Origin of the sequence: Flagellimonas algarum, assembly GCF_040513375.1 — a bacterium.
In the GTDB taxonomy this organism is placed as follows: domain Bacteria; phylum Bacteroidota; class Bacteroidia; order Flavobacteriales; family Flavobacteriaceae; genus Flagellimonas_B; species Flagellimonas_B algarum.
In genome coordinates, this window is record NZ_JBEVTG010000001.1 from 1324681 (window position 1) to 1555366 (window position 230686).

At 47.5% G+C, this 230686-nt stretch carries 208 protein-coding genes, 2 tRNA genes and 2 pseudogenes (2 of these 212 running past the window's edge); 92 read left to right on the forward strand and 120 right to left on the reverse strand.

Annotated elements, in window-relative coordinates:
• From ABV409_RS06090 to ABV409_RS06110, 5 genes are all read right to left on the reverse strand, one after another.
• On the reverse strand, nt 1–1909 hold the 5' portion of the coding sequence (locus ABV409_RS06090) for a VCBS repeat-containing protein (protein WP_353876657.1). The gene continues 1328 nt to the left of window position 1, outside the view; only the first 1909 of its 3237 coding nucleotides appear in the window; it begins with the start codon at nt 1907–1909; its stop codon lies off the left edge, out of view.
• Nucleotides 1902–5243, reverse strand: coding sequence for a VCBS repeat-containing protein (locus tag ABV409_RS06095; protein WP_353876658.1), 3342 nt, complete (start codon nt 5241–5243; stop codon nt 1902–1904). The genes ABV409_RS06090 and ABV409_RS06095 overlap by 8 nt, the downstream gene beginning before the upstream one ends.
• Entirely contained in the window at nt 5240–8524 is a 3285-nt protein-coding gene (locus tag ABV409_RS06100; RefSeq protein WP_353876659.1) for a VCBS repeat-containing protein, read from the reverse strand. The genes ABV409_RS06095 and ABV409_RS06100 overlap by 4 nt, the downstream gene beginning before the upstream one ends.
• Nucleotides 8525–8717: 193 nt before the next feature.
• The gene (locus ABV409_RS06105; protein ID WP_353876660.1) at nt 8718–10280 is read right to left on the reverse strand and encodes a RagB/SusD family nutrient uptake outer membrane protein; all 1563 of its coding nucleotides are present in this window, start codon (nt 10278–10280) and stop codon (nt 8718–8720) included.
• An 18-nt stretch (nt 10281–10298) separates the two neighbouring features.
• Nucleotides 10299–13391, reverse strand: coding sequence for a SusC/RagA family TonB-linked outer membrane protein (locus ABV409_RS06110; protein ID WP_353876661.1), 3093 nt, complete (start codon nt 13389–13391; stop codon nt 10299–10301).
• 359 nt (nt 13392–13750) lie between these two features.
• Between ABV409_RS06110 and ABV409_RS06115 the strand changes: the two genes are divergently transcribed.
• The 3 genes from ABV409_RS06115 (at nt 13751) to ABV409_RS06125 (ending at nt 19057) form a co-directional block, all read left to right on the forward strand.
• Entirely contained in the window at nt 13751–14773 is a 1023-nt protein-coding gene (locus ABV409_RS06115) for a LacI family DNA-binding transcriptional regulator (RefSeq protein WP_353876662.1), read from the forward strand.
• 65 nt (nt 14774–14838) lie between these two features.
• Nucleotides 14839–17142, forward strand: coding sequence for a glycoside hydrolase family 65 protein (locus ABV409_RS06120; protein ID WP_353876663.1), 2304 nt, complete (start codon nt 14839–14841; stop codon nt 17140–17142).
• A 22-nt stretch (nt 17143–17164) separates the two neighbouring features.
• Nucleotides 17165–19057 (forward strand): alpha-amylase family glycosyl hydrolase, encoded by a 1893-nt coding sequence (locus ABV409_RS06125; RefSeq protein WP_425589993.1) that lies wholly within the window; start codon nt 17165–17167, stop codon nt 19055–19057.
• Nucleotides 19058–19115: 58 nt separating this feature from the next.
• Here the strand turns inward: ABV409_RS06125 and ABV409_RS06130 are convergent, their stop codons facing one another.
• Nucleotides 19116–19535: a hypothetical protein gene (locus tag ABV409_RS06130; RefSeq protein ID WP_353876665.1), complete on the reverse strand. Its 420-nt coding sequence runs from the start codon at nt 19533–19535 to the stop codon at nt 19116–19118.
• Nucleotides 19536–19778: 243 nt separating this feature from the next.
• Between ABV409_RS06130 and ABV409_RS06135 the strand changes: the two genes are divergently transcribed.
• Nucleotides 19779–20474 (forward strand): glycerophosphodiester phosphodiesterase, encoded by a 696-nt coding sequence (locus tag ABV409_RS06135; protein WP_353876666.1) that lies wholly within the window; start codon nt 19779–19781, stop codon nt 20472–20474.
• Complete coding sequence (locus tag ABV409_RS06140) at nt 20474–21742, forward strand: BaiN/RdsA family NAD(P)/FAD-dependent oxidoreductase (RefSeq protein ID WP_353876667.1); 1269 nt, start codon at nt 20474–20476, stop codon at nt 21740–21742. The genes ABV409_RS06135 and ABV409_RS06140 overlap by 1 nt, the downstream gene beginning before the upstream one ends.
• A gap of 1 nt (nt 21743) precedes the next feature.
• On the opposite strand, the gene ABV409_RS06145 is transcribed toward ABV409_RS06140, so the two are convergent.
• The gene (locus ABV409_RS06145) at nt 21744–22472 is read right to left on the reverse strand and encodes an MIP/aquaporin family protein (protein ID WP_353876668.1); all 729 of its coding nucleotides are present in this window, start codon (nt 22470–22472) and stop codon (nt 21744–21746) included.
• A gap of 18 nt (nt 22473–22490) precedes the next feature.
• A complete protein-coding gene (gene glpK, locus ABV409_RS06150; RefSeq protein ID WP_353876669.1) occupies nt 22491–23987 on the reverse strand; it encodes a glycerol kinase GlpK in 1497 nt (498 codons plus the stop codon).
• Nucleotides 23988–24064: 77 nt separating this feature from the next.
• On the opposite strand from glpK, the gene ABV409_RS06155 reads away from it, so the two are divergent.
• Entirely contained in the window at nt 24065–24604 is a 540-nt protein-coding gene (locus ABV409_RS06155; protein WP_353876670.1) for a DUF1697 domain-containing protein, read from the forward strand.
• Nucleotides 24605–24606: 2 nt separating this feature from the next.
• Here the strand turns inward: ABV409_RS06155 and ABV409_RS06160 are convergent, their stop codons facing one another.
• Entirely contained in the window at nt 24607–25080 is a 474-nt protein-coding gene (locus ABV409_RS06160) for a TspO/MBR family protein (RefSeq protein ID WP_353876671.1), read from the reverse strand.
• 88 nt (nt 25081–25168) lie between these two features.
• Between ABV409_RS06160 and ABV409_RS06165 the strand changes: the two genes are divergently transcribed.
• From ABV409_RS06165 to ABV409_RS06180, 4 genes are all read left to right on the forward strand, one after another.
• The gene (locus ABV409_RS06165; RefSeq protein WP_353876672.1) at nt 25169–26251 is read left to right on the forward strand and encodes a diphosphomevalonate decarboxylase; all 1083 of its coding nucleotides are present in this window, start codon (nt 25169–25171) and stop codon (nt 26249–26251) included.
• 125 nt (nt 26252–26376) lie between these two features.
• Complete coding sequence (locus ABV409_RS06170; protein WP_353876892.1) at nt 26377–27309, forward strand: mevalonate kinase family protein; 933 nt, start codon at nt 26377–26379, stop codon at nt 27307–27309.
• 10 nt (nt 27310–27319) lie between these two features.
• On the forward strand, nt 27320–28225 hold the full coding sequence (locus tag ABV409_RS06175) for a geranylgeranylglycerol-phosphate geranylgeranyltransferase (RefSeq protein ID WP_353876674.1): 906 nt from the start codon (nt 27320–27322) through the stop codon (nt 28223–28225).
• Entirely contained in the window at nt 28222–29175 is a 954-nt protein-coding gene (locus ABV409_RS06180; protein ID WP_353876675.1) for a carbon-nitrogen hydrolase family protein, read from the forward strand. The genes ABV409_RS06175 and ABV409_RS06180 overlap by 4 nt, the downstream gene beginning before the upstream one ends.
• Nucleotides 29176–29178: 3 nt before the next feature.
• Here the strand turns inward: ABV409_RS06180 and ABV409_RS06185 are convergent, their stop codons facing one another.
• A complete protein-coding gene (locus ABV409_RS06185; protein WP_353876676.1) occupies nt 29179–31983 on the reverse strand; it encodes an alpha/beta hydrolase family protein in 2805 nt (934 codons plus the stop codon).
• Nucleotides 31984–32105: 122 nt separating this feature from the next.
• Here ABV409_RS06185 and ABV409_RS06190 point away from each other — a divergent pair, with 122 nt between their 5' ends.
• Nucleotides 32106–32966, forward strand: coding sequence for a pseudouridine synthase (locus tag ABV409_RS06190; protein ID WP_353876677.1), 861 nt, complete (start codon nt 32106–32108; stop codon nt 32964–32966).
• 2 nt (nt 32967–32968) lie between these two features.
• Here ABV409_RS06190 and ABV409_RS06195 read toward each other — a convergent pair whose 3' ends face one another.
• From ABV409_RS06195 to ABV409_RS06320, 26 genes are all read right to left on the reverse strand, one after another.
• Nucleotides 32969–33409 carry a cupin domain-containing protein gene (locus ABV409_RS06195; RefSeq protein WP_353876678.1) on the reverse strand — a complete coding sequence of 147 codons (441 nt, stop codon included), beginning with the start codon at nt 33407–33409 and terminating at the stop codon, nt 32969–32971.
• Nucleotides 33410–33419: 10 nt separating this feature from the next.
• Nucleotides 33420–33950, reverse strand: coding sequence for a nuclear transport factor 2 family protein (locus ABV409_RS06200; protein ID WP_353876679.1), 531 nt, complete (start codon nt 33948–33950; stop codon nt 33420–33422).
• 118 nt (nt 33951–34068) lie between these two features.
• Nucleotides 34069–34947 (reverse strand): helix-turn-helix domain-containing protein, encoded by an 879-nt coding sequence (locus tag ABV409_RS06205; RefSeq protein WP_353876680.1) that lies wholly within the window; start codon nt 34945–34947, stop codon nt 34069–34071.
• Nucleotides 34948–35031: 84 nt separating this feature from the next.
• The gene (locus tag ABV409_RS06210) at nt 35032–36870 is read right to left on the reverse strand and encodes a Xaa-Pro dipeptidyl-peptidase (RefSeq protein ID WP_425589994.1); all 1839 of its coding nucleotides are present in this window, start codon (nt 36868–36870) and stop codon (nt 35032–35034) included.
• Nucleotides 36871–36906: 36 nt separating this feature from the next.
• Nucleotides 36907–37791: a hypothetical protein gene (locus tag ABV409_RS06215; RefSeq protein ID WP_353876681.1), complete on the reverse strand. Its 885-nt coding sequence runs from the start codon at nt 37789–37791 to the stop codon at nt 36907–36909.
• 26 nt (nt 37792–37817) lie between these two features.
• Nucleotides 37818–38732, reverse strand: coding sequence for a helix-turn-helix domain-containing protein (locus ABV409_RS06220; protein ID WP_353876682.1), 915 nt, complete (start codon nt 38730–38732; stop codon nt 37818–37820).
• A gap of 57 nt (nt 38733–38789) precedes the next feature.
• Complete coding sequence (locus tag ABV409_RS06225; RefSeq protein WP_353876683.1) at nt 38790–39569, reverse strand: SDR family NAD(P)-dependent oxidoreductase; 780 nt, start codon at nt 39567–39569, stop codon at nt 38790–38792.
• 104 nt (nt 39570–39673) lie between these two features.
• Complete coding sequence (locus tag ABV409_RS06230) at nt 39674–40069, reverse strand: VOC family protein (protein WP_353876684.1); 396 nt, start codon at nt 40067–40069, stop codon at nt 39674–39676.
• A gap of 33 nt (nt 40070–40102) precedes the next feature.
• On the reverse strand, nt 40103–40504 hold the full coding sequence (locus ABV409_RS06235; protein WP_353876685.1) for a helix-turn-helix domain-containing protein: 402 nt from the start codon (nt 40502–40504) through the stop codon (nt 40103–40105).
• A 77-nt stretch (nt 40505–40581) separates the two neighbouring features.
• On the reverse strand, nt 40582–41163 hold the full coding sequence (locus ABV409_RS06240; RefSeq protein ID WP_353876686.1) for a pyridoxine/pyridoxamine 5'-phosphate oxidase: 582 nt from the start codon (nt 41161–41163) through the stop codon (nt 40582–40584).
• 9 nt (nt 41164–41172) lie between these two features.
• On the reverse strand, nt 41173–42453 hold the full coding sequence (gene argH / locus ABV409_RS06245; RefSeq protein ID WP_353876687.1) for an argininosuccinate lyase: 1281 nt from the start codon (nt 42451–42453) through the stop codon (nt 41173–41175).
• A gap of 25 nt (nt 42454–42478) precedes the next feature.
• A complete protein-coding gene (locus ABV409_RS06250) occupies nt 42479–43135 on the reverse strand; it encodes an NAD(P)-dependent oxidoreductase (RefSeq protein ID WP_353876688.1) in 657 nt (218 codons plus the stop codon).
• A 68-nt stretch (nt 43136–43203) separates the two neighbouring features.
• Nucleotides 43204–44277 carry a M20 family metallo-hydrolase gene (locus ABV409_RS06255; RefSeq protein ID WP_353876689.1) on the reverse strand — a complete coding sequence of 358 codons (1074 nt, stop codon included), beginning with the start codon at nt 44275–44277 and terminating at the stop codon, nt 43204–43206.
• Complete coding sequence (gene argB / locus ABV409_RS06260; protein WP_353876690.1) at nt 44274–45053, reverse strand: acetylglutamate kinase; 780 nt, start codon at nt 45051–45053, stop codon at nt 44274–44276. Before argB ends, ABV409_RS06255 begins: the two co-directional genes overlap by 4 nt.
• 4 nt (nt 45054–45057) lie before the next feature.
• The gene (locus ABV409_RS06265; RefSeq protein WP_353876691.1) at nt 45058–45993 is read right to left on the reverse strand and encodes a Rossmann-fold NAD(P)-binding domain-containing protein; all 936 of its coding nucleotides are present in this window, start codon (nt 45991–45993) and stop codon (nt 45058–45060) included.
• Nucleotides 45990–47117, reverse strand: a complete 1128-nt coding sequence (locus tag ABV409_RS06270; RefSeq protein WP_353876692.1) for an aspartate aminotransferase family protein — start codon at nt 47115–47117, stop codon at nt 45990–45992. Before ABV409_RS06270 ends, ABV409_RS06265 begins: the two co-directional genes overlap by 4 nt.
• A complete protein-coding gene (gene proC / locus ABV409_RS06275; RefSeq protein WP_353876693.1) occupies nt 47117–47914 on the reverse strand; it encodes a pyrroline-5-carboxylate reductase in 798 nt (265 codons plus the stop codon). The genes ABV409_RS06270 and proC overlap by 1 nt, the downstream gene beginning before the upstream one ends.
• Nucleotides 47915–47924: 10 nt before the next feature.
• The gene (argC, locus tag ABV409_RS06280) at nt 47925–48899 is read right to left on the reverse strand and encodes an N-acetyl-gamma-glutamyl-phosphate reductase (protein WP_353876694.1); all 975 of its coding nucleotides are present in this window, start codon (nt 48897–48899) and stop codon (nt 47925–47927) included.
• Nucleotides 48892–50082 carry an argininosuccinate synthase gene (locus ABV409_RS06285; protein ID WP_353876695.1) on the reverse strand — a complete coding sequence of 397 codons (1191 nt, stop codon included), beginning with the start codon at nt 50080–50082 and terminating at the stop codon, nt 48892–48894. Before ABV409_RS06285 ends, argC begins: the two co-directional genes overlap by 8 nt.
• Entirely contained in the window at nt 50057–50689 is a 633-nt protein-coding gene (locus ABV409_RS06290; protein ID WP_353876696.1) for a GNAT family N-acetyltransferase, read from the reverse strand. Before ABV409_RS06290 ends, ABV409_RS06285 begins: the two co-directional genes overlap by 26 nt.
• Before the next feature lie 213 nt (nt 50690–50902).
• The gene (gene mptB / locus ABV409_RS06295) at nt 50903–52255 is read right to left on the reverse strand and encodes a polyprenol phosphomannose-dependent alpha 1,6 mannosyltransferase MptB (protein WP_353876697.1); all 1353 of its coding nucleotides are present in this window, start codon (nt 52253–52255) and stop codon (nt 50903–50905) included.
• A gap of 6 nt (nt 52256–52261) precedes the next feature.
• Nucleotides 52262–53746: a cellulose synthase family protein gene (locus tag ABV409_RS06300; protein ID WP_353876698.1), complete on the reverse strand. Its 1485-nt coding sequence runs from the start codon at nt 53744–53746 to the stop codon at nt 52262–52264.
• Nucleotides 53747–53752: 6 nt separating this feature from the next.
• Complete coding sequence (locus ABV409_RS06305) at nt 53753–54445, reverse strand: glycosyltransferase family 2 protein (protein WP_353876699.1); 693 nt, start codon at nt 54443–54445, stop codon at nt 53753–53755.
• Nucleotides 54445–54909, reverse strand: a complete 465-nt coding sequence (locus ABV409_RS06310) for a toxin-antitoxin system YwqK family antitoxin (protein WP_353876700.1) — start codon at nt 54907–54909, stop codon at nt 54445–54447. Before ABV409_RS06310 ends, ABV409_RS06305 begins: the two co-directional genes overlap by 1 nt.
• A gap of 12 nt (nt 54910–54921) precedes the next feature.
• Nucleotides 54922–56526 carry a 4Fe-4S binding protein gene (locus ABV409_RS06315; protein ID WP_353876701.1) on the reverse strand — a complete coding sequence of 535 codons (1605 nt, stop codon included), beginning with the start codon at nt 56524–56526 and terminating at the stop codon, nt 54922–54924.
• A complete protein-coding gene (locus ABV409_RS06320; protein WP_353876702.1) occupies nt 56523–57875 on the reverse strand; it encodes an NAD(P)/FAD-dependent oxidoreductase in 1353 nt (450 codons plus the stop codon). Before ABV409_RS06320 ends, ABV409_RS06315 begins: the two co-directional genes overlap by 4 nt.
• A gap of 236 nt (nt 57876–58111) precedes the next feature.
• On the opposite strand from ABV409_RS06320, the gene ABV409_RS06325 reads away from it, so the two are divergent.
• From ABV409_RS06325 to ABV409_RS06345, 5 genes are all read left to right on the forward strand, one after another.
• Entirely contained in the window at nt 58112–58834 is a 723-nt protein-coding gene (locus ABV409_RS06325; RefSeq protein ID WP_353876703.1) for a DUF547 domain-containing protein, read from the forward strand.
• Nucleotides 58835–58857: 23 nt separating this feature from the next.
• Nucleotides 58858–59745 carry a hypothetical protein gene (locus ABV409_RS06330; RefSeq protein WP_353876704.1) on the forward strand — a complete coding sequence of 296 codons (888 nt, stop codon included), beginning with the start codon at nt 58858–58860 and terminating at the stop codon, nt 59743–59745.
• Nucleotides 59746–59787: 42 nt separating this feature from the next.
• Nucleotides 59788–60801, forward strand: coding sequence for a glycoside hydrolase family 113 (locus ABV409_RS06335; protein ID WP_353876705.1), 1014 nt, complete (start codon nt 59788–59790; stop codon nt 60799–60801).
• Nucleotides 60802–60810: 9 nt separating this feature from the next.
• Complete coding sequence (locus tag ABV409_RS06340) at nt 60811–62076, forward strand: POTRA domain-containing protein (RefSeq protein WP_353876706.1); 1266 nt, start codon at nt 60811–60813, stop codon at nt 62074–62076.
• A 112-nt stretch (nt 62077–62188) separates the two neighbouring features.
• Nucleotides 62189–63082 (forward strand): hypothetical protein, encoded by an 894-nt coding sequence (locus ABV409_RS06345; RefSeq protein WP_353876707.1) that lies wholly within the window; start codon nt 62189–62191, stop codon nt 63080–63082.
• Nucleotides 63083–63157: 75 nt separating this feature from the next.
• On the opposite strand, the gene ABV409_RS06350 is transcribed toward ABV409_RS06345, so the two are convergent.
• From ABV409_RS06350 to ABV409_RS06370, 5 genes are read right to left on the reverse strand one after another with little or no spacing between them, the layout of a single operon-like run.
• The gene (locus tag ABV409_RS06350) at nt 63158–63844 is read right to left on the reverse strand and encodes a TIGR04283 family arsenosugar biosynthesis glycosyltransferase (protein WP_353876708.1); all 687 of its coding nucleotides are present in this window, start codon (nt 63842–63844) and stop codon (nt 63158–63160) included.
• Between the two features lie 60 nt (nt 63845–63904).
• On the reverse strand, nt 63905–64870 hold the full coding sequence (gene arsM, locus ABV409_RS06355) for an arsenosugar biosynthesis arsenite methyltransferase ArsM (RefSeq protein WP_353876709.1): 966 nt from the start codon (nt 64868–64870) through the stop codon (nt 63905–63907).
• Nucleotides 64867–65682, reverse strand: coding sequence for a purine-nucleoside phosphorylase (locus tag ABV409_RS06360; protein ID WP_353876710.1), 816 nt, complete (start codon nt 65680–65682; stop codon nt 64867–64869). The genes arsM and ABV409_RS06360 overlap by 4 nt, the downstream gene beginning before the upstream one ends.
• Nucleotides 65679–66278: a TIGR04282 family arsenosugar biosynthesis glycosyltransferase gene (locus ABV409_RS06365; RefSeq protein ID WP_353876711.1), complete on the reverse strand. Its 600-nt coding sequence runs from the start codon at nt 66276–66278 to the stop codon at nt 65679–65681. The genes ABV409_RS06360 and ABV409_RS06365 overlap by 4 nt, the downstream gene beginning before the upstream one ends.
• Nucleotides 66279–66294: 16 nt before the next feature.
• Nucleotides 66295–66846: a rhodanese-like domain-containing protein gene (locus tag ABV409_RS06370; RefSeq protein WP_353876712.1), complete on the reverse strand. Its 552-nt coding sequence runs from the start codon at nt 66844–66846 to the stop codon at nt 66295–66297.
• 45 nt (nt 66847–66891) lie between these two features.
• Here ABV409_RS06370 and ABV409_RS06375 point away from each other — a divergent pair, with 45 nt between their 5' ends.
• From ABV409_RS06375 to ABV409_RS06395, 5 genes are all read left to right on the forward strand, one after another.
• Nucleotides 66892–68439: a glycoside hydrolase family 32 protein gene (locus tag ABV409_RS06375; RefSeq protein ID WP_353876713.1), complete on the forward strand. Its 1548-nt coding sequence runs from the start codon at nt 66892–66894 to the stop codon at nt 68437–68439.
• Between the two features lie 346 nt (nt 68440–68785).
• Nucleotides 68786–69778, forward strand: a complete 993-nt coding sequence (gene gap / locus ABV409_RS06380; protein WP_353876714.1) for a type I glyceraldehyde-3-phosphate dehydrogenase — start codon at nt 68786–68788, stop codon at nt 69776–69778.
• A 138-nt stretch (nt 69779–69916) separates the two neighbouring features.
• The gene (locus tag ABV409_RS06385) at nt 69917–70318 is read left to right on the forward strand and encodes a MarR family winged helix-turn-helix transcriptional regulator (RefSeq protein WP_353876715.1); all 402 of its coding nucleotides are present in this window, start codon (nt 69917–69919) and stop codon (nt 70316–70318) included.
• Nucleotides 70319–70377: 59 nt separating this feature from the next.
• Complete coding sequence (locus ABV409_RS06390) at nt 70378–71274, forward strand: alpha/beta fold hydrolase (protein WP_353876716.1); 897 nt, start codon at nt 70378–70380, stop codon at nt 71272–71274.
• Nucleotides 71275–71341: 67 nt separating this feature from the next.
• Complete coding sequence (locus ABV409_RS06395) at nt 71342–71815, forward strand: hypothetical protein (protein ID WP_353876717.1); 474 nt, start codon at nt 71342–71344, stop codon at nt 71813–71815.
• 61 nt (nt 71816–71876) lie between these two features.
• Here the strand turns inward: ABV409_RS06395 and ABV409_RS06400 are convergent.
• Nucleotides 71877–71949: transfer RNA gene (locus ABV409_RS06400), tRNA-Phe, on the reverse strand.
• 107 nt (nt 71950–72056) lie between these two features.
• On the opposite strand from ABV409_RS06400, the gene ABV409_RS06405 reads away from it, so the two are divergent.
• The 7 genes from ABV409_RS06405 (at nt 72057) to ABV409_RS06435 (ending at nt 79865) form a co-directional block, all read left to right on the forward strand.
• Nucleotides 72057–72785, forward strand: a complete 729-nt coding sequence (locus tag ABV409_RS06405) for a type III pantothenate kinase (protein ID WP_353876718.1) — start codon at nt 72057–72059, stop codon at nt 72783–72785.
• Nucleotides 72786–74063: a BamG family beta-barrel-assembly machinery protein gene (bamG, locus tag ABV409_RS06410; protein ID WP_353876719.1), complete on the forward strand. Its 1278-nt coding sequence runs from the start codon at nt 72786–72788 to the stop codon at nt 74061–74063.
• Nucleotides 74064–74165: 102 nt separating this feature from the next.
• On the forward strand, nt 74166–75539 hold the full coding sequence (locus tag ABV409_RS06415; RefSeq protein WP_353876720.1) for a tetratricopeptide repeat protein: 1374 nt from the start codon (nt 74166–74168) through the stop codon (nt 75537–75539).
• Nucleotides 75540–75584: 45 nt separating this feature from the next.
• Nucleotides 75585–76139 (forward strand): LPS export ABC transporter periplasmic protein LptC, encoded by a 555-nt coding sequence (gene lptC / locus ABV409_RS06420; protein ID WP_353876721.1) that lies wholly within the window; start codon nt 75585–75587, stop codon nt 76137–76139.
• A gap of 7 nt (nt 76140–76146) precedes the next feature.
• A complete protein-coding gene (locus ABV409_RS06425) occupies nt 76147–76353 on the forward strand; it encodes a hypothetical protein (protein WP_353876722.1) in 207 nt (68 codons plus the stop codon).
• On the forward strand, nt 76354–77643 hold the full coding sequence (locus ABV409_RS06430; protein WP_353876723.1) for a hemolysin family protein: 1290 nt from the start codon (nt 76354–76356) through the stop codon (nt 77641–77643).
• Nucleotides 77644–77750: 107 nt separating this feature from the next.
• Nucleotides 77751–79865 carry a peptidylprolyl isomerase gene (locus tag ABV409_RS06435; RefSeq protein WP_353876724.1) on the forward strand — a complete coding sequence of 705 codons (2115 nt, stop codon included), beginning with the start codon at nt 77751–77753 and terminating at the stop codon, nt 79863–79865.
• Here the strand turns inward: ABV409_RS06435 and ABV409_RS06440 are convergent.
• Together ABV409_RS06440 and ABV409_RS06445 are read right to left on the reverse strand one after the other, a co-directional pair.
• A complete protein-coding gene (locus ABV409_RS06440; RefSeq protein WP_353876725.1) occupies nt 79862–80773 on the reverse strand; it encodes a GYDIA family GHMP kinase in 912 nt (303 codons plus the stop codon). The genes ABV409_RS06435 and ABV409_RS06440 overlap by 4 nt on opposite strands.
• Nucleotides 80774–82090, reverse strand: coding sequence for a hydroxymethylglutaryl-CoA reductase, degradative (locus ABV409_RS06445; RefSeq protein ID WP_353876726.1), 1317 nt, complete (start codon nt 82088–82090; stop codon nt 80774–80776).
• 134 nt (nt 82091–82224) lie between these two features.
• Here ABV409_RS06445 and ABV409_RS06450 point away from each other — a divergent pair, with 134 nt between their 5' ends.
• Together ABV409_RS06450 and ABV409_RS06455 are read left to right on the forward strand one after the other, a co-directional pair.
• Nucleotides 82225–84384 (forward strand): S9 family peptidase, encoded by a 2160-nt coding sequence (locus ABV409_RS06450; protein WP_353876727.1) that lies wholly within the window; start codon nt 82225–82227, stop codon nt 84382–84384.
• A gap of 15 nt (nt 84385–84399) precedes the next feature.
• Nucleotides 84400–85932 carry a peptide MFS transporter gene (locus tag ABV409_RS06455; protein ID WP_353876728.1) on the forward strand — a complete coding sequence of 511 codons (1533 nt, stop codon included), beginning with the start codon at nt 84400–84402 and terminating at the stop codon, nt 85930–85932.
• A gap of 9 nt (nt 85933–85941) precedes the next feature.
• Here ABV409_RS06455 and ABV409_RS06460 read toward each other — a convergent pair whose 3' ends face one another.
• Genes ABV409_RS06460 through surE form a run of 5 tightly spaced genes read right to left on the reverse strand, consistent with a single transcriptional unit; the run spans nt 85942 to nt 90709 of the window.
• Nucleotides 85942–87957: a ComEC/Rec2 family competence protein gene (locus ABV409_RS06460; RefSeq protein ID WP_353876729.1), complete on the reverse strand. Its 2016-nt coding sequence runs from the start codon at nt 87955–87957 to the stop codon at nt 85942–85944.
• Between the two features lies 1 nt (nt 87958).
• Nucleotides 87959–88513, reverse strand: coding sequence for a C40 family peptidase (locus tag ABV409_RS06465; protein ID WP_353876730.1), 555 nt, complete (start codon nt 88511–88513; stop codon nt 87959–87961).
• Nucleotides 88514–88540: 27 nt separating this feature from the next.
• On the reverse strand, nt 88541–89650 hold the full coding sequence (gene lpxB / locus ABV409_RS06470) for a lipid-A-disaccharide synthase (RefSeq protein WP_353876731.1): 1110 nt from the start codon (nt 89648–89650) through the stop codon (nt 88541–88543).
• Nucleotides 89650–89937 (reverse strand): hypothetical protein, encoded by a 288-nt coding sequence (locus tag ABV409_RS06475; RefSeq protein ID WP_353876732.1) that lies wholly within the window; start codon nt 89935–89937, stop codon nt 89650–89652. The genes lpxB and ABV409_RS06475 overlap by 1 nt, the downstream gene beginning before the upstream one ends.
• The gene (gene surE, locus ABV409_RS06480; RefSeq protein WP_353876733.1) at nt 89930–90709 is read right to left on the reverse strand and encodes a 5'/3'-nucleotidase SurE; all 780 of its coding nucleotides are present in this window, start codon (nt 90707–90709) and stop codon (nt 89930–89932) included. Before surE ends, ABV409_RS06475 begins: the two co-directional genes overlap by 8 nt.
• Before the next feature lie 191 nt (nt 90710–90900).
• Here surE and ABV409_RS06485 point away from each other — a divergent pair, with 191 nt between their 5' ends.
• Together ABV409_RS06485 and ABV409_RS06490 are read left to right on the forward strand one after the other, a co-directional pair.
• Entirely contained in the window at nt 90901–93087 is a 2187-nt protein-coding gene (locus ABV409_RS06485) for a carboxy terminal-processing peptidase (protein ID WP_353876734.1), read from the forward strand.
• 85 nt (nt 93088–93172) lie between these two features.
• Nucleotides 93173–93973 carry a DNA/RNA non-specific endonuclease gene (locus tag ABV409_RS06490; RefSeq protein WP_353876735.1) on the forward strand — a complete coding sequence of 267 codons (801 nt, stop codon included), beginning with the start codon at nt 93173–93175 and terminating at the stop codon, nt 93971–93973.
• Here ABV409_RS06490 and rodA read toward each other — a convergent pair whose 3' ends face one another.
• Both rodA and ABV409_RS06500 read right to left on the reverse strand, forming a co-directional pair.
• A complete protein-coding gene (gene rodA / locus ABV409_RS06495; protein ID WP_353876736.1) occupies nt 93974–95257 on the reverse strand; it encodes a rod shape-determining protein RodA in 1284 nt (427 codons plus the stop codon). It abuts the gene before it with no gap.
• On the reverse strand, nt 95247–97115 hold the full coding sequence (locus tag ABV409_RS06500; RefSeq protein WP_353876737.1) for a peptidoglycan D,D-transpeptidase FtsI family protein: 1869 nt from the start codon (nt 97113–97115) through the stop codon (nt 95247–95249). Before ABV409_RS06500 ends, rodA begins: the two co-directional genes overlap by 11 nt.
• Here ABV409_RS06500 and ABV409_RS16715 point away from each other — a divergent pair.
• Nucleotides 97084–97233 (forward strand): annotated as a pseudogene (locus ABV409_RS16715) (hypothetical protein); the annotation flags it as partial. The gene ABV409_RS06500 and the pseudogene ABV409_RS16715 overlap by 32 nt on opposite strands.
• Here the strand turns inward: ABV409_RS16715 and mreD are convergent.
• The 6 genes and pseudogenes from mreD to ABV409_RS06530 all read right to left on the reverse strand — a co-directional run.
• Nucleotides 97191–97646: pseudogene (mreD, locus tag ABV409_RS06505) on the reverse strand (rod shape-determining protein MreD); the annotation flags it as partial. The pseudogenes ABV409_RS16715 and mreD sit on opposite strands and share 43 nt — an antisense overlap.
• Nucleotides 97636–98454, reverse strand: a complete 819-nt coding sequence (gene mreC, locus ABV409_RS06510) for a rod shape-determining protein MreC (RefSeq protein ID WP_353876739.1) — start codon at nt 98452–98454, stop codon at nt 97636–97638. The gene mreC and the pseudogene mreD, both read right to left, overlap by 11 nt.
• Before the next feature lie 56 nt (nt 98455–98510).
• The gene (locus tag ABV409_RS06515) at nt 98511–99539 is read right to left on the reverse strand and encodes a rod shape-determining protein (RefSeq protein ID WP_353876740.1); all 1029 of its coding nucleotides are present in this window, start codon (nt 99537–99539) and stop codon (nt 98511–98513) included.
• Nucleotides 99540–99594: 55 nt separating this feature from the next.
• Nucleotides 99595–101127 (reverse strand): bifunctional phosphoribosylaminoimidazolecarboxamide formyltransferase/IMP cyclohydrolase, encoded by a 1533-nt coding sequence (gene purH / locus ABV409_RS06520; protein WP_353876741.1) that lies wholly within the window; start codon nt 101125–101127, stop codon nt 99595–99597.
• 88 nt (nt 101128–101215) lie between these two features.
• On the reverse strand, nt 101216–101668 hold the full coding sequence (locus ABV409_RS06525; RefSeq protein ID WP_353876742.1) for a GAF domain-containing protein: 453 nt from the start codon (nt 101666–101668) through the stop codon (nt 101216–101218).
• A gap of 61 nt (nt 101669–101729) precedes the next feature.
• Nucleotides 101730–104054, reverse strand: coding sequence for a hypothetical protein (locus ABV409_RS06530; RefSeq protein WP_353876743.1), 2325 nt, complete (start codon nt 104052–104054; stop codon nt 101730–101732).
• Between the two features lie 122 nt (nt 104055–104176).
• Between ABV409_RS06530 and ABV409_RS06535 the strand changes: the two genes are divergently transcribed.
• The 4 genes from ABV409_RS06535 (at nt 104177) to ABV409_RS06550 (ending at nt 107993) form a co-directional block, all read left to right on the forward strand.
• Nucleotides 104177–104587 carry an HYC_CC_PP family protein gene (locus ABV409_RS06535; protein ID WP_353876744.1) on the forward strand — a complete coding sequence of 137 codons (411 nt, stop codon included), beginning with the start codon at nt 104177–104179 and terminating at the stop codon, nt 104585–104587.
• 69 nt (nt 104588–104656) lie between these two features.
• Nucleotides 104657–106900: a TonB-dependent receptor gene (locus ABV409_RS06540; protein WP_353876745.1), complete on the forward strand. Its 2244-nt coding sequence runs from the start codon at nt 104657–104659 to the stop codon at nt 106898–106900.
• A gap of 16 nt (nt 106901–106916) precedes the next feature.
• Nucleotides 106917–107276 (forward strand): heavy-metal-associated domain-containing protein, encoded by a 360-nt coding sequence (locus tag ABV409_RS06545; RefSeq protein WP_353876746.1) that lies wholly within the window; start codon nt 106917–106919, stop codon nt 107274–107276.
• On the forward strand, nt 107277–107993 hold the full coding sequence (locus ABV409_RS06550) for a heavy-metal-associated domain-containing protein (protein ID WP_353876747.1): 717 nt from the start codon (nt 107277–107279) through the stop codon (nt 107991–107993).
• A gap of 75 nt (nt 107994–108068) precedes the next feature.
• On the opposite strand, the gene groL is transcribed toward ABV409_RS06550, so the two are convergent.
• The 7 genes from groL to miaB all read right to left on the reverse strand — a co-directional run bounded on the left by groL (nt 108069) and on the right by miaB (nt 114735).
• A complete protein-coding gene (groL, locus tag ABV409_RS06555; protein ID WP_353876748.1) occupies nt 108069–109700 on the reverse strand; it encodes a chaperonin GroEL in 1632 nt (543 codons plus the stop codon).
• Between the two features lie 83 nt (nt 109701–109783).
• Complete coding sequence (locus ABV409_RS06560; RefSeq protein WP_353876749.1) at nt 109784–110062, reverse strand: co-chaperone GroES; 279 nt, start codon at nt 110060–110062, stop codon at nt 109784–109786.
• A 147-nt stretch (nt 110063–110209) separates the two neighbouring features.
• Entirely contained in the window at nt 110210–110578 is a 369-nt protein-coding gene (gene secG / locus ABV409_RS06565; protein ID WP_353876750.1) for a preprotein translocase subunit SecG, read from the reverse strand.
• A 4-nt stretch (nt 110579–110582) separates the two neighbouring features.
• Nucleotides 110583–111485: a DUF8458 domain-containing protein gene (locus ABV409_RS06570; RefSeq protein ID WP_353876751.1), complete on the reverse strand. Its 903-nt coding sequence runs from the start codon at nt 111483–111485 to the stop codon at nt 110583–110585.
• On the reverse strand, nt 111485–112003 hold the full coding sequence (locus ABV409_RS06575) for an LptE family protein (protein WP_425589996.1): 519 nt from the start codon (nt 112001–112003) through the stop codon (nt 111485–111487). Before ABV409_RS06575 ends, ABV409_RS06570 begins: the two co-directional genes overlap by 1 nt.
• 12 nt (nt 112004–112015) lie before the next feature.
• The gene (locus ABV409_RS06580; RefSeq protein ID WP_353876753.1) at nt 112016–113284 is read right to left on the reverse strand and encodes a sigma-54 interaction domain-containing protein; all 1269 of its coding nucleotides are present in this window, start codon (nt 113282–113284) and stop codon (nt 112016–112018) included.
• An 11-nt stretch (nt 113285–113295) separates the two neighbouring features.
• Complete coding sequence (gene miaB, locus ABV409_RS06585) at nt 113296–114735, reverse strand: tRNA (N6-isopentenyl adenosine(37)-C2)-methylthiotransferase MiaB (RefSeq protein ID WP_353876754.1); 1440 nt, start codon at nt 114733–114735, stop codon at nt 113296–113298.
• A gap of 160 nt (nt 114736–114895) precedes the next feature.
• Here miaB and ABV409_RS06590 point away from each other — a divergent pair, with 160 nt between their 5' ends.
• The 9 genes from ABV409_RS06590 (at nt 114896) to ABV409_RS06630 (ending at nt 126266) form a co-directional block, all read left to right on the forward strand.
• Nucleotides 114896–116134, forward strand: coding sequence for an LVIVD repeat-containing protein (locus tag ABV409_RS06590; protein ID WP_353876755.1), 1239 nt, complete (start codon nt 114896–114898; stop codon nt 116132–116134).
• Nucleotide 116135: 1 nt separating this feature from the next.
• Nucleotides 116136–116501 (forward strand): hypothetical protein, encoded by a 366-nt coding sequence (locus tag ABV409_RS06595; RefSeq protein WP_353876756.1) that lies wholly within the window; start codon nt 116136–116138, stop codon nt 116499–116501.
• 142 nt (nt 116502–116643) lie between these two features.
• Complete coding sequence (gene topA / locus ABV409_RS06600) at nt 116644–119139, forward strand: type I DNA topoisomerase (RefSeq protein ID WP_353876757.1); 2496 nt, start codon at nt 116644–116646, stop codon at nt 119137–119139.
• 4 nt (nt 119140–119143) lie between these two features.
• Complete coding sequence (locus ABV409_RS06605; RefSeq protein ID WP_353876758.1) at nt 119144–120301, forward strand: formimidoylglutamase; 1158 nt, start codon at nt 119144–119146, stop codon at nt 120299–120301.
• Between the two features lie 123 nt (nt 120302–120424).
• A complete protein-coding gene (gene porK / locus ABV409_RS06610) occupies nt 120425–121807 on the forward strand; it encodes a T9SS ring complex lipoprotein PorK/GldK (RefSeq protein ID WP_353876759.1) in 1383 nt (460 codons plus the stop codon).
• 75 nt (nt 121808–121882) lie between these two features.
• Nucleotides 121883–122533, forward strand: a complete 651-nt coding sequence (gene porL / locus ABV409_RS06615) for a type IX secretion system motor protein PorL/GldL (protein ID WP_353876760.1) — start codon at nt 121883–121885, stop codon at nt 122531–122533.
• Between the two features lie 66 nt (nt 122534–122599).
• On the forward strand, nt 122600–124165 hold the full coding sequence (gene porM / locus ABV409_RS06620; protein WP_353876761.1) for a type IX secretion system motor protein PorM/GldM: 1566 nt from the start codon (nt 122600–122602) through the stop codon (nt 124163–124165).
• A 22-nt stretch (nt 124166–124187) separates the two neighbouring features.
• Nucleotides 124188–125090, forward strand: coding sequence for a type IX secretion system ring subunit PorN/GldN (gene porN / locus ABV409_RS06625; RefSeq protein ID WP_353876762.1), 903 nt, complete (start codon nt 124188–124190; stop codon nt 125088–125090).
• A 108-nt stretch (nt 125091–125198) separates the two neighbouring features.
• Complete coding sequence (locus tag ABV409_RS06630; protein WP_353876763.1) at nt 125199–126266, forward strand: NAD(P)/FAD-dependent oxidoreductase; 1068 nt, start codon at nt 125199–125201, stop codon at nt 126264–126266.
• Here the strand turns inward: ABV409_RS06630 and ABV409_RS06635 are convergent.
• On the reverse strand, nt 126242–126634 hold the full coding sequence (locus tag ABV409_RS06635) for a DUF983 domain-containing protein (RefSeq protein WP_353876764.1): 393 nt from the start codon (nt 126632–126634) through the stop codon (nt 126242–126244). The two genes, ABV409_RS06630 and ABV409_RS06635, sit on opposite strands and share 25 nt — an antisense overlap.
• A gap of 64 nt (nt 126635–126698) precedes the next feature.
• Here ABV409_RS06635 and ABV409_RS06640 point away from each other — a divergent pair, with 64 nt between their 5' ends.
• From ABV409_RS06640 to ABV409_RS06680, 9 genes are all read left to right on the forward strand, one after another.
• Nucleotides 126699–128609: an ABC-F family ATP-binding cassette domain-containing protein gene (locus ABV409_RS06640; RefSeq protein WP_353876765.1), complete on the forward strand. Its 1911-nt coding sequence runs from the start codon at nt 126699–126701 to the stop codon at nt 128607–128609.
• A 140-nt stretch (nt 128610–128749) separates the two neighbouring features.
• Nucleotides 128750–129634, forward strand: a complete 885-nt coding sequence (locus tag ABV409_RS06645; protein ID WP_353876766.1) for a leucine-rich repeat domain-containing protein — start codon at nt 128750–128752, stop codon at nt 129632–129634.
• Nucleotides 129635–129789: 155 nt separating this feature from the next.
• The gene (locus ABV409_RS06650) at nt 129790–130926 is read left to right on the forward strand and encodes an efflux RND transporter periplasmic adaptor subunit (RefSeq protein WP_353876767.1); all 1137 of its coding nucleotides are present in this window, start codon (nt 129790–129792) and stop codon (nt 130924–130926) included.
• Complete coding sequence (locus ABV409_RS06655; protein ID WP_353876768.1) at nt 130923–134213, forward strand: efflux RND transporter permease subunit; 3291 nt, start codon at nt 130923–130925, stop codon at nt 134211–134213. The genes ABV409_RS06650 and ABV409_RS06655 overlap by 4 nt, the downstream gene beginning before the upstream one ends.
• Nucleotide 134214: 1 nt before the next feature.
• A complete protein-coding gene (locus tag ABV409_RS06660; protein ID WP_353876769.1) occupies nt 134215–135528 on the forward strand; it encodes a TolC family protein in 1314 nt (437 codons plus the stop codon).
• Nucleotide 135529: 1 nt separating this feature from the next.
• Nucleotides 135530–135712: a CPXCG motif-containing cysteine-rich protein gene (locus tag ABV409_RS06665; RefSeq protein ID WP_353876770.1), complete on the forward strand. Its 183-nt coding sequence runs from the start codon at nt 135530–135532 to the stop codon at nt 135710–135712.
• 59 nt (nt 135713–135771) lie between these two features.
• Nucleotides 135772–136641, forward strand: coding sequence for a helix-turn-helix domain-containing protein (locus ABV409_RS06670; protein ID WP_353876771.1), 870 nt, complete (start codon nt 135772–135774; stop codon nt 136639–136641).
• 79 nt (nt 136642–136720) lie between these two features.
• Nucleotides 136721–137476 (forward strand): SDR family NAD(P)-dependent oxidoreductase, encoded by a 756-nt coding sequence (locus tag ABV409_RS06675; protein WP_353876772.1) that lies wholly within the window; start codon nt 136721–136723, stop codon nt 137474–137476.
• Between the two features lie 160 nt (nt 137477–137636).
• A complete protein-coding gene (locus ABV409_RS06680) occupies nt 137637–138737 on the forward strand; it encodes an endonuclease/exonuclease/phosphatase family protein (protein ID WP_353876773.1) in 1101 nt (366 codons plus the stop codon).
• Between the two features lie 21 nt (nt 138738–138758).
• Here the strand turns inward: ABV409_RS06680 and ABV409_RS06685 are convergent, their stop codons facing one another.
• The 8 genes from ABV409_RS06685 to ABV409_RS06720 form a co-directional block, all read right to left on the reverse strand.
• Nucleotides 138759–138902, reverse strand: coding sequence for a hypothetical protein (locus ABV409_RS06685; protein ID WP_353876774.1), 144 nt, complete (start codon nt 138900–138902; stop codon nt 138759–138761).
• A 36-nt stretch (nt 138903–138938) separates the two neighbouring features.
• The gene (locus tag ABV409_RS06690; RefSeq protein ID WP_353876775.1) at nt 138939–139520 is read right to left on the reverse strand and encodes a class I SAM-dependent methyltransferase; all 582 of its coding nucleotides are present in this window, start codon (nt 139518–139520) and stop codon (nt 138939–138941) included.
• Between the two features lie 102 nt (nt 139521–139622).
• A complete protein-coding gene (locus ABV409_RS06695; RefSeq protein WP_353876776.1) occupies nt 139623–139982 on the reverse strand; it encodes a hypothetical protein in 360 nt (119 codons plus the stop codon).
• Between the two features lie 142 nt (nt 139983–140124).
• A complete protein-coding gene (locus ABV409_RS06700; RefSeq protein WP_353876777.1) occupies nt 140125–141024 on the reverse strand; it encodes a DUF4249 family protein in 900 nt (299 codons plus the stop codon).
• Between the two features lie 5 nt (nt 141025–141029).
• Nucleotides 141030–143483, reverse strand: coding sequence for a TonB-dependent receptor (locus ABV409_RS06705; protein ID WP_353876778.1), 2454 nt, complete (start codon nt 143481–143483; stop codon nt 141030–141032).
• A 135-nt stretch (nt 143484–143618) separates the two neighbouring features.
• Nucleotides 143619–144116 (reverse strand): hypothetical protein, encoded by a 498-nt coding sequence (locus ABV409_RS06710; protein ID WP_353876779.1) that lies wholly within the window; start codon nt 144114–144116, stop codon nt 143619–143621.
• Between the two features lie 55 nt (nt 144117–144171).
• Nucleotides 144172–144639, reverse strand: coding sequence for a nuclear transport factor 2-like protein (locus ABV409_RS06715; RefSeq protein ID WP_353876780.1), 468 nt, complete (start codon nt 144637–144639; stop codon nt 144172–144174).
• Nucleotides 144640–144848: 209 nt separating this feature from the next.
• The gene (locus ABV409_RS06720) at nt 144849–146102 is read right to left on the reverse strand and encodes a hypothetical protein (protein WP_353876781.1); all 1254 of its coding nucleotides are present in this window, start codon (nt 146100–146102) and stop codon (nt 144849–144851) included.
• A gap of 120 nt (nt 146103–146222) precedes the next feature.
• Between ABV409_RS06720 and ABV409_RS06725 the strand changes: the two genes are divergently transcribed.
• The 9 genes from ABV409_RS06725 (at nt 146223) to ABV409_RS06765 (ending at nt 153803) form a co-directional block, all read left to right on the forward strand.
• The gene (locus ABV409_RS06725; RefSeq protein ID WP_353876782.1) at nt 146223–147590 is read left to right on the forward strand and encodes a hypothetical protein; all 1368 of its coding nucleotides are present in this window, start codon (nt 146223–146225) and stop codon (nt 147588–147590) included.
• Between the two features lie 641 nt (nt 147591–148231).
• The gene (locus tag ABV409_RS06730) at nt 148232–149182 is read left to right on the forward strand and encodes a bifunctional helix-turn-helix transcriptional regulator/GNAT family N-acetyltransferase (protein WP_353876783.1); all 951 of its coding nucleotides are present in this window, start codon (nt 148232–148234) and stop codon (nt 149180–149182) included.
• Nucleotides 149183–149445: 263 nt separating this feature from the next.
• Nucleotides 149446–150015 (forward strand): Crp/Fnr family transcriptional regulator, encoded by a 570-nt coding sequence (locus ABV409_RS06735; RefSeq protein ID WP_353876784.1) that lies wholly within the window; start codon nt 149446–149448, stop codon nt 150013–150015.
• Nucleotides 150016–150088: 73 nt separating this feature from the next.
• Nucleotides 150089–150436 (forward strand): YciI family protein, encoded by a 348-nt coding sequence (locus tag ABV409_RS06740; RefSeq protein WP_353876785.1) that lies wholly within the window; start codon nt 150089–150091, stop codon nt 150434–150436.
• Between the two features lie 4 nt (nt 150437–150440).
• Nucleotides 150441–150857: a hypothetical protein gene (locus tag ABV409_RS06745; RefSeq protein ID WP_353876786.1), complete on the forward strand. Its 417-nt coding sequence runs from the start codon at nt 150441–150443 to the stop codon at nt 150855–150857.
• 111 nt (nt 150858–150968) lie between these two features.
• Nucleotides 150969–151574, forward strand: a complete 606-nt coding sequence (locus ABV409_RS06750) for a Crp/Fnr family transcriptional regulator (RefSeq protein ID WP_353876787.1) — start codon at nt 150969–150971, stop codon at nt 151572–151574.
• A 68-nt stretch (nt 151575–151642) separates the two neighbouring features.
• On the forward strand, nt 151643–152407 hold the full coding sequence (locus ABV409_RS06755) for a hypothetical protein (RefSeq protein ID WP_353876788.1): 765 nt from the start codon (nt 151643–151645) through the stop codon (nt 152405–152407).
• 12 nt (nt 152408–152419) lie between these two features.
• Nucleotides 152420–153007 carry an SRPBCC domain-containing protein gene (locus tag ABV409_RS06760; protein WP_353876789.1) on the forward strand — a complete coding sequence of 196 codons (588 nt, stop codon included), beginning with the start codon at nt 152420–152422 and terminating at the stop codon, nt 153005–153007.
• The gene (locus tag ABV409_RS06765) at nt 152991–153803 is read left to right on the forward strand and encodes an SDR family NAD(P)-dependent oxidoreductase (protein ID WP_353876790.1); all 813 of its coding nucleotides are present in this window, start codon (nt 152991–152993) and stop codon (nt 153801–153803) included. Before ABV409_RS06760 ends, ABV409_RS06765 begins: the two co-directional genes overlap by 17 nt.
• 648 nt (nt 153804–154451) lie before the next feature.
• Here ABV409_RS06765 and ABV409_RS06770 read toward each other — a convergent pair.
• Nucleotides 154452–154524: transfer RNA gene (locus tag ABV409_RS06770), tRNA-Met, on the reverse strand.
• Between the two features lie 164 nt (nt 154525–154688).
• On the opposite strand from ABV409_RS06770, the gene ABV409_RS06775 reads away from it, so the two are divergent.
• The 3 genes from ABV409_RS06775 (at nt 154689) to der (ending at nt 158322) form a co-directional block, all read left to right on the forward strand.
• On the forward strand, nt 154689–156071 hold the full coding sequence (locus ABV409_RS06775; protein WP_353876791.1) for an alanine/glycine:cation symporter family protein: 1383 nt from the start codon (nt 154689–154691) through the stop codon (nt 156069–156071).
• On the forward strand, nt 156058–156942 hold the full coding sequence (gene era / locus ABV409_RS06780) for a GTPase Era (protein ID WP_353876792.1): 885 nt from the start codon (nt 156058–156060) through the stop codon (nt 156940–156942). Before ABV409_RS06775 ends, era begins: the two co-directional genes overlap by 14 nt.
• Nucleotides 156943–157020: 78 nt before the next feature.
• Entirely contained in the window at nt 157021–158322 is a 1302-nt protein-coding gene (der, locus tag ABV409_RS06785; RefSeq protein WP_353876793.1) for a ribosome biogenesis GTPase Der, read from the forward strand.
• 7 nt (nt 158323–158329) lie between these two features.
• Here der and ABV409_RS06790 read toward each other — a convergent pair whose 3' ends face one another.
• The 3 genes from ABV409_RS06790 to ABV409_RS06800 form a co-directional block, all read right to left on the reverse strand.
• A complete protein-coding gene (locus tag ABV409_RS06790) occupies nt 158330–158785 on the reverse strand; it encodes a hypothetical protein (protein WP_353876794.1) in 456 nt (151 codons plus the stop codon).
• Nucleotides 158786–158881: 96 nt separating this feature from the next.
• Entirely contained in the window at nt 158882–159211 is a 330-nt protein-coding gene (locus ABV409_RS06795; protein WP_353876795.1) for a MerR family transcriptional regulator, read from the reverse strand.
• Nucleotides 159211–160188, reverse strand: a complete 978-nt coding sequence (locus ABV409_RS06800) for a M23 family metallopeptidase (protein ID WP_353876796.1) — start codon at nt 160186–160188, stop codon at nt 159211–159213. Before ABV409_RS06800 ends, ABV409_RS06795 begins: the two co-directional genes overlap by 1 nt.
• Nucleotides 160189–160292: 104 nt before the next feature.
• On the opposite strand from ABV409_RS06800, the gene alaS reads away from it, so the two are divergent.
• The 3 genes from alaS to ABV409_RS06815 are packed head-to-tail and all read left to right on the forward strand — an operon-like array spanning nt 160293 to nt 165254.
• Nucleotides 160293–162908 carry an alanine--tRNA ligase gene (gene alaS, locus ABV409_RS06805; RefSeq protein WP_353876797.1) on the forward strand — a complete coding sequence of 872 codons (2616 nt, stop codon included), beginning with the start codon at nt 160293–160295 and terminating at the stop codon, nt 162906–162908.
• Between the two features lies 1 nt (nt 162909).
• On the forward strand, nt 162910–163524 hold the full coding sequence (locus ABV409_RS06810) for a DUF4230 domain-containing protein (protein WP_353876798.1): 615 nt from the start codon (nt 162910–162912) through the stop codon (nt 163522–163524).
• A 53-nt stretch (nt 163525–163577) separates the two neighbouring features.
• Nucleotides 163578–165254 (forward strand): hypothetical protein, encoded by a 1677-nt coding sequence (locus ABV409_RS06815; RefSeq protein ID WP_353876799.1) that lies wholly within the window; start codon nt 163578–163580, stop codon nt 165252–165254.
• Here the strand turns inward: ABV409_RS06815 and ABV409_RS06820 are convergent.
• Together ABV409_RS06820 and ABV409_RS06825 are read right to left on the reverse strand one after the other, a co-directional pair.
• Complete coding sequence (locus tag ABV409_RS06820) at nt 165244–167007, reverse strand: aromatic amino acid hydroxylase (RefSeq protein ID WP_353876894.1); 1764 nt, start codon at nt 167005–167007, stop codon at nt 165244–165246. The genes ABV409_RS06815 and ABV409_RS06820 overlap by 11 nt on opposite strands.
• 5 nt (nt 167008–167012) lie before the next feature.
• Nucleotides 167013–167480, reverse strand: a complete 468-nt coding sequence (locus ABV409_RS06825; protein WP_353876800.1) for a DUF3291 domain-containing protein — start codon at nt 167478–167480, stop codon at nt 167013–167015.
• 133 nt (nt 167481–167613) lie between these two features.
• On the opposite strand from ABV409_RS06825, the gene ABV409_RS06830 reads away from it, so the two are divergent.
• Complete coding sequence (locus ABV409_RS06830; RefSeq protein WP_353876801.1) at nt 167614–168081, forward strand: Lrp/AsnC family transcriptional regulator; 468 nt, start codon at nt 167614–167616, stop codon at nt 168079–168081.
• Between the two features lie 117 nt (nt 168082–168198).
• Here the strand turns inward: ABV409_RS06830 and ABV409_RS06835 are convergent, their stop codons facing one another.
• The gene (locus ABV409_RS06835) at nt 168199–168780 is read right to left on the reverse strand and encodes a DUF4136 domain-containing protein (RefSeq protein ID WP_353876802.1); all 582 of its coding nucleotides are present in this window, start codon (nt 168778–168780) and stop codon (nt 168199–168201) included.
• Nucleotides 168781–168851: 71 nt separating this feature from the next.
• Nucleotides 168852–169019 carry a C1orf53 family protein gene (locus ABV409_RS06840; RefSeq protein WP_353876803.1) on the reverse strand — a complete coding sequence of 56 codons (168 nt, stop codon included), beginning with the start codon at nt 169017–169019 and terminating at the stop codon, nt 168852–168854.
• A 169-nt stretch (nt 169020–169188) separates the two neighbouring features.
• Here ABV409_RS06840 and ABV409_RS06845 point away from each other — a divergent pair, with 169 nt between their 5' ends.
• The 4 genes from ABV409_RS06845 to hemL are packed head-to-tail and all read left to right on the forward strand — an operon-like array spanning nt 169189 to nt 172563.
• The gene (locus ABV409_RS06845) at nt 169189–169521 is read left to right on the forward strand and encodes a hypothetical protein (RefSeq protein ID WP_353876804.1); all 333 of its coding nucleotides are present in this window, start codon (nt 169189–169191) and stop codon (nt 169519–169521) included.
• Complete coding sequence (locus tag ABV409_RS06850) at nt 169521–170429, forward strand: 1-aminocyclopropane-1-carboxylate deaminase/D-cysteine desulfhydrase (RefSeq protein ID WP_353876805.1); 909 nt, start codon at nt 169521–169523, stop codon at nt 170427–170429. Before ABV409_RS06845 ends, ABV409_RS06850 begins: the two co-directional genes overlap by 1 nt.
• Nucleotides 170426–171283: a glucosaminidase domain-containing protein gene (locus tag ABV409_RS06855; RefSeq protein WP_353876806.1), complete on the forward strand. Its 858-nt coding sequence runs from the start codon at nt 170426–170428 to the stop codon at nt 171281–171283. The genes ABV409_RS06850 and ABV409_RS06855 overlap by 4 nt, the downstream gene beginning before the upstream one ends.
• Before the next feature lie 2 nt (nt 171284–171285).
• Entirely contained in the window at nt 171286–172563 is a 1278-nt protein-coding gene (gene hemL, locus ABV409_RS06860; RefSeq protein ID WP_353876807.1) for a glutamate-1-semialdehyde 2,1-aminomutase, read from the forward strand.
• Nucleotides 172564–172582: 19 nt separating this feature from the next.
• Here hemL and ABV409_RS06865 read toward each other — a convergent pair whose 3' ends face one another.
• The 7 genes from ABV409_RS06865 to ABV409_RS06895 form a co-directional block, all read right to left on the reverse strand.
• Nucleotides 172583–172987: an RDD family protein gene (locus ABV409_RS06865; RefSeq protein ID WP_353876808.1), complete on the reverse strand. Its 405-nt coding sequence runs from the start codon at nt 172985–172987 to the stop codon at nt 172583–172585.
• Nucleotides 172984–173793, reverse strand: coding sequence for a hypothetical protein (locus ABV409_RS06870; protein ID WP_353876809.1), 810 nt, complete (start codon nt 173791–173793; stop codon nt 172984–172986). Before ABV409_RS06870 ends, ABV409_RS06865 begins: the two co-directional genes overlap by 4 nt.
• Nucleotides 173794–173832: 39 nt before the next feature.
• Nucleotides 173833–175131, reverse strand: coding sequence for a serine hydrolase domain-containing protein (locus ABV409_RS06875; protein WP_353876810.1), 1299 nt, complete (start codon nt 175129–175131; stop codon nt 173833–173835).
• A gap of 92 nt (nt 175132–175223) precedes the next feature.
• Nucleotides 175224–175967, reverse strand: coding sequence for a GDSL-type esterase/lipase family protein (locus tag ABV409_RS06880; RefSeq protein WP_353876811.1), 744 nt, complete (start codon nt 175965–175967; stop codon nt 175224–175226).
• A gap of 47 nt (nt 175968–176014) precedes the next feature.
• Nucleotides 176015–178654 (reverse strand): TonB-dependent receptor, encoded by a 2640-nt coding sequence (locus ABV409_RS06885; protein WP_353876812.1) that lies wholly within the window; start codon nt 178652–178654, stop codon nt 176015–176017.
• A complete protein-coding gene (locus tag ABV409_RS06890; RefSeq protein ID WP_353876813.1) occupies nt 178644–179555 on the reverse strand; it encodes a FecR family protein in 912 nt (303 codons plus the stop codon). Before ABV409_RS06890 ends, ABV409_RS06885 begins: the two co-directional genes overlap by 11 nt.
• A gap of 60 nt (nt 179556–179615) precedes the next feature.
• Nucleotides 179616–180128 (reverse strand): RNA polymerase sigma factor, encoded by a 513-nt coding sequence (locus ABV409_RS06895; RefSeq protein ID WP_353876814.1) that lies wholly within the window; start codon nt 180126–180128, stop codon nt 179616–179618.
• Between the two features lie 78 nt (nt 180129–180206).
• On the opposite strand from ABV409_RS06895, the gene ABV409_RS06900 reads away from it, so the two are divergent.
• Genes ABV409_RS06900 through ABV409_RS06910 form a run of 3 tightly spaced genes read left to right on the forward strand, consistent with a single transcriptional unit; the run spans nt 180207 to nt 183785 of the window.
• Nucleotides 180207–181784: a 7TM domain-containing protein gene (locus ABV409_RS06900; RefSeq protein ID WP_353876815.1), complete on the forward strand. Its 1578-nt coding sequence runs from the start codon at nt 180207–180209 to the stop codon at nt 181782–181784.
• 2 nt (nt 181785–181786) lie between these two features.
• Nucleotides 181787–182650, forward strand: coding sequence for a sugar-transfer associated ATP-grasp domain-containing protein (locus tag ABV409_RS06905; protein ID WP_353876816.1), 864 nt, complete (start codon nt 181787–181789; stop codon nt 182648–182650).
• 19 nt (nt 182651–182669) lie between these two features.
• A complete protein-coding gene (locus tag ABV409_RS06910) occupies nt 182670–183785 on the forward strand; it encodes a hypothetical protein (RefSeq protein ID WP_353876817.1) in 1116 nt (371 codons plus the stop codon).
• A gap of 7 nt (nt 183786–183792) precedes the next feature.
• Here ABV409_RS06910 and ABV409_RS06915 read toward each other — a convergent pair whose 3' ends face one another.
• Together ABV409_RS06915 and ABV409_RS06920 are read right to left on the reverse strand one after the other, a co-directional pair.
• Entirely contained in the window at nt 183793–184248 is a 456-nt protein-coding gene (locus tag ABV409_RS06915; RefSeq protein ID WP_353876818.1) for a hypothetical protein, read from the reverse strand.
• A gap of 70 nt (nt 184249–184318) precedes the next feature.
• Nucleotides 184319–184789: a Crp/Fnr family transcriptional regulator gene (locus ABV409_RS06920; protein ID WP_353876819.1), complete on the reverse strand. Its 471-nt coding sequence runs from the start codon at nt 184787–184789 to the stop codon at nt 184319–184321.
• Between the two features lie 131 nt (nt 184790–184920).
• Between ABV409_RS06920 and ABV409_RS06925 the strand changes: the two genes are divergently transcribed.
• Nucleotides 184921–185748: a GLPGLI family protein gene (locus ABV409_RS06925; RefSeq protein ID WP_353876820.1), complete on the forward strand. Its 828-nt coding sequence runs from the start codon at nt 184921–184923 to the stop codon at nt 185746–185748.
• 39 nt (nt 185749–185787) lie between these two features.
• Nucleotides 185788–188502, forward strand: coding sequence for a carboxypeptidase regulatory-like domain-containing protein (locus ABV409_RS06930; protein WP_353876821.1), 2715 nt, complete (start codon nt 185788–185790; stop codon nt 188500–188502).
• 7 nt (nt 188503–188509) lie between these two features.
• Here ABV409_RS06930 and ABV409_RS06935 read toward each other — a convergent pair whose 3' ends face one another.
• Together ABV409_RS06935 and ABV409_RS06940 are read right to left on the reverse strand one after the other, a co-directional pair.
• The gene (locus ABV409_RS06935; protein WP_353876822.1) at nt 188510–189796 is read right to left on the reverse strand and encodes an alpha/beta fold hydrolase; all 1287 of its coding nucleotides are present in this window, start codon (nt 189794–189796) and stop codon (nt 188510–188512) included.
• Between the two features lie 44 nt (nt 189797–189840).
• Nucleotides 189841–190551, reverse strand: coding sequence for an NUDIX hydrolase (locus ABV409_RS06940; protein ID WP_353876823.1), 711 nt, complete (start codon nt 190549–190551; stop codon nt 189841–189843).
• Between the two features lie 89 nt (nt 190552–190640).
• Here ABV409_RS06940 and ABV409_RS06945 point away from each other — a divergent pair, with 89 nt between their 5' ends.
• The gene (locus ABV409_RS06945; RefSeq protein WP_353876824.1) at nt 190641–193064 is read left to right on the forward strand and encodes a glycoside hydrolase family 3 C-terminal domain-containing protein; all 2424 of its coding nucleotides are present in this window, start codon (nt 190641–190643) and stop codon (nt 193062–193064) included.
• A gap of 49 nt (nt 193065–193113) precedes the next feature.
• Here ABV409_RS06945 and ABV409_RS06950 read toward each other — a convergent pair whose 3' ends face one another.
• Genes ABV409_RS06950 through ABV409_RS06960 form a run of 3 tightly spaced genes read right to left on the reverse strand, consistent with a single transcriptional unit; the run spans nt 193114 to nt 195169 of the window.
• A complete protein-coding gene (locus ABV409_RS06950; RefSeq protein ID WP_353876825.1) occupies nt 193114–194037 on the reverse strand; it encodes an LLM class oxidoreductase in 924 nt (307 codons plus the stop codon).
• Between the two features lies 1 nt (nt 194038).
• Nucleotides 194039–194860, reverse strand: a complete 822-nt coding sequence (locus ABV409_RS06955) for an SDR family NAD(P)-dependent oxidoreductase (RefSeq protein WP_353876826.1) — start codon at nt 194858–194860, stop codon at nt 194039–194041.
• 9 nt (nt 194861–194869) lie between these two features.
• On the reverse strand, nt 194870–195169 hold the full coding sequence (locus ABV409_RS06960) for a DUF1330 domain-containing protein (RefSeq protein ID WP_353876827.1): 300 nt from the start codon (nt 195167–195169) through the stop codon (nt 194870–194872).
• Between the two features lie 105 nt (nt 195170–195274).
• Here ABV409_RS06960 and ABV409_RS06965 point away from each other — a divergent pair, with 105 nt between their 5' ends.
• Entirely contained in the window at nt 195275–195610 is a 336-nt protein-coding gene (locus tag ABV409_RS06965; RefSeq protein ID WP_353876828.1) for a winged helix-turn-helix transcriptional regulator, read from the forward strand.
• A 7-nt stretch (nt 195611–195617) separates the two neighbouring features.
• Here the strand turns inward: ABV409_RS06965 and ABV409_RS06970 are convergent, their stop codons facing one another.
• Genes ABV409_RS06970 through ABV409_RS06985 form a run of 4 tightly spaced genes read right to left on the reverse strand, consistent with a single transcriptional unit; the run spans nt 195618 to nt 199517 of the window.
• The gene (locus ABV409_RS06970; RefSeq protein WP_353876829.1) at nt 195618–196361 is read right to left on the reverse strand and encodes a matrixin family metalloprotease; all 744 of its coding nucleotides are present in this window, start codon (nt 196359–196361) and stop codon (nt 195618–195620) included.
• Nucleotides 196362–196397: 36 nt separating this feature from the next.
• Nucleotides 196398–197390, reverse strand: a complete 993-nt coding sequence (locus ABV409_RS06975) for a VOC family protein (RefSeq protein ID WP_353876830.1) — start codon at nt 197388–197390, stop codon at nt 196398–196400.
• A gap of 48 nt (nt 197391–197438) precedes the next feature.
• Nucleotides 197439–198773 carry a vanadium-dependent haloperoxidase gene (locus ABV409_RS06980; protein WP_353876831.1) on the reverse strand — a complete coding sequence of 445 codons (1335 nt, stop codon included), beginning with the start codon at nt 198771–198773 and terminating at the stop codon, nt 197439–197441.
• Between the two features lie 12 nt (nt 198774–198785).
• Nucleotides 198786–199517, reverse strand: coding sequence for a hypothetical protein (locus ABV409_RS06985; protein ID WP_353876832.1), 732 nt, complete (start codon nt 199515–199517; stop codon nt 198786–198788).
• 173 nt (nt 199518–199690) lie between these two features.
• Between ABV409_RS06985 and ABV409_RS06990 the strand changes: the two genes are divergently transcribed.
• The 4 genes from ABV409_RS06990 (at nt 199691) to ABV409_RS07005 (ending at nt 202441) form a co-directional block, all read left to right on the forward strand.
• Entirely contained in the window at nt 199691–200548 is an 858-nt protein-coding gene (locus tag ABV409_RS06990) for a helix-turn-helix domain-containing protein (RefSeq protein ID WP_353876833.1), read from the forward strand.
• Nucleotides 200549–200669: 121 nt separating this feature from the next.
• Nucleotides 200670–201080 carry a DUF5367 family protein gene (locus ABV409_RS06995; RefSeq protein WP_353876834.1) on the forward strand — a complete coding sequence of 137 codons (411 nt, stop codon included), beginning with the start codon at nt 200670–200672 and terminating at the stop codon, nt 201078–201080.
• 6 nt (nt 201081–201086) lie between these two features.
• Nucleotides 201087–201578 (forward strand): anthrone oxygenase family protein, encoded by a 492-nt coding sequence (locus ABV409_RS07000; RefSeq protein WP_353876835.1) that lies wholly within the window; start codon nt 201087–201089, stop codon nt 201576–201578.
• 26 nt (nt 201579–201604) lie between these two features.
• Complete coding sequence (locus ABV409_RS07005; RefSeq protein WP_353876836.1) at nt 201605–202441, forward strand: Rossmann-fold NAD(P)-binding domain-containing protein; 837 nt, start codon at nt 201605–201607, stop codon at nt 202439–202441.
• 83 nt (nt 202442–202524) lie between these two features.
• Here the strand turns inward: ABV409_RS07005 and solA are convergent, their stop codons facing one another.
• From solA to ABV409_RS07070, 13 genes are all read right to left on the reverse strand, one after another.
• Entirely contained in the window at nt 202525–203688 is a 1164-nt protein-coding gene (gene solA / locus ABV409_RS07010) for an N-methyl-L-tryptophan oxidase (RefSeq protein WP_353876837.1), read from the reverse strand.
• A 324-nt stretch (nt 203689–204012) separates the two neighbouring features.
• Nucleotides 204013–204786, reverse strand: coding sequence for a methyltransferase family protein (locus ABV409_RS07015; RefSeq protein WP_353876838.1), 774 nt, complete (start codon nt 204784–204786; stop codon nt 204013–204015).
• 169 nt (nt 204787–204955) lie between these two features.
• On the reverse strand, nt 204956–206719 hold the full coding sequence (locus ABV409_RS07020) for a tetratricopeptide repeat protein (protein WP_353876839.1): 1764 nt from the start codon (nt 206717–206719) through the stop codon (nt 204956–204958).
• A 107-nt stretch (nt 206720–206826) separates the two neighbouring features.
• On the reverse strand, nt 206827–207744 hold the full coding sequence (locus ABV409_RS07025; protein ID WP_353876840.1) for an NAD(P)-dependent alcohol dehydrogenase: 918 nt from the start codon (nt 207742–207744) through the stop codon (nt 206827–206829).
• Nucleotides 207745–207781: 37 nt separating this feature from the next.
• Nucleotides 207782–208825 (reverse strand): alpha/beta hydrolase family protein, encoded by a 1044-nt coding sequence (locus ABV409_RS07030; protein WP_353876841.1) that lies wholly within the window; start codon nt 208823–208825, stop codon nt 207782–207784.
• A gap of 136 nt (nt 208826–208961) precedes the next feature.
• Nucleotides 208962–209348: a hypothetical protein gene (locus tag ABV409_RS07035; RefSeq protein WP_353876842.1), complete on the reverse strand. Its 387-nt coding sequence runs from the start codon at nt 209346–209348 to the stop codon at nt 208962–208964.
• 138 nt (nt 209349–209486) lie between these two features.
• Entirely contained in the window at nt 209487–210278 is a 792-nt protein-coding gene (locus ABV409_RS07040) for an SH3 domain-containing protein (protein WP_353876843.1), read from the reverse strand.
• Nucleotides 210279–210460: 182 nt separating this feature from the next.
• Nucleotides 210461–211555 carry an MFS transporter gene (locus ABV409_RS07045; RefSeq protein WP_353876895.1) on the reverse strand — a complete coding sequence of 365 codons (1095 nt, stop codon included), beginning with the start codon at nt 211553–211555 and terminating at the stop codon, nt 210461–210463.
• A gap of 88 nt (nt 211556–211643) precedes the next feature.
• Nucleotides 211644–212669: a bestrophin family protein gene (locus ABV409_RS07050; protein ID WP_353876844.1), complete on the reverse strand. Its 1026-nt coding sequence runs from the start codon at nt 212667–212669 to the stop codon at nt 211644–211646.
• A gap of 10 nt (nt 212670–212679) precedes the next feature.
• Complete coding sequence (locus ABV409_RS07055; protein WP_353876845.1) at nt 212680–213108, reverse strand: VOC family protein; 429 nt, start codon at nt 213106–213108, stop codon at nt 212680–212682.
• A gap of 117 nt (nt 213109–213225) precedes the next feature.
• Nucleotides 213226–213654 carry a DUF4890 domain-containing protein gene (locus ABV409_RS07060; protein ID WP_353876846.1) on the reverse strand — a complete coding sequence of 143 codons (429 nt, stop codon included), beginning with the start codon at nt 213652–213654 and terminating at the stop codon, nt 213226–213228.
• Nucleotides 213655–213752: 98 nt separating this feature from the next.
• Entirely contained in the window at nt 213753–213941 is a 189-nt protein-coding gene (locus ABV409_RS07065; protein WP_353876847.1) for a hypothetical protein, read from the reverse strand.
• A gap of 157 nt (nt 213942–214098) precedes the next feature.
• Nucleotides 214099–216597 carry a zinc-dependent metalloprotease gene (locus ABV409_RS07070; protein ID WP_353876848.1) on the reverse strand — a complete coding sequence of 833 codons (2499 nt, stop codon included), beginning with the start codon at nt 216595–216597 and terminating at the stop codon, nt 214099–214101.
• 267 nt (nt 216598–216864) lie between these two features.
• Between ABV409_RS07070 and ABV409_RS07075 the strand changes: the two genes are divergently transcribed.
• The 3 genes from ABV409_RS07075 to ABV409_RS07085 all read left to right on the forward strand — a co-directional run bounded on the left by ABV409_RS07075 (nt 216865) and on the right by ABV409_RS07085 (nt 219180).
• Nucleotides 216865–217605, forward strand: coding sequence for a hypothetical protein (locus ABV409_RS07075; RefSeq protein ID WP_353876849.1), 741 nt, complete (start codon nt 216865–216867; stop codon nt 217603–217605).
• Nucleotides 217606–217942: 337 nt separating this feature from the next.
• Nucleotides 217943–218239 carry a hypothetical protein gene (locus ABV409_RS07080; RefSeq protein WP_353876850.1) on the forward strand — a complete coding sequence of 99 codons (297 nt, stop codon included), beginning with the start codon at nt 217943–217945 and terminating at the stop codon, nt 218237–218239.
• A gap of 203 nt (nt 218240–218442) precedes the next feature.
• A complete protein-coding gene (locus ABV409_RS07085) occupies nt 218443–219180 on the forward strand; it encodes a leucine-rich repeat domain-containing protein (RefSeq protein ID WP_353876851.1) in 738 nt (245 codons plus the stop codon).
• Nucleotides 219181–219231: 51 nt separating this feature from the next.
• Here the strand turns inward: ABV409_RS07085 and ABV409_RS07090 are convergent, their stop codons facing one another.
• The 4 genes from ABV409_RS07090 to ABV409_RS07105 form a co-directional block, all read right to left on the reverse strand.
• On the reverse strand, nt 219232–220662 hold the full coding sequence (locus ABV409_RS07090) for an SLC13 family permease (RefSeq protein WP_353876852.1): 1431 nt from the start codon (nt 220660–220662) through the stop codon (nt 219232–219234).
• A gap of 45 nt (nt 220663–220707) precedes the next feature.
• Nucleotides 220708–222399, reverse strand: a complete 1692-nt coding sequence (lysS, locus tag ABV409_RS07095) for a lysine--tRNA ligase (protein ID WP_353876853.1) — start codon at nt 222397–222399, stop codon at nt 220708–220710.
• Nucleotides 222400–222457: 58 nt separating this feature from the next.
• Nucleotides 222458–223000, reverse strand: coding sequence for a thioredoxin family protein (locus tag ABV409_RS07100; RefSeq protein WP_353876854.1), 543 nt, complete (start codon nt 222998–223000; stop codon nt 222458–222460).
• An 88-nt stretch (nt 223001–223088) separates the two neighbouring features.
• Nucleotides 223089–224135, reverse strand: coding sequence for a response regulator transcription factor (locus tag ABV409_RS07105; protein ID WP_353876855.1), 1047 nt, complete (start codon nt 224133–224135; stop codon nt 223089–223091).
• A gap of 81 nt (nt 224136–224216) precedes the next feature.
• On the opposite strand from ABV409_RS07105, the gene ABV409_RS07110 reads away from it, so the two are divergent.
• Genes ABV409_RS07110 through lipB form a run of 3 tightly spaced genes read left to right on the forward strand, consistent with a single transcriptional unit; the run spans nt 224217 to nt 225856 of the window.
• Entirely contained in the window at nt 224217–224372 is a 156-nt protein-coding gene (locus ABV409_RS07110) for a YqaE/Pmp3 family membrane protein (protein WP_353876856.1), read from the forward strand.
• Between the two features lie 6 nt (nt 224373–224378).
• On the forward strand, nt 224379–225122 hold the full coding sequence (locus ABV409_RS07115) for a hypothetical protein (RefSeq protein WP_353876857.1): 744 nt from the start codon (nt 224379–224381) through the stop codon (nt 225120–225122).
• A 23-nt stretch (nt 225123–225145) separates the two neighbouring features.
• Complete coding sequence (gene lipB / locus ABV409_RS07120; protein WP_353876858.1) at nt 225146–225856, forward strand: lipoyl(octanoyl) transferase LipB; 711 nt, start codon at nt 225146–225148, stop codon at nt 225854–225856.
• A gap of 7 nt (nt 225857–225863) precedes the next feature.
• Here lipB and ABV409_RS07125 read toward each other — a convergent pair whose 3' ends face one another.
• From ABV409_RS07125 to rnhB, 4 genes are all read right to left on the reverse strand, one after another.
• On the reverse strand, nt 225864–226556 hold the full coding sequence (locus ABV409_RS07125; protein ID WP_353876859.1) for a TapB family protein: 693 nt from the start codon (nt 226554–226556) through the stop codon (nt 225864–225866).
• Between the two features lie 9 nt (nt 226557–226565).
• A complete protein-coding gene (locus tag ABV409_RS07130; protein WP_353876860.1) occupies nt 226566–227894 on the reverse strand; it encodes an OmpA family protein in 1329 nt (442 codons plus the stop codon).
• A 122-nt stretch (nt 227895–228016) separates the two neighbouring features.
• A complete protein-coding gene (locus tag ABV409_RS07135) occupies nt 228017–230470 on the reverse strand; it encodes a ribonuclease HII (protein WP_353876861.1) in 2454 nt (817 codons plus the stop codon).
• A gap of 32 nt (nt 230471–230502) precedes the next feature.
• Nucleotides 230503–230686, reverse strand: the 3' portion of a protein-coding gene (rnhB, locus tag ABV409_RS07140; RefSeq protein WP_353876862.1) for a ribonuclease HII. 419 nt of this gene lie beyond the right edge of the window; 184 of the gene's 603 nt are visible here — the last part of the coding sequence; the start codon falls outside the window, past its right edge; it ends in the stop codon at nt 230503–230505.

Consider the following 230686-nt stretch of genomic DNA (forward strand, 5'->3'; position numbering starts at 1 on the left):
CCCTATCGGATACTTGATACGGAATCAGCTTTTCGCGATTGAAGTGTGAATAGTTGTCTTCTTCATGTCGAAAATCAATACCCAAGTCGTTTTGCACCAGTTCGAACATGGGCGATTTCGGATTTGTTTTGGCCTCAAGCGGCGCACTACCTTGTGGATCAAGGGTCAGGGTCTGGTTCGTTTCAAGCTCTCGAAGGACTTTGAAGGTATTGTCGGGCCAAATGATCTTGAGGGAGTCGATTTGATCGGTGCGACCGAACCCAAAATGGACCATGGGTTCGGAAGTAGCTTGAAAACCGCGACTTGGAAACAACTCCTTGAACTGTACCCCATCGTCAGTGTAAGCGAAAACCTTGGTGCCGATCCCGAAAGTGTTCGGCGCCTTATAGTTGAACCGTAGCTTTAAGTAATTGGCCTTTTCATTGGTTTTGTTGACGTAAAGGGTCGGTGTCCGATTCAAATTGTTCGCAATCAAATCGATATCGCCGTCGCCATCAAGGTCACCCATGGCCGTAGCCCCCGATAGTAAGGTGTCTTTTTTGATCCAGGCATCGCTCATATCGCTGAAGGCGAATCCTTTTTCACCCTTGAATACATAGTTGTGTACATTACCCGTGGGCATTAGTTCAAGGGCTTGTTGGTCGACCAACTTCGTATTGCTGATTTTATTCTTGATTTGCTCGCTCGAGACGAATTTGATGAAATCGAGGTCGTTGGGGCGTTTCGGAATGCCATTGGAAACAAAAAGGTCTTGTTGGCCATCTTGATCATAATCGGCGAAAAGGGCACTCCAGCTCCAGTCCGTCGCGGCTACCCCGCTCATGAGCGCCGTTTCCATAAACCGACCATCCGGTTGGTTGACGAACAACATGTTTCGGGTGAATTGATAATGGTATCCGTAGCGCTCGATACGCAGTTTTTGGGTTTGGATATTGTCATCACCTTCTGATGATTTTAATGCGATTTCCGATTCGGGCAGCATGTCCAACGAAATAAGATCGGGCAAACCATCATTGTTGATGTCGGCTACGTCGTTACCCATTGAAAACCGACTGGTATGGCCAAAATGGTCGCGAAGGCTCTCGGTAAACGTGCCATCGCCATTGTTGACATAGAAATAATCGTCTTCATGGAAATCATTGCCAACGTAGATGTCGGGATCGCCATCTTGATCGAAATCCGATATGGCGAGCCCAAGGCCATAGCTGTTAATGCCACCGAAAATTCCGGCCGCCTCACTGACGTCGACGAATTTACCGTTGTCGTTGCGAAGTAATTTATCCCCGGTTTCATAATTCCGGTCCAATCTGAGGTCGGCATGGCCAAAAGAGTTCTGGGTATGTACGGCGTGGTTCAATAGGTACATATCGAGATCCCCGTCGAGGTCATAGTCGAAGAAAGCGGCATTCGAACTGTACGAATCGAAGTCCAACCCATACGTAGCGGCACTCTCGGCAAAGGTGCCGTCACCGTTGTTGATATACAATTCATTGAAACCGTTGAAGCCATTGATACCCACAACGGCACAGACATAGATATCGAGCCATCCATCACCATTGACGTCGGCCATGGTGCTACCGGTATTCCAACTGGCATTGCCGGCCACTCCCGCCGAATCCGTTATATCCTCAAATTGCAACCCGCCTTTATTGAGATAGAGTTTGTTCTTGACTTGATTGCCGGAGAGGAAGACATCAGGGAGGCCATCATTATTGATATCCCCCAGGGCGACGCCCCCACCATTATAAAAATATAAATAGTCCAAGATGTTCAAGTCATCGGATTCGGTTAGGTCGTTCGAAAACGCGATTCCGGTTTCATCGGATTCCGGGGTACTGAACAACGCTCCTTCCTTTTTGCAATTCAAAAAAAGGATGCCAAGGGCCAGAATGAGGGTGGATCTATTCATTGAAACTGTATACGCGTGGGGTCTTATCGTTTATGGCCGCGATAAGGAACTGGCGTCCTGATCGATCTTTGAAGGTTTTGAGGTATTTTACTTCTTCTTTGATGGCAAAGCCACTTTTGTCATATTCCTGCCAGGTGAAACCCATCTTACCATCCCCTAGCAACACATTTCCGAAACTTGCATCCAGTCTGGAGAATTGCGGTTTGAATTCAAAATTGTTTCCTGCCAAGATGAGATCCAGGTTTCCATCCCCATTCAAATCCTTGCAACTTACATCGCACACACAAGAAAACTGAACCCGTGGGGGTAAGGGTTTAATACTGAAATGACCTCCTCCGTTGTTCATGGCGATGACCGATTTCGAAGTGATGGCCGTTTTGACTATGGAGTTCTCCAATACGTTCTTAGGGAATAGTTCGTCTATGGTACGTGAGGCATAATCGGAAGCCTTGAGGTTTTCCTTTTTCAACGAAACCAGTTGATTGGTGACTTCTTTTTTCTGGTGGATCGGATAGTCCTTGCCTTGATCGGAAATGGTCACGATCTGTTCGATGGTACCGTTGTTATCGAAGTCATTGATCCAAATTTTCATGATCTGATCGTCCGTAGGGCGGTAATGTAGGTTTTCCCCTTGATTCCCTAAGATCAAGTCCATATCACCGTCATTGTCCAAATCGGCCGTTTCGACGGTATTCCACCATCCGGTAAGGCTATCGAGCGATGAAGGGATCTTCGCCAATCTTCGACCGGTGTTCTTGTAAATTTTCGGGCTGTCCCATTCGGAGGTGACCAAAAGGTCTTCTTTATTGTCCCCATCGATATCGACCCATGTCGAACCGGTCACCATGCCGGCATTTTTCAAATCGTAGGCCAATCGTTCGGTAGCATCGACGAATTCGCCATTGCCTTTATTTTCCAAAAAGAGATGGTCTGGCGAAACACCATAGACCCCAACGACACTTCGTGAGCCGATGAACACGTCGATATCCCCGTCTTTATCGAAATCGGATGGTGAGATCGTGGCGATGTTTTTAAAAGTGGCCGGCAATTTGGTCGTTGCTTTCGAAAAGTTGCCCTTGCCATCGTTCAGATACAAGCGCGGAACATACGCTTTTTGTTTGTTGACGTTATTACCCCCTGAACCGACCATAAGGTCTTGATCACCATCGCCGTCAGCATCGAAAAAAGCTGCTGAAACGTCTTCAAAAGGGGCGTCGTCTTCAAAAACCTGTGAAGGTTTCGGCCGCAGTTTTCCATTGCCGGAATGTTTATAGACCATGGCCGACTGGTTATGGGCGCCACCAAGGAACACATCTTCATGCCCGTCGCCATCGACATCGGCAATGGCCAGGGCAGGGCCTTCTTGTGACAATTTTTTGTAGATAAGGCCCTCGTAGTCGAAATCATTGTAGTTGTCTTCTTGATGGGCGTATAGGTTCGGGGTGGTAAGTTCACTAAGATAAGTCTCGCTTACTTCCGTATCCGTTATCACATAGGTTTCGCTGGCCAGAGCTTGATCAACGGTCAACACTTGGTTTGCCTGTACATCAACCAATTTTTGCGTCTTGTCATTTGGCCAAACCACACGGATGGAGTCCAACTTGGTGCTCGCACCCAGACCGAGGGTCATCGTATAATCAATGGAAGATTGGAACCCCCTGGAGGGAACCAATTCTTGGTGTACGATATTGCCATTGAAGTAAAACGTAGCCGAAGCGCCAATGGCAAAGCGGTTTTGGCCCTCACCGGTGAATTTCAACTGCAAGTAGTTGTGGTCGCTCTGTGATTCGGTATTGTTTCGATACAAAAAGGTCTCGGTGTTCACATTGTTGATCACCAGGTCGAGGTCACCATCGTTGTCGAGATCACCATATGCCGCCCCATTCGACCGAGTGGGTAAATCAAAGCCCCATGCTTCGTTCGCTTTGTCAAAAGTAATGTCACCGTTATTCTTGTATGCGTAGTTGGGTTGGGGTTTGATCGGCATTTTGGCAATGATGGAATCAATGGATTCCTTGCGCCCGGTCAGTGCCATTTTTTGAATGATTTCATTGGCGAAGAAGTCGACGAAATCGAGATCGGTCAGGTCGTGATTGATTCCATTGGTGACGAAAATATCTTTAAGTCCATCATTGTCCATATCGAAAATGAGCCCGGCCCAACTCCAATCGGTAGCGTCGATGCCACTGTAATAGGCCACTTCGGAAAAGGTGCCGTTGCCGTTGTTCAGTTGCAAGGTATTTTGGATGTACTGCTGATAAAAGTCCTTACTTCGTTTGAGTTCAAAAACATTGTACCCTTCGAACTCCATGACCGATTTCACGCGCTGTTCCGGTTCTGGGAGCATATCGGTGATGAAGATGTCATTGTTTCCGTCGTTGTTGATATCGGCAATGTCAATACCCATGGCCGAAAGGCTAAGGTGCGAGGTGTAGTCTTTGATCTCTTCGGTAAACGTACCGTCTTTCTGATTGATATAGAGATAATCACGCTCGTAGAAATCATTGGAAACATAGATATCAGGATATTGGTCTTTATTGATGTCAGTGACCAATACGCCAAGGCCGAACCCTATGAGACTGCCATAAATACCCGCTTCTTCGCTAACATCGGTAAAAGTGCCATTGTCGTTACGCAATAACATGTCACCCACTCCTTTGAAGATATCCGGAACACCTTCCCAATCTTGGGCACGGACCTCCCGTTGTTCGGCATAGCCCAGGCTACTCACCGGAATATTGCTATTGTTCAGGATATAGGCGTCGAGGTCACCGTCTTTGTCATAATCAAAGAACGAAGCGTGGGTTGAAAACCCGGTCTTGGCCAAATTGAATTCGTGCGCCCTTTCGGTAAAGGTGAGGTCGCCGTTATTGATGTAGAGATCGTTATCGTGGTTATTGCCTTCCAAATTACCGGCGTTACTCACATAGATATCCAAAAGGCCATCTGCGTTGATATCGGCCATGGTCACTCCGGTCGACCAAGGTTTGTTGCCTTCGATACCGGCACTTTTCGAGATGTCTTCGAATTGAAGGTTGCCCTTGTTCAAATACAGCTTGTTCGGCTGCATGTTACCGGTAAGGTAGATGTCAGGCAGTCCGTCATTGTTAATATCCCCAATAGCTACACCACCGCCGTTATAAAAATTACGGTATTTGAAAATGTTGAAGTTCTTTTGGTTTTCAACGGCATTGACGAAGTCGATGCCCGATTCTTCGGGAGATAATAAGGTGAACAAGGTATCTTCTTGCTCTTGCCCATCGGTTTCTTCGTTGTCGGCACAGGCACTGAATACGAGTAGTGCCCCTATCAATATGTTGTGATATACCCTCATTGTTTTGGGATTGGATTTGCTAGAATAATCGGTGTTTCATTGTTTCGCGCAACTAGGAAATGATCGGCACCGTCGATTTTGATTTTCTCAATATCGCGAACCGCTCCGGAAACCAAAGGTCCATAGTTTTCGGCCCAAACCATATTGCCTTTGCCATCGTTCAATAGCACAATACCGTGCAAGGCGTCTAATCTACCTAGTTGTGTACTTATTTCATAGTCATTCCCCATAATTAACAAATCATTGTATCCGTCCTTATCAAAATCATGGGGCACCACTGCCCTAACGGAAGATGATTGACATATTTTGGGTAACGGGACGGCCGTAAACGTACCATCGCCATTATTTACAAAATGACTGCTGTTCAATTGGTATACCATTTTCCTATCGGCGCTTTTGAGGTCTTCAGGGTCGAATAGTTGGGCGAGACCTGCCTTTGAAAAGGAGGCATAGGAAAGGAATTTTTTGTTTAGGTACGGCATTTGCTTACTGAGCTCGTCTTTTGATGCGAAAGAGGTCTCTTCACCTTGGTAAAAATAGGTGACCAAGGGCTCTATGGAACCGTTGTTGTCAAAATCGTTCCTGTAGAGTGTTATGGGCTCGTTTTCAGAGGCGGTAAATTTGGTGTTCAAACCCCAATTGCCGACTACGAAGTCCAAGTCGCCATCCCCATCGAAATCATCAGCGCGAACGCAGTTCCACCATCCGTTGCTTTTTTCCAACCCGTTAGCGGTTTGCAATTCAAAGCTTTGCCCATTATAGAGGAATATCGAAATGGGCATCCAGTGCCCCACAACGATCAGATCGTCGAATCCGTTTCCGTCCAAATCCACGGAAATAACATCTTTGACATTGCCAAAATATTCGAATTCCGGGGCGATACTATGCGTGGTATCAATGAACGAACCCGAACCATTATTCTCAAAAACGTACTGCCTGGCACTAACCCCGAACTCACGGGGTACGGCGTCAGCCGTCATAATAAGATCTTGATCACCATCTTGGTCAAAATCCAAAGCAAGAACCTTAGAGGCATTAAGGGCAACACCTTCGAATTGTAAGGAGTCGCGTTCAAGTCGGCCTCCATCGTTGATATAAAGCCTAGGTTTGAGGGCCTTTCCCTTTTTAAACTCATTACCGCCGCTGGTGACCAAAAGATCGAGGTCCTCATCATTGTCAGCATCGAAAAATGTATGCCCGGTATCCTCATTGATGGCATCCCGATTGAAGAGTTCTTCTTGGACGCTTTTGAAGGTGCCGTCTGGCTGTTGCACAAAAAGGCCGGAAGCTTGGGTTTTAGCCCCTCCGATAAAGAAATCATCAAGACCATCTTGATTGATATCGGCTACTGAAATATTGGGCCCTTCATTGGAATAGGCAAAGGGGACCAAGGGTTCTCTATCGAAATCCAACGAACTCGCGTCGCGATGCGTAAAGGAGCATAGGCTATCATTTGGCACCTCTGCTACCATTCGCCCTTGAAAAGGGGTGGCCATGGCATCGTTTTTCGTTAATTCGAGCACTTGGTCGATTTTAGGATCCTTGATGCTTTGCCTGTGGCCATTCGGCCAAATAATCGCGAGTGAATCGATACCTTTATCCCCAATTCCGAAATGGACTTCGTCGGATACGGCCGAAAGGTAGCCCGTGGTATGCGATACTTGTTCGAAAAGGACCTCATCACCTGCATACGCATAAATCTTGGTGCCCAAAGTAATGGGGTTGTCAGTAGAGCCCACTAAACGAAGCTTAAGGTAGTGTCCTCCGGTCGTGTTGTTTTGTAATACGGTCGCCTCCTGATCTACGTTGTTAACGACCAAATCGAGGTCACCGTCATTATCGAGGTCGACATACACACAGCCATTGCTAAAACTTGGGTGCTTCCCGATCCATGGGGCAGTCATATCGGCAAACGTCAAATCGCCATTGTTTTTGAAGATGTAGTTGGTCGTTTTCTTTTGCGGGAGTTCTTCGATCAGGGGCATGTCTTCGGTAGACATTCCTGCATCAATACGTTGCTGGATGTTATCATTGGCGATAAAATTGACAAAATCCATATCGTTGGTGGCGCCCTTGATCCCATTGCTGATAAAAAGGTCTTTGTATCCGTCGTTATCAAAATCGGCGCTCAAAACCCCCCATGACCATTCGGTTGCTGAAATACCCGATAAATTCGCAACTTCGGCGAACGTGTTACCGCCCAAATTTAGGTGCAGGGTGTTTTGCATGAATTGCGGGGCATAGCCGTTCTTGAGATAGTTTTGATAAATCGGATAAGCGAATTCAACACCGGAAGTTTTGAAAGAGGCCAGCTCTTCAGGAAGCATGTCGAGCGAGACCATGTCGAGTGCGCCGTCGTTGTTGATATCGGCCATGTCATTGCCCATGGAATAGTGGGTGGTATGCCCTAGACTTTCCGGCCGTGTCGATACGATATCAATGAAGGTGCCATCTTGCTGGTTGACATAGAGGTAGTCATTTTCAAAAAAATCGTTGCCAACGTATAGGTCGGGGTAACCATCGTTATTGACATCCCCAACGGATACACCAAGACCATAACCGATTTTTCCTTGAAAAATCCCAGCTTTTTCGCTGATATCGACATATTGGCCGTTTTGGTTTTCAAAGAGGACATCACCTGAAAGGGGATCGTATCTTTTTCGTTTGGCTCCTTTCCCATAATTGCTGTTGGGATGAACCGAATGGTTCAAAAGGAACATGTCAAGGTCGCCGTCCAAATCGTAGTCAAAGAAGGCCGCTTGCGTACTTAATCCTGAAAAATCAAGTCCGTAGTCGGCGGCTACCTCCTTAAATTGTGGTATGCCCTGGTCGTTCGGTCCTTGGTTCAAGTAAAGCAGGTTTTTGCCCTGCAACGAACGATATCCGGATGCTTTGCAGACGTAGAGGTCTTTCCATCCATCCCCGTTGATATCCACATGGGTGACGCCGGTGGTCCATCCTGAAGCGTTTGAAATGCCTGCGGCGTCGCTTATGTTCTCGAAACGGAACCCTCCTTTGTTGATGTATAGTGCATCGGCTACCTGGTTGCCGGTAAAATAGAGATCGGTCAAACCGTCATTGTTGAAATCCGCTGCTGCTACTCCCGCACCGTTGTAATAATAGAGGTAATTCAGAATATTGAGTTCTGGCGAATCGGTGAGTTGATTGGTGAAGGTAATGCCTGAATGTCCAGACGAAACTTCGGTAAAAAGCGTCGGCTCTTTTTTACATGATATCCCTAGAAGAAAGACAGAAAACAAAACCCCAAAAAACCTTTTCATATGTCTCCTAAAACAAGAGCGGCAAGATAATTAAACTTAATAGAACAATAAAGATACCTTATGGTAAAATTGGCGTTTACTAGATGGTAGTAACGAAAATTCGTTGCGTTGAAAAACAGCATATTGCCGACTTGATAAAAATAAAAAACCCGCTCAATGAGCGGGCTTTTTTTATGTGTAGTTGCTTTCTGGATTAGTAACCAGGATTCTGTACCAAGTTAGGGTTTGAAAGCAATGCATTCGTTGGAATAGGGAACAAGTTTTTAGTCTCGTCACCAACTGAAGCTGGATCTTTGAACTCCCAATCCCTTGTGAATTGTCCAAAACGAATCATATCGGTTCTACGAACCTGTTCTTTGTACAACTCACGTCCTCTTTCGGCAAGGATGTCAGCTTCCGTAACGCTTCCTAGTGGCGTAGCACCTCGGATAACACGAAGTTCGTTTACCATAGCAGTTGCATCCATACCACTTCTCATCATGGCCTCGGCCTTCATCAAGTGGGCATCGGCATAACGCAAGATGATTTCGTGAGCAGTAAACGATCCGTTTACTGGGTGGTACTTGATCGTACGGATACCCGTTCTTTCATTGTTACCAACCAAGCCTGGGAATTCACGAGTGAAAACCAATGGGTTTCCAGGACGATCGTTCAAAGCAGCACCGGTAGCGCTGTACTGTTGTCCAACCAAGAAACCGTAACCGATACCTAGGGTACCATCGATGTTTCCATCGGCTGGGTTAGGAACGAAACCTCTTCTTTCTTCCTGACCTGAGCCAGCACGGTTTGAGTTAGGATCTCCTTCGAACAAATCGTAGAATTCAGAAAGGGTTGAGAACCCATTCCATCCACCACCTCCGTTATCAGGAGCAACAATGTTATAGTGCATACCATTCCAGATACGGTTTCCAACTCCAGTTGGTAACCACCAGATGGTTTCAGAATCGGCGTCTTGTGTAAAGATATCGAAGAAACCAGACTGAAGGGCATACCCGTCAGCAGCAATAGCATCGACCAAGGAAATGACCTCAGCCATATCACCAGAATCTGCAGTACCTGATCCGTTGTAGATGTGGGCGTTCAACAATACACGGGCTTTAAGGTGACGTGCAGCAGCTTTACTAGCCCTGTTCTGGTTGTCAACATCGCCAGAGGCAACGGTTGGCAAACCAGCAATAGCAACATCCAAATCAGCCAATACATCGGCCAAAGCTTCAGAACGTGTGCGGATTACCGGGTCGATTTCAGGACCTTCGTCCGGAGCACGGAAAGGAACCTGACCGTACATGTCCATGATGATCCAAGTAGCCCAAGCCCTTAGGAAGCTTGCATCGGCTACTTCAGCAGCGGAAGCGTTACTTCTTGGGTCAATAATCTCAGAGGCCAAGAAAATCGATTGGTTCCAGTTGTTCCAAACATTCAGAACGTATTGGTGTGAAGGTGACCATGTATGGCTATGGAGTGTTCTCCAAATTCCGTTATCACCCCAGTCGGTACCCCTTGTAGGAACTAGAAGTTCATCAGAGGCAACTTCCTGAAGTGCATGGAAGTTCGCTTGATCACCTAATCTTTCGAATCCTCGATAGACATTCGTGATAGAAGCGGTAACATCTTCAACCCCATTGAAAATACCACCTGAAGCGGTATCCTCATCGATAATGGAATCGGATTCCTCAATTTCCAAATCGGTACATGAGATTGCAAAGCCCGCACATACAGCGGAGAGCAACATTAATTTGAATTGATTTCTTTTCATTTTATACAATTTTTTTAATTAGAAAGTGGCGTTTAAACCAAAGGTAACCGTTGTAGGTCTTGGGAAAGCCGTGTAATCGATACCAGCAGTCGGTAGACCATTCAACAGGTCAAAACCACTAGGTTGTACACTAACTTCAGGATCAAGACCACTGTAGTCGGTAATCAAGAACAAGTTCTGTCCCGTCAAGGATAACCTCAAGCTCTTGAACCAACCTTCTCCATCTAGAGGCACATTGTATCCAATGGTTGCGTTTTGTAGACGAATAAAATCACCGTCTTCCAAAAATCTTGTAGAAACCTCAGCGGCGGCATTACCTGCCTCACCACTTGTCAACACATCAGGAGTCACATTTCGACCGTTGGCAATGGAACCTGCGGTAAAGAATGCATTACGAGTGTTGTTGTACACAGAGAACCCGAATTGACCGGCCAAATAAGCCGAGAAGTCCCAGTTCTTGTATGAAACGTTGGTTGAGAAACCAGCGTTCACATCAGGAAGGGCATCTTCGCCGACGAATTGCTGAACGTCACCAATCGGTTGGCCGTTGGCATCGAATCCTTGGAAATCCCTAAGGAAATAAGAGAATAGTGGTTGGTCACCTGCCAAGATCTGGGCGAAGGCCAAAGAAAGCCCCTGACCTCGAATCGTACCGGCTGGAATCTGCCCACCGAAATCCTCAAGGATGTTGTCATTGTATGCGATGTTGAAAGACGCGCTCCAGTTCAAGTCTTCTGATTGCACTAAATCATAGGCCAAGGCGAATTCAATACCTTGGTTGACCACCGTTGCATCCAAATTCTCGAAGAAGAAGGGCTGAGGTGATGGCTGTGCAGCCGGAATACTCAATAGAAGGTCGGAAGTTTCTTTACGATAGACATCAATGGAACCTGACAACCTATCGTTGTTGAATCCGAAATCGATACCTACACCATAAGAAAGGGTTTCCTCCCATTTCAACTCATTGTTCACAAAAGAAACCACCTGTGTTCCTGGGGCGTTGACCGTACCATCATTTCCGATACCGGCACCGCCGAAACGCTCACGACGTACGAAGTTACCGAAACCTAGACCTTCTTGGTTACCAGTGATACCACCACCAACTCTAAGTTTCAAGGTTGAGATCGCATCGCCGATGAAATCCTCTTCCCCGATTTGCCATGCGAAGGCACCTGAAGGGAAGTAACCGTATTGGTTGTCTGGACCGAAACGGGAAGAACCATCCGCCCTGATCGTACCTGTAAACAAGTACTTTCCGGCAATGCTATAGTTCACACGTCCGAAGAACGATTGCAGCTCATCAGTGAAGTCAAACGTATCGGTAAAGATCGCACGAACATCGATGATAGAGGGTGCGATATTGTCAGTAGTGGCCTCAGGGAACAAACGGTTTACAAATACTTGCGAATTGTTGGTTCCAAGACCGTATTGTTGGTAACTTCCATCGATAGTTGCCTCAATGGTGTTGGCCGATCTCTCAAGGTCATCACCCATTTGGGTCAAATTGTTGGTGCTGAAACCCCAACCTTGAACGTTACGTCCGTCCCTTGAGAAATCTTGGAAAGAGTAACCGACCAAAACATCCAAAGAAGAATTTTCAAATTCCTTGTTGTAGTTCAGGGTGGCTTCCAATAGACGGTTTTCTACATTGATGTCGTTTACTGCACCACGACCGTTACCGGCAGTACCGTTTGAGAAACCGATGACGTCCCTGTTGATAGCAGACTTACGGGTTGATTCGGAAACGTCATAACCAAGGGTTACCTTACCTTTTAATTCAGGAGTAATCGCGTATTCCGCAGAGAAGTTTCCTAAGAATCTATTAGTAAAGGCAGTACTTTGTGTCGATTCCAAAAGGTTAGCTGGGTTCAAAAGTCCTCCAGTATCAAAACCTGAGCTATTTGGCCAAGTCGGATTAGCTGAATAGGCAGCACCCAACAAATCCCCTTGGAATCCGGCACTACCACTCAAGGGAGCTGATTCATCATTAACGCGTGAAACGGTTCCTTGCAAGCTCAAGGTCAATTTGTCATCCAAAAAGCGATGTGACCAGTTGGCGCGCCCCGTAATTCTTTCCAAAGAAGAGTTTTCGATAACACCGAATTGCTTTCCGTAACCGAAGGTAGCCCTAATGTTGCCTTTTCCATAATTCTTAGACCATGACAAGTTTTGGTTTTGTGAGGCTACCGTACGGGTAACGACATCTTGCCAGTTGGTGTTGAATCCAGCATCACGCTCTGCTACATTACCGCCAAATTGGTCGATAGCGGAAAGGTACTCTTGTCTATCCAACAAGTCGTAGCTGTTTCCAGGAGTTGATATACTCAAGGAAGACGAGAATTCGAAGACCCCTGAAGAACCAGCTTTACCACTTTTAGTAGTAATGATCACAACACCATTCGCACCCCTTGAACCATAGATAGCTGTTGCAGAGGCATCTTTCAAGACACTGATGCTTTCGATATCAGCTGGGTTCAAGAAATTCAATGGGTTTCTGGATGCGGCAGATCCAAGACCTAGGTTCTGACCGTTTGCCGAGGTATCGTCTCCTGCCAATGGCACCCCATCGACAACGAACAACGGGTTGTTGTTCGAACGGACGGAGTTCGTACCCCTAATCCTCAATTCGATACCTGCACCTGGTTCACCACTGGTCTGTGTAATCTGTACACCCGCGGTCTTACCTTGGATCAACTGCTCGGGTGAGGCAATGACACCACCGTTGAAATCCTCCGAGGTAACCGCAGCAACGGCACCTGTAGCATCTTTAACGGTTGTCGTACCATAACCGATGATTACCACCTCATCAAGCGCTTGGGCATCTTCTTGCAAGACGACATTGACGGTTGATTGCCCTGTGTAGGCAACCTCTTGAGTCGCAAACCCAATGTAGCTGAATACCAAAACGGAGCCATCGGTAACGTTGTTCAAGGTGTAGTTACCGTCGAAATCCGTCTGGGTACCATTGGTGGTACCCTTGACAAGAACACTAGCTCCTGGCAAAGGGCCTGTGGCATCAGAAACCGTACCTGATACCGTCTGGGCTTGAACCGTATTGAAACATACAAATGCCCCAAGAAGCAACAAGCCTTTAAGTAGCGTAATCTTCATAGATAATTAATTTTAAGTTTAGTTAATTTAAATTCAAGCGTTAAACATATGTAAAAAATGTGTTAAATGCCCGATAGCACTGGCCTTCAAAACCACGAAAACGGTTTCGTGTTAATAACTTTGAATTTATGCGGCTAACGTAATTCAACACATCTCAAATTATACATTTCGCAAAGAAATGCAGCGAAATATATGAAATTTAACAAAATCGGGACAAATTTACCCTTTTTTATTTTGATGGGATTTTAGCATAAAATTCACGATCCATAGCCCGCAAACTGTTAAAAAAAGGTGCCGTATTTTCGCATTTGACATTATTGGTTACCTTCATTCAATTATCGACTTGACGACCACAGACCATGCTTAGGCAAAAGATCACTCTAAAACACATTGCGAAAGAACTTGAAGTTTCCATTTCAACCGTATCCAAAGCCCTCAAGAACAGTGAGGAAATAAGCCGTGATACCAAGGAAAAAATCCAGGCTTTCGCAAAGCTATACAACTACAAGCCGAACAACATCGCGATCAGTTTGAAGAACAAGCGTACGAAGAACATCGGGGTCATCATCCCGAACATTGTGCATCATTTCTTCACCACGGTGGTGCGAGGTATCGAGAAATTGGCGAATTCCAAGGGCTATAATGTGATCGTTTGCCTCTCCGATGAGTCATTCGATAAAGAGGTCATCAATATGGAGATGCTCGCCAATGGCAGTATCGATGGGTTTATCATGTCGTTATCGTCAGGCACCCAAGAACAAAACGATTACAACCACCTTAAGGAAGTGACCGAGCAGGGTATTCCCCTTGTTTTGTTCGATAGGGTGACCAGTGAGATATCGTGTGACAAAGTGGTCATCGATGATTTACTAGGGGCCTTTTTGGCTACCAAAAAATTGATTGATGGCGGTCGAAAGAAAATCGCACTGATCACTACCAAAGACTACCTCAGTGTAAGCAAGTCGCGAACCGATGGCTATTGTAAGGCTTTGATGGAAAATGGCATGGAAGTGAAGGAAGACTTGATCTTGAAAATGGATTCCATGGATGTGGATGAATCGATCATCCAGGGGTTTTTGGAAAAGGCCCGCCCCGATGCCGTACTCTCGGTCAATGAGATTTTCGCGATTTGTGCTATGCGCGTTGCGACCGAAAGAGGGTTGAAGATTCCGGATGATGTCTCTTTTATAGGATTCACCGATGGCCTTCTCTCGAAATATGCCATCCCTAGTTTGACGGCCATTGCCCAGCATGGTGAGAAGATGGGTCAAATCGCCGCCGAAATGTTGATTGACAAAGTCGAAAACGAAGATGACGACCCGAGTTTCGTCACAAAAATTTTAGAGCCTACTTTGATTGAACGGGACTCTACATTTAATTAAGTTTGTGTAGTACGGAACGTACGACCAACGAAAGCAACTTTCTTATAACCTACAACCGAATTTCAATGAACCAGGATTATATCAAACCAAACGAATGGTCGATCATCGAAGAAGGATTCGATGCCGAACTTGTAAAATCTTCAGAAAGCCTTTTCAGTATCGGAAACGGTGCCATGGGGCAACGTGCGAATTTTGAAGAGGATTATACAGGCGAAACCTTTCAAGGCAGTTATATCGCAGGGGTGTATTACCCGGATAAGACCAGGGTAGGATGGTGGAAGAACGGATATCCTGAATATTTCGCCAAAGTATTGAACGCACCGAACTGGATCGGGATCTCGATTTCGGTCGGTGGCAAAACCTTGGATTTGAACCAATGCGAGTCCGTGACCGGTTTCAGAAGGGAACTCAATATGAAAGAAGGTTGGTATGCCCGGAGTTTCGAGGCGCAACTTCAAAATGGCTGCAAAGTAAAAGTGGAGGTGTTGCGCTTTCTTAGCTTGGATTTCGACGAGGTGGGTGCTATTGAATATAAACTTCAACTGCTCGAAGGGGATGCCGAGGTGCGCATGATGCCCTATTTGGATAGTGGCATCACCAATGAAGACAGCAATTGGGACGATAAATTCTGGAATACCACCGGGGTCAGTATGGCGGGTAACCGGGCCTTTATCGAGGCCCACACCATGAAAACGAATTTCGCGACCTGTACCTTTATGGACGCCCAGGCATTCCATGGCAGTGATGCGATCGCCAAGGCCGAAGAATCATCGACCGAAACCAAGGTTTCTTTTACGTTTGGCCAGCAACTCCAAGCCGGTGAAACGATGACCTTGTACAAATATGCGGGGTATACCGTTTCTAGAAACCACGCCCCGGATACTTTGGTCAAGGCCGCGAATCAAGCCCTTGATAACGCCATCGGATTGGGCTTCGAGGCCTTACTCGATAGACAGCGTAATTCGTGGGCCGCGATTTGGAACATGAGTGATATCACCATTTCGGGGGATGTAAAGGCACAGCAGGGGATCCGATTCAATATTTTTCAGTTGAACCAAACCTATTTGGGAAAAGACTCCAGACTCAATATCGGTCCTAAAGGCTTTACCGGGGAAAAATATGGAGGGAGCACCTACTGGGATACCGAGGCCTACTGCTTGCCGTTCTACATGACGACCAAAAACCAAACGGTAGCCAGGAACTTGTTGAAATACCGTTATGACCATCTTGAGAAAGCGATCGAGAATGCAAAGAAACTTGGGTTTTCAAATGGTGCGGCTTTGTACCCCATGGTGACCATGAACGGCGAGGAATGCCACAACGAATGGGAAATCACATTTGAGGAAATCCACCGGAATAGCGCCATTGCCTTCGCCATTTTCAATTATTATCGATTTACAGGCGATTACACCTACATTCCTGAAATGGGTTTGGAAGTTTTGATCGGAATAGCGCGTTTCTGGCATCAACGGGCGAACTATTCGACCAAAAAGAAAAAGTATGTGATCTTAGGGGTTACCGGTCCGAATGAATACGAAAACAATGTGAACAACAACTGGTATACGAATTATTCGGCCAAGTGGTGTATCACCTATGCCCTCGAGCAGCTACAAAAAGTTAAGGACGGTTACCCAGACGATTATCAGCGCATCATCGGCATAACGAAGTTGACCGAAGCCGAAACCGAGCAATGGGCCGAGGTAGCCGAAAACATGTTTTTCCCATATTCCAAAAAATTGGGGCTCTATCTGCAGCAAGATGGCTTCTTGGACAAAGACCTGGTCAAGGTCGCCAATCTGAACAAATCGGAACGGCCATTGAACCAGAAGTGGAGTTGGGACCGCATCTTGCGATCACCGTACATCAAACAGGCCGATGTGCTGCAATGTTTTTATTTCTTCGAAGATCATTTTTCGACGGAAGAATTGGAGCGGCACTTCGATTTTTATGAACCCTTTACCGTGCACGAATCATCGCTTTCGCCCTGTGTGCATAGCATCCAGGCCGCAAAATTAGGGAGGATGGACCAAGCGTACACGTTTTACCTTCGTACCTCGAGGCTTGATTTGGACGACTACAACAAGGAGGTCGAAGAAGGCTTGCACATCACTTCAATGGCCGGCACATGGATGAGTATCGTGGAAGGATTCGGTGGAATGCGGGTAATCGAAGACAAACTTTCATTTAATCCGCAGATACCACAACAATGGAAGGCGTACAGTTTCAAGGTCAATTTCCGTGATCGCATCATCAAAATCAATATCGATGCCAAGGGGTCGAGTTATGAATTGATGGGCAAAGAGGAAATGTCGATACGGGTGAACGGTAAAAAAGTGGTCTTGCGACCGAATGAAACCATCTCCGCCTGATCGAAACGATTACTGAAACACTATGGTAGGTCGATTTGAAATACGGGCATGTGCAGCGATAGCGGTGTTGCTTTCGTTGACTTCTTGTACGGACAAAAAAGAATCTTCCACCAAAACCACGGTTGAAACTATGCAACGAATGGAAAAAAAGGCAGTGGTATACCAGGTATTTACCCGATTGTTCGGCAATACCAATACCACCAATAAGCCTTGGGGTACCCTAGAGGAGAATGGAGTAGGTAAGTTTGCCGATTTTGATGACACGGCATTGGAAGAGATCAAGAAGCTTGGGGTAACCCATATCTGGTATACCGGGGTGCCGCATCATGCGGTAATCAATGATTATACCGCCTATGGCATTTCAAATGACGATCCCGATGTGGTGAAAGGAAGGGCCGGATCACCCTATGCCGTTAAAGACTATTACAATGTCAATCCGGATTTGGCAGTGGATCCCGCGAAGCGATTGGAGGAATTCGAAGCCTTGATCGCCAGAACCCATAGCATCGGGCTGAAGGTGATCATCGATATCGTGCCGAACCATGTCGCCAGGAATTATGAGGGGATAACCAACCCGGAAGGGGTTTCCGATTTTGGATCAGGGGATGATATCGGTTTGGAGTACCATAAGGACAACAACTTCTACTACGTTCCCGATACCCCTTTTGAATTGCCCGATTGGCAAGAGGGGTACCGGCCCCTTGGAGGTGGTGAAAACACCTTGGCGGATGGCAAGTTCGTCGAAGTTCCCGCCAAATGGACGGGCAACGGGTCACGTTTGGCAAAACCCAACTTCAACGATTGGTATGAGACCGTTAAGGTGAATTATGGAGTCAGGCCCGATGGGACGATCGATTTCGATAGCCTTCCCGATAGCTATGCCGAAAAAGGCCCCAAGGCCCATTCGGAATTTTGGGAAAATAAGACGTTGCCCGATTCTTGGATCAAATTTCGCGATATCGCCTTGTATTGGTTGGATAAGGGTGTGGACGGATTTCGATTCGATATGGCCGAAATGGTCCCAGTGGAATTTTGGAGTTTTCTGAACTCGTCCATCAAAATGAAGAATCCGGATGCCTTCCTATTGGCCGAGGTCTACAATCCCGCATTGTATCGTGATTACATCCACAAGGGCAAGATGGATTACCTCTACGATAAAGTCGAGCTTTACGATAGCTTAAAACATATTATGAAAGGATACGGGTGGACCGACCACATCCACACTGTGCAATCGGGGATGCAAGACATCGAACACCATATGCTGCACTTTCTGGAGAACCACGACGAGCAACGTATCGCGAGTCCTGATTTTGCAGGTCAAGCTGAGATCGGCAAACCGGCAATGGTCGTTTCCGCAACGATCAGTACATCGCCTACGATGATTTATTTCGGCCAGGAAGTCGGTGAAGATGGTTCTGAGCACGCCGGATTCGGAAGTCCGACACGAACATCGATATTCGATTATATCGGAGTACCCGCGCATCAACGTTGGATGAACGACAAAAAATTCGATGGTGGCCAGTTGACTTCAGAAGAACGTGAGTTGCGTGATTTTTACCAAAGATTACTGAATTTCACCATCAACAGTAGTGCCCTGATGGGGCCTTACCAAGAAATCCACTACAACAACAAGGAACATACCCAAGGATATGACCATAGGGTATTCGCCTTTGTACGATGGTCGGAGGAAGAGCGCCTGATCATCGTTTCGAATTTCGATTCGGAGCGTTCGTATTCCCTTGATTTGAAGTTGCCCGAAACTGTGGTGTCGGCATGGAAGCTTCAGTCAGGGGCACATGATTTGACCGAAGCACTTTATGGTAAGGCCGTTCCTGATTTGCAGGTCAAGAACGGGGTAGGTAGGATCAACATTTCGTTAGCGCCCTTAGAATCGATGATCCTTTCTTTACAATAAAAGAAAAACGGACCGAAACCCAGGTTCCGATCCGCCTTCCGTCAAGTTGGTCAGCTAGTTAGCTTTTCGGGCTGGTCGCTTTGTACATCATCGCAATGACGACCCCTGCAACCGCATAGTAGACAATCTCAAGAACCGCATCGATCAAGTATCCGTTCAAGGCCATTAAGTTAGCCGTGGCGTATTGGATCATCCAAATCCCCAATCCTACGAAAACCCCGAACCATAGTCCGAATTCAGCCCCTTCTTTGGCACTGTGGTGCCCTCGACTCCATTTGCTGTACAGGGTGCACATGGCAAAGGCCTGAAATAGGTTTCCGATGATAATGAACATAAAATCAGGTGGATCCTTCATGACGTCCGAAATGACGTATCCTTCGAAGAGATCCGCTGTCGCTACCCCCCAAATGAGGTATCCCAAGAGGAACATGACCACGGTGGTCACGAGGGTAGCCAAAAGATTTTGTTTTGAAAACATACGATTTAGTTTTGTTGGTTAAAAAATCTTGACAATATAGTAAAAAAATTGCCATATCATTAAAATATAGCATCTTATATTGAAGATATGATAATTCAGGATTCAAAAAAAGGCGTAGCTAATGTGTGCCTTCCATGGCGGATATTCAGCAGCAAGTTGTATTTTTAAGCCATGGAGCACTACATAAAGAACATGAAGGTTTTTGTGGCATTATTCGCACTTTTAACCAGCACAGCCTGCACTATGGATCAAGAAACCACATTGGTCATCGGTCATCGTGGCGCGATGGGATATGAAACGGAAAACACCTTGGCCTCCATTCAAAAAGCGATGGATCTCGGGGTAGATATGATCGAGATCGATGTCTTCAAAATAAAGAGCGGGGAAATCGTCGTTTTCCATGATGAGACCCTTGAACGTCTTTCCAATGCAGGAGGTCCTATTGAAGATTATTATATCACCGATTTAAAACAGGTGGTGTTGAACGGCAATCACCAGATACCGATGCTTCAAGAGGTCTTGCGATTGATCGACAACAAGGTGGCCTTGAATATCGAGCTCAAAGGGGCCGAAACAGCAGATCGGGTCAATTTCATTATGGATTATTACATCAAACAACGGGGGTGGTCGGCGTCCAATTTCGTGATATCCAGTTTCAATTGGGACGAATTGCGACGTATCCGCGAGTTGAATAAAGAAGTAGCCATTGCCGTATTGACCGAAGAGGACCCCTTAGAGGCCATTCCGGTAGCTGAAGAGTTGGGCGCGGTTGCAATCAACCCATATTTTAAAAGCCTTACCGAAACCAATATCAAAGCGATCCATAAGGCGGGATTCAAAATCTACACCTATACCGTTAACGAGCCTGAAGATTTACAGAAAATGCTCGACTTCGGGGTCGATGGTATTTTTACCAATTATCCAGATCGAATCCAATAATGTTCGATGTCATCATCATCGGTGGTGGCGCGGCGGGATACTACACCGCCATTCAGATCGGGCTACGTAGGCCAAACTTGAAGGTTGCGATTTTCGAAAGGGGAAAAAGTGTGCTTTCAAAAGTCAAGGTTTCAGGCGGAGGCCGCTGTAACGTCACACACGCCGCTTTTGACCCCAAAGAGCTCACAACCCATTATCCGCGTGGTGAAAAGGAACTTTTGGGCCCTTTCCACAGCCATGCACCTGGCGATGTTATGGAATTCTTCAACGAACGGGGTGTGGCCTTGAAGGTAGAATCCGACGGGCGTATTTTTCCGGTAAGCGATAGCTCGCAAACGATCATCGATTGTTTTCAATCAGAGGTAGAACGCCTTGGCGTCACCGTCCTTAAAAACAATCCGGTCAAGGCTTTAGAGCCTGTCGAAGGCGGGCATTGGAAAGTCACAACGAAAAACAAGCACTATGTTGGCAAACGCGTGGTGGTCGCCACCGGAAGCAACCCGAAAGTTTGGCAAATGCTTGGTCGATTGGGCCACCAAATCGTGGATCCGGTTCCTTCATTGTTCACTTTCAATATCGATGACCCCAGGATCAAAGGATTACAAGGGCTGAGCACCGAGGCCTCGGTAGCTGTACTACCCAAAAAGCACTACGACTCGAAAATCGTCATCCAATTGAAGAGCGCCGTGAGAAATGATCCGGTTTTAGAAGCCGATGGCCCCTTGCTGATTACCCATTGGGGGTTGAGTGGCCCTGCGATTCTTAAATTATCCGCATGGGGAGCCCGCTTACTTCATGAGTATCGCTATCATTTTAAGATCAAGGTGAACTGGATACCCGAATACACAACGGGATCCGTCGAAGGATTCTTGATGGAAGTAAAACAAATGGATGCCAAACGAACTGTGGTGAAGACAAAGTTATTCGATCTTCCCAGCAGGCTATGGATCGCTTTGGTCAAGGCGGCCGACATTCCTAAGGATATGAAGTGGGCCGATATTCCGAAACCCATGCTTCAAGCATTGGCAGTACAATTGACACAGTGTGTTTTTAAAGTTACCGGCAAAAGCACCTTTAAAGAGGAGTTCGTAACGGCAGGCGGTGTCGACTTAAAAGAAGTGAATTTCAAGACCTTCGAAAGCAAACTACTGTCCGACCTTTATTTGGCCGGGGAAGTGCTTAATATCGATGCCATTACAGGAGGCTTCAATTTCCAAAACGCTTGGACCGGGGCCTATCTCATTGCCCAGGCTATCGCCGAAAAATAGCTTAGAGCAACGTGTTCGCCAATAAGGCGGCAACAAGTCCCCCCGCTATCGGGGCGAGTACCGGAATCCATGCGTACCCCCAGTCATTCGAGGCTTTTTGTTTGATGGGAACTAGGGCATGGATCAAACGCGGTCCGAGATCCCTTGCCGGGTTTATGGCGTAGCCCGTGGTGCCGCCCAAGCATAGCCCGATGACCCACACCAAAAGGGCAACCGGTAAGGCACCCAATGAACCCAAACCGATGATCGTGTTGCTTTCATTCAAGGTAGCATCGGTAAAAAAGAGAATGGTAAAAACCAAAACAAAAGTACCGACCATTTCTGAGAGGAAGTTCAAGGGGGTATGCTTTATGGCAGGGGCGGTACAAAATACCCCTCGTTTGGTCGGCCCATCTTCGGTGGCATCGAAATGCTTTTTGTTCAAGAGCCACACCAAAAACGCCCCCAACATCGCACCCAGCATTTGACCTCCCAGGTATTGCGGTATATCATAAATCGAAAATTCACCGGCCATGGCCAACGCTAGGGTAACTGCCGGATTGATATGCGCCCCACTATACGGTCCTGCGACAACGACCCCTACGTAAACCGCCAAGGCCCATCCGGTGGTAATCACCACCCAACCCGAACCGGACCCATAGGTTTTGTTCAGTGAAACATTGGCGTTGACCCCACACCCTAAGAGTATGAGTAAAAAGGTGCCGATCAGTTCTGCTATAAATGGTGTCATGGTTGGTCTTGAAAAGGTTTAGTCGTTTTTGCTCCAATATTCCAAAGCGTTGATGGCCCGATACCAGCCTTTGATGGCCGTTTCGATCGATCCACGCTCTTGGGTGGGTTTGAATTGGACATCCGATTTCCAAATGTCCTGTATTTCTTCTTGGCTCTCCCAGAATCCGACCGCCAAACCTGCAAGATAAGCGGCTCCCATCACCGTGGTTTCCACGATTTCAGGTCGGATCGCGACCGTATCCAACACATCGGCCTGGAATTGCATCAGCATATCGTTCACCGTTGCACCACCATCGACACGGAGTTCTTTGATCGAAATCCCTGAATCAGCTTCCATGGCCTTTAGGATATCCATGGTCTGAAAAGCGATGGATTCCAAGGCCGCCCTGGCGACATGGGCATCGGTACTGCCCCGGGTAAGCCCGAAAAGGGTGCCCTGCGCATGTTGGTTCCAATGGGGTGCCCCCAACCCGGCAAAGGCAGGAACGAAATAGACCCCTTCTGAACTATTGACAGATCCCGCTAAGGTTTCGACCTCTGAGGAGGTTTTGATGATCTTTAAACTGTCGCGAAGCCATTGTACCACGGCTCCAGCGATAAAGATGCTCCCCTCAAGGGCGTAGGTGGTCTTTCCATTGATCTTCCAAGCGACGGTGGTCAATAAATTGTTTTTGGAAACGATCGGTTTCTCCCCGATATTCATCAACATGAAGCAACCCGTACCGTAGGTATTTTTGACCATGCCTTGATTGGTGCACATCTGTCCGAACAAGGCGGCCTGTTGATCACCGGCTATACCGGCAATCGGGATTTTCGATGCGAAGAAATTCGGGCTGGTGTGCCCATAGACCTCACTTGATTGACGCACCTCGGGCAACATGCTTTTTGGTATGGTGAACAAATCGAGCAGTTCGTCATCCCACTGCATGGTATTGATGTTGAAGATCAACGAACGGCATGCATTGGTGACGTCGGTGATATGCAGTTCCCCTTCGGTCATCTTCCAAATCAACCAAGAATCGATCGTTCCCCAAGCCAATTCGCCATTTTCAGCGCGTTCGCGCATTCCTTCCACATTATCAAGGATCCATTTTACTTTGGTGGCCGAAAAATAGGCGTCGATCACCAATCCGGTTTTTTCCCGGATCAAATCGGCCTTGCCGGCCGCTTTGAGTTCATCACAAAAAGTCGCAGTGCGTTTATCTTGCCAAACGATGGCATGGTAGACCGGCTCTCCGGTTTTTCGATCCCAAACCACGGCCGTCTCCCTTTGGTTGGTGATTCCGATAGCGGCGATCTGCTCGCCCTTGATCCCAGCCTTGGTCACCGCTTCAGCCGCCATACCCGCCTGGGTCGACCATATTTCGGTAGCATCATGCTCTACCCAACCTGGCTGGGGAAAAATTTGGGTGAATTCTTTTTGGGCCACTGAAACGATCGTGCCCGCTTTGTCGAATACAACTGCCCTCGAACTCGTAGTGCCCTGATCTAAGGCAAGAATGTACTTTGTCATTGCATGGATTTTGGAAATGGAATTTACTAAAATAATTTGTGTAGCTTGGCTAAAGTAACCGAATAAAGACTTAAAATTTGGAGACCTATATCGCCTTTCTCCGAGGAATCAATGTTGGGGGTCAGAAGAAGATTAAAATGGCCGAGTTGAAAGCCTGCCTCGAAGGAGGTGTCATTGAAGAGTTGCAAACCTATATCCAGAGCGGCAACTTGGTATTCAAAAGCGGATTGGCCGACAGTGCTTTGTTAGCCAACGAAATCAAGGATAAGATCGTGGATCGTTATGGGTTTGAGGTGCCTGTATTGGTCATGACCTTAGGCCTTTTACAGGCGATCCATTCGAACAACCCCTATTCAGGTACAGCGGATGGGCGCCAGCTCTATTTCGTCTTATTGGCTGAAGCTGGGGCACCCGATCGGGTCAAGGCCTTTGAACAAATGCATTTCGAACACGAGGAATTCGAAGTGACCGACCACTGTGTGTATTTGAACTGCCTTGCCGGCTATGGCAAAGCCAAACTGAGCAATAACCTTGTCGAGCGAAAACTGGGAGTGGCCGCAACGGCAAGAAACTTGAAGACCATTGAAAAAATGATCGCCTTGGCCGCTGACCCATGAATTCAATTCAATTGCCAGATCTTAAAGTTGAGCAAGGTTGCGAAGCCGACCCAAAGTAGATAGGGCACCATCAATATGGCGGCGGTCTTGCTTACCACTCGAAACCATCGAATGGTCAGTACGATCAGTACCAACAACACTACGATTACGAACAGCGCGGCCAAAGGATTCTTGAATCCGAAGAAAACGATACTCCATAAGGCATTCAATAATAGCTGAAAGCCGAAATGGTACAAGGCGGTCTTAACCCAAATATGGTAAAATCCCTTGCCCCAAACAACTCCCGCGGCGATACCCATCAGCACATACAACACCGTCCAAACAGGTGCGAACAGCCAATTGGGCGGATTGAAACTGGGTTTGTTGAGGGTCAAGTACCAGTCGTTGACCGAACTTTGGGTAGCAAAGCTCGACAAAAAACCGATGAGCAAACAAACGGCAACGGTGATGAAGATTTTAAGGACTTTGCGGTTCATGGTGGTACAATTCCTACTAAAATAACAATTTATTTGAACCATGGGTTTTAGTACCCAACATCCAGTATCTTTGATCAAAATTCGTTTGATGACCGAAAAGGATTTTGTTCCTAAGCAATTGGATACGCTCCCCGAATCGGGAAGTATCGGTTGGAAAGCCCCTAGTAATATCGCTTTGGTCAAGTATTGGGGGAAGAAGGCCGGTCAGATTCCGGCCAACCCTTCCATCAGTTTTAGCCTTGACGCCTGTGCGACCCGAACGACCATGCAATTCGAGCGTCTATCGGAACCGGCAGCTGAGGTCGATTTTGATTTCCGTTTTGAAGGCCGGTCCAAACCCGCATTCAAACCAAAGATCCAGACGTTCTTCGAAAGAATTCTTCCGTTTGCCCCTTTCCTTAAAGGGTATCGGTTCGTTATCGATAGCAGCAATTCGTTTCCCCATAGCAGTGGTATCGCTTCTTCGGCCAGTGGTATGGCTGCATTGGCGCTATGCATATTGGAAATCGAAAGACTTGCTAACACCTCGCTTTCAGAGGATTATCTGTTGAAAAAAGCTTCTTTTTTGGCCCGATTGGGGTCAGGAAGTGCTTGCCGAAGTATTGAGGGTGGACTTGTACAATGGGGGGCGCATCAAGAAATCGAAGCCAGTTCCGACTTGTACGGGATTCACTATCCTTACGAAATCCATAAAAGTTTTGAGCGTTATCACGATACGATATTATTGATCCACAAAGGGCAGAAGACGGTCAGCAGCTCGGTGGGTCATGGTTTGATGAACGGGCATCCTTTTGCAGCGCGAAGGTTTGACCAAGCCCATGAAAACCTCGTGCGTTTAAGGGGAATCCTTAAAAACGGGGCCCTTGATGAATTTATTGAAGTGGTTGAAAGCGAGGCGCTTACCCTGCATGCCATGATGATGACCGGAAGTCCTTATTTTATGCTGATGCTGCCGAACACCCTTGAGGTCATCCATAAAATTTGGGATTTCAGGAAAGCCACAGGCGTTCCGATTTGCTTCACCTTGGATGCCGGGGCCAACGTGCACCTGCTCTATCCTGAATCAGTTAAGGAAAAAGCCATTCAATTTATTCAGGATGAATTGGTTGCATACTGCGAAAACGGACATTATATTTGCGACAGGGTTGGAACAGGGGCTTCCAAACTGTAATATTTGTATAATTATTCTTACAAATTTACGTTGCTGTAGGGAGGTGATTCACAAAGAACTCCCAATAATTTGATAGCCTGCCCCAGTTTGTTTACATTTATTGAAATATGGTTGAACAAAATAACATAAAAGGCCCACTTTTTTATTCAAAAATCCTTCTTTTCGGAGAATATGGGATCATCAAGGATTCGAAGGGACTTTCCATTCCATATAACTTCTTCAAAGGGGCGTTGAAAACCACCGACACTTTGGAGGGCACTGCAAAAGCCTCGAATGAAGGATTGAATGCCTTTGCCGATTATTTGGCCACCGTACAGCAGGAAGGCGTCGCCAGTTTTGACTTGGAAGCCCTCCGCGACGATATTGCCAATGGCATGTATTTCGATAGTTCGATACCCCAAGGCTATGGAATCGGAAGTAGTGGGGCCTTGGTAGCCGCCATATACGATAAGTATGCCCATGAAAAGATTACCGTTCTCGAAAACCTGACCCGCGATAAATTGCTGACCTTAAAAACGGTTTTCGGTAAAATGGAGTCGTTTTTCCATGGCAAATCCTCAGGCCTAGATCCCTTGAACAGTTATTTGAGTCTGCCGATTTTGATCAATTCAAAAGATAATATCGAATCGACCAGCCTTCCTTCGCAGAATAAAGAAGGTAAGGGTGCGGTGTTCTTGTTGGATAGCGGCATGACCGGCGAAACTGCGCCTATGGTACAATTGTTCATGGAGAAGATGAAGCATGAAGGGTTTCGTAAGGTCATCAAAGAAAAGTTCATCAAACATACCGATGCCTGCGTCGATCACTTTTTGAATGGTGATATCAAATCGTTGTTCGGTCACGTCAAACAACTTTCGCATGTGGTCTTAGATCATTTCAAACCGATGATTCCATCCCAGTTCCACCAACTCTGGCAGAAAGGGATCGAAACCAACGATTACTATTTAAAACTTTGTGGTTCTGGCGGTGGTGGCTATATCTTAGGCTTTACCGAAGATATCGACCGTGCCCAGAAAGCCTTGGATGGCCACAAGCTTGAAGTGGTCTACAACTTCTAGCAGTCCTCGCATGTTCAGCCGAAAGAATAAACTCTTGCTTTTCAAGCTCTTGAGTCTATTCTCTGTGGTGAGGGGATACAACATCCTGATGATCATCCTCGCCCAATATCTGGCTTCCATTTACATTCTCGCACCCGATTGGCCCCTTCGAAAAGTGGTTTTGGACGGGAACCTTTTTCTAATTGTCATTGCCTCGGCCATGGTCATCGCAGCAGGGTATATCATCAACAATTTCTATGATGCGGAAAAGGACTTGATCAATAAACCTACCAAAAGCATGTTAGACCGATTGGTGAGTCAACAGTTTAAGTTGACGACCTATTTCGTTTTGAATTTTTTGGCGGTTTTCGCGGCGAGTTACATTTCGTTTCGGGCGGTGTTTTTCTTTTCAGCCTATATTTTCGGTATTTGGATCTATTCGCATCGGTTGAAGCGATTACCGGGAATCGGGAATTTGATCTCTGCCACCTTGGCAATCGCCCCGTTTTTCGTGGTTTTCGTTTACTACGGAAATTTCGAGACCGTCATTTTCGTTCATGCGCTATACCTGTTTTTATTGATCTTGTCACGAGAGATCATCAAGGATATGGAAAGTATGGCCGGCGATATCGCTCAGGGATATGGTACCCTGCCGATCATGCTGGGGGCACGAATGGCCAAATCATTGGTCGCCCTATTGATCGCCCTAACCTTGGTGCCGACCTATCTTTTGATCTATGTCTTTGATGTGGGGTATATGACCTTCTACTTCATCGCCTCGGGGATCTTGTTGATCGTGTTCTTGGTGTTGCTCTATCGTTCGGGTGCCAAAATGCATTATGTAGGCCTGCACAACATCTTAAAGTTCATCATTATCGCAGGTGTTTTCAGTATCTTGTTGATCGACTTGGATGTTGTTTTAAATCGAATTCTATGACAGAAGCAAGGCTGAAAGTGGCCATGGCACAAATCGCCCCGGTTTGGTTGGACAAGGATGCCACTATTAAAAAAATCGAATCGAATATCAATGCTGCGGCCGTCGAAAAAGCCGAGCTCATCGTTTTCGGTGAAGCACTTTTGCCTGGCTACCCGTTTTGGCTGGCCTATACCGATGGAGCTGCGTGGAATTTGGAGGTCAACAAAGAGTTACATGCGCATTACATACGCAACGCGATAGCGATTGAAGCCGGTGATTTGGATTCGATCTGTGCCTTGGCAGCAGCGCACCAAATGGCCATTTACCTAGGTATTATGGAGAAGCCTGTGGATCGAGGAGGGCATAGCCTGTACGCTTCCCTAGTGTACATCGATCCAGAAGGAAAGATACGCTCGGTGCATCGCAAACTGCAACCCACCTATGATGAGCGGTTGACCTGGGCGCCCGGCGACGGCCATGGGCTGCGGGTGCATCCTTTGAAGCGCTTTACCGTGGGGGGGTTGAATTGTTGGGAGAATTGGATGCCTTTACCACGTGCCGCCTTATATGGTCAAGGGGAGAACTTGCATATCGCGGTCTGGCCCGGCAACTTGAACAATACCAAAGACATAACCCGGTTTATCGCCAGGGAAAGCCGCAGTTTCGTGATATCGGTCTCATCAATGATGGGCCATGGCGATTTTCCTGAACATACGCCCCATTTGAATAAGATCCTAGACAAGGCCCCCAAAGTTTTGGCCAACGGGGGTTCTTGTATCGCAGGCCCTGATGGGGAGTGGATCGTGGAACCCGTGGTGGGTAAAGAAGGCCTCATCTTTCAAGAATTGGACTTTAACCGCGTGCTCGAAGAACGACAAAATTTTGATCCCGTGGGCCACTATTCAAGACCGGACGTAACCAAATTGACGGTTAACCGCGAACGGCAATCGACACTATCCTTAGAAGGATAAGGTTCATTCGTCAAGTAATTCATACCCTTTCAAAATGCCTTTTTCGATAGGGGGCAAGCCGCGATCCATCCATGAGGGTTTGCCCGCACCTTTTAGATAATGGTCGAAATATTGGGCCATACGGATACTGAAGTCCTTTCGATTTTGCAATTTCAGCGGCCAATGGGGTTCCCCATTGTAGTTCAAAAACCATGAGGGTTTCCCCAAACGTCTCAGACTTACGAAAAATTCAATGCCCTGATACCAAGGCACATGGCCGTCGGCGTCATTGTGCATGATCAATAACGGGGTATTGATCTTGTCGATATTGAAAATCGGTGAATTCTCGATATAGCGTTGAGGATATTCCCAAGGCGTGCCACCAATGCGACTTTGGGTATGTTCGTATTGGAATTGTCGACTCAACCCGGTCCACCAACGGATTCCACCGTAGGCGCTGATCATATTCGGTACGGGGGCTCCTGATTCCGCCGCTTTGAAAATATCGGTTCGGGTGACCAAATAGGCGATCTGGTAGCCTCCCCAGCTGTGGCCTTGAACCCCGATACGTTCGCGGTCGATATAGCCCTTTTCCAAGAGGGAAGTGATTCCTGGAATCACACAATTGTAGGCACTTTCACCGGGGTAGCCGATGCGGTAGTGCACATCGGGATTGAAGATGACATACCCTTTGCTGGCATACAGGCTGTAATTGATCGTCGATCGTTCGGCCCTTGGATGTCGGTGTCGGTGGACGCCATCGGAACTCTTTTCATAAAAGTTGACCAAAAGCGGGTATTTTTTATTTGGATCAAAATCCTGCGGTTTGACCAACATCCCTTGCAACTTTTTACCATCCAATGAAATCCAATCCACCAATTCCATGGTTCCCCAATTGTATTCCTCTTGTTGTGGATTGGCATCACTTACTTGGATCGGACGTTTGAAATCCAATGTACTCAGGTAAAGGTCAGGAAAGGTTTCGAAGGACTGTTTGGTAAACATGACGCGATCGGCGAGCTTGGCTTTGATCGGCCTTGAAAATCGATATGGAGCCGTCACCAATGTGGTCATCTTTCCATTGGAAGCATTTAGGGCTACATAACCCCCGTTCTTGGTGGTTTCGTTGAAACTGCTTAGCAACACAGGTTGTTCCAAATCAATGGCCTTTTCCTCAGGATCGAGATCCAGATACCGATACACGGTTTTTGAAGGACGGCCATTGGTCAGCCGTTCTTTTTGTCCGGTTTCGGGCTGTATTTTCCAGATGTCGTAGCGATCATAGATCAAGAGGTGCCCATCTTCCTTGGTCCACCCGGCCACACCATAGGGGTAGGGATAGTTCGGATAGTCGTTTTCCTCGCTATATCCGACGATTCCCTTGCTCAAAGCGTGGTAATCGCCAGAGCGCATGCCGTAGGTAAACCAGGTGCTATCGATGCGGCTATAGCCAAAGGCATAGCGCCCCTTTGGGCTCAATTGCATGCGGGGAGCTTTTTTGAATTCATGCAGGCTTGCCCCTGTTTTTACATCAATGACTTGGTAGTCATAATACCTTCGTGCGGTCCATTGGCTCGAGAGGGCATAGGGCATTCCGTTGCGGATCAGGGCAAGTTCGGCATCCCCTTTATCCCCTAAGTCGGTTTCGTAATAATCGGCATTGGCCAAGGGAACGATCTTTTGTTCCGAAAGGTCATAGACCGAAGTGTAGGCCCGTATCGAGTCGTTTTTCAACTGCAGTTCCTGCACGGTATAGAGACGGGGTTCATCATAGGTCCATACTTCCACATTGACGATTTCATCATCCAACAAAGCGGTATCTTTCTCGATTGGGGGTGTGGCCAGACCGAAGTATAACTTCGATTCATCTTCAGAAAAATGAACGGTTCCGTTTTTTGAGACCACGTACCCCTTTGGTGCGCTCGGGTTGTCAAGCAGCTTGGTTGTGGAACCCTCCTCTTGCCATAGGTGCAATTCGTAGGGTCGTAGCTGTACTTTGGTGGTGTCGCTATCACTGATGAAGCCGAGTTTGGTTCCAGTAGCGCTGAATTTCAATTGATGGTATTTGGTCTTACGACCGCTGTGTACGGTGGTGGTCGCTCCGGTTTCCATATTCCTGACCTTGACTTCGGTTAGACTATCGAGTACCGTGCCAGTGGTGATATAGGCAAGCCATTTTCCTTTTTTAGCAAAGGTGAAATCGGTAACGAAAGGTATGGTGTCTTCATTTTGGGTCTCCAAGTCATGCAGTACAAGGTGGTAGCCGGTCTTTTTGCCCACTTTTTTAGCCTTCTTTTTCTTTTTGGCCGATTCTTCTTTGGCAACCGAGTCTTGTGCTTTCCCGTTTTCTTTCGCTTTCGCTTTCTTCTTGATTTCTTCCAATTGATAGGCCAAGTAGCCCGACCATTCCTCGGGGAGTCTATAGGATTTGATGTTCCCGATTTTCGTCAATGAGCCATCCTTTAAGTTCAGGATACCAAGCGAATCCTTAGGAAGGTCTTTCTTCTTCACCTTTCTCCTTTTCATGGCATCAACGCTGTCTTTCCAGGCCTTGATGGTGAAAATGGCATAATTCGAATCGTAGCTAAACTGTCCTTTTTGACCTCTGGGATAGCGGAGAATGACGTTCGCTTTGGTATCAAGTACGCTTAAGCTGTGGTCTTTTTCGCCCTGTTCAAGGCTGTAAAGCACATAGGAGCCGTTTGGTGATACCGCTTCACCTTCAATGGTGCGCCAACGGTCGTAATCGCTGTGGTCAAGTACCTTTTTTTGGGCCAATGACAAAAAGGGAATGCAGACAAAGATCAGGAAGAGTTGTCGGGTTTTCATTTCAAGTGGATTAGTCCCCATAAATATAGCGCATTCAAGGAAGTTTACCCCAGTCAATAGCGTCTGAAATGGTGGTGTCCGTTCCGTTGGGTTTATGTACATTTGCGCAAAATTTATGACTGATGGCGAAATCAGACAATGGCCGCAAACCTTCGAACCGACGCGGCGGAAACTTCAAGAAGGGTAATCAACAAAAAGGAAGCTTTGCCGAACGCGCTCGTGAACAGCTGCGTGCCAAGAAAAGCGGCGGCTCGAAACCCAAAAAAGATCCAGACCTGATCCGTTTGAACAAGTATATCGCCAATGCGGGTATTTGTTCACGACGTGAGGCGGACACCTATATTGCCGCAGGCAACGTTAGCGTGAACGGTGAGGTGATCACGGAGATGGGCTTTAAGGTCAAAAGAGACGATGATGTCCGTTTCGATGGGCGTCGGTTGAACCCGGAGAAAAAAGAATATGTGTTGTTGAACAAGCCGAAGAACTTCATCACGACCACAAATGATGAAAAAGGCCGACGCACTGTGATGGAGCTTATCTCAAGCGCATCCAATAACCGCCTGTATCCTGTGGGCCGTTTGGATCGTGCAACCACCGGACTCTTGCTTTTTACCAACGACGGGGATTTGGCCAAACGCCTGACGCATCCAAAACACGGGGTACGTAAAATGTACCATGTGCAGTTGGACAAAAACCTCAAATCATCGGATTTGCAGAAAATCGGGGAGGGCATTACCCTTGACGACGGCGAGGTTCAAGTCGATGAGATCAGTTATGTTCAAGGCGCCCCGAAGAAGGAAATCGGGGTCGTGATCCATTCAGGACGTAATCGGATCGTAAGACGCATCTTCGAGCATCTGGGTTATGATGTGGTCAAATTGGACCGTGTGGTCTTTGCCGGTCTTACCAAAAAAGACCTACCCCGCGGTCACTGGCGTTTTCTCACCGAGCAGGAGGTCATCAATTTAGGGATGATCCGCTAGGGTCAGGATTCACTTTCATAGATATCGAACTCCGCTGAAATCGCCTTCATCAATTGGGCGTCCTCGAAATCTTGATCGGTAAGGGTCGATAACTTTTTCAAATAGCGGTCAAACTGCCCTTTATGGAAAATGGTGAGCATCTTTCCGCCTTCCTTACATCGGGCGGCATGCCAAACATGCGGGGGTACGGTGACCGTATCACCCGGTTTAGCGATGATGGTCTCCTCATCGAAGATCAGCTCTACCTCACCTTCAAGAATGTAGAATACCTCGGTCATGATCTTGTGGTGGTGTCTCCCTAAATAGAAACCGGGTTTCAAGCTGTCTTCAACGAAACTCAAACTTCCATTGGTATGGTCCGATGAGAGTTTGACGAAACAATGATCTTGGGAATAGTCGTAATTCTCACCTTTGCCGTTGCGAATGACTTCTTTGGAATCCATGTGATGGTTTTTAGTTATTGTGATAAGCGCGTGATACTTCGTAACTGTCTTCGAACCAATTCCACAAAATGACCTTACCGTCTTTGACCTTGACCCGCAACGCATAGGTGAATTCACGGGTTTCTCGGCCCGAACGGGTCAAAAGCCCCTTCATTTGCCCGAAATACGCAGCCGTATCGCCGCTGGCGAAACCATCAGTCGGTTCCCATTTCAAGGTTTTGAAATTTTCTCCGAATACAGGAAGGAAATCCTTCAAAATGGATTCTTTTCCGTACCATGGTCCGATCCAGGGTAGGCTTTTGTCGCCGGAATTCTGCCAGACCATATCATCGTGCATCAAACCGATCATGGTCTCCATATCACCTTTGCCCATGGCGCCCATAAAAGCATTGGCGACATCCATGGTCGATTGCGAAATATCGGCAGTGGTTTCGGTTAATGTTGTTTCTTGAGGTTCGGGCGTTGGTTCTTTAGGGGTTTTCTCAGCACAACCGATTGGGAGTAACATGCCGAACAAAACGAAAGCTGCAAGTCTTTTCATACGAATGGTTTTGTGTTTTAATCCATAATGGACGGGATTTCATCCATCCCGACAAAAATAAATCGAACGGAATTCCACTGGTGGTAAATACTAGCCGATATAGGGTAAAAATCGGAAACTAGTTCGTTTTCAGCTGTTTCTGAAAAGCTTTAGGTGAAATACCGGTGCGCTTTCTGAAAAACTTGAAAAAATTGGTCGGTTCATCGAAACCCGAGCGGTAGGCGATTTCGGTCATCGTAAGTTTGGAATTCGCCAAAAGCCGTTTGATCCGCAGGATCAAGATTTCATCGATAAAGGCCTTGGTGTTCTTTCCGATTATTTTTCGCGTAACATTGTTCAATGTTTTGGTGCTCACACCTAGGGCAGTGGCGTAATACGTAACGCTTTTTTGTTCAAAGCATTCATTTTCAATTCGTTCTTGAAGTTCAATAAACTTCAAAATGGCCGTGTCATTCGAAAGTTGGCGGTATTGAACCGATTTGATGCGGTACAGCTTGAGTACGATGAGCTGCACTAGATTACGAACGATTTCCGTAGCCTGTGGATCGATGTTCCGCAGTTCTTCACCAATATGCCCGATAAAGCCCGAAAGGGTCTCGAACTCGGCTTTTGTCAATTGTAGTTTTGGGGAGCCCAGAAGCTCATTGAACAATTGAAATAGGCGGTAATTTTCGTTTCGACTTGAAAATCGCACGGCGAAGTCTTCGGTAAAAATCAGAATTTTTCCTTTTGCGTTCGATTTATGAAACCGGTGTACCGTATGTTTTCGCATGCAGAAGACCGTACCCTGTTCATACTGATGGTCTTTATAGTTGATGCTATGGGTTCCGGTACCTTCACTAATAAATAGCAATACATAGAACCCAAGCTTGTGATGATCAAATTGATCGTGGTCTTTTGGCTGCAGTTGGAGGACCTTTTGCAAGGAAACCAGATCGATGTGACTGGTTTTGTCTCGTGGATGGGCAAACTCGATTTCCTTGATCGACGGTTGCATTTTCTTTGTCCGTTTAATTCACCTGGTCGGTAGTGTCGGGCGGATAGTTCCGGAAACCTTGTCTATCCCCAACACCCTTTCCCTTTACTCATTTTTGAAAGCTTGTTCCAATTCTTGACTACCTCCGACAACGGGTATGCTTAATTCGGTACCGCTGAGGTCAACGGTCAGTTCGGTGCCAGGTTCTGGCCAAAGGGTGAATTCGCGATCACTTGAGAAAACCATCAATGCGATCTGTTGTCCTTTGGGGATGATTTGATCATCGGGCATCAAGTCAAAACTTAGCTCATAGAACCGGCCGGGTTCGAGTGGTTCACTTTCGCGTAGGGAGCGGTGGTTTTGGGGATCGGCCCAACCCCGGGTAATAATATTGTCGGTGATCTTGGCCCTTTTTCCTGCTTTCCAAGGTAGTGACACCAACCATACCGATAGATTGGCTGCCGCTTTACTACTCGACAAGCGAATGCTGACCCTCGGCACCCCTGAAATATGCACGTCTTTTGAAAGTACCGGACTCACATAGAGCAACCGATGATCGGTTACTTCGGCCTGCGCCAGGGCAGCTCCGGAAAACGAATAATTATCACTGATTTTTTCGGAAATCCTTTCTTCGCTCTTCGTCAGTTGCAATTGCCCTAGTGCTGGAGCCCCTGCGTAAGGGTATAAAGTTACCTGGGCTGCATCTGGATTGGGATATTGAGGATAGGGTGTCGGCTCTTGTGGGGAGTCGTTTTCGCGAACGATCCACGCTTTGGGATCCTTTTCCACCCCATTTTCGACCCCGTGGAGGTATCGGGTAAACCAGCGGTTCATCATGGATAGCGGTGGGGGGCCACCATGACCGTTCTGATGGTAAAAAATCTGACTGGGAATGCCTTTTTCAACCGCCGCTTTGTAAATGCGGTAACTGTGCTCGGGCATCACGTTCCAGTCGTTGAAGCCATGTGACATCAACAAGGCGGCTTTCATGGGTCCCATTTCGTTCAAATAGTCCCGGCCGGCCCAGAATTCATTGTAATCACCGGTAATGCGGTCCATGCCTTGTTTCATTTCTCCGTCCCGAACCGTTTTGTTGTTGTAGGGCCTTTTCGATTCGTCACCACTATGGATGAAATCGTAAAGGACATCGATATCTTCCCCCAAATACCCGCCTGGAGAACGAACCAGTCCGTTTGAACGATAATAGTGGTAGTAGGAGGTGTTCGGGGCGATGGGTATGATCGCTTCCAAGCCCTTGACGCCCGTTGTGGCCGCGGCAAGGGGAATGGTGCCATTGTATGAGGTGCCGGTCATGCCCACCTTTCCGGTCGACCAATAAGCCTTGACTTCTTCATTGCCGTTGCTTGATGTATATCCTTTGGCCCGTCCACAGAGCCAATCGATGACCGCCTTTGGGGCCAACGACTCGTTGTCACCCCCGACCGTTGGAGATCCTTGGGAGAGTCCGGTACCCGGAGAAGAGGAGTGTACTACGATATACCCTCTGGGCACCCAAGTATTGATGTGGGAGTTTGAAATGATCGGCCGTTTTCCGGTGCGTTTAACTTCCGGATGCAAGCGTTCTTTCGCGGGTTCACCCAATTCGTGTTTGACATCCCAAAACAAGCCCTCGACGAAGGGCGCTACCCCGGCGAAATACGGGCTTGAAACGTAGATGATCGGTAATTTCAGGCCTTCCGTTTCGGTTTGCGAAGGTCGGGTTACTGAAACGTGCATGCGATCCGGTTTTCCGTCCCCATCGGTATCGAACCCCGTCGCGACCCAAAGGTCATGTCGGATCCATTGACTGGCATCTTCGAACCCAGGAACCACCTGGGCCTCACCATCTTTGAAAACAGGAACGGTTCTTTCTTGATTTTGTCCGTTGAGGACTGCAACGCATAGGCTAAAACAAACGAATAGGAGGAGGGAGTTTTTCATCATGTCCTAAATGTACTAAAAAGAGCGGAGGGCACCGTTTTAGTCCCCCATTTCGATTCGATAGTTACGCGACCATTTAGCGCTTTCCGCTTGACCCAAGTCGATGGTTTTGAACAGCTCGGGACTGATCACATGCCGCCATCCCCAAAGGTTGACCTTGTTGGTTTTGAAATCACCCTGTTCCCGTACCCGTAATTTAGAATGGGGGTGGTACAATGCCCAGGCTGCATCTACCTGCCCGGTTCCGTTCAAATGGTCAATGAAGAATTGTCTTTTCGGGTTAAAATCGCAACATAGGGCGTCTTTCCCAAAGCTGATAGCAGCTTCTGGGTTCACCGTTTCCCAAAATCGCTCTGGATCGATGGCGAAGGGTAGTTCAAGACAAGGGAATCCTCCACTCGTACCTGATTGGAGAGCGAAGAAATTGTGCACATATTCGGAAGTCGCTATGCGTTGTTCCCCTGTATTTTCGAGAACGTAGCTGATTGAAAAACCCTGGTCTTCCAATGCAATGGTTTTGGTCAAAAGGTATCCATAACCATTCACCATTTTCCCTTCGCATTGAAAAGTCAGTGATTCTTTATGGCGTTCCATTTCAAAGCTGGCGGGTTCAATGGTATACGGTTTGTCAAAGGCGTAGGGCCCATCCTCCTTTTTCAAAAGGCCTACCCCGATTTTATGGAACCAACCCCCAGGGGCTGCGGCCTCGAAACCCAAAGCCCTCTCAATACCGAATTCATTGTAGAGGCCTTTTCCGTGCAGGGCATCGTTTTGAAATTCGGGTTTTTCATCAACGGTCAGCACCATCCCCCTGTAGGTTACCGAACTGATTTTTCCGGATTGATCAAACCGGGCGGCCTTATAGTTTTCGAATGGAAGGTCGATTCGAAGGATGAGGTCGCCATTTTGTAGGATTTCAGCCATGCCCCAAGTTACCAAAAATGCCTGGGTCAGTTTAACTGCTGCCTGAATTCATTGGGGCTCATGGCCGTCTTCTTCTTGAACATTTTACTGAAGTACTGAGGGTATTCGAACCCTAAAGAATAGGCAATTTCACTTGCACTGGCCGTCGAATTCAAAAGTTGGTTCTTGGCCCGTGCGATCAGGAATTGATGGATGTGGTCTTGGGTGCTTTGACCGGTTTCCTTTCGCAGCAGATCACTTAGGTATTTCGGTGACATGTTCAGGGCTTCACCGCAATACTTAACGGTTGGAATTCCGAATTCCAGCTGTTTTCCGTCTTTGTAATAGGCTTTTAACAATAGCTCGAAATCGCTGGCCACATCTTGGTTGAGGTTGGTCCTTGTATAAAACTGCCGGTCGTAGAAACGGACGCTGTAATTCAATAATAGTTCGAGATTCGACACGATTAGGGTTTGACTATGGGCATCGATATTGGTATGGAGCTCTTTATCGATTTTACCGACGATTTCCGTTACCGTTTTACGCTCGTCCTCTGAAAGATGCAAGGCCTCGTTGGAGGTATAGCTGAAAAAGGAATAACCGTCCATTTTTTTGCCCAATTCCGATTTACGGAGTAGGTCGGGATGGAAAACCAAAGTCCAGCCATACTTTTCTTTCGGGCGATAGCCTTTTTCAAATTCCAATACCTGACCTGGGGCGGTGAAAACCATGGTCCCCTCCTCATAGTCATAAGAATTACGTCCATAATTCGAAATCGTGAAGGGGCAATTACCTTTCAAACTGACTTGATAAAGGTCGATAGCATACCGGATACCGTCCACTTCGAATCGCTCGATTTTGTCATCGATATTAAAGATCGAAATCAAGGGGTGTTTGGGTTTGTCAAGGCCCAGAAACCCATGGATTTGGGCAATGCTTTCGACACGGATGATCTCTTTCATACTATTCAAAGTTTTGCCTATCCAATATACGGAATTTGCCTTTTCGCATCTCCTTACTTAGTTTACTTCCTGCATTTTACGTACTTGTTTCAACTGGACTTTTAAGGGCGTAAACGGGATCATTCCGATCATGAGTTTCTGTGAAAAGGTCAATCCCGAAACGACGTTTAGTTTCCCATCGAGCATTCCTGCATACCCATCTTCGGCTACACTTCGTGCTGAAACCGCTTTTTCGAACAGATCGGTTTGTTCCATATCGGCGGTTTTGGCAAATTCGGTCTCCGTTGCCCCTGGCATGAGCGTCGTAACGGTGATATTGGTATCGTGCAGTTCTTCGGCCACCGCATTACCCAAGAAGTTCACGTAAGATTTGGTGGCAAAATAGATGGCCTGCAACGGCCCTGGCATGTAAGAGGCGGTTGACGAGGTATTCAAAATTTTTCCATTATTTCGAGCGACCATTTCCGGTAAGAAGAGATGCATCAACTCCGTTAGGGCCACCATGTTCAATTGGATCATTTGGAGTTGGCGCTCCCAGCCCAGCTCATAGAACTTGCCCCGAAGCCCGAACCCTGCATTATTGATCAAGTAATCGACTTGGATTCCGCTCGCCTTCACTTCTTCAAAAAGCGATTTAGCCGCACCTGGAGTACTGAGGTCTTTGACGACAGGTGTTACTTGAATGCCGTGTTTCTTTTCCAACTCCTGCTTTAAGGCGGTCAATTTATCGACCCTTCGGGCCACTACGATGAGGTCACCCCCTTTTTCGGCGTGTATGGTCGCCAATTCCTTGCCGATACCACTACTTGCGCCTGTGATCAATGCTGTCGTATTCATTTGTTTTAAGATTTATACGACAAAATTAGGGCGGGTAGGCAAGGAGGATGTATTCGAATTGCCGATTGTTGTATACTTTTTTCAGGAAGGGTGCGGCAAGGGACTTACAAGGTTTCGACCAATTGGATGTAATTGTGACAGGTATCGTTGAACACCGCGATTTTCACCGTACCCATAACAGTGGGTTCGACACTGAATTCAACACCCATGCCGGTTAGACGTTCGTATTCTTCCTCAACATTTTCAACATCGAACTGGGTCCAGGGAATACCGGCTTCGAAAATCGCGTCTTGAAATACTTTAGAGGGTTCAAAGTGTACCGGGGCGGGTTCGAGCAATATCTGGGTGCCGTCTTGTTCGTCTTTGGGAACGACCGTGATCCATCGACTGGTTTCACTGATCGGGGCATCCATTTTTTTCACGAAGCCAAGGACTTCCGTATAGAATTTCAGCGCTTTTTCTTGATCCCTTACGGGAATGCTCAATACAGATACTCTCATATGGTTTCCATTTAGAAGGTTGCTCGAAGATGCTTATTCTTTCGATTCCTTGCTTCTTGAAAGTTGCTCTTTTTGGTATTTCGCTGGGGGAATCCCGTTTCGCGTCTTGAACAGGCTGCTGAACGAGCCCAAGCTTTCAAACCCCACTGCAAAACAGGTTTCAGTGACCGAAGTACCCTGTTGCAACAATTCTTTTGATCTTTTCAAGCGTACATCGGTCAGGTATTGTTTGGGGGTTTGGCCGTAGTATTGTTTGAACAGGCGCAACAAATGGAATTTCGAAACAAAGTGATGCTGTGCTAAACGATCTAAATTCAGGTCGAGGTCAAAATGGGCGTCGATATCCTTCCGTAGGGCGATGACGGTGTCCAACTGATTTTGATTGGCATAGATACGCGCCTTGATTTCCGCTATTTTGGATTGGTAATGGTTCATTGTATCCTCACAGTGGGTGGTAGTAAGATACTAAAATTGAAAACAGCAAGCTCGTTCCGGTATGTAAATGCAATGGGTTAGGGTTGGAGTACCTGCTTATGCCATTGACCATCTCGAAACTCGTAGTGATGCCTTTGGTGGAAGCGACTTTCCTTGAATTGCATAAGTTCCACACGAACAGGCCTTATGGCATACCCACCCCAGTGGTCAGGTCTTTGGATGGATTTTTGTGAATCGGACTGGACTATCGTTTGCTGTTGCAAATCAAAAAGGTCCGACGCGACCTGACCTTGCCGGCTAATCGAAGCGACGGCCTTCGCCAAGGTATTCCTTTCTTCGAAATACCGGTCCGCTTCCGAATCGGTTATTTTTTCAGCCAAGCCTTGAATTCGAACTTGTCTTTTCGTTGCTGTCCACCAAAACGTAAGGGCCACTTTGGGAATGGATTTGATCTCGATTCCTTTTCGGGAGGTCAAGGGGCCCGTTACGATCAGTTTGTCATCGATGATTTCTTTCAAAGAAACAAAACGGGCATTGGGAAAACCATCCGTACCCATAGTCGACATACATACCGCTGTTGGGATATCGACTTTTGATTGTCTTTTTTCCGCTTCAAACCATTGCTTGAAAAGGGTCATGGGGTGGGCGTTATCCATCATAGTCCGAAATTAGGAAAGCTGTGCCATTTTGGCCTTGATTTCCTCCAAACACAAATTCCCGATACTTCCTTCATGGGTGTGTTGGCTGTCTTTTTTCGGACGGAAATTCCCGTTCTCTATGGCTTTGCCCATGGTCTTATAGGCATCCCTAAAGGGCATGCCGTTCTTCACCATTTCGTTCAAGGTATCCACACTGAACAAATAATCGTACTTCGGGTCTTTTAGGATCTCAGGGTTCACTTTGATTTCCTTTAAACTGAACACCAACATTTCAAGGCAGGCCTTGATATCCTGAACGGCGACGATGATGCCTTCCTTGACCATTTGCAGGTCACGGTGGTACCCACTTGGCAGGTTGTTGGTCAACAAGGCCAGTTCATTGGGTAGGGCCTGGATCTTGTTGCATTTCGCACGGATGAGCTCAAAAACGTCAGGATTCTTTTTGTGCGGCATGATACTACTACCGGTGGTCAGCTCGTTGGGGAACGAAATAAAATCGAAATTTTGACTCATGTAAAGGGTGATGTCCATGGCCATTTTCGATAGGGTTGCAGCAATGCTCGACAGACCGAAAGCAGCAGACTTTTCAACTTTCCCCCTACCCATTTGGGCCGCTACCACATTGTATTTCAAGGTCCCGAAACCCATGGCTTCGGTGGTCATCTTTCGATCGATCGGAAATGAGGAGCCATAACCCGCGGCACTTCCCAAGGGGTTTTGGTCCGTTATTTTTTGCGCGGCCTTGAGCAGGTATAGATCATCGATCAGACTTTCGGCATAGGCCGAAAACCACAGCCCGAAAGAAGAAGGCATGGCGATCTGTAAATGGGTATAGCCCGGCAACAACACTTTTTGGTGTTTTTTAGCCAGTTTCAACAACAAGCCGAAGAGGGTATGAACCGAGTCGCCGATCTCGCTTAGTTCGGCTTTTAAATAAAGTTGCATGGCCACCAAAACCTGATCATTGCGGGATCTGGCGGTATGGATCTTCTTGCCGGCATCCCCTAACTTTTTGGTCAATAGGTATTCGATTTTGGAATGCATGTCCTCAAAATCGGCCTCGATGGTAAATTCGCCTTTCTCAATGCTTTTGGCGATCAGATCCAATTCCTTGACCAGTGCTGCGGCTTCATGGGAGTCGATCAGGCCGACGGCTCCAAGCATTTGGGCATGTGCTTTTGATGCAATGACATCGTATTTTGCGAGTACGAGATCGAGTTGACGGTCATTGCCGACCGTAAAATGATCGATTTTTTTATCCGTGCTAAATCCTTTATCCCAGAGTTTCATGTTCGTTTGTTTATTGATGCGGTTGTCATGTTTTTGAAATCACCACTTTTTTGTGGATCAATGCCTCGTTTTCGATACAGCCTACCAAGTACTTCGCTAGAGTGGCCCTGCTTATGGTCAGTTGCGGTTTTGGCGTGTTGGCAAAGGACTCTTGCACCAATTGCAGTGCGGGGCTATTGGTCAGTCCTACGGGGCGTACGATCGTCCAGGCTGCGGTTGAGTTCTCGAGGATCGTCTCTTGCCGTTCATGGTCGGCGTAGGCCGGCCCGATGTTGCTCTTATCGATCAACAAGCGAAACCAAAAAGGAAGGTCTTTTTTGGTTTCATGAACACCCCAGGCCGAACAACTAATGATACGTTCGGGCCCCGAATCACTTGCGATATGAATCACTTTATCCATCGCATCGGATATCAGGTTTTCAGGCGCCCGTAAGGGAGCCCAAGGGAAATCATTGGTACGCGATACATTCAAGATGTTGATCAGGGCGCTACAACCTTTCATCAGTTTTTCCAAGGCGCTGCTATCGTTGGGAACACCTTCGATAAGCGTCAATCCTTTTGTCGGAACAAGTTGGGATCGGTCGCGCACCAAACAGTTGACTTCGTGCCCTTTTTCGAGGGCGATATCAACCACCAGTTTACCCGTTCTCCCCGTACCGCCTAAAACCGCAATTTTCATCATTGATAAAGGTGTTGTTCGCTGAGGTATTTCAATAGCCCCAATTCATTTGGTTGATAGCTCCCATAAACTCAACGGGTCAAAAACGGTTCAAGCAGATCGATATAAATGCCAACGGCCTCTTTCACTTCGTCAATGAAAATGAACTCATCGGCCGAATGTGATCTCGGACTATGACCCGGTCCCATCTTTAATGATTGACAACTCAATTCCGCTTGGTCCGATAGGGTGGGCGATCCGTAGGTTTCCCTACCTAGGGCGATTCCCGATTGCACCAAAGGATGTTCTTTGGCAATAGAAGAACTGCCTAAGTTGAGTGAACGAGGTCGTAATTCGCAGGGGGCCTCTTCTTGTAAGATCGCATTGATCTCTTCATTCGAATAGCAATCGTTCACCCGGGTATCGATAACCAAATCGACATGGGCCGGTACTACATTGTGTTGACTGCCGGCACTGATTTGGGTTACGGTCATCTTCACTGGTCCCAATACTTCGGATACTTTTTCAAAACGATAATTCTTGAACCATTCCAAGACCTCAATGGTGTTGTAAATGGAATTGTTGTCGTTGGGATGGGCGGCATGTGACGGAGTACCCGATACCTTTCCTTCAAACACGACCAATCCTTTTTCGGCAATGGCCAATTGCATTTGCGTCGGTTCGCCGACGATGGCCACATCGATTTCGGGTAGGATGGGCAACAAGGCCGATATGCTTTTGTCACCGGCGTCTTCTTCTTCGGCCGTGGCACTCATGATGATGTTGTAGTTCAGGTCGTCCCGGTCGTAAAAATGGACGAAAGTGGCCAATAAGGAACATAGGGCCCCTCCGGCATCGTTACTGCCCAAACCATACAGCTTCCCATCTTCGATATGGGGATGGAACGGGTCTTTGGTATACCCCGAATTCGGCTTGACGGTATCGTGATGGGAGTTCAACAAGAGGTTCGGTTTGTTCTCATCATAATACTTGTTGAAGGCATAAATGTTATTGTATTGCCTTTTGGTAACCACGCCATACCCCTTTAACCAGGCATCGATGGCCGCCGCTGTTTCGTCTTCTTCCTCAGAAAAGGAAGGTATCGCGATCAGCTGCTGTAATAATTGCAAGGCCGCTTCGGCCAAGTGTTTTCTATCCGTTGTCATAGTACGAGACTTGTATAACTAGTATGTTCGTTTTTAAAAAGGCCCAGGTTTCCGATCCGCACTTCCGAGACCCCCCGCTGCAAGGCTTGGAAACAGTTATGGAGCTTGGGTAACATCCCATCGGCAAAGATACCTGCTGCTTTCAGGCTTTCATAAGAATCCGAATCGATTTTCGGTATGACCGAATCGGGATCGTCCATGGTGCGTAACACCCCGTTCAATTCAAAACAGTAGTTCAATACCACATCGAAGTATTCACTAAGGCCGATGGCGAGTTCGGCAGCGATGGTATCGGCATTGGTGTTGAGCAATTGGCCTTGACCGTCATGGGTCAAGGCACAGAACACCGGAGTGAGTCCAGCTGTCAATATGGTGTTGAGCATCGGGGCGTTGACCCTGTCTACATCACCTGCGAAACCGTAATCCACCTCCTTCACCGGCCGTTTGTGAGCCATAATACTGTTGGCATCGGCACCGCTCATTCCCAAGGCATTGACCCCCAACGCCTGTAGTTTGGCGACTAGGTTTTTATTGACCAATCCGCCGTAAACCATGGTGACCACCTCCAAGGTGGCGGCATCGGTCACCCTTCTTCCTTGGGTCATTACCGGGGTGATGTCCAATTGTTCCAAAACGGAGGAAGCCTTTTTACCCCCGCCATGAACGATGATCTTGGGCCCATGAAGTGCGGCTATCCCTTTCAGAAATGGCATGAGCTGCCCTTCGTTTTCGATAAGGTTACCCCCGATTTTTAAGATGTTGAGTCGTGGTTTCATCGTGTCAGTGTTCCAATAACCTTTTCAAAACGTATTGTGCCGCATAGGTCCTATTGTTGGCTTGTTCAATGACCAAGCTTTGAGGCCCGTCCAACACCGCATCTTCGACGACAACGTTACGTCGCACAGGCAGACAGTGCATGAATTGCGCCCCTCCCAGTTTTTTTGGGGTCATCATCCACCTTGGGTCTTGTGACAGCACCTTTCCATAGTCAGTGTACGAGCTCCAATTTTTGACGTAGACAAAATTCGCATTTTCCAGCGCTTTTTCCTGCTCGTAAACGATTTTGCACCCTTTTGTGATTTTTGGATCCAACTCATATCCTTTTGGGTGGGTGATTACGAATTCCGCCTGTTGTGATTGCATCATGGTGACAAAGGAATTCGCCACGGCATGGGGCAATGCCCTTGGGTGCGGGGCCCAGGAGAGGACCACTTTCGGACGGGTGGTTTGTTGGTGTTCGGCCATGGTTATGGCATCGGCCAAGGCCTGTAGGGGGTGGGCTATCGAACTTTCCATATTTACGATCGGTACCTCGGCATGGGCTTTAAATCCATTCAATACCATTTCTGCCTCATCGGTTGCTTTGTCGACCAAACCGGCGAAGGCTCGTATGGCGATGATATCGGCGTATTGTGAGACCACCTGTGCGGCTTCTTTGATGTGTTCGGCCTTACCACCGTCCATGATGGTTCCGTCTTCATATTCCAGTTGCCAACCTTCGCTTCCAAAATTCATGATCATTACATGCAGTCCCAATTGCTGGGACGCTTTTTGGGTGCTTAAACGTGTTCGGAGGCTGTTGTTGAAAAACAAGAGACAGATGGTTTTCCCGCTTCCTAATGCCTGATGGGCCATAGGGTCTTTTTTTAGGGCGATCGCTTCTGAAACAGCCTGTTTCAAGTCACCCAAATCGGAAATCGCAAGGTAGTGTTTCATGATAAGGTATTTTTCAGTCCATTGAAAAAGGTATCGATTTCGGTTTCGGTGATGTTCAAGGCAGGTAAGAACCGTAGTAATTTTTTATTCGCCGACCCACCGGTGAACATCCGTTGTTTATGAATGAGCGCCTTTCGCAGCCCGGCCACCTCGAAATCGAATTCCAATCCCAGCATCAAGCCGCGTCCTTTGACTTTGGACACTTCCGGTATTTCTTGGGCTTTCGCTATAAAATAAGTGCCCATCTTGGCGGCCTGTGCAACCAGCCCCTCTTCTTGAATTACCTCGAGAACGGCTAGGGTCGCGGAGCAAGCCAAATGATTGCCTCCGAAAGTGGTGCCCAAGAGCCCGTAAGAGGCCTTGAAGGAATTATGTATGAGGACTCCCCCGACCGGAAAGCCGTTGCCCATACCCTTGGCTATCGAAATGATGCCCGGCACGACCCCATGATGTTGAAACGCGAAAAAACGACCGCTTCTTCCAAAGCCCGATTGTACTTCATCAGCGATCAAGACCACTTGATGTCGCTGGCACTGTTCGGCAACATAGGTATAAAATTCCGTGGTGGGTTCGTCCAAACCGCCGACCCCTTGAATGGCTTCGAGAATGACCGCACAATGTTCGTTTTTCGCAATACATCGTTCAAATGCGGCAAAATCGTTCAATGGCAAGAAATCTACTTGTTGTTGTTGGTTCAAGGGAGCATTGATTTTCGGATTGTCGGTAGTCGCAACCGCTGCCGACGTACGCCCGTGAAAGCTGTTATGAAAGGCGATAACCTTGGCCTTGCCAGTATGGAAGGAAGCCAGTTTTAAGGCATTTTCATTCGCCTCGGCCCCAGAATTGCATAAAAACAGTTGGTAGTCTTCGCATCCGGAAGCCGCACCGAGGACTTCACCCAATTGTCGCTGTAAAGGATTTTGTACCGAGTTGCTGTAGAAACCGATCCGGTCCAATTGGTCTTTGAGTCGTTTTACGTAATGCGGATGCCCATGTCCGATCGAGATCACGGCATGCCCACCATAAAAATCGAGGTAGTCATTGCCCTGGTCATCGGTGACGGTCATCCCTTTTGCGGTGACCGGGGTAACATCGTAAAGTGGATATACATCGAAGAGTTTCATCAGGCGTCTTTTTTGATGTCGTTGATTTTTTTGAAAGAGGTCACGATACCTTGAATAAGGGAAGAGCTCAACCCTTGGTGCTCCATTTCGTTCAAGCCTTCAATGGTACACCCCTTCGGTGTAGTCACACGATCGATTTCCTCTTCGGGATGGCTCCCTGATTCGATCAAAAGGCTTGCCGCACCATTGCAGGTGTGCATGGCCAATTCTTGGGCTTCTTTGGCATCGAAACCGAGTTGGATGGCGCCTTGGGTCGTAGCACGGATGAGGCGCATCCAAAAAGCTACGCCACTGGCACAGATGACCGTGGCGGCCTGCATCTGCTCTTCCGGTATTTCAAGCGAATGCCCCATTCGGTTGAAAATAGCCTTGGCCAGATCAATGCGCTTGGATCCTAGAACGTTCGCGCAGATACAGGTCATGCTCTTACCGACCGAGATCGCAGTGTTCGGCATGCTTCTGATGATATAATTATCGGCCCCGATGATCGCCTCGATTTTGGCGATGCTAAAACCGGTAATCGTACTGATGACCACATGTTTTTCGGTCAATAGGTCTTTGATATCATACAAAATGGCCTCAAAATGACCCGGTTGCACCGCGAATATCAAAATGTCCGATTCCGAAACGGCCACTCTGTTATCGGCGGTAACCGTGACATTGCCGTATTTTTCAAAATGGGCGATTTGTTTCGTATTCCGTTTGGTCAGGTACATGCTGGTCGCCCCATTGCTATGCAATATTCCTTTAGCAATACTAAGGCCCAGATTTCCCGCTCCGATGATGGCTACTTTCATAAGTTCTTTTTTAAAAAACGCCTGCTTTTAGTTGAAGGCCCAAGGTTTCCTCAAGGCCGAAAATCAAATTCATGTTCTGTACGGCCTGTCCCGAAGCCCCTTTTAGAAGGTTATCGATGGCCGAGGTGACCAAGAGCAGTTCTTCATGTTGGTGGATATGAATATGGCACTGGTTGGTATTGACCACTTGCTTCAGGTGAATGGGTTCTTCACTCACATGGGTGAACGCGGCTTGGCCATAAAACGTTCTGTAGAGGTCGCGCACCGTTTCGATGCTGCCATTAAAATGGGTATAGGCCGTTGCTAAAATACCCCGGGTAAAATTGCCTCGATTCGGAAGGAACCGGAGTTTCCCTATGGGGTTGCCAAAAGACCCCAAACTTTCCCCGATTTCCCCTAAATGTTGATGGGTAAAGGGCTTATACCAGCTGATGTTGTTGTTGCGCCAACTAAAATGCCCCGTTGCACTCGGACTAATACCCGCACCGGTGCTGCCCGTCGTGGCGTTGACGTGTACTTCATTTTGTAGCAGTCCCGCCTCGGCCAAGGGTAACAAGGCCAATTCGATGGCCGTTGCAAAACAACCGGGATTGGCAATGGTGTCTGCACTTTCGATTCGGTTCCGGTTCAATTCGGGCAAGCCGTATACGAATTCACGGTCTTTCCATGTCGCATCACCTGCCAATCTAAAATCGTTGCTCAGGTCGATGATTTTTGTGGATGTGGAAAACGCGTGCTCATTTAGGAATTTGGTCGAATTACCATGGCCCAAACACAAGAAAACCACGTCTACGGAAGTATTGACCGTATCTGAAAATTCCAATACCGTCTGACCCAATAGATCTGGGTGTGCACTGGTTAGGGGTTTTCCGGCCTTGGTGGTACTAAATACGAAATCGATGGTGAGCGCCGGATGCTGAAGCAACAACCGGATAAGTTCGCCCCCAGTATACCCTGATCCCCCGATGATGCCTGCTTTAATCATGGTCTTGGTTTACATGGTTCGCGATTTTCCCAGAGTTGGATAAGATCTTGATGAAGCCCTTGGCATCATCGGCAGACCATCCTTTGTTCATCTCCCCGTAACTGCCGAACGAAGCGTTCATCAAATCGTGGGGAGAGGCGATACCGTTGAGATCGAATCGGTAAGGATGCAAGGTCACGAAAACATCACCGCTCACGTTCCGTTGGGTATCCGACAAAAAAGCCTCGATATTCCGCATCACCTCATCGAGATAGTTCCCCTCATGCAGGAGCATCCCATAAAAGTTCGCCAATTGTTCTTTTTGGTATTGCTGCCATTTGCTCAGCGTGTGTTTTTCCAAAAGATGGTGCGCTTTTAAGATGATCAAAGGTGCCGCCGCTTCGAAACCGACGCGTCCTTTGATACCAATGATGGTGTCCCCAACATGGATATCCCTTCCAATAGCGTATTTAGAGGCTATGGCTTGTAGGTTTTCAATGTTGGTCACCGCCTTGTCGGCGATACCGTCTAATGCAACCAACTCCCCTTTTTCGAAGGTCAACTTGACTTCTTTGGGCAGTTTGTTTTCAAGCTGACTGGGGTAAGCCGATTCGGGAAGCGGAAGGTGGGAAGTCAGCGTCTCGTCTCCGCCTACCGAAGTACCCCATAACCCCCGGTTGATCGAGTACTTCGCTTTTTCCCAAGGGTAGTCGATACCCTCGGCTTGGAGGTACGCTATTTCCGCTTCGCGTGAGAGTTTATGGTCACGGATCGGGGTGATGATCTCGATTTCCGGGGCCAAGGTCTGGAAGATCATATCGAACCGCACTTGATCGTTACCGGCCCCGGTGCTTCCGTGGGCAATGTACTGGGCTCCGATTTTTTTGGCATGGGTCACGATTTCTACCGCCTGCACAATCCGTTCGGCGCTGACCGAAAGGGGGTAGCTGTTATTTCGGAGCACATTACCGAAGATGAGGTATTTGACTACTTTGTCATAAAAGGATTGTACGGCATCCAAAGAGGTATAGCTGCTGGCCCCTAAGGCCAACGCTTTTTCTTTGATGGCTTCGATTTCCACAGCGGAGAATCCGCCCGTATTCACGCTGACCGCGTGTACCTCGTAGCCTTTCTCTTGCGAAAGGTATTTGGCGCAATAGGAGGTGTCAAGTCCACCACTATAGGCTAGAACCAGTTTTTTCATTGGTTTTTTTCTTTAAGAATAATTGTTCTTTAATGCTTTTCAGGCGTTTGAAGGCCTTGTTATTGAGTTTCTTAGGTTGCTCTTCGGTAGCGGGATCATAAAGCATTCCGGTACAAAGGCACATTTTTCGTTCCGTCCGGGTGAGGATGTCGAAGTTTTTGCAGGTCTGGCAGCCTTTCCAAAAATCGGGATCGTCCGTCAATTCGGAAAAGGTCACGGGCCGATAGCCGAGGCCGTAATTCATCTTCATGACGGCCAAACCTGTAGTGATCCCAAATATTTTAGCATCCGGGAATTTTTCTCGAGACAGTTCGAAAATCCGTTTCTTGATCTGCTTGGCCAAACCCAAACCTCGGTAGTCTGGGTGCACAATAAGGCCTGAATTGGCAACGAAGTCCTTTTGACCCCAGACCTCGATGTAACAAAAGCCGGCGAATTTGTCACCATCAAGTGCGATGATGGCATTGCCGTTCTGTAAACGTTGTACGATATACTCCGGCGTACGTTGTGCGATACCGGTACCCCTGACCTTGGCCGAATCGGTGATGGTATCACTGATGACCTGAGCGTACTTATAATGTGATTCGTTAGCAACAAGTATTTGCATTGCTATGGCTTAAAATGGAAAAAACGTTGGAAACTCTCTTTGGAAGGGGGAATGGACTCACCTAATCCCCATAGTTAGCGCGCACCCTTACGGGCGACGGCGCACGACAAACGGACGTACAGGGGCAGGAGTGCCCAAAACAGAAAATATGTAAGTGTGTCCGTTCATATAGGGTAAATGTACAAATTTCTGAAAACGGGCCGCGGTTTCCCCTTACTTTTTACGAATCAGGCCTAAATTGTTATGATTTTTGTGGATTTCATAACCCAAATACCCAAATACAGCAAGATATTCAAGCCCCAATAACCAGAGGTTTTCCTTGAAATCAGTTTGCGAATAGGCGTAATAGCTCAACATTACGGTGGCTGTCCACACCATAACGACCCGATATTTGGTGAACAGACCCAAAAACAACAAGAACACCAAATACCACGGGTGAACGGTTGAGGAAAGGGCATAATAAAGCCCTAAAATGAGGAACATCGATCCGAAAATCGCTTTTAGGTCACGGTGGGGTTTGAAAAACGTGAGCAAGGCCACGACCAAAGGGATGTAAAGTTTGAGTAAAAAACCATATTCTTTGATCAATACCCAAGGTTTGACCTCATAGCGTATCATGCCAATTTTTTTGACCAGATTGTAAATACCCGCGTTGAATTCGAAATTGGAAAACCACAGTCCTATGGTCTGCCCATAGTGCTCGGCCAGGCTAGGACTATAGAAAGGAAGCACCATCACCAAACCACCAATACCTACCATGGTGTAAAACGCCACGCTTTTCTTAAATCCGAGATAGGGGAGAAAGAGCGGTAAGAACAAGATCGGTACCAGTTTCAAAAAGATGGAGGCCGCATATACGGGCCCGGCAAACCAAAGTTTTCCTTTAACGACGAGATACATGGCCCAAACAAAGAAAAATAGCATTACCCCTTCAAAATGGAGATTGCCCGTCAACTCAATGACCACTAGGGGGTTGAGGAAGTACCAAAAAACCATCCCTTTGTCCATTTCAAGATGGGCTAGCAATTTCTTCCCGAACAATACGATGCCAAGATCCGCCAAAATGATGAAGATGCGCATCCATACCACTCCCGCCAGGGTAGAACCCATGCCCAAGAAAGCGCTCAAGGCAAAGAGCAGTTGGTTCATCGGAGGGTAGTTGCTATAGTGCCGTGCACTCAAGGTACCCATGCCTTCATGGAGTTCATTCGCGTTGGGTAGGCTGAAATTCGGATCGGCCAACAATTCATCGGGCGTAAACGAATAGGGGTTCATGCCTTGGGCGATGAGTTCACCATCCCATAGAAACCGGTAAAAATCTTGTGAAAGGTTGGGTTCGGCCCAGAGAAAGACCAGTCGAAGCAGTACCCCAGCAACCAACAGGAATTTGAAATTCCAAGCCTGTAACCGGACCAGTTTGATATAGAGGAAAAAGAGGGCGCCGTAGAGCGAAATCAGTTTTGGGAAGTCCTCACGCTGTAAATCATAGGCGAAAACCCCATAGAACATCAAACTCCCCAATACCAAGAGGATGGGGATTCTGTGCAGTTTCCAGTATGCGAACATCTTGAATTACGCCTTGGCGACCAAAGATTTAAAGAAGACGAAACCGAAGCCCAAGAACAACATCAAATGAAACGGGAACAATCCAAAATCATTTAAAGGTACCGCACTGTACATGCCGAAGAGGAAGTACAACATGAAGGCGAACTCAACGATCATGTTCGGTGATAGCTTTTTAGTGATGTACTTGTTGCCTTTCCAACTATCCGTCAAACTGTTGATGTTGAATTTCGGGGTACGAACGAATTCACTTCGCTTGCCCAAATGCCCTTCGAGAACGGCGATGGTGTTGTGGAATGAAAGCCCAAGTGCCACTGAGAAGAACGTAAAGAACAGTTTGATATAATCGACGAACTTATCGAATCCGCTTCCTTGGATGCTCTTAAACGTATACCAATAGCAGAAGAACAGGATGATGGTACTAACGATGAAGAAGCTGGTGACCTCGAACACCCACGCCAAATGCCCGAAGGTGTTTTTGATGTACAACATCGGAATACTCAAGACGGCTACCATGAATACGCAGAGGAACATGGAACTGTTCAAAAGGTGCATTACCCCATGGAATTTGGTCTTGAAATCGATGTTCTTCGCAGTGATCACGCTCCAAACCGTTTTTCTGAAGTTTTCGGCACCACCCTTGTTCCAACGAAACTGTTGTGAACGTGCGGCACTCATCACTACCGGAAGTTCGGCGGGAGTCTCCACATCTTCGAGGTATTTGAATTTCCAATTCTTCAACTGGGCCCTATAACTTAAGTCAAGATCTTCGGTGAGCGTATCACCTTCCCAGTTTCCGGCATCGATAATGCATTGCTTGCGCCATATGCCTGCCGTACCGTTGAAATTGATAAAATGCCCCCGTGAATTCCTGCCAACCTGTTCCAAGGTAAAGTGTGCATCAAGGGCGAATGCCTGGATGCGCGTCAAGGTCGAGTAATCGCGGTTGATATGGCCCCAACGGGTCTGTACCACCCCGATTTCACCATCCTTGAAATAAGGTACGGTCTTTTTCAACCAATCGCTCTCCGGAAGGAAATCGGCATCAAAGATGGCGACGAACTCCCCTTTGGCGATGGCCAAGCCTTCTTTGAGGGCGCCGGCCTTGAAACCTTGACGGTTCTCACGTCGGATATGTTGGATGTCCAATCCGGTGGCTTGGAGTTCTTCGATGCGTTGTGCGGTCTCGACAACGGAATCATCGGTGGAATCATCCAACACCTGGATTTCGAGTTTGCTTTTTGGGTATTCTATTTTGGAGATGTTCTCCAACAACCGTTCCATCACGTACTCCTCATTATAGATAGGAAGCTGGATGGTCACATGCGGTATTTCTTTCGGGTCGAGTAAATTGAACTTGGGAGCTTCTTGGTTTTTTCTTTTGTTGGTGAGGTAGTTGACCAAGAGGTTCAACTGCGCCAAGCTGTACATAAAGATGAGTATCAAAGCGATGCTGTAAACAACGATGATGATCCAAGATATAGTCAGTCCCATGGTTAGTTATTTTTTTAAGCTGTATTTAAAGATCCAACCTAAAATTTTCACGCCTGCAAATATAGTACCTTTTACCGTACCAGACACTTTAGAGACACCAATTCTTCTTTTGTAACGCACTGGTACTTCGGTATATGCCATTTTTTTCCGCAAAACTTTAAGCTGCATTTCGACGGTCCATCCATAGGTCTTGTCTTCCATCGCCAATTCTTTGAGTTTTTCGTATTTAATGGCCCTAAATGGTCCTAAATCCGTAAAAGTGGCCCTAAAAAACAGCCGCATCAAAAAAGTGGCCAATTGGTTGCCGAAAACTTGCTGCGGGGTCATCGAACCCGGTTCACGCAATGCTTTTTTTCGGGCACCAACGACGAAATCGATGTCCTCGTTCAAAATGGGTGCTACGATTTGATCCAGTTCTTCCGGATAATCGGAATAGTCACCATCAATAAATACGATGATTTCGGGCGATTTGGATTGTTGGGCGACATAATCAAGTCCTTTCAGGCATGCGAAACCATAGCCCTTGCGTTCTTCAAGAAGCACTGTGGCCCCAGCTGCGGCCGCGTTTTTCGCTGTATCGTCGGTCGATCCGTTATTGACCACAATCACTTCCGAAACCGTACTCGGTAGTTCCCTGATCACGTTACCAATGGAGTCTCCTTCATTGAATGCTGGAATGATAACTTTGATGTCGGCCATTACTTGAGATCAGACAGTTTGTTCTCTTTCTTAAAGCTGGCAAAGCTAAACCATTCTTTGACTTTTTTGCCATTTTCGAAGCGCTCCGCCGAGATCAACTCCTCGTCGACATATTTGAGACAGTAACCGTTTTTAATCCCGTCTTGGAGTTGGCATTTGTGATTGATCTTTCCGTTCTCATCGTAAAACAACCACCATTTGACTTTCTCACCCATGGCGAAATGCCCTTCCATCTCGAGTTTGCCCGCTTCATTGTAAACGTACCAATAGCCTTCTTTTTGGTCTTTTCTGTAGGAGCCTTTGGCCATAAGCTGCCCGTTGGGCCAATAGTACTTCCAATACTTTTCCTTCACGCCCTTGTACTTCCAACCTTCAGCCTTCAAATTTCCATTGTCATGGTATTCCTTGTGGTACATGGTAAAGACCAGACTAAGCAATACGAGTATCGGGGCAAGGGATTTCAATGTTTCAACGGATTATTTTTGGTTGACCAATTGCATCAAATCGACATCATTGCCCAAGAGTACTTGGTTGCTGTCGATACGGCCTTGCAACGGACCGTTTTCCAATTTCAGTACCCCCCGCGGACAAACTGCCGAGCAGATACCACAACCCACGCAACTTGAACGTACGATGTTCTCTCCTTTTTGGGCATAGGCCCTGACGTCGATCCCCATCTCGCAATAGGTCGAGCAATTGCCACAAGAGATGCATTGCCCGCCGTTGGTCGTAATCCTGAACCTTGAGAACAGCCGCTGTTGAAAGCCCAAAATAGCTGCCATAGGACATCCGAAACGACACCATACGCGATTGCCAAAAATGGGGTAGAAGCCTGTTCCGATTACACCGGAGAAAATACTTCCAATCAAAAAGGAGTAGGATTTTCGTAGGGTTTCCGATTTGAAAAGAAACACATTGCCTTCACCACTGAAAAAATGGATACCGATTAAGACCATGATGATGGTGAAGTAGCCGACGGCCCCATATCGGGCATCTTTTTGTAGTTGTTCCCTTTTGAACAGCATCACCCAAGCAAATACGGCCGTCAACAATACGGCCACACCGATCAAAAAGGTGCTTTTGGTCAGCCAGTATTTGCTGGTGTCGGTTCCCAAATACGAATAAATGACAGCGGTGGTCATCAAGGTGACAAAAACGACAACGCTATGTACGACCCAGCGTTCGACCCGCCAAGCCTTGACACTTTTGTCGCTTAATTGGCGAAAGGCGTCTCCAGCGGTTTCAGCCAAGCCGCCACAACCACAGACCCACGAACAATACCAACGCTTTCCGAAACGGTAGGTGAGGATGGGGCTGATCACGAATATGGTCACCACCCCGAAAATGAGCATGGAGAACCCGATATCACCCGAACTTAAAAAGCCTTTGATCCGATACCCCTCGAAATTGTAATAGTTCAAGGGCCACATGTTCTTGAGGTCATAGTAGGGAAGACTGCCCCCGTTTAACAAAGAACTCCCGTTCAGGCGTGCCATCAATTCAGGGATGATGAACGCAAAGGCGGTTTGAAAGAATATCACACTGAACGTTCGAATGCGTTCGTAACGATTGTGTCTGTATTTCCAAAGGAATTTGATGCCGAAGGCCAATATCGCCACGGTATACAAGGTGCCGTAAACGAACCATTGGCTGGCAGGGTTTCCGCTCAGGGCCCTACTCAATGGATCGAAAAGTCCGATGACCCCTTTGTTGTTCCCGTCTTTGACCAAACCCAAATATTCGGGATAAAAATATAGGATGATGTAGAAGCCGGTTAAAGCGATTCCGGCAATCCACCCCCAGAAGCCTTTGCTGGAAATCGATTTGAACCAAACCCCATCGTTTTTGATGCCAGGGGCTTTGTTGCTGTAGGCGTCCCAGGCGAACCAAACGGTACCCAGCGCAATGGCCGACAGCGAAAGGCTGAGCCAAAATCCCTTATTGGGAAAATCGACATTGAAAGCGGCAAGAACAATGATCGCCATGCCGGTCATACCGATCAAGGTGGCGATTTTTTGGTTTCTGCTCAAGCTCGTTGGCGGTTGCCCGGTGAGGGCCATACTTCTATCGTAAGTGCTCATGGTTGGATGCGTTGGAAAATTCGTTGAATGCTTTTCTTTTTCAAGGCTATGGATTTGTTGAAATCGCTATTGTATTTCGAAACGATTTCCGATTCGTGGTGTTTGTAAAATTCCGGATCGAAATTGGCATCGGCCAAATGCTCCATGACGAAATCGACACCGCGTTCTTCACTGAGCCAGCGATCGAAAATTTCATGACGCATGCGGATTCCGAAGGTGTTGATGCCCAAAAACTTTTGGTTCGACCCATCAAAGGCCACTGTCAAACATATTTTTTCGGAAGGATGCCTCCAATGGAAATGGGTCTCATTCTCTTTCATGCCCCGTTCGCTGAACACCCAACCGTAGGTTTGGTATTCGATATCCAGGAACTTGGCCGAGTTGAACCAATGTCCGGGTTTGTATTCGATACGGTTGCCACAGATGGTCTGGGCCACGGTTTCACCCATCATCCTACCCGTATACCAAACGGCTTCGATCGGCCTTCGGTTGCCAATGGGTTCATGCTGCTCGGCACAATCACCGATGGCATACACATCAGGGATATTGGTCTCGAGGTAACGGTTGACCTTGACTCCCCTGCCCAGTTCAATGGGACTCGATTTCAAAAAGTCGACATTCGGACTCACCCCTGCGGTCAATCCCACCATGTCACAGGCGATGGTTTCCCCTTTATCGGTTGTCACGGCCTTCACCTTTCCTTGTTCATCGGGAAGGATCTCAACGAGATTGGTGGCCAATTTTAGATCGATATGGTGCTCTTCGATATGCTCGTTGATCAATTGGGATTCTCCGGATGGAAGCACCCCGTTCCAGAAACTGTTTTCGCGAACCAGAAACGTAACCGGGATATCACGGCTTCGTAGCATCTCGGCAAGCTCGATTCCGATGAGGCCACCACCGACGATGACCGCCCTTTTGCAGCGGTCCTTATTCGGGGCATTGACTTCGAGTAGGTCTAGATCTTGTTTGGAATACAAACCTTGTACCCCATGCAGATCTTGCCCTGGCCAGCCGAATTTATTCGGTTTGGATCCCGTAGCGATGATCAATTTGTCATAATTCAAGGCTCGGGAACCATCAAGGAGTAATTGCTTTTTTTCAGTATCCACTTGAGAGACATAAGCACGCACCAGTTCGATGCGGTTTTTGCTCCAGAACCAATCTTCATAGGGTTGGATGTGTTCGAATTTCATATGGCCCATGTACACGTACATCAGTGCCGTTCTTGAGAAAAAGTAGTCGGTCTCGGCAGAAACGATGATGATCCGCTTATCAGAGTGTTTGCGGATATGTCGCGCCGCGGAAACCCCTGCAATGCCATTTCCTATGATAACGATTGTTTCCATGTGAATGAGTTGGTTGTGGGAAGTGTGTCGAACCTAAATATAGGAACTTAACAAACATGCATTATTTAGAAAGAATTTAAATTTATACCGCACTGTAAGGAAACCCATCCCCTTCCGTCCTCCTAACCGGCTGATTTGCAAAATCTTAAAATATTCATAAATCGGCCACATCCTTGTAGGTTGTACGTACAAGCCCCGACTCAGGGAGCGATTACAACTGCTAAACAAATTGAAAAATGAATACTAAGACTAGCCTTTTCGCAGCGTTGATTTGCTTGTTTTCCTATAGTTTGGGAGCGCAAGGTTTGGGGGAGTTTTTCTCCAAAACGGACGCTTTTATGCAAGCTTACGTAACCGACGGTAAAGTCGCCTACCAACGTCTGCATAATGATGCCACCGCCCTCGATGCGGTCTTGGCCCTTGCCAAGGATATTCAGGTTGACAAAACGCATGCCGCAGACTACCAAGCGTTCTGGATCAATGCCTACAACCTAGCGGTGATCAAGGGTATCGTTTCGAATTACCCGATCAAGTCACCTCTTGACAAAGCCGGGTTTTTCGACAAACAGACCTATTCGCTCGCGGGCAAGGAAATTACCTTGAACGATATCGAAAATAAATTGCTTCGGGCGAATTTCCCGACCGAGGCGAGGTTTCACTTTGTGTTGGTATGTGCCGGGTTGGGATGCCCACCTATAGTATCACACGCCTATACCCCGGATCGGTTGGAAGATCAATTGCAGCAGCAGACCGTATCGGCCCTGAACGACCCCAATTTCATTAGGGTCAAAGGGAAAAAAGTACAGATAAGTCAGCTATTCGAATGGTATAAAGGTGATTTTACCCAAAACGGAAAAAGCGAGCTTGACTTTATCAATGCCTATCGAAACGAAAAAATCGATGCCAAAGCGAAAGTCGGGTATTATGCCTACGACTGGCGTTTGAACGAAACCAAATAGAACAACTCCCTAAAAAAATGTTTATGAAAATCAAGAAATACCATGTGGCCATGGCAGCATTGCTTTTGGCCATGACGAATGTGATCGCCCAAGATCAAGACGATGCGATCGACTCCCAGGCTGGGAGTAATATCCAAAACCTGACCCCATCGAAATTGATCGGTAAAGGACAATGGGATATCAAATGGTTCAACAACCTCTACACCGAAACCGAGGATACCTTCAGTGGAGACATCCCTAGGAACGTTTTCTTTACCTCGACCCTTGATATTTTCACTGGGGTCGGTCAGAACCGCAGGGTCAATTTGGGGCTGCTGTTGGAATTCCGTTCCAATACCGTTGGGGGTCGTGGCCTTTTTGACTTTCTCTCTTTCGACGGGGAGGAAGGTAGTGCGCGCTCAGGTTTGACCTCTTTTGCCCCTGCGATCAAGTTTACGCCTTTCAAAAACGTCAATAACTTTTCAGTACAGAGTGCCTTTTTCATTCCCCTGGTAGACAACGAAGTCGAAAATGGGGTCTTTTTGGATCAAAACGGATTCATTTGGCAAAACCGGTTTTTTTACGATTATTCCTTTGCCCAAGGCAAGTGGCAATTATTTTCCGAACTAAATTCAGAGCTCAATTTCGGGGATCAAGACAAGAGTTTCGCGAACAACAGCTTGCGGTTGACACCCGGACTGTTCTTGAGTTATTTTCCGAGTTCGAAGTTCACTGTGCTCGGTTTGGTCCAACATTCCCAATTGCTCGACCTTGGCAGCGATTTCAGTCAGAACTTCACCGCTTTGGGCGGAGGGGTCAAGTATCAGTTGACCGATGCGTTGAACATCGAAGGGCTGTATACCAATTTCGTCAGGGGCAACGACACCGGATTGGGCCAAACATTTAACATAGGTTTACGGGCCGTGTTCTAGTTTTTTTTGCCAAAAAAAGTATTTTAGTCCCAATCGTGGTATATGAACCGGTTGGGACTTTTCTTTTTATGTCTGTTGCAGCTTTCCTGCAGTAGCCAAACCATTTCGAAGATCAATGGGGTCAGTTTCGTGGGCTCTCGTGACAAGGCCTTGCAAAAACATATCGATCCAGTGGTCCGCGTCAATGCTTCGCACGCGGCGGTCATGCCTTTTGGTTTTGTACGAAACCTTTCAGATCCAACGGTCATTTTCGATACCGAAAGACAGTGGTTCGGTGAGACAAGGGCCGGGGGCAAACAGTATATCGCCATGCTTCGAAAGAATGGGATCAAGATCATGTTGAAACCCCAGATTTGGGTATGGCGGGGCGAATTCACGGGCGATATCAAAATGGAAAAGGAATCGGATTGGAAGGAATTCGAGCGTACTTACGAAGACTTTGCTTTGGCCTATGCCAAACTGGCCGAGGAAACCCAGGCTGAGATTTATTGCATTGGCACCGAATTGGAGGATTTCGTTTCGGCCCGACCTGAATTTTGGAAAAGACTCATCAACAAGATCAGGGCGGTCTATTCAGGTAAATTGACCTACGCGGCCAATTGGGATGAATATACCCGCACCCCTTTTTGGAAAGATCTGGACTATATCGGCGTTGACGCTTATTTCCCGCTTTCCGAAGCTAGAGACCCTACCAAGGCCCAAATGAAAGCCGGTTGGCAAAAATGGAAAACGCGGCTTCAGGAATTGTCCAAATCGCATGGACGAAAGGTGCTTTTTACCGAGTTCGGATACCGCAGTATGGACTATACCGCAAAAAAACCTTGGCTGGTCGATCAGAACCAAATGCGGGTCAATCTGCAGGCCCAAGCTTCGGCCACTGCGGCCTTGTTCGAGGAATTTTGGATGGAAAATTGGTTCGCCGGTGGATTCGTTTGGAAATGGTTCATCCATCACGAAGATGTCGGTGGATCGGAAAATAACCGCTTCACTCCCCAAAATAAACCTGCTGAAAGTGTAATTCGTGACTTTTATGCCGACTATAGGCTTGACGAATAAGACCGAAAAATGGCACGTAATCTTTGGTGCGTACTGATTTTATTACTGTATGGCCTTTGTTACGGCCAAGAAGGGGTGGTCGTTGATGTCAAATTCCAAGGAAACAAAAAGACCCACACCGACTTTCTCAAGACACTCGCCAAACTAAAACCGGGTATGGCCCTTGACTCGATCGCCATGCAAGAAGATATCCTTCGATTGCGACGGCTTCCTTCGGTATCGCATGCGTATTTCCAGGTGTTCGAAGCCAATGCGAGTGGTGAATACAACGTCTTTTACAACATTGAGGAGAATTTCACACTGATCCCCTTCGCTAGTGTCTACACCTCGAACAACGATGAGTTCGCCTTTCGGGTCGGGCTACAGGAGTTTAATTTTTTGGGGAGGAACATCACGCTTGGAGGGTTTTACCAATATGATATCTTCAATTCGTTCGGGGCGCATATCAGGGCACCCTACCTCTTCGGACCCAAATGGGGGTTGGCACTGAGTTACCAAGATCTGACTACCCAAGAGCCCGTTTTTTTGGATAACGGTACGGCCGATTACAAATACAACAACGAATCGATCGAATTGCTCGCCCTTTACGAATTCGACGCCAAGAACCGGATTGAATTCGGCATCAATTTCTTTACCGAGGACTACGAATACCTTTCTGGGAGTACCGATCCCGACGTGCCTTTGGAATTGAACGTCGACAAGTACCTGTTCAAGTTGATCTATAATTTTGACAACATCGAATACTACTACCAGTACCTCTCGGGTTTTCGCAGTATCCTGAACTTACAGTATGTACAAAGTAGTGATACGCGGTTGCCTGAATTCGTCATCGGGTTCAATGATTTTTCCTATTTCAAACGTATCGGTGCGCGCGGTAATTGGGCTTCAAGGCTACGTCTGGGCCTTTCGAGTAATATAGACACCCCTTTCGCTCCCTTCGCGGTCGACAATAACCTCAATATCCGCGGGGTAGGCAATACCATCGATCGCGGTACCGCGGCAATCGTATTGAACACGGAGTATCGGCATACCCTGGTCGATAAAGATTGGTTCGTGTTGCAAGGCAATGTCTTTATCGATGGAGGGAGTTGGCGCAATCCCGGAGGGGACTTGGGTGATTTCGGTGATAGCCAAAACCTGAGGGTCTATCCGGGTGTAGGTATCCGCTTCATCCATAAGCGTATCTTCAATGCCATCTTCAGGATCGACTATGGTCACGGCATCACCAACGATGCCACCCGAGGGGTCGTTTTTGGTATCGGACAATATTTCTAAGCCCTTCTATACAATTTATCGATTTTTTTTGCATTTCATCGATTAGATACTATATTTGTTGGCCCCACAGAGACATGAACTTATGAAAAAAACGAATTTAATAGGCGTTTTTATGCTTTTATTCGCGGTTTTTACCACCGCCCAAGAGCAAGCGTATCCTGTAGTGGCCGAACAAGGTGATGGCATATTTTCCATCCTAAGAAAACAAGGTCTTGACCCAGTCAAGTTCTATGCCCGGTTCGTAGCCTTGAACGAAAACAATCTTAAAAATGGCAGTGGGCTTTATCTTGGAAAAGAGTACCTCATTCCGTACTCGGCGGATTCCTTTAAAGAGAAAGCCAAAAACGTGGTCGCTTCAGATGATAGCGAATCGGCACTTTTTGATTTGGAATTGGCCTCGATCGCCCCAAAAAGCGAGCATTTGAAACACGCTGTGATCTACTTGATATCCAATACCAAAGGGACCGATAAATCCGGGGTGTTGCAACGCCTGGGCAAAGAGATTACAGTGACCCTGGCCCAAGAATTGATGGTTCATGGGGCCCAAGTGTATATCATTGACAACCCTGATAAGGAATCCGGCATTTCCGGATACGTCGATGCCGTGAATACCCGCTACCTGAAAAATCAGGGCAAGTACCAACGCTTGTTAATGATCAATTTGAACGAGGGAATGACCAAAAGCGGTTATTTCGATGTTTCGGTTTTCCATCACGACAACAACGAAGATGGAGAGCGCTTCGCCAAGAACATCCAACAAATATTGAACAAGCACCGTATCGAAAGTGATGCGCGCAAAGCCTACACCGAAGTATTCACCGACAGCGAAAATCTCTATTTGGCCAAGAATGTACTGCCCGCAATTACGCTGATCGATATCGGCAATTCAAAAGACCCTTCGATCGAAAGCAGGATTTCGATCCGTAACGATCAACAATTCATATCGGATATCATTGCCAATGGGGTGATGAACGACTACGCGAACTTAGCCGTGGAGACCAACTAAACTTAGTCCCCCCATTGTAAAAAGGCCCTTTTCATTACCCCTAATGAACAGGGCTTTTCCTTATCAACGCGCGCTTTAGGCCAGGATCTTTTTTTGATAATAAGCGTACAAGGCTTCAGGGGAAGCACCAAGAAAGTTCTTCAAATGGATAACGGCGAAATGGAATTGGACGTTGAACGACCCTTTTTCACGGTACTTGCGGGCTGAGGTAATCACATGGTCCGGTAAGATCCTGAAGTGACCACGGCGGTACAATCGGGTGATGAATTCCGTGTCTTCGTAGATCATATACGCCTCGTTGAAACCGCCTTCTTCGAAAAACACCTCCTTTTTGATGAAAAGCGATTGATCACCGCCACGACAAAGGGTATGGTTGATCCGGGTCATCCATCCGAAAAAACGCAAAAAAACATTTTGGGTATCGAACCGCATTCGAAAACAGCCGGTCTCGAACCCCGCTGCTATGGCCTCACGGATTTTGATGTCGAAGTCTTTTGGAGGTAAGGTATCGGCATGTAGAAAATAAAGCGTATCGCCTTTTGCGGCCTTGGCCCCGGCGTTCATTTGTCTAGCACGACCCTTTTTCGAAAGTACCACGCTTACGGGCAAGGTTTCAAGAAGCTTCAAGGTTCCGTCGGTACTGCCCCCGTCTACCACGATGATTTCGGAAACCAAGTCCGTCGACCGGGTTTCACTCAAATGTTCGATCAATCCCGCAATGCAGGACGCTTCGTTTAAGACGGGAATAATGATGCTCAGCACGGAACGTGATTTACGGATTCCTCCTTAAGAGGTCAACATTGGCCAACGAACCTTACGGCATTAGCAGCAACCACCACCGTTATAATGCCAAGTGCTTTCGCTGACATGGATCTCATCACTGGCGCTTGCCAAGGCGGCAGCGGTTTTATCACAAACGGCCAAAGGTTGGTTTTGCAACAAGACATGTCCGTTGTTGTCATCAAAATATTCGGCATCACCATAGTAAATAGCCGTTTTTCCTGTAAAGACACAAGGGCCGTCTTTAGGCATGGGATCTTTGATGGCAGCGATTTCGATCGACTCAATGTAGACCAATTCATCAGTCGGGTAATGGTTCGGTGTCAAGACACGGTAGGACTTACGGGCGCGGATTTCTATGGTGCCAAAGCCGGCGTCGGTCAATACTTTGATGTAATCCTTCATCGGAATACTACCACTAAGACACAAGGCCCTCAAACGATCGTCATTGCGCAAGGTATCGTTCATGGGTTGTTCGCAAATGGGGTCGCTCATCACCAATCTTCCGTGTGGTTTTAGCACGCGGTACATTTCAGCTACGGCCCGCTTCAAATCGTCCATTTTAAAGATGTTGAACAAACAGTTCTGCGCTGCCACATCGATGCTCTCATCTTCAATCGGTAGGTTCAGGGCATCACCCTTGACCAAGTTTACGAATTCGCTTTTGAACCAATCGTTTTCTTCTTCGGCGATCTTAAAATTGTTTTTGGAAGCGGTGAGCATTTCATCGACCGAGTCTACTCCGGTTACCCCACCGATCTGACGTGAAAAGTAAGAGAATTGCAGGAGTTCCATTCCGCCTCCGACCCCGACATAGAGTACTTTCGGATCATTGATCAAATCTTGGGCCGAAACGGTGCTTCCGCAACCATAGTTCATTTCTTGCATGATCTTCGGAATCGACAAGCCAGGAAACTGCCAAATTGGATTGGTGGTGCAGCATAAGCCCACATCAGGGGTTACGGCAGCTTCTTTATACAGTTCTTGGGTCGCATCTAAATAGCTCATATCAGTCGGATTAATTCTTTGAATAAAGTTATCATTTTTGGTTCAGCTTCAGCGGCAATCGCGATAATCTCCTGAATATCAATTGGTTTTAAATTATCGGGATCGCATTCGTCAGTCAAAACCGAAACCGCTACTATGGGTAGTCGTAAATGATTGGCGACAATTACTTCGGGTACGGTACTCATTCCGACCGCATCGGCCCCTAAGGTTTTTAACATGCGATACTCGGCTTTGGTTTCGAGTTGTGGTCCGACAACGGATACATACACCCCTTTTTGCAGTGCGATATTATTTTTACTGGCGATTTCTTCCAAATGCCGGCGCATTTTAAGGTCATAGGGTTCACTCATATCCACAAATCGGTCGCCGAACTCGGCAACGTTCTTAAACGCCAAAGGGGAACCGCCTTGTAGGTTGATATGATCTTCGATCAACATCAGTTCGCCTTTTTTGTAATCGAGGTTGATGGCCCCGGCCGCATTTGAGATGAACAGCTTTTTGATGCCCAGCTGATGCATGACCCGAATGGGATAGGTAATGTCCAAAAAATCGTAGCCTTCATAAAGGTGGAACCGCCCCTGCATGACGACCACTTTTTTTCCTGAAATGGTACCGTAAAGCAACTTGCCGGAATGGAATTCGACCGTAGCCAAAGGAAAGAAAGGGATATGGTTGTAGTGCGCTTCGATGGCATCTTCGATATGATCGACCAATTGGCCCAGTCCGGTGCCCAGCACAATGCCTATTTCAGGAGCTTCGAACCCCTTGTTCTTCAAATAGGCTACCGATTCATCAAGTTGTTTTTGTGTCATTTCTTCAAATGTGTAAAAAAGGGTTTGAAAGCTTCAATATCCGCAATATCCTCATAAATGTCAACATCGTTCCTGCTTTGCATGCGATACAAATTGGACCCCTGAAGGTCGCTCAAGGTATCTTTTAAGACCGTTCCGGTGCCCCAGACCTTGTTGTTGAAGAGCTGCGGTTCAAGGGTTTTCATACCGAGCAAGTAATAGCCGCCGTCTTCTGCAGGGCCGATTACGAAGTCGTGATCATCCAAGGCCTGGAATGCGTTTTCAAGTGCTTCGGTATCGATGTCGTAAAGGTCGCTTCCAATGATGATGATTTTTTCAAATCCTTCTTCAAAACCATTTTTGAAAGCTTGATGCATGCGCGCACCGAGGTCGATACCCTCTTGTAGGTGCTTTTCGAACACCGGGTCGCTCCATAGGTCGTCTTCCCAGATTTCTTCGGAATAATAGACCCTTTTGGTGGCACTGACGCCACGGGTAACGGCAGCGGTATGTTGCAACAAAAATTCATAGACCTTGAGGGCCGATACATTGCCGATGGTCGCGGCCAATCGGGTCTTACACTTCCCAAGTTCCGGGTTACGTGTGAAGATCAGCAAAAGTGAATTTGGGCTGTCAGTCAATGTCTTTTGGTTTGGTTTTGTAAACTTTCTCGGCATTGGTCAACAGTTTGCCCCAATACTTACTGAACGCATGTACTTTTTCGGTCTGCACACCCGTACTATCATAAACCGGGTTGCCATCGATCTTCCATTGGAAAATACCACCATACAGGTTGGATACATCCGTATACCCTGCCTTCACTAATTTTTGGGCAATATCTTCCGACCGTACCCCAATCGAGCAATACACTACAATGGGACTATGTTTGTCCGGAATCCGGTTTTGGATGGAGTCAATCGAAAAGGTTTTGTGGCCCGACCAAATGGCCCCCTCGAGATGGCTCACTTCGAACTCTTCCTGTTCCCTCGCATCAAGTAAAATGGGGGTGATTTGGGTCAACTCAGCAACGGTGATGTAATCGACCGCGCCTGAATTGTACCTGTCCAAAACACCGGCGATGGTGCGTTGACCACAGACCGTCAAGAATACAAAGGATACTAGAACCGTGAAGAGATAGCGCATACCGTTTTCGAAACGGTAAATATACGGCGATCTTACGGTCAAGGATTGACAATTATGATTATCTTAAACCGAATAAATCGCATTGCTATGGGGAAGTCATTCTGGATTTGGTCGTTAGTGGGAATCAGCTTGGCGTGCAGCGAAAAGAAAGTCGACCTGCCGCAAAAGGAAGCTACCGATACGTATCGCGAAGCGTATCGCCCCCAATACCATTTTTCACCCCAGGCCCATTGGATGAACGACCCCAACGGACTGGTGTATCATGACGGTGAGTATCACCTGTTCTACCAATATTATCCGGAAGCCACCGTTTGGGGGCCCATGCATTGGGGTCACGCGAAAAGCAAGGATTTGGTGCATTGGGAACATCGACCCATTGCCTTGTTCCCGGATGGAAAGGGGTTGATATTTTCAGGAAGCGCAGTGGTCGATGTACAAAATACTTCAGGCTTCGGCACCGATGGTACCCCGCCTATGGTCGCCATTTTTACCTATCATAATATGGCCGGCGAAAAAGCGGGTCGCAACGACTTCCAGACCCAGGGCATTGCCTACAGCCTTGACCAAGGCGAAACCTGGACGAAATACGAAGGCAATCCGGTACTGCCCAATCCGGGCATCCGCGACCTTCGCGACCCCAAGGTGTTTTGGCATGAAGCAAGCGGGCAATGGATCATGGCCCTGGTAGCCGGTGACCACGCCAAGTTCTATCGCTCTCCCGATTTAAAAGCCTGGGAATACCTTAGTGATTTCGGGAAGGATGCCGGGGCGCATGGTGGCGTATGGGAATGCCCCGATCTCTTTGAATTGCCGGTTGAAGGTAGTGATGAGACCAAGTGGGTGCTGATTATCAGCATTGGAAACGGTGGGCCGAACGGGGGCAGCGCCACCCAATACTTCGTTGGGGATTTCGATGGCACCACCTTTACGGCCGATCATCAAGACTGGAAATGGCTCGACTGGGGTACCGATAATTATGCAGGGGTTACCTACAACCACACCCCTGATGGCAAGCGTACGTTTATCGGTTGGATGAGCAATTGGCAGTATGCCTTAAAAACCCCCACCGGAACCTGGCGTAGTGCCATGACCTTACCACGCCATTTAGGGCTGAGAAAGACAGGCGACACCTACCAACTTACCAATTATCCGGTGCCGGCCGTTGGGCAATTGGCCACCGAAAAGGAAACTTCCGATTTTGAGATAGCACCTAATGAAAGCCGGACATGGACTATGGATGAACTAGGCCGATCCCGATTGCAATTGGCCACGAGTGGCAGGGAGTTCGAACTGACCTATGCCAATGATTTTGGTGAGCAGACCCGGATCCGGGTCAATGGGGCATCCAATCTGATCATGGTCAACCGTGCCCGTTCTGGTGAAACGGATTTCCATTATGAGTTCGGCAACAAATTACATTATATGGATATCGAAGGTTTGGCAGCGGGGCGCATCGAATTTTCGGTATTCTTGGATTGGTCTTCCATTGAACTGTTCGTGGCCCAAGGGCAATGGGCATTCACCGACCAACTCTTTCCATCGGTGCCCTATACCCAGTTGACGATCACCAACAAATCGGGGACGGCTTTGTCCGTTGCGGACTTCGGCTTGGCGCCCCTACGTTCGATTTGGTGATTAGGTCAAGAAATTATACAAACTGAGGGCGAACAGGAACAAGGAGCAGCTGACCACTGCATACCAAAATACATATCCCATTTTCGCTCCTTTAGCGTAGTATGCTTCCATTAGGTTCTCGTTTTAGAAGGCCTATGCAAGATACGATCCAAAAAGGCTGGTCATCACTCCAACTATATGTATTGGGATTTAAAATTCGTAAGTGGTCGGTTTTTGAGTATAACTGGTTTTTATCAGCGCTTTTCCGTTCCATCAAATCAATTCATGAAGGTATGATACGGTGTAATGTAGGCGCTCTTTTTCTGACTAAAGCAATGTATAAATAGGATCTAAAAACAACATGAAAATGAGAATAGCAATTAATGGAATGGGGCGTATCGGTAGAGCGGCCCTAAAAGTGATCGAAGAGACCGATGGTCTTGAGGTCGTTGCGGTCAACGATATCGTCTCCATCGAGAATTCGGTATACCTGCTAAAGTATGATACGGTGTACGGGCGGTATGAAAAATCGGTTTCCCATGCAGATGGGAAGCTTGTGGTCGATGGACGGCCCATATCGTATACTTCGATACGGAACCCAGAGGACTTGCCCTGGAAAGCCCTTGACGTCGATTTGGTCATCGAAAGTACCGGGGTTTTCACCAATGGGGAAGATGCCGAACGCCACTTAAAGGCCGGGGCGAAAACGGTCATTATTTCGGCCCCTACTAAAAGTGTCGACACCCCCACTGTGGTGCACGGGGTGAATTCGGAAGACGGCCATGTCAACGTCTTTTCATGTGCCAGTTGTACGACGAATAATATTAGCCCGGTCGTAGAGATTTTGGGAAGAAGGATCGGCATCAAAAAGGCCATCATGACCACAGTGCATGCCTATACCGCTTCACAAGATGTGGTAGACGGCCCATCGCCCAAAAACCTGCGTATGGGAAGGGCCGGGGCGCAGAACCTGATTCCGACCACTACTGGGGCGGCGATAGCCACGACCAAGGCCTTGCCTGAATATGCCGGTATATTCGATGGGGTCGCCATTCGCGTACCGGTGCCTGTGGGTTCGATATCCGATATGACCTTCGTGGTGGATCGCGAGGTTACCCCTGAGGAGGTCAATTCGATATTGACCGAAGAGGCCCAAAGCGATCGCTACCAAGGCATCGTTGCCGTAACCAATGATCCGATCGTTTCTTCGGATATCATCAAAAGTCCCTTTGCCTCAACCGTCGATCTAGGAATGACGCGGGTCGTCGATGGCGACTTGTTGAAAGTGATGACCTGGTATGATAACGAATGGGGATTTACCAATCAGATGGTACGCCAAATCTTGGAAATCAAAGGATAAGAAATAAGGAATTCCGAAGTAACAAACCTCGGCCCTTCGGTCGGGGTTTTTTATATTACAAGGAAAGAAGTTGGAGTCAAAAAGTTAAATTCACGTCAATAAAGTTGTACATACAACATAATAAAATACCTTTGTTTAATGAAATATAGGTTGCCAGATTGTATCGGCTCAAGAATACGACGCTTATCACGGATTGCGGATGCCGAAATGCGAAAGGTTTTACAAGCTTATGGCACTACCGAAAATCAGACCACCATACTTTTTACCCTACATGAGCTAGGCAATATTGAACAAGGTAAAATCGGTGAAGTATTGTTTTTAGAACGTTCAACGGTAAGTCGAAATATCAAATTACTTGAAAAAAGGGGATTGGTCCATCGCTCGGCCGCATATCGCCCCATGGTCGAGTTGACGGAAAAGGGAAGGCATCTTGTTATCGATTTGATTCCGAAATGGGAACAGGCGATGGATATTCTCACGGGAAAATTAAAGGAAGAAGGACTGGAACACCTCCAAAACTTGGAACAAAAACTGACATAAATTTTTTATTAATAAGTTGTATATACAACAAATAGATATTCATCATCAAAACCAGAACAATGGAATTCAATCATCAAAATCCAATCCTACTAAAAACCAAGACCATACGTCTCAACGAATCGAAACTTCGAATTCGCTATACCGAATTGGGTAATCCAGAACAACCGACGATACTACTTTTGCATGGTGTACCGGAAAACCTCCAGACTTGGTATGATGTTGCCCCGCAACTGTCTCAAGACTATCATGTACTTGCTATGGATTGGCCCGGTTTTGGCGGTAGCGAAGCTTTTGAGGATGCGGCAAGGTATAACCCTAGATCATTTGCCCGAGTCGGATTGGATTTTCTCGATACCCTAGGTATCCAAAGAGCACACCTAATGGCGACCGACATTGGGCTTTCGCCTGCATTGATCATGGGGGTCGAAAGGGCAGATCAGATCGATCGGATTGTGGTCATGGCAGGAATTCCCTTTCCGACTACTGCTTTTTCTTCGCGGGAACTGCGCAGTTTCGGGCGAAAGAACTCGATTTTGGCCAAAGCACTCATCGAATGGTTTCCTAAGATATCGGCCAAGATCGCCTACAACAAAGGATTTTACAAAGGGAGTGATATCCCCCGTGAAGTATTGGGGGAATTCTTGGAAGATGGCTACAATAAACATACGCAACGGGCCTTTCTTTCGTACTTTCGAAACAATGCCCTAGGCCAGGCCTATTTGGAGCGCAGGATCGAAGAAGTACATCAGCCTGTATTGGTAGTCTGGGGAAGGCAAGACCGCTTCATTAATGTAGCATTAGGACGACTCATGGCTGAACGTCTTCCCAACGCCCAGCTTTCGATAATTGAAGATTCAGGACACTTCATACAAATGGACAAACCTTTTAAACTATTGCGCATAGCGCGGGAGTTTTATCAAAGCAAAGTTGAAATCAATTTAGGGTCGTTCGGCTGAAAAAGCGTGTCAGGATGTGGTGTTCCTTCAGAGCCTTTCTATCTTTAAGCAACGAAAAACCACACCCATGAATGCTTTTTTGAACCGATTGGACCAATCCATTGCCCGATATATGAAACGCTGGGGAGTGCCGGCCATGCGCATATCCTTTGCAATCATTTTTTTCTGGTTCGGGATCTTGAAACCCTTCCATTATTCCGCGGCTGAAGGACTGCTAAAAGCAACGGTGGCCTGGTTGCCCTTCGGTACGCCCAACCGTTGGTTGATGGTCATCGGCTGGTGGGAAGTCGTGATCGGCATCACCTTTTTATTTAAAGCGACAACACGCATCGCCATCGGATTGTTGTTTTTGCAGATGGTGGGCACTTTTATGCCCTTGGTATTCTTACCCGAGGTCACCTTTCAAGATGGGAATTACCTGATGCCGACTTTGGAAGGGCAGTATATCATCAAAAACCTGATGATCATTTCAGCGGCTCTGGTTGTGGGGGGTACGTTCTATAGGAAAGAAAAGGTTGTCAATCAAGGACCAGCCTCTTAAAATTCTCGCATACGGGAGTCATACAAAATCAAAAAACCCGGCCATTTGGCCGGGTTTTTTGTGGTACCTCCAGGAATCGAACCAGGGACACACGGATTTTCAGTCCGTTGCTCTACCAACTGAGCTAAGGTACCGTTGGTTTCCCCATTTTTGGGACGGCAAATATACTTTCAAAATTAGGATTTACAAACAAAAAGGATAAAAAGGGGCTTGTTTTTTCCTATTTGCCGAACTTTGCCTTATGAACCTTGTGGTCGACATCGGAAATACCATGGTCAAATACGGCGTCTTTGATAAAAACCGCCTGCTGATCGATCAAAGCTCTGAATCGGCCCTCTTTCTGACCATGGTGAAAGAGATCTTCGAGGTCTATCCGAAAATCGAAAGGGCCATCCTTTCTTCGGTAGCCGATACCGGAAAGAAGGAATATGAGGTGCTCTCCTTGTTTTGTAAGGTGCACCGATTGAGCCACGAATCGAAATTCCCGTTCAAAAACCGCTATGCCACTCCCACGACCTTAGGCTTGGATCGGATCGCCCTAGCGGCCGCGGCCTTCTACCACGACCCTCAAGGCAATACCCTGGTCATCGATGCCGGTACCTGCATTACCTATGACGTGGTGAACGCCCAGGCCGAGTATCTGGGTGGGGCGATTTCACCCGGTTTGCGTATGCGCTACACGGCCATGAACGAACAGACCGCTAAGCTGCCGTTACTCAAGCCTTCAGATCAAGAGCAGCTGGTCGGAGACTCGACCGCAGCCAGCATGCACAGTGGGGCCATCAATGGTACGGCTAGCGAAATCGACGGCATGATCGATAAGTATCAAAGTCACTTTTCACATTTAACAGTTATTTTAACAGGCGGCGACGCCCTATTTTTTGCGAAACGACTAAAAAATTCCATATTTGCGAACTCTAATTTTCTATTGGAGGGGCTTAATTACCTGCTGGAATACAATAAAATTTAGATGGTCAGAAAAATATTGGTCGCATTGCTATGCCTTACTTCTTTAGGCATAAGTGCCCAAAATAGCAGCATTTCACCTTATTCATATTTCGGTATTGGCGATTTAAGGGATTTCGGAACGGTCGAAAACCAAATGATGGGTGGTCTGCGCATGTATGGCGATAGCATCCACGTGAACCTCCGTAATCCGGCCGCCTACTCCAAGCTGCGATTGACCGCTTATACCGCGGGTATCTCACACCGCGAGTTTCGTTTAAAAGATGCCAACGAACAACAAAATACCTCGGTAACCAATTTGGATTACCTGTCCATCGGTTTTCCGATTGCGAATAAGGTCGGTGTCGGTTTCGGATTGGCCCCCTACACCTCAGTCGGTTATAATCTGAATTCAGAGGTCACCAATAGCGATGGCAACACGGTTACCAATATCTTTTCTGGTTCGGGAGGTTTGAACCGGGTATACGTTTCCTTGGGTTTTGAGCCCATAAAAAACCTCAGTTTCGGTGCGACCGTGAATTACAATTTCGGTGAATTGCAATTTGAACGCATCCAAAGTGTCGAAGATGTACAGTTCGGCACCTTGGATCGACGGACCTCAAAGGTCAACGGCTTCGATTTCAACTATACGGCCAGCTTCAATCCGAAAGTGACCAAAAAACATACGCTGTTCGCCTTTGCAGGGGCGAATACCCAAGTGAACCTGGAGTCGGAAAATGCAGAACGCCTAGGCTCGTTTTCTTTGCTCAACGGAGCTGAAATCGAAGTGATCGATGTAGATCTCGAGGCACAGGGTCTTGCGAATACCGAGCTTAAGATCCCGACCATCTTCACAGGGGGCTTGGGATTCGGGGAGGATAAAAAATGGTTTTTGGGCGCCGAATACAGCTTTCAGGAATTCAGCAGCTTCACCAACGATTTCCTTGGGCTTGAAAACGTAGCCTATCAAGATGCCAGCACGCTCTCTTTCGGGGGGTACTACATCCCGAACTATTCCGCCCTGACAGGCATTTTCAATAGGATGACTTACCGTGCCGGACTGCGCTACGACCAGACCGGATTGATCGTCAACGGGGAGGAGATCAGTAACTTTGGCATAACTTTTGGATTTGGTGTACCGATTGTAGGAACCGGTACCGATAGATTCTCGAATTTGAACGTTGGTTTCGAATTGGGAAGAAGGGGTACCACCAAAGCCGGACTAATAGAAGAAAGTTACTTGAAAATCAATATTGGACTATCGTTAAACGATCGATGGTTTGTGAAAAGAAAAATCAATTAAGATTGCTTTTTTTAAAAAATTCTTAAAAACGCCGATGTAACTTTACCGAGAGCCGGGTAATTTTATAAAAATTTGTACATTAACCGCTTTAAAATTAACAAGATGAAGAAGAAACTTTACTTAACGATGATCGCAGTGCTGATGGTGATGGGCGTTAGTATGGCCCAGGCTCAGAACCCGGAGTGCATGACCAACCTTTCCATCTATGCTGAACACGCCAAAGTCAAGAATTATGATGCGGCATACGAGCCATGGAAAATGGTAATGGACAATTGTCCGGCTTTGAACAAGGCGAACTTTACCTATGGTGAGCGTATCTTGAAATTTAAGATCAAGAATTCTTCAGGAGCCGATAAGGATGGGTACGAGCAAGATTTGATGACCTTGTATGACGATAGCAACAAGTATTTCCCAACGAAATACACTCCGGTTGATATCGTGACCAAAAAGGCGATTTACAAGAGTGACAACAAACTGGCGAACGATCAGCAACTGTATGACATGATCAAGCCGTCCTTCGAATCGAGCCTTGGGAGCTTCAAAAACCCGAAAGTCCTCTATATTTATTTCTCTAGTTTGGTGAACCTGCACAATGCCGGTTCCAAAGACCTTCAAGAGGTATTCGACGTCTACGATGACCTGACCATCCAGAACGAGAAGATCAACAAGGGCTATACCGATAAGATTACGAAGTTGTTGGCCAAGGAAGAAGCCAAGACCATCACTTCAAAAGAGAAAAAGAACTTGGGCATCTACACCCGTAACTCCGAGCTATTAGGTAAGGTAGTTGGCAGTATCGATGCTAAATTGGGTGGCCTTGCCGATTGCGAGAACCTGATTCCGCTATACGAGAAAAATTTCGATGCCCGTAAAGGCGATGTCAAGTGGGTGAAAAGGGCTGTAGGTAGGATGTACAGCAAAGAATGTACTGACGACCCGATGTTCCAAAAATTGTTCGAGGCCCAATTGGCCTTGGATCCATCAGCGGAAGCCTATTTTTACTCCGGTATCTTGAAAGACAAAGCCGGTGACAAAAACGGTGCGGTCGCCGATTTCAACAAGTCGGTCGAACTGGAAACCGATAACACCAGAAAGTCTGACATCCTTTACAAAATTGCCACCATCATGAAGAAGCGTGGTAGCAAAGGGCAATCACGAAGTTATGCGCAGAAGGCCATCAGCGCGAATGCCTCGAACGGAAAAGCGTATTTGTTGATCGCTAGCCTATACGCAAGCAGCGCGAACTCTTGTGGTGACGATACCTTTACCAAAAGGGCCGTGTATTGGAAAGCTGCCGAGATGGCCAGAAAGGCCGGTCGGGTCGATCCTTCCTTAAGTGGCCGTGCTAACAAATCAGCTGCGTCATATAGCGCCAAAGCTCCTTCAAAAACCGATATCTTCAACTCCGGTAAAGCCGGTCAAACGATCAGCTTCAGCTGCTGGATGGGAGGTAGCGTGAAGGTGCCAAGCCTATAAGTGAAAGCGTTACGCACATACAACATACTTCAAATTGCCACGGTTTTGACCGTGGCAATCCTTTTTTGGAACTGTGGCGATAGTTATCAGCGCGTGGGTGAAGAGAAGTTGACTAAGCGTTATCCCCAGGGGGTGGCCGAGAATTTCACCTTGACCTATACCGAAATCGATAAGAAAATGAGTTCCCAAGATTCCGCCGCCTCGCGGGTCATTGCCATTTTAAAGAGCCCGATCAATGAGGACTATGATAATCTTGGCTTCAAGTACAAAGAATTTCCCAAGGGCCTGCAAGTCGATTTTTTCGATGAGAAAAACCAAAAAAGTGTGATTACCGCCGATTACGGCATCATTTATTCGCAGACCAACCTCATCGATCTTCGGGGCAATGTCGTGATCGAGAGCCATGATGGGAAGAAGTTGGAAACCCCCCAGCTTTTTTGGGATCGAAAGAACAAATGGATCTTCACCGAAGCCATCTTCCGTTTTACGAATCCTGAAGACGGCACCATCATGGATGGTGAGGGGATGGATTTCAATCGGGAACTGACCTTGTTCAACGCACAAAAAACATATGGTATCGTTACCATTTCAGACGAATAACAACCTCATGAAAAAATTTTTAAAATATACCATCTACATCAACCTGATCGTATCGATATTATCGGTATTCATGGCTTTTAATTTTTGGGAAGTCGATCGCAACCGAGCCTACATCTTTCTCTTTTTGGCCGTGGTGACCGGGTTCAATTTCTTTTTTAGAAGGCATTATTACAAGAAGTTCCAAGAACGAAAAAACCAAGACCAAGGCAGCTAAGTGGACTATCAATACCTGGTCATTGTCATTTCTTTGCTGTTCTCCGCTTTTTTTTCGGGGATGGAAATCGCGTTCGTATCGGCGAATCGCATCCATATCGAGCTAGAGAAAAAGCAAGATGGTTTTTTGGCCAAGGTGTTGGGATGGTTGACCGCAAAGCCCTCCAAGTTCATTGCCACCATGTTGATCGGCAATAACATTGCCCTGGTGGTCTACGGCCTCTTCATGGGCGATATCCTAATAGGATGGTTCGAGAGCCTATTACCGACGGGATCGAATCTGGTCAACCTATTGTTAACCGATTTCAAGCTATTATCCCAGACGCTGATTTCAACCTTGTTGATTTTGGTGACCGCTGAGTTTCTTCCGAAAGTCCTGTTCCAGATTTACTCCAATACCCTGTTGAAGGTCTTCGCCGTTCCGGCTTACATTTTTTATTTGTTTTTTTCGGTGATATCCTGGTTCGTGATCAAAGTTTCCGATTTCATTCTGCGCACCTTCTTCAAGACGGCCGGTGATGAAGTGCAATTGGCCTTCACCAAACTGGAGCTGGGCGATTACATTTCGGAACAAATGGAATCGGTTGAGGAAGAAGATGAGGTCGATGCCGAGATCCAACTGTTTCAGAACGCCTTGGAATTTTCAGAAGTAAAGGCCCGCGAGGTCATGGTGCCGCGAACTGAAATCCAGGCGGTCGAATTGCATGAAACCCCAAAGAACCTGACCAAGTTGTTTACCGAAACCGGGTATTCGAAAATCCTGGTCTACAAGGAGACCATTGATGAGATCATCGGTTACGTGCATTCGTACGAACTGTTCAAAAAGCCCAAGACCGTCAAAAGTATTTTGCTGCCTGTAGAGTTCGTGCCCGAGACCATGTTGATCCACGATATTTTGAACGTACTCACCAAGAAGCGAAAGAGCATGGCCGTAGTCCTTGATGAATATGGGGGTACTTCGGGCATTATGACCGTTGAGGACATCGTCGAGGAACTCTTCGGCGAGATCGAAGACGAACATGATACCACCGATTTGGTCGAGGAACAATTGAGCGAAAATGTCTTCAAGTTCTCTGCCCGTATGGAGGTGGATTATATCAATGAACACTACAAACTGGAGCTTCCCGAAAGTGAGGAGTACGAGACCCTCGGCGGCTTGATCATGAACGAGACCGGTGAAATCCCGGAACAGGATGCCGAAATTCAGATCGAGCACTTTGTTTTTCATATCCTGGAAGTGTCGAATACGAAAATCGATTTGGTGAGCGTACACCGAACCGAAATGGAGTAATTCGTCCAACGGCCTTCTCGCAGGGCGATTACCGCTTTTTTTGGCTTTCTTATTTCAAAAGAAAATGGTAATTTCGCCCACTAAAATCAAGAAAAAGTAGTAGCTAAATGGCAATTTTAGAGAATATTAGGAAGCGAACCACCGTATTGATCTTGATCATCGGTATGGCCCTTTTCGCCTTTGTGATTTCAGGGGTATTCACCAGCAGTGATTTTTCAGGGGGCAAGGTTGGATCTTCTTTGGTCGATGTGAACGGCGAATCCATTTCAATCGATGATTTCAGACGACGCGTCGAACAGGCGTCAAGACAATACCCTCCCAATTTTTCATCTACCCAATTGGTGAACACCATTTTCGATCAAGAGGTGCGAAAGGAATTGTTGAACCAACAATTCGAAGATTTGGGTATCGCGATCGAGAGTGATCAGATCGTTGAATTCGTCAAGACCACGGGTTATGCCCAGATTCCTGATTTCCAAGATGAGAACGGAATTTTCAATGCAGAGATTTTCAAAAATGCCATTGCCGATTGGAAGATTAACGACCCATTGCGCTACGATGCTTGGTTGCAAGATGAAAAGAACATCATGCAAGCCGCCAAAGAGCAGATGTACTTTAACCTGATCAAGGCCGGCGTTGGCGCCACCTTGGCCGAAGGGGAATTCGATTATCGCTTGGCCAACGACAAGGTCGATCTGCAGTATGTTCGTGTACCTTACAGTTCGATCGCCGATAGCATGATCCAGGTTTCCAAAGACGAAATCGCCGCTTACATCAAAGAACATGAAGCGGACTATAAGCAAGACAAAGCACGTGACCTTCGCTTCGTATTCTTCGAAGAAAAGGCTTCTGCCGATGATGAGAACCAGGTGCGTGATGCCTTGATCGCCCTGTTGGATGATAACGTGACCAATGCGGCCGATACGACTTATGTCGAAAAGCAATTCAAGAATACCGATGATATGGAGGCTTTCTTGGATCGGAATTCAGATCAAAAATTCGATACCATTTTCAAAGCGAAGAAAGACCTTCCCGCCATTGCCGCCGACTCATTGATGGCCTTGTCCATTGGGCAAGTCTATGGGCCTTACCGTGATGGTGATTTCTTCAAGGTCTCGCGAATGATGGCAAGACGACCCAATGGAACCGCAAAGGCCAGTCATATTTTGGTGGTTTATGAAGGAGCTACCCGGGCGAATCCTGAAATCAAGCGCACCAAAGAAGAAGCCGAGGTAGAAGCCAACCGTCTTTTGGCGGAAGCCTTGAAAGATGGGGCTGACTTTACCGCCTTGGCCAGGGACAATTCCGATGGTCCTTCGGCACCAAGAGGTGGTGACCTAGGGTACTTCCAAGAAGGGATTATGGCCGATGAGTTCAACGATTTCTGTTTTGACAACGAGGTCGGGAAGATCGGATTGGTAGAAACCGAATTCGGTTTCCACATTATCAAGATCGACGACAAACAAGATTTGGTACAAGTGGCCAACTTGGTAAGGGAAATCGAACCTTCAGAAACAACGATCAACACCTTGTTTACCGATGCAACTAAATTTGAAATGGCCTCTACCGATGCCGAAGCTGAAGCCTTCGGTGATGTTGCCAAAGAAAGTGAGTACACGGTGCGTCCTGTGAACAAAATCAAAGAAATGGATGAGAACCTACCCGGGTTGTCATCACAGCGTGCCATCGTACAATGGGCATTTAACGACGATACCGAAGTCGGTGATATCAAGCGTTTTGATTTGACGAATGGCTATGCAGTGGTCCAATTGACCAAAAAGCATCAAGAGGGCTTGATGTCGACCGAAGATGCTTCGGCGACCGCACTTCCTGAAATCAGAAAAGAGAAAAAGGCCGAACAGATCATTGCCGCCAATCAAGGCAAGTCGTTGCAAGACATGGCCAACGACAACAACGTGACCGTTTCGAATGCCACGGCAGTGACCAGAAACTCCCCCACCTTGCCAGGAGCGGGTAGGGAGCCCTTCGTAGTAGGAAGTGCCTTCGGAATAGGGGAAGGACAGACTTCCGAATTGTTGAAAGGCGATTCAGGGGTGTTCTTGGTACAAGTGAACAAAAAGACCGACGCGGTTGATTTGCCGAATTTCAGTACTTATAGTACCAACCTGACCACGTCAAACCGCAACCAGGTCAACGGATCGGTTTACAATGCCTTGAAAGAAGGGGCTGAAATCGAAGATAATAGGGCGACCTTTTACTAAAGGACCATTTCCGAATAGGAAAGTACCGTATGAAAACCCTTGGCTTTGAAATAGTCAGGGGTTTTTTCATTGCCGGAAGCCAAGACGAAGTCCCCACCCCATGCCCCTAGGCTTTTTATACTCCCCGCAAAATCAGCGAACAAGCGTTCTTTGATGGTGGGCACCCCCATGACCTTAGCAAGCAGGGCCTCGTGGGCTTCCAAGCCTTGGTCGAACGCTTCAGTCGTAGTAGCGGTGGTCAATTGGGTGGTCAGCATATTGATGTTTGAAATCAATTCGCTTCGATCGAAGCCGCGCTCCCGATAGGCCTTGATGCCTTCCCTGCTATTTTGTTTTTGGTTCAGGTACACGAAAAACAGCCGGTTTTTAAAGGGAGGGTCGAAAGCGGCTGGCTGCACGACGTGCCCGTTGGCGGTCAGCCGATAATGCAAGGGCGTATTGTGCTGCGCACAAGCGATATCGTACCCACTGCCCCCAAAGGTCATGGCCAACAACCTATAGGGGTCTACCTTGGCCCATTGGGCCAAGTTGTTGATGAGGGTCGAAGAGGAACCCAAACCCCAATGACGATCGAAACCCAGATGACTGTGTGCCGTCACCCCATGTGATAATGAAGCTAAAAAATCGGGTCGTAATTGCCCACAGGCCCGAAATACTTCTTGCAAGCGTTGCGCGATGGTGGTATCGGAGGTAGACCGGATCCTAAGTGAAGGCGCCTCGAATGTAACTTCAAACCAGATGGTTCCTTCGGTATCATGACTATACCAATGGCATTCGCCGGTTGCCCCTTGGCTCAATTCCAAAGCCTGCCCAAATACCGTGGGTACGGCCAAGGCAGTAGCCCCATCGAGCACGGCATACTCTCCGGTCACTAGCAATTTACCATTACTGTAAAAGCGCGTTTGCATTCAATCGGCTTGTATCTGTTGGAGTGCGGCCTTAACGGCCGCGTTGCTTATGGTCTTGTCTTTGAAATGGGCTACCAGTCGTTGTTTTTCCATTTCATTGGCACCCAATTGGTTCAAGAGGTTCAATAAGTGCATTTTCATATGCCCTTTTTGGATGCCCGTCGTAATCAGTGATCGTACCGCAGCAAAGTTCTGTGCCAAGCCGGCCACGGCGCAAAACTGCATCAGTTGCTTTGCGGTCGGGTGCTGTAGAATTTCCAATGAAAGCCGGACCAAGGGATGCAGGCTGGTGAGTCCGCCTACGGTTCCTAGAGCGAGGGGGATATCGATCCAAAACCGGAACCGATCCCCGTTGACCTCTGCATGGGTCAGGCTTGAATACCGGCCCGACCTGGCTGCGTAGGCATGTACCCCGGCCTCAACGGCCCTAAAGTCGTTTCCAGTAGCCAAAATAACCGAGTCGATACCGTTCATGATGCCTTTGTTATGGGTAACGGCACGATGCGGTTCCGCCTTGGCAATGGCAATGGCCTGAATGAATTTTTGGGCGAAAGCTTCCGGGGCGATGCCTTCGTCGTTCAAGTCATTGATCGGGCATTCGACTTCCGCCCGAACGACACAATTCGGCACGTAATTGCTTAAGATGCTCATGATTACGGTCACCGAGGTTTTCGCACGCTCAAAAACGGTATGGCGAGCCGCTTCCTGTTCAAAAGTGGTGGCGAACTGTTCCAAGCAGGAGTTGATAAAATTGGCCCCCATGGCATCCAAGGTCTCGAAGGTACAATGCAGTTGGTAATAATGCTCCAATTCATCGGTACGATCGCGTAGTTCAATGGCGTTGACGCCGCCGCCACGTTTTTCCATACTTGCCGTGATCCCGGCCGCAGCTTCTAGGAGCTTGGGGCGTACCTGTTCGAAAAAGTCGTTCAGGTCTTGGCGATCTCCATCGAAAAGGAAATGGACTTGCCCGACCTTTTCGGTGCCCAAGACCGTAGTCTTGAAACCCCCGCGCGCCAACCAGAACTTGGCGGCTTTACTGGCCGCTGCAACTACCGAACTCTCTTCAATGGCCATGGGCATGGTATAGAGCTTCCCATTGATCATGAAATTCGGGGCCACCGCAAAAGGGAGGTAGTAGTTCGAAACGGTGTTCTCGATGAACTCGTCATGGGTCTTCTGAAGTTGTGGGTCGGTATTCCAATACTGTTCGAGGGTGGCTTTGGCTTTTTCCCCATCGGAAACACAGTTCTTGGCGATCCAATCTATTTTTTCAGTTTTGGAAAGTCTTGAAAATCCTTCAACCGGTCGATGCATGTTTTTTACTTGGATTTTCAAAGATAGCGAATCGGCTTTTTGGCAGAATTCTTGTTGCACAATTCTCAATACAAAGTTTATATTTTAGGCAAATTATTAGTAAACTTGAAAGTTTTTAATCAATTTTTCCCTTAATGCGCAAACCCGTTCTTTTCGTACTGCTCGCAATCGGTTGCATCACTTTGCTTCCGGCCCAAAAAAAACAGATCACCCTTGAGGAAATATGGCGGGGAGCCTTTCGAACCCAGCGCTTGGACGTACTTCGCTCCATGAACGATGGGCAGCATTATACGGTGCTGAACTACGAGGGTAGTCCGCGAACAAGCCGTATCGATAAATACGATTTCAAGACTTTGGAAAAGGTGGGCACCTTGGTAGAGGCCAATGGGGATATCCCGAATTTTTCATCCTACGAATTCAGTGCCGATGAGTCGAAAGTGATCTTGGCGACCGAAGTGGAGGCCGTTTTCCGTCGCTCTCGCCTTGGGATATATTACGTATATGATTTCGCGACCAAGGCGTTGACGAAGATCGCCGAAACAAAAATCCAGGAACCTGAATTATCACCAGACGGGTCCAAGGTGGCCTATGCTTTTGAAAACAACCTATATGTTCGGAACCTGGCCGATGGCCAAGTGACCCAACTCACCCAAGACGGGGTGTACGGGAGTATCATAAACGGCATCACCGATTGGGTCTACGAAGAAGAATTCGCCTTTGTCCAGGCCTATGGGTGGAACAGTAACGGCAGTCGGATCGCCTTCCTCCGTTTCGATGAAAGTGAAGTGCCCCACTTTTCAATGGATGTCTATGGCACCGACCTCTATCCCTATCCGTACGAGTTCAAATATCCGAAAGCAGGCGAAGCCAATGCCGAAGTAAGCTTGCACCTGTATGATCTAGCCAGTGGAGAAACCGCTGCGGTGGCTTTGCAGGATGCGTATTACATCCCCAGGATACAATGGATGAACCATCCGGATCATCTCAGTGTCCAAGTGATCAACAGGCACCAGAACCACCTGTCTTTGCTCAAGGTAGATGCGGCCAAGAACCAAGTAACGACCTTATTGGAGGAAAAAGACGCGGCCTATGTCGACATCCATGATAATCTGACGTTTTTAGCCGATGATAGCTTTATTTGGAGCAGTGAAAAAGACGGTTTCAACCACATTTACCTGCACAAGACCGACGGCCAGTTGAAGACCCAATTGACCTCAGGGGAGTGGGAGGTGACCAACTATTACGGTTACGATGCCAAACGCAAGAAAGTGTATTACCAATCGGCCGAGAACGGTTCGATCAACCGGGATGTGTACAGTGTTTCGGTATCGGGCAAAAACAAAAAACGCTTGAGTACCAAGGAAGGAACGAACTCGGCGGCTTTTAATGCCGATTATACTTATTTTATCAATACCTACAATAGTGCGACCACACCGTTTGAGTATACGATGCATCTGGCCTCGAACGGAAAGAAGTTGAAAGACATCAAAGACAACGATAGCCTGCTCGAAAAATTGGAAGGGTATGAAATCAGCCCCAAGGAATTTTCGACCATCGATATCAATAGGAATGCATTGAATATGTGGATGATCAAACCCGCTGATTTCGATCCGTCAAAAACCTACCCGCTTTTGATGTTCCAATACAGCGGTCCGGGCTCCCAACAAGTAGCGAACCGATGGATGTCGAGCAACGATTATTGGCACCAAATGTTGGCCTCTGAAGGGTATATCGTTGCCTGCGTCGATGGCCGGGGTACCGGGTTGAAAGGACGCGACTTCAAGAAAGTGACCTATTTGAATTTGGTCAAGTACGAGACCGAAGACCAGATCGCGGTAGCGAAAAAACTCAGCGAATTGCCTTTTATCGATGAAGACCGCACGGGTATCTGGGGGTGGAGTTTCGGCGGGCATATGAGTACCAATTGCCTATTGAAAGGAAACGACGTCTTCGAAATGGCCATTGCGGTTGCCCCGGTGACCAGCTGGCGCTTTTATGATACCATTTATACGGAGCGCTTTATGCGCACCCCACAAGAAAATCCGGAGGGTTATGACAACGAATCACCCTTCAATTACCCCGAATTGCTGAAGGGGAAATACCTGCTGGTTCATGGATCGGGTGATGACAACGTGCACGTTCAAAATTCGATGCGCATGATCGAAGCCTTGATCCAAGCGAACAAACCGTTCGATTGGGCCATCTATCCTGACAAAAACCACGGCATCTATGGCGGCAATACCCGCCTCCATCTCTTTACGAAGATGACCGAATTTGTCAGACAAAACCTGTAACCAAACTAACTCAATATGTCGGAAGTTGTTAAACCAGCCCACGAGAAGCAGATTTTAGGCCACCCGCAGGGGTTGTTCTATCTGTTCTTTGCCGAATTATGGGAACGCTTTAGTTTCTACGGAATGCGTGCGCTGTTGACCTTGTATATGGTCAACGTAATTTTTGAAGCCTTGTCTACCAGGGATTATGCCGCAGCGGCGGTATATGCTTCCTACGGGTCGCTCGTGTATGCCTCTACCGTTATCGGTGGTCGTATTTCGGATACCATCTTAGGAATGCGCCAATCGATTTTCCTGGGTGGTATTTTGATGGCTTTGGGCCACTTTGTACTGGCCATCGAAAACAACATGGCCTTCTTTTTGGCCTTGGCCTTTATCATCGTAGGTAACGGATTCTTCAAGCCCAATATCTCGACCTTCGTAGGAACCTTGTATAAAGATGGGGACACTAGGAAAGACTCCGGATTTACCATCTTTTACATGGGGATCAACATCGGCGGGTTCATCTCCCCGCTGCTTTGCGGATGGTTGGGTGAAACCTACGGGTGGCACTACGGCTTCGGTCTGGCCGGAATCGGTATGTTGACCGGCTTGTTGTTTTTCTGGAGCGGAATCAAAAAGAACGTCTTCGGCGAAGGGGGTAAACCCCCAAGTGTCGAAGTTTATGAACGCAAAGTGATGGGCTTGCCCCAGCACCAATTGGTTCGGATATTGGCCTTTATATCGGCCCCTTTGATCGCCTTCCTCTTGTATTCATACAAGTCATTGGGAGAAAAAGGGACCTTCTTTGGGGATATCAATATCGTCAACCTCTTGTTCTATTTTGTCGGAATCGCCGTTTTGGCCTATATGGCCTATATTATGTTCAAATCGACCGTAGATGAGCGGAAAAAGCTCTTCATGGCGCTTTTGATCACCTTTTTCATGACCATCTTCTGGGGCTTCCATGAATTGCATGGTAGCGTGATCACCTTGTTCGCGGCGCGCAATGTCAACCTTTCGTTGATCAACGCCAGTCAGACCAACGCCCTGAACTCCATGTTCATCGTGATTTTGTCGATACCGATATCCTTGATGTGGACCTATTTGGCGAAAAAGAAATTGAACCCGAGAACCCCGTATAAATTTGGAATGGGGTTGTTGTTGGCCGGTCTGAGTTTTTACATCGTTTCCTTGAGCGGTAACAGTGCCGACGAGAACGGAATGGTGCCTTTTTCGTATTTATTGGCCTTGTATTTCATCATCTCCGTAGGGGAGTTGTTTATGTCTCCGGTAGGTCTGTCGAAAATCACCGATCTTTCCCCGAAACGTATTGTGGCCTTTATGATGGGGGTATGGTTCCTGTCTTCTGCCTATGCCTTTCAAATCGTAGGTTTTATCTCGAAACAGCTGGCTGTTGAAAGTACCGATAGCAATGTTGGCGGGCTTCAGACCTTGAATATCTATTTGGACGGATTTCGATTGATCGCGATTTATGCCCTGGTCGCAGGGGCAGTAGTCATCGTCTTCGGACCTTTGATGAAACGATTGATGGGCAACGTGCATTGACCTTGTCTCTCATTCAAAATAAAAAGCTCCCTTTTCACCTGTATAGTGGAAAGGGATTCTTTTTTGTCTACAACTCCGTTTCCAGCGTTCGATATCTTGGAAATAGTTGCTACCATCGGCAATGACCTGTTTCGGTCTGACGGAATCCAACAAACGTTCGAAGTTGATTTTTGGCGACTGGGTGATGACTAGACAATCGAATCCCTGCTCTTGGGGGTATTCTGCCGAATCGTCCATGACGAAGAGCAGGCGATTTCCGATGCGATAGTGGTTTTTCAAGGGGAGTGAGTCTATAGATCGGATTCCGGCCCCGACTGAATAATCCGATAAGATTCTTTGGAACTCCGCTTTTTCGGAATGGAAGACCGTGAGATGGGTGGCGGTCTGCGCCAGTAAAACACTATGTCTTGAACGGTGTGCCAACACCAATACTTCCTGATGCCGCTGCTGCAGGTTTTTGAAGATACCCCAAGATTGAAAAACGATGATAGTACATCCCAAATACCAAACCCGCTGCCATTTCGGCTTGGCCAAAAACAGGACCAGCCCGATGATCATGACATAACAAAGGATGACTTGCATGCCGTCGAACGATATCCCCTGGTAAAGAAAGGCTTCTTGCCCCGCTACCCAATTGACCACGGTATTCATGTACCGGATGAAGTACTGATAGCTCTCAATCAGAAATTCCGGCAGCCATTCACAAAAGGCCAGAACGATGATGCCCAACCCCCCTAGGAGTACCACCCCTAATAAGGGCACTATCAAGAGGTTGGAGACAAAGAAAAGGGCCGGAAACTGATGGAAGTAGAACAGACTGATGGGCAGGACGCCAAGTTGGGCCGCGATACCCACGGCGAACAACTGCCATGCTTTACGGATGGGGTATCCCGTCGGACGCCAAAACGCCAATAGTTTGGGATAGATCCATACGATGGCGAAGACGGCCAGATAGCTCATTTGAAAACCAAGATCGAAAAGAAAGTAAGGGGCCGCCAAGAGGATAAAGAAGATAGACCAAGCCAGTACATTGTAGGTATTACTTGGGCGATTCACGGAACGGGCATAAGCGAGGAATGAAAACATGGTGACCGCCCTAACTACCGAGGCCGAAAGACCTGCTAAAAACGCAAAGGACCATAACATGAGGATGAGCAACATAGGTTTCAAAATACGACCGTATCGAATGCGTTCCAGCGGTTTGAGGACCATCTCCAAAAGCAATAAAAGAATACCCACATGCAAGCCCGATACGGCAAGGATATGCACGGCACCGGCATTTTTATAATCCGAGTATACCGCCTCTGAAATGGAATTCCGCTGTCCTAAAAGCAAAGCTTGCATCACCCCGAGTTCCGCCGCGCCGAAGGCATGCATTTCCAGCTTGGCTATAATCCTTTCGCGGAATCCTTCTGCGATGCCCCGCAGGGTTCTTGAAGTTTGCGGTAGTATCTCGATGACCTCAGGTTCGACGCTAAGTTGGTGCTGTATGCCCTTTACTTCCAAGTAGGTTTTATAATCGAATTGGTACGGATTTCGCGGTGGCGGGATGTCGCGGATACGTCCCACTACGATGAGCTGATCGTCAATGTTAAGTGCTGGGCGAACCGAATCGATCGAAACATAAAGTAATACCTTTCCTTGGGTCTTTGAACGCCCCATACGTTGCAGTTGTGCAACATATCGGGCGGCAAAAGGCAAAGGTTTTAACCGCTCGCTGATTTTTAGTTGTAAGGGCCGTTCGGACCTCCAATCGGGAACTTGGGAGTAATGGTCGTTGAAATTAGCCCCGATCGTGAATGAGTAGGCCAATACCCCCATTGCGATGACCGTACACAGGGTCACCCATTGAAATACGGGCGTATCACGCCGTCGATTTTGGAATTGGAGTAGGCCGAGGGTCAAGAGGCCCAAGCCTACGATGCACCCCGGTAGGACCGGGTCGGTATGAAACCATCGCCCGATGAGAATGCCGATGACCAAAAAAAAGGCCATGCGCACCGAAACGAAATCGATGTGGCGCATTTTAGAGTATGCGGGTCGCTTTGACGAAGGCATGGTTCCAGAAGCCTTCCCGCAATGAAGAAACAATCACCCCTCGCGAACTGGTCGCATGGATGAACTTCACCTCACCACCTTTGACGTCGACCACCAAACCGACGTGGTTGATGCGTTTGCTACTTTTCTTGGTCCTAAAAAAGACCAAATCCCCCTTGCGTACCTGTCTTAGTTTGACCCGGCGCCCTTCGTTTGCCATTTGGTAGGATACCCTCGGAAATTGGATCGCATTTTCTTTAAGGGCCACGAAAACCAAGCCTGAACAATCCATCCCCTTTCGGGTAGCCCCTCCGAATTGGTATTTCACTCCTGAAAAGGTCATGGCCGAGGCGATGACGGCATCGACAGTACTGTTTTTTGGGGCTTCCGGGGCTGGGGGCGGGGTGGTCGGCACCGAAGGTGAACCTCCTGAAGAACGCACGATGACGGTGGGTCTGTTGGTCGAGCGGGTAATGGGTTTTTTCTTCGTGCCACAACTGCCTAGTAGTAGCAACAAAATAACGATAAGCGGTCTTTTCAACATCCAAGTAGGTTTACTCGGAAACCAAAGTTACGTATTTTGGACTATCATTTTTGCGACCCGTGTGCTCGCGCCCTGTCCACCCAGCTTGTCAACAAGGGCATCATAGGCTTGGAGCATGGCTTCCCGATGGGGACCGGTCAATATTTTCCCCAATTCCGAACTCAGGTTATTGGTGGTCAAATCATTCTGGATCAGCTCTTTAACGATTTCCTTTTCCATAATGAGGTTGACCAACGAGATATAGTCCAAGGTAATGATCCGCTTTGCGATTTGATATGAAATCCAATTCCCTTTATAACATACGACCTGGGGTATTTTGAACAAAGCGGTTTCCAAGGTTGCCGTGCCACTGGTCACCAAGGCGGCATGGGCATGGCGAAGCAAGGAATAGGTTTGGTCGGAAACGAAGGCTACGCCATTGCGGTTTAAAAAAGGAACATAGAAGCTATCGTCTAAGCTTGGGGCACCGGCAATGACGAATTGATAGTCGCCGAATTTGGGGGTGACCGATAGCATGATGTCCAACATTTTCTTGACTTCTTGTTTTCGGCTTCCAGGCAAGAGGGCGATGATGGGTTTTTCGAGATCAAGTGCATTTCGAAGTCGAAACGTTTGATTGCTTGCGGTATCGGTATTCGCAATGGCATCCAATAGGGGGTGCCCTACGAATTGGACCTGATACCCGAACTTTTGGTAAAAGGCTTTCTCAAAGGGCAGAATGACGTACATCGCATCGATATCACGTTTGATTTTTTCAACCCTACCGGCCCTTGAAGCCCAGACTTGGGGTGAGATGTAGTAATTGGTTTTGAATCCTTGTTTTTTGGCCCATTTCGCGATGCGTAGGTTAAAGCCCGAAAAATCGATGAAAATCACCACATCGGGTTTGAAGGCACTGATATCCTGCTTACACAACTTGATATTCTTGAAGATCGCCCCCATATTGCGGACGACTTCGATAAAGCCCATAAAGGCCATTTCCTTGTAGTGTTTGGCCAGTTCACCACCGGCCGCGGCCATCAAATCACCGCCCCAACAGCGCACCGAGGCATTCGGGTCTTGTTGCATTAAAGCTTTGACGAGATTCGAACCGTGCAAATCCCCTGAAGCTTCCCCAGCGATGATGTAATACTTCATTAAAACACTTTATAATACAAAATGACCAATGCGGTCACCAATGTGGCGATCATTACCCCGCGTGCCCTAAAATCACGTTTCAATCGCAGGAAGGCGAAAAAAGCGATGAGGTTCAAAATCGCACCAAGGGCTAAAATACTCCCAACATGGCCTTGTTCGACAGCGGCTTTGAAGGTTTCGACAATGCTGAATTTGGAAAATAGCACGATATACAGCAGCGTGCCGAAGGTATTGGCGATAATGCCTACGACGAACCCGATCAGGGTTTCTTTGGTTTTCTTATCCATTCAACGTCCAGTTTTTGATGTGGTCCATAGCTTGGTGTGCAGTGAGGTCGAATTGGGTCGGTACCACCGAAACATAGCCATTGCGCAAGGCCCATTCATCAGTATCTTCCCCTTCGTCGAGCAATTTATATTCGCCGCTCAGCCAATAATATTCCTTGCCCGTCGGACTCACGCGTTTGTCGAATTGTTCGATCCAATTCGATTTGGCCTGGCGGCACACCTTGATACCCTTGCTCGGTATCCCATCCGTTTTCGGGATATTGACGTTGAGTACCACCCCTGGGGGCATGCCATGGGCAAGTGCTTCACTCACGATTTGCCGTATAGCATGGTCGACGCCATTGAAATCGGCATCCCATGAATAATCGCAGAGGGAGAATCCGATGGCCGGAATCCCTTCGATTCCCGCTTCGATAGCGGCACTCATAGTACCTGAGTAGATGACGTTAATGGCCGCGTTTGAACCGTGGTTGATGCCACTGACCACAAGATCTGGCTTACGATCGAGCAATTCCTGCAGGGCCAATTTGACGCAATCGGCCGGCGTACCACTGCAACTGTATTCGGCTGGTGCCCCTTTATCCGGGTCGATCACCACTTTTTTCGAATACAGGGTGCTGTCGATAGTGATGGCATGGCCCATGCCCGATTGTGGGCTGTCAGGGGCGACCACGACGACTTCGCCGAGCGTGTCCATCAATTCGATCAATTTTCGCAATCCGGGAGCGGTTATCCCATCATCATTGGTGACCAGGATCAATGGTTTTGACATGACGTATACTTATTGGCGCAAAAATACGTTTTTCATTAGGATGATCCTGCCTTGGCCGTTTAACAAAAAATTAAATGGGGCCACATTTTGTGGCATGATTTTTTCAGTATATTAGGGAATTCGTATTGAATCAAAAAACGACTGAAAGCAGGTTGTCCGGTAAAACAACCCCCAGTCCCAAAAAGCGAACTATGAAGAAGAACGTTGTATTTGGATTTTTAATCCTACTCATTGCTGTGGCCTCGTGCAGCTTTACCAACAAATCTTTCGAGACCAACGATAAGGACAAGTTGTTGCTTGACCTGATTTCGTATGTTCTTGAAAAAGGGCACTATGAACCGAAGGATATCAACGACCGGTTTTCGGCCAATGTCTATGAGGATTTCATTGATATCATCGATCCCACCAAACGCTATTTCCTGGCCAGCGATATCAGGGAATTCGAACAATACAAGTATCAAATCGACGATCAAATCAAGAATACCGATATCAGTTTTTTCAATTTGGTCTACCAACGTTTGATGAAGCGTATGGATGAGGCCAAAGCGATCTATGCCGATGTCCTTGACGAATCTTTCGATTACACCAAGGAAGAAACGATTAGTGTCGATTACAAAGACGAGGGTTATGCCGCCAACAAAAAGCAGCTAAAAGAACGCTGGAGAAAGCAGCTGAAGTACAATGCCCTCGGGGTGTATGACAATAAAATCAAAATCAGGAATACTGCTACTTCAGGAGGGACCGGTGAGGACTTGGCCAGTGCCGAAGTGGAAGTAGTCGATCCCGTACAGCAAGAGTTGAAGAACATGACTTTGGCCGAAGTGGAACAGGCGGCCCGGGAAACCACGAAAAAGACCTTAGACGATTTCTTTGATTTCGTCGACGATTTAGAACGCAAAGATTGGTTCGTACAGTACATCAATACCATTGTTGACGAGTTCGATCCCCATACGTTTTATTTCGCTCCGGAGGAAAAAGACAAATTCGACATCAGCATGTCGGGTAAGTTCGAAGGTATCGGAGCCAGACTACAGAAGAAACCCGAAGGGGCCAAAGTGGTCGAGATCATCTCAGGAGGACCGGTATGGCGTGAAAAAAGCCTAGAAGTAGGTGATGAGATCCTAAAAGTAGGACAAGAAGGGGAAGAGCCTATCGATATCGTAGGAATGCGATTGGATGATGCCATCAAATTGATCAAAGGCCCAAAAGGGACCATCGTTGATTTGACGGTCCGTAAGGTCGATGGCACCATCGATGTGGTATCCATTACCCGTGATGTGGTCGAATTGGAGGAATCCTATGCCAAATCGGCGACCGTCATCAAAGGTGAGCGCACCTATGGGTTGATCGATCTTCCTAAATTCTATGTCGATTTTGAAGATTATACCGAACGCAATGCCGCCACCGATGTGGCCAAGGAAGTGGAGCGTTTGAAGCAAGCCGGTGCCGAAGGCCTTATTTTAGACCTTAGGGACAATGGTGGTGGATCCTTGAAAACGGTGGTTGAAATGGCCGGTCTCTTCATCAAAGACGGACCCATCGTTCAGGTGCGTTCTTCGGGCAAACGTAAAGAAGTACACGAAGATAAGGACGAACGCATCCAGTGGGATGGTCCCTTGGTAATCTTGGTGAACGAACTTTCAGCTTCGGCTTCAGAGATTTTGGCGGCAGCCATGCAAGATTACAAAAGGGCCGTAGTCATCGGTAGCAAGCAAACCTTTGGTAAAGGAACCGTTCAAAACGTCATTCCCTTGGATAACATCGTCCGTAGCAACGAACACGGCGATTTAGGAGCGATAAAACTAACCACTCAGAAGTTCTATCGCATCAACGGAGGCTCTACCCAATTGGAGGGGGTCAAGAGTGATATCGTCGTACCGGACCGTTACAGTTATATCGATTTGGGCGAAAAAGACCAAGACAACCCCTTGGGATGGGATAAGATCAGTCCGGCCGATTATATGGTCTGGGACGGGTATATCGACTACGAGGGTACCATTGAAAAAAGTATGGCCCGAATGGCCGATAACGAGCAGATCAAATTGATCGAAGAAAACGCAAAATGGTTGCGCGCCCAGCAAGATGAAACCACCGTATCGCTGAACTACGAAACGTATAAGGCCAACCAAGAGCGTAACAAAGAACGGTCGAATTACTTCAAGTCATTGGCCGATTACGATTCAAGGTTGACGTTTAAATCCTTACAGTATGAAAGGGACTTGTTTGCCCAAGACCCGATATTAAGGGAGAAAAGGGATAGATGGCATACTGATTTGGCCAAGGATGTCTACGTCGAGGAAGCGATCAACGTATTGCAGGATCTAAAACTCAACGCCATCAAGAACGCAAATACGAAACTAGCGAGCGTGAAAGGCTAATGCCAAAAAAACATCATATGAAAACCTGCTGTTCACAGCAGGTTTTTTTGTTTCTGGCCGTGAAATTCCTTTGTTTGCAGTCTGAATGGGCAAGCAAAAGAAAATATATACCCTGCTCTTGGCAATTTGCATCGTTGGCTTTTGGGTCTTCGAAAATTTCTATACCCCGGCCAGTTATTCAAAGGAAGGTGGATCGGAAGGGATTCCTTTTGATGCGGGGCTTTTACCGGAATCGACTACCAATTCCGTTGTGGCACATCAATACTATATGCTCTCGTATAGCGAACCCTTTGAACAGGCCGAGTGGGTGGCCTATTCCCTAAGTCGTGACCAATTGACCGATGATGACAGAAGACGCCCCTATTTTATTGAAGATCCCGATGTTCGGACCAAGTCTGCCGACTGGCGCAATTACAAGGGATCTGGTTTCGATCGGGGCCATTTATGCCCAGCAGGGGACCGGCGTTTTTCAGAACAAGCGTATAACGAAACCTTTTATACCAGCAATATCAGTCCGCAACGGAACGATTTCAATGCCGGGGTTTGGAACCGTTTGGAACAACTAGTGCGCTACTGGGCCAAGCGATATGGTCAGGTTTATGTGATCACGGCGGGGGTACTGGAAGCGGGTTTGGATGAAATCGGAGGGGAGGATGTGGCCGTACCCGAGGCCTTTTACAAAATCGTATACCGTGAAGAGGGGGATAAGGCCCTGGTACTCGCTTTTTTGATCCCACATGAGGAATCAACGGCCCCCTTGTCTTCGTTCTTGGTGTCCGTCGAAGCCTTGGAAGCGGAGACCGGAATCGATTTTTTCAACTCGAAACCAACCGATTGGCAAAAGCGCTTGGAAGGTCAGGTGCGAAAATCCGAATGGTCTTTCTGATCAAATACCCTCACTCAAGCGAGCCGCATCGAATTTAAGGAAGATGAACAGCATGGCGGTAAAGAACAATAATCCGGAGCCTCCATAGCTGAAAAAGGGCAGTGGGATACCGATAGTAGGGAGTAATCCGATGACCATACCGATATTGATGAAATAGTGCATGAGTAAGATCGAAATGATCCCATACCCGTACATTCTCGGAAAATCGCGTTTTTGCCGTTCGGCGAGATGGATGAGTCTCAAAAAGAATACGGTGAATAGCAAAATGATGAACGTCGTACCCAAAAACCCCCATTCCTCACCTACCGAACTAAAGATATAATCCGTATGCTGGGCAGGTACGAAATCACCTTTGGTTCGCGTGCCTTCCAGAAATCCTTTTCCTGTGAAACCACCTGACTCGATGGCCTTTTCCGATTGGTACGTGTTGTATCCGATGGTTTTCTTGATCTGTTCCAATTTTACCGGGTCCTTTTCCAATCCCAACCAAAGTCCAAAACGATCGCGATGGCGTTGTTCAAAAATGTTGTTGAAAACGAAATTGACCGAAAGGGAAACCGCCACGCATCCTGCTAGAAACAGGACCAATGGAAAGGTCGGAATCTTGAGTTGGGGTTTCTTGAACAAAAAGAACAAGGAGGTCAACACACCTAAACCGATGATGACCCAGATGTAACCGAACATCAAGGTGGTTACGAACAAGAGCACCAACAGTAAGGCCAAGCCAAGGTACCTTAAGGGGAATCCTTCCCGGAACAAAACGAAAAAAAGCGAAAAATAGACCAAGGCACTTCCAGGATCGGGTTGGGGCAATATCAAAAGGACCGGCACCATGATGATCAAGACCGCATATAACTGATGTCGTATGCGTTTGATGTCGGTTTGAATGTCACTTAAATATTTTGACAAAGCCAAAGCCACCGCCATTTTTCCCAACTCCGACGGCTGCAGGTTGAAAAACCCAAGGTCATACCAAGAAGTCGCTCCGGCTATGGTCTCCCCAAAGGCGAACAGTCCGACCAACAAGATGATAGCGGCAATGTAGAAAATGCTCGCGAAGCGTTCGAAAAAAGAAGATTCGATCGACATCAATACCACGATTACGATGACCGATAACCCAATGAAAAAGAGCTGCTTTCCGTATGAAGTGGAAAAATCGATTAAAGACGCGGAGGCATCCGTAAGGGTCGTACTGTAAATGTTGACCCATCCGAAAAAGACCAATAAGGCGTAAAGCAGTACGGTAAGCCAATCCAAGCGTTTGAACACGCTGTTACCACGCATATTCATTGATCTTAAAAGGCTCGCCGCTATACGGTTTGGCGTATTCGTGTTCCAAGGTTTTCTCCAACATGCGTGATTCAAGATCCGTACGCGTGATGGTTCCCTTCAGGTATTTCTCGATCATTAAGGAGGCGATGTGCCCGGCATATCGGGCCCCATAATACCCATGCTCGATGTAGACCGCCATTGCGATCTTTGGATTTTCGACCGGGGCGAAGGCCACGAACACCGAGTGGTCGGTCAATTGAACCCGCTCTCCATCGATACGGGTGAAATTTTCAACGGTACCCGTCTTCCCCGCGATCGAGATTCCTGGAATGCGTAACCATTTGGCCGTACCTCGCTGATAAACCTCGGCCATGCCTTCGATAACGGGATCGAAGTGTTGTTTGTCAATGGTCGTATACTTGCGTTCGATAAAGTGGTGATCGATCGATGCCGTACCGGAAATCTGTTTGATCAGGTGGGGGGTATAGAAAAAGCCCCGGTTGGCAATGGCAGCGGTCATATTGGCCAGCTGAAGCGGGGTCGCTGCGACCTCGCCTTGGCCTATGGAATTCGAGATAATGGTCGATGAGGCCCATCGGTTGTCGCCATACCATTTATCGTAAAAGGCTTTGCTTGGAATCCGCCCTGGCCGCCCCGTCGGGATGTCTACTCCCAAATAACCACCAAGGCCGAAGCTGCGCATGTGGTTTTCCCAAATGTCCATGCCTTCATCGGTGGTTTCGAACTTATCATAGATTTTACGGAAGGTACCGGCGAAATAAGCGTTACACGAGGTGTAGATACCCGATTTCATGTTCCGGATACCGCCGCCGCAATGGCATCCTTTTTTCTGGTTTCCGACATAGAATCCATTATAGCAGCGAAAGGTGGTTTTGGTATCGACTACGTCTTCTTGCAGTGCAATCAAGGCATTAAGGGTCTTGAAAGGCGAACCTGGTGAGGGTTCGGCAAGAATGGAACGGTCCCAAGTCGGTTTGGAAATGCTATCGTAATGCAACTTGGTATAATTTCGGGATCGTTGCCGTCCTACCAAAAGGGCTGGATCATAAGTCGGACCGGAAATCATGGTCAGGATTTCACCTGAAGAAGGTTCGATGGCTACGATACCGCCACGCTTTCCATGCATGAGGCGTTCGCCATATTCTTGCAGGTCTTTGTCGAGAGTAATGTGTATTTCTTTTCCCAATTCGGGTAGGGTATCGAGTTTTCCGTTTTTATACGGGCCGATATCCCGGTTAAAGCGGTCTTTTTGGATGTATTTCACCCCTTTCCTTCCCCGTAAGAGGTCTTCATATTGTTTCTCGACCCCGGTTCGCCCCTTTAATTCCCCCGCCCTATAGTACGGATTGGTTCGCAAATCGGTCTCGTTTACTTCACTGATATAGCCCAACACATTGGCTCCACTTTCGGTCAAGTAATCACGCAAGGATCTTTTCTGGATGTAAAACCCTTGGTACCGTCTCATTTTCTCTTGCAATCGGGCATAATCTTCCTTGGATAGCTGCGGTACCAAAACCGAAGGCAGTCGCGGCGAATATACCTTGGCCCGTTTCATCTTTTTGATGAATTCTTCCTTAGTGATGCCCAAGAGACTGCTGAATTCCAAGGTGTCCAACGGCTTCACTTCACGCGGAATGACCATGACATCATAAGCCGGTTGGTTTCCGACCAAGAGCTTGCCGTTTCGGTCATAAATGTAACCCCGTTCAGGATATTCGTAAACCGCTTTGATCGCCGGGTCTTCCAACAATTGGTTGGGAGAAAAACTGAACAATTGCAAATACGACAACCTCCCGATAAAGGTGATTCCGATGATGATGATAAAGGATGAAAGCAGTAGCTTTTTCATAGCGGTCCAAATCTTTTCCCGTTATTCGTCGTCTTTGGCGAACAACGAACCCAACAGCATACAAATCAAGAACGTTACAACGCTTGTGAAAAGTATCTTGTTCAAAATTAATAGGATATGCGAGAAACTTAAAATTTCAAAGGAAAAGAATAGCGTATGGTGCAACACGGTCAGGATCCCCAAAAAGGTGATGCGTTGCAACCGGGTGGTATTCCGGAAGGTAAAACCTTGGAACTCGTAATTCGCCCCGAAACAAAACCTCAGGATCACCGGTCGGGCGTAGGCCAAGGTGACCGCCGCGATAGAATGCAAGGCCATGGTGTCTGAAAAAAGATCAATGGTGAACCCCAATGCGAAACCTGCCAGAATGAACAAGGCCCTGTTTTCATGTATGGGGTACCAATAAAAAAAGAGGATATAAACGAAGGGGTTGATGTACCCCATGAAGTTCATGTGGTTGAAGACCAAAATCTGGGCCAAGACCAAAAGCAAAAAGCGGATGCCGTTTAATAGAATCGGATTATTTCGCATTGTCGGTCTTCTTTTCTAAGTCGAGGACCTCTTGTCGGTTCCGGTTCTCGATGACATAGACGTTCTTCAAGTTCGCCATGTCATTGAACAATTTGACATCGATATTGAAAAAACTTCGGGCTTCGTTCAAATCGTATTTTTGGATGACGCCGATCGGAATGTTTTCAGGGAAAATGCTCGACATGGCCCCGGTCACGATGGTATCGCCCACATTGACGGGGACCAATCGCGGAATATCGACCAGTTGAACCACATCGAAACGGTCGGCATTCCATTCCAACGAACCGAAATAGTCGGTGTTCTTGATTTTGGCGTTGATACTCGATCGGGTATTCAAGATGCTTTGAACGGTCGCATAGTTCGTTGAGGTGTTCTCGACGATCCCTAAAATACCATCGGTTGTGATGACCCCCATATCTTGTTTGATTCCATGGCTCCTGCCTTTGTTGATCGTCAGGTAATTGCGGGGCGAGGCGTAGCTGTTTTTAACGATGCGGGCATTGATTACCGCATAGTCTTGTAGGCTGCTATCCAAGACCTGGTCGTTCACCACTTGGGCATTGAACAACAAGACCCGAAGGCGTTCATTTTCTTCGACCAATCTTCGGTTTTCCTCTTGAAGACCAAAATAATCCTTGATGTTGGTCGAGGTGTTATAAACACTGCCAGTGACCCATTTGGAGGAGTTGAAGAACTTCGATTGGTGGTAGGCGTGTGATAGAATGGTCAAAAACACGGCAATCAACAAAAGCCCAGAATAAAGGAATGCGTTCTTATAACTTAGAATGATGTTGATGATCCTTTGCATTCCTGGTCTTGGTTTCCGGCACTATGTCAAAAAGGGTCCCGTGTTCGTTCTGGGACTTATTTGATCAAGATATTTTTATAGCGCTCGAGGTTCTTTAACGTAATGCCCGTTCCACGTACAACGGCACGTAAAGGGTCTTCCGCGATATAGACCGGAAGATCCGTTTTTTGTGAGAGTCGGCGATCCAATCCTCGGAGCATCGAACCACCCCCGGCAAGGTAAATCCCGGTATTATAAATATCGGCGGCCAATTCAGGAGGTGTTTGCGAAAGGGTTTCCATAACCGCATCCTCAACACGCAAGATACTTTTGTCTAGGGCTTTGGCGATTTCGCGGTAGGACACCTGCACCTGCTTGGGTTTTCCTGTCAAAAGATCACGGCCCTGGATCAATTTGTCGTCGGGCGGTGACTGTAGGTCTTCGGTGGCGGACCCGATGTCGATTTTGATGGCTTCCGCTGTGGTCTCCCCGACGTACAGGTTGTGTTGGGTACGCATGTAATAGATGATGTCGTTGGTGAACACGTCACCCGCGATCTTGACCGATTTGTCACAGACGATCCCTCCTAGGGCGATTACCGCGATCTCAGTGGTACCTCCTCCGATATCGACGATCATATTCCCTTTGGGCTGCATGATATCAAGACCGATACCGATGGCAGCGGCCATGGGTTCATGGATCAAATACACTTCCTTTCCGTTGACCCGTTCGGCTGATTCGCGAACGGCGCGCATTTCAACTTCCGTAATCCCCGATGGGATACAGATGACCATACGAAGGGCAGGTGGGAACCATTTTTTCTTTAGGGCCGGAATGTTCTTGATGAACATATTGATCATCTTTTCCGACGCATCGAAATCGGCGATTACCCCATCCTTCAAAGGTCGGATGGTCTTGATGTTTTCATGGGTCTTGCCCTGCATCATGTTGGCCTCACGCCCGACAGCGATGATCTTGCCCGAAATTCGATCACGGGCAACGATCGAAGGGCTGTCAACAACCACTTTGTCCAAATGTATGATGAGGGTATTGGCGGTACCGAGGTCAATGGCGATTTCCTCGGTCATGAAATCAAAAAATCCCATAAAAAGCGTTTACTATCGGATTAAAGGTAAATTTTATCGGCAAAAGTAGGAAAAATTAATGCTTAAAATGCCGAGTTCCCGTCATCACCATCGCCATTTCGTTTTCGTTGCAATAGTCGATGCTCAATTGATCTTTAATGGAACCCCCAGGTTGGATGACACTCACCACCCCTGCTTGGTTCGCGATTTCAACACAATCGGGGAAGGGGAAGAAGGCATCGCTGGCCATCACAGCCCCTTGCAGGTCAAAGTTGAACTGCCCGGCTTTGTGTATGGCTTGGTTCAAGGCATCTACCCTTGAGGTCTGCCCGGTACCACTGGCACAAAGCTGTTTGTTTTTGGCCAATACAATGGTGTTGCTCTTGGTGTGCTTGCAGAGTTTTGAGGCGAAGATGAGGTCTTCCAATTCTTCTGGCGTAGGTTGTTTTTCGGTGACATAGGTCAAATCGGCAACCGAATCGGTCTTGGCATCCTTTTCTTGCAACAAGGCACCGTTCAAACAGGTGCGCACCAACATTTTCGGTAAATCCACGGGTTTTTGCACCAACAAGATCCTGTTTTTCTTTCCTTTCAAGATGGGTAGGGCCGCTTCGCTGAACGAAGGGGCGATGACCACTTCGCAAAACAGCTTGTGGATTTCCTCGGCCGTTTCGGCATCGATCTCCGTGTTCGAGATCAAAATGCCCCCAAAGGCCGACACCGGATCACCGGCCAAGGCATCGACATAGGCTTGGTAAATCGACCCACGGGTAGCCAGACCGCATGCATTGTTGTGTTTTAATATGGCAAAGGTGGGGTCGTCATCCTTGAATTCCTCCATGAGATTCACCGCGGCATCGACATCCAATAGGTTGTTATATGAAAGCTCTTTGCCATGCAATTTGTCGAACATGGCTTCAAAATCACCAAAGAAAAACCCTTTTTGATGGGGGTTTTCGCCATAGCGCAATACTTTGCCTGTGGTTTCACTGACCTTCAAGGCCGGCAGTTCGTGATCTTGGTTGAAGTAGTTGAAGATCGCAGTGTCGTAATGCGATGAGATGTTAAAGGCTTTTGCGGCGAATTGTTTGCGTTGGGCCAAAGTAGTCGTTCCATGGCCTTCGTTCAAAATATCCAAGAACGATCCATAGTCTTCCATAGAGGAAACGCAGAGCACGTCCTTGAAATTTTTGGCCGCGGCGCGGATCAAGGAGATACCACCGATGTCGATTTTTTCGATGATATCCTGTTCGGAAGCACCACTCGCCACTGTTTTCTCAAAGGGATATAGGTCTACGATGACGATATCGATTTGGGGGATATCGAATTCTTTGAGTTGGGCCGCATCCCCTTCATGGTCCTGTCGGTTCAAAATGCCCCCGAATACTTTGGGATGGAGCGTTTTGACCCTGCCCCCTAGGATCGAGGGGTAACTCGTCACCTCCTCTACCGGTACGACCGGTATGCCCAAGTCCGTAATGAATTTTTCGGTCCCACCTGTGGAATACAGCGTGATGCCGAGTTCGTGTAATTTTTCAACAATGGGTCCCAAACCGTCTTTATGGAACACGGAAACTAAGGCCGAAGTGGCTTTTTTAGTGGATTGCATAGGTATTTGAGCTGCGAAAATTAAGCTTCAAAAATACCCTTTTTAACAGGATGGTTCATAGGGGGTTATCAACAAAAACGGTAAAGTTTTAAAGAATTCCCGCCACTTGTTGGTTTACGAATTCCAAGAAACGTTCGTCTTCACTGGAAAAGGGATCCGGAGTGTTCGAATCGATATCGATCTGGCCGATGTTTTCCCCGTTTTTAAAGAGGGGCACCACGATTTCCGATTTTACCGTCAAGCTGCAAGCGATGTAGTTGTCTTGGGCCTGAACATCCGGCACCACGAAATTTTCATTGCTTTCCGCCACCTGTCCACAAATTCCCTTTCCAAATGGAATGATGTCATGATCAGTAGGTTCACCAGCGTACGGACCCAATTTCAATTCCCTTTTATCTCCGTTTTTGAAATAGAATCCGACCCAGTCGTAATAGGCTACGGACTTTCTCAAGGTTTCGCAGATTTGCTGCATTTTCTCGGAAGCGGAATGCTTGGAATCCGCGATAATGGCTTCGATCTCTGGTTTTAAGGATGCGAACATAAGTAGTTTGTTAATTCACGTCAAAAGTCGGAAATAAGTACGAAAACTGTCAACGCCCGGATCAATTTATTGCGAGGGTGATGTCTTGTGACGAGATGGTTCCCGATTCCGTGAACCCTTCAATGATGATCCGTATGCCATCTTGATTGTCACGCGGTACTGTAATGGGTTGCGAATGGTTGTCCAGCCAATACCAGCCCAGAATTCCGAAATGTTCAAAAGCCAGGCCATTAGTGATATAATGCTGCCGTTTGAAAGGAACGTGTTCGTAAAACCCTTTTTCCATGACCAATGCTTTGCTGGTCGATCCGCGCACGTTCTCGGTTCGGTTTTTATAGGCTTCGTTGGTAAAAACGACCATAAGGAACGAACAACTGGTCGGTCGATCAATATAGATTTCATCAATATATTCCATGGCCAGGTTTTCATAAGGGTCGGTGTAGGCCGAGTAGATCCCATCGATCATCACCGCCGGGAAAACATACCCACAACGGTTTGAGGACTTCCCCAAACTTATCGATCCCGCCCTCCTCGTATCGGGAAACCCGACAGGAACGGCCAATGGGGCAAACCCTTCCTTTAGCAACATTTCGCGCAAGGTTTTCATGCCTATCGAACTATCGACCTTGACCCCGAAAAAGGTCTTGAAGTATTTTTGGTACTTCAATTTTTTGGCGCTGACGGTTACCCCTTCCAGTTGTTGTAGGTTGGGGTCGTTCGCATCCGAGGAAGTAACCCCCGCAGCGGCGGCAGTTGAGGCTATTTGCACCACGTCTTCGGTGGTGAAACGATGTCTGAATTTGTCGATTCCAGGCTGGATGCTATAATTGAATTTTGCCTGATGGGGTTTCCCATCGTTTCCGATGAGCGAAAAGTTGAGTGTACTGCCTTCCTTAAAACTGATATCCTTGAAGGTAAAACGGCCATTGCTCACAGTACTGTTCCGAAACAGTTCGTTCGATTTTGAATACAATAAAACGCTTTCCGGAACGACTTTCTTCGAAACCGGTTCAACGACCCCTAGGATGCCTCCTGTCACATAATTTTCATTCGGGATTCTGAGGTTTTCGTTAAAAATGTTCCGCCAGTCGTACTTCGCTTTGGCAAACAAGGTAAGATCGTCGGTACGGTTATCCAGACCAGGAACCCCGGCCACCGCAGTCCATAAATGGGTCCACTGTGCCCCTTTGAAATAAGGTTCGAGCTGTAGGGCGAAAAATGCGTTTTTTCGAAATCGTTGGGCTTGGGTGCCACTAGGGAGTACCGATAAACTTAAAGAGCCCTTTTGCATACTGAGAGCGATACGAATGGAATCTTGGTTTAAACCTTCCAATGCGGTTTCCATTGCCGTGTTTTTTTCTTTCTGTTGGAAGAACAAGCGTTCGGTCCATACCTTTTTTTCGGCGTCTATCACGGTCAGGGTATTCATTCCTTGAAACAAGACGTCATAGGCAAGTTTGAACCGGTAGTTTCCGGATGCACTGTTTTCGGGAAAAGGGAAATCCAAGAGCTTATTGTCCTTGTGGAGGTAAAGCCTGAGGGGAGCTCGTTCATTTCGAGTTCTGCGGTCGGTCAATTGCACGATCAGTTCTTCGGTTTTTGGATTGCGGTGCAATGAGATGGCCACTCCGTTTTCCGAAACTTCGGGCAAGGGTTGGCGCAGGATGCTATCCCCCAAATCCGCGATCAGAACATAGGCGTTCCCTTCTTTGGGAATGAAGTTGAAAGGGATCAAGGAGCGACTCGCTACCGCTGGTTTAAGGATCAGCTCCCCTCGGGCATTCCGAACTTCCAGGCTTTTCGGATGAAGCGATTGTCCGTGAACATCGGTAATCCGAACCATGCAATTGGCCATGGTTCCGGCTACCAATTGCCCACCTTCCGCAACGATGGCTATTTGCGGCTGCAGACTCCGCTTTTGATAAGCATAGTCCAAAGGGTCTAGATTGAAATCTTGCTGTACCCGAATTGGGTAGATCGAGCTGTCGTCTTCTTCGAAACCCTGCATGCTGGCCGTGTAGGCTTGTAAAAAATACAAACCCGAAGGTAAGGAGGGTGAAAGAACGATATCGCCTTTGCCATGGCCGTTTCGACTCAAGATGATGCGTTGATCGATTCGTTTTCCGCCTTCGGTCAATAGATCGATATAGACGTACTCCTCGTTTCTGCTCGGAAAATCAAGGGTTTGGTTGAACAGATAGGTGCTGAACCAAATGCGTTCGCCCCCATTAAAGACGGTTTTGTTCAAATGCACATGCACACTTTTTCGGTCGGTTTTGAAATACTCATGATAGGCATCCGCGACACCCTGGGCCAAGGTCGAATCGCGTTGGGCGATCGTATTCCATGAAGCTAGAATGACCAGGACCGGCAGCAGCTGTTTCATCCCCTTAAAATAAGGAATAATTCGTTGTGTTTTGTGAAATCAGCTCAAAGGAACTCTTAAAGTTGGGTTAAGGAAATCGCCTTTTTTAAGGCTCAAAATCAGGATTTTGTACCTTTGTAGCTATGAACGAAAGGTTGCGACGGATCGTATCCCCATTTTTGGCCCTATTGGTGCTATTATCGACGGTTTCTTGGTCGGTTGAAAAGCATCTGTGTATGGGTCGGGTCATGGACATCGCATTTTTTCACCATGCCGATAGTTGTGGTATGGAGGAAGGAATGGAGGCCATGGGCCTATCGACGGATGCCATGGATTGTTGTGACGATGAGGCGTTTACTATAGAAGGTCAAGATGACCTAAAGATTACATGGGAAGACCTCAGTGGGGAACAGCAGACCTTCGTTACCGTTTTTGGTCAGGTTTTTCTATTGCAACTGCACTTGCCTTCAGAACAGGTGATTGCAACGACCGACTATCCTCCTCCATTGTTGGTCTATGATCTACAACTCCTTCACGAGGTCTATTTGATTTGATCGGGTGCCCATTGACGCCGTAGATACGGCAATGTTCTAGAGTACCCAATGTTCAAATCAAATAGTACAATGAAAAAAATTTTAGGCTTGCTTATTGCCTTACAAATAAGTGTTTTCACGGTCGGTGCCCAAGAAAAAATCGAGGGTATGGTCATGGAAGCGAACGATGCCGGCAAGCATATCGGCTTGGCCGGGGCCAATGTGTATTGGCTGAATTCCCCAATCGGAACGATTACCAATGATGAAGGCTTATTTTCGATCCCTTACAGCAAGGAATACGATCGACTGGTCATTAGTTTCGTTGGCTTCGAAACCGATACTATAACTATCGAGAGTCCGAGAATGGTGCACCATTGGTTGCGTCCTTCGAATCAGCTTGATGAAGTGGTGGTCGAAAAAAAACGCGATGCGTTGCAAAAGACCTTTTTGAGTTCGCAAAACGTGGTAACGATCAACAGTGCCGAACTCTTGAAAGCTGCCTGCTGCAACCTATCGGAAAGTTTTGAGACCAACCCGGCCATCGATGTGAATTTCAACGATGCCTTGACCGGAACCAAGCAAATCCAAATGCTCGGGTTGACCAGTCCGTACTTGCTGATCACCCAAGAGAACATACCCATGGTACGTGGGGCCTCACAGATTTACGGGCTTACTTTTACGCCTGGGACTTGGGTAGAAAGCATCCAGATTACCAAGGGTGCCGGAAGCGTGATCAACGGTTTCGAAAGCATCTCTGGGCAGATCAATACCGAATTGGTCAAACCGTTCACCGATAACCCGATTTTCGTAAACGGCTACGCCAACTTAAACGGGCGTTTGGAGTTGAATGCGCACTTCAACAAGGTCTTGTCCGACAAATGGAGTACAGGCCTATACTTGCACGGAAACCAACGCACGGTCGAAGTCGACAATAATGACGATGGCTTTTTGGATGTGCCCTTGGCCGACCAGATCAACATCCAAAACCGTTGGCAGTTCCAAGATGCCGAGAAGGGGTGGATCGGTTTTTTGAATCTACGGTTCTTGAATGATGAAAAGCAGGTAGGGCAGACGATATTCAATCCGGATACCGATCGCTTTACGATCAATGCCTGGGGCAGTGAAATCGATACCCGAAGGTATGATGCCTCCGTGAAGTTGGGGTATGTGTTCCCTGAACTTCCCTTTCAAAGTGTCGGGTTCCAGGCGGCGTACAGCAACCATCGACAAGAGTCGTACTTTGGGTTCAATCGCTATGATATCGATCATGAGAGCCTGTATTCCAATGTCATATTCAATTCCATCATCGGCAATACCAAGCATAAGTTCAAAACCGGCTTTTCCCTAGCATATGATAGCTATGATGAGCTGGCGAACAATGTAATCTACCAACGGGTCGATAATTCAGCAGGGGCCTTTTTTGAGTACAGTTTTGATGACTTGGAAAAGGTCAGCCTTACGGCTGGTCTTCGGGTCGATTCACACAACCGTATCGGGGAGTTCGTTACCCCGCGTTTCCATATTCGGTATACCCTGTGGGAATTGGGAAGCTTACGCGGTTCGTTCGGTATCGGGCGTCGGGTGCCCAATTTTTTTGCTGAGAACCAACAATTGTTCGGTTCTGCCCGTTCGATCCAGTTGGTGGGCAATGGCGGCAATGTGTATGGGCTCGATGCTGAGAAGGCCACCAATTTCGGAATCAGTTTTTTGCAGGGCTTCAACCTCTTCGATCGCCCGGGCAACATATCGATTGATTTTTACCGCACCGATTTCCAAAACCAAGTGGTGGTCGATTGGGAAAATCCGAGGGAGATCCTTTTCACGAATTTGGATGGTGACAGTTACGCCAATAGCTTGCTAATCGAGTTGAACCATGAGATCTTACCCAAGTTGGAGGTGCGTACGGCCTACAAATTCTATGATGTCAAGACCCAGTATCAAACCGGGCTGCTGCAGCGGCCCTTGACCGCGCGTAACCGGTTCTTTGCGAATTTAGGGTACGAAACGGATGTTACGGATCAAGGTTCCCAATGGCGTTTCGACTATACCTTGCATGTGGTTGGGCCACAACGGCTGCCCAGTACCGCTGCCAATCCGATCCCCTTGCAATTGGGTGATTTTTCGGCAGGGTATTCTTTGATGAACGCCCAGGTTACCAAAGTATTTTCGAAAAAGTTCGAAATCTACCTGGGGGGAGAAAACCTAACCGCTGAAAGGCAACAAGGTCCGGTGCTTAGTGCGGGCAACCCTTTTAGCGAGAATTTTGATACGAGCATTGTCTATGCGCCTATTTTGGGGCGGATGATCTATGCCGGATTCCGATTTAAATCTTAACTTAAAACTAGTACTTATGAAACATACAATTTTCACTTTAGCGCTCGCCTTGTCTACCGTGGTGACATTTGCCCAACAGAAGAACAAAAAAATGGCCTTCGAAGTCGATGGCAATTGTGAGATGTGCAAAATGCGCATCGAAAAAGCCGCCTTGGAAGTGGCTGGAGTCAAGTTTGCCGATTGGAACATTCCCAGTCATGAATTGACGCTGATCGTCGATGAGCGAAAAACCAATGCCATGGCCATCAAGTCGGCAATCGCTGCGGTAGGCCATGACACCAAGGAGCTCAAAGCGACCGAAGAGGCATATAACAAGGTGCATCCTTGTTGCAGGTATCGTGATGGAGAGCCTGAAAAGCATGAAGGCCATCATTAAATGGAACAGCGATTAAATATATCGGGCATGACCTGTCAGGGTTGTGTCAAATCGGTGACCGAGAAACTTTCAAAGGTCTCGGGTGTCGAAGGAGTACAGGTGGATTTGGAAGCGGGCACTGCGGCCATTTCCTCCCCGGTTCCCATCAATATCGGAGCCCTGCGTTCGGCGTTGCCCGAGAAGTATCGAATTTCTCCCGTAGAAGACCCGATCATCCAGGATACTATGGGGGAGGAGGTTTCAAAATGGCGGCAATTGCGCCCCCTATTCCTGATTTTCACCTACCTTTTTGGGGCTTCCTTCTTATTGAATTTCAATGCATGGGATTGGAACGCGGCGATGTTGGATTTTATGGGTTTGTTCTATATCGTCTTCAGCTTTTTCAAGTTCCTTGACCTAAAGGGCTTTCCCGAAAGTTTTCGCATGTACGACCCGTTGGCAAAACTAGTGCCGGCTTACGGATGGGTATATCCGTTTTTGGAGTTGGTCTTAGGGCTATTGTTCCTGATGCGGATCCAAGTGCAGCTTGCTTTGGTGTTGACCATCGTCATTCTCGGGATTACGACCGTTGGGGTGACCAGAACCCTCTTGGATAAAAAAGCGATCCGTTGCGCTTGTTTGGGAACCGCCTTGAAATTGCCGATGACCGAGGCTACTTTTATCGAGAACGCCATCATGCTGATTATGGCAATCGCCATGTTGGTGCCACTGATCTGATGGTAGCTAACGGTTTGTTTTAAAATAAAAAACGCCCTGAATTCAGGGCGTTTTTTCATGTATATGGGAGATGGTTTACATCATTCCTGGCATTCCTCCGCCACCCATTGGCGGCATGGCAGGGGCATCTTCCTTAATATCGGTCAAGGCACATTCGGTGGTCAAGATCATTCCTGAAACCGAAGCGGCGTTTTCCAAGGCGACACGGGTCACTTTCTTTGGATCGATGATCCCGGCCTTCATCATTTCGACATACTTGTCGGACTTGGCATCGTAACCGAAATCGTTTTTGCCGTCCAATACTTTGGCAACGACGACCGAACCTTCACCACCCGCATTCTCAACGATGGTACGCAATGGCGATTCGATGGCACGTGCAACAATTTGCAGACCGGTAGCCTCGTCATCATTCTCAGTGGCTACTTTCGTCAACACCGATTTCGCACGGACCAAGGCAACGCCACCACCGGCAACGATTCCTTCTTCAACGGCAGCCCTAGTGGCATGCAACGCATCGTCAACGCGGTCTTTCTTCTCCTTCATTTCGACTTCCGAAGCAGCACCGACATAAAGTACGGCAACCCCACCGGCCAATTTGGCCAATCGTTCTTGAAGTTTCTCTTTATCGTAATCCGAAGTAGTCGTTTCGATCTGTGATTTGATCTGGTTGACCCTGGTTTTGATGTTCTTGGCAGACCCGGCCCCATTGACGATGGTCGTATTGTCTTTGTCGATGGTCACCCTTTCGGTGGTACCCAACATATCGATGGTGGCGGTTTCCAAGGAGAACCCGCGCTCTTCCGAAATAACAGTACCGTTGGTCAAAATGGCGATGTCTTCCAACATTGCTTTTCTACGATCTCCGAAACCGGGCGCTTTGACCGCGGCGATTTTCAATGATCCGCGCAGTTTGTTCACGACCAAGGTAGCCAAGGCCTCCCCGTCGACATCTTCGGCGATGATCAACAATGGTTTCCCAGATTGGGCAACAGGCTCCAACACGGGTAAAAGATCCTTCATGGCCGAGATTTTCTTATCGAACAACAAGATGTACGGATTGTCCAAATCAGCGATCATTTTTTCCGAATCGGTAACGAAGTAAGGAGACAAGTACCCACGATCGAACTGCATTCCTTCAACGACGTCTACATAGGTGTCGGTTCCTTTGGCTTCCTCAACGGTGATGACCCCTTCTTTGCCTACTTTTTCGAAGGCTTGGGCGATCAAATCACCGATAGCTTCGTCGTTGTTGGCAGAGATCGCAGCAACTTGCTTGATTTTCTCAGAAGAATCACCCACTTTTTTGGATTGCTTCGCCAAGTTTTCGACGATGGCCTCAACGGCCTTGTCGATTCCGCGCTTCAAGTCCATAGGGTTGGCACCCGCAGCGACGTTCTTTAGGCCTTCCTTGACGATGGCCTGGGCCAATACGGTAGCCGTAGTGGTTCCGTCACCGGCGAGGTCATTGGTTTTGGAAGCGACTTCCTTGACCATTTGCGCCCCCATGTTCTCCAGGGCGTCTTCCAATTCAATTTCTTTGGCTACGGTAACCCCGTCTTTGGTGACTTGAGGGGCCCCGAAGGATTTGCTGATGATCACGTTACGACCTTTTGGGCCTAAGGTAACCTTGACCGCGTTCGCCAAGGCATCAACCCCTTTCTTCAGGCCGTCACGGGCGTCTATATCGAATTTGATGTCTTTTGCCATTTCTTTTTGGTTTTGTGGGTCCCTTTATGCAGGAACCTTGATATACATTAGATAGTTTTTCGGAATAGGAAATTCCAATGCTGTTAGACGATTGCTAAAATGTCACTTTCACGCATGATTAGGTAATCGGTACCTTCGAATTTCAATTCGGTACCTGCGTATTTTCCGTAGAGTACGGAATCACCCACGTTGACGGTCATCGCCTCGTCTTTGGAACCGGGTCCTACGGCAACGACTTTCCCTTTTTGTGGTTTCTCCTTCGCAGTGTCGGGAATGATGATGCCTGAAGCCGTTTTGGTTTCGGCCGCCATGGGCTCGATCAAGACCCTATCTGCCAATGGTTTGATGTTAACTTTAGCCATTTTATTGATTTTTATGTATTAGTTTTTTAGAATCTGCAATTTTTTTGACAGAAATTGTGCCAATGCGCAAAAACTGACAATCCGTAAACAAAAAATGCCAGCTTGTCACAAAAGCTGGCATTCTTCATTTCATATCGTCTCCCAATCTTATCGGATCGTGTCCGCTGGGTTGTTTCCGTCAGTAGCAGGTACTTCTTCGGGTACCTCCTCGGGCAAGGTTTCGGGCACTTCGGCCTCAATGTCATCACCCTGCAACAATTTCGAGTCGACCACACCATAATTTCCTTTCAAGGCCACATTCGATAACAAGATCAATACGATCAACAGGGTTGCTAGGGTCCAGGTACTCTTATCCAAAAAATCACCGGTTTTCTTCACTCCACCGACAACTTGGTTACCACCACCGCCGAATGATGACGACAAGCCACCACCTTTTGGGTTTTGTACCATGATCACCAATACCAAAAGAAGGCAAACGGCGATTATCAGAATCAAAAATATGCTAAACGTACTCATTGTCTCAATCGTTATCTTTCTGCAATTGCTTCACTTCCCGAATTCGGTCTGCAAAGAAACCACTTTTTTCCGGATATTTCAAACTCAAGATCTTATACGATTGGATGGCCTTTTTGTACTTCTTTTGCTCGAGATACACTTTGGCCAAAGTCTCGGTCATTAGTTCGGTTTTATCGAATTTGACCGATTCTTTGATAGCCACTTTGGTCGTCTTTTCCTCCGAGGGTACGATCTTCGGTCGGCTTTCGATGAACTTGTCCAACAATTCGAACTTTTTCTTCTTATCGAGCGCTTGCTTCGCGGGTTCTTCACTGGTTTCCACCTTTCGTTCGATGGGTTTGAACGAGGTCAATTGCAACCATTCCGAAAAGGAATGGCGTTCACTCTTGGTAAAGGGTAGGGGCTTGCCCAGATTTAGTCCATCGGGGGTTTGAGTGTCGGTGTTCCCTTCTTCGATCTTCGCTTCCTCATCGGGTTCCGTCGTTTCGAAAAGTGCCGGATCCAAAATCTGTTCGGCATCCTTGATGTTTTGGGGCAAAGGCTCGGCCTCGGTTTCCCCTAAGATCACTTGGGCTTCCGGATTGGGTTCGATTTCTTCCGATACCGCTTGTTTCTCCTCCAACTTCGGAGAGCGGCCCAGCAGGCTATCGGCAATATTGTTTTGGGTGAACTCGTCTGAAGTAATCAAATCGAACAAGACTTCACGGTCGGTCGTATGGGCCGCGGTAAGTTTTAAGGCGTTGTTGTATTTATAGCTCTCCAAGTTTTTCAGTCCTTTCAAATGTAAGGCCCGGGCAGCTTGAAAATAGGGGTATTCATGCAGGATGTCTTCGAGCTCACGGGTCTGCTTCGGCGAGAGGATCGTGTTCGAATGTTGTAAGATCGCTATGAAGTCGGAAACGTTCATTACCAATCCGCGAGCGATGCATTGAAAATATCTTGGGTAATCCGTTCGAAGAGTACCTCATGGGCCTCGCTTTTGACGGACTCCAACAACTGGGTGCCCGGAAAGTCGAAAAAGAAGGAAAAACGGCGTTCGAAATCGACATCGTCTTTGGTCTTGTTGAAAAACCGGACGTTCACACTCATGGTCAAGCGGTTTTGGGCCGCCGTTTGATTGGCCGTGGCCGACATGGGCGACACGCGATACTCCACGATTTCGCCTTCATACAAGAGGTCGCCATTGCTATTGGTCAGGTTCAGACTGGTCAGGTTGGTGATCAAATCTTGCAAGGCAATGGTAAAGTCGCGGTCCAATTGGGGTTCGATGGTCGAACCAGGGGTCTGATCGGCGTAGTTTTGAAAAAAGTTGACCTGAAACGACTCTGCCGTACCGGTACTGGCCCCAGAAAAATTATAAAATCCGCATCCATTCAAGAATACTACGAGTGCGCCGGCCAAAAGTAAGGCCATTCGTTTTTTCATCATCCTATCGTCTTAAAGATCGTATTGTTTGATTTTTCGATACAAGGTGCGTTCCGAAATGCCCAATTCGACAGCGGCCGCTTTTCGTTTGCCCCGGTTGCGTTCCAATGACTTTTTGATCAATTCGATTTCCTTTTCCTGTAAAGATAAGGTTTCCTCTTCTTGGATTTCCTCGGCAAAATGATAGCGGTCTTCCGCCACGGGCTCTGGCCGTTGGGGTTCGACCACAGGTTCGGGCAGGTGCAAGACCTCTGCTGCATGGGTGTTGGTTTCGTCGACCACCTCGTCTTTGTTGCCGTAGATTTTGCGGATCAAGGTCTCGTTCTCTTGCTGTACCTTGGCCGAGTCATTATCCTTGAGCAATTCTAAGGTCAATTTCTTCAAATCGTTGAGGTCACCCTTCATATCGAACAACACCTTATAGAGGATTTCACGTTCGTTGCTGAAATCACTTTCCTTTTTCTCCGAACCGACCACGGCCGGCAGGTTGGTGGCATGGCTGGTGGGCAAATACCCATGTAAGGTATTCGCGCTGATCGATCGGGTTTCTTCCAAGACCGAAATCTGCTCGGCGATATTACGCAGCTGGCGGATGTTACCGGGCCATCGGTACTTTTGCAAGAGCGCTACAGCGGCTTCATCAAGACGTACCGTGGGCATTTTGTATTTCTGCCCGAAATCGGCCGCGAACTTACGGAACAGCAAATGGATGTCATCTTGCCGTTCACGCAAAGGGGGGATGTTGATTTCGACCGTGCTGAGACGGTAGTACAGGTCTTCACGGAATTTCTCTTTTTTGATGGCCTCGAACATGTTGATGTTGGTGGCCGCGACGATACGGACATCGGTTTTTTGTACTTGTGAAGAACCTACTTTCAAGAATTCGCCATTCTCCAACACCCGCAACAACCGTACTTGGGTCGTCAAAGGGAGTTCACCGACTTCATCAAGGAAGATGGTGCCGCCATCGGCCACTTCGAAATATCCGCTCCGGGTCTGGGTCGCTCCTGTAAACGCCCCTTTTTCATGTCCGAAGAGTTCACTGTCGATCGTGCCTTCAGGAATCGCTCCGCAGTTCACGGCGATGTACTTCGCGTGTTTGCGATGCGATAGGGAATGGATGATCTTGGGGATGGCCTCTTTACCGACCCCACTTTCACCGGTCACTAAAACCGATATATCGGTCGGGGCGACTTGGATCGCCTTTTCGAGGGCGCGGTTCAATTTCACATCGTTACCGATGAGTTCGAACCGTTGTTTTATTGCTTGAACGTTTTCCAAAATAGCTGTACTTATTCACTAAGGCCCACGGCCGTTCCCAACAAGGTGGCCGAGGTACAATCATTGATTTTTACATTGACGAAATCACCGATTTGATAGTTTTCCTTGGGGAAGACCACCACGGTATTCTGCGAGTTTCGACCCATCCAATGGGCGTCGGACTTCTTCGAATTTCCTTCGATCAACACTTCTTCTACCTTGCCGACATGTTGCTGGGTACGGTATAATGCGTGCTGCTGCTGCAGGTTGATGATCTCGTTCAAACGTCGTTTTTTGACCTCCTCTGGCACATCGTCTTCCAATTTTCGGGCGGCCAAGGTTCCCGGTCGTTCCGAATAAGCGAACATAAAACCGAAATCGTACTTGACATACTCCATCAATGAAAGGGTATCTTGATGGTCTTCCTCGGTCTCGGTCGGAAAGCCACTGATCATATCCTGGCTGATCGCACAGTCTGGATTAATCCGTTTGATGTTGTCGATAAGGTCGAAATATTCTTGACGGGTATGCAATCGGTTCATGGCTTTGAGGATACGATCGCTACCGCTCTGCACCGGCAGGTGGATGTAATCACAGATGTTCTTGAAGCGGGCCATGGTTTCGATAACGTCCAAGGTCATGTCTTGTGGATTGGAGGTTGAAAACCGGATGCGCATTCTGGGCTGGGCCAAAGCGACCAACTCCAACAATTTGGCAAAATTGACCGAGGTGGCTTTTTGCATTTCAGTGGCCTTTTCGAAGTCTTTTTTCAAACCGCCCCCGTACCATAGGTAGCTATCGACATTTTGGCCCAATAAGGTAATCTCTTTGAAGCCACGTGACCACAGATCGTTGACTTCATCGACGATCGATTGTGGATCTCGACTACGTTCACGGCCCCGGGTAAAAGGCACGACGCAAAAGGTGCACATGTTATCACAGCCGCGGGTGATCGAAACGAAGGCGGTCACCCCATTCGAATTCAAGCGAACCGGAGCCACATCGCCATAAGTCTCATCTTTCGATAAGATCACGTTGACCGCGTTTCGGCCTTCGTCGATTTCTTGGATCAAATTCGGTAGGTCTTTATAGGCATCGGGCCCCACCACCATATCGACGATTTTTTCTTCTTCGAGGAACTTGCTTTTCAAGCGTTCGGCCATACAGCCGAGCACCCCTACCTTCATGTTCGGATTGACCTTTTTGACGGCATTGAATTTCTCAAGACGTTTGCGTACGGTCTGCTCCGCTTTTTCGCGGATCGAACAGGTGTTCACCAAAACCAAATCGGCCTCGGCTAGCTCCTGGGTGGTGTTGAACCCCTCTTTGGCCAATATGGAAGCCACGATCTCACTGTCAGAAAAATTCATCTGACAACCATAACTTTCGATGTAAAGTTTCCGGTCGTTCGTGGCCTTGCTCTCGACCAAGGTCGCAGTGCCTTGGGCACGTTCGTCCATTGTTTTTTCCATAGGTTTTCCTGCTTCCCTCATCTACGCTTAATAAGGGTGCAAAGATAGTGCTTAATCCATGTTTATGACAATTTGTCAGCTTTTTTTTAAGAAAGAGGCACGCAACTTTGTTTAACGAAAACCATCTAAATTCTAAATTCCACACTAAAAAATTAAACAAATGAAAAAGAATGCCCTATTATTCTTGACCCTGATCACTGCTACTTTTTTTTCCTGTAATGACGACAACGCCGATGATGGTGAATTTGCCGATTTCTTGGTGGCCCGACCTTTGGTCATCAGTCGCGCTGAATTCGAAGATAGCGTGGCCATAGTCGACCCACTTCCTATCGAGGAGTCTGGGAAAATATACGCCTATCAAAACCTGATATTCGTGAACGATACCTATAAAGGTATTCATGTCATTGACAATTCGAATCCGGCCTCCCCAACGAAAATAGCCTTTATCAATATCGCGGGCAATGTCGATATTTCGGTCAAGGATGGGTTCCTGTATGCCGATAGTGTTACCGATTTGTTGGTCATTGATATTTCGGACATCCAAAGTATCGAGGTCATCAACCGATTGGAGAATGTCTTACGCGATAATATCGTTTGGCCCAATGCTGATATTTTCGAATGGGAGGGACTCGATAATGATGAGATTTTGGTTGGATGGGAAACCGTGACCGAACGCCGGCGCATCGATGAGGTGCAACCGGATATCGCTTTTTTCGAAGATGCGGCGACCAATGACTCCGGAGGCGATACAGGTCAGGGTGGTTCATTGGCACGTTTTAAGATCGTTGGCGATTTTCTCTATGCGGTCGATAGCCATTCCATCAACGTATTCGATATTTCCGATCTGTCGCAGCCCCAAGATCTCGATGATGTCTATGCCGGTTTTGATATCGAAACCATCTTCAACAAGGGCGAACACCTCTTCTTAGGGAGCATGCGCGGTATGTATATCTACGATATCAGCAGTCCGGCCACTCCGACTTACGTTTCCGAATTCCAACACGGTACCGCCTGTGATCCGGTGGTCGTCGATGGTGACTATGCCTATGTAACCTTGCGTGGCGGTAATTTCTGTGGGGCCACGGAAAGCGGGTTGTACATTGTCGATATTTCGACCATCGAAACCCCTGAGCTCAAAGTCATCTATCCTATGGATGAACCATACGGACTTGGGGTCAAAGATGATAAACTGTTTGTTTGTGATGGAAGTTCCGGTTTGAAGGTATACGATAAATCAGGGGTGCCCGATTTGCCGCAATTGAACCATTTTCAAGATATCGTGACTTTCGATGTCATTCCGATGCAAGAGCAATTGTTGATGGTCGGTGACGGGGTGTTGTATCAGTATGAGTACCTTGACGATTCGATCGAGTTGATCAGTACCCTAAACTTGAATTGATATGAGACGATACCTATATAGTATGCTGATCGTGGCCGTATGTTTCACGGCCTGTGATGCCGAAGATGATGAACTCGATCTTGACGAACAGTTCGAAGCCCTGGTGGCATTGTCCGAAAGCGTGACTTGTGTCGATCCGGCCGAATGGCGTGTTGCCGGTATCGGGGCCAAAGCCTGTGGCGGTCCTTCAGATTACATTGCCTATTCGGTAGCCATCGACACCTTGGATTTTTTGCAACGATTGGAAACCTACAACGAAGGGGTCGCGGCCCGAATTGCCGACTCAGGCCTGTTTTCCGATTGCAGTATCACACCCCCGCCCAGGGCGGTAAGCTGTGAGAACGGTAAGGCCGTTTTAATGTATTGACGTACCGATGAGGTACATTGATTATTTCCTTTTTATACACTTTTAAGCAGGTATTCCGTACCTGCTTTTTTTATGTGGGATGTACGCCCTCGCGATCGGAATTAAAAAATTGCCATACTTTTGTTTTCGCAAAACCTATTGAATGCCAAAGAATTTAGTAATTGTCGAGTCCCCGGCCAAAGCAAAGACCATTGAACGATTTCTAGGAAAGGATTTTCAGGTTGAATCCAGTTTCGGCCATATCGTCGACCTACCCTCCAAGGAGTTGGGGGTCGATGTCGAGAAGAACTTCGAACCGAAATATATCGTTGATAAAGAGAAAAAGGCCCTTGTCAAAAAATTGAAGGACCTGGCCAAAAAAGCCGAGACCATATGGCTGGCCAGTGATGAAGACCGCGAAGGGGAGGCCATATCATGGCACCTTGCTGAAAAGTTGGGCCTGGATCGTTCGAAGACCAGACGCATCGTCTTCAACTCGATTACGAAATCGGCCATTCAAAAGGCCATTGACAATCCGCGTGAGATCAATTACAATTTAGTGAATGCCCAACAGGCACGACGGGTTTTAGACCGTTTGGTGGGGTATCAGCTCTCACCGGTGTTATGGAAGAAAATCAAACCCGGGCTTTCTGCCGGTCGGGTGCAATCCGTAGCCGTACGATTGATCGTCGAGCGCGAACGGGCGATCGAAGCCTTTACCCCTGAAGCCACATTTCGGGTTCGGGGTATTTTCAAAACGACCAATGGAAAGGCTTTTGAGGCACGATTAGGCAAAACCTTTGATTCGAAGGCCGCGGCGGAAGCTTTTTTGAAGCAAAACATCGGTGCGGAATTCGAGGTGGGGAACCTCGATAAGAAACCGGCTAAAAAATCACCGGCCGCCCCCTTTACGACTTCGACCTTACAACAAGAAGCGTCACGGAAATTGTATTTCTCCGTAGCGCGTACCATGCAAGTCGCCCAGCGATTGTACGAAGCAGGATTGATTACCTATATGCGTACCGATAGCGTCAACCTTTCAAACGAGGCGTTGAACGCGGCCAAAGATGCCATTGTCGAGAATTATGGCGAGGCCTACAGTAAGGTGCGCAGTTATACCGGAAAATCGAAAGGGGCCCAAGAAGCGCATGAGGCCATCCGCCCTACCGATATGAAAATGCAACCCGTAGGTATCGGCACCTCGCTGGAACGGGATCAAGCCAAGCTCTACGAATTGATTTGGAAACGTACGCTCGCCTCCCAGATGAGCGACGCCCAGTTAGAGCGTACCAATGTGAAGATAAAAAGCAATACCCACGACCAAGAATTCGCCGCCAATGGTGAAGTCGTGAAATTCGATGGGTTCCTGAAGGTATACCTCGAAGGGGTCGATGAAGAGGATAAAGGAGATGAACAAGAGGGCATGTTGCCGGCAATGGCGATCGGTGACGCGTTGACCAATGATCATCTTACGGCAACGGAGCGGTTCTCAAGACCTCCCTATCGATTTACGGAAGCCTCCTTGGTCAAGAAACTCGAAGAATTGGGCATCGGACGACCTTCGACCTATGCCCCGACCATTTCGACCATACAGAACCGGGGCTATGTCGAAAAAGGAACCGTAGAAGGGGTAGAACGAAAATACAGCCAATTGCTGCTTGAAGCCGGCCAACTGACCGACAAGCAATTGGTAGAGACCGTCGGGTCTGACAAAGGAAAGATGGTGCCCACCGATATCGGAATGATCGTCAACGATTTCCTGGTCAGCCATTTCACCAATATTTTGGACTATAATTTCACGGCCAAGGTCGAAGAGGATTTCGATGAAATCGCCGCCGGCCAAGAAGATTGGCAAAAGGTGATGCGGTCCTTCTACAAGGATTTCCATCCGACCGTTCAAGATGTTGAAGAAAACGCGGAACGTGCCAGCGGTGAACGGGTGTTGGGCACCGATCCCAAAACAGGGCGTCAGGTGGCGGCACGTTTAGGACGCTTCGGACCCATGGTACAGATCGGTACCGTTGAAGAAGAGGAAAAACCTTTGTTCGCCAGTTTGCTGCCCGAACAGTCGATCAACACGATCACCTTCGAAGAGGCGATGACCCTGTTCGAACTTCCCAAAAAATTGGGTACCTATGAAGGAGAGGAAGTCGAATCGAACGTCGGCCGATATGGACCGTATGTACGATTTGGTAAAAAGTTCATTTCGTTGGACAAAGGCGAAAGCGCCTTCGAAGTCGATATGGACCGGGCCATTGAATTGATCAAGGCCAAGCAAAAGGCCGATGCCCCGATTGCGAAATACGAAAGCCATGACGTGACCAAAGGCGTCGGGCGCTTTGGACCCTTCATCAAATGGAACGGCATGTTCATCAACGTGAACAAGAAATACGACTTTGACAACCTATCACAAAATGACATTGTCGAATTGATAGAGGCCAAAAAGCAAAAAGAGATTGAAAAATTGATACAGGAATGGCCTGAAGAAGGTATCCGTATCGAAAAGGCCAGATGGGGTAGGCACAACATCATCAAAGGAAGGATCAAGGTCGAGTTGACCAAGGATGTCGATGCGACCAAGGTAACCTTGGAAGAGGCCCAAAGTTTGATCGAGAAGAAGTCCCCTAAGAAAACCAAAGCAAGAAAAAAGGCGAAATAAAACTATGGCATTCGATTTTTTGGTTCCCGTTAGTGATAAGGTGCTGGCGTTTACCGAATTTTTACCCCCACAATCCTTAGGGAAGAACATCTTCAAACACACGGCGAAAAAAGGACTGCCCGTTTTCGCGAATGCCTCGGTCGCGATTTTTGGGGTATTGGAATCTAGGAACGCTTTTGAAAAGAAACCCGCCACACTCGATATGGACGGGCTACGCCTCCAGCTCTACCGGTTGATGATGGGCAACTGGAATACCACCTTGATCGATATCGGTGATGTGGAAGCTGGCGAAACGGTTGAAGACACCTACTTCGTGGTCAAGGAGATCGTTGCCGGACTTTTGGAAGAAAAAATCATACCTATTATAATAGGGGCGACCCAAGACATCACCTTCCCTACCTATCGTGCCTTTGACAATATCAAGGACATGATCAATATCGTTTCGGTCGATAGTCGATTCGATTTCGGGGAAGATGACGAATTGATTTCATCACATTCCTATATGAGTCGGATCATTACCGACAAACCCAACAACCTCTACAACTTCTCGAACCTGGGGTATCAAAGTTATTTCAATGCCCAGGAAGAGATCGATTTGATGGAGCGTTTGTTTTTCGATGCCTATCGCCTGGGTGAGATCATTGCCGATATTTCTTTGGCCGAGCCGGTGCTGCGAAACGCCAACCTCGTCAGTATGGATATGCGTTCAGTACGAGCCGGCGAGATGGGTGTTACCCAAAACTTTTCGCCCAACGGTTTCAGCGGCCGTGAAATCTGTGCCATTGCACGCTACGCGGGCATGAGCGATAAGGTCACCGTGTTCGGTATTTATGAAATGGAAAACACTTCCCTTTCTTTTCAGCTTACCGCACAGATTTTATGGTATTTCATTGAAGGCCTGAGTTACCGCATTACCGAAGTGCCAAGTTCCGATGATGAGGATTTCACGAAGTTCACCGTACCCACCGATTCCGATGAGTTGATCTTCTATAAAAGCCATGTGACCGAAAGGTGGTGGGTCGAGGTACCATCGATTTTACCCGAGCATACTAAAAACAATTCGATCGCGTTATTACCATGCACCCAACAGGACTATTTGGATGCGTGCAACCAAATTATTCCCGAAAGGTGGTTCAAGGCCTATAAAAAAGGCTTCAACTAAACAAAAATAATTTTTGACGTTATAGTCGCTCCGACACAATAATTCCCTCAAAATTCAGTTTAGAGAGTAGAAAAATAGTGTTCGACCAGATTGTAATCTTAAATCGAAAATTTAACCTAAAGTATGAGAAAGCTATTATTGTCATCTATTGCACTTGTTTTTTTGCTCACAAGTTGTGGTTCAAAATCAAAGTCGAAAGGTGAATTGGTAGGGGTGAAAGGAAAGAAGTGGTACCCTGAGAAACCGTACGGGATGGAATTGATCCCAAGGGGTTCTTTCGTGATGGGTAAGGCAGAGGAAGATCAAGCCAAAGTCCTGAATGCACCCACGCGAACGGTTACCGTCCGTTCTTTCTATATGGATGACACCGAAATCACCAACAGTGAATACCGTCAGTTCGTCGAATGGGTCAAAGATTCAGTCGTACGCACCAAGTTGGCCATCTTGGCCGATGAGTTGGGCGTCGGACCTGAAGATGAAGGTATCGGTGAATTCGCATTCAAAGATGCCGACACCACCAAAATGTCGGTTTACGATAAATACATGCTCGACAATTATGCCGGGCTCGGTGAAACCGGATATGAAGGTAGGGCCTTGAATACCGATATCGATTTGGTATGGGATACTTCCGATTACCCGGATGAATTCTACACCGAGATCATGGATTCGTTGTACCTATCTGAAGAAGAGACCTATAACGGACAACGTACCATCGATGTCAAGCAATTGAAATACAAATACAATTGGATGGATATCGAAGCGGCCGCCCGATCACGTACCGGAAGCCGAAAAGACTTCATCAAGCAAGAAGAATACGAGGTGTACCCTGATACTACGGTATGGATCCGCGATTTCGAATACTCGTACAACGAGCCCATGCACAATGACTATTTCTGGCATGATGCGTACAGCGAATATCCAGTGGTCGGTGTGAATTGGGAACAAGCCAAGGCCTTCTGCCATTGGAGGACCAAATTCAAGAACGACGATCAAAAAGAGCGGGGTAGACAATTCGTCAACCAGTTCCGTTTGCCTACCGAGGCCGAATGGGAGTATGCCGCACGAGGGGGTATCGAAGGAGGTACCTACCCATGGGGTGGTCCTTACGTGATCAGTGATACGGGTTGTTTTATGGCGAACTTTAAACCGCAACGTGGTGATTACGCCGCTGATGCAGCCTTGTATACCGTTGAGGCCAAATCATACGAACCCAACGATTTCAACTTATACAATATGGCCGGAAACGTTTCTGAATGGACGAATTCAAGTTACGATCCAGGGGCCTATGAATATGTATCGACCATGAACCCGAATGCCGGTTCTGGCCAGAACAAACGCAAAGTCATCCGAGGGGGCTCTTGGAAGGATGTCGCTTATTTCTTGCAGGTGAGTACCCGTGATTACGAGTACCAAGATTCCGCAAGAAGCTACATCGGTTTCCGTACGGTCCAAGATTATATGGGTGAAGAAGACTCAGAACAACAACGAAGAAGAAGTAGTAGATAATAGAAAACGATTTTAAGGAACACTATACAAGCCTTTTAACCAAATTCTTATTATACTTAATTTAAAATTGAAATTATGGCACAGTCAAAATCAACAAAGAAACTGTTTAACATGGCCTACGGCCTTGGAGCATCGGTCGTTATTATCGGTGCATTGTTCAAGATCCTTCACTGGGAATTCGGACCACTGACCGGTGGATTACTACTTGCAGTAGGTTTGATTACCGAAGCATTGATCTTCGCGATCTCAGCCTTCGAACCTGTAGATGACGAATACGATTGGTCATTGGTATACCCTGAATTGGCCGGTGGTCAAGATAAAGGTACCAAGCAAGATGCCAAGATGGCCCAAGAATCCGAAGGGATCCTTTCCAAAAAATTGGACAACCTTTTGAAAGAAGCGAATATCGATTCTGAATTGTTCAACAGCTTGGGTGATAGCATCCGAAGCTTTGAAGGAGCTGCTAAAAACATCTCTCCGACTACCGACGCGATCCAACACACCAAGAAGTATTCTGAGGAGTTGTCTCACGCCGCTGCCCAAATGGAATCTTTGAACAGCTTGTACAAAGTACAATTGGAAAGCGCGAGCCGACAAGCTTCGATCAACGAGGAAGTCGTTCAGAATGCCGGTGCTTTGAAAGAGCAAATGGAGTCTTTGGCCACTAACCTATCTTCATTGAACGGAGTTTATGGCGGTATGCTTTCTGCCATGAGCAAAAACTAGTACTAATTAGAACACTGATTGAAAACCAAACCCGAATCATTTAATTAATTCTAATTAGTAAAAAACATGGCATCAGGAAAACAAACCCCACGTCAGAAGATGATCAACCTTATGTACTTGATCTTCATCGCGATGTTGGCCTTGAATATGAGCAAAGAGGTGCTTTCCGCTTTCGGTCTGATGAACGAAAAGCTGGAAGCCTCCAATGCGAAGACCACCGATAACAACAACGCCTTTTTGGCAAGTTTGGAGGTCAAAGCATCTGAAAATACCGAGAAATTCGGCCCGCTTTACGAAAAAGCGAGCCAGATCCAGAAACTATCCTCTGAATACTACAACTACTTGGGCGACTTGAAAAACCGCATGACCGAGAAGTTGGAAGACGACCAGGATTATGAAGTAATGGACAAGTCGGATTTCTTAGATCAAGAATTCTTCCAAGGTGATAACTATACCAAGGAAGGAAAAGATTTCGTCGGTCGTATCGACGGGTATAGAACCGAAGTATCCCGCATTTTGGGAGAGGATTTCAAAGAAGTCGCCTCGACTTTGGATAGCCGTTTCTCTACTGGTGAAAACGGAAAAGCCACAAACCGTGATGGGAAGAAAATCGATTGGTTGGATTACCATTTCAAAGGATTCCCATTGGTCGCTTCGTTGACCAAGATCACCCAATTGCAAGCTGATATCAAGGCTACTGAAGAAGAAGCCCTTTCAGCGATGTTGCAAGGAAAGTTGAGCGACGATTTGAAGATGACCAACTATACCACTTTGTTGGAGCAGGAGAAATCAGCCTTCTACGCTGGTGAGAAGTTCTCCGGTAACATCGTATTGGGTCGTAAAGACGCCACTACGCGACCTAATGAAGTGAACATTACTTTGGATGGTAGAAAGCTATCCGAAGGGTCTGACTTCGTTATCGAAGACGGTAAAGTGAAATTGTTGGTGAGCGCAGGTGCTCCTGGTGATCACAAAATCGAAGGGAATTTGGTTTTCCTTCAAGATGGTGAGCGTACCGAGGTTCCTGTTTCCTCTACTTTCGCAACGATTTCAAAACCGAATGCCGCGGTAATCGCCGCTGATAAAATGAACGTTGTATATCGTGGGGTTGCAAACCCAATGACGATTTCAATTCCAGGTATTCCTGACAATAAGGTCACCGCCTCTGCTCCAGGTCTTACTAAAAGAAGTGGTAGCAAGTATGTCATGAACCCAGGTAAAGGTCGTGAAGTAACGATCAGCGCCTCAGGGGTATTGCCTGACGGTCAGCGTATCAGCACTCCGGCTACCTTCCGTATCAAAGATATTCCACGTCCTGCAGGTGCCGTTCGCGGTGAGGCCGGGAGCATCAAGATGCCAAGAAGGAACCTTGAAGTTTCGACCATTACCGCCGTATTGGAAGACTTTGACTTTGACTTGAACCTTGCGATCAGCGGTTTCAAATTCAAAGTACCGGGTCAGCCTACCATCGCGGTCAAAGGGAACAAATTGGATGCGCGTGCGAAAAGCGCCTTGAAGCGTGCCAAGAGAGGTTCAGCCGTCCAGATTTTCGATATCCAAGCATTCATCAGCAACAACAGAAGCTACAAGTTGAAGAAAGTTTCTCCAGTCGTTGTTGAGCTTACAAACTAGAATAGAAAAGTAGATTATGATCATGAATTGGAAAAATGTATTGGTAGTTGCGGCTTTAGGTGTATTGCCTATGTCACTTGCGGCCCAGGCAAACATCTTGAATGCCAAAAAGCCGGAAGACGTCGGTAAGAAAACCGAAGCCCAAATGGAACAAGACAACGATGCTCCCTTAGAGTACGGGTATGTCGACGATAGGGATATCCTTTGGTCGAAGACCGTATGGGAAACCGTTGACTTGGATGAGCGCGTCAACTTCCCGTTGTACTATCCGACCGACACCATAGGTATCGGCGCCGATAGACGGTCATTGTACCACGTTTTGATGAAGAACATCCGAAACGGGAAACTGACCGACGTGTACACTGATTCGTACTTCACCGAAAAGAGGAAGTTCGATGACTTGACCGCTACATTGAGTAAGGTGGATACCACCGATTTAGGGTACGAACAATTCAATGCCGGAGAGCAGATCTCTGAGGAGTTCATCAACAAAAGAGATCTTACCGCTGCCGATATTGAGGAGTACCGAATCAAGGGTATCTGGTATTTCGACAAGCGACAAGGCGAGTTGAAGTACCGCATGCTGGGCATCGCCCCGGTAGCACCCGACGTTAACTTTATCGATGACGAATCTGTAGACCCAGGTGAAAACAAAGTAGAACTGTTTTGGGTTTGGTACCCTAGTGCCAGACAGATTTTGCATGAAGCCAAGGTCTTTAACAACCGCAACTCGGCACAGCCCATATCATTCGATATGTTGCTGAACGCGAGAAGGTTCAACGGCGTCATCTATAAGGAAGACAACGTCCATGGCGATCGTAAGATCACCGACTACGTTTTTGACAACGCCTTGTTCCAGTTGCTGGAGGCAAACCGCATCAAGGAAACCATCCGCGACCGCGAACAAGACATGTGGGCCTACTAAACCCACGAACTTTTCCAATTCCATAAAACAACGCCCCGGATTTTCCGGGGCGTTTTTTGTTTGTGGTAATAGGAGCAACCTCAGCCATACTTTGGATATCTTCGCAACATGATCGACTATTTGGTGGTAGGGAGTGGTTTGGCCGGAATCAGCTTTTGTGAGCGCTTGCAACAGCACGGCCATTCGTATCGGGTAGTCTCAGATAACTCCCAACAGGCTTCAAAGGTAGCAGGTGGGCTCTACAACCCCATCATCCTGAAACGCTTGACCATGGCCTGGAAAGCCGCTGAGCAGCTGGCCATGGCTCTTCCTTTTTATGCGGATCTTGAGAAGAAACTTTCCGTGGCACTTGACCATAAAGTAGCCGTTTTTCGAAAGTTCGCTTCCATTGAAGAACAGAACAATTGGTTTGCGGCTATGGATAAACCCGGATTCGATGCTTTTTTATCCCCCCGACTACAATCCAACACCCATCCCCATATCGAAGCACCTTATGGTTTTGGCGAGGTGATGCAGACCGGTCGCGTCGATACCAAGGTATTGTTGGATGCTTATCGAAAATACCTCACCAAGCAAAAAGTGCTTAAAGAGGAAGCTTTCGATCATACCATCCTCACCCTAGGTAAAGACCATGTGTCGTATAAAGGGCAAACCTATAAACAGCTGGTGTTCGCAGAAGGTTTCGGAATGCGCAACAATCCCTTTTTCGGATACTTGCCGATGAACGGCACCAAAGGGGAGTTGTTGACGGTCAAAATCCCCGGTCTGGGATTGGAACAGGTCCTGAAATCAGGAGTGTTCATGATTCCCCTTGGGGGCGAACATTACAGGATCGGGGCGACCTACAAATGGAAAGACAAGACCAACATACCGACCGAGGCGGCAAAGACCGAATTGCTTGATAAATTAAAGACCTTGTTGAAAGTCGACGTTGAGTTGGTCGAGCATGTAGCGGGCATTCGTCCAACGGTGGCTGACCGCAGGCCCTTGGTCGGCAGGCATCCCGAATACCCACAGCTCTACCTCCTTAATGGATTCGGTTCTCGAGGCGTGTTGATCGCCCCCTATGCCTCTCTGGGGTTGTATCAGCTGATCGAAAACGGGACCGCTCTAGATGAGGACATGGACCTGTCACGATTTACCAAAAAGTATTATGCCGCCGGATCGGCCAATTGAGCGGGATCGTATTTGATAAAGAAGTTGATCCAGATATTCCGGGACAAGCGGATGATGATCGGCAATAGCAACACCAAGGTCGCGATAATGGCGATAAAGGCCGTTTTTAAGGATGTTCCTATCAATAAGAAGGTAATCACGAAGGTAGCGATCGCAAAGGCGACACCCACACCATAACTGACGTACATGGCCCCATAAAAGAAGGAAGGTTCGATTTTGTATTTGGTTTGGCAATGCGAACAGCGGTCGTGCATTTTGAACAAGGCACCGACTTTGTAGGGGTTCTTGTGCACATACATGCTTTCACTGTGGCATTTTGGGCAACTTCCTGTTAAAATGCTGTAGAGTTTCGAGCCTTTTTTTAACATTTGCAGCGATTTTTGACAAAATTACGAAATCAAAACAGCCCATTCGGTAACTAAGATTACATAAATGCTCAACGTACACGATCTTTCGGTTTCTTTTGGTGGTGAATACCTCTTCGAGTCCATTTCGTTTCGGCTGAACGGGGGTGACCGTGTCGGATTGATCGGTAAGAACGGGGCGGGTAAATCGACCTTGTTGAAACTGTTGAGCAAGGAAATGGAAGCGGATACGGGCACCATCGCCTCCGACAAGCAAGTGGCCATCGGCTTTTTGAAACAGGATATCGATTTCGTCTTTGGCCGTACCGTTTTGGATGAGGCCTACCAGGCTTTTGGGGCTATCAAGGCCCTTGAGGCGCAATTGGAAAAAATCAACACCGATTTGGCCGAACGTACCGACTATGAAAGTGAAGGCTATCATCAGCTGATGGTAGACCTCAATGAGGTGACCCATCGCTATGAGATTATCGGGGGATACAATTACCAAGGGGACACTGAAAAGGTGTTGCTGGGATTGGGATTCAAGCGTGAGGATTTCAACAAGCTTACCGATACCTTCTCCGGTGGATGGCGCATGCGGATCGAACTGGCCAAATTGCTGTTACAGCAGAACGACGTTTTGCTTTTGGATGAACCGACCAACCACCTTGATATCGAATCGATCATTTGGTTGGAGCAATTTTTGAAGAGCTACGCAGGTGCCGTGGTGCTGGTCTCCCACGACAAAATGTTCTTGGATAATGTCACCAACCGAACCATCGAGATTTCGCTGGGCAGGATTTACGATTATAACAAACCCTATTCACAGTTCTTGGAATTGAGGGCAGAGATCAAGGAACAGCAGCGAAGTGCCCAGAAAAACCAAGAGAAACAGATACAGCAGACCGAACGGCTGATCGAAAAGTTCAGGGCGAAGGCAAGTAAGGCGTCCATGGCGCAGTCCTTGATCAAAAAGTTGGACCGGATCGACCGCATTGAAGTCGATGAGGACGATAGCAGTGTGATGAACCTGCGTTTCCCGGTTTCGGTCACCCCGGGTAAGGTAGTGGCCGAAGTGGAGGGCCTGTCAAAGCACTATGGGGAAAAAGAGGTGTTGCAACAGATCGATCTGCTTATCGAACGGGGGAGTAAGACCGCCTTTGTAGGTCAGAACGGGCAAGGCAAAACGACTTTGGCCAAGGTCTTGGTGGGCGAACTTGAGTACACCGGTGGATTGAAGTTAGGCCATAATGTGCAATTGGGTTATTTCGCCCAGAACCAATCCGATTATTTGGAGGGCGACAAAACCGTACTCGACACCATGATCGATGCCGCCAATGAAAGCAACCGCAGCAAGGTGCGCGATATCTTGGGTTCTTTCCTATTCCGCGGTGATGATGTCGACAAACAGGTCAAAGTACTGTCGGGTGGCGAACGTAACCGCTTGGCCTTGGCCAAATTGCTATTACAGCCCTTTAATGTCTTGGTCATGGATGAACCGACCAACCACCTCGACATCAAATCAAAGCATGTTTTGAAATCGGCCCTTCGCAATTTCGAAGGCACCTTGATCCTGGTCTCCCACGATCGTGATTTCCTCCAAGGGTTGTCCAATAAGGTATACGAGTTCAGGGATAAGAAAATCAAGGAATACCTGGGCGATATCGATTTTTATTTGGAGCAGCGCCAACTGGCCGATTTTCGAATGCTGGAGGCTAAAAGGGAAGCAGCGGGATCCAAAAAAGAGCAAGCTCCGAAAAAGGAGAACGACTACGAACAGCAGAAGAAAATCAAGTCGCTGAAAAACAAACTCAGCGGGGTCGAGAAGAAAATAGCCGCCTTGGAAAAGGAAATCGCCGAAATGGATCATGAACTCTTGATGAATTATGATGCGACCGTCGCTACCGAAGGCTTCTTTGATGGCTATCACGGAAAAAAAGGGGAGTTGGACGCATTAATGCTGCAATGGGAAACACTCTCAGAGGCCCTGGAAGGTTAATTTGTAGGAATTAACTTATGTTTACCACAAAAATCGGAAGGTTCACAACAAGAACCCCTGTCTTCACCTAATTTACTTGTTGTTATAGGATAATACGTATTTATTTGTAAGTAAATTCTTAATATTTGAATTTGCTGACCATGAGAAACCTAATCGTAATCCTTGTTTGCTGTACCGTATTCGCGGTTAGGGCCGACGACCAAATCAACGCTAAAGAGCGTAAGATCTTGGTGGAGCTGTTCGAAAGCACCCAAGGGTCCGAATGGCAGCATCCCTGGGATCTCAATGCCAGTGTATCCAACTGGAAAGGGATTACCCTAGTCGATAAGCATGTGGTTTCGATCAACCTGTTCAATAATAACCTGAACGGGGTATTGCCCGAAAGCATCGGCAAACTCAAACACTTGACTTATTTGAACCTGGCGTTCAACAACCTGACAGGGACTTTTCCAAAAACCCTGGTACAGTTGGAAAACCTCAAGGTGTTGAAGTTGGAAATGAACCGGCTGAAGGGAGAAATCCCAGACCGGATCGGCACCATGAAAAGCCTGGAGGAAATCTCCCTGTTCAATAATTTTTTGAGTGGGACCCTACCAGCTAGTTTGGGTGATATCAAGAATCTAAAGGTCTTGAACCTATCGAGCAACAACCTTAAGGGTGAGATTCCCCAATCGATCGGAAAACTGGCCCAACTAGAGCAACTGGGTTTGTTCGAAAACCGTCTCGAGGGAAGCATTCCAAGCGAGATGGGGCAATTGAAAAAATTAAAGGAATTGGTTTTGGCCAATAACCAACTGGGCGGTGATATCCCGAAGGAATTCGGTGATCTGGCCAGCCTGAAGATCTTACAGATACAGAACAATCGATTCAAGTCCTTCGAAGGATTGCATCTGATGGATACCAAACAGTTTTTGGTGTTCGATACCGATGACCGCAGTTTGAATCCATATAAAGAAATCAATCTTCAACCTACCCGTACGCGCATGGCCGATACGAAGTTTGAAGATGTTGACGATAATGAGTAGTTAGTTATACTTTAGTTTGTTTGGTTCGGGGACGCAGAGGTGTGTCCCCTTTTTTTGTTTCATACTTTCCCCAGAAGCGCTCAACATTTATGAAATATTTAACCAAGACCCCTTTCGCAAGGCAATAGCTTTGCACAGAAACTAATCAACCGCGCATGCGTAAGACAATTATTTCAGTGCTATTGGGTCTGTTGGTGATCGCATTGGCCTTTTATGGGGCCCAGGCCATCGCCGATAGTAAGGAAGATCGAAGGCCGAAACCGCAAAAGGTGGTCAAGACCGTTTTCGTCGATACCGTATCGAACGGGGCAGTACCGATTGTCGTGCCCGCTAACGGCAATTTGGTGGCCAAGAAAAGGGTCGAACTCTATGCTGAGGTGCAAGGGGTTTTTCGGCCGGGGAGCCAATTGTTCAAGACAGGACAAGCGTATCGCAGCGGTCAGACCTTGATCCGAATCGACGCTTCCGAATATTTTGCCAGTGTGCAATCGGCAAAGAGCAACCTCTACAATCTGATTACCTCCATCATGCCGGACCTCCAATTGGATTACCCTGAACATTTTCCGAAATGGCAGGCGTATCTGGCCGGTTTCGATTTGGAAAAGGCCACACCCGAATTGCCCGAAACCACCTCTGAAAAGGAGAAATACTTCATCACGGGCCGCGGAATTTACAGCAGTTATTACAACGTCAAGAACCTCGAACAACGGCTCTCGAAATATACGATTTACGCCCCTTTTAGTGGAGTATTGACCGAGGCTTTGGTGACCGAGGGTACCTTGGTTCGGGCCGGTCAAAAATTAGGGGAATATATCGAGACCGGAACTTACGAACTTGAAGTGGCCATTAGTAAATCGTATGCGGACTTTTTAAAAGTCGGGGAGCAAGTGCGTCTTTCGAATTTGGAAAAGACCGAATACTTTATGGGTAAGGTGGTTCGGATCAACGGGCGTGTCGATCAAGCATCCCAAACGATTACGGCATTTATCGAAGTCTCGGGCGCCACCTTGAAAGAAGGCCAGTACCTTGAAGCGAACCTCAATGCGAAAAACGAGTCGAACGCCATTGAAATCGACCGTTCGTTGTTGTTGGAAGACGACCGCATCTTTGTGGTCCGTGATTCCATTTTGGATCTCATCGAGGTTACCCCGGTCTACTTCTCCGATAAGAAAGTGGTCTTGAAGAACGTACCCGATGGGGAGACCATTGTGTCAAGACCCATTGCAGGCGGCTACGCCGGTATGTTGGTGAAGGTATACGGAGCTGAAGAAAAAGAAACGGCCGCGGAATGAAAAAAGTAATCGCATATTTTATCAAGTATCATGTTGCCGTCAACGTGATCATTATCTCCTTTTTCATTTTCGGGATTGTTGGCGCCTTGTCACTCAAATCCTCCTTTTTTCCCCTTACCGAATCGAAAAACGTATTGATCAATATCACCTATCCCGGAGCCTCTCCGCAAGAAATCGAGGAAGGGATCGTGTTGAAGATCGAAGACAACCTCAAAGGTTTGCAAGGGGTCGATCGGGTGACGTCGACATCGCGTGAGAACTCCGGATCGATCAATGTTGAGATCGAAAAAGGCTATGATATCGATTTTATGTTGCTCGAGGTCAAGAACGCCGTGGATCGGGTACCTACCTTTCCAACGGGTATGGAGCCCTTGGTGGTCTCGAAACTGGAAGCGGTCAGACAGACCATAAGTTTCGCGGTCAGTGGGGAACAAATTTCCTTGGCGACCCTCAAACAAATTGGGAGACAGGTCGAAAACGACCTCAGGGGTATCGAAGGTATTTCGCAAATCGCCATTTCGGGCTATCCGGAAGAAGAAATCGAGATCGCCGTCAATGAGAACAACCTTTTGGCCTATAACATCTCCTTTAATGAAGTGGCCCAAGCCGTTGCCAACGCCAATCTGTTGGTGACCGGAGGGAATATCAAGACCAGTGCCGAAGAATATTTGATACGGGCCAATAACCGTTCGTATTATGGTAAGGAACTTTCGAATTTGATCGTTCGTGGCGATGCCTCAGGGCGAACCATCCGATTGAAGGATGTGGCCGAGATCCGGGATCGTTTTTCCGAAACCCCCAATGCCTCTTATTACAATCAAGACCTTTCGGTCAGCGTTACCGTGACCAGTACGAATACCGAAGATTTGATCGGTTCCGCAGAAAATGTAAAAGCCTATATCGAAGAGTTCAACCAGAAATACAACAACGTACAATTGAACGTGGTCAGTGACCTTTCGACCACCTTGACCCAACGTACGCAACTGTTGACCGAGAATGCGATCATGGGGATGATCTTAGTACTCATTTTCCTGTCGTTGTTCCTCAATACGCGACTGGCTTTTTGGGTGGCATTCGGTTTACCGGTGGCCTTTTTGGGGATGTTCATTTTCGCTCCTATGCTGAATGTGACCATCAACGTATTGTCGTTGTTCGGTATGATCATCGTCATCGGTATTTTGGTGGATGATGGGATCGTGATCGCCGAAAACATCTACCAGCATTATGAAAAGGGTAAGAAGCCGATCCAGGCGGCCATTGACGGTACGATGGAGGTGATACCACCGATAGTTTCGGCCATCGTGACCACGATTTTGGCGTTTTCGATCTTTTTGTTCCTGGATGGACGTATCGGGGATTTCTTTGGGGAGGTTTCCGTCATCGTAATCTTGACCCTGGTAGTTTCGCTGGTGGAAGCTTTGATCATTTTACCGGCACACTTGGCTCATTCCAAGGCCCTCCGCAAACAGAACGACCGTCCGAAAACCGGGATCGCCCGAATGTTTTCAAAACTGCGATCCATCAACAAAATGGGGGATCGTGCCATGGGTTGGATGCGCGATACCCTTTACAGTCCCATGCTTCGGTTCGCCTTGCAATACAAGTTGCTGACCTTTTCCTTTTTTGTTTTGGGTCTCTTTTTGACTTTTGGATCCATCGGGGGCGGGATCATTCGCACCGCATTTTTTCCGCGTATCGCGAGCGACCGGGTCGCTGTCGAGCTTCTAATGCCGAATGGGACCAACGAAAAGGTGACCGATTCGATCATCAGCCTGATCCAAGAAAAGGCCGTGATCGTCAATCAAGAGTTGACCGAACAATATTTGCAAGGAAGTGATAAGCAGCTCTTCAAGAACATGATCAAAAATGTGGGTCCCGGTTCATCGGCGGCCACCTTGGTCATCAACTTATTGCCAGGTGAAGAACGCCCCGATGCGGTGCGGTCCGATGTCGTGACCAGTAGGTTACGCGAATTGGTTGGGCCTGTTTTCGGTGTCGAGAGCTTGATTTATGGATCAGGGGGTAATTTTGGGGGAGACCCCGTCGCGGTCGCCCTTTTGGGAAACAACATCCAGGAGTTGAAAGCGGCCAAGGCCGAATTGAAGACGGCTATGGTCGGCAATTCGCTGTTAAAAGATGTGGCTGATAATGATCCAGCGGGTATCAAGGAAATCCAGTTGGAACTCAAGGAAAACGCCTACCTCCTGGGCTTGGACCTTCGCAATGTCATGAACCAGGTACGTGCCGGCTTTTTCGGTACCCAAGCACAACGGTTCCAACGCGGGCAAGACGAAATCAGGGTTTGGGTCCGCTATGACCGCTCGAATCGTTCATCGATTACCGATTTGGATGAAATGCGGATCGCAACCCCTTCTGGAGCGCGGATCCCTTTGAAAGAGATCGCCGAGTACAGCATCCAACGCGGTGATGTGGCCATCAACCATTTGGACGGCCAGCGAGAAATCCGGTTAACGGCCGATCTGAAAGATCCCGACAATACCAGTGCCCCGGATATTTTAACCTGGATCAGAACGGAGGTAATGCCTGAGATCCAATCGAAATACCCTAGTGTCATGGCCTCCTACGAAGGCCAGAACAGGGAACGCAACAAGCTGATGGATTCCTTGAATTTCGTTGGCTTGGTAGTGTTGTTTTTGATTTACATCACCATTGCCTTCACATTTCGAAGTTTCAGCCAACCGTTGCTATTGTTGTTATTGGTGCCTTTTAGTTTGACAGCGGTTTCATGGGGGCATTGGATCCACGGTTTTCCTATCAACATCCTCTCCATGTTGGGGATCATCGCCTTGATCGGGATCATGGTCAACGACGGGCTGGTCCTCATCGGCAAGTTCAACAACAACCTGAGGGAAGGTCTGTCTTTCGATGATGCGATCTTCGAGGCGGGGCGATCCCGCTTCAGGGCTATTTTCCTGACCTCGATTACGACCATCGCCGGTTTGGCACCCTTGCTTTTGGAGAAAAGCCGTCAAGCACAGTTTTTAAAGCCTATGGCCATTTCCATTGCCTATGGCATCGGGTTCGCGACTTTGCTGACCCTGGTCATGCTACCCATTTTCCTTTCGTTCAGTAATAGTGTGAAAGTGTCCGCAAAATGGCTGTATATCGGAAATAAGGTAAGCAAGGAAGAAGTCGAACGCGCCATTAAGGAACAGCTTGAAGAAGAAGACCATCCTACGGAAACAGCGACACCAAAATTGAACGGCCATCAGGGCCATACGACGGTTGCCGACCAACCGGAAGAAGAATTTGAAGAACTTGTTTGACATGTTGAGATCCCTCCTATCGCTATTGATATGTTTGGTTTGTAATACCGTTTTCGGCCAAGAGCAGTTGACCAAAGATGAAGCGGTCAGACTGACCCTTGAGAATAACTTCGGTATCGTTATCGCGAATAACAATGTCAAGATCGCCGAAAACAACAAAGCTTTGTTGAATTCGAATTTCTTGCCTTCATTGACCGGAAATGCCGGGGCCAGCTATGACAAGAACAACCAAGAAGCGACCTTTCAAGATGCCACGGTAAGGGCCATTGATGGGGCCGAGACCACACGTTACAATGCGTCGTTGAATTTGAATTATACCTTATTTGACGGTTTGGGACGTTGGTACGACTACAAACGGTTGAAGGAAGAATACAACCTCAGTGAACTACAAGCGCGGGAAACGATCGAAACCACGATTATCCAACTGTTCACGGTGTATTTCGAAGCAGCCCGGATATCGGAGAACATCCAGGTGTTGGAAGAGACCTATGCCAACACCAAAGACCGCTTGCAACGGGCTACCTACAGTTTCGAATATGGGCAGACCAACAAACTTGATGTCCTCAACGCCGAGGTCGATTTGGTGAACGACAGCATCAACCTGATGACCGAACGGCAGCTCTTTCGAAATACGCAACGCGATTTGAACATCGTTTTGAACCGGGAGTTAGAGGAGCGTTTTGCCGTCGATACGATGATTACCTTCCTATCCGAATTGCAGATGGAAGACTACTTGGGCCAAGGGGAGGCGAACAACGTTCGGATGCTTCAGGCCAAATCGAATATGACCATTAACGATTATACCTTGAAATCGGCCAAATCGGTTTTTTTGCCCACCATTGGGTTGACGGGTTCATACGGGTGGAACGAAGGGAACTTCCCGGCGACCAATTTCTTGGCATCGAGTACTTCGACCGGGGTTTCGGCAGGGGTCAACCTAACATGGAACCTTTTTGATGGAGGGCGTGGCATCACCCAGGTGAAAAATGCCCGCATCCTGTTGGAGTCCCAAGATGCGCAACAAAACCAAATCGCCATTGAGGTGAAAAGGGACATTGCCAATGCCAGGGGTAATTACTATAACCGCTTACGGGTGTTCCATTTGCAGGAACAGAATGTCATCACGGCTACCGATAACTACAATCGATCTAACGAACGTTACAAACTGGGGCAGATCACCTCGGTCGAACTCCGTCTCGCCCAAATCAACCTTTTGAATGCCAAGACCAGTAAAAATCTAGCCAAATACAATGCGAAATTGGCCGAGTTGCAATTGCTGCAATTGACAGGGCAACTACTGAACGTGACCATTTGATATGTTCGAACACTTTTTTCAATGTCCGTATTGCTGGGAACAGATCTCGATGTTGTTCGATAGTTCGATACCTCGACAGACCTATGTTGAAGACTGTGAGGTTTGTTGCAATCCTATAGAAGTATCCGTGCATTTCGATAACCGTGAATTGTATGCTGCAGAAGCCAATCCTTTAGGTCAATAGGCTTGGGGTGCTGTCATGTGAATCCTTACCTTGCGACCAACCCCTAAAGGATTCTTATTATGGCCGATGAGGCGCCGAAAGAGTATCATTTACATAAGCACCAACCTTCCAAACTCCAATTGGCGGTGCGTGATTTAGCACCTTATTTGAAAAAGCATGGCGACAAGGCTACGAAAGCCCATAGCCATAGTTACTACCAAATCATACTTTTTGCGACCGAAGGACGGCATTATGTCGACTATGAAGTCGCATCCCATGCCCGGCAAACCGCTTTCGTGTTGCTGCCCGGGCAAATCCACTACTTCTGCCCCGATGCGTTAAATGAAGGGCGTATCATTCAATTCAACGAACAGTTCTTGGCGCGCTTTGATCCAAAGGCAAGGGATGTCATCGAGTATCGCCTCTTTAATGAACTGACACCCGAAAACCTAACCATTGCCGGCCCTGAATGGGAAAGGATATGCGGTATCTTGGATTTGTTGGAACACGAAATCGCCGATAAGAAAAACGATTACCCGACCCAGAGTTATCACCTATTACGGACCTTGATCACCTATTTAGAGCGTGCCCAGGAAGTGCAATATGGTGCCATACCTGCAGCTTCCAAAGACTATCGGATGGCTTTGAAATTCAAGCGGTTGATACAGGATAAGATCACGACTTTCCCTGAATTGGCGCAATATGCCGCCTGGTTGAACACCAGTACGAAGACCTTGAGCCGGATTTCCAAACGCTATTGGAACGATACCCCGGCCAATGTCATCAAGAAGCGAAAGATCTTAGAGGCCAAACGCCTATTGGCCAATCGACAGATACAGGTGAAGGAAGTGGGGTATTCCCTTGGCTTTGAGGAACCCTCGAATTTCAGCAAGTATTTCTCAAAAGTGGTCGGAATGCGACCTAAAGAATTCCAACAACAACTTCCCTAGGCTACCTTTCATTGTCCTTTTCGTACCATTTTGCAAACCGAAACGGGTGGATCTTTGTGGCTACTTCTAAAATTAAAAGATGAAAGAACAAGCATTGATTATTGGTGGTTCTACCGGAATGGGAAAGGCCACCGCAGCTATACTATTGGAAAAAGGTATTGAGGTTACCGTTATCGGTAGGCCCGGGTCGAATTTAGCGGAGGTTTCGGCAGCACTTGCCGATAAGGGTCAGCTTCGGACCATTGGGTTGGATCTTTTCGACCTAGAAGCCGTGAAAGGATTCGCAGCTTCATTGGATACCACACTTCCCGATTTGAGGTATTTGGTTAATGCGGCTGGGTATTTTAGTCCGAAGTCATTTTTGGAGCATACCGAAGCCGACTATGATATCTACCATAATTTCAACAAGGCTTTCTTCTTGATTACCCAGGCCGCCGCCAACATCATGAAGCAACATGCAAAGGGATCCATCGTGAATATCGGATCCATGTGGGCCAAACAGGCTATCAAAGCGACCCCGTCTTCGGCCTATTCCATGGCCAAGGCAGGCTTGCATGCGATGACCCAGCATTTGGCAATGGAACTTGCGGAACATCATATCAGGGTGAACGCCGTGTCGCCGGCAGTGGTCGTTACACCGATCTATGGTGCTTTTATTGAAAAAGACCAGATCGAGGAGACCTTACAAGGCTTCAATGATTTCCATCCAATTGGTCGGGTGGGGCGCCCCGAGGACATTGCCAAAACCATTGTTTTCCTGTTGACCGATGAAAGCTCTTGGGTAACCGGGGCGATTTGGGACATCGATGGGGGCGTCATGGCCGGAAGGAATTGATCTAAAATCAAATAGCAGCAAAAGGCCCTCGATGGAGGGCTTTTTTTATGGGTGGATGCCAGAGGGAACATCAGGCTCATGTACGTAAATTCTTTCGTATATTTAGGGAGCTCCCCTATTTAGTTCCCCGTAAACGCTAAAACCATTAATACAACTACCCATGGCTTTTTATCACGCGCTAAAGCGCTACGGCAATGATGCCGAGTACCCTGAAAAAGATGCGTGGATCGCATCACGACTATTGACCCTTAGGCATGATCTGTTCCATGCCATCAAAAAAGACCGGCTACCCAATTCCTTAATCATCGGATCATGGAATATTCGCGCCTTCGATGGCGGCATGCCGCGAATGGACGAAAGCTACCATTACATTGCCGAGATCATCGATCATTTCGATATCTGTGCGATACAAGAAGTAAAGAAAGACCTTGAACCCCTCCGTCGCTTGAGGAATTTGTTAGGCCGTAATTGGGACTTTTTCGTTTCGGACCTCTCCATTCACGAAGGCGGGAATTCGGAACGGATGGCCTTCATGTACAACAAGAACAAGGTCTTTTTTCGAAACTTGATCGGTGAGATCGTCTTGCCCAATGCCCAATTAATCAACGGCAATCAAGTGGCCCGCACCCCATTCTTTGCCTCCTTTCAGGCCGGTTGGTTCAAATTTTCGCTCTGTTCGGCCCATATCATATTCGGGAACGACCTCGCTATTCGCGCTGAAGAAATCGAGGCCATTGCCGATATCTTGGTCAAGCGGGCCAAAAGTGAAGATCAGGTCCATATATTCTTAGGGGATATGAATATCGAGGCTCCTGATGATGAGGTGATGACCGCATTGAAAGGTTCAGCTATGAACGTTCCTGATTTTGGCCCGACCAATATGGGCGGTAACCGATGGTTCGATCAAATGGCTTTTACCCAAGAAGGCAAATCAGGTGACAAGACCCGATTGCTCCGCCATGGCACCTTCGATTGGCGTCATGCGGTTTACGGCCCACATCCTAATGATCCGGTGCCTGATAGCTGGGAGATCCCTAATGGGGATGACAGCGGCAAACAGCGTCTGACCGATGCCCAAATCATTGCCCATTATGAAGCAATCGTGCCGCAATTCAGGGCAAACCACGGCAAAGACCCCCATGCTGATTTTGCCCAGAGTTATCGCAGTTGGACCACTCACGAGATGTCAGATCACCTACCCATTTGGATGGAATTGGAAATCGATTATTCAGACGATTACCTTCGGCAATTCGTGGAATAACATACCAATGGCCTTAAGGGATCAATCGGCGATTCGGCAAACGTACACCTGTTTCTGCGATTTGGCACCGAAAGGCTGCTCATCGAAACCCCCGAACTTGTGGATGATTTGATAGCCATTCCATTGTAAATAGGCATCCAATTCTTGGGGAAAGAACAAGCGCATATCGAGTCGCTGGGTCGAATCGAAGCTGTCGTTGATCTAGAATTCCCATTTAATCCGATTGACCTGGGTGGTCGGGTCGTACATCATATGTTCTTCGATCCGTACCGCACGGCCATCGTCAGTCGTGTACTTAGAGATTTCGTATGGCTGATTTTGGCCATTCACCAATAAGCCCAAATCAGGGTTGAAACAATCGAAGATGAACCGCCCCCCTGGTTTCAAATGCTTGGCTACGGTTGCCAAGGCCTCGAAAAGATCGGTGTTGGTATACATATGGTGGATGGAGTTGAACGGGATGAATACCAGATCGTATTGTTTTTGTAACTCAAGAGTTCGGATATCCCCTTCGATAAAGCGGATGTTGATATCGGCTTCGCTGGCTTTCTTTCTGGCCTGTTCCAACATCGAGGGAGTGAAATCGACCCCATCGATTTGATGGCCTTTCTGGGCGAGTGGCAGGGTCAACCTTCCCGTACCGCAGCAAAGTTCCAAAATGGTGGCGTCTTCCTCTTGGGGTATCCACCGTTCGTAAAAGGGCAAATCGGCCATATCGGTGTTCATGCCATCGTAAATGGCGGCATCATAAATCAGTCCGCCAACGGAATAGGGTTTTTGCATTGCCTTTGATCATCTGAAGGATTCCATTCAAAAGTAGGGCAATAATGGGCTTGTGAATAACCTTTCCCACACAAAAAGGGCCTAAGCAATGGAATGATACCCTTACTTGGAGTTCGCTTGCTTCCGCATGATCAGCACGATGGCCGAAGAACCGCCATTGACGGCAACCCCTATTTCACGGCCAAGCACCTGCTCTAAATCGTAACCTTGGGCCGTCATTTCGTTCAATACCGTAGCATAGGAGGTAATCTCGGGGAACAAGGCGGCCAAGCGTTCCGCTTCATGGCGCTGGCCAGGACTTCCGCCGAGGTCGACCAGTACCCGCATTTTTTTGGTGAACGCTTTGCCTTGTATCACAACGAAGGCGTAGTCAATGGGTTCCTTTTGTGCCATACCCTCGGTCGGTAGCAAGGCAAACAGTACCGTAAGGCATACGATGGATAGTGTTTTTGAGGCAGTCATAACATTGGTGTTTTAATGTTTTGACTACCAAGAAGATAAAAGGTTTAAACTTTCATGATTTAAGGGTTGTAGCCCCTACTATGGTGCTCGCGGATTCCCTTGGACTTCATCAAACCAAGATTAATCGAAAATCAGCAATCATTCAGAACTCCTCTTGCAAGGGTAGGCGTTTTTCGAAATAGCGGTAGGCGGCGAATATGCCGGTGCCCCCTTCACCACGGATCGTATTCGGCTCGACACTCAATTCCAGAAAAGGGTCGCCCTCGTTGGTATCGTTCAAGTAATTGGCCCGCAATAAATTGAAGAGGGGGCGTTCGGCGAGCATGACTTGCATGACCAAATCTTGTTCAACGATTTCGGGCTCATAGTTTTCATTGAAAATGACATCAGGGAAAAATTCGGTATTGGCACCGATTTCGAGTCCGTCCCTTAGATTGTCTGTCTGAAAGGCCTCCAGTTCGAAACCGATGGTTCGGACAAACCCCAGGTTTTCCTCGCTGGGCACGTCCAAAAAAGCGCCGACCACATAAAAATTGTCTTCATCGGGGATGTCGATAAACCCAATATCCAGGTCATAGCTGCTGAAACCGAATTCATCGGTACTTACCCGGATCTGCTGGTCGATGGCAGCGATGTTATCCAAAGGCACGGTACAATTGGCTGTATAGGTCCTTCCTTCCGCCTCAACGGTTAGGAGATAGGTTTCCCCGGGAACGATGCGCAATTGATCCGTACTTTCAGCATATTGGAATTGGGCCGCGTTATACGGCAACTGGACACTTGACCCCGTACTGTTTGAAATGCGCACCTCGGCATCTTCGATTAGGAAACGCCCCAAATCTTGCTCTGGGTTGACGGTGTTGATTTCCAAACCGAGTGCGGGTAACGTTCGTGAAATGTTGACGCGCAGGCTATCGATTTCAGGGGATATGAAACTAGAGATATAGATGGTTTGTTCGATCGATACGATTTCGGTGTCGACCACATCGTCACATGAAAAAATCAAGGCAGACAGCATTAAAATCAATAACGGTTTCTTCATAGCGATTAAAATTTTAAAGTGTAGTTGATCGAGGGTACAAAGACTAGCAAGGCCACTCGATTCAATTCCGTTCGCATGGCATCCCCGAATTGATCGCCATCGGTATCGACCGAGGTCTGATCGGTGTAATAAAAGAAGGGGTTCTTGCGGGCGTAGGCATTGTAGATGGAAATCCCCCAGGTGCGTAAGCTCTTTTCCCTTTTTTTATGGAATTGGATGCCCAAATCCAAGCGGTGGTTGGCCTCTCCTTGGAAGTTGTTGCGTTGGTTGGTGAATTCCCCAGTTTCAACGCTTCCGAAAAAACCGTTGCCGAAGCGATCGAATCGGTTGCTGATGGGCAAACCGCTATTAGGGTTCAAACGGGCGATATCGGGTAAGGTATAATTCACCCCAGACGAATACACCCAATTGGCCGAAAAGGTAATCCGATCCGAAGGTTTGTATATCCCCACCAAAGAAATATCATGCCGACGGTCATATCGGGCGTTGAACCGCCTGCCCTGGTTCAGGTCGTCGAATTGCCGTTGCGACCAGGCCAAGGTATACCCCAACCAGCCCGTAAACGGTCCTTTCTTTTTCCGAAGCAGCAATTCGGCGCCGTAGGCCCAGCCTTTGCCGGCCGTTATATTGTCTTCCCAATCGACCTCGCTGGCGGTATCAAGATCGTCAAGCACCAAAAAGGAAGCCCCTTCTTGGTATTCGATGATGTCGTCCATGGTTTTGTAGTAGCCCTCCAAGCTAAGCGAATAGGCATCGTCGGCAAAATCCTTGGCGAGGCCCAAAGCGAACTGCTCCGCTCTTTGTGGGCGTACGTTATCGGTGGTCGAAACCCAAAGGTCCGTAGGTAAGCCGATACCCGAACTCGATAACAGATGCACGTATTGGTTCATATTCGCATAGGACCCTTTCAAAGCAAGGGTCGGATTAATGCGGTAGGCCAGCCCCAGACGTGGTTCCAGATTTTGATAGCTGGTTACGTTCTGTTTGAAATAGCTGAACCGCAGTCCGGCCGAAAGGTTCATGCGGTCGGTGATCTTCCAATCGTCTTCGACAAAGGCGGCGCCTTCAAAAGAATTCAGCTCTTGCTCGGTATCTTGGTCCTCCAAAAAGGTGTCCCTAATGAACAGGCGTTGCGGGGTGAAATTATGGACGGTTCCCAAGAGTCCGAAACGCACACTATGGTTCGGGTTGGGGTAGTAGTTGAAATCGGTTTTCAGGGTATAGTCGTTGATGCCCGAACTGGTGCGAAAAATATTGTTGATGCCATCGATCTGTTCCTCTTGCCGGATCCGAAAGCGGTAATTGCTGTAGATCAAGGAGGTATTGGAAAAGAACTTGTTGCTGAACCGATGGTTCCAACGGAGCGAGGAGGTGATGTTGCCCCAGCCCAATCGGGCTTTGAACCGATCGCCATTCGACTCGCGTTCATCACTGAAAAACTTATCCTCCCCAAAATAATTGCTCCAATATAGTTTGTTGTCCGCATCGAAAATATGGTGCACCTTGAAATTGAAATCGGCAAAGTAATAGCCGGCATTAAGGCCGCTGGGCAAGAAAGGTTTGGCCAACACATCGGCATAGGTGCGCCTGCCGCTAAAAATAAAGGAGGTCTTCCCCTTGTTGATGGGGCCTTCCAAAAGTAAGGATGAGGAGACCAGGCCTACATTGAACTTGCCTGTGAGCTGTTCCTTGTTGCCATCCTTCATGTCGATTTTAATGACGGATGAGAGTCGCCCTCCGAACCGGGCCGGGAACCCTCCTTTGAAGGCCTCGACCGATTTGATGGCATCGCCATTGAACACGGACAGGAAACCGAACAAGTGGTTGCTGTTATAGACCACGGCATCATCAAGGATGATGAGGTTTTGGTCGGGGGTGCCCCCACGCACGAAAAATCCGGCACTACCATCCGAGCCCCCGCTGATACCGGGTAACAACTGTAGGGTTTTTAAGACATCTTTTTCGCCGAGCAAAGCAGGTACGTCTTCTACGGTCTTGGGTTCCAATTTAAGAGTGCTCATCTGCGTGACCTTGCTTTCTTGAAGTTGGGGGTCGGCCGTGACCACGACTTCGTCCAATTGTTCGGTACTGGAATCAAGGGTGAAATCCAAGACGGTGTCCTCAGTAAGTTCAAGGGTATATTGTTGGGCGGCATAACCGATATAGGAAACGATCAAGGTGTGTTTGCCTTCCGGTAGGGTGAGGGAGTAAAACCCATAATCATTGCTGACCGTACCCAGGCGCAGTTCGGGAACGTATAAGGAGACCCCTAAGAGCAGTTCGCCGCTTCCTTTTTCAGTGACGTACCCACTGATGGTATGTTCTTGAGTTTGAAAATTTGGGGCCTCAGAAGTTTCCGTGGCCGCGATCCGGGGGCTGCCCATAAAGAGGAACAGCCATACAAAGCCCATGCGAAAAACCCATAAGGCCTGCTTGTTTTGGCGGTTAGTGTCGGTCAAGGGGTAGTGTTTCGTTTCCCTAAAGATGGCCTTTTTTTGAATGGAGGATTTCGAAAGAAACGTTAAACCTATTCAAAGGTTGCGTTAAAATGGGAAGGGTCGGTGGTGACTATTATTGAATGGAAAGTACTGAGTTCAGTTATTTTTGCTCAAATACGTTGCGATTCTTTTGTCAAATCTCGGGTCATTTCCACGGGCGAAATTTTTTGGCAAACCGTATTTGATTTTAAAATTCTTTTTTGGATAGGTGTACACGTAATCACAACCAAAGGACGATTCAAGTGTCCAAAACCAAAATCCGTAAATGGGTTCATTGTTTAGAACCAATGCTACGGCCAACCCTCGAAGGGGAATATGTAATTCATTCAATTTTTCCGTGCCCCTTTTAGATAGGATGATTTTTTGCTCATTCCAATCAAATTTCTCAATGTCATTTTTTTCAATGAGGGGTTTGTCAAAAAGGTCGGATTTTGCAGGTTCAAAGCAATAATAACAGTCCAATTCTCCGATTTGTTCATTATACAAATCAGGATGGCTTTTGTTCACTAGATATATTTCAATCCCTGTGCTTTCAGATTGTGAAAATCCGATTGCCTGGAGAAGCGTTATTCCAATTATTAAAAGGTTTTTCATAAGAAATCACTACGGTCTTGGCATGGGTTACGGCTAGTTATAGTCGCGGTTTTTGTTACCAATATTCAAAGATCCGGGATATTTTGCCATTTCGAAATTCGAAAAGCGTCATTTGCGCTTTTCCTTTTTCAAGCTTCCCATTCTTTTTTTCAATGAATTTTTTTTGGGTTACGACGGCATTCAATCCGATGATCTTGTTCACGATTTCGATATCGGCAACGGTGCCGTCGTACCCCCCGTTTTTTTGATTCCGGATATAGCCTTCATAGAGATCTTGACGGGTGTACGTTCCACCATATTTTGGGTGGACATAGGTGAAATCCGCCGTAAAGAGCGCAAAGATGTTATCAATGTCTTCTACCGTTGAATCGGCTTGGAACACTTTGACGTTCAACTCATAATATTGTTGTACTACGCCATTTAAGGAATCTTTGTGGGCTTCGGTTACTTCTTGGGCATTCACAACAAAAGGAATGGATAGGAAAACTAAAAAGGAAAGGACAGCGGTTATTTTCGAAGTCATTTAAAGTTCAGGGTTGCGGTTTATAAACTTAAAAGTAGGTAAGCGGTTTCGAACGGCATGTTAATGGGGGGTTAATTGTAGCTAAAGGTCTTGTTTTCGCTTATTTGTAGGCTAGCTGGATTCATGGCAAATGGGGTCATTAAACTTGCGACCTTCGGGTTATTCAGATCTTTTTTGCCGTTTAGTAAATGGATCGTGATTTGAAAGGTTTAAGAACCGTAGGAATAAACCCTTCCATCCTCATTTTTGAACTCCAAATTTTGGACCGTTCCAGCTCCCTCAAAATGAATGCTACAACCAAGAATTTTTTTGGGTTCGTCGGGAATATCAAAAGAAAATACGGGTTGGTTGTCAAGCAAAATCTCGAGTTGCCCCTTCTTTGACACGCATTTCAACTCCACAAAGTCCTGGAAATCCACACCAAAGCCTGAAAGATCCGTCTTTTTACCATCAATCGTTTTGCCAAATGCGTAGAGCATGATATCGGAGATACATCCTTTGTCGGTAAGTATGATACTAATGGGGCCATCCTCATGGACGATGACCAACTGTGCTGATTGGCAGATACTTTTCCCGGACCTAAAATCATTTCGCACCAAAGCCGACATTTCAAAATTGGAAGTGTAGAGCTCCCCAAAATCCTTTATCTGATAGAAACCGACAGGAGTTCGGGCCGCCCTTGGGTCAACGCCGTATTTTTCCAAAGAACCAGCTTTTATCGACAGCCTATTTTCAGCTAGGTAGTCTTCCTTATCCAAATAAATAGGAATGGAATCCGTTTCGATGACCCCGACCCAATCCTGGGTCGGAATGAGGATGTCCTTTTCCTTCACGATAGTTCCGTCCACGACCAATTTTGATTTGAACAATCCAGGCCAATAATAGATACTAGTGGATACACTATCGTTTTTGTTGACGATTACCCTCTTGCTTTCATCCCAGTCTTGTTGTATCTCGATTTTTGACTGCTCGTCCGCAGCGGTGGCATCGTAATTAAAAACGACCGAGTTGGGAAGCCCGGTGGAAACCGATGCACCATTGAAGACAAAACTGTCAGCATCATAGGTGGTCTCGCCAAGATGGATAGATAGATACGCGGCCGATAAGAACGCTAGTACGAGCAACAAAAGTGGAATGGCATAATTTCTCGGTATTCTCGTCTTGACCCGATCACCTCTTTTCAAGACCTGTCGGGTCTCTTTATGGGTAAAGGAACCCCAGTTGGGATAACCGATATATTCCGCCAAGGCATTCAAAGTGGCTTTGTTGGGCTGAGAGGCATAACTGACCTTTCCACTAAGCCTTTTTAGCGTGGAAACGCTTAGTAGTGTACCCGTCTCTTTTTGGATATGCCTGCCGAGATCATTAAAATCATGGGTGTCCCACCCACTCGAAGGGCCCCTGCCGAACTTTCGCTCCACGAGCTTAAAACAGGATTCAATATGTTCGGTAAACTTTTCCATGTATGGGCCTTTTTCAACCATGAACGAACTTGAACAAAGATGAACGGGATACCCAGACAAAATCCGCGTCGGTCATCTTATTTTGGCTTTCAAATAGTCATACCCTAAAGTTAGTATTCTATGATGAAATTCAACATGTATCCCTTGCTAATAGGTATCATTGGGAGTGCATTGGTATCCTGTAATCGTCAGAACAAAGCGCACGATCCTGTCCAAGAATATGCCTTTAACGACAATCATTGGAGGATCGAAAACCCTGATGGTTCAGGGGATTCCTTGAAACTAGTGGACCACCAAGGAAGGCAGGCTATAATGCTGGAGCCCGCTCAAAAGGCCTTTCTGAAGGAGTCAGGTTTCGAAGATTTTGTAGTGGAATTCCATTGTAATGGCCAGACCCCAGGTGTTGGCTTTAGGGTACAGGACCCCAGGAACTATGAATATCTTTACCTCCGGACGTTTTTGGGCGGAAATAGGGATGCGCTACAGTACACTCCCATTCATCACGGCAACCTGCCCTGGCAGTTGTACAATTACCCCCAATACGAAGGAAAAGCGACCTATCCGAGAAGGGAGGTGGCGACCATACCGCTTTCCTTCGAGGATCAACTGGTCAACGGGAAGGCCAGTGATAGCCTTTTGACCGCCCTTGGAAACAAAGGGGTCGTATTCTCAGAAGAATCTTTTGTGGATACCCCTGATGGGAGTCCCGCCTATATCTACGACCCGGCGAGCAGCGAGGCATTGCTTTTTGAAAAACGGGAAGAAGGCATCGCCTTTTTGGATTACCGTACTTGGGTGCACGTAAAGGCCGAGGTATTGGGAAACAAGATGTCCGTTTTCGTAGATGATATGGAGGCGCCGACCTTTGTTGTCGACGACCTTAAGCACGAGACGCGAGCGGGTGGAATCAATCTGTACAGTACTTTTGGTGAAGTCTATTTCAGTGACTTTTCCATTGCTGAAATCAAAAGTGACCAGACTCGAAGCTCCGATACCGATGTAGCCCAAATTGGTCCAAACTATATTACGAAGTGGTACATTTCCGAGATGTTTGCCAAGGACTCCGTCAATTTTCCGCAGCAAGCGGATTCCTTGCTAAAGCTAAGGGACAAATTCAAAGAAATCAATGCCGATAACGATGGGCTTGTAAATATCAGTCGTTTCTACGATGACATGGATAACACCATCGTCCTCACTAGTCAAATAGTATCGGATGCAGAGAAAGAGGTCGAACTCCATTTTGACTATGCCGATCATTTGGTCGTTTTATTGAACTCCGAGACGCTGTTCGATGGGGGAATGGACTTTCGACCTCCGCCTAACAAGGGTGCCGAAGGAAGGGTCTTCGTACAAGATGAACGAACTACATTGAAATTGCGCCAAGGCGTCAATTGGTTGTCGTTCATGCTCTCTGGAGACAATCGCCAGAAATTCAATTGGGGGTGTATCGCCAAACTGGAGCACTTGGATGGCATTTCATTGGAATAAAATTGACTTACCCAATTCCGATGTTCTGCAATAAGAAACTGATTTCTTTGGCCTACCATCTTGACGTACACTAGGCTAATGATTAGGCGAGAAGTTTTAAGGAGGTAAATAGTATAATGACTGGATTCATGGCTTCGCCATGGGCCTAGGGGGTGGCTTTACAAAGAAGCTCCTTGAACATTCAAGGAGCTTCTTTGTAGCGGGGACTGGACTCGAACCAGCGACCTTCGGGTTATGAGAACATACATTATGATTAAAAATTAATTTAACTGAAAATCAATTGCCTAAAACTTGATTTACGCTTTTTGAAATCAAAATGCCATTGAAAACGGAAGATGAGTATTGAAGTACCCCACAAAAGGTGAATTAGCGAAACTATTAAATGAGAAGAAGAAAGGACATGTCAATAACAAAGAAATTGATTTTGTCATATTGCCTCTTAAAATGACCAATTTAAGGGGCGGTAATGAGTCTCATAGAGAGACTAACAAGTAGAGTATGATCAATAACTATTTATTCCTATTATTTAATTTTTATGTAATAGTGTTGCCATAAAAAATAAACGGCATTACTCCGAAAGATATTTGAATTTATGAAAGTACTTTTATACTTTTACAAAAGTACTTTCATAAATTAATAGTATGCCTGATATACTAAATGAATTAGGATACCTTGCAGGAGCATCTAGATTTCGTAGAATAAGTGAAAAACTGCAACAAGATGGCGACAAAATATATGTAAATGCCAACATACGATTTAAAGCTAGTTGGTTCTCTGTTTACTATGTTTTAGCAAAAAAAAACTCACTACAGACTATCCTCGAAATTTCCCATCAAATTGACTTTTCTCACATTACTGTAAAAAACATTCTTCGAGAACTAAAAAAAGAAGAATTAGTCAATATTACAGCTAATCCGAATGATAAACGCTCAAAGTTGGTTGGACTTACAAAAAAAGGGAAAGAATTACAGAAGGAACTTGAACCTTTGTGGTTGTCATTTTCCAATACGTTGAAAGAACTTTTCTCAATAGGACATCCAGATATGATCAATATTTTGGATAGATTGGACTGGGAAATCAATCAGAATCCAATCAATGAACGAATTCACCAACCGAAAAATGAACTTGTAAAAATCATTGATTACAGACCAAGTCTTAAAAAAAACTTCTATGAATTGGCTGGACCTTGGCTTTTGGGTGTTTTGAATGGTGTTTTAGAAGAAGATGACAAATTCACCTTGCATAATCCTGTCGAAGCCTATTTAGAAAGTGGCGGATTTCTTTTTTATGCCAAATTCAAAAAGGAGATAGTTGGTTGTGTCGCTTTAAAACGCCTCAATGAAGACACCTTTGAGTTCGCCAAACTATTCATAAATCCAAAATATAGAAAACTAGGGATAGCAACGAAATTAATTGAACGTTGCATAAGTCGTTGTTTAGAAAACGATGCTATAGAATTATGGCTACAAACCACGATGAGCATGCCCCAAGCACACAAACTATACTACAAGTTAGGTTTTAAAGATAGAGAAGCACCTATGCATATGGATGTATTGGAAAGAACTGAAAAAATTATGTGTCTATTGCTATGATTCATATAGTCGGATATACTGCTTTAGCGATTAATTTGTTCTCAATGACCATGAAAAAAATTTTGCTTTTGAGACTTTTATCATTAATTGCTAATTTGATTTATATCATTTATGGAATATTATTAGATGCGCCACCATTTATAATAGGCTGCGGCTTAGCGGTCATAATCCATGTTTTCCATATTTTCAAATTACAAAAATCGAAAGGTGATTTGGATACCGTTGGTTAAGTTATGATTGTATAATAAATTACTAATTAATTTATGATTGAAATACTCGAACAACATATTACTGAGCGTCTTGGAAAACGGCCTGAAAACCTGGATAAGGTGGTTCCCCATTTTGAATCATTAAAAGTTAAAAGAGGAGAGCACATATTGAATCAAGGTGAAGTATGTAAATACGTTTATTTCGTTGTAAAGGGCTGTTTACAAGTTTATGTGCTTGATAAAAACGGTAGTGAATCGACTCGCTCCTTTTATTTTGAAAATGGTTGGGTTACGGATATATTTGGGTTTAAAAATCAAACCCCTTCATCAGAATTTATAAAATGTATCGAACATTGTGAACTTTTGAGAGTTCATTTTGAACCATTTCAAGCGTTATGCAAAGAAGTTCCGCAATTTGATTTACTTTATAAGGAGATTCTAGAAGCTTCCTACAATAATACAGTTTACCGGGTAAATACCTTAACTTCTCTAAATGCTCTTGAGCGTGTCCAATGGTTAATGGATTCTAAACCGCTCATAATGACCAGACTTTCAAGCAAACTTATTGCATCATATTTAGGAATTTCTCCTGAAACACTTACCAGATTAAAAGCCAAACTCTAAAGTCTTGACAATTGTCAAGAGTCGAGTAGTTTCCATTATAGAAGTTTGTTCCTTAATCTTAAAAATTTAAAAAATGAAGGAGTACTTGTTATTATTTTGGAACGAATCAGGAGATGGTCAATACCAAATTGACCCCGAAAAAATGAAAGAAGGAATGGAGGCATGGCAATCTTGGATTGGCAATATTGCTATGCAAGGAAAACTTATTTCAACAAAACCCATTCAATGGGAAGGAATTCAGATTGCAAATGAAACCAGAAAAGAAAGCCCCGTAATAGCGGATAAAATTATGGTAACGGGATATTTGATATGTAAATCAGACAACATCGATGAAGTGGTAGAATGGTCTAACACTTGCCCAATTTTATATAGTCCTTCTGGATTTACTGAAATAAGAGAAGTTTTACCTTTTGAAATTTAAGAAGATGGATAAGATTTTAAACATTGGAAAATATTTGTTTCCGTTGTCCTTCTTAATGTATGTTGGATTACACTTAGGGAAACCCGACGTTGGAGCGGCTTTTGTGCCAGACTTTATACCGTTCCCATATTTTTGGAACTATTTCACGCTAGTATGTATCATTTTGTTCATTATCAGTGCAACGATTCGTAAATATGACAAACTTGCTTATTCGCTGATGGCCCTGTATGTTTTGTTAATGGCATTTTTGGTTCACCTTCCAATGGCCATGGGCAACAATATTCCAGTTGAAATGATGGGGGCTGATTTGGACCGAACCAAAGAGCTTGAAATGATCAATGTATTTCGGAACATCATGGTTACAGGGGCTTTACTTGGTTTTGCCAAGTATGTTGCAACTGACAAAAGGATTATAGGATAAATGTAACTTAACACATGAAGATATTAGTGGTTAATAGCGGTTTAGGATATCTAAACCGCTTTTTTCATTTTTACCACACACATTGTAATTTGTGACCCTATACCACCACAAGTGATACATTTACTTGTTTTATCTGCAGTTGAAAATATGGAATCTTTAAAGAATGCGATTTCCCAAATGATCAGTATCTCGGAAAACGAGGCAAAAGAGTTCACATCAATGTGTTATGGTAGAAAATTTAAAAAGAAGGAAATTTTAAGTGATGATGATAGATTCATTGATGAAGTGTACTTTATTGAAAAAGGAATCCTAAGAGTAAAAATTATCGATTTGGAAGGAAAAGAGCATACTACACATTTTGCTGTAGAAAATCAATTCATCGCGGATTACAATGCATTCCTCACCCAACAAAAATCCAGGTATCAACTTGAAGCAATGGAGAATACCGAGGTTATTGTATTACCTAGAAAAGCCATTGAATGGGGTTACAAAAATATGAGTGATGGGCAAAAACTTGGAAGACTGATTGCTGAGTATTACTTTGTTTATATGGATACGAGGATACAAAACCTATATACCTTATCACCGATTGAACGTTATAATTTAATGGATGAAATATTTCCGAACATCCATAATCGTGTTCCCCAACATATGATAGCTTCTTACTTAGGTGTAACACCCATACATCTTAGTAGAATAAAAAAGCAACTACTTTAAAACGTAAACATTTGTTATCGTCCTAAGACCACTTGGTTGATGAAATTTGTCAATATGATTAATGACAAATGGAATTCATTGAGACTTTAAAAGAAAGAAATGCTTTACTGTTTTGGTTTGGAACGATAAACCTAGGGGTTTCTTTACTTCTAGTCCTCTTTTCCTTTCTTAAACCTTTGGAATTTGCTGGAGTGAACGCTTGGTACAAACCTATAAAATTCGCACTTTCAACCTCCATATTATCATTTTCCGTTGGTTGGTATTCTGGTTATTTGACAAAGAGCGGTGATATCCACTTAATCAATTGGGTTATTATAACTACCCTTGCATTCGAAGTGATCTACATCACCTTACAAGCAAGTAAGGGACAAGCTTCACACTTCAACCACTCTTCACCATTTTACTCCTTCATGTTTTCAATGATGGCTTTGGCAGCGACTATTGCAACCATGGCAATAGGGTATCTAGGTCTGAAATTTTTCATTTATCCAATGGATAATCTGCCTTTATATTATTTATGGGCAATACGTTTCGGGTTTGTGCTATTTGTCATTTTCTCTTTTGAAGGATTTGTTATGGGGGCAAAGATGTCCCATACGGTAGGGGCTGAGGATGGTGTCAAAGGGTTTCCCTTTCTTAATTGGAGTGTTCGCTATGGTGATTTACGGATTGCTCATTTTGTAGGAATGCATGCTCTTCAAGCACTACCACTATTGGCATGGTACATATTGAAAAATACAAAATTGACGGTGCTTACGGCTATCATATACACAATCAATGCTGTCTTCATTTTGGTCATGGCATTGAAAGGAAATTCAATATTCAAATTTTAAAAACTATTCATTATGGAAAAAAAATTCAATCTAGGATATTTATCTATACTTCTATGTTCGTTAACTCTTTTGAGTTGCTACTCAGTTAAAAAGACGGTTGAGAGCAGTAAACCCAATTCAGAACAAATAAACTGGCCAGAAAACTACAAGCCGGAGGATGCAGGTTTTTTTGTTCACAACGAAATAGACATCAATGCCGAACCTCAAATAGTGTGGGATATCTTGGTAAAAGCCGAAGATTGGTCAACATGGTATCTAGGAGCCAAAGATGTAAAAATACAGAACAGCAATTTGGCTCAACTGGAAGAAAACACCATATTTTCTTGGAAAACAATGGGGCAGAACTTCGAGTCTACAACTATCAAAGAATTTGAACCACCTTATAGATTGAGCTGGGAAGCTACCAAGAACAATATCAGAGGCTACCATGCTTGGTTGATTATTCCAACAAATAACGGATGTAAAGTAATTACAAGTGAAACTCAACATGGTTTTTTAACCTTCATGCAAAAGATTTTTCTTCCTAACAAGCTCGAAAAATTGCATGACATATGGTTAACAGAACTAAAAAACAAGGCTGAAAATGAAATTAAAGAATAAAACGGTTGATAGGCTAAAGAAAAGTTACGGGAATTGGGCGTTGGTCACTGGAGCTACCTCAGGTATAGGTAAAGCTTTAGCAACTCAATTGGCGAAATCTGATTTTAACTTGGTCGTTACCGGTCGAAGAGAGGAGCAATTGAATTCTTTGAGCACGGAATTCTTTGACCTATTCGGTGTGGAAACAATACCTATTGTTGGTGATCTGTCACAAAAAGAAGCAGTGGAATCACTTTTGAAGGAAACAAATCACTTACCCATTGGTATTGCGATATTGAACGCGGGATTTGGAACATCCGGAAAGTTTATCAATTCTGAGATTGAAAATGAGCTGAACTTGTTAGATTTAAATTGTAAATCCGTTTTGCAAATGACGCATCATTTCAGCAACAAAATGAAAACCGAAACCAGGAAAGGATCCATTGTGTTGCTTAGTTCAATGGTAGCATTTCAAGGTGTTCCCAATGCGGCTAACTATTCCGCCAGCAAAGCTTTCGTCCAATCATTGGGTGAGGCTTTGGCCGCAGAATTAAGGCCTTTGGGCATTGATGTTTTATGTGCCGCACCTGGGCCGGTTGAATCCGGTTTCGGTAATAGGGCAAATATGAACATGGGCATGTCCATGTTGCCAAAGGATGTTGCCGTACCTATTATTAGTGCGATTGGTAAGAAACCAACTTTATTCCCTGGTACTTTAACTAAGTTGTTGGTTTACAGTTTAAGACTTTTACCTAGATGGGGGAAAATTAAAGTGATGGGAAAGGTTATGCATGGGTTTACAAAACATCAAAAGTAATTTTTTCTTGTGCCTTAAGGCCAACGTATTTAAGGACTCCAATTAAATGGTGTTGTACAAAATAATTAAATATGATATTGAATAATATAATCTAGAATGGGGGTGCTAGGAACTGCACGATGATGTACCCATTGAATTAAAAAAGGCTTCCAATCTCTCAGAAGCCTTGACTTTGTTAGTTGCGGAGACTGGATTCATGGCTTCGCCATGGGCCTTGGGGGTGGCTTTACAAAGTAGCTCCCATTGCTTTGCAATGCCAGCTTTCCATTTACGCCCCATGTTGAAGTACACTTCACTTTGTTTCTTCGAAACAGGAATCGGTCTATCCCCGGGCAGGTTGGATTCATGGCTTCGCCATGGGCCTTGGGGGTGGCTTTACAAAGAAGCTCCCATTGCTTTGCAATGCCAGCTTTCCTTTTACGCCCCATTGAAGTACACTTCACTTTGTTTCTTCGAAACAGGGATCGGTCTATCCTCGGGCAGGCTGGATTCATGGCTTCGCCATGGGCCTTGGGGGGTGGCTTTACAAAGAAATCCACCACCTTGCCAAATGGCAAGGCGCCATCTTTTCCTTTTCTCACAAGCTGAAGTAAAACTTCGCTTGCTCCAAAAGAAAAAGCCACCAACTTTCGTTGATGGCTTTCTTTGTAGCGGGGACTGGACTCGAACCAGCGACCTTCGGGTTATGAGCCCGACGAGCTACCTACTGCTCTACCCCGCGATGTGGACGGCAAATATACGACCGTTTACTACACTTTTCCAAATTAGGGCCTGCTTGTTTTGAAAACCGGCCCAGAAATCACCCACCTAACGACTTTTCGCCAAGCCATAGCGAATGGTCCGTCTTCAAGTGTTGGCTTGAATTGAAATCCATATCTTCGAAGCATGGAGCAACTCAACGATTTTCTCATCAAGGCCATTTCAGGTACCGAATGGCCCATGTTCCTGCTCCTGATCGGGGGCGGATTGTTTCTGGTGTGCTATTCCAAGTTCTTACCGTACCGGTTTTTCGGCCATGCCATCGCCATTACGGCAGGCAAATACGACGACCCCAATGCCAAAGGGGACGTCAGTTCGTTACAGGCCCTTTCGGCCGCCGTGGCGGCTACCGTAGGCCTCGGGAATATCTCAGGGGTGGCCATTGCCATCCATGATGGAGGTCCTGGAGTGGTGTTCTGGATCTGGATGACCGCCTTGATCGGTATGTGTATCAAATTCTATTCCTGCAGCCTCTCCATCATGTATAGGGGGCAGGATTCGGAAGGAAAACTCCAAGGTGGCCCGATGTTCTATATCACCCAGGGATTGGGAAAAAAAGCCAAACCCTTGGCCATCTTTTTCAGTATCGCCGGCCTCTTCGGGTTTTTGGGGGTCTTTACCGCCAATCAGTTCACCGAAACCTTTATGAGTGTCGTACAGCCTGAAGACAGCTTGTTTGCCCTGGGCGGCAGTGCTGAAGACCCGCTTTTCAATTGGAAATTGCTTATCGGGGCCTTACTGGCCATCATTTCGTCTTTTGTCATCTTCGGGGGCTTGACCAAAATCGCCAAAGTGGCGACCACCATCGTGCCCTTTATGGTCATGGTGTATTTGGTCGCGGTCATTTTGGTGATGATCGCCAATGCGTCCAAAGTACTGCCCTCCTTACAACTGATCATTACCGAGGCGTGGAATTTCAAGACCGTGGTCACAGGAGGCTTCTGGGGGCTGGTGATCATCGGGGTGCGCCGCGCGATGTTCTCGAACGAGGCCGGTCTGGGGTCCGCACCCATGTACCATGGCCAATCGAAAAACGAGGAACCCATTCGTGAAGGGCTGGTCGCCATGCTCGGCCCGTTTATCGATACCATCTTGGTTTGTACGTTTACAGCCATTGTGTTGATATTGAGTGGGGCCTATTTGGAAGAAGGAAGCGGGATCGTCATGACCCTGAACGCCTTCAATACTTCATTAGGAAGCTGGGGCGGTGTACTGCTGATGGTCATCGTGTCGGCCTTCGCACTGTCGACCCTGTTCACCTATTCGTATTATGGGGTGAAGAGTCTGTCGTTTTTGACCAACGCCAAAATCGGGAAGCTTTATAATGTTTACTTCGTGATCATGATCGTTTTTGCCGCTGTGGCGTCGCTGGAATTGGTCAAGAACTTGATCGATCTTTCGTATGCCCTGATGGTTATTCCGAACATGATCGCGGTATTGTTGTTGGCTCCCAAAGTCAATCGGGAAGCCAAGAAATACTTTAAAAAACTGAAGGATGGCCATGCATAAATCGGGTTTTGTCAATATCATCGGAAACCCCAATGTGGGCAAATCGACCTTGATGAACGCCTTCGTGGGCGAGAAACTATCGATCATCACCTCTAAAGCGCAGACCACACGGCATCGTATTTTTGGAATCGTCAATGGGGATGATTTCCAAGTGATTTTTTCCGATACCCCTGGAATCATCAAACCGGCATATGAGCTGCAGCAATCGATGATGGATTTCGTAAAATCGGCCTTCGAAGATGCCGATATCCTGATCTACATGGTCGAAATCGGTGAAAAAACCTTGAAGGACGAAAACTTTTTCAACAAGATCCGCAACAGTACGATTCCCGTATTGCTGTTACTCAACAAGATCGATACCTCCGAACAGGAATTTTTGGAAGCCCAAATGCAGTTTTGGAAAGAACAGCTACCGAATGCGGAGTTGTACCCGATATCCGCCCTTGAGAATTTTAACGTCAAGGAAGTATTCCATCGGATCGTCGAATTGCTTCCCGAGGGGCCGGCATATTTCCCCAAGGACCAATTTACCGACAAGCCCGAACGCTTTTTCGTCAACGAAAGCATCCGCGAGAAGATCCTCCTGAACTATAAAAAGGAAATCCCCTATGCCGTTGAGGTCGAGACCGAAGAATTCTTGGAAGATGACGACATCATCCGCATCCGCTCGGTGATCATGGTCGAACGCGATACCCAAAAAGGCATCATTATCGGTCATAAAGGGGCAGCCTTGAAAAAGGTCGGGGTAGGGGCTCGAAAAGACCTTGAAAAATTCTTCGGCAAACAGGTCCATATCGAACTGTACGTCAAGGTGAACAAGAACTGGCGTAACAATACCAACCAATTGAAACGGTTCGGATACCAGGGTTAGCATCCCCCATAAAGACTTCCAAGACCTTGTGATTGCTTAATCTGCTGAATACCGTACCTTTGTGCCCTATTTTTAGGTATGGGAGCTATCGTAGCCATTGTAGGAAGACCGAATGTCGGCAAATCAACTTTTTTCAATCGATTGATCCAAAGGCGTGAAGCTATTGTCGATGCGGTTAGCGGGGTGACCCGTGACCGGCATTATGGGAAAAGCGACTGGAACGGCAGGGAATTCTCCTTGATCGATACCGGGGGCTACGTGGTCGGTAGCGACGATGTTTTCGAGCAAGAGATCGACAAACAGGTAGAACTCGCCATCGATGAGGCCGATGCCATCATTTTTATGGTCGACGTGGAGTCTGGGGTTACCGGGATGGATGAGGATGTAGCCAAGCTTTTGCGCCGGGTCGATAAGCCCATTTTTTTGGCGATCAATAAGGTGGATAATGCCCAACGGGCTGCCGATGCAGTGGAATTCTATGCCTTGGGTTTAGGTGACTACTATACCTTGTCGAGTATCAACGGCAGTGGCACCGGTGAGTTGCTCGATGCCTTGGTCGAGGTGCTTCCCGAAACCGTTGACGAAGAAAGTGACCTGCCCCGTTTTGCGGTCGTCGGTCGCCCCAATGCCGGAAAATCATCCTTCATCAACGCCCTGATCGGCGAAGACCGGTACATCGTAACCGATATTGCGGGCACCACCCGTGATAGTATCGATACCAAATACAATCGTTTCGGTTTTGAGTTCAATTTGGTCGATACGGCAGGTATCCGACGGAAGGCCAAGGTCAAAGAAGATTTGGAGTTCTACTCGGTCATGCGTTCCGTTCGGGCCATTGAACATGCCGATGTCTGTTTGTTGTTGTTCGATGCCACCCGAGGCTTTGACGGCCAGGTACAGAATATCTTTTGGCTGGCCCAACGCAACAATAAGGGGATTGTCATCTTGGTCAATAAATGGGACTTGGTCGAAAAAGAAACGAATTCGGTACGCGATTATACCCAAAAGATCAAAAAAGCGATAGAACCCTTTGTCGACGTGCCCATCATATTCGTTTCGGTCTTGAACAAACAACGCATCTTTAAAGCCATTGAGACGGCTGTCGATGTATACAAGAACCGCTCGAAGAAAGTGAAGACCCGAGAGCTCAATGACGTGTTGTTACCGATCATTGAAAAAACGCCACCACCGGCCTATAAGGGCAAATACGTAAAGATCAAGTTCTGTACCCAGTTGCCGACGCCTTACCCGCAATTCGCTTTTTTCTGCAACCTTCCGCAATACGTGCGTGACCCCTACAAGCGGTTCTTGGAAAACAAGATCCGCGAGAAGTTCGACTTCACCGGGGTGCCGATGAGCATTTTCATGCGTAAAAAATAGGTATCTCTTAGTCGAGGTTGACCGTAAGCACGATATTGGGGTTCGGAAGAGCCGCCCCATCTACGCGCATCGCCGCAACAAAGGGGATGCCGCCACAACAACCATCGTTTGATGAAAGTTCGATATCGACCTCCAGGTTCACGGACCCAAGGGTTCCGAACACCACTTCAAAAGCATAGCTAGTCGCCTCCCAGGCCGAAGTCTGCAACGAAAGCAGCTGGGTGTCACCGCCATTGAAGAACCCTTCCGCAACTTGAAAGCTGATGTTCGCCGGGGCATTGCCCGTAATACTGACATCCGATGCGTCGAGTACTTCGGCTTCGAATACATTGGTGCTGTTTTGTAAGACTTCGAATACCAAAGTCGGTGGCCCTTCGCAAAGGACGGTGCTGCAATCGATAGCGTCTTCATCACAGGATAATGCCAATAGGAAAAAGGCAAAAAGGAAAAGTTTGTTTTTCATGGGGTCGTTTTAAGCTAAGATTGGCTTTGTGGCAAAACGTTGCTTATAATAACGTGCTTTGTTTTCGTTCCAAAGACCCCTTTCGGGAGTACGCGATCAAAGTTGGTCTTTGATCTTCAAAAGCTCGGCCCTGACCTTTTGCAATTTCTCGATGACCTCGAAATTCGAAAGGGTCTTGTGTTTCTCCTCCTTTAAATGGGTTTTGGCGCCTTCTAAGGTAAACCCACGCTCTTTGACCAAATGATAGATCAATTGCAGGTTTTTGATGTCTTGGGGCGTGAACTTCCGGTTGCCCTTGGCGTTTTTCTTGGGTTGGAGCACATCGAATTCCTTCTCCCAAAATCGAATCAACGAGGTATTGACCCCAAAGGCCTTGGCGACTTCGCCGATTCCGTAATACCGCTTTTCAGGAAGGTCTACATGCATTAATCGAGCGATTGGTTCTCTTGGGTAGCGTATTTCAACATGTTCTCGAATTCTTCGGCCGTTAAACTGCCGTAATAGAAGTTGATCGGGTTGATGCGCTTTTTATCTTTCCATACCTCATAGTGCAGGTGGGGGGCTTGCGAACGCCCCGTATTTCCGACAAATCCGATCAAATCACCGCGCTTGACCTTTTGGCCGACGGTAACATTGTATTTGCTCAAGTGGGCATAAATGGTCATGTAGCCATAGCCGTGGTCGATGCGGATGTGTTTGCCGAAACCAGAGGAACGGTTATCGGCGCGAATGATCTTGCCGTTGCCCGAAGCGTAGATCGGCGTGCCCCGAGGTGCTGTAAAATCCATCCCATGGTGCATTTTTCGGGCTTTGGTGAAAGGGTCGGTGCGCCAGCCATATCCTGAAGCCATACGGGTCAGGTCTTCATTGCTTACGGGTTGGATGGCGGGTATGGCCGCCAACAATTTTTCTTTTTCTTCGGCCAATTTGGCGATTTCGTCCAACGACTTGGATTGGATCACCATTTGCTTTTGGATGATGTCCAAGCGCTTGCTGGCATCGATGATGATTTCCGAATTATTGAAGCCTTCCAGCGATTTGTAGCGATTGACCCCGCCGAAACCGGCCCGACGTTGTTCTTCAGGGATCGGATTGGCTTCGAAATACAGGCGATACAAATTGTTGTCGCGTTCTTCGATATTGCCCAACACCTGCTCCATTTGCTGCATCTTGCGGTTCAGGATGTCGAATTGCAGCTCATAATTCTGCACTTCGCGCTTTAAGGATAATTCTTGGGGGGTATTGACCAAATTGGTGTTCATCAAGAACAGCAGCGTTGCGAAACCGAACAGTGCCGCACCGAGAACAAAAAGGAAGATATTACGATATTTCCGGGATTTTTTTGGTTCAATCTTGCGATACGATAAGGTATCCGGATCGTAATAGTATTTTACTTTAGACATGAATTGAAATTGTCCTATTTTTGGTCATTCGTGTTTAGGTAACAAACAAATATAAAAATTGTTTTGTTGACCGTGTTAAAATTAATTAAAGCTTAACTCCCGTAATGACGTCCCAAAAGGTTAGAGAACAGTTCTTAAACTTTTTCGAATCCAAAGCGCATAAGATCGTAGCCTCGGCCCCCATGGTCATCAAGGACGATCCTACCTTGATGTTCACCAATGCCGGAATGAACCAATTCAAGGAGTTTTTTTTGGGGAATACCCAAGCGACCACCAAGCGGGTGACCGACACCCAAAAATGCCTACGGGTCAGTGGCAAACACAATGACCTTGAAGAAGTAGGGAAGGATACCTACCACCACACCATGTTCGAAATGCTGGGCAATTGGAGTTTCGGTGATTACTTCAAGCAAGAGGCCATTGCCTGGGCCTGGGAGCTCTTGACGGAAGTATACAAGATCGATAAGGACAGCCTGTATGTTTCGGTGTTCGAAGGCAGCGACGATGCCGATGACCTCGATATGGACCAAGAGGCGTTTGATCTTTGGAAGGCCATCGTGCCTGAAGATCGGATCATCATGGGCAACAAAAAAGATAATTTCTGGGAAATGGGCGATCAGGGCCCCTGCGGCCCTTGTTCGGAAATCCATGTCGATATCCGCCCAGACGAAGAAAAAGCGAAAGTACCCGGTGCCACCTTGGTCAACAAAGACCATCCGTTGGTCATTGAGATCTGGAACCTGGTCTTTATGCAATACAATCGCAAGGCCAACGGTAGCTTGGAACCTTTGCCCGAAAAACACGTCGATACCGGTATGGGCTTCGAACGCCTGTGTATGGTACTGCAAGGGGTCCAATCCAATTACGATACTGATATCTTCACTCCCCTGATTCGGGAAATCGAGACCATCACCCGACAAACGTACGGACGCAACGAAGAGAAGGACATCGCCATTCGGGTGATCGCCGACCATGTTCGGGCCGTGGCCTTTGCCATAGCCGATGGCCAATTGCCTAGTAACAACGGGGCTGGCTACGTCATTCGCAGGATCTTACGTCGAGCCGTTCGCTACGGCTTCACTTTTTTGAATACCAGCAAGCCGTTTATTTATCGTTTGGTCAAAGTATTGGCCGAGCGTATGGGCAAAGCCTTCCCTGAACTACGTGAACAATACCAATTGATCGAAAACGTCATCAAGGAAGAAGAAAGCTCTTTCTTGAGTACCTTGGAACAAGGCTTGGTCTTGTTGGATTCGGTCATCAAATCGGCCGAAGGAAAGACCATAGCCGGTGAAAAGGCCTTTGAACTCTACGATACGTTCGGGTTCCCGATCGATTTGACCAGCCTGATCCTAGAAGAAAAAGGCTATGAATTGGACGTTGCCGGATTCGAAAAGGCCTTACAGGCCCAAAAGGACCGATCCCGTTCCGCTTCGGAAGTGGCCAAGGAGGATTGGACCGTTTTGTTGGATGATGCCACCCAAGAATTCGTAGGCTATGACCAATTGGAAGCCGAAGTACACCTGGTCAAATACCGGAAAATCACCAGCAAAAAGGAGGGTGATCGCTATCAATTCGTCTTCAACCTAACCCCGTTTTATGCCGAGGGTGGGGGTCAAGTAGGCGATAAGGGGTATCTGGAGGCCACCAACGGCGACGTGATCTATGTACTCGATACCAAACGGGAGAACAATGAGATCGTACATTATGCTGAAAACCTTCCCAAGGATGTCAAGGGTGCTTTTAAAGCCGTGGTGGATCACAAACAACGCCAGCGTACGGCAAGCAACCACACGGCGACCCATTTGTTGCACCAGGCTTTACGGGAGATTTTAGGCGAGCATGTCGAACAGAAAGGTTCGGCAGTCCATTCGAAATACTTGCGCTTCGATTTTTCGCACTTTGCCAAAATGACCGTCGATGAACTTCGAGAGGTCGAAAACTTCGTGAACGCACGTATTGAAGGTCAGTTGCCTTTTGAAGAACGACGGAACGTACCGATCAAAGAAGCCATGGCCGATGGGGCGATGGCCCTGTTCGGGGAAAAGTACGGCGATACCGTACGCACCGTCCGTTTCGGGAAATCCATCGAGCTTTGCGGGGGTACCCATGTCAAGAATACCGGTGATATCTGGCATTTCAAGATTACTTCAGAAGGGGCGGTTGCCGCTGGCATACGCCGTATCGAAGCCATTACCTCGGATGCGGTCAAAAGCTTCTACTTTAAGAACAACCGATTGCTTTTCGAAATCAAGGACCTGTTGAACAAGGCCCAGGACCCGGTCAAGGCCGTAGCCCAACTGCAAGAGGAAAACAGTCAATTGAAGAAACAGGTTGAGGCCTTGTTGCGCGATAAGGCCAAAGGGCTTAAAAACGAACTGATGGATGAGTTGACCGAGGTGAACGGCATCCAATTCCTTGCCAAGAAAGTCGATCTCGATGCCGGGGGCATTAAAGACCTCAGTTTCGATATGGGCAAACTCAAACCGAACCTCTTTTTGTTATTGGCATCCGAAAAGAACGGTAAGGCGATCTTATCGTGTTACATCTCCAAAGAACTGGCCTTCGAACGCAACCTGAATGCAGGTACGATCGTCCGTGAATTGGGCAAGCACATCCAAGGGGGTGGTGGGGGGCAACCCTTCTTCGCAACGGCCGGTGGTAAAAATCCGGCTGGGATACCTGAAGCTTTGGCCCAGGTCAAGGATTATTTGAAATAAGATGAAAAAAGTCGTTGCAGGCGCACTGATCGCCCTGGCCTCGGTCTTGATCTACAAGTCATGTGCCGATTCCCAGAGTGAAAAGGGCGTGCTGCGAGAACAGTCCGCTTTGGTCCAACGGCAGCTGCAGCAGGTCTCGAAATTGATCGTGACCGAAGGCCATTTTGCCGAGGTATACAATTATGCAGATTCGCGCGAATTGTTCGGGTCTCTATTGACCGCTGACAAAAAAGCCTTGGTCGTCGTCAATGCCGAGGTGAGGATCGCCTATGATTTGGAGCAGTTGGCGTTCACCATAGACAGCACGAACCGCACCGTAGTGCTCCAACATATTCCCCAACCCGAAGTCATCATCGACCCCGATTTTGAATACTACGATATCAGTGCCGACTACTTCAACCCCTTCGGCGCCGAAGATTACAACACGATCAAACGTAGGGTCAAACAAAGCTTGCATGAAAAAATCGAAGCTTCAGGCTTGCTTTCGAATGCCGAAACCCGCTTGATTACTGAATTGCACCAACTCTTGATCTTGACCCAAAGCATGGGCTGGACCCTCCAATACCAAGAAGAGCCTCTAAACGACTTGGAAAGCCTACAGCAATTTTTGGATTGATTTTGCAACATTTTCGTTAGGTCCTCGTCTTTTGGTTGAAACAACCATCAATCATGAAAAAAACGCTGACCCTTATCGGCCTTGGCATGGCCTTGGTCGCTTGTACTTCCAAAAAAAGGACGGATGTCGACTACGTCATCCGACCGATAGTCATCGATAGTGTTCCCGCATTGCATGTCGCCATGCAATTCGATGCCGATAGTTCGGGGACCACCGTTTTGCAGTATCCGAATGATGCATGGGGCGAGTCGGATCTTTTCAACGTGCTCCATCGGGTAGGAATGACCGAAGGGGAGGCGGTCATTGAAAAGAACAAAGACAGCGGGTGGATCGTTATAAAACACGATCGCGATCTCGAACGATTGCAATTCGAATATGTCATCCAACAAGATTTCGAAGCCGATATCACCACTGAAAAAGTATACCGACCGATCGTGCAACCCGAATACTTCCATGTATTCTCCCACAATCTGTTCATGGTGCCTTCGCATGCAAAAGATACCCTAGAACTCGCATTGCAATGGGAAGGTTTTGAAGACGATTTCATCATCCACAACAGTTTTGGCAGTCAAGAGCGACGGCAAGAAGTCAAGATTTCGAAAGAGCGTTTTGGGAGCGCCATTTTCGTCGGTGGCGATTTTAGGGTGCATCGCGACACCATTCAAGGAAACGTCATCAGTTTGGCGACCCGTGGCGAATGGGTCCCTTTTAAGGAGACCGAAGTGATGGAAGTCTTGGCCACGACCTTGCGTTGCCAACGGAATTTTTGGGACGACCACAGCCAAACCTATTTTACGGTCACCATGCAGCCCTTTCATCAAGAAATGGGGAGCAGTTTTCAAGGTACGGGTTTGACGAATTCCTTCGCCACTTCGGTCTCCAACAACGGCTATACCGATTTACAACAAATGGTCTACCTCTTCAACCATGAATTGATGCACAATTGGATCGGCCATACCATTGAAAACGAGAACGAGGAAGCCCAGTATTGGTTCAGCGAGGGTTTTACCGACTACTATACCCACAAGAACATCGCCTTGCACCGCATCAATGGGTTGGATGCTTCCTACTATATTGAACAGATGAACGCCACGGCTCGGAACCTGTTTTCGTCTTCGGTGCGCAATGCCCCCAATTCGGAAATCAACTACGCCAATTTTTGGAGCAATCGCGACTATGGTAAATTGGCCTACTATCGTGGTACCCTTTTCGCATTTTATATGGATCAGACCATACGCAAACGCAGTTTGGGGGCGAAAAGCCTGGATGATATGATGCGTGATATCCTGGCCGATGCCGTCAATTCGGGCCAGAAACTGTCACATACCTATTTTTTGGATGTGGCCTCCCGTTACATGCCCGAAGGATTCGAACGCTTTTTTGAAACACACATTCTAAAAGGGAAGGATTATCCGTTGGCCGAAGTCTATTCGAAATTGGGATTGCAATTCGAACCCAAGAGTACCTTATACGAACTTGGGGTCCAACTCTCGCCTGAGGAAGATCTGGTGCTTTCGGTCGTGGCAGGAAGCCGAGCTGAAAAAGCAGGCGTTCGGGCCGGAGACCGGCTGTTCTCACGCAGTATTTGGTATGGTGATGCTTCGAAAGAGGTCGAACTGGGTATACTGAGAAACGGTCAGAAAATCCAAGTGGCCTATTACCCGATTCGGGAAGCTGCCATACCCACACTGCTCGATTCCGAAACGAACCGCGAGCTGCTTATACCTTGACCATAGCCTGATCCACCAAAGCGATGCCGTCATCGATCAAGTGGCCCACTTCGGGGCGCTCTTGTTTGATCGTATCCAGATGGTCGATAATGGTTTTTGCCAGGGCATCGCGTTTGCCTTGTTTTGCTAGTTCGTATAGTTCGACCGGTAAGAGCCAATCCATAGGAAACCGCTCTTTGACCGCTTCGAACAAACGTCCCCTCGAGGTGGTGGTGTTTTCGCCGGTACGATAAGCACGAACGTGTTGATAGAAGGTTTCCAATTGGAGGCGTTCCGTATCTTTTTCGGCCTTAATGGTAGTATCCGATAGCTCATGCGATATCAAATCGAAGCTTTTTAGGTCAGCCGGCCCGTTATAGGCCGAAGTAATGCTGCACCCCACGGCCATATGGTAAAGCCCCCATTCGGGTAAAAAGAGTACGCTGTCGTCATGGGTTACCGTGCAATCCTCAAAGGTGATCAGGATGATCTTGCCCATCAGGTTGCGCGTACCGGTTACGATTTTTCCGCTGACGATGACCCCGCCTTCGAACTCCAAGGTAACCCGTTTCCCCTCGAAGATGTCATAGGCTTTTAGATCGCGGGGACTCATATCCTCAATCGCCAGATTGATCCCCTTAAGGTTGCCGATGGGGCAGCCGAAACCGTCAGGATGGTTTTCGGTGCCATGACCGACCAGTTCCTTTTCACGATAGGAAAGTGCCGTCGGACCGATGGTACGCAAGTAAACCGGTGCGCCTTCATGTTCGATAATGTGGTTCAATACCCCGGATATCTGGATGCCGGTACTCAGTTCCAAAGTACCAAGGGCTTTGGAGTGCATCAGTTTTTTGGCCCCTTTCAATCCGCCGGTGCGCAGGGCCATGGTATTGGCGAAGTCTTCCAAGACTTGGCTCAAATGGGCAAAATCGGGCGTCACGAACAGCTGGGGCTGGGGTTTGGTGATGTCGAAGGAGGTGTTGGCCGCTTCCAATGAATAAGGGAGTTTTTTGACCGCATCGGTCATGCACCAACTGCTTTCACCGATTGACGAGAGCAATCCTGCACCGTAGATCTTTGGGTGGTCGACATCCCCGATAAGGCCGTACTCGACCGTCCACCAATGCAGGTTTCGGATCAGGGCCATTTCACTGGGTTCGCCCATATTTTCCTGCAAGAATTCGATACGGGCTTCAGCAGCTTGTATATCGGCTTCCGGCGTACCTTCGGCCTCCTTGATGATCGAAAGGTGGCGCACGGCATCGTAGAGTTCATAATCTTTGGCACTGCTGATCGCTTTGCATCCGATCTCGCCGAAACGTCGCAGGTACTCCGCATATTCCGGATTAGCGATGATCGGGGCATGACCGGCCCCTTCATGGATGATGTCTGGGGCAGGGGTATATTCAATGTTCTCCAACTGTCGGATATCGGAAGCGATGACCAAGACGTTGTACGCTTGGAATTCCATGAAAGCCGAAGGCGGAATAAAGCCATCGACGGCCACGGCGGCCCAGCCGATTTCCTGTAAAATCCGGTTCATGCCGTACATATTGGGAATCCCATCGATCGAAATACCGGTTTTTTCAAGGCCTTCGAGATACGAACTGTGGGCTACCTTACTGAGGTAATCGACATTTTTGCGCATTACATAACGCCAAACCGCTTGGTCGATGGCCGAATAGGCTTCGTAATGCTGCGGTTTGATGTATTGCCTCAGGTGCTGCGGCAGTTTGTCAAGCACCGGGTTACTTTCATAGATGTCTGAAGGCATGTTTTTCATAGGGTTGTGGGATTTCCGGCCGGGTCGAACAGGTTGCGGATACCGAAGGCTTCCGATGAAGGACCGTTTGCTTCAAGGGCTTCCAGTTTGTCTTTGGCCATTTGCAATGTCGGCAACTCCCCCTCGGGCAGCCACCATAGCACGAAAAGGGAAGGTCCTTTGAGGTCGAACCATTTTTTCTTGTTCCGCAAGAAGTAACTGTGCACGGTGCCGTATACAAAGTCTTTCAACGCATCCAAATCCGCCCAAACACTGATGTTGACCGCCATCATTTCGTCTTTGAAGGGCGATTCGAGATAGGAGGCCGGTCGCCCTTGCTCGTCTTTCAAGCGCCAAATAAAACCTGGGCTTTCCTCTGCAAAGCGATTGACGGGTTCGAGGAAATCGACGAACTCCTTCATGATCGGGTCGTCCAAGGAGGCTTTGAAGCGGGCGATGTTGGCTTGTGCTAAATGGTACTTCATTGCTATTAAAGATAAATATTTAGCCTTGTAGAACCATATATTATCAAAATATTAGTGAATATTACTTTAAATAGTATAAATAATAGGAAAAAGAACTAATTTTAACACCGTTCAACCTCTCAAAAAGGAACCTATGGAAAATCGATTGGACGCTATTGACCGGGCCATCTTGAAAATATTGGAGCATGATGCCAAAACCGTGGCCAAGGATATCGCCGCCCAATTAGGAATGACCAAAACGCCGGTTTATGAACGCATCCGCCGTTTGGAGCAGGAGGGGTATATCAAGAATTATGTGGCCATCATTGATACCGAAAAGGTGGGGCAGAGTATTACGGTCTTTAGTTTTGTTTCCCTTGAGGCCCAAAAAGGGGACTTTATGGACGATTTTCTCCAAAGGGTGCAACAGCTTGATGAGGTGGTCGAGTGTTTTGTGGTCGGCGGGGAATTCGATTTCTTACTCAAGGTCATCGTCAAGGATTTGGATGCCTATTACCATTTCGCGAAAAGCCAAATTGCGTCCTTGCCCAATATCGGTGCGGTGAAAAGCGCCTTCGTACTCAATGAGGTGAAAAACAAGAAGACCTTTCCACTATTGTGAAAAGGTCTTGGTATAAAGATATCCAGTGTAAAAAAACGAAGAACCTGTTTCACGTTTCCACCACAATAAACACTCAACTTGTTACTGCAGGTTCTTCGTTCGCTCTTGGATAGGATCTTAGTTCGAAGCGACCGTCTGTTCGGGCGGGTAAGCCTTCAAAATCTGCGAAACGAATTCCTTGATGCGCTGTTCCTTTTTCTCGATATTGCCGGTATTGTTCAAGGTGCCGGCCCCACGGCCTTGCCAAACCAATTCCTTGTTGCGGTTATCGATCAAATCGATGTATAGCGAACCTTCGGTACGGGTGCTCACATTATTACCTCCCCAGCCCCAACCAGGTCCCCAGACCCAAGGGTTGTAGAAGCCCCAGCCCCAGCCCCAACCCCAGCCGAAACCGAAGTTGTTGTTGTAGACGTCGACCTGTTCGCGTTCTTTGGTGAAAATGCTGACCAACAAATCGGGATCTTGCGACTTGGTGAACCCGCGTGAAGTCATTTCCGCGTCAATGGCATTGAGGATCCGTTTTTTGTCTAAATCCGATATTTGGGCCTTATCGATGCCGGTTTTGTAAAAAGCATAGGTCTTGTACGAATTGAAGTTGGCTTCCTTGTCGTAGTCTGCAATGACCCGCACGGAAACACAGGAACTTAAAAACACCAACATTGCGAAGACGGAAAGAAGGATTCGGAAATTTTTCATAACAACGATTTTTGAGTTAAACAGCAGCTCGAACGCTCATTATTAAGCATCAAAGATTGTGCCGAAAATGTTTAGGGCGACGGCTTCGAATTCGTTTTGGAATCATAGCCGTAAGGGCAATGCCTGCATCCACTTTCGCAGCAGTAGCCACGCTTTAGATGGAACTGCTCGGTAAAGACGCGATAGCCCTCTGGGGAAAGGTAAAAATCCCCTTCTTCAATGGGGATGATTTTTTTCATGCCGTTTCGTTTCCTTTCACAAAATTACGGAATTCATGGGCGTACAACGAATTGTCGTGTTGTTCATCGTTTGGGGATAAGAAAATTCCGAACCCATCGTTTGTATAGTCCGAATCGGGTATCTTTGTGGTGCCCCACGGTCAACAATGTTCGCTCAAAGAACACCTATATGATTGTTGTATTTAAACACTTTTTCCGAAAGAATTATGTCGGCCTTACACTTTGGCCCTTCATCATAGTCCGTGAAGATGTGCATAAGGAAGATGCCGTGCTCATCAACCATGAGCGCATCCACCTAAAACAACAGCTCGAACTCTTGATCCTACCGTTTTACCTCTGGTATTTTGCCGAATGGTCGCTGCGCACCTTGTGGTACCTTGATTCCTATCGGGCGTATCAGAACATATCCTTTGAACGTGAAGCCTATGCGAACGAACGTGATTTCGACTATCCAAAGGACCGGAAACCCTATGCGTTTTTAAACTACTTGTTCAGGGCCTGATGGTCGGGGAATCGACCAATCAGGAAGTCGACCTGCCGGTGTTGGCGAAACATGGGGTGCGACTTTTCATAAAACGGGAAGATCGAATCCACCCCTTGGTCTCCGGCAACAAATACCGCAAGCTGAAATACAACCTCGAGGCCGCTATCGCGCAGGGTCATACGACGCTATTGACCTTTGGAGGTGCGTATTCGAACCATATCATAGCGACGGCCTGTGCCGGAGCGGCCGCAGGCCTCAAGACCATCGGGGTCATTCGCGGGGCCGAGCTGGCCCATACGCAGGAACTAAACCCGACCTTAACACTGGCCGAAGCCCAAGGCATGCGCTTTTATTTTGTGGACCGCCAGACCTATCGGGAAAAAGACCAGGCCGAATTTCATAAGCTTCTGGAACAGCGGTTCGGAACTTGTTACCTGCTGCCCGAAGGAGGGTCCAACTCCTTGGCAGTGCAGGGATGTTCGGAAATTTTGGGCGCTGCCGATACCGATTTTGATTGTATAGCCACGGCTGTAGGCACTGGGGGTACCTTGGCCGGATTGAGCAATGCCGCCCGGGCTGGACAACGGGTTTTGGGTTTTTCGGCCTTAAAAGGTGGTTTTTTAAGCGATTCCATTCGTAAATTCGCAAGCAAATCGAATTGGGAACTCATTGAAGGATACCATTTCGGGGGGTATGCCAAGGTCACGGAAGAGCTGGTCCAATTTATCAATACCTTCAAGGCGACCACGGGCATTCCTTTAGATCCGGTGTATACCGGTAAGCTGGTGTTCGGCTTGATCGATAGTATCGAAAAAGGGCTTTTTAGCAGCGGCTCCCGAATTTTGGCCATCCATACCGGTGGCCTTCAAGGCATTGCCGGAATGAACTCGGTTTTGAAGCAAAAGAATTTACCATTACTCGAATGATGATGCGACGATTGTTATTGGGAGGGGCCGTACTGATGTTGTTGACTGGCTGCGGTACCAAGAAGCGGGCAAGGAACAACCGCAATGTACAGACCGTGGAGCGGAACAAAGGGGTCTATAACCCGAATTCAGGGTTGAAAGGGGCCAAGTTCGATCAATCGAAGTTGTACCCACTCCCCGAAGATCCCGGCTTTTTCAAGCGCTTTCCCATTGCGAATACCCAAGAATACATCAGTGAATTTTCGAAAATCGCCCAATACGAAATGCGCGCTTTCGGCATTCCGGCGAGCATCACCTTGGCCCAAGGGATATTGGAAAGTGGGTCGGGTCGAGGCGAACTTACCCAGAAAACGAACAACCATTTCGGTATCAAATGCCATACCGGTTGGCAAGGGGATTATGATTTTCACGATGACGACGCCAAGGGGGAGTGTTTCCGAAAGTACAACCACCCCATGTTCTCGTTTCGCGACCATAGCATTTTCTTGGCTTCCCGATCGCGATATCGTTTTCTATTCAACTACCGACGCGATGATTATAAAAAGTGGGCCTACGGATTGAAAAAGGCCGGTTATGCCACCGATAAGAAATATCCCCAAAAGTTGATCGCCTTGATCGAACGTTTCGACCTGGATCGTTTCGATGCCGAAGTGGTTGAAAACGGCTTGGAAACCGTACGCAGACCCAAACAGTATGAGGTATTTACCCATGTGGTCGAAAAAGGGGATACCTTGTACGGGATTTCGAAAAAATACCTTGTTCCGGTTGAAGAGATCATGCGGTTGAACAATATGGAAAATACCGTCTTGTCGATCGGGCAGGTCTTGAATTTACGGAAGATCAAAACAAAATAAGCATGCGATACCAACGCAGCAGCGCTTTGTTCGCTGAAGCCAAAAACTATATTCCCGGTGGGGTAAATTCCCCGGTACGTGCCTTTAAGGCCGTCGGTGGTGAACCGATTTTCATCGATGAGGCCAAAGGGGCCTATCTCTATGATGTGGACGGCAACCGATACATCGACTATATCGCTTCTTGGGGCCCGTTATTGTTCGGGCATGCCCACCGTCCGGTCATCGATGCGGTGGTCGCCAAGGCGCAAAAGGGAACCTCTTTCGGTATCCCTACCGAAATAGAGACGGAGCTGGCCAAACTAGCGGTTAGCATGGTGCCGAATATCGACAAGATCCGTTTCGTGAATTCCGGTACGGAAGCCTGCATGAGCGCCGTGCGATTGGCGCGCGGCTTTACCGGAAAGGATAAAATCATCAAATTCGCCGGCTGCTATCACGGGCATTCCGATTCATTTCTGATCCAAGCAGGAAGCGGGGCCGTTACCTTTGGAAGTCCGAATAGCCCCGGAGTGACCCAGGGAACCGCCAAAGACACCCTCTTGGCCGATTATAATGATTTGGAAGGCGTCAAGAACCTGGTGGCGAACAATCCGGGTGAAATCGCCGCCATCATTTTGGAACCCGTCGCCGGAAATATGGGGTGTATCGTACCCAAGACGGAATTTATCAAAGGACTGCGCGAACTCTGTACCCAAGAAGGTATTTTGTTATTGTTCGACGAGGTAATGACCGGGTTTCGTTTGGCCCGTGGTGGGGCCCAAGAAGCCTTAGGGATCGATGCCGATATCGTCATGTTCGGCAAGGTCATCGGTGGGGGCTTGCCCGTAGGCGCTTTTGCCGCTCGTGCCGAAATTATGGCACACCTGGCCCCCGAAGGACCGGTGTATCAGGCGGGGACCTTGAGCGGAAACCCCTTGGCAATGAGTGCCGGTCTGGCGATGTTGACCGAAATCGAACAACAACCTGGAGTCTATGAAAGCCTAGCACGAAAGACGGCGTATTTGCATGAGGGTATTGCCGGAATTCTGTCTGAAAAGGGCGTGACCCATCAGATCAACCGCTTTGGAAGTATGGTTTCGGTACACTTCTGCGATGCCCCGGTGACGGACTTCGCCTCTTCAGCCAAAGGAAATAATGAAGACTTCAAGCGGTATTTCCATGGCATGTTGGACGAGGGGGTGTACTTGCCGCCTTCCGCTTTTGAAAGTTACTTTTTAAACGATGCTCTAAGCTATGGGGATTTGGACCGCACTTTAGAGGCGGTTCGGAAACTTTTCTAGGTTACACTTTTTTTGGGGATCAGCTCTTTTTTTCAATCTCCAACACCACGGAGCGGATGGCGAGGTCGTGCAAAGCCATTTTCTTTTCATTGGCGGTAACGGTCAATAAAGACAGCCACCCCAAGGTCGCTTTAAGGACAAATCGGATCAGTGCTGCGAAAAAGGATATGTTTTGTGTGGCATCGCGCTCTTTTTTGACCGTGATGTTGCTGTAGGTATGGCCGATGGTGCCGCCGAATTGACTGGTCATCAAGGGGTCATAGAGTAAAAAGAGGAAAATGGCGGCGATCATCCGAACCGAATCCGGAACCTGATCGAAAAGGGCCAACACCTCCGAAATGGCATACATTCCTGCAATGAGGACGATCGAGTCGATTACCGCGGCTTTCACGCGATCAGGCAAGAGGGCATAGGGCTTGGTCATGGTATCCGGTTCAATTTTTCAACCTCGGTGTTGATTCGTTGGTTTAAAAGTTCCAGTTCGTGATCATAGCGGTTGGTGTCTTCCGATACGATTTTTTTGATCAGATGGCATTGTTGTAAACGCAGTTCGGAATACACCAAGATGATGCTGTTCCGTTCCAATAGTTCGGACGGCAAGCCCTCTTTCGAATTCAAATCCTTGACCAGGGCGATGTTCTCCTTCCAACGCGGTATGCTGGTCAGGTCCAATTCCGTGATGATGCGCGCATTGCTTTTTTGTTCGATCCCTTCGAATACGGCCAAGGATTCCTCTTCGTTTTTTCCGTATACGGCCATTTTGGTATCATACTCGGCATAGGCGGCATCATCCGGTTCCAATAAGAACACATGGCCGATTGCGAATACGGCCAGGCAAAGTAGCGAAATCAATCCGATGCCGGCCGCGCGCCAACCGGAATAAAATACGTTCCCGAAAAATTGATGGTTTTTCAGTACCTCGCCCTGCTTCCACTCCACGAGTCCCCAAATGATGGCGGTGTATACCAACGGGATCAGCTGTCGCGGTATACGATCGATAGTGGCTTCCGGGAGCATAAAGATCCCCCCGAAGAGGATAACGGTCGATAGGATACCGATCCATAGGGCTTTCTTCGCTGCCTGCGGTCGTTCAAGGGCTTTGAAATTCTCACCGATCATATAGCCCGCGGCAAGCGGACCGCCCAGGAAAGTGGCCCCTCCTATGGCTTTGGTCGAATATAACTTGATGTCTTTAGTGGTATTGGTCGTAGATGGGTCGGTTTCGGTCATGGAATACGATTGGCAATTGAAGTAAGGTGATGTTTGCTTTTAATTCGTCATCAGATAATCCGAAACAGCTTGATAGGCCGGAAGCGAAGTCGGGTCGATTTTGGCATTTTTGGCCTCAGGATGTGATGCGAACCTGACCAAAACCATTTCCGCTGCAGGGTCGATATAGATGGTTTGACCGTGCACGCCCCGAGCGGCAAAGGCGCCGTTCGCATTATGGGTAATCCACCACATGTTGCGATAGCTCCATCCTTTTAATGAGGCGTAAGCTGAATTGGCGAAGCGCTCTTGATCGCCCCCTTTCATAATGTCTTCTACCAAAGCAACCGGTAAGACCTGTCGGCCATTGAAGCGGCCTTGGTTCCGGATCATTTCACCGAACATGGCCATATCGCGCATATTGGCGCTAAAGCCACCACCAGCAAAGGCAATACCCGCGGCATCCACTTGGAAATAACCGTCAATATGGGTGCCTATAGGTTTCCAAATACGTTCAGAAAGCAACTGTGGAATCGTTTTTCCCGTCACCCGTGATACGATCCAACCCATCACATCGGTATTGATGGTTTTGTAAGCAAACGCATCACCATGGGCCCCCTCCCCTTTTTGCACCGTTTGTAAATAGGCGTAGTAATTTTTCGGCCCAGTATATCCTTTGGGTTTTGGTAGCGGGTTGCCCGCGGCCGAAAATACCCATACTTCGGCATTCGGATCCGAGTAGTCCTCACTGTATTTTAAACTCGTGGTCATATCGAGTATCTCACGTATCGTGGCATCCCCAAAGGCGGAACCTTGTAATTCAGGCACATAGTCCGCTGCGGGCTTGGTCTCGTCCAAAACCCCCTCGGCCAGCAATAATGCCCCAAGGGTACCCGTAAAGGTTTTGCTGACCGACATGGCCGCATGTACCCCTTCTGGTTGTAAGGCCCCAAAATACTTTTCATAAACGATGGTGCCGCGGTGCAGGATCAATAAGCCATCGGTATAGTTGGTCGCCAAAGATTCGGTCCAACCCATACGACCCGTACCGTTCAAAGGGGTGAACGAAAGGGAATCGATGTGACTGTCCAAATCAACGGAGAATTCATAACGATCGCTTTGGGCCGCCGCCACTTCGGTGGTCGGTAAGAACTGCCGCATATGGCAGACACTGTATCGCAAGGCGGGAAAGGTGAAAAAACTTCCATCTTCGGCCAACGCGATGCGATCGGAATTTGGAGGGAACCCTTGCATCCATCCCATAAGGGCGGGGTCGGATGCCTTGGCATCAAGCTGTTTTTGGGCGCATATCGTTAGGCAAAACCCAAAACAGCACATCGACAGGAGTATTCGTTTCATAGCGGTTTTTTAGTCTCCGTAAGATAACGAAAATTGAATATTGTAGGAATACTCCGAGAGTGAATAGCGAGGCTTCGATTTTAGGGAATCGTTTAGTTTTCGAGCACCCCTTGCAATACGTCATAGTACCGGGCCGCGATGAAACCTGCCCCTGCTTCATTGTAATGTACATCATCTGCCAATAAGCTATCACCGAATCCGGTCGCCATATCCACTACCAAAATAGTAGAGGTGGCGGTTCGCTCGTCCATAGCGATCTTTGGCACGTCTTCTTGCATTTGATTGAAAAAGGCAGTCAGCTGTGGAGTCATGGCGCTGCTCATGGCCGGTGCCAGTTGTTCGATGATGATCGTCACTCGGGGGTTCGCCGATTGCAAGAGGTCGATGATCGCCTTGATATTTGTTAGGGCCTGCTCATAAGACTGGTTGGTCAAGGCATCGTTGCCCCCCGGCGAACTCAACAAGACGATATCAGGCCCTCCCGTTTGCTGTAACCAAGCTGGTAGGCCTTGCAAGATCTGACCGGAGGTAAAACCACCCCGGCCTTCATGGTCGGGATCAAAACGACGACCGGTATAGGTCGGGTAGGAGGAGGTATCGTCCCGCGTACCGACAAAATCAAAGGCGACCCCCGAATCGACCAATAACTTCCATAACTCGTAACGGTAACTTTCGTATTCAGGGCGGGCTCCTTCGACCCTGGAAGCGCCTAAGGGCATGATGGTCGTGGCCGAACCACTGGGGTTTTCCGGGCTAGGGGACATGGGGTTTTCCGAACTGCAGGAAAAAACCAGCATAAGCATACAAAGGAATCGGGCGATCAAAGAAACGTTCATAAGATGTTTTTTAAAGAAAACAGGGACAAGCTTGTCTTACCCTACCCCTAAAAGCTGACCCGAAATAAAAAATTCGGGGTAAACCCCAATGACAATTGTTCCAATTGGTCGATTTCTTGCAAACCGGTTTCCGGATTTTCATCCACGCGATAGAACACGGAAAGGGGTACCTGACGGGCATAAAGGTTTTGGGCCGAAACCCCTAAGACGCCCTTTGTGTTTCCCGTTGCATTGAATGCAAACCGATACTGGATCGAAGCATCCAATCGGTGGTAATCGGGCAAGCGGGCGCTATTGATGGGTGCGAAATCAATATCCCCGTTCATAGCGTCAAAACCTGTAACCGGGGTGAATGGAGCCCCGGAACGGAAATTCCACCCCAATGAAAACCGCCAAGCATCAAGTTCATAGGTATTCGACAGGGTCAGGTTGTGGGTGATATCATTGTTGCCCGGAAATTGGCCTGCTGCGAGTTCTTCAAAACGATACCTCACTTCGTTGAAGGTATATCCCAGCCAAATACGATAGGCCTGCCATTGTTTTTTCAGGAGGACATCGACCCCGAAAATCTCACTTTCCCCTTGCGAGTATTCTTCAGAGGCATTGGTAAACCCGTTGGTAAAAGACGTCAAGCCATCGATGTTTTTGAAATAGGCATCCACATCCAAGGTCCACCCTCCGATATCGTATAAGAAGCCGGTTGAGAACTGGGTGCTTTCCAAAACGGGTATATTCTCTTCCGTCAATGTCCAGATACCGCTTTGCAAGCGCAATCGGGTATCTTCGAATTCGATCAATTGACTGACGATTTGAAAGCGTCGTTCAGCGGTCAGCTTGATTCGAAGGTTTTTGCTGAGCGGATATTCGATATTCAATCGAGGCTCGAAATACCAAGCGTCAAGAAGTGAAAACCGCGACCCTCGAAGGCCAAGCCGTACCAAACCACGATTTTTTGGTCTGAAGTCGTAATTGGCGTAAAGCGCATGGGTGGTGTTTTTAAAATTCGAGGCTTCATTGAAGTCCCTTTCATCTGCAGAAGCTTCGCCGTCTTCAGGGTCTTCGGGTTCGATATCCTCATCGCCAAGCTCATCGCGAAACAATTGATAAGCCACTTCGTTGCGCGTCAGTTGATATCCTAATTCAAGTTGTTGTTTTTCGTCAAGATCATAGCCCAAGCCAGCACGTAAGCCATAGTCCTTGACCGAATTTCGCCTAAGGTTTTCTTCGGTCACGGCATTGTCTTCAAAAAACCGATTGCGGTATTGGCTGTCGAAATTCGAGTAATACGCGCTGAGGCTGTGGTGCCAATCCCGGCCTTTGCGTCCCGTCCAATCAAAACTGAGCCCTTGGTTCTCGGTGCTCAAGGCATCTTGTGACCGATTTTCATCATCGACCAGTACAAAATTCAGGTCGTTGTCGGTCAACAAACCACTGACATAGATGCTATCGTTATCAGAGGGTTTGACGATCAGTTTGAGGTTGAGGTCGTAAAATGAAAAAACTTCTTCGCCTTCGACCAGGGTTTCTTCGTCTTCTTCAGCGGGAATGACTTGACCGTTGCCATCGTTTACAATGATGGTGTTCTGGAAGACTTTTTCGGAAATGGCCTCAAAGGTAGGGGTGCCCAAACCTTCAATATCGGCATAAGAACGACGGCCCGAAACGACCAAGCCTAGCTTATCGCCCAAAGGGGTTTTCAGGTAGGTGTCAGCTTGTGTGCCGTTCAGCCCAAGACCGAAATTCAAGGTTTCGGGGATTTGGGTTTCCCCTTCGATGTCGATGACCCCTGAAATACGTTCGCCATAGGCTGCGGAGGCCCCGCTTTTCGACAAGGTGGCACGGGTGGTGATGTTCGGGTTGAATATCGATAACATCCCAAAGAAATGTCCGGTGTTGTACATCTTGATGCCGTCATACAGGATCAGGTTTTGGTCGGCAGAACCGCCACGGATCTGGATGTCGGACACGGTCTCGTTGATGCTCGATATACCAGGGACCCACTGTGCCGATTGGAAAACATCGGATTCCACCAGCCCTGGTAAAGCCCCTTGCTCGGCCGGTTGAAGGGTCAATGAACCGTCTTTGTTCTTATCGATGCCCTTGATCAGGTAAGAGCGTACCACGACCTCTTTCAAGGATTCGATTTGGGGTTCCATCAAGAAATTCAGACATTCTTGGTCCGCGAAATCGGAGGGCATGAGCAATCGGGTCGCATAGCCCACGAATTGGAGCAGGATCCCCGTTTCGATCGGTTCGTCGACAATTGAAAAATAACCCCGTGCATCGGTGGTATATCCTTTGGTGGTGCCCTTGATCAAGATGGTGGCAAAAGCCAAGGGCGTTTTATCGATCGCATCAAAGACATAACCACATACGGTACTTCGTGTGTCCGGTGGACTGATAATGATCTGATTGGTACGGATAGGTTCGAACAACAAGCCGGTGTCACTTTGGAGATATGCCAATAACCCATTGATCGTCAATTCTTTCGAAAGCGTGATACGGTATTCGGCGATAACCGTTTCGGAATAGGAAAACAAAAGGTCCGAACGTGCTTCAACATCTTGAAGGACTTGTGCCAAGGGGGTGTCATTGTAGGTAAAGGTATAGCGGTCTTGGGCCTTGGCCACGAATACAATGGCTAAAAGCATCCCTGTCAATAAGAAACGCTTGAGGCTATCGTGCATATAAGGTGACGGTTTTTTGATCTTCCGATAATTCGTATCGGATTCCCATGGGAACCAACACTGACTTCAGGGCCAAAGGCAGATCGTCATGCACGAAACTGCCGGTAAACCTTCCTTCGATGAGCTTGGGTCCATACTCGAAACGGACCATATAGTAATGCTCTAATTCGGCCAGTACCTTATGCAACTCCGCATTCGAAAAGCGGCTTTGGCCGCTTTGCCAGTCGGGTCTGTCATCGTTATGTTGAAAAGTGACCATCACCTTGCCTTTGAAGGTCAAGGCATCACCGGCTTCCAATACAGATCGTTGTTCCTCTGGGGCATGGTCGAAACGGACCCTGCCCTCATAGCATCGGAGTTCAAAGTCCTCATTTCGGATTTTTACGTTGAACTCCGTTCCCAAGACACTCACATCCCCTGAGGTAGTGCGCACTTGAAAACCTTCGCCCTTGGTCACCTTGAAAAAGCCTTCCCCTTCGAGCTGTACGGTTTTGTTGTTCGTCCAAAAGAACCGACGGTGTTGCAAGCGCGATTGCGCATTCAATACCACCGTACTGCCGTCTGGGAGGATGATTTCGCTTTTCTCTCCGATACCGGTACTGTAGGTGATTTTACTGAAGAACAGGCCAAAGAGGAGTACTATGGAGGCCGCGATACCCAAGGTGTAATAGAGTGGCCTTAGGTTCACCACCTTTTTTGCGTTGCCTGAAGCAATGCCCTGCCATACTTTTTCGCGAAGGGCTTCCTTGTCGAACCCGGGTTTTTCAATGCCCTCAAGATGCCGTTGCAACCGCAGGTATTCCGCATAGGTTTCGGATGCCTCGAACTCGGCCGATTCCGCATCGGTCAACTCATCAGCGAGCCAACGGGCCATTATCGTATCATCTTTTTCTTCGAACATAGTTTTGCTACATACATCTAGGAAACAGGGCACTCCATTTTTACCCTACCCCCTTATACGTTAAATATTCCGCACTGTTTTACGCAACTTGACCAAAGCTTTGTGCATGCGTTTTTCTACCGCTTTTTGGGAAACTTCCAAAAAGGCGGCGATTTCTTTATAAGTCATGCCATCGATGCGATTCATTAAAAACACCTCGCGCTGGCCTTCGGGGAGTGCCGCAATCGCCGATTCGAGCGTTTCGCGGTATTCTTTTTCCTCCAATTGGTATTCTGGGGTTTCGTGTTCTACGGATCGTTGGGGCCTTTTGGCGTATTTCAACACTACTTTTTGATGTTCTACCTGGTTGTAAAAGGCGTTTTTAGCCACGGCGAATAAAAATCCACGGGCCTTTTCGAAAACGACCTTTTTGCAATTGTTCCAGAGTTTGATGAAGGCTTCTTGAACAAGGTCTTCGGCCTGGGGTAGGTTTCCTGATTGGTAATAGAGGTAATTGCGAAGCGTTTCCGCATGGAGGTCGAACAGCCGGTCGAATACCCTTTTCTCGCAAACGGACTTTTCGCTTTCGCTCATTCAGGGAATTTTTTTCTAGGGGGGTGGGGTGAATCCAAAGTATCCTGTTCTACTACCAAAACTAAAAAATAATTGGTTATGACCGTCCCAAAGCATTACAAGTCCATCCTGTTTGCACTAAGCGTACTCGCTGTGGCATCCATCGCCTATAAGTTGGAATGGCTTTCAAAAAACGAAGCGGAATTTAAAGCTGATGCGGTGTATCGGGTGACGTACCGGTATTTCTTCAAAACCGATAGTGCGACCACCTTCGTGAAGGCGTTTTTGCCCAAAAACAACGCAAGACAACAAATCTTAGCCCAAAAAAGCATCATGCCCCCGACTATTGGGTTCACCACCGTGGCCGAAGGTCCGAACGTTCGCGGCCATTGGACGACGGACGTACCGAATACCTATGAAAGCGTGAGCTACTCCTTTGCTTTTAGGGGGAAGGACCAACTGTTCGGACTACCGTCCAAATTCAAACCAATGACCACAGGTATGGAAGGCTTTTTGGTACCTACCGAGCACATCCAATCGGATGCCGAGCCCATCGCCCAACTGGCGAAACGGCTTTCCAAGGGCACTACCAGTGATAAGGCGGTCGTACAGGCGGTGTTCGACTATGTGCACGGAATTCCTACCGCACCGATCATCACATTGACCGATGCTTTGGGTGCTTTGGAACGAAACAAAGCGTCCTGCAATGGCAAGAGTCGGCTTTTGGTCGCTTTGGCCAGGAACCTGGGGTATCCGGCCAGGATCAAAGGGGGGATTATCTTAAAAGAATCGAACAAGCGTACCAGTCACGCTTGGGTCGAATTGCACATCAACGGCGATTGGGTGCCCTTTGATGCTTTGAACGGTCATTTTGCCTATCTGCCTGCCAATTATTTGGAATTGTATGAAGGCGATGCCTTTTTAGTGACCCATAGCCCGGGCATCCAATTTGACTACGCCTATGAAATCGAACCTCAAGAATCGCTGCCTATGATCAATGAGGAAGCCCAAGGGATCGATGAATTGACGGCGTTTTCGTTATGGGGACTTGTCAAAAACGGCACGATTTCGAAAAAGAACCTCTTTTTGCTGTTGATGCTGCCCTTGGGTGGGTTGATCGTCGCCTTATTACGGAATATCGTCGGCATTCGCACCTTTGGGGTCTTTTTACCGGTGCTTATCGCTTTTTCCCTTTTGGAAACCGGATTTACGACCGGAATGGTACTCTTCCTTTTCTTGATTTTGTTCGTTGGTTTGATCACCCGTCCTTTTGATGCCATGGGCTTACTGCATACCCCCAAATTGGTCATCTCGTTGACCCTGATGGTTTTGGTGATGGCCTTGGGCAATTACTTCGGTCTGCGATTCGATATCCCTTGGTTGGGGGCGTTGACCTTGTTCCCGACCATTATTCTGACGATTTCGGCAGAACGCTTTTCGAAACTCATTGTTGAAGACGGTTTCCATAAAGCGACGGGAACCTTGCTCCAAACACTTTTGGCCGTTGGCGTATGTTATTTGCTTTTCGCCGTGCCCGGCCTAGACGGCATCCTGATCCTGTTTCCGGAATTGCTCTTATTGGTCATCACAGCCTGCATGCTCCTCGGACGCTATGTCGGCTTACGGTGGACCGAGCTCCTTCGTTTTCAACCCTTGTTACCCTTAAAATTCAGCTGATCATGTTAGGAAAGTTATTCCAGGTCCGAAACCCCAAGGGGGTGGTCGGGCTCAATCGACGCAATATCGAATTGATTTACCCGCACAATCAGCGTGAGCATTACACCCTCGCCGATGACAAGGTCAAGGCGAAGATGCTATTGCACGAACATGGTATTGCCTGCGCCCGCACGTATGCGGTTATTGAACGGATCAGTGAGATCAAAACCAAATGGGCCGCTTTGCAAGACCATAGCACCTTGGTCATCAAGCCTGCCAAGGGCTGCGGTGGCGGTGGGATCAAGATTTTAAGGAAAAATGCCAAGGGTCACTGGCAAAGTAGCGGTAATACGATGACCGACGCCCAGATTTTCCAACATATTACCGGTATCATATCCGGCTTGTTTTCCATGGCGAATACCGATGCCTGTCTCATTGAGGAGTGTATTGTACCGCATCCGTTCTTTGCCGAGATCTATGATGAAGGCGTCCCTGATTTCCGGATCATTACCCTCAAGGGAAAACCGCTGATGGCCATGTTGCGGATGCCGACCTCGAAGTCGGACGGTAAGGCCAATTTACATCAAAACGGTGTGGGTATCGGGGTCGATATGGCCAAGGGCACCTTAACGCAGGTGTACGACGGAAAACGGTATACGCTGCATCATCCCGATAATTCGAACCAAGTCTTCGGCATGCAAATCCCGTTTTGGTTTACCATGCTGCAATTGGCCCGAAAAACGGCCAAAGCCTTTCCGCTGGAGTATCTCGGAATCGACTTGGTCATCGATAAGGTCAAAGGGCCGCAAATCATGGAAGTCAATGTACGGCCGGGCCTCGGCATACAACTGGTCAATCAACAAGGTCTGGCGAATTGCCTGGCCTAAATCCAATACATCCCATCTTATGAAAAAGTATATCACCTTTTGTTTATTGCTATCGGCGCTTAACGCCATGGCCCAAGAACGGCACCGATTCGAATTCGGCAGCCAAACCGGTTACGAGTACAATTACTTTAAAAGTCCCGATCAGGTATTGGTCGATGGTAGCTTGTTGAACGAAAACGATTTGATTTCCAGTAGTGGCTATCTAGATCTGTTCTTTGATTATGATTACCGCTACCAATGGAAGGCGAACCGGCTCCGCATTGCCATTTCCCCCTTTGCGAGGTTGTTCCAAGAACAAATGACCGATAGTTATTGGAGTTTGGATGTGGCGGTAAAATACGATCGCAAACTCTCGAAATCGATCAAACTGCTAGGCGAATTGAACATTAATCGAATGGATCGTGAAGGGCTTGACGGTGCCCAAGACGTTTTGGTCAATCCGTTAGGGTATACCAATTATGGTGGTTCGGGTGGACTGGCTTGGCGCCCAACCAAACAACACCGCACTTCCTTTGAGGGGTTTTATAATTTCAAGAATTTCGATGCCTACGGGGTCAGGGACCTTCAATTCAATGAATACGGACTGCGTTTGGCGACCAGACAGGAATTCCGCCCTGGAAGATTCGAGCATTCGTTCGGACTGACGACTTATATCAAAAAACGCCTATACGACACCTTCAATTCAGAAGAATCGCCCCAAACGGGCCGTCGTGATTGGGACTATGCGAAGCTCACCGGATTTTACAACTTACCGTTGAACGCTGTTTTCGAAATTGCACCCCAACTGACGTATTACGGTCGTTTCGATCGTCTCGAGAACCGATCCGGGTTTCACCAATATGGACCAGGGATCCGTTTCCGTTTTGATAACGACAAGACGCGGATCAATGCCTTGGTCAAGTACCAGGTGCGGGGGTATACCGATATACAAGCCCCTGGGGCGACCGATTTGCTCCGCTATACTTACACCGATATTTCATTGCAGTTCGAACACCAATTACCGATTAAGGGGCTGTTGTTCACCGGAAGGGCCTACAGTAGGTTTAGGGAAACCAATACCGTGGATCTCGCTTCGCGCTCTTTTCGGGGTTACACCAACCAATATGCCGGTGTCGGCCTAACTTGGAAACTGTAAAGGACAGCTAGCCTTGTGTGGTTTTGCGCTGGAGGAAAACGGCATAGCAGCTAAGGAGGATGGCCGATGCGGAAATCACGGTCATCAGGGTACCCGGGAAGAAATGAACGAATCCACCCAAATCCATGAACAGAAAGTAGCCCAAGTCGGCCAATCCGCCTACGAGTGCGGCTAGATAAATAGCATTTTTGTTCCCTTTCCATATGCCAAAAGCACAAACAAAGGTGATCATACCGATCCAGAGGAGGTTGAAGCCGTGTTGCCCAATGATCGCACCGGCCGCTTTGGGATAGTCCATGGTCAGGGTGTCGGGGTCAACGGCATCGGCAATTCCGATGACGGAGGCACTGATATCATCGGTCAAAACACCCTTCATGGTCATGACACCGGCTAGAACGTGCACCAGACCCCAAACGATCCATAAGATAGAGGCGGTGCGCAAACAAAAGGAAATGGTTTTCATACATGGGAATTTGTCCGGAAAGTTCCCAAATCCCATTAAAGTATACATTAACCTAGATTAAGAAAACGGATCAGGGCGTCCTGAATTTGGACGACTTTACCTTGCTCAACGCCTCTGGAGTAACCCCTAAGTATGAGGCGATCATGCGTTGGGGTACCCGTTGCACGATATCAGGATAGGTTTCGATGAACACTTGATACCGCTCTAAGGCCGAAGAAGCCATGAGGCCCATAACCCTTTGCTGCAAGACGTGCAAGCGTTTGACCAAAGGCCCGACGTTCTGCTGTTCGTCCGATAGGTTTTTTTGTCGCACTTCGACTACGGCATCTTCCAAGACATCGATAAACAAACTTGTAGGTGATTCAGGTGGGGCATTGTCGGCGATGACCCAACCTTCGGGCGCGAACATGAATACATGTTCTTTGCCTTTGGTGTCAACGGCATAACTGCGTAGTAAGCCTGATTTTATCACATAGATTTTACTGTTCAATTCACCTGGCTTTTGGAGTATCGTATTTTTTGGAAGCTGGAGTCTGGCCATATGCAGTAAGATAAAAAATCTTAACGAGCCATGTAGTTTGTTCGCATGGTGTTAATGTTTTGATAAACGCAATAAAAATGTTTAGTCTTTTTTTATTTTCGTTAAACAAAGCTAATTCAACAGATACCACCATGAAATCCATCCTTATTACGTTCTTCTCATTAATCCTATTATTGTTCGGTTCAATCCAACCTGAAGCCCCTGATTTTCAAGGCCAAGCGATCTACTTTTCAAAATCGACCCTCGAATTGGGGAGTTGGGGTGCCCGAATGAGCGAAGCCCAAAAGAAACAAATCAAGGAACGCTTGAAGAATCGTTTGGAGAAGACCTATATATTGAACTTCAACAAAGAAGCGTCGGTCTTTAATGAAGAAGAACAACTCGACGCCATGTCGGGGGCCACGGATTCTTGGGGAAAGAACTTCGCCCGTGGGGAACAATACAAAAACGTGAAGGAAGACGCCTTGGTCCAAAGCCAGGAGTTCTACGGTAAAAAGTTTTTGGTGAAAGACAAACTGCAGGCGTTCAATTGGAACATGGGTTCGGAGACCAAGCAAATCGGCGAGTATACCTGTTTCAAAGCATCGGCTTTGGTACCGACCAATGAATTGACCTGGTATGATTTTTCATGGGGCAAATTGCGCAACCAACAAGCCGCCAACGCGGAAGAAGGTGGTGAACCCCAAATCGATATGACCCAAGTAGTGGCTTGGTATACCCCCCAGATTCCCGTTTCACATGGTCCGGCTGAATATTGGGGTCTTCCAGGGTTGATACTGGAGGTCAATGCCGGCGGAACGACCATGCTCTGTTCCAAAATCGTGATGAACCCCAAAGAATCACTTGATATAGAAGCCCCTAAAAAAGGCACGGTGGTGACCAAGGCCGAGTATGAGACCACGGTCTTGGGCAAAATGAAAGAGATGATGGAAAATAGGGGCAGAAGAAGAAGCCGCTAATCCAAACCTCCTTATCCTAGTTCCATCCAAAAGAAAACGATGAAGCGAATCCTGACCGCGCTGGTCCTGTTGATCGGCCTGACCGCTTATGGCCAAATACAATTGGAAGGGGTCGTCAAAGACACCCTGGGTAATCCGCTAGAACTGGCCAATGTGATCGCCATCAACCAAGAAACCAATGCCATGGCCTCCTATGGCATTACCAACGATTCGGGAAAGTTCAAGATCGAACTGGGCCCCAACGGTTCGTACCAAATCCAAATCAGCTACGTGGGCATGAAGATGCTCAAGGTGCCCTTGGAGACGAAGGAATCGGATATTGTTACCGACTTTGTATTGGAATCTGAAAACGCCCTAGATGAGGTCGAACTGGTCTATGAAATGCCGGTTCAAGTCAAGGGGGATACCTTGGTCTATAATGCCGATTCGTTTCAAGACGGTACGGAACGAAAGCTCGAAGACGTTTTGGAGAAATTACCGGGTGTCGAGATCAATGAAGACGGGCAGGTCGAAGTTGAAGGGAAGGTGGTCAACAAACTCATGGTGAACGGCAAGGACTTTTTTGATGGGGACACCAAACTAGCGACCAAGAACATTCCTTCGAAAGCCGTCGATAAGATCCAGGTACTTCGAAACTATGCCGAAGTCGGGCAGTTGCGAAGTGTCAGGAACAACCAAGACAATGTCGCCCTGAACATTAAGCTGAAGGAAGGAAAAGAGAATTTCTGGTTCGGCGATGTCACCTTAGGTGGTGGGGCCTCTCCTGATGACGGTTTGTACGTGGTACAACCGAAGTTGTTCTACTACAGTCCGAAATACACCCTCAACTTTATCGGCGATTTCAACAATACGGGTGAAGTGGCATTGAATCGGCGTGATATCCGCAATTTAAACGGAGGTTTTCGAGTGCCGAGCCAAAATAGCGGTACCGATATCAGTTTGGGGAACAACAGCTTGAACTTTTTGACCGATCAGAACAACACTTTGGAAATCGAAAGCAAATTGGCGACGGCGAATTTCAGTTATTCCCCATCTTCGGGCTTGGATTTGAGCGGTTTTTTGATTTACAGCAGCAGTAGGATCCTATCTCGTGAAATCAACGGCATCCAATATACCGACCCTGCTTTGGGCATTCCCGATGAGGTGACCGAAGCTTCGGGTCGTGAACGCTCTGAGGAAGGTTTGGTGAAATTAAGTGCCTCCTTCCAACCCAATTACAGCAACCAGATCGACTATGATGTTTTGGCACGGATCGCCAGTGATCAACAGAGTCAATTGGTCGCATCCTCGGTCTTGGGAAATACCCTTCGTGTCGACGACTATACCCCATGGAGCCTAAACCAGAATTTGAATTACTATTATACCCTGAACGAGAATAACATCTTTGCCCTTGAGGCCCAGCATCAATTGAGGGAGGAAGACCCTTTTTATAATGCGGTATTGACCAATACGGATTCGGATAACGATGCCTTCGACACCACCGCGGGGTCCCTGGGCTTCGATACGGGGCAAGACGCCTATGTTTTCGATCAGAATAGAATGATCAAATCAAATCAGCTGGATGCGAAGTTGGATTATTACAACATCTTGAATAAAAAGAGCAACTTGAACGTGACCTTTGGGGTGATCTTTAGCCGTCAGGAGTTCAATTCCTCCATTTTCCAGTTCTTGGATGATGGATCTGCTTTCGAGCCTACACCGGTCATTAACGATGGACGATCGCGTAATGATATTACCTATAACTTCAGCGATCTGTATCTCGGGCTGCGCTACCGCTTGAAAACAGGAAAATTTACCATTACCCCTGGACTATCGGTGCATGCCTACGGAAATAAGAACGAGCAGTTCGGCAGTATTTTCGAAGACAATTTCTTTCGGGTGCTCCCCGAATTCGAGACCCGGATCGATTTGAAAAAGAGTGAATCGCTCACCTTGCGCTATGATATGCGCAACCAGTTCACCGATGTCACCCGATTGGCCGAGGGGCTGATTTTGAACAGTTTCAATGACATCCAATTCGGGGAAGCCGGGTTGCAAAACGCCTTGTCGAACAATATCAGTCTGTTGTACAGTAGCTTTAACTTGTTCAATTATACCAACGTTTTCGCACGTGCGGCCTATTCGAACAATATCGACCAGATCCGTAGTTTGACCGATTTCGAGAACGTCATCCGTACGAGTACCTTTTTCAATTCGAATTTCGCCGATGAGACCTTCAGTCTGTTCGGCCGGGTACAGCGCACCTTCGGTAAGGTGCAGGCCACCTTGAACGCTGGGTTCAATTACAGCAAAATCAACCAATTCATTCAAGGACAACGCTCGTTGAACGAAGGGTTTACCCAGACTTATACCCCGGGAATCCGAACCAATTTCAAAATCGCCCCCAATATCAATTTTAGATACCGTTACAGTGTCACCAATAATGAACAAGGAGGGGGAGAGACCAAGTTCGTGACCAATGCCCCTTCGATCGATTTCGATGCCTATATCTGGAAATCGGTCACCCTGCGTTCGCAGTACACCTATACCAATCAGGACTTGGGCGATGGAAATTCACAGTCGTTCCAGAATTGGGATGCTTCCTTGGCGTACCGAAAAGACCGCGATGCGAAATGGGAATATGAATTGAAGGCTACCAATTTGCTGGATATCGACGCCCAGGTTCGTAACAGTGCCAACAACGTGTCGGTCTTCTCATCGGAAACCTTCATCCAACCTCGTTTCGTTACGTTTCGAGTCGTTTATAGCCTGTAGTGCCGAATCAGTTCTTTGTTAAAAAATCGATGACCGCTCTGGCAAAATCGGCTTGTTTGTAGGTGTTGTTATGATCGCCTTTGAGCAAGATCATTTCGCTTTTAGGGATCATGGCTTGAAGTTCCTTGGGGTCACCATTGTCTGTATCGGCATCGCCACAGGCAATCATGACCGGAATACGGATGTTGTTCAGTTCGGTAGGTCGGGTTACCGGTTGAAAATCCTGCAAATACCCCAACACCTTTAAATCCGCTCCGATTGATTCGGCATAGGCTATTGCTCCTGAAGTTAAGGTGTTCGCTGCTTTTCGACCACTAAATGCATCTGCAAAAGCCTTGCGGCGGTCCCAGTCGGGGTCGGTGAAATCAGCACCCATTCCACCTAAGACCGCTTTGGTGATCTGAGGTTCCTGGGTTAGCAGTTTGGCCAAAACGATGCTTCCCCGAGAATATCCAACGGCATGATAGGCGGTGAGGTTCAAATGATCCGCAAGGGCCAAAAGGTCTTTTACTTCGGCATCATGGTGATAGCTATCGGGCAATTGCGGTTTGTCCGATTGACCGTTACCCCGTAAGTCGGGAACGATGACGCGGAATCCCTGGGCGATCAACGCTTTTTTAAGTTCCGTTTTATTCCATGAGCTACCGCTATTGATGAATCCGTGTAGTAATAGCACCGGATACCCGCTTCCGGTATCGGTATAGGCGATCGATATACCGTCAAAGGTCTTGAACTTGCCGCTTAAGGTTACGTGCTTCACGGCATTGGGACGAATAGCCTGCAAGACTTCCCAGTTGGTATGGTCCTTCGGTTTAGGTGACAGTTTGAACACCCATAAGCCTCCGTTTTGATGGGTGGTGATCTTCAGATGAAGACGGATTTCCGCTTTGGTAAAGAAACCGTCTTTGGTGACCACTATACCCTCATATCCGGATTCGTTTTCTTGCAAGGCCACTTGGGTGTCGACCGTTTCGAATTTACCGACTGCTTGCATCAAACCGTCGTAATAGGATTCGAGGTAGGTCGCCAGTGTCTGCCTATCGACGTTCAAGGGCTGTTCCAAAACCCAAGCGAAGGCATAGGTCCAAAAGCCATCGGTGTCCATGACGTTCCATTGCGGGGAAAACCGAACCTCCTCATAACCGGTCAACGGAATGTCAGGGGCAAAAGAAAGGGGTAAGGCCAATTTTTCATAGGTCCAATCCCCCGGTGCTACAAGCACGGGGTCGGCCTCTTGACCATAGGTGAAACCGCTTAGGGCGATCAACAAAAAGAAGTAATGGATTCGTTTCATGGGTGGTTGCTCAATACCTAAAGGTACTAAAACAACTTAAGGGGTTAGGATCGGTTTTTAAGCCGGTATTGGTAAGGATTGCTACCAGGGCTTTCTTTTTTCAACTTAGGAAGCCGTTCGAACCGACCGGTGGCCAATATTTTCTTTTGAAAACGGCTGCGATCGAGATTCTCGTCCAAAATCGTTTGGTGCAGGCGGTGTAGTTCGGGCATGGTGAAGGCCGATGGCAGTAGGTTGTGGGTGTGCAACTCGTTTTTACTGTCTTCCTTTAAGCGGTTTCTCGCGAAATCGATAATCGAACCGTGATCCAACCACAAGTCGGGCAGCTGGTCAAAAGGAAACCAGGCAACGGCTTCGTCGAACTCGCCGGGTTCAGGTTTTGTGTGGGCAATATCGACCAGGGAGTAATGCGAAAGGGTCACGAAGCGATCATTGATCCAATAGTCGTCGCGCCATGGCAATCCGTTGGCATCGAAGTAGTTTTTGAACTCTTGGTCGAAACGGCGATCGGCCGCACCGAATACGGATAGGAACTTAAAATGGGGTCGGGCCAGGCCGGTTCGCTCTTTGAGGATACGCACGACGGCATGGTCAACCGATTCGTCTTTCTTGATATAGCCCCCAGGAAGCGCCCATTTTGGACCTAATTTCAAAAGCAGGCATTTCAAAACACCGTCTTCGTACCCAATGATGACCAGGTCTATGGAGAGGTTGGGGAGAAAATAATCCCTCCCGTTTTCTAAGATGTCGTTCATATCCATCCCAACAAAAATAACAATTGTGACGTTTGGTCACAAATCATAATTTACTATATTTGTGGCAAAATGACACAAATAAACCCATCATGAATAAAAAGATAAAAACGGTATTGAAAGTCCTAGGTGTTTTAGTGTTGCTGCTACTGTTGACAGGATTTTTGACCTACCGCTATTTCAAGGCTACTTTTTTGAATTTTGAAAAGGACTATAAGCAAACCACCGAATTCAATACGTTGACGGTCGATGGCTATGCCTTTTTAGACCGCAATGGCAATGGTGCCCTGGATGTTTATGAAGACGACCGACAAGCTGTGGAAGCCCGTGTTGCCGATGTTTTGGCCCAGATGACCTTGGAGGAAAAGATCCATTTGCTCAAGGGTTCGGGCATCGCTTCGGCCATGGGGGCCGGTGAACCTGACGGTATTCCCGGGGCCGTGGGTACGATTGTGCCAACACCACGATTGGGAATTCCTACGGTTTACCTTTCCGACGGCCCGGCAGGTTTGCGCATCGAACCCACAAGGGAAGGCGAAGACCGTACTTTTTACTGCACGGCTTTTCCGATCGCTACCCTTTTGGCCTCTACCTGGAACGAACCCCTGGTACGGGAAGTGGGCGAGGCTATGGGTAAGGAAGCCTCTGAATACGGCATCGATGTCATTTTGGGCCCGGGGGCCAACCTACATCGGCATCCGCTTTGTGGCCGGAATTTTGAATACTACTCCGAAGATCCGCTCTTGACAGGGATCATGGGTGCCGCCATGGTCAATGGAATCGAAAGCCATGGTGTCGGTACTTCGCTCAAGCATTTCGTTGCGAACAACCAGGAAACCGAACGCTTTCTGAACGACGTGGTCATTTCGGAACGCGCGCTTCGAGAACTGTATTTGAAGGGCTTCGAGATCATTGTGGAACGGGCCCAACCCTGGACCATTATGTCTTCCTATAACAAAGTGAACGGTACTTATACTTCCGAGAGTCCGCGATTGTTGACCGATATTTTGAGAACCGAATGGGGTTTCGAGGGTTTGGTGATGACCGATTGGTTCGGTGGGCGTAATGCCACGGCCCAAATCAGCGCGGGCAACGATCTTTTGGAACCCGGTACGAAAAGACAGTGGGATGCCTTGACCGAGGCGGCCGAATCAGGTCAACTGGCTGAATCGGATATCGACCGGGCCGCGGCGCGCATCCTTACCTTGGTCTTCCAAACGAAAAAAATCAAAGGGGAAGCTTATGGGGAGAATCCTGATCTTGGGGCGCATGCATCCATTACCCGAAATTCTGCGGCAGAAGGTATGGTGCTATTGAAGAATGAAGCCGCGCTTCCGTTGGCCGAAGGTTTGAATATCGCCTTGTTGGGTACGACCTCGTACAATTTCATTGCCGGAGGAACGGGTTCTGGTGATGTGAATGAGGCGTATACCGTTTCTTTGGAAGAAGGTTTGGCCAATGCGGGTTTTACCATCAACACCAAAGCGAAATCGCTTTACGAATCACTGAAAACGGCCAATGCTGAGGCTTTTGTCAAACCTGAAGGGCTTGATGCTATGTTCAACCCTTTTCATCCCCCTGAAATGTCATATTCCGCAACCGAGCTAGAGACCATCGTCGCTACCGCCGATGTGGGCGTATTGACCCTTGGTCGCAACGCCGGTGAAGGTGCCGATCGTAGCCATACCCAAGGTGATTTTTTGATTACCGATCAAGAACGACGATTGATCGAGATGACGAGCGCGGCGTTCTCGACTGCCGGTAAAAAGCTGGTAGTGGTCATGAATATCGCCGGGGTGATTGAAACGGCTTCATGGAAGGATGGGCCCGATGCCATCGTTTTGGCGTGGCAAGGTGGCCAGGAAGGGGGTAATTCGGTAGCTGACATCCTATCGGGGGCAGTGAATCCGAGTGGAAAATTACCCATGACCTTTCCCAACAAGATCGAGGACCATGCTTCACATGCGAACTTTCCCGAAGGTGGCGGCACACTCAGTATGGGCGATTTGATGGGCCAACTCCTATTCCCACCAGACGAGCGACCTGAAGAAGAAAAATTGGCGAACCGTGATATTACGGTATACGATGAAGGCATCTATGTGGGATACCGCCATTTCGACAAGCGGGATCTTGAGGTGTCCTATCCTTTTGGGTTCGGACTTTCCTACACTGAATTCAGTTATGGGGATATGGTGGTGGAATTGGAAAACGACTCGCTGTCGATTGCCTTGACTGTTTCCAATATTGGGGAAAGCGCAGGCAAGGAAGTGGTACAATTCTATGCGGAAAAGGAAGGAACAACGATCGATAGGGCACCCCAAGAACTACAGGGTTTTGTCAAAACCACACTCTTACAGCCCGGTCAGGTCGATAGCCTTCGATTGAAACTGCCGATTCGATCACTACGGTATTGGGACGAAGGCAACAATGGCTGGACTTTGGAACCCGGCGATTATCGCATCAAGGCGGCGGCCTCTTCACGCGATGTACGAAAAACGGCCAAGGTGACCTTGTAGTAAAAGCATATAAGACCCCTTTGCTTAGAAAGCAAAAGCGGCGAGGGGGTCATTGGAACTCGGGCAAGACTTCGGATCCAAGGGCGGCTACTGCTTCTTTAGCTGGGCGAGAACCGTATTTCAAGTTGAGGATGACATGATTGACGCCGTGATGTTCCAGGTTTTTCAAATAAGCCACTAAAAATTCACTGCCGCATCGGAACCCGAGATGGATGGGCTTGGGTAAGGCTTTCGGATCATCGACCAGGTCGATGTACAGCGATTGCATGTAGGGTTTCCAAGGTTGTTCCATTTTCGCAAGGCTATCATGCCAATCTTGCATGCTTCGTTTGAGATACCCAAAGTCCCTAGGGTAGTACAACCATCCGTCGGCATGTTCTGCGATCCAATCCAAGTTTTGGCCCGAATGGCCGGTAACGAACATGGGGGTGTGTCCACCATAGTTCGGCACGAGATCCAGCGTTCCCGTTAAACTTCCGAAAGTATGGGACTCGTATTTTGGGAAGGAATTCCGCAACGCCTTTAGATAAGAGAAACTATCTCGGAACAGGGCCCCCTTGTCTTCCAGAATTTTGCCGAAGGCCGGATATTCGCTTGGGCGATCCCCAGAGGCAATGCCTAAAAGGAGACGGCCTTTTGATAGCACTTGAAGACTGGCCAGGGCTTTGGCGGTATGCACCGGATGCCGCAGGGGAAGAATGATACTCCCCGTGGCCAAGGCTATACGTTCAGTATGGTTCATGATATGGGTCATGTAGACCCAAGGGTCGTATAATTGCCCGGCATCACCAAAGGTTGGATCGTGAAAGGGGACATCGCGAAACCACAAGGCTTTGAATCCCAAGGCCTCTGCTTTTTGCGCCAGTTCTTCCTGTCCTTCCATCCGTGCCAGCGAACCGGAATAGGATTCGATGGGAAATACCAATCCCAGACTAAGTCGGTTCTTTTGGATTACGTTTTCGAATACACCCATATCATTGGATTCTAGGGCCTAGGATGCGTTCGGTAGTCTGTAATAATCGGTCGATTTTGGTTGGGTCATAGGCATCGGTATGTGCCTTGCCGAACTGCCCACGGGGATCACCCGAGTCGTTGTCGAAATAGCCCCCGGTTTCGTTGGTAAATTCGGAAGAGACCGCCAAATCGTAGAGTAGATCAGCCCCTTTGGATGCCGGTGACCAGTGCTGGCCGTAGGCCTCTTGAACCATTTTGGTATTCAACAAGGAACCCGGATTTACCGCGGTGACCCTTATTGAATGTTCTTTTTGGGCAAGATCCATACTCCACATGGTCAAGGCCAATTTGCTCTGCGCATAAGCCTCATTGGTCGATAGTGTGTTTTTTCCTTCCAAAGCGTGCATGTCTACCGGGGCTTGGGCCGCTGAGCTTAAGTTGACGACCCGGGCCAAGGCGGTTTTACGCAACAAAGGCAGCAAGGAACGGGTGAGTAGATAAGGGGCGAGATAATTAACGGTGAATCGCAGGTCGAGCCCCTCCATGTTGGTGCGTTCGTGGCTATGGAAGACCCCGGCATTATTGATCAACACATCAAGCCGATCTAACTCAAAGTCGGTTTTTTTAGCCAAACGGGCCACCACATCGAGATCTGAGAAATCGGCCACGGCCCCATAGACCTCCCGGGTATTGGCTTCTTTTCTGATGTCAGCAATGGTGGCTTCCAGTTTTTCAGGATTCCGGCCGTGTAAAAAAAGGTGATGCCCGGCCTTGGCCAGTTTCATAGCGGCCATTTTGCCGATGCCATCCGTACTTCCAGTGATGAGGATGTTTTTTTTCATGCCTAGGGTTTAAGCGAGGTCGTCTTTGCCCTCGATGAGAAAATGGTGACTGATCGATCCCTTGGTACGCGCCTCAAGGTGTTTTTCGTAGTCGGGATCACCCATAAAGGCCAGGGCATCCGCTTTGGAAGGCCATTCCAAGACAATGCGCAAGGCCGCGGTGCTCTGGAGGCCTTCGAGTTGCTCATCCGAAGCCGTTCGCGCCAAATAGCGGCCACCATGCTTTTTGACCAGGCGGTTGGCAGCGGGTAGGTATTCAGGGATCCAACTGTCATCGGTTGGGGTAACGTCTAAAACGGAATAATACATAGGATTGTAATTAAACTATACTTTTTATAGTTGCAAATGTAGGCGGGGCGGATTAGCTTTGCAATAACGGTCAAAAAGGATAGTTCCAACTTTAACAATTCAATCATGTATCAGGTAAAAGGCAAATCATACCCGTGTTGTACGAGCGTCACCATGGGGATCATCGGTGGTAAGTGGAAAACGGTGATTTTGTTCTATTTGATCGATGGACCGCTGCGTTACCATGAGTTGCGCAAGAAAATGTTCGGGGTGACCGAACGCACTTTGAGCCTACAATTGCAACAATTGGCCAACGATGGGGTCATTTCGAAAAAAGTATTCACTTCAAAACCACCTTTGAAAGTGGAGTATGCCTTGACCGAATTCGGGGAAACCTTGATTCCCATCTTGAAATCCGTCGCCGAGTGGGGCGATTTCGTAGTGGCCAATCACGCGGCTTAATCCAAGCTTATTGGCCATAGAGCTCATGGATACCCCTGATGTCACCATCTTGCAAACCGGAGATGCCCAATGATAGGAAATCAGGATTCATGATATTGTTCGACTCGACATGGCCAAGCCCCAATACATGACCGGTCTCATGGATAATGAAATCACCGAAGGTCGTACAATCGTCAAAAGCCAAACCGGATTGGATGACCACAATTCCTGAAAAAGCCGTGCAAGGTGCTGAGGGATAATTCGGATAACCGATCCCCCCTTGACGGATGTCGGCTACGAAAAAGCGGATATCGGCCGTACTGTTTTCCGGAAGTTCTTGAAATTCGATATTCGTAACCGTGGCCCAAGCCTGAAGTGCCCTACGGATTTCCGATTTGGCGCAGCTCGGCAAGGTCGCGAATGATTCGCTAGGCAGATCGATTTGGGCATGGGTGTCGATCATCCCATTTTCTTCTTGAAAACTAAAGCTTAGCGTGCCCCCTGCCGTTTCCGGGCCTTGGCTGTTGTATCCTGCTGGGGAAAACAGCGGGTTTTCGCCCCATTTGAATCCGAAAAGGCAATAATTCCCATTACCATTGGTGCATTCCGAAAGGGCGGCATTACAGCTCGAAAATCGCGAAGACGGGTTGAGGACCGCTGCTTCGTTGTCGGTATCGGGTTCATCATTACCGCAGGCGTTCCAGACCAAAACTACTGGGAAAACGAACATCCATCTTCTGATAAGCTTCCATAGGGGCGTTGGATTTCTCATAGGTTGAAGGTAAGTTATTCCGTGTTTAAATGGGCATTAGGTAAACAAAGGTACTAGTCCAAAGATGATGAAAACCATCCAAACGAGTAAAATGACCCAATACAGTATCGGATTTTGGGTGCGCGAAACGGTTTCCATCAGGTAGGTTTGGCCAGACTTCAAATCTTGAACGACCCAAAACGTGAAAAATAGGCTCCAAAGCCAAGTCCAATCCCCAACGATCCCGGTCAAGATCAACAGCAATCCGATAATGGCCTTCCACTTTATTTTAGGATTGACCATCGCCTTATCGGCTGATTTAACCGGTCTCGATATGGGTACGATGTGGAAAAAGGCCCCGAAGGGATCACTATAGACTTTGGTCGAACCGTCTTCATAAACGACACTACCCTCGTTGGCTAGGACCGCTTTTTTTAGCCTAGGAAGATCATTTGAAGCAAAGTAAACACCCCAATATTCATACTTGCCTTTGATGCGGTTCGCTACTTCATAAACCGACCCGATCCGTTGATGCCTAATATCGATAATATCGAATTCCCCGGTCAGTGCCGTAGGTTCGATCGACCAGGAAAACAAGGTCTCATAGAAAGGTTTGACTTTGGCGATATCGGAAATGAAGAGGGCGTTCCATACCAAAGCATTGGGGCTGTCGGTATACCGAGAGTGAAGCTGGTTGCCTTCATAAATGGTGAAGCCCGCGCCAAGCGGATCTCGTATCAAGGCGATCTTGCCTGTAGGATTGTCCAATTCGACCAACTCAACGATTCCTCCTGAATCTTTTGCCAAGGCCACGCTTGCCGTTACGCTTTCGACTTCGATATACGACATCCAAAAGGAGGGCATGTTCATGTCTTTGAACCTTTGCGGGGTCTCGTACAATCCGGCTATGGTTTGTCCTTGATGCATGGCCGCGAAATAGCTGCCGTCTTCGGATCGGTAATCCCAATCAAAGACCGCGGCGTAAAACGAACGGGCAGTGTCGAGGTCGTAGGTCGAAAGATCGGCGAAAACGAAGTGGTTCTTTTGCATACTCCAGAAACGTACCTAAAAGTACTGCGCTTGCCTTAGAAATCAAATCTATTCATGAATAGGGAGCAAGTAATTGGAGTTCGCATAGGCGCCGATGGTATTGCCAAGACGATGCCCTTCTTCGGAATCATAGCGAAAATGGATGCCCAGGTAGACCCTTGAGATGGCGGCCTCGTAGCCTGCTTGTGAAAAACTATCAAAGGAACGGGTCGGTGGATCCATATATAGGGTTGGAGAGAAAGGGCCAGAACTATCAACGGTTTCCGTAACCATGGTAAACCCATAGGTGTCACCGGTGCCCAAGGTCGCTGCTAGCACCGTCATAGCAGCTGAACTGGCCGTGCCATGTGCTGACGGATACGAAGGAAAGGCATAGGTGTGCTGATGTAGATTGTTCCAATCGGGATCTGCTTCAGTAGCATCGTTGCCATCGTGTTCCGCCCATCGTATCGCCGTATAAGGCCGCCAATGATTGTAGTGGAACTTGTTGTCAAAGACGTTGATATACGCATCGTAAACCGTCATGTTGAGCAGGGCGTAGACACGCGCGGCCTGCCAAAGATCTAAGGTTTCCTGGACGATAAGTTGGCGGGCCAGTCGGTTATGGGAGTTTTCGACGAAGTCTTTCCACCATAAAGCCAAATGCCGTTGGTCTTGGCTTCGCACTTCACTGTTTTCAGACCCAAAGGATTTCACCTCATCAAATGCCGTGGCATAAGCCGCACTTTGGATGTCCGGCGGTGGGGGTGACCGAAACTGATCTGCTTTTTGGAGCAAGAACGTTTTGGCTTGGGCCCAGCCTGCACCGAACACAAAACCCTCGGGGGTTCCACTATGTTCGTTGAATTCGGCGTAAACGCCAGGTGCCATAGGGTGCCAGGTGTATTCGGCTTCGCCGTTCCAACCATCATCTTGACGTAAATCGATTATGGCGCTGGCAGCCGCTTCACCTAAGGCCTTGGCCTGGGTGATTTGGGATTCGGGGATTTCGGTGGTCCATTGCCCCAACAAACTGTCAAGCACTGACTTTTGATCAGGATATTGCCCTACAGCCACGGTATGCATGGCATAAGCCACCGAAAGCTCTGGTAAGCTCGCGGAACTGGCCGACTCAAAAGTGTAGGGGGTATAAACGGGAGCGATGCTGTTCAAAGCATCGTGGGCGGCCACATGCATCATGGCTGCGGTGCGAAGGCCTTTTAAGGTTAACAGCCCATCTTCGGCCACTGCCATTTCGAAAACGCTGCGGTTGAAGGCATCCAACACTTTGGTGCCGTGGTTTTTTGGGTCCACGGTATTCGGGCTGCAGGTCATCAGCAGGATGGTGGCACATAGACCGCTTAGGGTCAGAATAACGGAACGGGAAATAGCCTGTGGTTTCATAGGTATTTGTTTTTAGCCCTTGATCAGGGTTCGGATGAGATATTCAATGGTTTCAGATCGCCCCAGCAGTTCGATGAAACAAGCGTAGATATTGATTCCGACGGCAAGCCAGGTAGCCGGATGTTTTAGCTTTTGATATTTCAAGGCCGCCAAAAGGACCATGGCGATGATCAAGCCTTGGGTGAAATATACCGGACCCATAATCTCGATATCGGGCCAATCATCGATGTTCATGACAATAGCGATACCCTGGATGCCGCGCCCCAGGGCCGGCATCATGATGATAAAAACCGTACTGATCAACCACCACGCGTGATTTTCCATGTTTTTCCTTTCGATGATGCTTTGGATCACGGCGTAACCGAACGCCAAGATCATGGGGATTTCCACTGCGGCCACCCCGATGAAGAACCACGGCTCAAAAGGGCCAAAAAGATCCCTGAACTCAGCCGAACGATCGGCCGAAACAATGTCGCGGTGCATCATGCTAAAAGCGGTTATGCATACCCCACCGGCAAGGAACATGCCGATGATACCGTTGGTTCGATGTCTGGCCAGTTGGCCATGGGTCGCTAAATACGGTTGGATGATCAAATAGAGGTACCAAATCGTTCCACTCCAATAGTGCACATGTACCGACCAAGCGTTGTCGGTAAAATCTCCCCAATAGTCCCTAAAGATGCCGAATTGCATGAACACCATCGGAAGCAGCATCCAAAGGTGTAGGCTTTTGTATTTCTTCATAAAAGGTTGTGGTTGTTATATGTTAAATCATTGATTAAAAGGTAGTTGATCTATCGAGTGAAGAAGTGTGGAATTGTGTCAATGGTTTGGATTCCTTTATTTTTGGTCTGTGGTCGGCCACAAATGCGGGAATGCTTTGCGGCGCGGCCGAATTTCAGTAACTTAACTTTCGTATGGTACGCGACGTCCTCAATATCAACGAGTTCATTGTCTTGATCGAACAGGCAGATTCCGACAAGGTAATCATCGATTCGTGTCGTTTTGACGAACCTCTGATCGCAGTGGCTTTTTATGGCTCGGGCAATGTGCATTTGAGTATGGATTATGCCGGACAAAAGAACGCTTATGAGCATACCAAGGGATTGGCCATTTCGTTTTATGCCGATACCACTGTTGATTGTGTACATACCGTTGCCCCTGATAAGCCCTTGCAATGTGTTTTGATCGCTACGGCGCCCCGCAACCTTCAAAACCTGCCCAATGGGGAAGGCGAATTGTTTACCGATCTTTTAGACCAATTGGTGCGGCCGAAGGCACCCTATGTAGAAGGGCCGCGGTTTTTCATGACCCCTGAGATGGAACAGATCGTCGACAATATTTTTGCCAATAGGTATGAAGGAAAGGCCAAGATGATGTTCTTTAGAAGTCAGGTCACTGCTTTGCTATCCCATTTCTTCTGGCAGTTGTCTACCTTGGAAACCCAGGATATCAAAACCGGGGAACGTGAAAAACTATACCATGCCAAAGAGATCCTCTCGAACAATTTGGAGACACCCCCTTCGTTGGCTGAACTCTCGCGCCTAATCGGATTGAACACTTTTCAATTGAAAAAGGACTTTAAGGCCATGTTCGGGGTCCCTGTTTTTAAATACCTGCAAAACGAACGCATGGTGAAAGCCCATGATCTGATTCGAAGGAACGAAGCCACCGTACAGGAAGCGGCGTGGCACGTGGGCTATGATAGTTTAAGTTCGTTTTCAAACGCTTTCCATAAAAAATTCGGTTTCCGACCGAGCGATGTCAAGGTTTGAATTATCTGATATACAAATACTTGCGATAACTGCTCCTTTTCGAACAAATCATCCTCCTTTTTGAACAAGCCGCGGTTTTAGACGGGTCCTAGTTTTGTGCTGTAATCAAAATACAAACATCATGAAACTATTAAAATCGATACTCATCGCAGTCACCATCTGGACCTTGGGGGTGCTCTCTTTTACGGTATCCTTTTTTGTGCCGGTACTTGACGACTCCCAATTACAGGCCAATCTCGTATTGTTCTTAGCCATAGGCCCTATCGTTTGGTTCGGATCTTGGCTGTATTACCGAAATGGTCGTACTACCCACGGCTTACAGGCCGGCCTGTTCTTTTTCGGGATGGCCGCCTTGCTCGATGCCTTGGTGACCGTGCCTCTATTGGTCGTACCACAAGGAGGGAGCCACCTTGCCTTTTTCTCCGATCCGGGCTTTTGGGCCATTGGTCTTGAATTCGTCTTAACGACCCTATTGTATTGGCATGTCAAGGTGAGAAGTCGTACACAGAAGTTTATGAATCAATCAAAATGAAGCATCATGGAAGTAACAGCAAGCAATCTAACCCTATTCGCGGCAACACTATTAATTGGGCTTACAGCAGGGCTATGTTTCACCTGGGGAAACGCCGTTACCCCTGGTATTGGACAATTGGAGGACCTCGGGTACCTGCAGGCCTTTCAGAAAATGAACAGAAGTATTGAAAACCCGATGTTCTTTATGGTCTTTTTTGGATCGTTTTTGGTGGGGATAGCCGCCATCATTTCAAACAAAGCCATATCACCAGAGCATTTTAGGTTGGTCAGCTTGGCCATCGGAATCTATTTTATCGGGGTCGTGTTGGTAACGGTTTTCGGCAACGTGCCATTGAATCGTTTGCTCGACAATGCCGATTTGGCGCAAAGTACAACCCTCGAATTGCGACAATTGCGTGAGCGGTTCGAACAGCCTTGGAACCGGTTCCATATCCTTCGGATCCTATCGGCCATCATCGCTTTTTCAATGCTCCTTATCGCAGGAATCAACAAATAAGTATAAACATCAAAATTCTAAACATCATGAAAAAAAACGTATTGGTATTAGGTGGAACCGGAAAAACCGGAAAAAGAATCGTAGAACGTCTTGAGAAACTAGGCCACCATGTAAGGATCGGTTCCAGAAGCGCGCACCCGGCATTCGACTGGGGCCAGCCTGCGGCTTGGCCGAAGGTACTTGAAGGGATCGAAAGCGTTTACATCACCTATCAACCTGACTTAGCTGTGCCAGGGGCAAAGGAAGCGGTAGCAGCGCTTACAAAAGTCGCCAAGGCACAAGGGGTTAAAAAATTGGTCCTGTTATCGGGCAAAGGTGAAGTTGAAGCGGAACGCTGTGAGCAAATCGTATTGGGATCAGGGATCGACAGCACCGTCATCCGGGCCAGTTGGTTCAATCAGAATTTTAGCGAAAGCTTTTTTCTGCCCCCGATACAAAGCGGGGTAGTTGCCCTACCTTTTTCCCATTTGGGAGCTCCCTATGTCGATGCCGATGATTTGGCCGATGTTGCGGTGAACTTGTTGCTGAATGAAGGCCATCAAGGGCGGATTTATGAATTGACAGGTCCGCGCTTGTGGAACTTTGAAGAGATCGTTGCGGCGATTGCAACCGAAACGGGTCGCGATTTGAAGTTCGTTCCAATTAGTTTGCAGGCATTTGTCGAAGCCTTGACCGCGCAAGGCGTGCCGGCCGACGTGGTTTGGTTGATGGAATATCTTTTTACCGAGGTATTGGACAATCCTTCGAACCAAGTCGTTACCCAAGATATCGAACGGCTATTGGGCCGGCCCCCTATCGATTTTCTGCAGTATGTCAAAACCACCGCCAAGACCGGTATTTGGAATGCCGCTGTAGAAGCATAAACCAACCATCCAGATGAAGGCACCCCTTCCGTTTTCGGTCGGGGTGTTTTTTGGTATAGACAGGGATGCGAAGAAGGTCCTTGTTAAAACCGATCGGCCTGTAAAAACCCAATTGGTAGTTCGGTACTTCCCCGACTTGCCAAATCGGCTACTATTTCGCCGATAACACTAGCGAATTTGAATCCATGTCCACTGAATCCGGTGGCGATCACTACTTTTTCATCATATCCGGGAATAAAATCAACGATAAAGTGCTCGTCTTGGGTTTTGGTGTACAGGCAGGTCTTCATGACCAAGGTACGGTTATAGCCATCGGGCAAGAACGCATCCAAAAATTCGATCAAGGCGTTTTCATCTTGTGCCCGGGTCGATCGGTCGACCTTATCAGGGTCGGTAACCTCCCCACCAGGATGGTGCATACCCAATTTCAAACCCAAAGGCCCCCCGAATTGCCCAGCAGGGACAATGGGGAATCCGTAAAAGTCACGATCGCCATTGCGGATCAACCAACACGGAAATACCGAATGATCGAAAACTGGCCATTTTTTCGGCTGTACCCAGGCCAATGGTTGTCTGGTGACACTCACTTTGGGGGCGAGGCCCGGGGCCAATTTTGCCGCCCAAGGGCCTGCGGTGATCACCAATTTATCGGCCGTGTACGTGCTGCGGTCCGTGGTAACGATGATGCTTTCTTCTTCACGGTACCAATGGACCACTTTTTCATTGGTTTTGATGACCGCACCATGGAACAGGGCTTGCTGTGCGTATAACAGGATACAGCGTTCCGGTGTCAGGAAACCGGCATCCGGCTCTTCAAGACGTTCAAAATCATGGGGTAAGCGAAATTGAGGATATTTCTCGCTACAGGCTTGTGCACTGAGTTCGTTAATGGGGATGTCGTAGGCTTCGGAAGATGCTTTGACGGTTTGTAAAAACGAACTCCCAGGGGTGCCGAAATACACCATGCCCGATCTAAAGAATACCTGGGTGCCGGTCTCGGCTTCCAAGTCGGCCCAGTTTTGATAGGCCCTTTCCAAAAGGGGGACATAAACGGTGGCTTCCCCATAGGCCTTTCTTATGATGCGGGTCTGCCCAGCGTGCGATCCCCATGGATGGGTGATGTCGAACTGCTCTAACCCCAACACCTTATGCCCCTGTTTTGCCAAATGGTAACAGGCCGATGAACCCATGCTGCCGACCCCGATGACGATTGCATCAAAATGCATGTCAGGTAAACGAGCCCCCATACTATTTCCTTGATGTTTGGACTAAAAATAACCCTTTTCTTTTACAGCAATGGCTTAAGGGAAGGCTGTTTCTTGGACTTCGTATGGAAGACCGGAAATGAAAAAGGGCATCTTTTGGATGCCCTTTGGCCGGGGATAGCTGTTATCGGTTACAGGAAAGACAGATCTGGCGATCCGAGTAACCGCTTTTTTTGGTATTCTCTTTCGGGCGCTCGGGATCAGTTGCCTGAATGGCGTACCATCCAAAGAAAAAAGGTCTCTTGTATGTGGTTCTTGATTTCATGTTTTGATTGATTAGATCGTTTTTTGATGATATTATTGTTCTTAGACACCTTTTGGCAGGGTCGATTTTCTAGCAGTACCTTTCTTGAATTTCGTAAAAGGTACCAGCATCGGTTTTTTAGCTTGATAGGCCTTGTAGGTATCACCGAACTCGTCGACCAGGTCTTTCTCTTCGAACAAGGTGCCGATGATGACATAGGCCGTAATGGCTATCGCAAAGACCAAATGGGTTACCGTCATGGTCGGTGTGGCCCACATACCCAAGAGCATTCCGAAGTACAGCGGATGCCTGACGTAATCGTAGAATAAGGTAATCCTAAACTGCAATTGGGTATAGGGTTTCCCCATTAACTCCAAAAAGGTCTGGCGTAGGCCGAACAGGTCGAAATGGTTGATCAAGAACGAGCTGATGAACAAAATCGCCCAACCGACGAAGAAAAGCACGTAAATAAGGGTATACCAAATACTATCCGGTGCAATTGCCCATAGCTGCCCGCCGATCGGTTGCCAGTTGTACACCAAATTGAACAGGAGGATACCCGAGATCAAAACGAAGGTGCTGCGTTCAATGGGTTTCGGAAAATACCGGTAAAAAAGGGACTTGAACCATTTCCTGGCCATGATGCTGTGTTGTACACCGAATAGGGCGATCAATAGGAAATTGTTCATCAATGCCCAGATTACGGACATTTTGGGTTCTTGGTCGATTCCGATTTCAGGAATCAGGTTGCCCACTGATGCGATCCAAAACAAGATGGAACCGAAGGCGATCAAATAAGCCACGATCGAATACGTGAACATTACAATTTTTCTCATGATGTTGTGATTTTAAATTCAGGGCAAACCTAGGCGGTAAGTCAGGTTCCTTCAGTATATAGAAGGTTTACAAAAGGGTTACCATCAGGAAGGATGGGGTTTACAAATGGGTTACAAACGCTATTTTTAGCGCGGTAAAGTGCTTAAAATCAAACTATTGCAAAATTCGCTAGAAGTTGCGTAAAAATGTTGTTAAATCGTCTTCGGGACTTAGGTTGAGCTTCTTTCTTAGTCGATTTCGACTCATTTTCACCGATGCTGGATTGATGTTTTGAAGGGTGGCGATCTGTTTGGTGTTGAGGTCCAATTTAATAAACGAGCAGAGACGAACCTCGGTTTTCGTCAAGCCTTCGAACTGTTCGTTCAAACGCGCATAAAACGAACTGCTGAGTTCATCGATTTTATGGTGAAAGGCATCGCTGTCTTTATTGACCCAGATCTTGTTCTTGATGTCAGCTTCAAGAAGTTCCAATTCCTTAACACGTTTTCGCCCGGTGGCCGCCTTCAGCGTATTCAACCGTTCACCCAATGATTCGGCCCATTCTTGATTGTTCGAAATGTTGACCGCCATAGTCGTCAGGTCTTTTTTCTTGTATTCGATCTCGGTATTCAAAAGACGGTTCTCTACCTTCTTTAATTTCAGGTTCTGCCGGTATTTGTAATAGAGAAAGGTCATGAACCCGATGACTCCCAAACTGACCATTAATAAAAGATAGAATTTGGTGTTCTGCTTGTTCAGCTGACGTTCATAGGCAACCTTTTGCTCGGTTTGTTGTTTATGGAACTGGATGCTATCAGCCAGTTGTTGCTTTTCAAATTCGTAGGTCATCTCGGCCCGCGTCATTTCTTGGCTACGTTCAATGTTGAACAAGGAGTCTTTTAGGGTCGCGAATCGTTGGTTGTATGACAATGACCTACGGTAGTCGCCAAGGCCCTCATACGCCCTACCCAAGCAGTTACATGCCATTTTTTGCGAATTGATGGCACCTGAGTTCACGGCCATGTCCAATCCTTTTTGGCAATCGATACGGGCTTCCACAAAACGCCCCATGGCCAAGAAGTTGTTCCCTCGGTAGATGTAGGCCGAGGTCAGGCCATCGTCATCTTTCATCACCTTTTTGATCTGTAAACCTTTATTCATGAATTCCAAGGCCTTATCGAAATCCCCCAATTGTGAATATTGGGCACCGAGGTTACTGTAGCCACGAGACTCTGATTTCAAATCACCCAGCTCCAGCGATAGGGCCACACTTTTTTCGAAATCATCGATAGCCTGTTTGACGTTCCCCAACTGCGCCTGGATCAATCCGATATTGTTGTAGACCAATTGCAAGCTGTTCTTCATACCCAGCGACTCCTTGATTTCAAGGCTTCTTTGGTAATACCCCAAGGCACGTTTTAAGTTTTTCCAGTCGGAATGCACATTTCCCAAATTGTTCAAGGCCCGCGAAATGGTGATCTTATCTTCTAAGGCCTCAGCCTGTTTCAAAGATTGTAGGAGGTAATCCTGTGCCTGCGGATAGTTGCCCAATTCGTAATATACCGTTCCGATATTGCCCAAAATAATGGCGACCTCTTTTTTCAGGCCAAGGGCTTTGACCATGTCATGGTTGCGGAAAAAGTATTCATGCGCCTTTTGGTATTGCCCTTGTTCGGCATGGGTTATACCGATCCATTTTAAGGTTTTGGCTTCCCAGGCTTTGTTTCCGACCTGCTCGGCGAAATTCAATACGTCATGACCGGTTTGTCTTGAGGTTTCCGCACTGGCACCTAATTGCGCTTGCGCCAAGGTGATTCCGTAATGGAAGCGTATCGAATCGGATAGCTGGGTATTTCCAAAACCGTTTTGCAAGCTATCGAGCCTTTTGTTTTGCCCATGAACCCCGAAAGGAATCAAGAGCAGTAGGGCGCCTATGTAGTACAAAGCCTTCACCGGTCGGTTGATTTACCTCCTAAATTAAGGATTCTTACCCAAAGCTGAACGTTAGACAAGATCCAACTCCCGTGCGTAAGGTCAGTGCGAGACTATTGCATCACACCTTAGGAAAAGGTGACCAATATATTGCCCTTTTTACGCCCCGAATCCACATAGTGATGGGCCTTGACGATATCATTGAGATCGAACTCCCGGTCAATGTAAGAGGTCAGTTTCCCGGATTGGTAAAGGGCGATTACTGTTTTCAATTGTGCGGATTTCTCTTGGGTGATCATGTTTACCGAAACGAAGTTCCCTTCGGGTCGCAACACTTTTTTCGCCAATTTTTTGGAAGTTTTGCCAACGGCGTCAAAGATGACATCATAAGCTGTCTCCCCTTTATGGTACTTGGTTTCCGTATAATCGATTACATGATCCGCCCCTAGGGACTTTACCATATCGAAATTAGGTCGACTGCAAACAGCTGTAACCTTGGCCCCTGAATTTTTGCCCAATTGAACGGCATAGCTGCCGACACTTCCCGAGGCTCCATAGACCAAAAGGTTTTGGTCTTTGGCAAGGCCTGCCTTATCCAAAAGAAAAAACGCGGTCATCGCCCCGATAGGAAGGGCGGCGATCTCTTTTTGGGCCATCGCCGCAGGGATCACTTCAAGAACCCCGTGTTTCCATGTTTGGGGTACGCAGACGTATTCGGCATGTGCTCCGGTCGGTAGCATGGTCGTGGTACCCAAGACATGATCGCCGGTCCGTATCGAAGTCACGCGATTCCCGATCGCTTCGATCCTGCCGACGAATTCATGGCCGAGGATTTGTTTTTTGGGTTTGAACAAGCCGAATAACAATCGGGCCGGTAACCAAAACAAAGGAGGAAAATCGGAAGCCCTTAATCGGCAATCCCCTGATGTGACCGTGGTGGCCAAGACTTTGACCAGAACTTCATCGGGTTTGGGTCGGGGCTTGTCCATGTCGGTGATCTTGACCACTTCGGGAGCTCCATATGAAGTATATCGTGCCGCTTTCATTGCTACCTTAAAGGTACGAAGGAATCACAGTTTCCGGTTAAGGGTCCAAGCCTTCCAACCAATTTTTCATGGCGTCTAAATACCCTTCGGGTCGGATGTAGGGCAGCTCGTTGTCTTGGAACTCGAAAAAGCCTCCGGTTTCGCAAATGAAAAGGTTGTGGTTGGCTTCCGGATAGGTGATCAAGGTCAATTTTCCTTGGGGTCCGAGGGTCTCTTCGTAAATCCTTTTCGTCCTTCGCCATTCCACGTTTTTGTCCTTTCCCCCAAAAATCGCCAAAACCGGGCATTCGATTTGTGATAGGGTACTTTCGAAATCGGCGAGGTAGATCTGTTGCCCCGTGACCGGATCAAACGCTTCGTTCATAAAGCGGGGTTGGTACGCTTCATAGTCTGACTTGGTGGTTTCGCGATAGTTATTGAAACGTTTTAAAAAAGAGGTCTTTCGGAGGTTTTGGGTCGCGGCCTGGGCCGCCTCAAAACTACCCCCGGAGTGCACGATCCTATTGCCTTCGGCCCATTCTTCGACGATTAGATCTACCGAATCTTTCGGCATACCCCCAAGTAAAAGATTTTCTTGCAAGAGATAATTGAAGTTTTCTCGAGCGTATACCCCGGAAACCGAAATCCAAAATTTGATATCCTTTCGGGTATTGATGACCAGTGGGTTGATCCAACCGGCTCGGCTGATACCCCAAAGCCCGATCGTATGGGCACCAGCGATATCTTTGGTTTTAAGCGCTTGTATAGCCGCGAGTACTTCCTCGGCACTGTTTCGTACTGGTTGGTTGTAGTCGAAGGTACCTTCACTTTTCCCACATCCTTGTTTGTCATACATATAAGTCGCGTATCCAGCTTGGGTAAGGGCTTGGCGAACATCACCATGCCAGTTTTGGGCTACGGCATTCGTGCGGCCAGAACCGTGTACGACCAAGACCACCCCTTTTGGCGGTTGCTCGGGTTGTGTCAACACCCCGTGTAGGGTCTGGTTTTCGAATTCGAAACTGAACTCGCTGATTTTTTGCTGTGCATAGGTCAAAGACCAAGCCGCGAACATACCGATACAAAGTAGTTTTTTCATCATAGGAGGGCACTCGATTTCCTTAAGGAGAGGTATTTATGCCAAACGTTACAGTAGGGCCTTATTTTTCAAGAAGAGTTGTTTTTTTGATTGTATTGGCACAACATTTCAAAGGCTTTTCAGCTTAAGGGCTTCCTTCTTACCTTCGATACGTTTCCGTGAAACAATCGGCACAGTCACCGATCAACACCAGTTGATCCCCTTCCCAAGCGATGATGCTACGAAAGCCATTTTCCTGGACCACCATTTCCCTGGGTTCGTTATACAGCTGCGATTCTTGGGTGCTGATGAAATAGTCGACAGTCGCGGTCAACACTCCATTGCGATAGGTACGGATGGTTGTGGAACTGATCTCAAGACGTCGTGTACTACCTGTACTTTCCGGTGTTTCGGTTTGTCCGGCGATACCCCCTGAAGAACCGACCCATTGCCAGCTGCCGAGGATGCTTTGTGTTTGGGCTTCGTCAGTTTCATCGGAGCATGCGATCAGACATAAGAACAAAAAGGCGGGAAGTACACGTTTCATATTGGTGGTTTTGGATAAGGTACGGCTTTGGCGTTTTCGTTGCGTTTGAGGTTGGGAAACCCTCGTAAAGTCGTATGCTTATTGCGACAGGGCATAAAAAAACCGGGGTAAGACCCCGGTGTTCTTTGCAATTGCTTCCTAGCGGTTTTGGGCCAGATCCAAACCCTGTGGGGTCCAAATCAATTCTTTGGTTTCCACACTGGTTTTTTTCCAATTCGCCGCTTCGTCGAAGTACTCGCCCACCTCCTTTTTATACCGGATCTTACCGGCGACCCCATGGGCATCATCCGGAAAAATAAAGGCTTCCGAAATAAAGTAGGCTCCGGCATCATGTACTTGTGAAAGTCGAGCCACCGTGTGTAGACGCCCTTGCTGCTGGAACAAGTAAATTCCGCCGCCTTCAACGCCACAGGCGTCCGCCACATAATCGACCCACACCATACCGTCGATACCCGTCAACCCTTTGGTGCCCAACATGTTCAAGTAAAATTGATCATTGCCCAATCGAATGGCTTTCTCCGAAAAACCGCCTTCAGCTTTTAACGACCGAATCACCAATTGGGAAACCCCTCCGACTTGGGCCCGGCCGAAGAAATGATCGATACCGTTGATGGTCAGCTTCTCCAACGCCAAGAGACCCCCGAGTACATAGCCTTCGGTGCCTTTGTAATCGACCTTGTAGTAGTGGTGGTCCATGCCTTTGTATCGCCATGAATTGTCATGCCGTTCGATAACCGACATATGGGAACCGATCGATAAGGTCTTCAATACCTTGGCATCGGTAGTCGGTGATTCCCGAAGTTGGACCTGATCCCCAAAAAGATAAACGATTTGCCCGGGTTCAAACCCACATTCGTCTTCAAGACAATGCAATTTGTTTTGGGCATTCGCGAACAAACAGATGGCTAGTAAGGTAAGGATGGATAACATCTGTTTTGTTTTCATCGATTTTGAATTAAATGATTAAAGAACTTTATATACCTACTTCACTATCACCGGCCTTGGTTGTTCCTATCGATGAAAACCCCTAATTATCCGTTGTACTACATCAATTACGAAATCCTTAACAGAAGTATCCTCCGTTGCTATAGCAGCGAAAAAGTAAAGATGATCTATGTCGTGCCCCTCGACGTATCGGAAAAAAGACGAAAGCATCCAAAAACGGGACCGAGGGCGAGTAGGGCGAACCACCAAATGGAATCCGGTGAGATCAACAAGCGGGACAAGAGTTCGATACTGACGATGGTTATGGTGAATCCGATTCCATTGACAATGGTCAAGGCGGTTCCTTTCAGGGGCAAGGGTGCATTTTGAGCAACAAGGGTAGCGAATAGGGGTGAATCGGCGATGACCACCATCCCCCAAAACAAAAAGAAGGATAAAAACAACCAGGGTGGTGCTATTTGAAACAATAACGGACAAAGCAAGCAACAGCAACCCGAAAGCAATAGGGCGGTGCGGGCTACTTTTTTCGTGCCCAGTCCGCTGCCTAGGTATCCGGCGAGAACGCAGGCAAGGGCCCCACAAGCAATTCCGGCAAAACTCCAAAACGAAACGGCGAATGCAGTTTGTTGTATGGAATTATAGGATTGCAGTAGCCATGGAATAAAGGTCCAAAACGCATAAAGCTCCCACATATGTCCGAAATAACCAAAGGCGGCCGATCGAAAAGTATGGTTTTTGAAAACTGATAGAAAAGCGTTCCATTGCACCGGCGCCCCTGACTTACGATAAGGGCCGTTTGGTACCAAGGCCCAAAGCAGTAGCCCGCCTATCGCCGCTAGGGCCGAAGTTGCTTGAACTACCGTCTGCCAGGGTAATTCTTGGCCCCAAAACTTCAGTAGGTGCGGAAAAGCGGTTCCCAATACCAGGGCCCCGACCAGATAACCAAGTGAAGTTCCCAGGCCTTTTTCGAAGTAATCGGAGGCTATTTTCATTCCAACGGGGTAAATACCGGCTAAAAAGAATCCGGTGAAAAACCGACTGATCCATAAGGAAGGTAGGGTGTGTTCGGGCCAAAGTAGCGCTAAATTGCAACAACTGCCCAGTAACGCGCAGATCAAAAAGACCCGGGCCGGGGCGAATCGATCGGTCAATGTGGCCATGGCGAATAACAAAGTTCCCGCGATAAACCCGAACTGTACCGATGCGGTCAATGTTCCGGTTGCCGTGTGCTGTAAATCGAAGGCCGATAACAACGAAGGCATCACGGCATTGCTCGCGAACCATAGCGAGGTGCAGCAAAATTGAGCCAGTACAATGACCGGTAAGATGTGGGGTTTGACCGTCGCCACACTACATCAGGATTCCGTTTTTCGCTTGAATGGCTGGCGGAAGATCGGTTTCACCCAACATTTCACGTAGATCGATTTCAATCGTGCGGCACAAGGAAAGCATCGGGATGTCATTCCCCATTCCGGAGAACGGATTTTCCGAATAGTCACCGATGAGTTCCATACTGATGTACACCCATCCGATCAGTGCGGTCAAGGGTACCGATAAAAAGAACCCAAGATCGCCCGTATGCATGAGCTCAGGGATCATACTAAACGGCAATAAGAGCAAAAAAATCCAAATAAAGACGTTGCTGATATTGGCATATTGTCGCGGTAGCGGAAATTTTTTGATGCGTTCGCATTTGCCTTGATGTTCATAAAAATGATAGAGCACTTGCATCATTTCCATATGCCGAAAATCATCAATGAGGTTGTCGGCCCTTAACTTGCGAAGATCACGGGCCTGTTCATTAATGATTTGGGTGGCGGTATTCACATGACCCACCAACCGATCGTGTTCCTGGGGCGGCAACAGATCTTTGAGTTCGACCCGGGTCACTTCGTCATCGACAAGACCGATTCCAAACTTCTTTTGGTACATCCTTCCAACTTTGCCCGTCGCGCCTTTTTGACTGGAATGTTCCCAACTGGTGGCGACCAAAAGTTGGCTTCGTAAGGCGTACAACCAGGCGATATGGCGGTAGATCAGCCGTTGTTTTATCATGGCGAGATCTTGACCGTTCGGGTGGAACTGTTCGGTAACGAATCCGTCTACGTAGGAGCCCCAAGCCCTACTACTGTTCACAATGGCTCCCCAGATTTTTCGCGCTTCCCACAGACGATCGTAGGCACTGTTGTTTTTGAAACTGATGTAAAAGGCCACTGCCGTACCAATGACCGAAATGGGCAACCACGGAATGGTTATGGTGATGACGCCGATTCGGTATAAATAAGCGATCAGGGCGGCACCGAGCAATAAATAGGTGATGTGGTGCCATGTCCATCGGAGGATACGGGAAAACTTAATGCTCTTGGTTATGATCATGAGGTATGGTTTAGGTGTTGTATGGTTCGGTTACTTGGCGCTTCGAAATCCACCAGTAGTTTCCATGCAGATCGATGATGCCTCCTTGATAATCGCCATAATCCATGGCCATGGGGGCAAAACAATTGGTTGCACCATGACGCAAGGCGCGTTGGTATACGCTATCTACATTGTCGACATAAACGTATAAGGCGGTTCGCATGTTCTCGAACTCGCCCCGTGCTTGACTGATCATCAAACAACTATCTCCGATTTGTAGGATGCAATTGGCGATTTCACCATTGGCTTTGTTCACCGTACGGTTCAGTTCTTTAGCATCGAAGGCATTTTCAAGAAAGGTGATTTGCGATTCAGGCGAAGCGACGAATAGATAGGCATTCAAGGTGTGAAAGCCCGGGGGCCTGTAGGTTGTGAATCGGGCGCGGTCATTTACGGTCATGGTCGGTGACGGTTTGGTTTCCTTTACCAAGATAGCAAATCGGAATTTGGTAGGCTTAAAAAAGAAAACCCCCGACACGCGCAGGGCGTACCGAGGGTTTCACATCAACAAAAAACACTACCTGCTGCGCCCTTCGCGCTGCATGCTTCTTTTAGTCTTCATTTTTCGATGGAGGTTCAGCTTTTTCCATAACTGGAATTGCTCATCGGTCAAAATTTCCTTCAATTGCTGTTGATGGGCGATTTGCCGATCCAGACGTTCGTTCTGTAATTCGAATAACTCGTCGGCTGACGGTTTTCCGTCTCTTTTTTCGCGGGCTGCCATTTTGGACTTCCTGAATTCGGCCTCGGCAACATTGATATCGAAAAGTTGTTGTTGTTGCGACTCGTCGAGGTCAAGGGCCAAGGTCATTTTTTTGGTGTGCAGCGTGGCAACTTGTTCGGCTGAAAGTTCTTTTAAAACCTGTTTCTTGGAATGGTGGCGGTTTTGTTGGGCGAACCCGCTAAAGCCCATGACCAAAGCGAGGGCCAGAATGATTTTTTTCATGATCTTGAATTTTACGATTTATCCGTATGACCATGAACGCGCCCATTGGTTTAATGGGGCTATTGGGTTTGTGAAGCTTTTAACAGAAAGAAGGGAAGTTATTGACCGTCTGCCTCGGATTCGTTCAGTGGCTCGTCTTCCAGACGATCTTCCAGTTCGATGTCGGTAACTTGTTCTGAAGCCAATTCAAGTTGCAGTCGGTCTTGTTGTTGTAAGTCGTAGTAATAATAGCCTGCCGCGAGAAAACCGCATAGATAGATCAGGCTTTTAATTTTATAGGCTTTCATAACGTCAGATTTGGTTTACACAAAGTAGCAAAAAACCAGGTCGATTTCTTTAAATTGTTGTGAAGCGCCAATTCCTGTAGGTCAATTGCAGATTACCATAGACAAAAAAAGCGGCGAATTTTCGATTCGCCGCTATGTTTCATTGTAAAAGCCGATTCTAGCTCGGGTCGAGAATGGCATCGATGCGCTGCAATGCATCTTGCAAATGATACCGGCTCATAGGATCGGATGCCCTGGAGATACCATTACGGATATCCCGTTTCAGGTTGTTCAATTCGGCCCTGGCCACAGATCGGATGTCTGACTGACTGGTATTGACGGCCGTTGATTTGCGATACCCTCCGAAGTCGGATAACTTTCTTTGGTTTTCGGCGGTCATTAGATATTCCAAACGGTCAATGTGGGCCTTTTGGAGATTCCGACGATAGGTGTCGATTTTTTTACCCGACCGTGTTTCCGACCACAATCCGCGTCGCAGATCGCGCATCAGTTCGAGCATCCCATAGGCTTGATCACCATTCGCTGTTTCATTTTCGATTATCCGTGCCAACTTGCCCAATCCTAAAATGGTATTGAGGGTGCGCACCTGTAAGCCTCGAATGCGTTCAACAGACCCTGAATATTGCACCTTGTTAAAGATTTCTTGGTCGATCAGCCATTCGGGTGTTTCAAACAATTCACTTTGTAGAAAGGCCAAGCAATTCTTTTGATGGGCTCTATCGACATGGGTATAGACCGCACCTTCTTGGTCAGCGGTTTTGTAATATTCATAAACCCCACCGATGTTGTTGGAAACATGCCCCATATAACGCCTGAATTGATTGACGACTTGGCCGTACATGGTGTTTAGGTCATCATAGGTCTTGCCATCTTCCGTAGTCCATTCCATGAGTTTGGGTACGATCCGTTGCAGGTTGGCAATACCATAGGTGCTGGCCTTGATGGCATCATCACCGATATCCTCGGTTTGCGAACTCGGGTCGTGCACGTCACCGACCTGTTGGTGTCCAAAGCGGTACATGGGATCGTCGGCATGCGCCGTGATCCATTTGTTCAAAATGGGCTTTTCATCTTCGGCTTCGGTATCCAAAATAGGACGATAGCCCCAGCGGATCGAATGTTTGTCATACACCCCGATGTTCGGCATGAGGGCCACATCCCCGTCTTCCGGTTGGGCCACATAGTTGAAACGGGCGTAGTCCATGATGGATGGTGCCGTACCGAACTTCTTGGTGAAACTTTCCGAACGGAGCGAATCGACAGGATAAGCCGCACTACTTCCCATATTGTGTGGCAAGCCCAAAGTATGCCCTACTTCATGGGCTGAAACGAAACGGATCAACCGTCCCATGATTTCATTTTTAAAAGCTACGGTTCGTGCTTCCGGATTGATGGCCGCAGTCTGAACAAAGAACCAATTCCGAAGAAGGGTCATCACATTATGGTACCAGTTGATGTCCGATTCCAAAATTTCGCCGCTACGAGGATCACTGACGTGAGGTCCGTTGGCATTTGGTATGGGCGAGGCCAGGTACCGTACTACGGAATAGCGTACATCTTCTGGCGACCATTCGGGATCCTCCTCTTCACTCGGGGGGTCTTTTGCGATAATGGCATTTTTGAATCCGGCAGCCTCAAAGGCAACCTGCCAATCTTCGATACCTTGTTTAATATAAGGTACCCATTTCTTTGGCGTGGCCCGATCGACATAATAAACGATCTGTTTTTTAGGTTCGACCAGTTCACCGGCCTTGAACTTTTCAATATCCTCTTCCTTGACTTCCAATCGCCAGCGGTCAAGATAGCGTACCAATTTGCTTTCTTGGGCGTCAAGACCGTAATCGACCTGGCCTCTGGCGAACCATCCGACACGCTCATCGAAATACCTGCGCTTCATGGGCTCTTTAGGCAAGAGGATCATGGAGTTATTGATCTCAATGGAAATCGAACCCAAGCTTTGGTTGCTTGGGGCGGCTTTGGCCGCATAGGTTTTGACATGTCGCGCCTCGATATTGAGCGGGTAACTTTTTATCGATTCGATATAACTACGGTCCCCATCCATTCGGCTGACCTTATAGCGGTTCCTAAACCGTGACGGTATTCCGAGGGCGTTCACATCCTTGGTGAATAACGGATCGACTTCGATGACCGTAGCGGGGGCCAATGAATCCTTGGTGTTCAGGGCTTTGATATCGAAAGCGAAAAGCACCGGTTCGAAATTGGAGTTGACCACGGCTTCGTGGATCGGTAGGGAGTCGGCTGCGTAATTGCCATAAGAAACGACGCGTAATAATACCTTTTTGGGTTTTTTCTCCCATCGCAATACCTGGGTATTGATCTTGCCACCACCGAATCCGATTCCCGTCGCGGTTTTCGAAATCCGGCTTACCATGAGCATTTCCCTATTGAAAAGGGAATCCGGTATTTCGTAAAAATGCTTTTGATCGACTTGGTGTACACTAAAAAGCCCGGTATCGGTGGTCGCTTCTTTGGTGATGACCTTATCGTAGGGTTGTATGTCCCCTTTTTTCGGTTTCGGTTCGGATTTTTGCTCGGTTTTCTTCTTTTTCTTTTTGAAGATCTGGGCCTCTGTTCGATGAAAAGGAACCATCATTAGGAGTACCAAGATCATGCTCGAAAGCAACTTTGATTTCATTTCAGGTCGTTTTGAATTAGTCCAATTCGCCAAAGAACTAAAAAATAGCAAAAGCAAACTGTTAAAATCGTATTAAGGGGGAAAATATTTTTCAGGATATCAAACCTTCGGGAGTCCTGCGTTTTACTGATAGTTTCCGTTGAAACGCCCACTATAGTTGCGATAAGAGCGATTGCCCCATTTGTTAAAAAAGCCAAAATACTGTAACAAAAGAATATTTGGATAGTCTTATAAGCAAATAACATCAATCATCAAATCAATCAAAAAATGAACAAGTTATTAGTTATTTATGGGTGTATGATACTAGGTACATCACTCATAGCGAAAGAACAAGAAAGTACGGTCACCGGACCCATGGTGAACACCAATTTGGAAGTGATCGGTACCACAGTTGAAGGTTTAGCGACATCAGGTTTAGATGTCGAGTTGGAAGAGGCTCCATTGTTGCTGACAAAAGTGACCATTAATGAGCCCGAAGTGTTGGAAACGGATGAAATTGCGTTCCTTGAAATCGAAGAAGAGGTGGATTTAGGTTTTGATACCGCCGACTATCTTCCTGAAGGTTTCAATCCTTATGAAAGCTATTTTGATTTGAATTCCATCATATTCGTCGAAGTTGAAACTGAAGAGCTCGGGTACGACACCAGTTCGTATCTCCCCGAAGGATTCGATGCCTATGCAGAAGTAATCGATCTGCGTACCATCAACTTCATGGAAGAGGAAGAAGAAATCGACCTAGGTTTTGACACGGCAGACTATTTGCCCGAAGGATTCGATCCTTACGGTGACTACAAAGCCGTCGATGCCATCGAATTCAAAGAAGTCTCTAACGAAGATGACTTGGGCTTCAACGCAGAAGCGCACCTTCCAGTTGCTTTCGACGCGTATACTGAAGTAGTGAACATCGATTCGATCCAGTTTGTCGAAGATGACACCATAGAATTGGGATTCGATACCAGTGCGTATCTGCCCGAAGGATTTGACCCCCACGTGAGGTCAACTAGGTAGGATGTTTTCATTTTATCAAATTTTTGAGTTAGTTAGTTGAAAATCCCGGCGTCAGCCGGGATTTTTAATGGATAAAAAGGGAACATCGAACCGGTTAACAAAAAAATAACGAAGAATTCGACGAAGTGCAAATGCCAATGAAGTAAAGAAAACCTTATCAAGTTCTCAACACCGGCCCTCAGACCATGCCGATTTGACAACGTTTAAGGCCAATTCGTAAAAAAATGGTGCTGCCGTCCGTAGGGGTGATTGAAAAAGAAAACATCCAAGGATAATAAAATACGTATGTATGCGTACTAATGCATGCAAACAAAACACATTCATCAAATAAAAAGACATGAAAATAAAGAAATACATATCGACACTGTTTTTAGCCGCGTTACTGATTCCATTGTTCAGTGCTAAAGAAGATACCGATGCCATCGAAACGACGGAGGATTTGACCGCTGTCGTATTCACCGAGGAAACCCTCGAACTTGATTTTGATACTGCGGACTTCCTTCCTGAAGGATTCGATCCGTATGCGAACGAGGTGCCCCTTGAGTCGATCCAATTCATTGAAGAGGATGAGGTGGAATTGGGCTTCGATACGGCAAAATACCTGCCCGAAGGATTCGATCCTTACAGGGGATAAACCTAAAAACAAGCTTATTTACTACTGAAAAGCCCGATAAGAATCGGGCTTTTTTGTGCATTTCATCGAAAAAAGGGGCCTTTCATGGAGGGCGTTAACATAAATTTCTATTTTGAGAAAGTGAATCACCTCAATGAGAGAAATTTGCGGTTCACCGATAAATAATAACCGTTTATCGATATAACGTTCCAAATCAAAGTAAAATGAAAACAATCAAAAGCCTCATTACCGCCGTTTTGGTCTTTGCCATCAGCTTTTCCGCTTTCGGTCAGGACGAAGTCAGTGAACGCGAAGTAATCGCCTTATTGGAATTACAATCACGGACCAAAGGAAATTTGTGGACCCATCAGTGGGATCGCAATACTCCGATTGCACAATGGCATGGGGTCACGGTTAAGGACGGTAAAGTAGTAGCCCTTGATCTTTCGAACAATAACCTGCAAGGAAAGATTCCTTTGACCATTGGTAACCTGAAATACCTGCGTCATTTAGATTTATCAAATAATAATATCGAAGGAAAGATGCCTCGATTGTTCAGAAAGCTTCAGTATTTGGAGACCATCGACTTGGCGGGTAATAATCTTGAAGGGCCGCTCCCGACAACCATTTACCGATTGGCTAGCTTGACCGAGTTGAACGTAGCCGGCAACAATCTCGAAGGCTCCTTGCCCGAGGCCCTCACCGAATTGTCGAAGTTGACGACCTTGGCCGTTGCCGATAATGCCTTCGAAGGAACCATGCCTGCAGGTATGGAAAAAATGAAGAAATTAAAGAAGCTGTATATCGCGAACAATGCATTTAGCAACTTGGATAATCTAAGGAGCTTGGCCGCACAACAGATCGTGATGACCGATATCGACGTCAATTCCGCGAATTTCAAGCCCATTGATTTTGAACAGAACGGGCTATCGAAGTTGGAGTTCGTCGATGAGAACGAGTGACAATAAACTGACTTACTACGTTTTAAAGCACCCTTAGGGGTGCTTTTTTTATTAAAACAACAGCGGGATAACGAATTGGAAGACCAATATCAATAAGCCTACCGAGATAAGGTTCAGCACGATGCCCACCCTTGCCATTTGCGGTACTTTGACATAGCCGCTCGCAAATACGATGGCATTTGGTGGCGTTGCCATGGGCAGCATAAACGCACAGCTACTTGCCATGGTTACCGGAATCAATAGGTACAAGATGGGTAACCCCAGGCCGATGGCAATACCGGCAACTACCGGGGCCAATACGGCCACTAAGGCCACATTGCTCATCAATTCGGTCATAAAGAGCATGAGCAAGATCAGCAAGGAGGCCGTCAACAAGATACTGATATCGCTACCCGCGATCGCCCCGGCCACCAAATCGACGATGCCGCTGACCGACATGCCTTTGGCTAAAGCCAATCCACCTCCGAAAAGGATGAGAATGCCCCAGGCCAACTTTGAGGTGTCCTTCCATTTGATGATAAAATCACCTTGTTTCAAATTGTAGGGTACAGCGAACAAGGCAATTGCCGCGAAAATACTGATCATGGTATCGGAAAGGCCAAGTGTAGGGAAGATGGTATTGATCAAAGTCCTGAAAATCCATAAGAAGACGGTGATTCCGAAAATGATCAAAACCATTTTCTCTTTACCCGAGGTCGGTCCGAGCTTGTGCAGTTCTTCTTGAATGACTTCCTTGGAAGCATTGAACTGAAGGTTTTTGTTCGGAAACATCCATTTCACCAAGACGAAATAGGTAATGGTGATAAGCAGCAACGAAAAAGGGAGTCCTAAACTCATCCATTTTAGAAAAGAGATCTGGATGTTGTATTCATTTTCCAATAGTCCGATCATGACCGAGTTCGGGGGCGTCCCTATCACGGTCGCAATACCTCCGGCATTGGCCGAAAAGGCGATACCCAACATCACGCTAAGGGCGAAATTTTGATCATTTTTCGTAAAACCATCGGCATCGTCGATCAATAGTCGGATTACTGACAGCGCGATCGGCAACATGACCACCGTACTAGCGGTATTGCTGATCCACATGCTCAGGGAGGCCGTGGCGATCATAAAACCCAAAACCACCTTGTTGGGGGTGGTGCCGGTTAGTTTGATAATGTTCAGGGCGATGCGTTTATGCAAGTTCACCTTCTCTAAGGCCAAGGCCATGACGAATCCGCCAAAGAACAAAAAAACGATCGGGCTGCCATAATTGGCGCCCACCTCGGCTATGGGCAGGATCTTCAACAGCGGAAACAAGAGCAAAGGAAGTAGGGCCGTGACCGATATGGAGACCGCTTCGGTAATCCACCAGACCAACATCCAGAGGGCTACGGCGATGACGGCGTCACCCTGTTCCGAAACCAAAACCAAGGGCAAATTGAGAACAATCAAAAAGATAAGGGGGCCGATGGCCAGCCCAAGTTTCCTACTCAACTCCATAGAGTTCCGAAACTAGGGTTTTTTCAGAAATTGGCTGCTGTGGCCTTAGTCTTTTTTTGAGGCAAAGAGTCCGTCTTCCCTTTTTTCAACCGCGAAAAGACCCAATTTCGAAAGGTTCTTGGTGCTTTTGTCCCATTTCTTTCCGCTCAGTCCCGCTTTCGCTTTCAAATCGGCGAGCGGCATTTCAGTTACGGATTTAAGAAGCTCCATGATCGTTTTCTCCTCTTCGGTCAATTCTACCTGTTTTTTCTCAGGCCGCATCTGCGGAAAGAACAGCACCTCTTGTATCGAGGCATTATCCGTCATCAACATCACGAGTCGGTCGATCCCGATACCGATGCCCGAAGTTGGGGGCATGCCGTATTCTAGGGCACGAAGAAAATCCTGGTCGATGAACATGGCCTCATCATCACCTTTTTCGGATAGGCGAAGCTGTTCTTCAAAACGTTCCCGTTGATCAATGGGGTCATTGAGCTCAGAGTAGGCGTTGGCCAATTCCTTTCCGTTGACCATCAATTCAAAACGTTCGGTCAAACCGGGTTTGCTTCGGTGTGCCTTGGTCAAGGGACTCATTTCCTTGGGGTAATCGGTGATAAAGGTGGGCTGCACATAGTGGTGTTCACAGCGCTCACCGAAAATCTCATCGATCAGTTTGCCGACCCCCATGGTAGCATCGGTCTCTATATCCAGTGCTTGCGCCACTTCTCGAAGTTGCTCTTCGTTCATGCCGCTGACGTCATGACCTGTATGGATCTTGATGGCTTCAAGAATAGGCACCCTAGGGTAGGGGGCCTTGAATTCGATTTCATTATCGCCGACCTTGACCTTGGTGCCTCCCGTGGCGTCTTGGGCCACTTTTTCGAGCAGTTGCTCGGTGGTATCCATCATCCAATGGTAATCTTTATAGGCCACATAGAGTTCCATCACGGTAAATTCCGGGTTGTGGGTACGATCCATGCCTTCATTTCGGAAGTCTTTCGAAAATTCATAGACTCCATCGAACCCACCCACGATCAAGCGTTTCAAATAAAGTTCGTTCGCAATACGCAAATACAACGGAATGTTCAGCGCATTGTGATGGGTCAGAAAGGGCCGAGCCGCTGCACCTCCCGGTATGGGTTGAAGAATGGGTGTTTCTACTTCGAGATAGCCTCGGTCGTTGTAAAACTCCCGAATACTGTTGGTGATTTTGGTGCGTTTGACAAAGGTATCCTTCACTTGGGGGTTGACCACCAAATCGACATACCGCTGTCGGTACCGCAGTTCGGGATCGTTGAATTCATCGTAAACCTTGCCATCGGCATCAACTTTGGGCAAGGGTAAGGGTTTCAAGGCCTTACTGAGGAGGGTGAAATTTTTTACCATGACGGTTTTTTCCCCGACTTGGGTGGTGAACAATTCCCCTTCGACCCCGATGATATCACCGATGTCCAGCAATTTTTTATAAACGTCGTTGTATAGCGTTTTGTCTTCGCCAGGGCAGATTTCATCCCGATTGAAATAGACCTGGATCCGCCCCTCGCTATCTTGCAGTTCGGCAAAGGAGGCCTTGCCCTGGATTCGTCTTGACATCAACCGCCCTGAGACGACCACCTGCTTCCCTTCTTCGAAGTTGGATTTAATGCCTTTCGAATTCGAATCTACAGGATACAACGCGGCAGGATAGGGGTCGATCCCCATCTCGCGCAGTTTGCCCAATTTCTCCCTCCTAACGACTTCTTGTTCCGAAAGCTGCATAACCAAAAATTAAACCGCAAAATTACACTTTTGCGGTTTAAGTTCGGTATGTCTTGGCTTACTTTGCGTAGTTCGGAACGTAGTCGCTTCCCGATACGATGGCTAGTAGATCTTCTTCCAAAGAAGCGATGGGCCGTTCGACGATGCGGTTGACCTCTTTTCCGTCCTTAAAAAAGATCATGGTCGGTACTTTGATGATGCCGAGCCCCCGCTCTTCGCCGGTCGGACTTTTTTTGTACGCCCCCTTTCTTCGATCTAGGGCCACCATCTCTAAGGACGCGGTATCGAAACCCGCTTCGTTCAAGATTTTCAGGAATCGGGGCACTTGCCGTTTGCTGTCCCCACACCAGGTGCCTAAGAAGAGTTTGATTTGAAGACCCTGTAACTTGGGCCCGATCAGCTTGACCAATGACCGATCGACCTCGTAGTTATCATAGTTGGGAAGGAACCATTCGGCATAATCCCCTTGTTGCAGGCCATGGGTATTGATTTGACCAAGCAGGAAATTGCGTCCGTCTTCCATCTTGATTTCTTGGTTATACGTCTGGGCCAGGACCCCGGTGGCGCTAAAGCAAAGCAGCGCGATCAAAAGTTTTTTCATGATTTTCAGTTTGTTCGAAAATCGATGAAAATGCAGGGTGGATTGGAAATCGCCGGATGGAAATCGGGACTAGACCCCCGGTTGAATTTTAATCGAAGAGCCCAAGCAATTCGTCTCGAGAGCTGACCCCCAACTTTTTATAAAGATTGTTGATATGGGTTTTGACTGTGCTGTGACTGATGAACAAGGCGGCCGCGATCTCTTTGTTCGAGTGTCCTTTTTCGATATAGGTGATGATTTTCTGTTCTTGTTCGGTCAACTTTTCAAAAAGTTTTGCCGGGCCAGGACGTTTGCGCAGTCGATACAGCAAGAATAGGTTGAGCAAAACCGAGAGGACCAATGCCGCATATGGGCCCCAGACCGCAAACCCGTTTCCAGCCTGTTGTTTCGAAATGCTGTAACGATCCGAATCGAGTTCGTTGCGGAATAGTGTGGTAAACCGTGCCTCAGGGTATGCAAGCTGTAAGCGTTCCAGCAAATTATCGTAGTAGGGGTTTTGTGAAAGATCGTTCAAATAGAATTCCCGGGTTTCACTTCGCCTATCGGCTAGAAAATCGTGGATGAAGAGTTCGACCAAGGGCTCGTCACAAAGTTGCCCGAAAGACTGCAGTTGTTCAAACCACTTGGCCAAAACCATTTGCCGCCCTTTTTCACCGGTGATTTCACTGAGCTCATAGGCCATGGCTTCCTTGAGGTTGTCAACCTCGAGCAGGTACGAGGCACCGCCCCCATCGGAATGGACCGAACAGAGCATTTCTTGATCATCGGTGCGTTCAAAGAAGATCCGATCGCTATTGTTGGCGATGAACAAAACACTTTTACTCTGTTGGCAATTGCCTAAGAAATGATTTTGATGGGTGGTACTCAGGTCACAGCCGTCGGTATGGATCCGATAGATGCGGTTTGCCGGGGGTAGGTTCTTGCCTTCGAAAACAAAATACCCCATCGAATCGGCAACGGTTTTCTGTACCAGTTGATCCAATTGGATGCGTGACGATTTTTTGTAGTCTTCAATGAGTGAGAGGTAGACAGCCTGGTCGACAAAGGCCTTTGACACCTGGCCTTCGAAGCGGTACTGACCGTAGCTGCAAACGGTTAGGAGTAAAAGCAATGCTGTGGTACGGGCCTTCATCATGGTAAACGAATCGAATTTACTATTTTATGTAACAAATTGGGGCGAACCGCTACTAATAAATAGCATCAATCAATATCCTTCATGAGTTTTCTACGCGTTTTACTGGCGATATTATTTCCGCCCTTGTCGGTTATCGGTAAAGGTTGTGGGTCGTTCTTAATTGTGTTACTTTTAACTTTCTGCGGATGGGTCCCAGGGGTCATCGCTGCACTGATTATCTTGAACAACCCGAATTAGACGATAATGAAAAGATTCCGTTTTTTGGCCGCCCTTTTGGTTTCGGCCCTGATTCTCGCATGCAATTTCACCGAAGAAATCCATTTCAATGCCGATGGATCGGGCAAGATCGATATCCATTTCGATGGGGATGAATTAATGGCGATGATGGCTTCTATGGACTCTACGGGCGCCTTGGACAAGTCCATTGATTCGACCTTGGTTTTCAAAGACCTGTTGGAATTGAAAAAAGACAGCATCGCCCAATTATCGGAAGAAGAACAGGCCAAATTGAAGAAATTGGAACCCTTTAGTATGCGCATGGTCGTTGATCAAGCCAAAGGGGTCATGAAGTTCAATTTATTCAGTGAATTCGACAAGGTGGCCGATGTGAATGACGCTTTCAACGCTTTTCAAGATGCAAGTAGTTTCGGTCCAGGACCAAAGTCGGACAACGGCCCTTCGATGTCAAATCAGCAACCTGCTACCCAGGTATCCTATAGTTTTGAAGGCAACACCTTCACCAGGAATACCAAGGTGATCGACCGTTCGTTGTTCGAACAAGGGTTGGATAGCCTGCAAGGGGCCGAAATGTTCTTGTCGGGATCGACCTATACCTTCAAGTACCATTTTCCGCGCAGGGTGAAAAAAGTCAATGTCGAAGGGGCTACTTTTTCAATGGATGGAAAGACCATGATCTATGAAGTCAACTTTCTTGATCTCATGAAAAAGCCCGAGACCATGAACCTCGAGGTAGAGCTGGAGAACTGATCCGGCCTTCGTATTTTTGCAAGATGAACAAACAAGTTCTTCTTCGAGATCTAGGCACCAAGGACTACAAGGAAACGTGGGACCTTCAGGAAGCCCTTTTCAAGGAAATCGTCGATTTGAAAATCAAAAACCGGCGTGAGGGCAGCACACATGCGACCCCTAATCATTTTCTATTCGTTGAGCACCCCCATGTATTCACCTTAGGGAAAAGTGGCGATATGGCCAATCTCTTGGTCGACGAGCGAAAATTGGCCGAAAAGAACGCCTCCTTTTATAAAATAAATAGGGGAGGGGACATCACCTATCATGGCCCTGGCCAGATTGTGGGTTACCCGATCTTGGATTTGGATAATTTCTTTACCGATATCCACAAATACCTGCGGTTTTTGGAAGAAATGGTCATTTTGACCTTGGCCGATTACGGTCTGAAAGGGGTGCGGTCTGAAGGGGAGACCGGGGTATGGCTCGATGTGGGTACGCCTTTTGCCCGAAAGATATGCGCCATGGGTGTTCGCGCCAGCCGTTGGGTGACCATGCACGGTTTCGCGTTGAACGTCAATGCCGATCTGGGGTATTTCGATTTGATGATCCCCTGCGGTATCAAAGACAAGGCAGTGACTTCGTTGAATGTGGAATTGGGAAAACAGCAAGTCGATGTAGAAGCCGTAAAACAACGCCTAAAACATCACTTTATGGCACTTTTCGAAGCTCAGTTCGTCGATTCGAGCTCTTGATCGAGGTTTAGCTGCTGTACTGTGAGAGCACGGTGCTTCCCATTAACTTTCCGGATTTGTTATAGGTTTCCTGTTTGACCATTCCGACTCCTTTGGCCAACCATGTCCGTGACGGAAACGTTTGCTTGCCCATCATCATTTTGGTCTTGGTATCGCTGTAGAGGACATAACATTCAAAGGTGCCTGCCGGTGTGATTACGGTTTCCATTTTTTCAACTTTTCGGTTGATGGTTTCCACGTTCATGTTCATGGTCATGGCCCCACCCATGGTGACCTTGATGTTCATATTGGCGTCGGGCAGCTCTTGACCCACTTCCAAATTGTTCGGGAGCTCGATATCGGTGCCGGAAACGTCCATATCCATTTCACCGAACTGACTGAGCATCTGTTCGTTCATTAAAGACTTGAAGTCGATCTTGACGACATCGCCTTCACAGCGAATGTTGTATTCAGAATTAAAGGTGTTTCCTTTTTTGTCGGATATGGTCATTACCATCAAGGCCGATTCGGTAGTACCACCGGTCTCGACATCGGTGACCTGATACGCGATAGTACCATCTGATTTTCCTTTTTTATTGAAGTTTTCATAGGTCATCGACGCGCCTTCGACCAAAGGGTAGTATTGGCTACAGGCAGTCTGGGCATTGAGGGTCATCCATCCAAAGAGGGCCAATACTAAAGTGGTGAGTGTATTCTTCATGGGTATGGTTTATGATTTAATGAATTCGACCCTGCGGTTTTGGGCCTTCCCTTCCGGACTTGAATTTTCGGCTACCGGTTCGAGTTCGCCTTTACCGTCGGTGGTCAACCTGCCGGCATCGACGTTGTAGACATCGACCAAGGCGTTTTTGACTGCTGCTGCCCGATCTTTTGACAGTTGCAGATTGGCATCGTCGCTGCCGTCACTATCCGTATGCCCAACGATTTTTAGATTGATGTTCGCATCTTGCTGCAGCACTTGATAGATCTGTCTGATAATACCCATCGACTCCGGTTTGATGTTGGCCGATCCCGAATCGAACAGTATGCCATTGGTCGATATCTTACCTTCGGCAATCAGTTTTCTCCGCAGGTCGACTCCCCCTTCGGCGATTTTCAAGTTCGAAATGAAGACTTGCTCCTTTCCATCCTTAAACCCGTTGGTATGGATCTTTAAAGTGCTCAAGACCGATCCATTGGCGACGAGTTGTGGCACATCGAGGTATTTGACTTCGTTGATCCATAACCGGAATCGGTTTTTATTGACGGCAATGGAAACATGGGGTTGTTGCAAGATGATTTGGCGGATATCGGCCTTTACGGTACTTCGAATTTCCTGTTTGCCATTGATCCGGTTCTTGACCGTAACCCCGATCGCGGCGTATTGGCAAAAGGGGATGGATGCGCTGGCAAAGTGGGTGCCCACCTCGAACTTTTCATCACTGCTCAGCAGTACTTCCAAAAAGGCATTCGAAGAGGTGTTTCGATCCAGGCCCACATTGGCGATATCGAATTCGATGGTGTAGTCTTCAGGTAGCTGGGGTACATTCGGTAGGTAATAGATATTGTACCCCGATTTGAGGCCCAGCCATTTTTGGGGATCATCACCCAAGGTAACCACTTCCCCACCGGCATTGGTATTCCATTTTGCAGGAAAATCACCGATGAAGTCATTTTTGAAGTCATCGAAAAATAAGGGTTTATCGCCTGGTACGTAGTCGAATTTGCGGTATACCTGTATGGTTTTTGGTCCACTAGCAGGGGTATCACCATTTTGGGTTTGCGTATTGGTATTGGGTTGGCCGCCGCCGGTTTGTGGTGAAGGGGTGTTGCCCACATCCGGTGGGGTTTGACCGCCTTCTTGACCTGGTTCTAAAATGGAGTCTAGGGCTTGGTCGGTTTTCTTGGAGGATTCCTGTTCTACCCGTCGCTCAACGGTGCGTTCTGCCGCTTTCTGGGCCTTTTTCCCTAATTTCTTTAAAAATTGGGCTTGGGTGGTCGATACGGTGCAGAGGGCGACCATGCTTAGTAGGCATTTGAGGGCAAATCGATATTTCATTAGTATAGTGTTTTGATTATGTGGCAGTTAAAGCCGAAATTACAACGAAACAATATACTTAAAGCCAGGGTTGGCCGTATGAAAAGATGTATGGGTTACCTCAAATTGTGTATAAGGTGTGGTTAATTCAACCGATAGATGATGATCGAATTGCCCTGGTCTTTCGCGACCAGTTCCAAGCGTTTGTCATTATCGATATCGGCCATATCGATGATCGAATTCCCGAATACGGGGAAATTGGCAATGGGTTTGGCCTGGCTATCGTACAGAAAAATCCGCTGGCTTTGTAAATCCGTTACCGCTACATAAATCTTATCATAGATGTAGAAGATCTTCGGCGCGGTATAGACCCCGAGTTCCAGGGCTACTTTTTTCCCTTTGATGCTCAAGGTGTTTTCGTTCATCAACGCCAAGGTTTTACTGGTGGCGTACATGCCGTGGTCTGCAACCAAGTTGAAATCGGTGGCCGATAGTTTTCCTTTGCTATCGACCTGGTGCAAGACCCCTTTGGTATCGGTTACGGAGAATTTGTTCCGATACAAAAAGACCTCGTTTTCAGAAAAATCGATTTTCCTGTCGACCTTGATGCGGTCATTTCCAGCGCGATGTTTGATTTTTAGGCTCTTGTCGGCCAATTTGAAGACCAGAAAGTCCTTATTCCCCATTCTGAAATGTTTGGGAGCTGCAAGGATGTCACTTTCGGCTTCGGTGTAGGTAAATCCATTGACCACGGAACCTTGCCCATTGTACATGAACACCTTTCGCCCTTGAGTGACTAGGAAGCGGTAATTGCGATTGTTTTCGTAATCGAAGACGGCGAGTTCGTTCAGGTTACCCCCATCGAATTTTATATCGAACGGGGCGACCACCTCACCATTGCGATCAAGGACCATGAACTTGTTCAGGGTGCAGAAGGCCAGTTGCAGTTTGCCGTTCTTATACAGATCGACTTGTTGGATCCGACCCTGTATCGGCCCGTCAAGGGCTTTTTTCCACAGCACCTTTCCTTCCGTAGAGAGCAGGTAAAGGGTGTTGTCAACGTCTTGTACGACGATTTCCTGCTTCTTGCTTCGGTGGTTGAGCACGAATTGGGGGTCGTTGGCCAAATCAGCGTCCAGCTCAGTGGTAAACAGCGGCGACACGGCGTTTCCTTTACTTTCTATCCGGACTTCGGAGGCATGAAAACTCGTATGGTAAAAATCGGTGTCGGCCACGAGCTGGGCCATAAAAACGAAGCCCTTGTAATCGGCCTTGGTGAAATCACGGCCGAGTTGTTGTTGGAATCGGGTGTTTAGCAGTTCGGAAATCCCCTTGTTGTCGGCAATGGCCAATACCGATGATTGATCGGCCAATCTGGCCATGGCATGTTGGTATTTGGGGGTTTTGTCGAAGGTAGCCCCGCTTTTGAAATTGGCGATCAGGGTTTGCAATACCTCGCGTGAGGCGCTGAACACAAAGGTATTCTCGACCAAGGTGACGAATCGGCTTTCAAAAGAACCTATCAACGGGCCGAACCCTTCTTTCAAAATCGAGCTATCGCCCAACTCACTGATTTCACTGTTTTGGTAGACCGTGCTGCCCGTGCGGATGCCGACAAGGTATTCATAGAGGCTGTTGGCACCGTACGAATGCAACGAAACCGCTTTCTGACCATTGATCCGCAAAACCCCGACTTCTTCGATGGTCGAAAAAAGGGTGTCGATTACTTTGGTATGGTCGAGAAGTCGTTTTTGGTTATTGAAGTATACCCCATAGTCGTCAAAGGTGAACGATATCAATTTTTCCGTGTTGTCTGGTGCGATGGAGGGTGCGTTGTGTGGTAGCGGTTTCGTGCCTTTGAAAAGGTTGATGAAATTTTGGGTCGAATCATTGGCTACGGCCACACCGTTAAAACCAAAATCACGTTGGGAAGCCGAAAGGTCGATAGCAAGCCAGTCACCCAATGGGTAGTTACCGACCGCACGGGCCTGACCCCCTAAAAAACCGAGCAAACCTTCGGTCTTTTCAAGGTTGATAAACAGGCTAGTGGTCTTGTTTTGCGAAGAGATGTCGTAAAGGCGTTGTAGGTTTTGGGGTACGCTGCTCGACTTTGCCCGAACTTGGTTTTCGATCAATAGTTTGGAGCTGCTGACCACGATGTTCCCATCCATCAGGACGGCATACAAGGTTGAACTGCCATAACTGTATTGGGTGATGGTGGCCCCTTCATACGTCAAGGTCTCCACTTTTTTATCACCTATTTGGTCAAGGGTAATCCATTCCGGGGTCTTTTCGGTCACGAAGACCAGTTCGAACTTGTTCTTGCCGATTTCGTAGAGTGCGAAAACACTGTTCCCTTTTGGTGCGACTTGTTCAAAGGGTTTCAGTTTTGCCTTGATATTTTGATAGCGTTCCAGGGCTTCGGCCTTATCCAAAAATTCGGAATTGCGCAATTCGCTACGCAAGCTTGCCAAATCGGTGGTTTTGATGATGATGGCGGCATCTTTGGGAAGATAGCTCAGTAAAGAGTCTGAAGTTACGGTCTTCTTGGTACAGGCGGTAGCGATCAAAAGAAGGATCAAAAACCGAAATCTCATGGGTGTGCTTTTGAACAAAAGTACGGTCTTTGTCAAAAATCCAAGGACAATTGTTCGGGTAATTGCCGAAAGCTTTTACGATGGTAATTGGTCAGGCCGTATTTGCGGATGGCCTCACGGTGCTCCTTGGTCGGGTACCCTTTGTTTTGGGCCCAGTTGTACATCGGATATTCTTGGTGGATGTGCTCCATATAGGCATCCCGATAGGTTTTGGCC

Excerpts from the sequence above, each read along its gene's own strand:
- ABV409_RS06690 (WP_353876775.1), bottom strand. The coding sequence starts at position 139,520 with ATGCAAAAACCCTATTCCGTTGGCGGACTGATTTATGATGCCGCCATT.
- ABV409_RS06120 (WP_353876663.1), top strand. The coding sequence starts at position 14,839 with ATGAACCAGGATTATATCAAACCAAACGAATGGTCGATCATCGAAGAA.
- ABV409_RS06210 (WP_425589994.1), bottom strand. The coding sequence starts at position 36,870 with ATGATGAAAAACTCCCTCCTCCTATTCGTTTGTTTTAGCCTATGCGTT.
- ABV409_RS07045 (WP_353876895.1), bottom strand. The coding sequence starts at position 211,555 with ATGCCTTCGTTGTTATCGGCCTTCGATTTACAGCACACGGCAACCGGA.
- ABV409_RS06200 (WP_353876679.1), bottom strand. The coding sequence starts at position 33,950 with ATGAAAAGACTTGCAGCTTTCGTTTTGTTCGGCATGTTACTCCCAATC.
- ABV409_RS07080 (WP_353876850.1), top strand. The coding sequence starts at position 217,943 with ATGAAAATAAAGAAATACATATCGACACTGTTTTTAGCCGCGTTACTG.
- ABV409_RS06525 (WP_353876742.1), bottom strand. The coding sequence starts at position 101,668 with ATGTTCGCATCCTTAAAACCAGAGATCGAAGCCATTATCGCGGATTCC.
- ABV409_RS06590 (WP_353876755.1), top strand. The coding sequence starts at position 114,896 with ATGAAAAAGAATGCCCTATTATTCTTGACCCTGATCACTGCTACTTTT.
- ABV409_RS06550 (WP_353876747.1), top strand. The coding sequence starts at position 107,277 with ATGGAACAGCGATTAAATATATCGGGCATGACCTGTCAGGGTTGTGTC.
- lysS (WP_353876853.1), bottom strand. The coding sequence starts at position 222,399 with ATGCAGCTTTCGGAACAAGAAGTCGTTAGGAGGGAGAAATTGGGCAAA.
- ABV409_RS07000 (WP_353876835.1), top strand. The coding sequence starts at position 201,087 with ATGGAAGTAACAGCAAGCAATCTAACCCTATTCGCGGCAACACTATTA.
- ABV409_RS06995 (WP_353876834.1), top strand. The coding sequence starts at position 200,670 with ATGAAACTATTAAAATCGATACTCATCGCAGTCACCATCTGGACCTTG.
- porK (WP_353876759.1), top strand. The coding sequence starts at position 120,425 with ATGAGAAAGCTATTATTGTCATCTATTGCACTTGTTTTTTTGCTCACA.
- ABV409_RS06910 (WP_353876817.1), top strand. The coding sequence starts at position 182,670 with ATGAAAAAGTATATCACCTTTTGTTTATTGCTATCGGCGCTTAACGCC.
- ABV409_RS06975 (WP_353876830.1), bottom strand. The coding sequence starts at position 197,390 with ATGCAAAAGAACCACTTCGTTTTCGCCGATCTTTCGACCTACGACCTC.
- ABV409_RS06560 (WP_353876749.1), bottom strand. The coding sequence starts at position 110,062 with ATGGCTAAAGTTAACATCAAACCATTGGCAGATAGGGTCTTGATCGAG.
- ABV409_RS07105 (WP_353876855.1), bottom strand. The coding sequence starts at position 224,135 with ATGATGAAGGCCCGTACCACAGCATTGCTTTTACTCCTAACCGTTTGC.
- ABV409_RS06575 (WP_425589996.1), bottom strand. The coding sequence starts at position 112,003 with ATGAAAAAACGAATGGCCTTACTTTTGGCCGGCGCACTCGTAGTATTC.
- ABV409_RS06515 (WP_353876740.1), bottom strand. The coding sequence starts at position 99,539 with ATGGGATTTTTTGATTTCATGACCGAGGAAATCGCCATTGACCTCGGT.
- miaB (WP_353876754.1), bottom strand. The coding sequence starts at position 114,735 with ATGGAAAAAACAATGGACGAACGTGCCCAAGGCACTGCGACCTTGGTC.
- ABV409_RS06390 (WP_353876716.1), top strand. The coding sequence starts at position 70,378 with ATGGAATTCAATCATCAAAATCCAATCCTACTAAAAACCAAGACCATA.
- ABV409_RS06635 (WP_353876764.1), bottom strand. The coding sequence starts at position 126,634 with ATGTTAAAAAAAGGCTCGAAACTCTACAGCATTTTAACAGGAAGTTGC.
- ABV409_RS06100 (WP_353876659.1), bottom strand. The coding sequence starts at position 8,524 with ATGAAAAGGTTTTTTGGGGTTTTGTTTTCTGTCTTTCTTCTAGGGATA.
- ABV409_RS06870 (WP_353876809.1), bottom strand. The coding sequence starts at position 173,793 with ATGACCGAAACCGACCCATCTACGACCAATACCACTAAAGACATCAAG.
- ABV409_RS06265 (WP_353876691.1), bottom strand. The coding sequence starts at position 45,993 with ATGAAACACTACCTTGCGATTTCCGATTTGGGTGACTTGAAACAGGCT.
- ABV409_RS07025 (WP_353876840.1), bottom strand. The coding sequence starts at position 207,744 with ATGAAAGCGGCACGATATACTTCATATGGAGCTCCCGAAGTGGTCAAG.
- ABV409_RS06190 (WP_353876677.1), top strand. The coding sequence starts at position 32,106 with ATGGCGAAATCAGACAATGGCCGCAAACCTTCGAACCGACGCGGCGGA.
- hemL (WP_353876807.1), top strand. The coding sequence starts at position 171,286 with ATGCGATACCAACGCAGCAGCGCTTTGTTCGCTGAAGCCAAAAACTAT.
- rodA (WP_353876736.1), bottom strand. The coding sequence starts at position 95,257 with ATGCGTGGTAACAGCGTGTTCAAACGCTTGGATTGGCTTACCGTACTG.
- ABV409_RS06175 (WP_353876674.1), top strand. The coding sequence starts at position 27,320 with ATGTTCAGCCGAAAGAATAAACTCTTGCTTTTCAAGCTCTTGAGTCTA.
- ABV409_RS07040 (WP_353876843.1), bottom strand. The coding sequence starts at position 210,278 with ATGTTATCCATCCTTACCTTACTAGCCATCTGTTTGTTCGCGAATGCC.
- ABV409_RS06165 (WP_353876672.1), top strand. The coding sequence starts at position 25,169 with ATGACCGAAAAGGATTTTGTTCCTAAGCAATTGGATACGCTCCCCGAA.
- mptB (WP_353876697.1), bottom strand. The coding sequence starts at position 52,255 with ATGTTCGCATACTGGAAACTGCACAGAATCCCCATCCTCTTGGTATTG.
- ABV409_RS06825 (WP_353876800.1), bottom strand. The coding sequence starts at position 167,480 with ATGAAGTACCATTTAGCACAAGCCAACATCGCCCGCTTCAAAGCCTCC.
- ABV409_RS06865 (WP_353876808.1), bottom strand. The coding sequence starts at position 172,987 with ATGACCAAGCCCTATGCCCTCTTGCCTGATCGCGTGAAAGCCGCGGTA.
- ABV409_RS06930 (WP_353876821.1), top strand. The coding sequence starts at position 185,788 with ATGAAGCGAATCCTGACCGCGCTGGTCCTGTTGATCGGCCTGACCGCT.
- gap (WP_353876714.1), top strand. The coding sequence starts at position 68,786 with ATGAGAATAGCAATTAATGGAATGGGGCGTATCGGTAGAGCGGCCCTA.
- ABV409_RS06795 (WP_353876795.1), bottom strand. The coding sequence starts at position 159,211 with ATGCATGTAGACCTTCCTGAAAAGCGGTATTACGGAATCGGCGAAGTC.
- ABV409_RS06220 (WP_353876682.1), bottom strand. The coding sequence starts at position 38,732 with ATGAAAGAGATCATCCGTGTCGAAAGCATTGCCCAAATCCATGGGTTT.
- ABV409_RS07100 (WP_353876854.1), bottom strand. The coding sequence starts at position 223,000 with ATGAAAAAACTTTTGATCGCGCTGCTTTGCTTTAGCGCCACCGGGGTC.
- ABV409_RS06570 (WP_353876751.1), bottom strand. The coding sequence starts at position 111,485 with ATGAACGTTTCCGACTTCATAGCGATCTTACAACATTCGAACACGATC.
- ABV409_RS06215 (WP_353876681.1), bottom strand. The coding sequence starts at position 37,791 with ATGGCTGAAATCCTACAAAATGGCGACCTCATCCTTCGAATCGACCTT.
- secG (WP_353876750.1), bottom strand. The coding sequence starts at position 110,578 with ATGAGTACGTTTAGCATATTTTTGATTCTGATAATCGCCGTTTGCCTT.
- ABV409_RS06395 (WP_353876717.1), top strand. The coding sequence starts at position 71,342 with ATGAATGCTTTTTTGAACCGATTGGACCAATCCATTGCCCGATATATG.
- ABV409_RS06135 (WP_353876666.1), top strand. The coding sequence starts at position 19,779 with ATGGATCAAGAAACCACATTGGTCATCGGTCATCGTGGCGCGATGGGA.
- ABV409_RS07005 (WP_353876836.1), top strand. The coding sequence starts at position 201,605 with ATGAAAAAAAACGTATTGGTATTAGGTGGAACCGGAAAAACCGGAAAA.
- ABV409_RS06820 (WP_353876894.1), bottom strand. The coding sequence starts at position 167,007 with ATGCCTTCAGACATCTATGAAAGTAACCCGGTGCTTGACAAACTGCCG.
- ABV409_RS07060 (WP_353876846.1), bottom strand. The coding sequence starts at position 213,654 with ATGAAAAAAATCATTCTGGCCCTCGCTTTGGTCATGGGCTTTAGCGGG.
- arsM (WP_353876709.1), bottom strand. The coding sequence starts at position 64,870 with ATGAGCTATTTAGATGCGACCCAAGAACTGTATAAAGAAGCTGCCGTA.
- ABV409_RS06715 (WP_353876780.1), bottom strand. The coding sequence starts at position 144,639 with ATGACTTCGAAAATAACCGCTGTCCTTTCCTTTTTAGTTTTCCTATCC.
- ABV409_RS06630 (WP_353876763.1), top strand. The coding sequence starts at position 125,199 with ATGATCGACTATTTGGTGGTAGGGAGTGGTTTGGCCGGAATCAGCTTT.
- ABV409_RS06700 (WP_353876777.1), bottom strand. The coding sequence starts at position 141,024 with ATGAAGAAACCGTTATTGATTTTAATGCTGTCTGCCTTGATTTTTTCA.
- ABV409_RS07090 (WP_353876852.1), bottom strand. The coding sequence starts at position 220,662 with ATGGAGTTGAGTAGGAAACTTGGGCTGGCCATCGGCCCCCTTATCTTT.
- ABV409_RS06180 (WP_353876675.1), top strand. The coding sequence starts at position 28,222 with ATGACAGAAGCAAGGCTGAAAGTGGCCATGGCACAAATCGCCCCGGTT.
- ABV409_RS06255 (WP_353876689.1), bottom strand. The coding sequence starts at position 44,277 with ATGACAACGGATAGAAAACACTTGGCCGAAGCGGCCTTGCAATTATTA.
- solA (WP_353876837.1), bottom strand. The coding sequence starts at position 203,688 with ATGGGGGCTCGTTTACCTGACATGCATTTTGATGCAATCGTCATCGGG.
- ABV409_RS06105 (WP_353876660.1), bottom strand. The coding sequence starts at position 10,280 with ATGAAAAGAAATCAATTCAAATTAATGTTGCTCTCCGCTGTATGTGCG.
- ABV409_RS06640 (WP_353876765.1), top strand. The coding sequence starts at position 126,699 with ATGCTCAACGTACACGATCTTTCGGTTTCTTTTGGTGGTGAATACCTC.
- ABV409_RS06305 (WP_353876699.1), bottom strand. The coding sequence starts at position 54,445 with ATGGCCGACATCAAAGTTATCATTCCAGCATTCAATGAAGGAGACTCC.
- purH (WP_353876741.1), bottom strand. The coding sequence starts at position 101,127 with ATGCAATCCACTAAAAAAGCCACTTCGGCCTTAGTTTCCGTGTTCCAT.
- topA (WP_353876757.1), top strand. The coding sequence starts at position 116,644 with ATGCCAAAGAATTTAGTAATTGTCGAGTCCCCGGCCAAAGCAAAGACC.
- ABV409_RS06775 (WP_353876791.1), top strand. The coding sequence starts at position 154,689 with ATGGAGCAACTCAACGATTTTCTCATCAAGGCCATTTCAGGTACCGAA.
- ABV409_RS06685 (WP_353876774.1), bottom strand. The coding sequence starts at position 138,902 with ATGCGCTTGTTCTTTCCCCAAGAATTGGATGCCTATTTACAATGGAAT.
- ABV409_RS06450 (WP_353876727.1), top strand. The coding sequence starts at position 82,225 with ATGCGCAAACCCGTTCTTTTCGTACTGCTCGCAATCGGTTGCATCACT.
- ABV409_RS06840 (WP_353876803.1), bottom strand. The coding sequence starts at position 169,019 with ATGAAAAAAATCATCCCCATTGAAGAAGGGGATTTTTACCTTTCCCCA.
- ABV409_RS06850 (WP_353876805.1), top strand. The coding sequence starts at position 169,521 with ATGGTCGGGGAATCGACCAATCAGGAAGTCGACCTGCCGGTGTTGGCG.
- ABV409_RS06885 (WP_353876812.1), bottom strand. The coding sequence starts at position 178,654 with ATGCACGATAGCCTCAAGCGTTTCTTATTGACAGGGATGCTTTTAGCC.
- lpxB (WP_353876731.1), bottom strand. The coding sequence starts at position 89,650 with ATGAAGTATTACATCATCGCTGGGGAAGCTTCAGGGGATTTGCACGGT.
- ABV409_RS06225 (WP_353876683.1), bottom strand. The coding sequence starts at position 39,569 with ATGAATACGACAGCATTGATCACAGGCGCAAGTAGTGGTATCGGCAAG.
- ABV409_RS06960 (WP_353876827.1), bottom strand. The coding sequence starts at position 195,169 with ATGTATTATTCCGTTTTAGACGTTACCCCAACCGATGACAGTTGGATC.
- ABV409_RS06500 (WP_353876737.1), bottom strand. The coding sequence starts at position 97,115 with ATGAAAAAGCTACTGCTTTCATCCTTTATCATCATCATCGGAATCACC.
- alaS (WP_353876797.1), top strand. The coding sequence starts at position 160,293 with ATGACGTCCCAAAAGGTTAGAGAACAGTTCTTAAACTTTTTCGAATCC.
- ABV409_RS06925 (WP_353876820.1), top strand. The coding sequence starts at position 184,921 with ATGAAATCCATCCTTATTACGTTCTTCTCATTAATCCTATTATTGTTC.
- ABV409_RS06145 (WP_353876668.1), bottom strand. The coding sequence starts at position 22,472 with ATGACACCATTTATAGCAGAACTGATCGGCACCTTTTTACTCATACTC.
- ABV409_RS06855 (WP_353876806.1), top strand. The coding sequence starts at position 170,426 with ATGATGATGCGACGATTGTTATTGGGAGGGGCCGTACTGATGTTGTTG.
- ABV409_RS06320 (WP_353876702.1), bottom strand. The coding sequence starts at position 57,875 with ATGGAAACAATCGTTATCATAGGAAATGGCATTGCAGGGGTTTCCGCG.
- ABV409_RS06540 (WP_353876745.1), top strand. The coding sequence starts at position 104,657 with ATGAAAAAAATTTTAGGCTTGCTTATTGCCTTACAAATAAGTGTTTTC.
- ABV409_RS07085 (WP_353876851.1), top strand. The coding sequence starts at position 218,443 with ATGAAAACAATCAAAAGCCTCATTACCGCCGTTTTGGTCTTTGCCATC.
- ABV409_RS06830 (WP_353876801.1), top strand. The coding sequence starts at position 167,614 with ATGGAAAATCGATTGGACGCTATTGACCGGGCCATCTTGAAAATATTG.
- ABV409_RS06110 (WP_353876661.1), bottom strand. The coding sequence starts at position 13,391 with ATGAAGATTACGCTACTTAAAGGCTTGTTGCTTCTTGGGGCATTTGTA.
- argH (WP_353876687.1), bottom strand. The coding sequence starts at position 42,453 with ATGAAACTCTGGGATAAAGGATTTAGCACGGATAAAAAAATCGATCAT.
- ABV409_RS06315 (WP_353876701.1), bottom strand. The coding sequence starts at position 56,526 with ATGAGCACTTACGATAGAAGTATGGCCCTCACCGGGCAACCGCCAACG.
- ABV409_RS06185 (WP_353876676.1), bottom strand. The coding sequence starts at position 31,983 with ATGAAAACCCGACAACTCTTCCTGATCTTTGTCTGCATTCCCTTTTTG.
- ABV409_RS06465 (WP_353876730.1), bottom strand. The coding sequence starts at position 88,513 with ATGTTGAAAAGACCGCTTATCGTTATTTTGTTGCTACTACTAGGCAGT.
- ABV409_RS06485 (WP_353876734.1), top strand. The coding sequence starts at position 90,901 with ATGAAGAAGAACGTTGTATTTGGATTTTTAATCCTACTCATTGCTGTG.
- der (WP_353876793.1), top strand. The coding sequence starts at position 157,021 with ATGGGAGCTATCGTAGCCATTGTAGGAAGACCGAATGTCGGCAAATCA.
- ABV409_RS06415 (WP_353876720.1), top strand. The coding sequence starts at position 74,166 with ATGAAGAAGAAACTTTACTTAACGATGATCGCAGTGCTGATGGTGATG.
- ABV409_RS06955 (WP_353876826.1), bottom strand. The coding sequence starts at position 194,860 with ATGAAAAAAAACATCCTCATCACTGGAAGTACGGATGGCATCGGCAAA.
- ABV409_RS06895 (WP_353876814.1), bottom strand. The coding sequence starts at position 180,128 with ATGAGCGAAAGCGAAAAGTCCGTTTGCGAGAAAAGGGTATTCGACCGG.
- ABV409_RS06900 (WP_353876815.1), top strand. The coding sequence starts at position 180,207 with ATGACCGTCCCAAAGCATTACAAGTCCATCCTGTTTGCACTAAGCGTA.
- ABV409_RS06945 (WP_353876824.1), top strand. The coding sequence starts at position 190,641 with ATGAATAAAAAGATAAAAACGGTATTGAAAGTCCTAGGTGTTTTAGTG.
- ABV409_RS06195 (WP_353876678.1), bottom strand. The coding sequence starts at position 33,409 with ATGGATTCCAAAGAAGTCATTCGCAACGGCAAAGGTGAGAATTACGAC.
- ABV409_RS06605 (WP_353876758.1), top strand. The coding sequence starts at position 119,144 with ATGGCATTCGATTTTTTGGTTCCCGTTAGTGATAAGGTGCTGGCGTTT.
- ABV409_RS06665 (WP_353876770.1), top strand. The coding sequence starts at position 135,530 with ATGTTCGAACACTTTTTTCAATGTCCGTATTGCTGGGAACAGATCTCG.
- ABV409_RS06755 (WP_353876788.1), top strand. The coding sequence starts at position 151,643 with ATGGAATTCATTGAGACTTTAAAAGAAAGAAATGCTTTACTGTTTTGG.
- ABV409_RS06915 (WP_353876818.1), bottom strand. The coding sequence starts at position 184,248 with ATGAAAACCATTTCCTTTTGTTTGCGCACCGCCTCTATCTTATGGATC.
- ABV409_RS06385 (WP_353876715.1), top strand. The coding sequence starts at position 69,917 with ATGAAATATAGGTTGCCAGATTGTATCGGCTCAAGAATACGACGCTTA.
- ABV409_RS06405 (WP_353876718.1), top strand. The coding sequence starts at position 72,057 with ATGAACCTTGTGGTCGACATCGGAAATACCATGGTCAAATACGGCGTC.
- ABV409_RS06435 (WP_353876724.1), top strand. The coding sequence starts at position 77,751 with ATGGCAATTTTAGAGAATATTAGGAAGCGAACCACCGTATTGATCTTG.
- ABV409_RS07110 (WP_353876856.1), top strand. The coding sequence starts at position 224,217 with ATGAGTTTTCTACGCGTTTTACTGGCGATATTATTTCCGCCCTTGTCG.
- ABV409_RS06950 (WP_353876825.1), bottom strand. The coding sequence starts at position 194,037 with ATGGGTGTATTCGAAAACGTAATCCAAAAGAACCGACTTAGTCTGGGA.
- ABV409_RS06790 (WP_353876794.1), bottom strand. The coding sequence starts at position 158,785 with ATGAAAAACAAACTTTTCCTTTTTGCCTTTTTCCTATTGGCATTATCC.
- ABV409_RS07030 (WP_353876841.1), bottom strand. The coding sequence starts at position 208,825 with ATGATGAAAAAACTACTTTGTATCGGTATGTTCGCGGCTTGGTCTTTG.
- porN (WP_353876762.1), top strand. The coding sequence starts at position 124,188 with ATGAATTGGAAAAATGTATTGGTAGTTGCGGCTTTAGGTGTATTGCCT.
- surE (WP_353876733.1), bottom strand. The coding sequence starts at position 90,709 with ATGTCAAAACCATTGATCCTGGTCACCAATGATGATGGGATAACCGCT.
- ABV409_RS06680 (WP_353876773.1), top strand. The coding sequence starts at position 137,637 with ATGGCTTTTTATCACGCGCTAAAGCGCTACGGCAATGATGCCGAGTAC.
- ABV409_RS06990 (WP_353876833.1), top strand. The coding sequence starts at position 199,691 with ATGGTACGCGACGTCCTCAATATCAACGAGTTCATTGTCTTGATCGAA.
- ABV409_RS06650 (WP_353876767.1), top strand. The coding sequence starts at position 129,790 with ATGCGTAAGACAATTATTTCAGTGCTATTGGGTCTGTTGGTGATCGCA.
- ABV409_RS06530 (WP_353876743.1), bottom strand. The coding sequence starts at position 104,054 with ATGAAACAGCTGCTGCCGGTCCTGGTCATTCTAGCTTCATGGAATACG.
- ABV409_RS06695 (WP_353876776.1), bottom strand. The coding sequence starts at position 139,982 with ATGACTGCCTCAAAAACACTATCCATCGTATGCCTTACGGTACTGTTT.
- ABV409_RS06935 (WP_353876822.1), bottom strand. The coding sequence starts at position 189,796 with ATGAAACGAATCCATTACTTCTTTTTGTTGATCGCCCTAAGCGGTTTC.
- ABV409_RS06335 (WP_353876705.1), top strand. The coding sequence starts at position 59,788 with ATGAACCGGTTGGGACTTTTCTTTTTATGTCTGTTGCAGCTTTCCTGC.
- ABV409_RS07035 (WP_353876842.1), bottom strand. The coding sequence starts at position 209,348 with ATGAAACGTGTACTTCCCGCCTTTTTGTTCTTATGTCTGATCGCATGC.
- ABV409_RS06375 (WP_353876713.1), top strand. The coding sequence starts at position 66,892 with ATGGGGAAGTCATTCTGGATTTGGTCGTTAGTGGGAATCAGCTTGGCG.
- ABV409_RS06095 (WP_353876658.1), bottom strand. The coding sequence starts at position 5,243 with ATGAGGGTATATCACAACATATTGATAGGGGCACTACTCGTATTCAGT.
- ABV409_RS06475 (WP_353876732.1), bottom strand. The coding sequence starts at position 89,937 with ATGGATAAGAAAACCAAAGAAACCCTGATCGGGTTCGTCGTAGGCATT.
- ABV409_RS06980 (WP_353876831.1), bottom strand. The coding sequence starts at position 198,773 with ATGAAACCACAGGCTATTTCCCGTTCCGTTATTCTGACCCTAAGCGGT.
- ABV409_RS06845 (WP_353876804.1), top strand. The coding sequence starts at position 169,189 with ATGATTGTTGTATTTAAACACTTTTTCCGAAAGAATTATGTCGGCCTT.
- lipB (WP_353876858.1), top strand. The coding sequence starts at position 225,146 with ATGAACAAACAAGTTCTTCTTCGAGATCTAGGCACCAAGGACTACAAG.
- ABV409_RS06440 (WP_353876725.1), bottom strand. The coding sequence starts at position 80,773 with ATGCAAACGCGCTTTTACAGTAATGGTAAATTGCTAGTGACCGGAGAG.
- porM (WP_353876761.1), top strand. The coding sequence starts at position 122,600 with ATGGCATCAGGAAAACAAACCCCACGTCAGAAGATGATCAACCTTATG.
- ABV409_RS06160 (WP_353876671.1), bottom strand. The coding sequence starts at position 25,080 with ATGAACCGCAAAGTCCTTAAAATCTTCATCACCGTTGCCGTTTGTTTG.
- ABV409_RS06445 (WP_353876726.1), bottom strand. The coding sequence starts at position 82,090 with ATGCATCGACCGGTTGAAGGATTTTCAAGACTTTCCAAAACTGAAAAA.
- proC (WP_353876693.1), bottom strand. The coding sequence starts at position 47,914 with ATGAAAGTAGCCATCATCGGAGCGGGAAATCTGGGCCTTAGTATTGCT.
- ABV409_RS07075 (WP_353876849.1), top strand. The coding sequence starts at position 216,865 with ATGAACAAGTTATTAGTTATTTATGGGTGTATGATACTAGGTACATCA.
- ABV409_RS06230 (WP_353876684.1), bottom strand. The coding sequence starts at position 40,069 with ATGAGAGTATCTGTATTGAGCATTCCCGTAAGGGATCAAGAAAAAGCG.
- ABV409_RS06455 (WP_353876728.1), top strand. The coding sequence starts at position 84,400 with ATGTCGGAAGTTGTTAAACCAGCCCACGAGAAGCAGATTTTAGGCCAC.
- ABV409_RS06595 (WP_353876756.1), top strand. The coding sequence starts at position 116,136 with ATGAGACGATACCTATATAGTATGCTGATCGTGGCCGTATGTTTCACG.
- ABV409_RS06810 (WP_353876798.1), top strand. The coding sequence starts at position 162,910 with ATGAAAAAAGTCGTTGCAGGCGCACTGATCGCCCTGGCCTCGGTCTTG.
- ABV409_RS06535 (WP_353876744.1), top strand. The coding sequence starts at position 104,177 with ATGAACGAAAGGTTGCGACGGATCGTATCCCCATTTTTGGCCCTATTG.
- argC (WP_353876694.1), bottom strand. The coding sequence starts at position 48,899 with ATGATTAAAGCAGGCATCATCGGGGGATCAGGGTATACTGGGGGCGAA.
- ABV409_RS06235 (WP_353876685.1), bottom strand. The coding sequence starts at position 40,504 with ATGAACCATTACCAATCCAAAATAGCGGAAATCAAGGCGCGTATCTAT.
- ABV409_RS06800 (WP_353876796.1), bottom strand. The coding sequence starts at position 160,188 with ATGTCTAAAGTAAAATACTATTACGATCCGGATACCTTATCGTATCGC.
- ABV409_RS06835 (WP_353876802.1), bottom strand. The coding sequence starts at position 168,780 with ATGAAAAATTTCCGAATCCTTCTTTCCGTCTTCGCAATGTTGGTGTTT.
- ABV409_RS07130 (WP_353876860.1), bottom strand. The coding sequence starts at position 227,894 with ATGAAATATCGATTTGCCCTCAAATGCCTACTAAGCATGGTCGCCCTC.
- ABV409_RS06730 (WP_353876783.1), top strand. The coding sequence starts at position 148,232 with ATGCCTGATATACTAAATGAATTAGGATACCTTGCAGGAGCATCTAGA.
- ABV409_RS06330 (WP_353876704.1), top strand. The coding sequence starts at position 58,858 with ATGAAAATCAAGAAATACCATGTGGCCATGGCAGCATTGCTTTTGGCC.
- ABV409_RS06735 (WP_353876784.1), top strand. The coding sequence starts at position 149,446 with ATGATTGAAATACTCGAACAACATATTACTGAGCGTCTTGGAAAACGG.
- ABV409_RS06940 (WP_353876823.1), bottom strand. The coding sequence starts at position 190,551 with ATGAACGACATCTTAGAAAACGGGAGGGATTATTTTCTCCCCAACCTC.
- ABV409_RS06645 (WP_353876766.1), top strand. The coding sequence starts at position 128,750 with ATGAGAAACCTAATCGTAATCCTTGTTTGCTGTACCGTATTCGCGGTT.
- ABV409_RS06675 (WP_353876772.1), top strand. The coding sequence starts at position 136,721 with ATGAAAGAACAAGCATTGATTATTGGTGGTTCTACCGGAATGGGAAAG.
- ABV409_RS06290 (WP_353876696.1), bottom strand. The coding sequence starts at position 50,689 with ATGCAAATACTTGTTGCTAACGAATCACATTATAAGTACGCTCAGGTC.
- mreC (WP_353876739.1), bottom strand. The coding sequence starts at position 98,454 with ATGCAAAGGATCATCAACATCATTCTAAGTTATAAGAACGCATTCCTT.
- ABV409_RS06545 (WP_353876746.1), top strand. The coding sequence starts at position 106,917 with ATGAAACATACAATTTTCACTTTAGCGCTCGCCTTGTCTACCGTGGTG.
- ABV409_RS06325 (WP_353876703.1), top strand. The coding sequence starts at position 58,112 with ATGAATACTAAGACTAGCCTTTTCGCAGCGTTGATTTGCTTGTTTTCC.
- ABV409_RS06710 (WP_353876779.1), bottom strand. The coding sequence starts at position 144,116 with ATGAAAAACCTTTTAATAATTGGAATAACGCTTCTCCAGGCAATCGGA.
- ABV409_RS06670 (WP_353876771.1), top strand. The coding sequence starts at position 135,772 with ATGGCCGATGAGGCGCCGAAAGAGTATCATTTACATAAGCACCAACCT.
- ABV409_RS06125 (WP_425589993.1), top strand. The coding sequence starts at position 17,165 with ATGGTAGGTCGATTTGAAATACGGGCATGTGCAGCGATAGCGGTGTTG.
- ABV409_RS06250 (WP_353876688.1), bottom strand. The coding sequence starts at position 43,135 with ATGATGAAAATTGCGGTTTTAGGCGGTACGGGGAGAACGGGTAAACTG.
- ABV409_RS06425 (WP_353876722.1), top strand. The coding sequence starts at position 76,147 with ATGAAAAAATTTTTAAAATATACCATCTACATCAACCTGATCGTATCG.
- ABV409_RS06720 (WP_353876781.1), bottom strand. The coding sequence starts at position 146,102 with ATGGAAAAGTTTACCGAACATATTGAATCCTGTTTTAAGCTCGTGGAG.
- ABV409_RS06745 (WP_353876786.1), top strand. The coding sequence starts at position 150,441 with ATGGATAAGATTTTAAACATTGGAAAATATTTGTTTCCGTTGTCCTTC.
- ABV409_RS07015 (WP_353876838.1), bottom strand. The coding sequence starts at position 204,786 with ATGAGAAAAATTGTAATGTTCACGTATTCGATCGTGGCTTATTTGATC.
- ABV409_RS07125 (WP_353876859.1), bottom strand. The coding sequence starts at position 226,556 with ATGAAGAATACACTCACCACTTTAGTATTGGCCCTCTTTGGATGGATG.
- ABV409_RS06760 (WP_353876789.1), top strand. The coding sequence starts at position 152,420 with ATGGAAAAAAAATTCAATCTAGGATATTTATCTATACTTCTATGTTCG.
- ABV409_RS06345 (WP_353876707.1), top strand. The coding sequence starts at position 62,189 with ATGCTTTTATTCGCGGTTTTTACCACCGCCCAAGAGCAAGCGTATCCT.
- ABV409_RS06270 (WP_353876692.1), bottom strand. The coding sequence starts at position 47,117 with ATGAAACTCTTCGATGTATATCCACTTTACGATGTTACCCCGGTCACC.
- ABV409_RS06920 (WP_353876819.1), bottom strand. The coding sequence starts at position 184,789 with ATGGCCAGACTCCAGCTTCCAAAAAATACGATACTCCAAAAGCCAGGT.
- ABV409_RS06300 (WP_353876698.1), bottom strand. The coding sequence starts at position 53,746 with ATGGGACTGACTATATCTTGGATCATCATCGTTGTTTACAGCATCGCT.
- ABV409_RS06655 (WP_353876768.1), top strand. The coding sequence starts at position 130,923 with ATGAAAAAAGTAATCGCATATTTTATCAAGTATCATGTTGCCGTCAAC.
- ABV409_RS06880 (WP_353876811.1), bottom strand. The coding sequence starts at position 175,967 with ATGAACGTTTCTTTGATCGCCCGATTCCTTTGTATGCTTATGCTGGTT.
- ABV409_RS06115 (WP_353876662.1), top strand. The coding sequence starts at position 13,751 with ATGCTTAGGCAAAAGATCACTCTAAAACACATTGCGAAAGAACTTGAA.
- ABV409_RS06875 (WP_353876810.1), bottom strand. The coding sequence starts at position 175,131 with ATGAAACGAATACTCCTGTCGATGTGCTGTTTTGGGTTTTGCCTAACG.
- ABV409_RS06725 (WP_353876782.1), top strand. The coding sequence starts at position 146,223 with ATGATGAAATTCAACATGTATCCCTTGCTAATAGGTATCATTGGGAGT.
- ABV409_RS06340 (WP_353876706.1), top strand. The coding sequence starts at position 60,811 with ATGGCACGTAATCTTTGGTGCGTACTGATTTTATTACTGTATGGCCTT.
- glpK (WP_353876669.1), bottom strand. The coding sequence starts at position 23,987 with ATGACAAAGTACATTCTTGCCTTAGATCAGGGCACTACGAGTTCGAGG.
- ABV409_RS07070 (WP_353876848.1), bottom strand. The coding sequence starts at position 216,597 with ATGAAATCAAAGTTGCTTTCGAGCATGATCTTGGTACTCCTAATGATG.
- era (WP_353876792.1), top strand. The coding sequence starts at position 156,058 with ATGGCCATGCATAAATCGGGTTTTGTCAATATCATCGGAAACCCCAAT.
- ABV409_RS06360 (WP_353876710.1), bottom strand. The coding sequence starts at position 65,682 with ATGACACAAAAACAACTTGATGAATCGGTAGCCTATTTGAAGAACAAG.
- bamG (WP_353876719.1), top strand. The coding sequence starts at position 72,786 with ATGGTCAGAAAAATATTGGTCGCATTGCTATGCCTTACTTCTTTAGGC.
- ABV409_RS06130 (WP_353876665.1), bottom strand. The coding sequence starts at position 19,535 with ATGTTTTCAAAACAAAATCTTTTGGCTACCCTCGTGACCACCGTGGTC.
- ABV409_RS06285 (WP_353876695.1), bottom strand. The coding sequence starts at position 50,082 with ATGAAAAAACTGGTTCTAGCCTATAGTGGTGGACTTGACACCTCCTAT.
- ABV409_RS06970 (WP_353876829.1), bottom strand. The coding sequence starts at position 196,361 with ATGAGAAATCCAACGCCCCTATGGAAGCTTATCAGAAGATGGATGTTC.
- ABV409_RS06240 (WP_353876686.1), bottom strand. The coding sequence starts at position 41,163 with ATGATGGATAACGCCCACCCCATGACCCTTTTCAAGCAATGGTTTGAA.
- ABV409_RS07115 (WP_353876857.1), top strand. The coding sequence starts at position 224,379 with ATGAAAAGATTCCGTTTTTTGGCCGCCCTTTTGGTTTCGGCCCTGATT.
- ABV409_RS06660 (WP_353876769.1), top strand. The coding sequence starts at position 134,215 with ATGTTGAGATCCCTCCTATCGCTATTGATATGTTTGGTTTGTAATACC.
- ABV409_RS06205 (WP_353876680.1), bottom strand. The coding sequence starts at position 34,947 with ATGCAACCGTCGATCAAGGAAATCGAGTTTGCCCATCCACGAGACAAA.
- ABV409_RS07055 (WP_353876845.1), bottom strand. The coding sequence starts at position 213,108 with ATGACCGTAAATGACCGCGCCCGATTCACAACCTACAGGCCCCCGGGC.
- groL (WP_353876748.1), bottom strand. The coding sequence starts at position 109,700 with ATGGCAAAAGACATCAAATTCGATATAGACGCCCGTGACGGCCTGAAG.
- ABV409_RS06765 (WP_353876790.1), top strand. The coding sequence starts at position 152,991 with ATGAAATTAAAGAATAAAACGGTTGATAGGCTAAAGAAAAGTTACGGG.
- ABV409_RS06985 (WP_353876832.1), bottom strand. The coding sequence starts at position 199,517 with ATGAAGAAATACAAAAGCCTACACCTTTGGATGCTGCTTCCGATGGTG.
- ABV409_RS06890 (WP_353876813.1), bottom strand. The coding sequence starts at position 179,555 with ATGTTCGAAGAAAAAGATGATACGATAATGGCCCGTTGGCTCGCTGAT.
- ABV409_RS06460 (WP_353876729.1), bottom strand. The coding sequence starts at position 87,957 with ATGCGCCACATCGATTTCGTTTCGGTGCGCATGGCCTTTTTTTTGGTC.
- porL (WP_353876760.1), top strand. The coding sequence starts at position 121,883 with ATGGCACAGTCAAAATCAACAAAGAAACTGTTTAACATGGCCTACGGC.
- ABV409_RS06815 (WP_353876799.1), top strand. The coding sequence starts at position 163,578 with ATGAAAAAAACGCTGACCCTTATCGGCCTTGGCATGGCCTTGGTCGCT.
- ABV409_RS07065 (WP_353876847.1), bottom strand. The coding sequence starts at position 213,941 with ATGAAAGCCTATAAAATTAAAAGCCTGATCTATCTATGCGGTTTTCTC.
- argB (WP_353876690.1), bottom strand. The coding sequence starts at position 45,053 with ATGAAACCACGACTCAACATCTTAAAAATCGGGGGTAACCTTATCGAA.
- ABV409_RS07135 (WP_353876861.1), bottom strand. The coding sequence starts at position 230,470 with ATGAGATTTCGGTTTTTGATCCTTCTTTTGATCGCTACCGCCTGTACC.
- ABV409_RS06740 (WP_353876785.1), top strand. The coding sequence starts at position 150,089 with ATGAAGGAGTACTTGTTATTATTTTGGAACGAATCAGGAGATGGTCAA.
- ABV409_RS07050 (WP_353876844.1), bottom strand. The coding sequence starts at position 212,669 with ATGATCATAACCAAGAGCATTAAGTTTTCCCGTATCCTCCGATGGACA.
- ABV409_RS06905 (WP_353876816.1), top strand. The coding sequence starts at position 181,787 with ATGTTAGGAAAGTTATTCCAGGTCCGAAACCCCAAGGGGGTGGTCGGG.
- ABV409_RS06140 (WP_353876667.1), top strand. The coding sequence starts at position 20,474 with ATGTTCGATGTCATCATCATCGGTGGTGGCGCGGCGGGATACTACACC.
- ABV409_RS06965 (WP_353876828.1), top strand. The coding sequence starts at position 195,275 with ATGTATCAGGTAAAAGGCAAATCATACCCGTGTTGTACGAGCGTCACC.
- ABV409_RS06490 (WP_353876735.1), top strand. The coding sequence starts at position 93,173 with ATGGGCAAGCAAAAGAAAATATATACCCTGCTCTTGGCAATTTGCATC.